The sequence below is a fragment of the Dyella sp. SG609 genome, assembly GCF_012275375.1.
Classification (GTDB): Bacteria; Pseudomonadota; Gammaproteobacteria; order Xanthomonadales; family Rhodanobacteraceae; genus Dyella_D; species Dyella_D marensis.
Genome location: NZ_JAAZQJ010000003.1, coordinates 112132 through 342817, shown reverse-complemented (window position 1 = coordinate 342817; position 230686 = coordinate 112132). Strand labels below are relative to the sequence as shown.

178 protein-coding genes and 1 riboswitch (2 of these 179 running past the window's edge) are annotated in these 230686 nt (G+C 68.2%); of the genes, 99 read left to right on the top strand and 79 right to left on the bottom strand.

Going from position 1 to position 230686, the window contains the following annotated elements; translation table 11 throughout:
- On the top strand, positions 1 to 798 hold the 3' portion of the coding sequence (locus FHW85_RS07700) for a translocation/assembly module TamB domain-containing protein (protein ID WP_168647879.1). It extends 2952 nt beyond the left edge of the window; 798 of the gene's 3750 nt are visible here — the last part of the coding sequence; its start codon lies off the left edge, out of view; it ends in the stop codon at positions 796 to 798.
- Positions 799 to 860: 62 nt separating this feature from the next.
- Here FHW85_RS07700 and FHW85_RS22555 read toward each other — a convergent pair whose 3' ends face one another.
- The 3 genes from FHW85_RS22555 to FHW85_RS07685 form a co-directional block, all read right to left on the bottom strand.
- Positions 861 to 2030 (bottom strand): hypothetical protein, encoded by a 1170-nt coding sequence (locus FHW85_RS22555; RefSeq protein ID WP_168647878.1) that lies wholly within the window; start codon positions 2028 to 2030, stop codon positions 861 to 863.
- A 214-nt stretch (positions 2031 to 2244) separates the two neighbouring features.
- Entirely contained in the window at positions 2245 to 2985 is a 741-nt protein-coding gene (locus FHW85_RS07690) for a thioredoxin family protein (protein WP_167256573.1), read from the bottom strand.
- A 22-nt stretch (positions 2986 to 3007) separates the two neighbouring features.
- Positions 3008 to 4471 carry an MFS transporter gene (locus FHW85_RS07685; protein ID WP_168647877.1) on the bottom strand — a complete coding sequence of 488 codons (1464 nt, stop codon included), beginning with the start codon at positions 4469 to 4471 and terminating at the stop codon, positions 3008 to 3010.
- Positions 4472 to 4784: 313 nt separating this feature from the next.
- Between FHW85_RS07685 and FHW85_RS07680 the strand changes: the two genes are divergently transcribed.
- The 3 genes from FHW85_RS07680 (at position 4785) to FHW85_RS07670 (ending at position 10467) form a co-directional block, all read left to right on the top strand.
- Positions 4785 to 8120, top strand: coding sequence for a GH92 family glycosyl hydrolase (locus FHW85_RS07680; RefSeq protein ID WP_168647876.1), 3336 nt, complete (start codon positions 4785 to 4787; stop codon positions 8118 to 8120).
- Between the two features lie 20 nt (positions 8121 to 8140).
- Positions 8141 to 9631 carry a serine hydrolase domain-containing protein gene (locus FHW85_RS07675; protein ID WP_168647875.1) on the top strand — a complete coding sequence of 497 codons (1491 nt, stop codon included), beginning with the start codon at positions 8141 to 8143 and terminating at the stop codon, positions 9629 to 9631.
- Between the two features lie 542 nt (positions 9632 to 10173).
- On the top strand, positions 10174 to 10467 hold the full coding sequence (locus FHW85_RS07670) for a hypothetical protein (RefSeq protein WP_167256565.1): 294 nt from the start codon (positions 10174 to 10176) through the stop codon (positions 10465 to 10467).
- 154 nt (positions 10468 to 10621) lie between these two features.
- Here FHW85_RS07670 and FHW85_RS07665 read toward each other — a convergent pair whose 3' ends face one another.
- Positions 10622 to 11653, bottom strand: coding sequence for an NADP-dependent oxidoreductase (locus tag FHW85_RS07665; RefSeq protein WP_168647874.1), 1032 nt, complete (start codon positions 11651 to 11653; stop codon positions 10622 to 10624).
- Between the two features lie 83 nt (positions 11654 to 11736).
- Positions 11737 to 12339, bottom strand: a complete 603-nt coding sequence (locus tag FHW85_RS07660) for a TetR/AcrR family transcriptional regulator (protein WP_168647873.1) — start codon at positions 12337 to 12339, stop codon at positions 11737 to 11739.
- A 126-nt stretch (positions 12340 to 12465) separates the two neighbouring features.
- Between FHW85_RS07660 and FHW85_RS07655 the strand changes: the two genes are divergently transcribed.
- Both FHW85_RS07655 and FHW85_RS07650 read left to right on the top strand, forming a co-directional pair.
- Positions 12466 to 14529 (top strand): M13 family metallopeptidase, encoded by a 2064-nt coding sequence (locus tag FHW85_RS07655; protein WP_168647872.1) that lies wholly within the window; start codon positions 12466 to 12468, stop codon positions 14527 to 14529.
- Positions 14530 to 14891: 362 nt separating this feature from the next.
- Positions 14892 to 15323 carry a universal stress protein gene (locus FHW85_RS07650; RefSeq protein ID WP_167256443.1) on the top strand — a complete coding sequence of 144 codons (432 nt, stop codon included), beginning with the start codon at positions 14892 to 14894 and terminating at the stop codon, positions 15321 to 15323.
- Positions 15324 to 15329: 6 nt separating this feature from the next.
- Here FHW85_RS07650 and FHW85_RS07645 read toward each other — a convergent pair whose 3' ends face one another.
- Entirely contained in the window at positions 15330 to 16163 is an 834-nt protein-coding gene (locus tag FHW85_RS07645; protein WP_167256441.1) for a helix-turn-helix transcriptional regulator, read from the bottom strand.
- 151 nt (positions 16164 to 16314) lie between these two features.
- On the opposite strand from FHW85_RS07645, the gene FHW85_RS07640 reads away from it, so the two are divergent.
- Both FHW85_RS07640 and FHW85_RS07635 read left to right on the top strand, forming a co-directional pair.
- A complete protein-coding gene (locus tag FHW85_RS07640; RefSeq protein ID WP_168647871.1) occupies positions 16315 to 17307 on the top strand; it encodes an alpha/beta hydrolase in 993 nt (330 codons plus the stop codon).
- 89 nt (positions 17308 to 17396) lie between these two features.
- Complete coding sequence (locus FHW85_RS07635; protein ID WP_168647870.1) at positions 17397 to 17588, top strand: hypothetical protein; 192 nt, start codon at positions 17397 to 17399, stop codon at positions 17586 to 17588.
- Between the two features lie 168 nt (positions 17589 to 17756).
- Here the strand turns inward: FHW85_RS07635 and FHW85_RS07630 are convergent, their stop codons facing one another.
- The 5 genes from FHW85_RS07630 to FHW85_RS07610 all read right to left on the bottom strand — a co-directional run bounded on the left by FHW85_RS07630 (position 17757) and on the right by FHW85_RS07610 (position 19814).
- Entirely contained in the window at positions 17757 to 18209 is a 453-nt protein-coding gene (locus FHW85_RS07630; RefSeq protein WP_168647869.1) for a hypothetical protein, read from the bottom strand.
- On the bottom strand, positions 18196 to 18759 hold the full coding sequence (locus FHW85_RS07625) for an HAD family hydrolase (RefSeq protein ID WP_210427731.1): 564 nt from the start codon (positions 18757 to 18759) through the stop codon (positions 18196 to 18198). Before FHW85_RS07625 ends, FHW85_RS07630 begins: the two co-directional genes overlap by 14 nt.
- Positions 18760 to 18766: 7 nt before the next feature.
- Positions 18767 to 19069, bottom strand: coding sequence for a hypothetical protein (locus tag FHW85_RS07620; RefSeq protein WP_168647868.1), 303 nt, complete (start codon positions 19067 to 19069; stop codon positions 18767 to 18769).
- A gap of 102 nt (positions 19070 to 19171) precedes the next feature.
- Complete coding sequence (locus tag FHW85_RS07615; protein ID WP_168647867.1) at positions 19172 to 19471, bottom strand: hypothetical protein; 300 nt, start codon at positions 19469 to 19471, stop codon at positions 19172 to 19174.
- A 19-nt stretch (positions 19472 to 19490) separates the two neighbouring features.
- Positions 19491 to 19814, bottom strand: a complete 324-nt coding sequence (locus FHW85_RS07610) for a hypothetical protein (RefSeq protein ID WP_168647866.1) — start codon at positions 19812 to 19814, stop codon at positions 19491 to 19493.
- A gap of 320 nt (positions 19815 to 20134) precedes the next feature.
- Between FHW85_RS07610 and FHW85_RS07605 the strand changes: the two genes are divergently transcribed.
- Positions 20135 to 20278, top strand: a complete 144-nt coding sequence (locus FHW85_RS07605; protein ID WP_167256428.1) for a hypothetical protein — start codon at positions 20135 to 20137, stop codon at positions 20276 to 20278.
- Positions 20279 to 20293: 15 nt separating this feature from the next.
- Complete coding sequence (locus FHW85_RS07600; RefSeq protein ID WP_168647865.1) at positions 20294 to 20431, top strand: hypothetical protein; 138 nt, start codon at positions 20294 to 20296, stop codon at positions 20429 to 20431.
- A gap of 64 nt (positions 20432 to 20495) precedes the next feature.
- Here FHW85_RS07600 and FHW85_RS07595 read toward each other — a convergent pair whose 3' ends face one another.
- Positions 20496 to 21467 (bottom strand): MBL fold metallo-hydrolase, encoded by a 972-nt coding sequence (locus tag FHW85_RS07595; protein WP_168647864.1) that lies wholly within the window; start codon positions 21465 to 21467, stop codon positions 20496 to 20498.
- A gap of 374 nt (positions 21468 to 21841) precedes the next feature.
- Between FHW85_RS07595 and FHW85_RS07590 the strand changes: the two genes are divergently transcribed.
- The 4 genes from FHW85_RS07590 to FHW85_RS07575 all read left to right on the top strand — a co-directional run bounded on the left by FHW85_RS07590 (position 21842) and on the right by FHW85_RS07575 (position 26054).
- Positions 21842 to 21985, top strand: coding sequence for a hypothetical protein (locus FHW85_RS07590; RefSeq protein ID WP_168647863.1), 144 nt, complete (start codon positions 21842 to 21844; stop codon positions 21983 to 21985).
- A gap of 36 nt (positions 21986 to 22021) precedes the next feature.
- Positions 22022 to 22162, top strand: coding sequence for a hypothetical protein (locus tag FHW85_RS07585; RefSeq protein WP_167256424.1), 141 nt, complete (start codon positions 22022 to 22024; stop codon positions 22160 to 22162).
- Between the two features lie 91 nt (positions 22163 to 22253).
- Positions 22254 to 23393, top strand: coding sequence for a serine hydrolase domain-containing protein (locus tag FHW85_RS07580; protein ID WP_210427730.1), 1140 nt, complete (start codon positions 22254 to 22256; stop codon positions 23391 to 23393).
- 108 nt (positions 23394 to 23501) lie between these two features.
- A complete protein-coding gene (locus FHW85_RS07575; RefSeq protein ID WP_168647986.1) occupies positions 23502 to 26054 on the top strand; it encodes a glycoside hydrolase family 3 C-terminal domain-containing protein in 2553 nt (850 codons plus the stop codon).
- A 588-nt stretch (positions 26055 to 26642) separates the two neighbouring features.
- Here FHW85_RS07575 and FHW85_RS07570 read toward each other — a convergent pair.
- Both FHW85_RS07570 and FHW85_RS07565 read right to left on the bottom strand, forming a co-directional pair.
- Positions 26643 to 27818: a GGDEF domain-containing protein gene (locus tag FHW85_RS07570; protein WP_168647862.1), complete on the bottom strand. Its 1176-nt coding sequence runs from the start codon at positions 27816 to 27818 to the stop codon at positions 26643 to 26645.
- 83 nt (positions 27819 to 27901) lie between these two features.
- The gene (locus FHW85_RS07565; protein ID WP_168647861.1) at positions 27902 to 28360 is read right to left on the bottom strand and encodes a GNAT family N-acetyltransferase; all 459 of its coding nucleotides are present in this window, start codon (positions 28358 to 28360) and stop codon (positions 27902 to 27904) included.
- Positions 28361 to 28495: 135 nt separating this feature from the next.
- Between FHW85_RS07565 and FHW85_RS07560 the strand changes: the two genes are divergently transcribed.
- Complete coding sequence (locus FHW85_RS07560; protein WP_246866704.1) at positions 28496 to 29248, top strand: N-acetylmuramoyl-L-alanine amidase; 753 nt, start codon at positions 28496 to 28498, stop codon at positions 29246 to 29248.
- Between the two features lie 260 nt (positions 29249 to 29508).
- Here FHW85_RS07560 and FHW85_RS07555 read toward each other — a convergent pair whose 3' ends face one another.
- The 6 genes from FHW85_RS07555 to FHW85_RS07530 all read right to left on the bottom strand — a co-directional run bounded on the left by FHW85_RS07555 (position 29509) and on the right by FHW85_RS07530 (position 37786).
- Positions 29509 to 29910: an OsmC family protein gene (locus FHW85_RS07555; RefSeq protein ID WP_168647860.1), complete on the bottom strand. Its 402-nt coding sequence runs from the start codon at positions 29908 to 29910 to the stop codon at positions 29509 to 29511.
- 192 nt (positions 29911 to 30102) lie between these two features.
- Entirely contained in the window at positions 30103 to 31461 is a 1359-nt protein-coding gene (murD, locus tag FHW85_RS07550; protein WP_168647859.1) for a UDP-N-acetylmuramoyl-L-alanine--D-glutamate ligase, read from the bottom strand.
- Positions 31462 to 31470: 9 nt separating this feature from the next.
- Positions 31471 to 32814: a UDP-N-acetyl-alpha-D-muramoyl-L-alanyl-L-glutamate epimerase gene (gene murL / locus FHW85_RS07545; protein WP_168647858.1), complete on the bottom strand. Its 1344-nt coding sequence runs from the start codon at positions 32812 to 32814 to the stop codon at positions 31471 to 31473.
- A 77-nt stretch (positions 32815 to 32891) separates the two neighbouring features.
- Positions 32892 to 33290 (bottom strand): endonuclease domain-containing protein, encoded by a 399-nt coding sequence (locus FHW85_RS07540; protein WP_168647857.1) that lies wholly within the window; start codon positions 33288 to 33290, stop codon positions 32892 to 32894.
- 95 nt (positions 33291 to 33385) lie between these two features.
- Positions 33386 to 35998 (bottom strand): bifunctional aspartate kinase/diaminopimelate decarboxylase, encoded by a 2613-nt coding sequence (locus tag FHW85_RS07535; RefSeq protein ID WP_343203682.1) that lies wholly within the window; start codon positions 35996 to 35998, stop codon positions 33386 to 33388.
- A gap of 273 nt (positions 35999 to 36271) precedes the next feature.
- Positions 36272 to 37786 carry a fumarate hydratase gene (locus FHW85_RS07530; RefSeq protein WP_168647856.1) on the bottom strand — a complete coding sequence of 505 codons (1515 nt, stop codon included), beginning with the start codon at positions 37784 to 37786 and terminating at the stop codon, positions 36272 to 36274.
- A 193-nt stretch (positions 37787 to 37979) separates the two neighbouring features.
- On the opposite strand from FHW85_RS07530, the gene FHW85_RS07525 reads away from it, so the two are divergent.
- The 6 genes from FHW85_RS07525 (at position 37980) to FHW85_RS07500 (ending at position 48070) form a co-directional block, all read left to right on the top strand.
- Positions 37980 to 38675, top strand: coding sequence for an outer membrane beta-barrel protein (locus FHW85_RS07525; protein WP_168647855.1), 696 nt, complete (start codon positions 37980 to 37982; stop codon positions 38673 to 38675).
- Positions 38676 to 39081: 406 nt separating this feature from the next.
- Entirely contained in the window at positions 39082 to 41010 is a 1929-nt protein-coding gene (locus FHW85_RS07520) for a S53 family peptidase (RefSeq protein ID WP_167256406.1), read from the top strand.
- Positions 41011 to 41155: 145 nt separating this feature from the next.
- Positions 41156 to 42481, top strand: a complete 1326-nt coding sequence (locus FHW85_RS07515) for an amino acid permease (RefSeq protein WP_208399790.1) — start codon at positions 41156 to 41158, stop codon at positions 42479 to 42481.
- 115 nt (positions 42482 to 42596) lie between these two features.
- Positions 42597 to 43130 (top strand): (2Fe-2S)-binding protein, encoded by a 534-nt coding sequence (locus FHW85_RS07510; protein ID WP_167256402.1) that lies wholly within the window; start codon positions 42597 to 42599, stop codon positions 43128 to 43130.
- Positions 43127 to 45436, top strand: a complete 2310-nt coding sequence (locus tag FHW85_RS07505; protein ID WP_168647854.1) for a molybdopterin cofactor-binding domain-containing protein — start codon at positions 43127 to 43129, stop codon at positions 45434 to 45436. Before FHW85_RS07510 ends, FHW85_RS07505 begins: the two co-directional genes overlap by 4 nt.
- Before the next feature lie 213 nt (positions 45437 to 45649).
- On the top strand, positions 45650 to 48070 hold the full coding sequence (locus tag FHW85_RS07500; protein ID WP_168647853.1) for a TonB-dependent receptor: 2421 nt from the start codon (positions 45650 to 45652) through the stop codon (positions 48068 to 48070).
- A gap of 183 nt (positions 48071 to 48253) precedes the next feature.
- Here the strand turns inward: FHW85_RS07500 and FHW85_RS07495 are convergent, their stop codons facing one another.
- Both FHW85_RS07495 and FHW85_RS07490 read right to left on the bottom strand, forming a co-directional pair.
- Positions 48254 to 50191: a hypothetical protein gene (locus tag FHW85_RS07495; protein WP_168647852.1), complete on the bottom strand. Its 1938-nt coding sequence runs from the start codon at positions 50189 to 50191 to the stop codon at positions 48254 to 48256.
- A 131-nt stretch (positions 50192 to 50322) separates the two neighbouring features.
- Positions 50323 to 51342 (bottom strand): hypothetical protein, encoded by a 1020-nt coding sequence (locus FHW85_RS07490; protein ID WP_246866691.1) that lies wholly within the window; start codon positions 51340 to 51342, stop codon positions 50323 to 50325.
- 240 nt (positions 51343 to 51582) lie between these two features.
- Between FHW85_RS07490 and fusA the strand changes: the two genes are divergently transcribed.
- Together fusA and FHW85_RS07480 are read left to right on the top strand one after the other, a co-directional pair.
- Positions 51583 to 53622, top strand: a complete 2040-nt coding sequence (gene fusA, locus FHW85_RS07485) for an elongation factor G (RefSeq protein WP_168647851.1) — start codon at positions 51583 to 51585, stop codon at positions 53620 to 53622.
- A gap of 111 nt (positions 53623 to 53733) precedes the next feature.
- Positions 53734 to 54237, top strand: a complete 504-nt coding sequence (locus FHW85_RS07480; RefSeq protein WP_168647850.1) for a GreA/GreB family elongation factor — start codon at positions 53734 to 53736, stop codon at positions 54235 to 54237.
- 206 nt (positions 54238 to 54443) lie between these two features.
- Here FHW85_RS07480 and FHW85_RS07475 read toward each other — a convergent pair whose 3' ends face one another.
- From FHW85_RS07475 to FHW85_RS07440, 8 genes are all read right to left on the bottom strand, one after another.
- Complete coding sequence (locus FHW85_RS07475; RefSeq protein WP_167256773.1) at positions 54444 to 55751, bottom strand: DUF58 domain-containing protein; 1308 nt, start codon at positions 55749 to 55751, stop codon at positions 54444 to 54446.
- Entirely contained in the window at positions 55751 to 56692 is a 942-nt protein-coding gene (locus tag FHW85_RS07470; RefSeq protein ID WP_243868125.1) for a MoxR family ATPase, read from the bottom strand. Before FHW85_RS07470 ends, FHW85_RS07475 begins: the two co-directional genes overlap by 1 nt.
- 77 nt (positions 56693 to 56769) lie before the next feature.
- Positions 56770 to 57885: a DUF4350 domain-containing protein gene (locus FHW85_RS07465; protein WP_168647849.1), complete on the bottom strand. Its 1116-nt coding sequence runs from the start codon at positions 57883 to 57885 to the stop codon at positions 56770 to 56772.
- Complete coding sequence (locus FHW85_RS07460; protein ID WP_168647848.1) at positions 57882 to 59417, bottom strand: DUF4129 domain-containing protein; 1536 nt, start codon at positions 59415 to 59417, stop codon at positions 57882 to 57884. Before FHW85_RS07460 ends, FHW85_RS07465 begins: the two co-directional genes overlap by 4 nt.
- Entirely contained in the window at positions 59407 to 60384 is a 978-nt protein-coding gene (locus tag FHW85_RS07455; RefSeq protein ID WP_167256384.1) for a stage II sporulation protein M, read from the bottom strand. The genes FHW85_RS07460 and FHW85_RS07455 overlap by 11 nt, the downstream gene beginning before the upstream one ends.
- A complete protein-coding gene (locus tag FHW85_RS07450) occupies positions 60381 to 61061 on the bottom strand; it encodes an RDD family protein (protein WP_167256382.1) in 681 nt (226 codons plus the stop codon). The genes FHW85_RS07455 and FHW85_RS07450 overlap by 4 nt, the downstream gene beginning before the upstream one ends.
- Complete coding sequence (locus FHW85_RS07445) at positions 61061 to 61564, bottom strand: RDD family protein (RefSeq protein WP_167256380.1); 504 nt, start codon at positions 61562 to 61564, stop codon at positions 61061 to 61063. Before FHW85_RS07445 ends, FHW85_RS07450 begins: the two co-directional genes overlap by 1 nt.
- Positions 61565 to 62202: 638 nt before the next feature.
- Positions 62203 to 62676, bottom strand: coding sequence for an SET domain-containing protein-lysine N-methyltransferase (locus FHW85_RS07440; RefSeq protein WP_168647847.1), 474 nt, complete (start codon positions 62674 to 62676; stop codon positions 62203 to 62205).
- A 207-nt stretch (positions 62677 to 62883) separates the two neighbouring features.
- Here FHW85_RS07440 and FHW85_RS07435 point away from each other — a divergent pair, with 207 nt between their 5' ends.
- The 3 genes from FHW85_RS07435 to FHW85_RS07425 all read left to right on the top strand — a co-directional run bounded on the left by FHW85_RS07435 (position 62884) and on the right by FHW85_RS07425 (position 66265).
- Complete coding sequence (locus tag FHW85_RS07435) at positions 62884 to 63381, top strand: hypothetical protein (protein WP_168647846.1); 498 nt, start codon at positions 62884 to 62886, stop codon at positions 63379 to 63381.
- Positions 63382 to 63436: 55 nt separating this feature from the next.
- Positions 63437 to 65227 (top strand): acyl-CoA dehydrogenase C-terminal domain-containing protein, encoded by a 1791-nt coding sequence (locus tag FHW85_RS07430; RefSeq protein ID WP_168647845.1) that lies wholly within the window; start codon positions 63437 to 63439, stop codon positions 65225 to 65227.
- 564 nt (positions 65228 to 65791) lie between these two features.
- A complete protein-coding gene (locus FHW85_RS07425) occupies positions 65792 to 66265 on the top strand; it encodes a GNAT family N-acetyltransferase (RefSeq protein ID WP_167258380.1) in 474 nt (157 codons plus the stop codon).
- Positions 66266 to 66268: 3 nt separating this feature from the next.
- Here FHW85_RS07425 and FHW85_RS07420 read toward each other — a convergent pair whose 3' ends face one another.
- The 4 genes from FHW85_RS07420 to FHW85_RS07405 all read right to left on the bottom strand — a co-directional run bounded on the left by FHW85_RS07420 (position 66269) and on the right by FHW85_RS07405 (position 72510).
- Positions 66269 to 69343: an efflux RND transporter permease subunit gene (locus FHW85_RS07420; RefSeq protein WP_168647844.1), complete on the bottom strand. Its 3075-nt coding sequence runs from the start codon at positions 69341 to 69343 to the stop codon at positions 66269 to 66271.
- Between the two features lie 3 nt (positions 69344 to 69346).
- On the bottom strand, positions 69347 to 70255 hold the full coding sequence (locus tag FHW85_RS07415; protein ID WP_168647843.1) for a hypothetical protein: 909 nt from the start codon (positions 70253 to 70255) through the stop codon (positions 69347 to 69349).
- Positions 70252 to 71652, bottom strand: coding sequence for a TolC family protein (locus FHW85_RS07410; RefSeq protein ID WP_168647842.1), 1401 nt, complete (start codon positions 71650 to 71652; stop codon positions 70252 to 70254). The genes FHW85_RS07415 and FHW85_RS07410 overlap by 4 nt, the downstream gene beginning before the upstream one ends.
- A 99-nt stretch (positions 71653 to 71751) precedes the next feature.
- Positions 71752 to 72510 (bottom strand): SapC family protein, encoded by a 759-nt coding sequence (locus FHW85_RS07405; protein WP_167258372.1) that lies wholly within the window; start codon positions 72508 to 72510, stop codon positions 71752 to 71754.
- 254 nt (positions 72511 to 72764) lie between these two features.
- Between FHW85_RS07405 and FHW85_RS07400 the strand changes: the two genes are divergently transcribed.
- Positions 72765 to 73388: an HNH endonuclease gene (locus tag FHW85_RS07400; protein ID WP_167258370.1), complete on the top strand. Its 624-nt coding sequence runs from the start codon at positions 72765 to 72767 to the stop codon at positions 73386 to 73388.
- Here FHW85_RS07400 and FHW85_RS07395 read toward each other — a convergent pair.
- A complete protein-coding gene (locus FHW85_RS07395) occupies positions 73348 to 73818 on the bottom strand; it encodes a low affinity iron permease family protein (RefSeq protein ID WP_168647841.1) in 471 nt (156 codons plus the stop codon). The two genes, FHW85_RS07400 and FHW85_RS07395, sit on opposite strands and share 41 nt — an antisense overlap.
- Before the next feature lie 148 nt (positions 73819 to 73966).
- Here FHW85_RS07395 and dxs point away from each other — a divergent pair, with 148 nt between their 5' ends.
- Positions 73967 to 75850, top strand: a complete 1884-nt coding sequence (gene dxs / locus FHW85_RS07390) for a 1-deoxy-D-xylulose-5-phosphate synthase (RefSeq protein ID WP_167258366.1) — start codon at positions 73967 to 73969, stop codon at positions 75848 to 75850.
- A gap of 290 nt (positions 75851 to 76140) precedes the next feature.
- On the opposite strand, the gene FHW85_RS07385 is transcribed toward dxs, so the two are convergent.
- The 4 genes from FHW85_RS07385 to FHW85_RS07370 form a co-directional block, all read right to left on the bottom strand.
- Complete coding sequence (locus FHW85_RS07385) at positions 76141 to 78162, bottom strand: glycosyl hydrolase family 18 protein (RefSeq protein ID WP_168647982.1); 2022 nt, start codon at positions 78160 to 78162, stop codon at positions 76141 to 76143.
- A 368-nt stretch (positions 78163 to 78530) separates the two neighbouring features.
- Positions 78531 to 79352, bottom strand: coding sequence for a peptide chain release factor N(5)-glutamine methyltransferase (prmC, locus tag FHW85_RS07380; RefSeq protein WP_168647981.1), 822 nt, complete (start codon positions 79350 to 79352; stop codon positions 78531 to 78533).
- Complete coding sequence (locus FHW85_RS07375; RefSeq protein ID WP_168647840.1) at positions 79345 to 83514, bottom strand: hypothetical protein; 4170 nt, start codon at positions 83512 to 83514, stop codon at positions 79345 to 79347. The genes prmC and FHW85_RS07375 overlap by 8 nt, the downstream gene beginning before the upstream one ends.
- A 183-nt stretch (positions 83515 to 83697) precedes the next feature.
- A complete protein-coding gene (locus FHW85_RS07370; protein ID WP_168647839.1) occupies positions 83698 to 86385 on the bottom strand; it encodes a M1 family metallopeptidase in 2688 nt (895 codons plus the stop codon).
- 331 nt (positions 86386 to 86716) lie between these two features.
- Here FHW85_RS07370 and oxyR point away from each other — a divergent pair, with 331 nt between their 5' ends.
- From oxyR to FHW85_RS07355, 3 genes are all read left to right on the top strand, one after another.
- Positions 86717 to 87667: a DNA-binding transcriptional regulator OxyR gene (gene oxyR / locus FHW85_RS07365; RefSeq protein WP_167258360.1), complete on the top strand. Its 951-nt coding sequence runs from the start codon at positions 86717 to 86719 to the stop codon at positions 87665 to 87667.
- 269 nt (positions 87668 to 87936) lie between these two features.
- Positions 87937 to 88926, top strand: a complete 990-nt coding sequence (locus FHW85_RS07360) for a polysaccharide deacetylase family protein (protein ID WP_167258393.1) — start codon at positions 87937 to 87939, stop codon at positions 88924 to 88926.
- On the top strand, positions 88910 to 89680 hold the full coding sequence (locus FHW85_RS07355) for a formyl transferase (RefSeq protein ID WP_167258358.1): 771 nt from the start codon (positions 88910 to 88912) through the stop codon (positions 89678 to 89680). The genes FHW85_RS07360 and FHW85_RS07355 overlap by 17 nt, the downstream gene beginning before the upstream one ends.
- A gap of 174 nt (positions 89681 to 89854) precedes the next feature.
- Here FHW85_RS07355 and msrA read toward each other — a convergent pair whose 3' ends face one another.
- The 3 genes from msrA to FHW85_RS07340 all read right to left on the bottom strand — a co-directional run bounded on the left by msrA (position 89855) and on the right by FHW85_RS07340 (position 91460).
- Positions 89855 to 90508, bottom strand: coding sequence for a peptide-methionine (S)-S-oxide reductase MsrA (gene msrA, locus FHW85_RS07350; RefSeq protein WP_167258356.1), 654 nt, complete (start codon positions 90506 to 90508; stop codon positions 89855 to 89857).
- 75 nt (positions 90509 to 90583) lie between these two features.
- Complete coding sequence (locus FHW85_RS07345) at positions 90584 to 91114, bottom strand: adenine phosphoribosyltransferase (RefSeq protein ID WP_208399919.1); 531 nt, start codon at positions 91112 to 91114, stop codon at positions 90584 to 90586.
- 55 nt (positions 91115 to 91169) lie between these two features.
- Positions 91170 to 91460: a DUF2007 domain-containing protein gene (locus tag FHW85_RS07340; protein ID WP_167258354.1), complete on the bottom strand. Its 291-nt coding sequence runs from the start codon at positions 91458 to 91460 to the stop codon at positions 91170 to 91172.
- A 130-nt stretch (positions 91461 to 91590) separates the two neighbouring features.
- Between FHW85_RS07340 and FHW85_RS07335 the strand changes: the two genes are divergently transcribed.
- The 7 genes from FHW85_RS07335 to phnD all read left to right on the top strand — a co-directional run bounded on the left by FHW85_RS07335 (position 91591) and on the right by phnD (position 99917).
- Positions 91591 to 92673: a diguanylate cyclase gene (locus tag FHW85_RS07335; RefSeq protein WP_168647838.1), complete on the top strand. Its 1083-nt coding sequence runs from the start codon at positions 91591 to 91593 to the stop codon at positions 92671 to 92673.
- A gap of 201 nt (positions 92674 to 92874) precedes the next feature.
- Complete coding sequence (locus tag FHW85_RS07330) at positions 92875 to 94638, top strand: glutamine--tRNA ligase/YqeY domain fusion protein (RefSeq protein WP_167258350.1); 1764 nt, start codon at positions 92875 to 92877, stop codon at positions 94636 to 94638.
- Between the two features lie 2 nt (positions 94639 to 94640).
- On the top strand, positions 94641 to 95198 hold the full coding sequence (locus tag FHW85_RS07325; protein WP_167258389.1) for a nucleoside deaminase: 558 nt from the start codon (positions 94641 to 94643) through the stop codon (positions 95196 to 95198).
- 8 nt (positions 95199 to 95206) lie between these two features.
- Positions 95207 to 95959, top strand: coding sequence for a VTT domain-containing protein (locus FHW85_RS07320; protein WP_167258348.1), 753 nt, complete (start codon positions 95207 to 95209; stop codon positions 95957 to 95959).
- Positions 95960 to 96026: 67 nt separating this feature from the next.
- A complete protein-coding gene (locus FHW85_RS07315) occupies positions 96027 to 97967 on the top strand; it encodes a hybrid sensor histidine kinase/response regulator (RefSeq protein WP_168647837.1) in 1941 nt (646 codons plus the stop codon).
- Between the two features lie 104 nt (positions 97968 to 98071).
- Complete coding sequence (locus FHW85_RS07310; protein WP_167258344.1) at positions 98072 to 98734, top strand: response regulator transcription factor; 663 nt, start codon at positions 98072 to 98074, stop codon at positions 98732 to 98734.
- Between the two features lie 187 nt (positions 98735 to 98921).
- Positions 98922 to 99917, top strand: a complete 996-nt coding sequence (gene phnD / locus FHW85_RS07305) for a phosphate/phosphite/phosphonate ABC transporter substrate-binding protein (RefSeq protein WP_343203636.1) — start codon at positions 98922 to 98924, stop codon at positions 99915 to 99917.
- Between the two features lie 107 nt (positions 99918 to 100024).
- On the opposite strand, the gene FHW85_RS07300 is transcribed toward phnD, so the two are convergent.
- Positions 100025 to 100549 carry a DUF3617 family protein gene (locus tag FHW85_RS07300; RefSeq protein WP_168647836.1) on the bottom strand — a complete coding sequence of 175 codons (525 nt, stop codon included), beginning with the start codon at positions 100547 to 100549 and terminating at the stop codon, positions 100025 to 100027.
- Between the two features lie 329 nt (positions 100550 to 100878).
- On the opposite strand from FHW85_RS07300, the gene FHW85_RS07295 reads away from it, so the two are divergent.
- Positions 100879 to 102270 carry a HAMP domain-containing sensor histidine kinase gene (locus FHW85_RS07295; protein ID WP_168647835.1) on the top strand — a complete coding sequence of 464 codons (1392 nt, stop codon included), beginning with the start codon at positions 100879 to 100881 and terminating at the stop codon, positions 102268 to 102270.
- Positions 102271 to 102277: 7 nt separating this feature from the next.
- Here the strand turns inward: FHW85_RS07295 and def are convergent, their stop codons facing one another.
- Positions 102278 to 102817: a peptide deformylase gene (gene def / locus FHW85_RS07290; RefSeq protein WP_168647834.1), complete on the bottom strand. Its 540-nt coding sequence runs from the start codon at positions 102815 to 102817 to the stop codon at positions 102278 to 102280.
- Between the two features lie 255 nt (positions 102818 to 103072).
- On the opposite strand from def, the gene FHW85_RS07285 reads away from it, so the two are divergent.
- The 3 genes from FHW85_RS07285 (at position 103073) to FHW85_RS07275 (ending at position 109001) form a co-directional block, all read left to right on the top strand.
- A complete protein-coding gene (locus FHW85_RS07285; protein ID WP_168647833.1) occupies positions 103073 to 106585 on the top strand; it encodes a hybrid sensor histidine kinase/response regulator in 3513 nt (1170 codons plus the stop codon).
- 135 nt (positions 106586 to 106720) lie between these two features.
- Positions 106721 to 108796 (top strand): carbon starvation CstA family protein, encoded by a 2076-nt coding sequence (locus FHW85_RS07280; RefSeq protein ID WP_168647832.1) that lies wholly within the window; start codon positions 106721 to 106723, stop codon positions 108794 to 108796.
- A 10-nt stretch (positions 108797 to 108806) separates the two neighbouring features.
- Positions 108807 to 109001, top strand: coding sequence for a YbdD/YjiX family protein (locus tag FHW85_RS07275; RefSeq protein WP_167258330.1), 195 nt, complete (start codon positions 108807 to 108809; stop codon positions 108999 to 109001).
- Positions 109002 to 109079: 78 nt separating this feature from the next.
- On the opposite strand, the gene FHW85_RS07270 is transcribed toward FHW85_RS07275, so the two are convergent.
- The gene (locus FHW85_RS07270) at positions 109080 to 110573 is read right to left on the bottom strand and encodes a filamentous hemagglutinin N-terminal domain-containing protein (protein WP_168647831.1); all 1494 of its coding nucleotides are present in this window, start codon (positions 110571 to 110573) and stop codon (positions 109080 to 109082) included.
- Between the two features lie 509 nt (positions 110574 to 111082).
- Between FHW85_RS07270 and FHW85_RS07265 the strand changes: the two genes are divergently transcribed.
- Positions 111083 to 111592, top strand: coding sequence for a DUF2127 domain-containing protein (locus FHW85_RS07265; protein ID WP_168647830.1), 510 nt, complete (start codon positions 111083 to 111085; stop codon positions 111590 to 111592).
- A gap of 159 nt (positions 111593 to 111751) precedes the next feature.
- Here FHW85_RS07265 and FHW85_RS07260 read toward each other — a convergent pair whose 3' ends face one another.
- The 6 genes from FHW85_RS07260 to xerD all read right to left on the bottom strand — a co-directional run bounded on the left by FHW85_RS07260 (position 111752) and on the right by xerD (position 120262).
- Positions 111752 to 112654, bottom strand: coding sequence for a DMT family transporter (locus tag FHW85_RS07260; RefSeq protein WP_168647829.1), 903 nt, complete (start codon positions 112652 to 112654; stop codon positions 111752 to 111754).
- The gene (locus FHW85_RS07255; protein WP_168647828.1) at positions 112651 to 113547 is read right to left on the bottom strand and encodes a glycosyltransferase family 2 protein; all 897 of its coding nucleotides are present in this window, start codon (positions 113545 to 113547) and stop codon (positions 112651 to 112653) included. The genes FHW85_RS07260 and FHW85_RS07255 overlap by 4 nt, the downstream gene beginning before the upstream one ends.
- Positions 113548 to 113616: 69 nt before the next feature.
- Positions 113617 to 114348 carry a hypothetical protein gene (locus tag FHW85_RS07250; RefSeq protein ID WP_168647827.1) on the bottom strand — a complete coding sequence of 244 codons (732 nt, stop codon included), beginning with the start codon at positions 114346 to 114348 and terminating at the stop codon, positions 113617 to 113619.
- A gap of 34 nt (positions 114349 to 114382) precedes the next feature.
- Positions 114383 to 118243 (bottom strand): phosphoribosylformylglycinamidine synthase, encoded by a 3861-nt coding sequence (purL, locus tag FHW85_RS07245; RefSeq protein ID WP_168647826.1) that lies wholly within the window; start codon positions 118241 to 118243, stop codon positions 114383 to 114385.
- A 248-nt stretch (positions 118244 to 118491) separates the two neighbouring features.
- Positions 118492 to 119259: a DsbC family protein gene (locus tag FHW85_RS07240; protein ID WP_168647825.1), complete on the bottom strand. Its 768-nt coding sequence runs from the start codon at positions 119257 to 119259 to the stop codon at positions 118492 to 118494.
- A gap of 91 nt (positions 119260 to 119350) precedes the next feature.
- Positions 119351 to 120262 carry a site-specific tyrosine recombinase XerD gene (gene xerD / locus FHW85_RS07235; protein ID WP_243868244.1) on the bottom strand — a complete coding sequence of 304 codons (912 nt, stop codon included), beginning with the start codon at positions 120260 to 120262 and terminating at the stop codon, positions 119351 to 119353.
- 44 nt (positions 120263 to 120306) lie between these two features.
- On the opposite strand from xerD, the gene FHW85_RS07230 reads away from it, so the two are divergent.
- The 3 genes from FHW85_RS07230 (at position 120307) to phaZ (ending at position 123064) form a co-directional block, all read left to right on the top strand.
- Positions 120307 to 120813, top strand: a complete 507-nt coding sequence (locus FHW85_RS07230) for an RDD family protein (RefSeq protein ID WP_246866689.1) — start codon at positions 120307 to 120309, stop codon at positions 120811 to 120813.
- A 60-nt stretch (positions 120814 to 120873) separates the two neighbouring features.
- A complete protein-coding gene (locus FHW85_RS07225; RefSeq protein ID WP_168647824.1) occupies positions 120874 to 121620 on the top strand; it encodes a class I SAM-dependent methyltransferase in 747 nt (248 codons plus the stop codon).
- Between the two features lie 190 nt (positions 121621 to 121810).
- Positions 121811 to 123064 (top strand): polyhydroxyalkanoate depolymerase, encoded by a 1254-nt coding sequence (gene phaZ, locus FHW85_RS07220; RefSeq protein ID WP_168647823.1) that lies wholly within the window; start codon positions 121811 to 121813, stop codon positions 123062 to 123064.
- Between the two features lie 4 nt (positions 123065 to 123068).
- Here the strand turns inward: phaZ and ltaE are convergent, their stop codons facing one another.
- From ltaE to FHW85_RS07190, 6 genes are all read right to left on the bottom strand, one after another.
- Positions 123069 to 124085: a low-specificity L-threonine aldolase gene (gene ltaE, locus FHW85_RS07215; protein WP_168647822.1), complete on the bottom strand. Its 1017-nt coding sequence runs from the start codon at positions 124083 to 124085 to the stop codon at positions 123069 to 123071.
- A gap of 240 nt (positions 124086 to 124325) precedes the next feature.
- On the bottom strand, positions 124326 to 124949 hold the full coding sequence (locus tag FHW85_RS07210; protein ID WP_168647821.1) for a TetR/AcrR family transcriptional regulator: 624 nt from the start codon (positions 124947 to 124949) through the stop codon (positions 124326 to 124328).
- A complete protein-coding gene (locus tag FHW85_RS07205; protein WP_168647820.1) occupies positions 124946 to 126388 on the bottom strand; it encodes an efflux transporter outer membrane subunit in 1443 nt (480 codons plus the stop codon). Before FHW85_RS07205 ends, FHW85_RS07210 begins: the two co-directional genes overlap by 4 nt.
- Positions 126381 to 129524 carry an efflux RND transporter permease subunit gene (locus FHW85_RS07200; RefSeq protein WP_168647819.1) on the bottom strand — a complete coding sequence of 1048 codons (3144 nt, stop codon included), beginning with the start codon at positions 129522 to 129524 and terminating at the stop codon, positions 126381 to 126383. The genes FHW85_RS07205 and FHW85_RS07200 overlap by 8 nt, the downstream gene beginning before the upstream one ends.
- A gap of 12 nt (positions 129525 to 129536) precedes the next feature.
- A complete protein-coding gene (locus FHW85_RS07195) occupies positions 129537 to 130724 on the bottom strand; it encodes an efflux RND transporter periplasmic adaptor subunit (RefSeq protein ID WP_168647818.1) in 1188 nt (395 codons plus the stop codon).
- A 399-nt stretch (positions 130725 to 131123) separates the two neighbouring features.
- Entirely contained in the window at positions 131124 to 134417 is a 3294-nt protein-coding gene (locus FHW85_RS07190; RefSeq protein ID WP_168647817.1) for a TonB-dependent receptor, read from the bottom strand.
- Positions 134418 to 134967: 550 nt separating this feature from the next.
- Here FHW85_RS07190 and FHW85_RS07185 point away from each other — a divergent pair.
- Positions 134968 to 136716: a glucan ABC transporter ATP-binding protein/ permease gene (locus tag FHW85_RS07185; protein ID WP_168647816.1), complete on the top strand. Its 1749-nt coding sequence runs from the start codon at positions 134968 to 134970 to the stop codon at positions 136714 to 136716.
- A 491-nt stretch (positions 136717 to 137207) separates the two neighbouring features.
- On the opposite strand, the gene lptG is transcribed toward FHW85_RS07185, so the two are convergent.
- Together lptG and lptF are read right to left on the bottom strand one after the other, a co-directional pair.
- The gene (lptG, locus tag FHW85_RS07180) at positions 137208 to 138311 is read right to left on the bottom strand and encodes an LPS export ABC transporter permease LptG (protein WP_167257006.1); all 1104 of its coding nucleotides are present in this window, start codon (positions 138309 to 138311) and stop codon (positions 137208 to 137210) included.
- Positions 138311 to 139420 carry an LPS export ABC transporter permease LptF gene (lptF, locus tag FHW85_RS07175; protein WP_167257007.1) on the bottom strand — a complete coding sequence of 370 codons (1110 nt, stop codon included), beginning with the start codon at positions 139418 to 139420 and terminating at the stop codon, positions 138311 to 138313. Before lptF ends, lptG begins: the two co-directional genes overlap by 1 nt.
- A 100-nt stretch (positions 139421 to 139520) precedes the next feature.
- Between lptF and FHW85_RS07170 the strand changes: the two genes are divergently transcribed.
- Entirely contained in the window at positions 139521 to 141020 is a 1500-nt protein-coding gene (locus FHW85_RS07170) for a leucyl aminopeptidase (RefSeq protein ID WP_168647815.1), read from the top strand.
- 120 nt (positions 141021 to 141140) lie between these two features.
- Positions 141141 to 141563 (top strand): DNA polymerase III subunit chi, encoded by a 423-nt coding sequence (locus FHW85_RS07165; protein ID WP_167257009.1) that lies wholly within the window; start codon positions 141141 to 141143, stop codon positions 141561 to 141563.
- 86 nt (positions 141564 to 141649) lie between these two features.
- On the opposite strand, the gene FHW85_RS07160 is transcribed toward FHW85_RS07165, so the two are convergent.
- Positions 141650 to 145231 (bottom strand): hybrid sensor histidine kinase/response regulator, encoded by a 3582-nt coding sequence (locus FHW85_RS07160; protein WP_168647814.1) that lies wholly within the window; start codon positions 145229 to 145231, stop codon positions 141650 to 141652.
- A gap of 129 nt (positions 145232 to 145360) precedes the next feature.
- On the opposite strand from FHW85_RS07160, the gene FHW85_RS07155 reads away from it, so the two are divergent.
- From FHW85_RS07155 to FHW85_RS07135, 5 genes are all read left to right on the top strand, one after another.
- Complete coding sequence (locus tag FHW85_RS07155; protein WP_168647813.1) at positions 145361 to 146824, top strand: GTPase; 1464 nt, start codon at positions 145361 to 145363, stop codon at positions 146822 to 146824.
- 284 nt (positions 146825 to 147108) lie between these two features.
- Positions 147109 to 147720, top strand: coding sequence for a YceI family protein (locus FHW85_RS07150; protein ID WP_167257012.1), 612 nt, complete (start codon positions 147109 to 147111; stop codon positions 147718 to 147720).
- Entirely contained in the window at positions 147717 to 148292 is a 576-nt protein-coding gene (locus tag FHW85_RS07145) for a cytochrome b (RefSeq protein ID WP_168647812.1), read from the top strand. Before FHW85_RS07150 ends, FHW85_RS07145 begins: the two co-directional genes overlap by 4 nt.
- Complete coding sequence (locus FHW85_RS07140; protein WP_168647811.1) at positions 148292 to 148846, top strand: YceI family protein; 555 nt, start codon at positions 148292 to 148294, stop codon at positions 148844 to 148846. Before FHW85_RS07145 ends, FHW85_RS07140 begins: the two co-directional genes overlap by 1 nt.
- Positions 148846 to 150213, top strand: coding sequence for a GTP-binding protein (locus FHW85_RS07135; protein ID WP_168647810.1), 1368 nt, complete (start codon positions 148846 to 148848; stop codon positions 150211 to 150213). Before FHW85_RS07140 ends, FHW85_RS07135 begins: the two co-directional genes overlap by 1 nt.
- Here the strand turns inward: FHW85_RS07135 and FHW85_RS07130 are convergent.
- Positions 150200 to 150445: a glutaredoxin family protein gene (locus FHW85_RS07130; RefSeq protein WP_167257016.1), complete on the bottom strand. Its 246-nt coding sequence runs from the start codon at positions 150443 to 150445 to the stop codon at positions 150200 to 150202. The two genes, FHW85_RS07135 and FHW85_RS07130, sit on opposite strands and share 14 nt — an antisense overlap.
- Positions 150446 to 150533: 88 nt before the next feature.
- On the opposite strand from FHW85_RS07130, the gene FHW85_RS07125 reads away from it, so the two are divergent.
- From FHW85_RS07125 to FHW85_RS07110, 4 genes are all read left to right on the top strand, one after another.
- Positions 150534 to 151916 carry an L-serine ammonia-lyase gene (locus FHW85_RS07125; RefSeq protein WP_167257017.1) on the top strand — a complete coding sequence of 461 codons (1383 nt, stop codon included), beginning with the start codon at positions 150534 to 150536 and terminating at the stop codon, positions 151914 to 151916.
- 109 nt (positions 151917 to 152025) lie between these two features.
- A complete protein-coding gene (locus FHW85_RS07120; RefSeq protein ID WP_168647809.1) occupies positions 152026 to 154593 on the top strand; it encodes a LysM domain-containing protein in 2568 nt (855 codons plus the stop codon).
- A 157-nt stretch (positions 154594 to 154750) separates the two neighbouring features.
- On the top strand, positions 154751 to 157483 hold the full coding sequence (locus tag FHW85_RS07115; RefSeq protein WP_168647808.1) for a LysM domain-containing protein: 2733 nt from the start codon (positions 154751 to 154753) through the stop codon (positions 157481 to 157483).
- A gap of 262 nt (positions 157484 to 157745) precedes the next feature.
- A complete protein-coding gene (locus FHW85_RS07110) occupies positions 157746 to 159410 on the top strand; it encodes an APC family permease (RefSeq protein ID WP_167257020.1) in 1665 nt (554 codons plus the stop codon).
- A gap of 179 nt (positions 159411 to 159589) precedes the next feature.
- Here the strand turns inward: FHW85_RS07110 and FHW85_RS07105 are convergent, their stop codons facing one another.
- The 3 genes from FHW85_RS07105 to FHW85_RS07095 are packed head-to-tail and all read right to left on the bottom strand — an operon-like array spanning position 159590 to position 162946.
- Complete coding sequence (locus FHW85_RS07105; protein ID WP_168647807.1) at positions 159590 to 160678, bottom strand: homoserine dehydrogenase; 1089 nt, start codon at positions 160676 to 160678, stop codon at positions 159590 to 159592.
- Positions 160675 to 161880: a cystathionine gamma-synthase gene (gene metB / locus FHW85_RS07100; protein ID WP_168647979.1), complete on the bottom strand. Its 1206-nt coding sequence runs from the start codon at positions 161878 to 161880 to the stop codon at positions 160675 to 160677. The genes FHW85_RS07105 and metB overlap by 4 nt, the downstream gene beginning before the upstream one ends.
- Before the next feature lie 46 nt (positions 161881 to 161926).
- Positions 161927 to 162946 carry a homoserine O-succinyltransferase gene (locus FHW85_RS07095; protein WP_167257022.1) on the bottom strand — a complete coding sequence of 340 codons (1020 nt, stop codon included), beginning with the start codon at positions 162944 to 162946 and terminating at the stop codon, positions 161927 to 161929.
- 79 nt (positions 162947 to 163025) lie between these two features.
- A riboswitch (SAM riboswitch) is annotated at positions 163026 to 163141 on the bottom strand.
- Between the two features lie 208 nt (positions 163142 to 163349).
- Here FHW85_RS07095 and FHW85_RS07090 point away from each other — a divergent pair.
- The 10 genes from FHW85_RS07090 (at position 163350) to FHW85_RS07045 (ending at position 174497) form a co-directional block, all read left to right on the top strand.
- Positions 163350 to 164093: a 2OG-Fe dioxygenase family protein gene (locus FHW85_RS07090; protein WP_168647806.1), complete on the top strand. Its 744-nt coding sequence runs from the start codon at positions 163350 to 163352 to the stop codon at positions 164091 to 164093.
- Between the two features lie 59 nt (positions 164094 to 164152).
- Positions 164153 to 164506, top strand: a complete 354-nt coding sequence (locus tag FHW85_RS07085) for a DUF1304 domain-containing protein (RefSeq protein ID WP_168647805.1) — start codon at positions 164153 to 164155, stop codon at positions 164504 to 164506.
- 5 nt (positions 164507 to 164511) lie between these two features.
- The gene (locus FHW85_RS07080) at positions 164512 to 165174 is read left to right on the top strand and encodes a M24 family metallopeptidase (RefSeq protein ID WP_168647804.1); all 663 of its coding nucleotides are present in this window, start codon (positions 164512 to 164514) and stop codon (positions 165172 to 165174) included.
- Between the two features lie 32 nt (positions 165175 to 165206).
- Positions 165207 to 165710: a GFA family protein gene (locus FHW85_RS07075; RefSeq protein WP_168647803.1), complete on the top strand. Its 504-nt coding sequence runs from the start codon at positions 165207 to 165209 to the stop codon at positions 165708 to 165710.
- 35 nt (positions 165711 to 165745) lie between these two features.
- Positions 165746 to 167347 carry a peptide chain release factor 3 gene (locus FHW85_RS07070; protein WP_167257029.1) on the top strand — a complete coding sequence of 534 codons (1602 nt, stop codon included), beginning with the start codon at positions 165746 to 165748 and terminating at the stop codon, positions 167345 to 167347.
- 43 nt (positions 167348 to 167390) lie between these two features.
- Positions 167391 to 168335, top strand: coding sequence for a type II CAAX endopeptidase family protein (locus FHW85_RS07065; protein WP_168647802.1), 945 nt, complete (start codon positions 167391 to 167393; stop codon positions 168333 to 168335).
- A gap of 73 nt (positions 168336 to 168408) precedes the next feature.
- Positions 168409 to 172074, top strand: coding sequence for a response regulator (locus FHW85_RS07060; RefSeq protein ID WP_168647801.1), 3666 nt, complete (start codon positions 168409 to 168411; stop codon positions 172072 to 172074).
- Complete coding sequence (locus FHW85_RS07055; protein ID WP_167257032.1) at positions 172071 to 172934, top strand: protein-glutamate O-methyltransferase CheR; 864 nt, start codon at positions 172071 to 172073, stop codon at positions 172932 to 172934. Before FHW85_RS07060 ends, FHW85_RS07055 begins: the two co-directional genes overlap by 4 nt.
- Position 172935: 1 nt before the next feature.
- Positions 172936 to 173505, top strand: a complete 570-nt coding sequence (locus tag FHW85_RS07050; protein WP_167257033.1) for a chemotaxis protein CheB — start codon at positions 172936 to 172938, stop codon at positions 173503 to 173505.
- A complete protein-coding gene (locus FHW85_RS07045) occupies positions 173502 to 174497 on the top strand; it encodes a diguanylate cyclase (RefSeq protein WP_167257034.1) in 996 nt (331 codons plus the stop codon). The genes FHW85_RS07050 and FHW85_RS07045 overlap by 4 nt, the downstream gene beginning before the upstream one ends.
- Before the next feature lie 147 nt (positions 174498 to 174644).
- On the opposite strand, the gene FHW85_RS07040 is transcribed toward FHW85_RS07045, so the two are convergent.
- Both FHW85_RS07040 and FHW85_RS07035 read right to left on the bottom strand, forming a co-directional pair.
- Positions 174645 to 177113, bottom strand: a complete 2469-nt coding sequence (locus FHW85_RS07040; protein WP_167257035.1) for an acyl-CoA dehydrogenase — start codon at positions 177111 to 177113, stop codon at positions 174645 to 174647.
- 84 nt (positions 177114 to 177197) lie between these two features.
- Positions 177198 to 178076, bottom strand: a complete 879-nt coding sequence (locus tag FHW85_RS07035) for an alpha/beta hydrolase (protein ID WP_167257036.1) — start codon at positions 178074 to 178076, stop codon at positions 177198 to 177200.
- A gap of 86 nt (positions 178077 to 178162) precedes the next feature.
- On the opposite strand from FHW85_RS07035, the gene FHW85_RS07030 reads away from it, so the two are divergent.
- The 5 genes from FHW85_RS07030 (at position 178163) to FHW85_RS07010 (ending at position 182693) form a co-directional block, all read left to right on the top strand.
- Positions 178163 to 178741 carry a TetR/AcrR family transcriptional regulator gene (locus tag FHW85_RS07030; RefSeq protein ID WP_167257037.1) on the top strand — a complete coding sequence of 193 codons (579 nt, stop codon included), beginning with the start codon at positions 178163 to 178165 and terminating at the stop codon, positions 178739 to 178741.
- 126 nt (positions 178742 to 178867) lie between these two features.
- Positions 178868 to 180643 carry a phosphoenolpyruvate carboxykinase (GTP) gene (locus FHW85_RS07025; protein ID WP_168647800.1) on the top strand — a complete coding sequence of 592 codons (1776 nt, stop codon included), beginning with the start codon at positions 178868 to 178870 and terminating at the stop codon, positions 180641 to 180643.
- A gap of 150 nt (positions 180644 to 180793) precedes the next feature.
- Entirely contained in the window at positions 180794 to 181345 is a 552-nt protein-coding gene (locus tag FHW85_RS07020; RefSeq protein WP_167257039.1) for an RNA polymerase sigma factor, read from the top strand.
- On the top strand, positions 181342 to 181773 hold the full coding sequence (locus FHW85_RS07015) for a hypothetical protein (protein ID WP_168647799.1): 432 nt from the start codon (positions 181342 to 181344) through the stop codon (positions 181771 to 181773). The genes FHW85_RS07020 and FHW85_RS07015 overlap by 4 nt, the downstream gene beginning before the upstream one ends.
- A 17-nt stretch (positions 181774 to 181790) precedes the next feature.
- Complete coding sequence (locus tag FHW85_RS07010) at positions 181791 to 182693, top strand: DUF4097 family beta strand repeat-containing protein (RefSeq protein ID WP_167257041.1); 903 nt, start codon at positions 181791 to 181793, stop codon at positions 182691 to 182693.
- A gap of 97 nt (positions 182694 to 182790) precedes the next feature.
- Here FHW85_RS07010 and FHW85_RS07005 read toward each other — a convergent pair whose 3' ends face one another.
- A complete protein-coding gene (locus tag FHW85_RS07005; protein ID WP_167257042.1) occupies positions 182791 to 183702 on the bottom strand; it encodes a hypothetical protein in 912 nt (303 codons plus the stop codon).
- 254 nt (positions 183703 to 183956) lie between these two features.
- On the opposite strand from FHW85_RS07005, the gene FHW85_RS07000 reads away from it, so the two are divergent.
- The gene (locus FHW85_RS07000) at positions 183957 to 186851 is read left to right on the top strand and encodes an EAL domain-containing protein (protein ID WP_168647798.1); all 2895 of its coding nucleotides are present in this window, start codon (positions 183957 to 183959) and stop codon (positions 186849 to 186851) included.
- A 13-nt stretch (positions 186852 to 186864) separates the two neighbouring features.
- Here the strand turns inward: FHW85_RS07000 and FHW85_RS06995 are convergent, their stop codons facing one another.
- On the bottom strand, positions 186865 to 187761 hold the full coding sequence (locus tag FHW85_RS06995; RefSeq protein ID WP_167257044.1) for an Hsp33 family molecular chaperone HslO: 897 nt from the start codon (positions 187759 to 187761) through the stop codon (positions 186865 to 186867).
- A 172-nt stretch (positions 187762 to 187933) separates the two neighbouring features.
- Here FHW85_RS06995 and mtgA point away from each other — a divergent pair, with 172 nt between their 5' ends.
- The 3 genes from mtgA to FHW85_RS06980 all read left to right on the top strand — a co-directional run bounded on the left by mtgA (position 187934) and on the right by FHW85_RS06980 (position 190196).
- Complete coding sequence (mtgA, locus tag FHW85_RS06990) at positions 187934 to 188674, top strand: monofunctional biosynthetic peptidoglycan transglycosylase (protein ID WP_168647797.1); 741 nt, start codon at positions 187934 to 187936, stop codon at positions 188672 to 188674.
- A 61-nt stretch (positions 188675 to 188735) separates the two neighbouring features.
- Positions 188736 to 189671 (top strand): glycosyltransferase family 2 protein, encoded by a 936-nt coding sequence (locus FHW85_RS06985; RefSeq protein ID WP_168647796.1) that lies wholly within the window; start codon positions 188736 to 188738, stop codon positions 189669 to 189671.
- Between the two features lie 93 nt (positions 189672 to 189764).
- The gene (locus FHW85_RS06980; protein WP_026635581.1) at positions 189765 to 190196 is read left to right on the top strand and encodes a CBS domain-containing protein; all 432 of its coding nucleotides are present in this window, start codon (positions 189765 to 189767) and stop codon (positions 190194 to 190196) included.
- A gap of 143 nt (positions 190197 to 190339) precedes the next feature.
- Here FHW85_RS06980 and FHW85_RS06975 read toward each other — a convergent pair whose 3' ends face one another.
- Entirely contained in the window at positions 190340 to 191617 is a 1278-nt protein-coding gene (locus tag FHW85_RS06975; protein ID WP_343203681.1) for an MFS transporter, read from the bottom strand.
- Positions 191618 to 191705: 88 nt separating this feature from the next.
- Between FHW85_RS06975 and FHW85_RS06970 the strand changes: the two genes are divergently transcribed.
- Both FHW85_RS06970 and FHW85_RS06965 read left to right on the top strand, forming a co-directional pair.
- Positions 191706 to 193343, top strand: a complete 1638-nt coding sequence (locus FHW85_RS06970) for a GMC family oxidoreductase N-terminal domain-containing protein (RefSeq protein WP_168647977.1) — start codon at positions 191706 to 191708, stop codon at positions 193341 to 193343.
- A 377-nt stretch (positions 193344 to 193720) separates the two neighbouring features.
- Positions 193721 to 194959 carry a serine hydrolase domain-containing protein gene (locus FHW85_RS06965; RefSeq protein WP_168647976.1) on the top strand — a complete coding sequence of 413 codons (1239 nt, stop codon included), beginning with the start codon at positions 193721 to 193723 and terminating at the stop codon, positions 194957 to 194959.
- 126 nt (positions 194960 to 195085) lie between these two features.
- Here FHW85_RS06965 and FHW85_RS06960 read toward each other — a convergent pair whose 3' ends face one another.
- The 4 genes from FHW85_RS06960 to gcvT all read right to left on the bottom strand — a co-directional run bounded on the left by FHW85_RS06960 (position 195086) and on the right by gcvT (position 199129).
- A complete protein-coding gene (locus FHW85_RS06960; RefSeq protein ID WP_167257049.1) occupies positions 195086 to 196114 on the bottom strand; it encodes an energy transducer TonB in 1029 nt (342 codons plus the stop codon).
- A 354-nt stretch (positions 196115 to 196468) separates the two neighbouring features.
- Complete coding sequence (gene metJ, locus FHW85_RS22550) at positions 196469 to 197023, bottom strand: met regulon transcriptional regulator MetJ (protein WP_167257050.1); 555 nt, start codon at positions 197021 to 197023, stop codon at positions 196469 to 196471.
- A 505-nt stretch (positions 197024 to 197528) separates the two neighbouring features.
- The gene (gene gcvH / locus FHW85_RS06950) at positions 197529 to 197924 is read right to left on the bottom strand and encodes a glycine cleavage system protein GcvH (protein ID WP_167257051.1); all 396 of its coding nucleotides are present in this window, start codon (positions 197922 to 197924) and stop codon (positions 197529 to 197531) included.
- A gap of 104 nt (positions 197925 to 198028) precedes the next feature.
- Positions 198029 to 199129, bottom strand: coding sequence for a glycine cleavage system aminomethyltransferase GcvT (gene gcvT / locus FHW85_RS06945; protein WP_168647795.1), 1101 nt, complete (start codon positions 199127 to 199129; stop codon positions 198029 to 198031).
- 192 nt (positions 199130 to 199321) lie between these two features.
- Between gcvT and FHW85_RS06940 the strand changes: the two genes are divergently transcribed.
- Genes FHW85_RS06940 through FHW85_RS06925 form a run of 4 tightly spaced genes read left to right on the top strand, consistent with a single transcriptional unit; the run spans position 199322 to position 202839 of the window.
- Positions 199322 to 200467 carry an ABC transporter permease gene (locus FHW85_RS06940; RefSeq protein ID WP_168647794.1) on the top strand — a complete coding sequence of 382 codons (1146 nt, stop codon included), beginning with the start codon at positions 199322 to 199324 and terminating at the stop codon, positions 200465 to 200467.
- The gene (locus FHW85_RS06935; RefSeq protein ID WP_343203680.1) at positions 200464 to 201276 is read left to right on the top strand and encodes an ATP-binding cassette domain-containing protein; all 813 of its coding nucleotides are present in this window, start codon (positions 200464 to 200466) and stop codon (positions 201274 to 201276) included. Before FHW85_RS06940 ends, FHW85_RS06935 begins: the two co-directional genes overlap by 4 nt.
- 1 nt (position 201277) lies before the next feature.
- Positions 201278 to 202216 (top strand): MlaD family protein, encoded by a 939-nt coding sequence (locus FHW85_RS06930; RefSeq protein WP_168647793.1) that lies wholly within the window; start codon positions 201278 to 201280, stop codon positions 202214 to 202216.
- Positions 202213 to 202839 (top strand): ABC-type transport auxiliary lipoprotein family protein, encoded by a 627-nt coding sequence (locus FHW85_RS06925; protein WP_168647792.1) that lies wholly within the window; start codon positions 202213 to 202215, stop codon positions 202837 to 202839. The genes FHW85_RS06930 and FHW85_RS06925 overlap by 4 nt, the downstream gene beginning before the upstream one ends.
- 4 nt (positions 202840 to 202843) lie before the next feature.
- Here FHW85_RS06925 and FHW85_RS06920 read toward each other — a convergent pair whose 3' ends face one another.
- Positions 202844 to 203461 (bottom strand): alpha-ketoglutarate-dependent dioxygenase AlkB, encoded by a 618-nt coding sequence (locus FHW85_RS06920; protein WP_168647791.1) that lies wholly within the window; start codon positions 203459 to 203461, stop codon positions 202844 to 202846.
- On the bottom strand, positions 203458 to 204867 hold the full coding sequence (locus FHW85_RS06915) for an amidase (protein ID WP_168647790.1): 1410 nt from the start codon (positions 204865 to 204867) through the stop codon (positions 203458 to 203460). The genes FHW85_RS06920 and FHW85_RS06915 overlap by 4 nt, the downstream gene beginning before the upstream one ends.
- Before the next feature lie 178 nt (positions 204868 to 205045).
- On the opposite strand from FHW85_RS06915, the gene FHW85_RS06910 reads away from it, so the two are divergent.
- The 7 genes from FHW85_RS06910 to FHW85_RS06880 all read left to right on the top strand — a co-directional run bounded on the left by FHW85_RS06910 (position 205046) and on the right by FHW85_RS06880 (position 213007).
- A complete protein-coding gene (locus tag FHW85_RS06910) occupies positions 205046 to 206647 on the top strand; it encodes an electron transfer flavoprotein-ubiquinone oxidoreductase (RefSeq protein WP_168647789.1) in 1602 nt (533 codons plus the stop codon).
- A 64-nt stretch (positions 206648 to 206711) separates the two neighbouring features.
- Complete coding sequence (locus tag FHW85_RS06905) at positions 206712 to 208748, top strand: glycosyltransferase (RefSeq protein ID WP_246866688.1); 2037 nt, start codon at positions 206712 to 206714, stop codon at positions 208746 to 208748.
- 106 nt (positions 208749 to 208854) lie between these two features.
- Positions 208855 to 209601, top strand: coding sequence for an electron transfer flavoprotein subunit beta/FixA family protein (locus FHW85_RS06900; RefSeq protein WP_167257059.1), 747 nt, complete (start codon positions 208855 to 208857; stop codon positions 209599 to 209601).
- A 21-nt stretch (positions 209602 to 209622) separates the two neighbouring features.
- Positions 209623 to 210564, top strand: coding sequence for an FAD-binding protein (locus FHW85_RS06895; protein WP_167257060.1), 942 nt, complete (start codon positions 209623 to 209625; stop codon positions 210562 to 210564).
- Positions 210565 to 210797: 233 nt separating this feature from the next.
- A complete protein-coding gene (locus tag FHW85_RS06890; RefSeq protein ID WP_167257061.1) occupies positions 210798 to 211526 on the top strand; it encodes a class I SAM-dependent methyltransferase in 729 nt (242 codons plus the stop codon).
- 87 nt (positions 211527 to 211613) lie between these two features.
- On the top strand, positions 211614 to 211997 hold the full coding sequence (locus tag FHW85_RS06885) for a GtrA family protein (protein ID WP_167257062.1): 384 nt from the start codon (positions 211614 to 211616) through the stop codon (positions 211995 to 211997).
- Positions 211994 to 213007, top strand: a complete 1014-nt coding sequence (locus FHW85_RS06880; protein WP_167257063.1) for a glycosyltransferase family 2 protein — start codon at positions 211994 to 211996, stop codon at positions 213005 to 213007. The genes FHW85_RS06885 and FHW85_RS06880 overlap by 4 nt, the downstream gene beginning before the upstream one ends.
- A 22-nt stretch (positions 213008 to 213029) precedes the next feature.
- Here FHW85_RS06880 and FHW85_RS06875 read toward each other — a convergent pair whose 3' ends face one another.
- Positions 213030 to 215138, bottom strand: coding sequence for a glycosyltransferase family 39 protein (locus tag FHW85_RS06875; RefSeq protein ID WP_168647788.1), 2109 nt, complete (start codon positions 215136 to 215138; stop codon positions 213030 to 213032).
- A gap of 318 nt (positions 215139 to 215456) precedes the next feature.
- On the opposite strand from FHW85_RS06875, the gene FHW85_RS06870 reads away from it, so the two are divergent.
- The 4 genes from FHW85_RS06870 to FHW85_RS06855 are packed head-to-tail and all read left to right on the top strand — an operon-like array spanning position 215457 to position 223177.
- Positions 215457 to 216302, top strand: a complete 846-nt coding sequence (locus FHW85_RS06870) for an ABC transporter permease (protein ID WP_168647787.1) — start codon at positions 215457 to 215459, stop codon at positions 216300 to 216302.
- Positions 216292 to 217653: an ABC transporter ATP-binding protein gene (locus FHW85_RS06865; RefSeq protein ID WP_167257066.1), complete on the top strand. Its 1362-nt coding sequence runs from the start codon at positions 216292 to 216294 to the stop codon at positions 217651 to 217653. Before FHW85_RS06870 ends, FHW85_RS06865 begins: the two co-directional genes overlap by 11 nt.
- On the top strand, positions 217653 to 222059 hold the full coding sequence (locus FHW85_RS06860; protein WP_168647786.1) for a glycoside hydrolase family 99-like domain-containing protein: 4407 nt from the start codon (positions 217653 to 217655) through the stop codon (positions 222057 to 222059). The genes FHW85_RS06865 and FHW85_RS06860 overlap by 1 nt, the downstream gene beginning before the upstream one ends.
- 5 nt (positions 222060 to 222064) lie before the next feature.
- The gene (locus FHW85_RS06855) at positions 222065 to 223177 is read left to right on the top strand and encodes a glycosyltransferase family 4 protein (RefSeq protein ID WP_210427726.1); all 1113 of its coding nucleotides are present in this window, start codon (positions 222065 to 222067) and stop codon (positions 223175 to 223177) included.
- A gap of 67 nt (positions 223178 to 223244) precedes the next feature.
- Here FHW85_RS06855 and FHW85_RS06850 read toward each other — a convergent pair whose 3' ends face one another.
- Genes FHW85_RS06850 through FHW85_RS06840 form a run of 3 tightly spaced genes read right to left on the bottom strand, consistent with a single transcriptional unit; the run spans position 223245 to position 226316 of the window.
- Positions 223245 to 224222, bottom strand: coding sequence for a GDP-mannose 4,6-dehydratase (locus FHW85_RS06850; protein WP_168647784.1), 978 nt, complete (start codon positions 224220 to 224222; stop codon positions 223245 to 223247).
- Complete coding sequence (locus FHW85_RS06845; RefSeq protein WP_210427725.1) at positions 224219 to 225148, bottom strand: GDP-mannose 4,6-dehydratase; 930 nt, start codon at positions 225146 to 225148, stop codon at positions 224219 to 224221. The genes FHW85_RS06850 and FHW85_RS06845 overlap by 4 nt, the downstream gene beginning before the upstream one ends.
- Positions 225141 to 226316 carry a cystathionine gamma-synthase gene (locus tag FHW85_RS06840; protein ID WP_168647783.1) on the bottom strand — a complete coding sequence of 392 codons (1176 nt, stop codon included), beginning with the start codon at positions 226314 to 226316 and terminating at the stop codon, positions 225141 to 225143. Before FHW85_RS06840 ends, FHW85_RS06845 begins: the two co-directional genes overlap by 8 nt.
- A gap of 196 nt (positions 226317 to 226512) precedes the next feature.
- Here FHW85_RS06840 and rfbB point away from each other — a divergent pair, with 196 nt between their 5' ends.
- The 5 genes in view from rfbB to FHW85_RS06815 are tightly spaced (at most 4 nt apart) and all read left to right on the top strand, a layout consistent with a single transcriptional unit that may run on beyond the window.
- Complete coding sequence (gene rfbB, locus FHW85_RS06835; RefSeq protein WP_246866687.1) at positions 226513 to 227583, top strand: dTDP-glucose 4,6-dehydratase; 1071 nt, start codon at positions 226513 to 226515, stop codon at positions 227581 to 227583.
- Positions 227580 to 228467, top strand: coding sequence for a glucose-1-phosphate thymidylyltransferase RfbA (gene rfbA / locus FHW85_RS06830; RefSeq protein WP_167257071.1), 888 nt, complete (start codon positions 227580 to 227582; stop codon positions 228465 to 228467). The genes rfbB and rfbA overlap by 4 nt, the downstream gene beginning before the upstream one ends.
- Entirely contained in the window at positions 228464 to 229021 is a 558-nt protein-coding gene (rfbC, locus tag FHW85_RS06825; RefSeq protein ID WP_167257072.1) for a dTDP-4-dehydrorhamnose 3,5-epimerase, read from the top strand. Before rfbA ends, rfbC begins: the two co-directional genes overlap by 4 nt.
- Positions 229018 to 229953, top strand: a complete 936-nt coding sequence (rfbD, locus tag FHW85_RS06820; protein ID WP_168647782.1) for a dTDP-4-dehydrorhamnose reductase — start codon at positions 229018 to 229020, stop codon at positions 229951 to 229953. Before rfbC ends, rfbD begins: the two co-directional genes overlap by 4 nt.
- Positions 229954 to 229957: 4 nt before the next feature.
- Positions 229958 to 230686, top strand: the 5' portion of a protein-coding gene (locus FHW85_RS06815; RefSeq protein ID WP_167257074.1) for a mannose-1-phosphate guanylyltransferase/mannose-6-phosphate isomerase. 684 nt of this gene lie beyond the right edge of the window; the window shows 729 of its 1413 coding nt (coding positions 1–729); it begins with the start codon at positions 229958 to 229960; its stop codon lies beyond the right edge, outside the window.

Here is a 230686-nt window from a genome sequence, read left to right as displayed (position 1 = left end):
GCCACGCAGGCCTCGCCCGACGTGGTGGTGGTGGACCAGGAGCAGCAGGCGGAGAAAGCCAAGGCCTTGCCGATCACCGCTTTGGTGAAGGTCGATCTGGGGCGCAAGACGCATCTGGTCGGCTTCGGCCTGGACGGCCGCCTCAGCGGAACGCTTACCGTCAGCGAGCGTCCCGGCCGCGCCACCACGGGCCAGGGGCAGATCACCGTCGACGGCATCTACAAGGCATACGGGCAGAGCCTGCAGATCGAGCAGGGACGCTTGCTGTTCGCGAGCACGCCGGTCGACAACCCCGGCCTGGATATCCGCGCGGCGCGCAAGCTCAATCCGAATGCCACCATCGACGAAGGCCAGAAGGTGGGCCTGATGGTGTCCGGAACGGCACAGCGCCCGATGCTTACCGTATTCTCCAATCCGGTGATGGAGCAATCGGATGCGCTGTCGTACCTGATCACCGGCAAGCCACTGTCGCAGGTGAAAGGCGGCGAAGGCGATATGGTCGGCGCGGCGGCGCAGGCGCTGGGTTCGGCGGCGGGCGATCTGCTGGCCAAGAGTGTGGGCAGCAAGCTCGGTATCGACGACGTGGGTGTTTCCAGCAACGAGGCGCTGGGCGGAACGTCGGCGTTTACCGTCGGCAAATTCCTGTCGCCGCGTTTGTATCTGAGCTATGGCGTAGGGTTGTTCGAACCTGGGCAGGTGGTGACGCTGCGTTATCGCTTGAGCCATCGGTGGAATTTCGAGGCGCAGAGTGCGACGGATTTCAATCGGGCGAGTTTGAATTACCGCCTGGAGAAATAGCATCAGATACCACGTCCGTGCACGGGCGCCCCAGCCAGGCGCCCGTGCACCGGCGATGCGCTTCAATTCAGCGGCACTACCGCTTCGGCTTCGGCGGACATCGCCTCAGCCCGCTCCCTCCAAAGACGCGCCATATTCGCGACGCCAGGCTTTCCCAGGGCCACTCCGTGCATGTCCTTCACCGCGGGGTTCGAGTAGTAATTCACCCGCTTGCTCTGCGTCTGGTATCCCTGCGTATGACTGCAGAGGATCGTGAGGGATTTGCCATTGTCATAACCATGCCGATAACTGGCATCGCCCTCCGCGCAGTGATGGCCGCCGACGATATGACCTATTTCGTGCTTGAAAACATGCTTGAACTTCACGGTCTGCATGCTCGCCCGGCCTCCCGTCCACGCCATGCCTTCGGTCCCGTCTTCGGCCGTGGTATCGAAAAAGCCGGCGAACAGATCGGCTCCCTTATCGAACATGTCCTGCTCGAACAGATCGTAGCTCTTGTCCAGGTTCTCCGCGCTGATGATGAAGTCCTGCTTGATGGTCCGCACTCCCACCAGCCGCAGGCGAACCTTCTGCACCTTCGAGTTCTGCAAGGCCCGGTTGACCGAAGCGACCTGGGCGAGCGCATAGGCTTTCGCGTCTCCGACTTTCTTGACGGCAGCCTCCGAAAATCCCGCGAAGACATCGATCATGATAAAGCCCTTGGAATCGACGTCCGCTTTTCCAGCACGGTCCGTCGGCTTGGGCGGCCGGGGATTTTCGATACCGTCCGGATCCTTGAAGCCGTTGCCGCCATCGTCGTCGGCCGCATCGCGCATGCGTTGCAACCCGTGGCGGTCTCCGGCAATCAAGCCGCTTCGATGCGGCGCTTCGAGCATGGCGAGAAACTCGCCGTTATCGCGGTTTACCACCACCAGAGAACCTTGCACTTCGCCGCGCCCGTCGGTCAGAACGCTGCTCGCGACCCGGTAGTCCTCGTATCGATCAACCCAGCCATCGGGCGAAACCATCAGGTCGTGCAGGACCGGCGACCCCTTGCCGAAACTCGAACCGACCATCCCCCTGGGCGAGGCGGCCGGAAAAGCAAGAATACCCGGATCAAGAAAATGCCCGACCGATGGCGCCTGTTCTTCGGCGGCGATCGCGGTGGCCATGCTTCCACCGATCAACAACAGCATGGCGCCGATAAAGTAATACCTGCGCATAAATCCCCCGACATCCTGGCTTCGCTGCACGCCGCGCCACCTCGCCGTGGCGACGGCGCTCCCAAGGTCGGCCCCGCGCCGGCTCGAAGCCGGCTCAACAGGGCCGCAGCCTTGTGGACCAAGCTTTGACTCACCCCTGGTTTGCGGGCAAGAGCAGCCGATGGCGAGGGGATGCAAAGCGCATCAAAGACGTACTCAGAAATCGCGAGAGCCCGATATCCGCTTATCCGGAGCCGCGATGGCTTCAGGACGAAGAGTCTTTGCACCCGCATCCTGTCGAAGATCCATACCTGTCGCGCAATCGCACCCAATCCCCCAGCGACCGATACGGCCCGTTCTCGGCACGCCCCTTCGGCATCACATCCAGAAACCCATAGATCCCGAGAAACTGCTCGCCACCGCGCCCGAAAGTCGAGTACGTATGGAAGATCCTGCCATCCGCATCCTTGTAGAACACGCTGTCGCCCGAGTAATCCGTGCCCTCCGGTTTCTCTTCGCGATAGTTGTAGGTCGCCTTGCCCTGGGCCATCTGCTCCGGCGTGAACGACACCTGGAAGTCGTAGTTGAAGTCGCTGCGATGCGACGACACGAACGGAAACTGCCAGCCCATGCGTTGCCGCAGCGCTTCGATCTCCGCGATCGGCGCACGCGCTATCGCCACATACGCCACGTCGTGGTTTTCCAGATGCACCAGGATGCCGGCCAGATGATCCACTTCGAAGGAGCAGCCGATGCAGGGATTCTCCTGCCCCGGCCGCAGCATGAAGTGCTTCACGAACAGCTGGCTGCGCCCGCCGAACAGCTCGGCCAGCGTCACCGGACCCTGCGGCCCGTCGAACACATAGGGCTCGGTTACCTCGACCCACGGCAGCTCGCGCCGCGCGGCGCTGAGCTCGTCCTTCAGCCGCGTGAATTCCTTTTCCTTCTCCAGCAAGGCCACGCGCGCTTTTGTCCAGGCGTCGCGCGATACGGTCTGATGTTCCATCACGGCATCTCCTCGCAAGGTTTCAATGCGCCGACGCGGGCGCTTCGGCAGCCGCCGCTTCGCGCGGCCGCAGCAGCGTCGCGCCCAGCACCGCGCCCACCGCGGCAAAGCACGCGCCGGCCAGGAAGGCCGTGCGATAACCGGTCAGCAAGGCCGCGCCGCGCTCGACGCCACCGGCCAGCGCGGTGCCGGTCTGCGAGGCGGCAAGACTGGCCAGCACCGCCAGGCCCAGCGCGCCGCCCATCATGAAGGCGGTATTGACCAGGCCGGAAGCGAGTCCCGATTCCGACGGCTCCACATCGCCCATCGCCGCCAGCAGCAACGGATTGAACGCGATGCCCGCGCCCAGCCCCAGCAGCACCATGCCCGGCATGATGTCGATCAGGTAATGCCCGTCCTGCGGCGCACGCGCGAACAACAGCAGGCCCAGCGCGGCAAATGCCAACCCCGCGGCCAACGGCTTGCGGATGCCGAAGCGCATCACCAGCCTGGCCGAGATGCCCAGCGAGAACACCGCCATGATCAGGTTGGCCGGCAGAAACGCCAGGCCCACTTCCAGCGGCCCATAGCCCAGCACCAGCTGCATGTAGAGCGCGGACAGGAAGAACCACGCGAACATCGCCGCCGCCCACAGCACGCCCACCGTGTTGGACACCGCGATATTGCGCCGTACGAACAGGCGCAGCGGCATCAGCGGCTTGCGCACGCGCGCCTCGATCACGAAGAAAACCGCCAACAGCAGCAGCGCAACCGCCAGCTCGCCCAGCGTGCGCGCGGAAGTCCAACCCAGCTCATTGCCGTTGACGATGGCGTACACCGCCAGCATCAGCGCACTGGTCACGGTGATCGCACCGCTGACGTCGAGATGGCGCGTATCCGACACGCCCTTGGTCGAGGGCAGCAGCTTCGGCGCGAACGCGATCACCGCGATACCGATCGGCAGGTTCACCAGGAACACCCAGTGCCAGGTCAGCGTGCTGGTCAGTACGCCGCCGAGCATCGCGCCCAGGCTGCCGCCGCCGGCGCAGACGAAGCCATAAATGCCCATCGCCTTGGCGCGATCGGCCGGCTCGGTAAACAGATCCATGATCAGCGACAGCGCCACCGCCGTAACCACCGCACCGCCCAGGCCCTGAATCGCCCGCGAGGCGATCAGGAAGCCCTGCGTCTGCGACAGCCCGCAGGCCAGCGAGGCCAGCGTGAACAGCGCGATGCCGAGCAGGAAGAATCGCCCGTGGCCATACAGATCGCCCAATCGCCCGCCGAGCAGCAGGAAGCCGCCGTAGGTAAGCATGTAGGCGTTGACCACCCAGGCCAGCTCGATGTCGCTGAACTTCAGGTCGGTTTTGATCGAGGGCAGCGCCACGTTCACGATGGTCGTGTCGAGCACGATCATCAGCACACCCATGCAGAGCACCAGGAGTGCGATCCAGCGTCGGCGCTCGGGGTGGTCGGCGTGCGTTCCGGGGGAAACGTCGTTCGTCATGTTCGGCTCGCTTGCGGGGGAGTTGGCCGGGGCATCTTGCACCGGGTTTGTGAGGATGACGAATGTGGATGGCCGGAATCGACATCGGCTCGCGCAGTTCGATCGGCGTAGGTTGGGGTGAGCGGAGCGAACCCCAACGCGGGGATCGCGGTGGCGCGCGATGTTGGGGTTCGCTCCGCTCACCCCAACCTACGCCCGCATCCCGCACGCATTGCTGCGGCGCGGTTTGACAGACCTCATTTAGAACGATTCAAATCGGGCCTCCCGCGCCCGGTCCCCTCGCACCGCGCGCCCACGAGGGGAAGACCTACGCATGCGCCACCGCCTCCGCATCTCCGCTGTGAACCTCCTGACCTGCGCCCTGTTGCTCGCCCTGCCCCTGGCGCATGCCAGCCAGGACGGCGCCTTCTTCAGCTCGTTCGAACCGGGCGACCCGGCGCTGCGGACGTCCAAGTCCCCGCTCGCCGTCGACATCGCCGGCGGCCCGGATAAAAACGTGGTGCTCACCGCCAAACCCGGCGTCGGCTTCACCGGCCTGCACTCGCTGCATTACCGCGGCCAGGGTGGCAAGGCGCAGGAAGCCGCGCTGTTCGACGTCAACCTGCCGGTCGGCGCGCATACGCAACTCTCCTACCTGCTGTTCCCGGTCACTGGGGGCGACAACCTCGCCAACCCGTCCACCTACACCGCGGTGGACCTGGTCTTCGACGACGGCTCGCATCTCTCGACCCACGCCGCCAACGACCAGCGCCACGTCGCCGCCACCGCGCGCGCGCAGGGCGAAGGCCGCACGCTCTATCCCAACCAGTGGAACCGCCTGGTCATCGACGTGGGTGCGGTGGCGCAGGGCCGCACCATCAAGCGCATCGTGCTCGCGCAGGACGGCCCCGCCGGCACGGTGGAAGGTTTCCTCGACGACGTGCGCATCGGCGATGCGCCGGCGGATACCGCCACGCGCCCCAGCGACTACGTCAGCACCCTGCGCGGCACCAACTCCAACGCCGACTTCTCGCGCGGCAACAACGTCGTCGCCACCGCCCTGCCGCATGGCTTCAACTTCTGGGCGCCGGTGACGGATGCCGGCTCCGACTGGATGTACCAGTACCAGCAGCGCAACGGCGACGACAACCGCCCGCGCCTGGAAGCCCTGGTGCTGTCGCACGAACCCAGCCCGTGGATGGGCGACCGCCAGACCTTCCAGCTGATGCCGGCCAGCGTCGCCAGCGGCGCGCCCACCGCCAACCGCAAGGCACGTGCGCTGAGCTTCGGCCACGACCACGAGGTGGCGCGCGCCGATTACTACAAGGTGGCGTTCGACAACGGCATCGTCAGCGAGATCGCGCCCACCGATCACGCCGCGATCTTCCGCTTCACCTTCCCCGCCGCGCGCGGCCAGCTGGTGTTCGACAACCGCACCGACCAGGGCGGCATTACGCTCGATCCTTCCGGCCGCAGCTTCAGCGGCTACTCCGACGTGAAGAGCCGCCTTTCCACCGGCGCCACGCGTCTGTTCTTCTATGCCGAAGCCGACCAGCCCGTCAGCGAAAGCGGCAAGCTCGCCGGTGAAGGCCGCGACCACGTCGCGGCCTGGTTCGGCTTCGACACCTCGAAGAACAAGACCGTCAACCTGCGCATCGCCACCTCGCTGATCGGCGTCGACCAGGCCAAGCACAATCTCGAACTGGAGATCGCCAAGGGCGATACCTTCGACGCCGTGCGCGAACGCGCGCGCAAGCGCTGGGACGAACAGCTCGGCATCGTTGCGGTCAAGGGTGCCAACCACGACGAGCTGGTCACGCTGTATTCCAATCTGTACCGCCTGTTCCTCTACCCCAACTCCGCCTACGAGAACACCGGCGACCAGGCCAGGCCCGTCTACCGCTACGCCAGCCCGTTCTCCGCCCCCACCGGCGACAACACGCCCACCCATACCGGCGCGCGCGTGCTCGACGGCAAGGTCTACGTCAACAACGGTTTCTGGGACACCTACCGCACGGCCTGGCCCGCCTACACCTTGCTGGCGCCGCGGCAGGCCGGCGAGCTGATCGACGGCTTCGTGCAGGAGTACCGCGACGGCGGCTGGATCGCGCGCTGGTCCTCGCCCGGCTATGCCGACCTGATGGTCGGCACCAGCGCCGACGTGGCCTTCGCCGACGCCTGGCTCAAGGGCATCCGCAACTTCGACGTGCGCGGCTTCTACCAGGCCGCGCTGAAGGACGCGACCGTGCTCAGCCCGATCGCCGGCACCGGCCGCAAGGGGCTGGACCGCTCCAACTTCAACGGCTACGTGGACACCGGCACCAAGGAAGGCCTGTCCTGGTCGATGGACGGCTATATCAACGATTTCGCCATCGGCAACCTCGCCGCCGCACTGGCCGTCGACCAGAACACCAAGGATCCCTACCGCGCCAACTACGCCGCCGACGCCGCGTATTTCCACTCGCGCGCGCAGGACTACGTCAATCTGTTCAACCCCGAGATCGGCTTCTTCGTCGGCCGCGACGCCAAGGGCCAGTGGCGCTACACCAAGGCGCAGTTCGACCCGCTGCGCTGGGGCGACGACTACACCGAGACCAATGCCTGGAACATGGCCTTCCACGCCCCGCACGACGGCGCCGGCCTGGCCGCGCTGTACGGCGGCCGCGACAAACTCGCGGCGAAGCTGGACCAGTTCTTCGCCACGCCCGGCGAGTTCCACGTCGGCGGCTACGGCGAGCCGATCCACGAGATGCTGGAAGCGCGCGACATCCGCATGGGCCAGTACGGCCACAGCAACCAGCCATCGCACCACATCCTCTACATGTACGCCTACGCCGGGCAGCCTTGGAAGACGCAGGACAAGGTGCGCGACCTGCTGTCGCGCGTGTACCTGGGCAGCGATATCGGCCAGGGTTATCCGGGCGACGAGGACAACGGCGAGATGTCGGCCTGGTACGTGTTCAGCGCCGCCGGCTTCTATCCGCTGCGCATGGGCGCGCCGGAGTATGTGATCGGCGCACCGTTCTTCGCGCATATGGACATCAAGCTGGACAGCGGCAAGCACATCGTGATCGATGCGCCGCAGGTCAGCGACCGCAACCGCTACGTGCAGAGCCTGAAGGTGAACGGCCAGCCGTGGCATCGCCTCACCTTGCCGCATGAGCTGCTGGCGAAGGGCGCCACCCTGAGTTTCGAGATGGGGCCGCAGCCTTCGCACTGGGCAAGCGACGAAGCGGACTTGCCCGCTTCGCTGAGCGGCGCGGCCGGTCCGAAGCCGCTGCGCGACGTTACCGATGGCGGCAAGGGCGAGCGCGATGCAACCGGTGTCGCCAAACCGGACGCCCTGTTCGACAACGACGGGCGCACCGACACCACGCTTGCCGCGCACGCCGTGGTGCGTTGGCATGCCCCGGCAGCGGCGAAGGTGGCGATGTATACGCTCACCTCGGCAGCAGTGGGCAATGCACCCGGCGATTGGACGCTGGAAGGCTCGAACGACGGCAAGCAGTGGACCGCGCTGGACAGCCGCCATGGCGAGCGTTTCCCGTGGGCGGGGCAGACGCGTGCTTTCAGCATTGCCAAGCCGGGGGCCTACGCGTGGTATCGGCTGAGCTTCGGCAATGGCACCTCCATGTCGCTGGCCGAACTGGAGCTGCTCGGCAACGACTAAAAACGCCGGCGTAGGTTGGGGTGAGCCGCCAGGCGAACCCCAACAACCCGCAAGCCACACGCCTCGCCATGTTGGGGTTCGCCTGGCGGCTCACCCCAACCTACGCTGCGACGCTGCTACATTCCCTCGCCATCATCCACAGATGCAGGGACGCCATGAACCACTTCCGCACCGGCTGTCTGTTCGGCCTGCTGTGTTCCCTCGCCCTGCCGGCGCTGGCCAGCGAAGATCTCGCCGCGCGTGCGCAAGCGATGCTTGCCGCCGATATCGCCAATGGCAACCCCGGCGCCGCCGTGCTGGTGGCGCGTGGCAACCAGGTGCTCTACCGCGGCGCGGCCGGCATGGCCAATGTCGAACTCAGCGTGCCGCTTTCCGCGGACCAGCGCTTCCATATCGGCTCGATCACCAAGACGCTGACCGCCACCACCGTGTTGAAGCTGGCGGCGATGCACAAGCTGTCGGTGAGCGATCCGCTGTCGCGCTATCTGCCCGACTTCCCCAACGCCGCGCACATCACCCTGGCGCAGCTGCTGGACCATACCTCCGGCGTCAGCGACGACTGGGACGCCGGTCCGGCCGAGACCTTCGATACCAAGTCGCTGGTCGAGCGCATCGCAACCAAGGCGCCGGATTTCGCGCCCGGCGCGCAATGGCGCTACAGCAACTCCGGCTACATGCTGCTGGGCGCGGTGATCGAGCGCGTGACTGGCCAATCATGGGATCGCGCCATGCACGACCTGGTGCTGGCACCGGTCGGCATGCAGCGCACGCTGTATGCCGGCGACGAGTCCATCGTGTCCGGCCAGGTCGAGGGTTACAGCACCGATGCCAAGGGCAACGCGACGCGCGCGCCCTACTCCAGCATGACCGGTCCCGGCGCCGCCGGTGCGCTGAGTTCCACGGTGGACGATCTGTTCAAATTTCTGCGCGCGCTGCATCGCGAGCTGTTGCCGTCCGCATTGCGCGAAGCGATGACCACACCGAAGACCACGTCCGACGGCCAACCCGTGCCTTACGGCTACGGCATCGCGGTTGGCACTGTGCGTGGCAAACCCGTGTACGAACACAATGGTGGCATTGCGGGCTTCGCCACGCAGTTCACCTACTTTCCCGAGCAGGACGTGACCGTGGTGGTGCTTGCCAACACCGATGGTGGACGTCCGAATCCACGCGCCCTTGCGCACCGCCTGGGTGCGCTTGCGGTTGGCGATCCGTATACGAGCTGGATGCCGCAAGCGCTGTCCGCAGGTGACATGCAGGCACTGGCGGGCAGCTATCGCATCGCCGGCGACAGCAAGCATGTGCTCGTGATTCGCGATGCAAAGCTGACGATCCGGCGCGACGGCGGCCCCGAGCGCGAGCTGGCCGCGGCGAAGGGCGACGTGCTGTATTACGCGGGCGATGGCACCGACTACATCCACGTTGCGCGCGATGCGAAGGGGCATCCGATAGCGCTTGAGTTCCATTCTGATGGAATGCTCACCGCTCGCCGTGAACCACGACTGCCCTGACGGTTGCGATCTGCATCAACGATGCATTTATCGGATTACGACTACAGACAACCCTAAGTTGCTCTGCTAGCGTGATTGCGTTGCCCGCGCTGTGATGTCAAGACGCCTCGCGGGCAACCATGGCAGCAATGTCGTGAGTAGCGCGGGCCGAGGGTGTTAGAGCACCCCCGACCCGCTAACCACAACCAACTGAAACGGAGTTGATCATGGCTAACCCAGATCATACGGTACTTGCACGCTCGCCGATCCCCAGGGCGACACAACCACCGGCTAACCGGGCTGTCTGCACTCTTCGCGGATGCGGTTGAAGAACCGCGGCCTAAGAGTTTTCGCAGGTAATGAATCCTAGCCGTGCAATCCGGCGCGTTGCTTCGTGCAACGGCGAAGGCTGCTGAAGCCGCAACCCACTTCATCAATCAAGCCGCCCGGCACTCGTCCTTCGGGTTGCCGGTAAACCCCGAGTCCGTATGGTCGCGGCACGCCGTGCTGTCCGGCGGCGTGCCGTTCTCGGAACGAGGGCGGCGCATGGCAAGGAGTTGCTTATGGATATCTATGGCGAAGCGTGGCTCACACGCCACGTGGAATATTTTTCCGATCCGGAGGCGGGGCCGGATGCGTTGTTGAACGATGCCACCGAGTGGCTGCATTACGCACACAACGCGATTCGGTTGTTGGCAGAGATGGTCGAAGAACGCGGCAGTGTAAATGCGCAGCGGTTGCCGACCATGCTGGAAAGCATCGCGGTGCTTATCGAAATGGGGACGCGTTGCGCAACGCAGGCGCACCTGCGGATGCAGTGGCTGCAAGTTAGGAGTGAGGCAGAAGCAGCGGACTGACCTCAGCTCGTCATTCCGGCGCAGGCCGGAATCCAGTAGCGGGGCGCGCCATGGAGTGTTGATCCCCAAGCGCCGCTCTTGGGCGCTCTCACGACGACCGTGCGTTGTCGTTACTGGATTCCGGCCTGCGCCGGAATGACGGAAAAACTATGCGTCAGTCAGCGACCTTGACCACCAACTTTCCAAAATTCTTCCCCTCCAGCAGCCCGATAAACGCCTGCGGCGCATGCTCCAACCCCTCCACCACATCCTCGCGCAGCTTCACCTTCCCCTGCGCGATCCACTCCCCCATCTCACGCCGGAACTGCGCAAACCGCTCGCCATAGTGGTCGAGAATGATGAAGCCCTCCATCCGCACCCGCTTCTGCAGCACGGTGGACATCGCCAGCGGCAAGCGATTCGGCCCCGCCGGCAGCGACTTGTCGTTGTAGTGCGCGATGATCCCGCACACCGGCACGCGCGCATGGTTGTTGAGCAGCGGCAACACCGCGTCGAACACTTCGCCGCCGACGTTCTCGAAGTAGACGTCGATCCCCTTCGGGCAAGCCTCCGCCAGCTTCTTCGCCAACTCCGGATCGCGCCGGTCCAGGCACACATCGAAACCCAATTCGTCCACCGCGTACTGGCACTTGTCCGCGCCACCGGCAATGCCAACCACACGCGCCCCCTTCAACTTGGCAATCTGCCCCACCACCGAGCCCACCGCGCCAGTGGCGGCAGCCACCACCACCGTCTCGCCCGGCTTCGGCTGGCCGATATCGAGCAAGCCGTAGTGCGCCGTAAACGCCGGCATGCCCAGCCCGCCCAAGGCCAGCGACGGATGCGCCATATCGCCCAGCGGTAACAGGTCCTTGCCATCCGACAGCGCGTAGTCCTGCCAACCGGCATTGCTCAACACCAGATCGCCCACCTTGAATTGCGGATGCTTCGACGCCGCCACCCGGCTCACCGTGCCGCCCGCCATCGGCGCGCCGATCTTCACCGCTTCCGCGTAGCTCGGGCCGACCACGTCCATCAGGTTGCGCATATACGGATCGAGCGACAGATACAGCGTGCGCAGCAGCACCTGGCCTTCGGCGGGCTGCGGCACCGGCACTTCTTCCAGGCGCAGGTCCTGCGGCGTCGGCGCGCCCTTCGGATGCGCGGCAAGTACCAGGCGGCGGTTGACGGTGTCGTTCTGGGGCATGGGGATCACTCCTGTGGGGGATTAGACCGATCGTCTAGTCATCGGCCGCAAAAAAAGGCGGGAGCGCTTGCGCATCTCCCGCCTCAAACTTTGTCGTGCAGTCCGAGCAGTTGGCGTGTGCCGATCATCGCCGTGTCGAGCGGCGCGCGGTCGCGCGCGATCTTCGCCAGCAGGCTCGCGCCCAGCCAACTTTGATAAAGCATGGCCGCAACGGCGCGCGGCTCCAGCACCGGCTTCACCGAGCCATCCGCGCGCCCTTGCTCGATGCAGCGCGCCAACCGCTCGATCACACCGCCGGTGCCGCGCTCCAGCGCCGTGCGCATGCTCTCCGACAGATCGCACACTTCCGCGCCCAGCTTTACCGCCAGGCAGCGGCTCTGCGCTTCGTCGCCGGTCTGCGTATCCAGCCAGTCGTTGAAGTAGGCCAGCAGGCGCTGCGCCGCCGTGCCCTGCTGGGCCAGCAGCGCGTCGGTATGCGCGAGGTAGTTGCCGAAGTAGTCCTCCAGCACGGCTTCGCCGAAGGCCTCCTTCGAACCGAAGTAGTGATAGAACGACCCCTTCGGCACCCGCGCCGCGGCCAGCACCTCGGCCAGCCCCACGGCGGTGAATCCCTTGCTCAGCAACAGCGGCCTGGCTACATCCAGGATGTGCTGGCGGACGTCGGTGACTGGAGCGCTGGCGGTCATGGCGGCGCACTTTAATCGCCATTGGACCGGTCGTCTAGCAATCCGCCGGTGGCTAGCCCATTGGTCATGCCTGCGCATCCGCAAGCCCGGGTCTATCGTGAGCCACCTCTTCCCAGGAGCTCCACCATGAAGTCGAACCGATGGATTCTCGCCGCCACCATTGCGGCCGCCTGCGGCGTTGCACACGCGGCGCCCGCGCCCGCCCCTGCCGCCTCCGCCTCGGGCGTGGACCTGGCCGGCATCGATCACGCCGTGAAACCCGGCGACGACTTCAACGGCTACGCCAGCGGCAACTGGGCGAAGACCGCGCAGATTCCCGCCGACCGTTCCAGCACCGGCATCTTCCTCAAGGTGTTCGAGAAGGCCGAGAACCGCAACGCGGAACTGATCCGCGACATCGGCAAGAGCAACCCCAAGGCCGGCAGCAACGAGCGCAAGATCGCCGACTACTACGCCGCCTATATGAATGAAGCGGCGATCGAGAAGGCCGGCCTCGCGCCGATCAAGGCGCAGCTGGCCGAAGTCGACGCGATCAAGACCAAGGCCGACCTCGCCCGCGTGCTTGGCGGCACGCTGCGCGCCGACGTCGATCCGGTCAATGCCACCAACTGGTGGACGGAGAACCTGTTCGGCCTGTTCGTCACGCAAGGCCTGGAAGACCCTTCGCACAACGTGCCCTATCTGCTGCAGGGCGGCCTCGGCATGCCCAACCGCGACTACTACCTCAACGACGACGCCCAGATGAAGGGCTATCGCGAGAAGTACCAGGCGTATATCGCGGCGCAGCTCAAGCAGGCCGGCGTGCCGGATGCCGACGCCAAGGCGAAGGCCGTGCTGGATCTTGAAATCAAGATCGCCAAGGCGCAGGCCAGCATCGTCGACAGCGAGGACGTGCATAAGGCCAACAATCCGTGGGCGATGGCCGACTTCGCCAAGAAGGCGCCGGGCCTGGACTGGAACGCCTACTTCAGCGCGGCCGGCCTCTCGGGCCAGAAGACGGTGATCGCATGGCAGTCGGAGGCGATCAGCAAGCTCTCCGCCCTCACCGCCAGCGAACCGCTGCAGACCTGGAAGGACTGGCTGAGCTTCCACACCATCAACCACAGCGCCGGCCTGCTGCCCAAGGCCTATGCCGACGCCCGCTTCGAGTTCTACGGCCGCACCCTGAACGGCACGCCCAAGCAGCGCGACCGCTGGAAGCGCGCGGTGGGTTCCACCGGCGATGCGCTGGGCGATGCGGTGGGCCAGATCTACGTGCAGCGTTACTTTCCCGCCTCGTCCAAGGCGCGCGTGACGCAGATGGTGGACAACCTCAAGGCCGCCTTCAACGAGCACGTCGACACGCTGGACTGGATGAGCCCCGCCACCAAGCAGAAGGCCAAGGCCAAGATCGCCACCTTGAAGGTGGGCGTGGGCTATCCGGAAACCTGGCGCGACTATTCGTCGCTGGAGATCCGCGCCGACGACGCGCTCGGCAATTCGCTGCGCGCGGAGCAGTTCGAGTACAAGCACCAGCTGGCCAAGCTAGGCCAGCCCGTGGACAAGGGCGAGTGGTGGATGACGCCGCAGACGGTGAATGCGGTGAACCTGCCGCTGCAGAACGCGCTGAATTTCCCAGCCGCCATTCTGGAAGCGCCGTTCTTCGACCCCAAGGCCGACGATGCCGCCAACTACGGTTCGATCGGCGCGGTGATCGGCCACGAGATCAGCCACAGCTTCGACAATACCGGCGCGGAATTCGACGCCGAAGGCCGCCTCGCCAACTGGTGGACACCGGACGACCAGGCCCACTTCAAGGCCGCCGGCCAGAAGCTGGTGGAGCAGTACAACGCCTACGAGCCGCTGCCGGGCCTGCATATCAACGGCCAGCAGACCTTGGGCGAGAACATCGCCGACGTGTCCGGCCTGGCGATTGCGCATGCGGCGTATGTGAAGTCGCTGGGCGGCAAGCCCGCGCCGGTGATCGACGGACTGAGCGGCGACCAGCGCTTCTTCCTGGCGTTTGCGCAGTCGTGGCGCACCAAGACGCGCGATGCGGCGCTGCGGGCGCAGGTGATCGGCGACGGGCATTCGCCGGGGTCGTTCCGGGCGCAGACGGTGCGCAACCTGGACGCGTGGTATGAGGCGTTCAAGGTGCAGGCGGGGCAGAAGCTTTATCTGGATCCGAAGCAGCGGGTGAAGATCTGGTAAGGGTTTTTTCGTTCGATCTGGAGAGCCGCATCCGAAGGGGTGCGGCTTTCTTTTTTGGGTAAAGCGGAAGGGGGTATGGCTAGCCTTTGGCGTTGCGCTCCGGGCGGCCCCTCACCCCAGCCCTCTCCCCGGAGGGGAGAAGGGGTAGGTTGCGGCGGGTTGAAGGCAGTCTCCAAAAATCGAACTCTTCTCCCCTCCGGGGAGAAAATGCCGGCAGGCAGATGAGGGGCCATCCGAAGCGAACCCTTCCATCCAACGAAAGCCCAGTTGCAACCCCACCCCAATCAGCGGATATCAGAAACCGTCACCCGCCCTCGCCGCGCCCCAACCGCACGGCTGGCGAGCCACCTAGGGAGACGGCCATGTACACCCACATCCTCATTCCCACCGACGGCACCGACGCCTCCGTCCACGCCATCGACACCGGCATACGCCTCGCCGCTCAACTACATGCGCGAGTGCACGCCCTCCACGTACTGCCGCCGCTGCCGGCCGTGAGCTTTATCGCCGACATCGTCCAGGGCGACGCCTGCAAGCGTCGCTCCATCGGGCATGCCCAGGAATACCTCGACGAAGTGCGCGAGAAAGCCCAGGCCGCCGGCGTCCCCTGCGATGGCGAATACGTGTTCGACAACCGCCCCTACGCCGCCATCGCCGGCGCCGCCACCAAGCACCACTGCGATCTGATCGTGATGGATGCGCACACGCACAACGGTATCGAGCGCCTGATGCTGAGCAATGTCACGCACAAGGTGATTCTGTGCTGCGACGTGCCGGTGCTGGTCTGCCACTGACGGCGCTTATGGATTCCGTTCCGCCAGCTGCCGGCAGCGCGCCGCGGTAGCTTCGTCCATCGGGAAGCAGCACTCGATGTGCAGCTCTTCCAGCGTCACGTCGCGCGGCGTGCCGAAGGTGGTGATGGTGGAGAAGAAATGCAGCTGCTCGCCATCGCCCTGCAGCACGGTGGTCATCAGCGGCGACGGCGCGGAGGACAGGTCGCGCGTGCGCCAGCTCGCCGGCACGCCCGGGTAGGCGAGCACTTCGTCCAATAGCGCACGTGCTTTCGTGTCGGACGGCGCCGCCGCCACTTCGTTGTGCAGGTGGCGCACGATGCTTTCGGCGATCTCTTCCCAGTTGACCACCGCCTGGCGGAAGTCTTCCGGATCGAACATCTGCCGCAGCATATTGGTGTGCTTGCTGGGCCGGCCGTGCATCACGTAGTCGCCCACCCGCTCGGCCGCGCGGTTGGCGCCGAGCACGTCCCAATGGCGGTTGAGCAGGAAGGCCGGGTACGGCTCCTGCTGCTGCAGGATCGCGTCGATCGCCTTGCGGATCTGCGCCATCGCCGGCGTGGCCAGTTCGGTTTCCGGGTATTTCGCCGCGAAGCCCGCCGCCACCAGCAACGCGTTGCGCTCGCGCAGCGGCATGCCGAGGGTGTCCGCCAGGCGCGCCAGCATCTCGCGGCTGGCCTGGGACTTGCCGGTTTCCACGCAGCTCAGGTGGCGGGCGGAGATGCCCGCCTCCAGGGCCAGGTCGAGCTGGCTGAGACGGCGCGCGGCGCGCCATTCGCGTAGCAGTCCGCCTACGGCGGAAGCGGGTGCGGCCATCGGCAAGGGGGCGTGGGCTCGGTTCATGGGGCGCGAGCATACGGCGCGGTCCGTACCCAGACCAATGACCTGGCAGGTCATGCCGCCATGACCTGTCAGGTCATTGCCGCCATGCCGTCGCGAGCGAATCATCCGCTCCCATCAGCCGTCCCCTACGCACCATCCGGAGAGCACCGACATGCATCGCAGACAGTTCCTGACCCTGGCCGCGGGTTCCCTGGCCGCAGGCGCGCTCGCCGCCTGCGCTCCCCGCGCCGCGCAGAAGGCCATCGCCGCCGGCGGTTCCGGCAGCGGCAGCCTCGACAGCGTCGCCGCCTTCAACGCCGCCCGCCGCTTTGCCAAGACGCCGTTCGGCGAGATCGCCTACGTCGACCGCGGCAGCGGCCCCGCCGCGCTGTTCCTGCACGGCTTCCCGCTCAACAGCTACCAGTGGCGCGGCGCCATCGACCGCCTCTCGCCCTACCGCCGCTGCGTGGCGCCGGACTCCATGGGCCTGGGCTACACCCGCCCCGCGCCCGGCCAGAGCGTGACGCCGGCCGACCAGGTGCAGATGCTCGCCTACCTGCTCGACCAGCTGCATATCGACACCGTCGACCTGATCGCCAACGACAGCGGCGGCGCCGTCGCCCAGCTGTTCATGACCATGCACCCGGAGCGCGTGCGCACCGTGCTGCTGACCAACTGCGACGTGGAACCGGACAGCCCGCCGCCCGCCGTGCTGCCCGTGCTGGAAGCCGCGCGCCGCGGCAAGTTCGCTGACGAATGGCTGGTGCCCAACGTGCTCGACAAGAACTTCGCCCGCTCGCCGAAGGGCCTGGGCGGCGCCACCTTCACCTACCCGGCGCGCATGGCCGACGAAACCTTCGACATGTACCTAGGCCCGATCGTGGCCACGCCGCAGCGCAAGGCCTTGGCCGATGCTTACGCGCTGGGCCTGGATCCGAACCCGCTGGCCGGCGTCGAACCGCTGCTCAAGAAGAGCACCATCCCCACCCGCATCATCTGGGGCACCGGCGACACCATCTTCAAAGGCTCCGACCCGGACTACCTCGACAAGACATTGGGCAACTCCAAGGGTGTGCGCAGGATCGAAGGCGCAAACCTGTTCTTTCCCGAGGAATTCCCCGACGTGATCGCGGAAGAAGCGAAGAAGCTGTGGGGCATTGCCTGACACCGGCCTGCGCGAACACCTACACGCCGCCATAGCAACCGGCGGCGTACGCTGACCGAATGACTACGCCCCGCGAACAGCTTCAGGCCATGCTCGATGGCATCGCGCAGCAGGTCCCGCACCTGCTGCGCAACACCGGTGACCGCGACGAGTTCTGGAGCGCCTTTGCCACGCTCACCGATCCACCCTTGGCCGAGGCCGGGCCGGAGGATTTCGATTGGGTGAGTGCGCGGATTACGGAGATGCTGGAGGCGTGCGGGGTGACGCCGCCGGAGGCTTAGGCAACGCTGTAAGCGTGAATCCCTTCTCCCCTCCGGGGAGAAGGTGCCGGCAGGCGGATGAGGGGCCACTCTAGCGATGCCATTTCTACGCAGCGAAGAGAAGCTCTTAGGTCTTCGCGACTTTCAGTTCCCCCACCCGCCCCTCACCCCAGCCCTCTCTCACGAGGACTACCTTCCGATCGACCGGAGAGGAGAAGGAGCAAGGCGAACCGCTTCGCATGCGGCGCCAAACGACACTTCCAGCGCTTCGCCATAAGCGGCTTCCCACGTTGTACTGTCGAACAGCTCGAGCACGAAATCGCAGCCTGCATAGTCACCCTGGCGCACCGCCTCCGCGTCGATGGAAGCATGCTCGCTGGAAGCTACGATCAAGCAGTCATGAACTTGATCGATATCGTCGACGAAAGCCTTCAGCTCATTCCAAGCGAAGACAACACCCCGCGGCGATCCGAGACATGCGGCTTCGAACGCCGCCATGTCCATCCCATTGGGCGCCACCCCGACGCCATGAAAAAACAGGATGCGCCAGGTGTAGCCATGTCCAGGAAGCCGGCTGAGGAAATCCCGCAACGACACATGGCTCCCATCAGAACGGACCACAGGATATTCAAAGCGCTTCATCACCCGACCTGCGCCAACCGCGCTTCTCGATTCGCCTGACATCAGGCTCATTAGCCAGCCGCTGCAGATAAGGCGCCAGCAGAATCAACTCATCATCTCCGAGGTCGCCCTCGAACGGCTTCACCAGCACGAGATTGCCGTAACTACGCGCGTACTTCTGCGGCGTGTCGTCCACCGCCAGCACTTTCCTCAAGTCATAGCCGCGCCGCTTCACCTTGTGCAGCGACTTCGTATCCACCCACACGTCGCGCTCGAAGTCCCGCCGCGGCGTGCAGCGCTCGCGCGACCACACGAACTCCAGCGTCGACGCGTCCTCGAAAAGCATCGGCACGATCTGCGCCGCATACGCCGAAGAAGACGACGTCCACACGGCGAGCCGGAAATGCCTCGCCACGTGCTCAAGGAAATCCTGCACGCCGGGACGGAGATAGACGGCATACGGCCCGACTTGCCTTACCGGCGCATAGTCCAAGGCCTGCGGCGTGGCGTACACCAGAGTTTCGTCCAGATCCAGGATCAGCAGATGCCGCTCTTCCATCGCTCGATTCACTTACGCCTTATCCGTGCCAGGGCGAAGCAGGTTGCGTCAGAAACCCCGCATTCCACGCCCGCTCAAACTCAACCCTGGTCATCTTCTGCGCCACGAACTCCGGATCGGCATCGATTTCATCCAGCGACGGCACCGGCTTGTCATCCACCCGCGTATCGCCCTCCGCAAACCGCGCACTGGCCAGCGCCACCCGCCCATCCGCAAACCGTTCCAGCTTGCGGCGCGCGCAACCATCCGGCCCGACCTCGATCAGTATCTCGACGGGATAGCCGAGCCCCACGCCCTTCGATAAGACTCTGATGTATTCCACAAGGCATCACCTCCGCTATCACGAGAGCTGCTCGCGCTAGCGTGCCTGACTTCAATCAGACGATCCAGTTGCTACAGATGGCAACCAGGGCGGCATGGAAATTCAGCAGCCTTCCCGGATATCCAGGTTACCGATCGCCTGATCGATGTAACGACGGGCATCCGCTGCCATCAGCTGATCGCCGTCCAAGTGGGAAAGGAGCAACAGCTTTTCCAGGACATCCATATCCGGCTTCCGCTTCAGCCACCAATGAAACGCGCCATTCCGATCATGCTCGCTGCCAGCCTCGTCGCCCGGCCGGTAAAGCGCCCATTGCTCCAGAAAGAGCTCATCGGGATAGAGACCCCACTCTTCCCATTCGGGCGGAAACTTCATGAGCGATAGAAAATCGGCTTTCCGCATCCAGGCAGCCCCACTCGCCTCAAACCGGCGCATTGCTTCCTTGATACTGCTCCAGATGCCTCCGATGCAACGACCTCACCGAAGCAATGCAGACCACCGCATGCGGAATCGAGCGTAGATAGAGCAGCCAGTTCTCGTCGTCGCACTTGTAGAACCAGTTGCCCGCGTCGCCGCCCCAGCGTGCGGCGTCGGTGCGTTCCTGCAATGACAGCATCACGGCGCGGGCCTTGCCGGGCACGTCGAAGGTGACCCCGTAGCCGAGGTCGTCGCCGAACTTCAGGGATGGGTCGTCGAACAGGATCCTGAGGTGATCCTTCAGCTCATCGACGGTTTCGATGCGCATACCGTGAAACTCCTTTTCAGCGGTGGCCGCGTCTTGCGGTCGGGGAATTTTACCGGGGCGTGCCGGCGGGCCGCGTGACCGGGACCCCACTATCCGGCGGCAAGGTCCGCCGGGCGAAAAAGCGTGCGCCCGCTGTCCGCCGGGCTGTCCGGACAAGCCTGTCCACCTGTCCGCGGACAACCGCCCCGCGCCATGGCACTTTGAAGAAATGGCTCAACGGCGCGGCCTGCGAGCCATCGGAGCGGTTGGCACGCGCCTTGCCATATCTACCTTGCAAGACCAACCAAGCACGCAAGACCAACCACGCAAGGAGAGATGTCATGAAAGTCGAAAGCCTGATGCTGAAGGGTTTCTTCGCCGCCGGTCTGCTGGTTTGCGTCCTGGTGCTGGGCGGCATGCTGACCACGCGCGCCTCGGCCCCGGAATCGGTCGCCAGCACCGCCGCTGTTGCCGCTCACCGCTGATCCGGAACCACGAGCATGTACAGCCTTGTCCACGCAGCGCAGGGTTTTCGCGATGGCTCGGGCAGGACGCGCTGGAGCAAGTCCAACGAAGCCTCCGTCACGCCGCTGTTGCCCTTGCTGGTGGACGAAAGCTTTTCTGTAGGGATGCGATGACCAGCCTGGTGAGCATCCGCCCATAAAAAAAGGGCCCGCATCGCGCAGGCCCTTCGAACGTCACTCAGTGGATCTCGGTGTAACTCACCGGCAACCACTTGTAACCCTTGCCGTCCGCCGCGATATGCCCGATGCCCGGGAACGAGATATGGGCGCCGGCCACCAGATAGCCATTCTTCGCCGCATCGGCCAGGATGCGCTCGCGCACCTTCTCCGCATTCGCGCCATCGCTGTCGAACTTGATCGACACCTCCGGATGCGCGAACTGCACCGTCTGCACGTGCAGCGTGTCGCCCCACACCAGCAGCTTCTGGCCCTTGCTCTCGACCGCATAGCCGGTATGGCCCGGCGTGTGGCCGTTGAGGCTGATCGAGCGGATGCCCGGCACCAGCTCCCCGTCGGCGGCGATCGGCTTGAAGTGGCCGGCCTTGACGTAGGGATCCAGCGCCTTCTGCGCGCCGTCGAAGAATTCGTGCGCTTCGGCCGGCGCTTTCTCTTCCTGCGCCTTGCTCAGCCAGAAATCCGCATCGGCCTTGCCGGCGCGCACGGTGGCATTGGGGAACACCGCCTTGCCGTCGGCCACCAGGCCGCCGATATGGTCGGGGTGCATATGGGTGATGTAGATCTCGTCGATCTGCTCGGGCGTGTAGCCGGCGGCCTTGATGCGCGCGGCCAGCTTGCCCAGGTCGCTGCCCATGGAGGTGCCGGCGCCGGTGTCGATCAGTACCAGCTTGCTGCCGGTGTTGACCAGAAAACCGTTGAAGCTCCATTCGTACGACGGCGTCTGGTCGGCCGCCTTCAGCGACTGCTGCACGGTCGAAGCCTTGGCCTGGTCCAGCAGCTGGTTGACGTCCATCGCGTGGGTGCCGTCGGACAGCGCGGTCACTTCGAAGTCGCCCAGCATCATGCGGTAGTAGCCCGGTGCGCTGGTCCTGGCCATCGGCGCCGCGGCATGCGCGGGCGCCAGGGCGAGCGCGCTGCCGAGCACGATGGCGGCGGACAGGGCGGTGCGGGCGAAAGTGGAACTGATGCTCATCGTTCGTTCCTGATCGTGAGGGGATGAAGCCGGCCGGCGGCAGCACGCCGCCAATCGGTGGTTGCCACATGGGCATGGTTGGGCGCGCTTCAACTCCCCTGGCGCCATCCATCCGTCCAAGCCGTGTTCGAACGCACGGCGGCCATCTGTTCTTGCGATCGGCGCGGCGCCCGATTCGTGCATGCACGACGGCGTCCGCTGTCCGGCTCGTTGTCCGGACACGGCCGTCCGCCTGTCCGCGGACAACCTCCGCCCGCCACGACGTTTTCAAGAAATGGCTCAACGGCGCGGCCTGCGAGCCATCTTCGTGGTTGGCACGACCCTTGCCATCTATACCTCGAAAGCCTCGAACACCCACCTCAAGGAGAGATGTCATGAAAGCCGAAACCCTGCTGCTCAAGAGCTTCTTCGCTGCCGGCCTGCTGGTTTGCGCCCTGGTCCTGGGCAACATGCTGACCACCCACACCGCCGCTCCGCAGGCGATCGCCGCCACCGCCGTGGCCGCCGCCCACCGCTAAGCAGTTGCCGCTTCATTCGCATCAAGGAGAGTCGTCATGAAATTCGAAAACATCATGCTGCATGGTTTCTTCGCCGCCGGTCTGCTGGTCTGCGCCCTGGTCCTGGGCGGCATGCTGACCACGCATGCGTCGGCACCGGAGTCGGTTGCCACCACCGCCGTCGCCGCCAGCCGCTGAGCGGTACGCGTTCGAAAGCAGTACGGCGCGCTTAAACCCATTCGCGCCGCTGGGCATCCGACCGGGAGTCTCCCGCTCGCCAGGTGCCCCGATGAATGGCTCGCCGAAGTTGCACAAGCAGAAGGATGGCCGCGCGGGATGGCGGCTGATGTGGGCGATGCTCGCCCTGCTCGCCGCCTTTCCCGCCCTCGCCGATTGCGATGCCTGCGCCGCCACGGCCCGGCGCTTCGCGGTGGACCAGCACTTCAATGGCGTGATCCTGGTGGGCCACGGTTCGCACGTGGATTACGCCGAGAGCTTCGGCGTCGCCGACGCCGCCACGCGGCAGCCGCTCACCGTCGACACGCCGTTCGAGACCGGCTCGATCTCCAAATGGATCGCCTCGATCGTGGTCATGCGGCTGGTGCAGCAAGGCGAGCTGGCCCTGGACGAGCCGATCTCCAGCTATCTGCCGGACTATCGCCGCGACAACGGCGACCGGCTCACCCTGCGCGAGCTGATCAGCCACGCCAGTGGCGTACCGAACGAGATCGACGAAGCGATCAAGCGCGATCCGGCCACGCGCGATCTGTCGCTAAGCAATGCCGAAGCCGTGCGCCGTTTCGCCAGCGGCGACCTGCGCTTCGCCCCCGGCACCGACTGGGACTACTCACACTCCAACTGGCTGCTGGTCAAAGCCGTGATCGAGCAGGCCACCGGCCGCGACTACGCTTCGCTGGTGGACGGCTATCTGGTCCAGCCGCTCGCGCTGCGCCACAGCGGCATCTATCGCGGCAGCTCGTCCGCCGTGCGCGGCATGGCGCTGGGCTACCGGCAACTGGCGCCGCAGGTGTTGCCGCTGGACAAACCCCTGCCCGATTTCATGGTGCTGGCTGGCGGCTTCTACGCCAGCGCCAACGACCTGTTCGTGCTGATGGATGCCCTGTTCGGCGGCCGGCTGCTGTCGCCGGAAAGCACGCGCACGCTGATGAGCGTGGAACGTCCGCTGCAGAACTACGCCCTGGGCGGACGCACCCAGACCCTGCCCTTTGATGGCGCCGACCATCCCGTGGCCTGGGAGTACGGCTCCAACGGCGCCTTCCGCGTGCTGGCCTGGCGCACGCTGGACGACGGCCACAGCGTGATCGTGATGAACAACACCAGCTTCGATCACCTGAAGCTCGGCGAGCTGGCCACGGCCCTGATGGAGGCCAGCTACCGCGAGCAGCGATTGTCCCGTCCAAAAAAATAGCCGTGGCAGACTCGGACCTCCGCTGCCCAGCGAGGAGAGTCCGTGAAGCCGTCGTACCGTTCCCGCCTTCGTTCCCCTTGGCGCCACGCCGCCCTCGCGCTCAGCCTGATGCTGGCCGGCCACGCCGCCGCCATGGATGCCGCCCAGGCCGACCAGCGTGCCGCGGCCCTGGTCGCGCGCATGACGCTGGAGGAGAAGATCGCGCAGCTGCAGAGCTCGGCGCCGGCCATTCCGCGCCTGGGCGTGCCGGCTTACGACTGGTGGAGCGAAGGCCTGCACGGCACGGCGCGCGCGGGCTATGCCACGGTGTTTCCGCAGGCGATCGGGCTGGCGGCAAGCTGGAACGCACCGCTGCTGCACGCGGTGGGCGACGTGGTGTCCACCGAAGCGCGCGCGAAGTACAACCTGGCCGGGCGCGGCGATCATCCGCGCTATCACGGGCTGAGCATCTGGTCGCCGAACATCAATATCTTCCGCGACCCGCGCTGGGGCCGCGGCCAGGAAACCTATGGCGAGGATCCCTTCCTCACCGGCACCCTGGCCACGCAGTTCGTGCGCGGCATCCAGGGCGACGACCCGGCGCAATTGAAGGCCGCCGCCACGCCCAAGCATTTCGCGGTGCACAGCGGGCCGGAGAAAGGCCGGCACGGTTTCGATTCGCGCACCTCGCCGCACGATCTGGAAGACACCTATCTGCCGGCGTTCCGCATGGCGGTGACGCAAGGACAGGCCGCCTCGGTGATGTGCGCCTACAACGCGCTGGAAGGCACGCCCGCTTGCGCCTCGCCGCTGCTGCTGCAGGAACGCCTGCGCCGCGACTGGCGCTTTGCCGGTTATGTCGTGTCCGACTGCGATGCGGTGGACGACATGACCCAGTTCCATCGCTACAAGCCGGATAACGCCGGCTCCTCCGCGGCAGCCGTTGCCGCCGGCACCGATCTCGATTGCGGCATCGCTTACGCCGCGCTGGGCGAGGCGGTGCGCAAGGGCCAGGTGAGCGAAGCCACGCTCGACCGGGCCGCGCGCCGCCTGTTCGCGGCGCGCTACCGCATGGGCATGCTCGACGATGCCGGCGGCCCTTATGCGGCGCTGGGCGCGCAGGACATCAACTCTCCGGCGCACCGTGCGCTGGCCCTGCAGGCCGCGCGCGAATCGATCGTGCTGCTGAAGAATGAGCGCGCCACCTTGCCGCTGAAGAGCACGGCGCGCATCGCGGTGATCGGCCCGAACGCCGATGCCTTGAACATCCTTGAAGCGAACTACCACGGCACCGCGGTCGATCCGGTGACGCCGCTGGCCGGCCTGCGCAAGCGCTTCGGCGAAGCGCAGGTGAGCTACGCCCAGGGCGCGACGCTGGCGCAGGGCGTGTCCGTGCCGGTGCCGTCCACCGCGCTGCGCACGGGCGGCAAGGAGGCCGCGCCCGGCTTGCGCGGCGAGTATTTCGCCAACACCGATTTCAGTGGCAAGCCCGCGCTGGTCCGCACCGACCGCCGCATCGATTTCGACTGGGACGAAGTGGCCCCGGCGAAGCAGCTCGATCCCGCCCGCTATGCCGTGCGCTGGACCGGCGAGCTGCTGCCGCCCGGCCCCGGCGACTACAACCTCAACCTGCACATCGACCGCTGCTTCGACTGCAAAGGCCACGATCCGGTGCGCCTGTACGTGGACGGCAAGCTGGTGCTGGACGACCACGGCAAGGACTACGACCTCAACCTGCCCCTGCATTTCGCCGACACGCGCCCGCGTCCGCTGAAACTGGAACTGCGCCACACCGGCGAGGACCAGGGCATCCGCCTGCAATGGAGCGCGCCGGCCGAGGCGCAGTTGCGCGAGGCGAAGGAAGCGATCGCCAAGGCAGATGCGGTGGTGGCCGTGGTCGGCCTGTCGCCGGATGTCGAAGGCGAGGAATTGCAGGTCAGCGTGCCGGGCTTCGCCGGCGGCGACCGCACCGACCTGTCCCTGCCGGCCACGCAGCAGCGCCTGCTGGAAACCGCCGCCGCCAGCGGCAAGCCCTTGGTGGTGGTGCTGACCAGCGGCAGCGCGGTGGCCCTGAACTGGGCGAAGCAGCATGCGGATGCCATCGTGGCCGCCTGGTATCCCGGCGAGGAAGGCGGCACCGCCATCGCCGACGTGCTGGCCGGCGGCTACAACCCGGCGGGACGTCTGCCGGTGACGTTCTATGCCTCGGCCGACGATCTGCCGAAGTTCGACGATTACCGCATGGAAGGAAGGACGTACCGCTATTTCCGCGGCACGCCGTTGTTCGCGTTCGGCGATGGCTTGAGCTACACGCGGTTTGCGTATGAGGCGCCGAAGTTGTCGGCCAGGAGCTTGAAGGCGGGCGACAAGCTTGGGGTGGACGTGCAGGTGCGCAATGCGGGCGAGCGGGATGGCGATGAGGTGGTGCAGGTGTATTTGAGTTCGAAGGCCGCAGGGGCGGCGCGGTATAGCCTGGTGGGTTTCCAGCGTGTGGCGTTGAAGGCCGGCGAGTCGAAGCTCGTGCATTTCGACATCGATGCGCGGCAGTTGAGCACGGTGGATGCGCAGGGGGAGCGGAAGGTGGTGGCTGGCACGTACCAGCTGTTTGCGGGTGGGCGGCAGCCGGCTGGTGAAGCTGGTAGTGAATTTGTGATTGAAGGGACGGAAGCGTTGCCGCACTAGTAGAGCCGCATCGTGAAACTCTTCTCCCCTCCGGGGAGAAGATGCCGGCAGGCAGATGAGGGGCGGGTGCTCGCGGTGGCGTTGCGACGAAGAGAAGAAAAGCTTTTGGGCTTTCTCGACCGTCAGCCCGTCGCTCCGCCCGGCCCCTCACCCCGGCCCTCTCCCCGGAGGGGAGAGGGGGATGTAGGGCGGGGCGATAATCGAACGAAGAGCCTGCGGCGCAGCCGCGGCGTTCCGCTTGTGCGCTTTGGCTCTTGATCTTGCTCTTGATCCACCGGGTCCCCTTGGCGCCGGCGGTGAGGGCTGGACGAAAAGGCCCCCGCGGGGGGGCGGGGACACGATGTCCCCGCCTTTTTGATCAGGGCATGGATGCCCTGTCAAAAAGCCCGGCCAGCCCTCACGGACCCTCAGCAGCTTTGCTGCTGAGGGCGCCAAGCAGGGTGCCCTCTCTTTTTGGTTACTTTTTCTCTGGGCACGCAGAGAAAAAGTAACTCGGGCCGCGGCAGCGGCACGAAACACTCGCCAAAGGCGAGACAACCAACCGCAATGCGACAACCAGGCGATACCGCCGGACGACGAAGCGCGCACTCAGCCCAGCGCCGTCTCCGCCGGCCGAAAGCCAGCCCACTCCACGCGGTTGCGTCCACGGTGCTTGGCCCGGTACAGCGCCGCATCGGCAGCGGTGATCAACCCGTTGAAATCCAGTCCGCTGCCGCCGGCCACGCCGACACTCGTAGTAACGGGAATACGCAGCTCACCGTGCAGGGCCGGCAAGGCAGCCACACGCGAACGCACCTCCTCCGCCGCGACAATGGCCTGCGCGGCATCGATGCCCGGCAGCACCAGCAGGAATTCCTCGCCGCCGTAGCGGCCCAGCAGCGCCCCATCCGGCAACTGCACGGCGTGCACGATCTTGACGAAATGGCGCAGCACTTCATCGCCGGCGTCATGCCCCCAGCTGTCGTTGACCGACTTGAAGCGATCCAGGTCCAGCAGCAGCACGGATGACGTACACCCCTGCGCGCGGCAAGTCTCCACCGCCTGGCGGGCGTCCTCGATCACCGCATTGCGGTTGCGCAGGCCGGTCAGGCCGTCGGTGCGCGCCATGCTGCGCAGGTCCAGGGTGAGGCGTTCGGCCAGCATCAGGGTGAAACCGGTGCTGACCAGGAAGGTGCAGAAGATGGCGAACAGGTAATTGGCGGTGATCAGCTGCGTGGCCAGCAGCACCTGCGAGGTGGTGGCCGGCGCCACCATCACGATCGAGCGCATGGCGTAGAACACCGCATCCGAACCGAACACCAGCGCGGTGAACACGCAGCTCACGCGCAGGTCGCGCGGCGAGCGGCGCAGCAGCACCCAGATCATCCACGCATCCCACACCACGCTCCGGGCGCCGAATGCCAGCGCCTCCACGCGCTGCCCCGGCGACGCCAGCAGGAACCCGATCTGCATGGCCAGGAACAGGCCCGACAGCAGCAGGGGCCAGCGCCAGCGCAGCGGATAGCGCACGTGCACGGCGATGCCCATCAGCATCGCCGCGTTGGCGATGGCGATCAGCACGTTGCCGACGATGGCGGACAGGAAGGTCTCGCGCTCGTCCAGGCCCTGCGCCAGGCCGGCCAGGGTGATGATCCAGAACGCCGCCGCCCAGATGCGCAGCGCCGGCAGCCCGCGCAGCACCAGGCCCAGCAGGGTGAAACTCAGGGAAATGGTCGCCCCGACGGCGAGTCCGATGACGCCGAGCGTGAAAAGATCCAGATGCATCGCACACCCCCGCGCCGTACCGGCGCCCCCAAAAGTGCAGACGCCCGCATTATTGCCCAGGGCGCGGCGGCGCGGGTGCAGGCTTACAGCAGGCGCGTCATGAACACGCTGTTGGGATCGTCGACGTAACTGTCGAACGGCCCGCAGAAATCGAAGCCGAAGCTGGCGTACAGCCGGCGCGCCGGCTCGAACGCCGCCATCGAGCCGGTTTCCAGGCTCAGCCGCCGGTACGAGCGCGCGGCGGCCTGGTCCAGCAGATGGCGCAGCATGGCCGCCGCCACGCCGCGGCGGCGGTGCGCGTTGGCGGTGCGCATGGATTTGATCTCGCCGTGGGCGGCGTCCAGTTGCTTGAGCGCGCCGCAGCCGAGCAGGTCATCGCCGTCCCACACGGTCCAGAAGCTCAGCTCCGGCCGGCGCAGGCCGTCCAGGTCCAGGGCGTGGATGCTTTCCGGCGGCGAGTGGCGCGCCATGTCGCGCAGGTGTTCCTGCAGCAGGCTGATGATGCGGTGGTCGGTGAGGTCGCGGTCGAGGCGGATGTCCATGGCACGGCAACAGTGAGGGTCGTTGCGATCTTAGCGCCGGCATGGCTCCGGCTTGACGCTGCCGCGGCGCTGCGGCAGTTTTCCGCGGGTTTTCCGCTGCGAGAGACCGCCGTGCCACGTTCCGCCAGCGCTTCCCTGCTCCGCACCGCGCGCCGCGGCCTGCTCCTGCTGCCGCTGGCCTGGCTGGCCGCCTGCGCGCCGCTGCCGGCGCGCAATCCGATGGCCACCTGGGTGCCCTCGCCGAATCACGATATCCGCCGGCCGGTGGTGATCGTGCTGCACTTCACCGACCAGCACTCGGTGCAGCAGAGCCTGGACACCCTGCGCACCGCCAACAGCGGCGGCCCGGTGAGCGCGCATTACCTGATCGGCGCGGACGGCCATATCTACCAGCTGGTGGCGGACGAGCAGCGCGCCTGGCATGCGGGACCGGGGCGCTGGGGCACCATCACCGACCTCAATTCCGCCTCGATCGGCATCGAGCTGGACAACGACGGCCACACGCCGTTCGCGCAGCCGCAGATCGACAGCCTGCTGCGCTTGCTGGCGGATCTCACCTCGCGCCTGCGCATTCCGCGCACGCAGGTGATCGGGCACGAAGACCTGGCGCCGGGGCGCAAGGACGATCCCGGCCCGCTGTTTCCGTGGAACCGGCTGGCCGATGCCGGGTATGGCTTATGGCCGCAGGGGCCGCTGGTGGATCCACCGGCGGGCTTCGATCCGTGGATGGCGCTGGGGCTGGTCGGCTATGCGCTGGATAACCGGGCGGCGGCGGTGCGGTCGTTTCATCATCACTTTCGGGGGATGGATGGCGACACGCTCGACAGTGACGACTTGCGTGTGCTGTATGCACTGGCGAAGCAATTGGGCGCGGTGGCTGCGCCATAGATCGTTGCGCCGTCAAATCCACGCCGGACTCCAACGAAGCCGTCATTCCGGCGCAGGCCGGACGAGCGCGCAGCGCGAAGAACGCCCGCAGGGCGGCCCCGAAGGGGTGAGCGAAGCGAATCATCCAGTAGCGACCACGTCTGGTTTTGGCGGAAGAGCATTCAGCTCTTTAATCCGCACGCAAACATCGGGCGATATCGCCACTGGATTCCGGCCTGCGCCGGAATGACGGCTTTGGTATGTCGTGGCTTACCGGAAGCTCAGCTTCCACGCTCGCTGCTGATTTCCGCCCCCTCGCGCATCGCCTTCGTCACCGGCGTATTCGCCACGATTTCCAGCAAACGCTTCCACTGCTCGTCGCTCAGCGGCTGATCCGAATGCAGCACGCGCAGGATATGCAGCTTGCCTTCGTCGTCGCGCGTCAGGCTCAGCTCCGCGCGGAACTCACCCAGGTTCCAGCCCTTGCGCTGCGCGTACATGCGCAGCGTGATCGCGGTGCAGGCGGCCAGCGACGAGAGATACAGATCGAACGGCGCGGGCGCCGCGCCCTGCCCGCCCAGGGCCTTCGGTTCGTCGGTATCCAGCGCGTAATGGCCGGCCTGGATGTGGTGCAGGTAGTCGGTGCCGGTGGAGACGATGGAGGCGGAGGCAACGCGGCTCATGCAAATTCCTCGTAGGTTGGGGTGAGCCGCAGGCGACTGCGAAGGCAGGATGCCGTAGCGAACATCCGCGTAGCGGATGGCCCGAGGGGCTGGCTGCTGATGCAGCCAGTAACCCCAACGATGCGCTGCGCCCGGACTTTGCGATGTTGGGGTTCGCCTGCGGCTCACCCCAACCTACGACATTCGCACCGATCAGGCGATGCCCAATCCCGCGATGCCGGTGATGGCGCGGCCATCGAAGCCGGCCAGGTCCGCGAAGCGGCGGCCGCGCTCGGCGTAGTCGTGGAACTGGTCGAAGCTCGGCGCGCCGGGCGACAGCAGGATGCAACCGCCGGTGGGCGTGAGCTTGCGCGCCTCGGCCACCGCGGCGTCGAGGTTGGCGGCTTCCACCAGGGTGGTTGCCACCTTCGCCTCGCGCAGCGCCGCGGCGATGCGCGGGCCGTTCGCGCCGCTGCATACGATGGCGTGCGGCGGGTGCGCCAGTTCCTCGGCGACGAAGTCCGACCAGTCCAGGCCACGGTCGTGGCCGCCGGCCAGCACGGTGACCGCGCGGCCGTGCAGGCTTTCCAGCGCGGCCAGCGTGGCCAGCGGCGTGGTGCTGATCGAATCGTTGACCCACAGCACGCCGTCGCGCTCGCCCAGCGGCTGCAGGCGGTGCGGCAGCGGCACGAAGCTGGCGAGGGCGGGCGCGGCGGCGACGGCGTCGTAGCCCATCGCTTCCAGCGCGGCGAGCGCGGCGCAGGCGTTGAGCGCGTTGTGCGCGCCAGGAGCGGCGAGGCGCTTCGCTTCGAAAATGTCGGCGCTGCCGCGGCGGATAAAGCCGTTCGCCACATGCCAGCCCTGCGCCTCGCCGAACAGCAGGCGTGCGCGATGGCCGGCGGTCTTTTCCAGCAGCGAGGCTTGCAGCGCATTCACCAGCAGGCGCTGCGAGACGTCGGCGAGCTTGAGCTTGTCGGCGACGTAGCGTTCGCGCGAGCCGTGCCAGTCGAGATGTTCCTCGTACAGGCTGGTGATCACGCCCAGCGCCAGCGGACCGGCTTCGCCGGTCTGGAAGCTGGACAGCTCGATCGCCCACAGCTCGGCGGACTGGCCGAGCAGTTCCAGCAGCGGCATGCCGATATTGCCGGCCAGCGCGGTACGCACGCCCAGCGCACGCGCCAGGTGCGCGAGCAGCGCGGTGGTGGTGCTCTTGCCCTTGGTGCCGGTGACGGCGACGACCTTGGCCTGCGGATTCTCGCCGAACCACAGCGCGGTACCCGAGGTGAGGCGCAGGCCGGCCTCCTGCGCGGCGAGCAGCGCGGGCTTGTAGGCCGAGACGCCGGGCGACTTCACCACGACGTCGAACGCGGCGAGATCGATCGCATCGGGCTCGCGGCCATGCACCGTGAGCGCCGCATCGAACGCCTGCGCACCGGCCACTTCCGCCTCGCCGCAGAACAGCGTCAGCGTCAATGCCGGCAGGCGCTGGCGCAGCGCCGCGATGGCGGCGCGCCCCTCGCGGCCGAAGCCCCAGATGGCGACGCGCCGGCCGGCCAGTTCAGCGATACGCATGCGCGGCGCTCAGGCGAAGAAGTCGAGCGCACCGCGCAGGCGGGCGGGAATGCGCTGTTCCGGCGAAGCCTGCAGCCACGGCTCCAGCGCCAGCGCGGAGACGTCGAGCTGCGGCAGGATCTCGCCGCGGAAACGCGCGACCAGCGCGTCTTCCTGCCACTCCGGCCGCTGGCTCAGCGCATACATGGCGGCGCGCGCCTCGGCGCCTTCGCCCACGCATTCGAACGGCTTGTGGTCCTGGTATTCCAGCAGCGCGTCGAAGCCGGCGGCCTGGCTGTCGTCGTCCAGCAGGTTGCGGCCGAAGATCTGCAGCAGGCGCGGCTTGGGCAGGAACGGCGCCAGCGCCAGGAACACGAAATGGCATTTCGGGCACTGCCCGCACCAGCGGTCCGCCGGCTTGGGACCGAGGATGCGGAAGTTGCGGTTGCAGCTGGAGAACACGTCGAAATACGGCGTGAGCTTGGCGAACGCGCGCGTCACCGCAAGCTCCGAGTACGGGCGCAGCAGCGAGAAGTAATCGAGATCCGCCGCCACCTGCGCGTGCAGCCAGTCGCCCAGCAGCTGCTCGAACGCATAGCCCTTGCTCCACTGGTGATTCACTTGCTGGCCTTCGTATTCCAGCGTGGCGGCCGATGCCGAGCGCTCGTTGGCGAAGGCGATGCTGTCGTAGCCGTAGAGAATGGCCGCCAGCGCCAGGATCGCCGAGTTCACCGCGGTCACCGGGATATGCCCGTTCCACGCGCCCAGGCGATTGAGGTCGAACAACTGCGGCGCCAGCTCGCGCTGGATATTGAGCGTGGGCAGCCCGGTGCGCGCCGCGCAGGCGGCGATCAGTTCCGAATTGCCCACCCACACCGCGGTCGCTTCGCCGCCGGCGGACTTGATCGCCTCCACCGCCACCAGCGAATCCTTGCCGCCGCCGATCGGCACCAGGGTGCGCGCGGGCAGCTTCAAGGCGGGAGCGGCCGCTTGCGTGGCACCACCGCGCGGGAAAGCGATGCGGCCGCGCAGGTCCAGCCCGTTGCGGTAGGCGAATTCGGCCAGCCCGTGCAGGTACAGCGCGTCGAGCAGATCGGCGGTGGCGTCGTCCAGCGGACCGCCGGCCACTTCGATGCGCGGCGGCACGCCGGCCTTGTAGTAGCTGACGCCCGCGACCAGGTGCAGCAGCTTGAGCGCGCGCTCAAAGGCGGCGGCATGCGCGGGCGGTACGGCGGGCGCATGGGGGAAGCGCACGCGCTCGACCAGTTCCTCGCCGTTGTCGAAGGCATAGGCCAGCTCGGCCACGCCGTCGGCGTAGCCGCAGCGGACGAAGCGGAAGACCTGGGTGAGGCGGGGTTGGATGGGGGTGGTCACTATCAGTGGCTCCGATTTGTCACCTTGCCTGATTGCCCTGACGGCAAGGTGGCTGAATTCTCGTTGTGCTGCGACGCCTATGGCTTGCCGCGACCTGCCCCCTCTCCCCTCCGGGGAGAGGGTTGGGGTGAGGGGCCGGGGCTGGCCAAAGCCTCCCATAGAACCTCAAGGACGCTTTCCGGATTCGCCAAGACGTCATTGTTCCAGAAACGCAGCACCCGGTAGCCCATGGCTTGCAGTTCCAAGGTGCGGCGCTCGTCGTAGATCACCTGGTCCGCATGCTGGCCGCCGTCGAGCTCGACGATCTGCCACGCATCCATGCAAACGAAATCGACGATATAGCTGCCGACCTGATGCTGGCGGCGGAACTTCCATCCTTGCAGGTGCCTGGCGCGCAATTGGCGCCAGAGTGCCCGCCCGGCGTCGGTTTGTTTCTGGCGAAGGTTGCGCGCCCTGTCGACATTCAAGCGCTTCATCCCTGGGCGCTCCGTTGTTGCGTTTTCGCGACCCCGGCCCCTCACCCCGCCCTCTCCCCGGAGGGGAGAGGGAGAAGTGTGGGAGCGAGGGGCTTTTAGTCGAGGATCACTTCCTCGGCCTCATCCCGCATGTTGTACGGCGACGACATCACCTTCCCGTACGCGCCGGCCTGGGCCACCAGCACCACGTCGCCTTCCTGCGCTTCCGGCAGGCGGCGGTCGGTGCCCAGGACGTCGCCGCTTTCGCAGATCGGGCCGACCACCTGGAACAGGCCGGTGGCCGGTTCGTCCAGGCGGCTGAGGTTGACGATCTCGTGCCAGGCTTCGTACAGCGCGGGGCGGATCAGGCTGTTCATGCCGGTGTCCACGCCGAGATAGCGCCAGGCGCCCTTGCCCTTCTGCTGGGTGACGCGGGCCAGCAGCACGCCGGCGTCCGCAACCAGATAGCGGCCGGGCTCCATCCACAGCTGGTAGTGCGGATAGGCGGCCTTTACGCCGCGCAGCACGCGGTCCAGCGCGGCGATGTCCAGCCGCGCCTCGCCGGGATGCGAAGGCACGCCGAGGCCGCCGCCGATATCCAGGAAGGCCACGCTGCCGATGCGCTCGGCCAGGCTGGCCAGCTGGCCGTAGACCTCGCCCCAGTGGCCTTCGTCGAGGATGCCCGAGCCCAGGTGCGCATGCAGGCCACGCACGATCACGCCGTGGGTGTCGGCCAGGCGCAGGAACTGGTCGACCAGTTCCACCGGCAGGCCGAACTTGCTGCCGCTGCCGCCGGTGCGCACCTTCTCGTGGTGGCCCAGGCCGCGGCCCAGGTCCACGCGCAGCACGATTTCGCGGCCGCGGAAAAGCTCGCCCCAGTGCTCCAGCTGGTACAGCGCATCCAGCGAGATGGTGGCGCGCGTGCCCAAGGCCCACTCGTAGTCGGCGCGCGGGGCGAAGTTGGGCGTGAACAGCAGCGGCGCCGATTCGGGCACCGCGGCCATCACCGCCTTCATCTCGCCGGGCGACACGCATTCGAAGCCGAAGCCTTGCTCCGCCAGCGCCCTGAGGATGGCCGGATGGGTGTTGGCTTTCACCGCGTAGTGCAGGCGGTCGACCGCCCCCAGCGATTTCAGCTCGCGCGCCTGCTGGCGCACGGTGGGCAGGTGGTAGACGTAGCGCGGCGTGCGTTCGGCGCCGAGCTTGAGCAGGCGCTCGCGCTCCGCCGTGCGCCACCACGAGGCCGCCGGGGCCGGCGCTTCGCCACTGCCGTACAGCGCCTGCCAGCTGGGGCCGAACAGCGCGCTGTCGTCGGTGCGCAGCGCGCCGGCGGCGATCAGCAGCTCGTGCAGGTGCGGCAGCAGGTCGTCCACCACGTTCTCGTCCACCACGAAGGTGAGGTTGAGATTGTTGGACGACTGCGAGATCAGGTGCACGCGGATCTGGCCGAACTCCGCCAGCACGCCGGACAGCGTATGCAGCATGGAGCGCATGCCGCGGCCGACCAGGGTGATCGCCGCGCAAGGCGCGATCACCTTCACCCGGCACACCTTGGCCAGGTCGCTGGCCAGGGCCGCGATGGCGTCGGAGTCGAGCAGGTTCTCGGTGGGGTCCAGCGACACGGTGACGTTGGTCTCGGCCGAACCGATCAGGTCCACCGACAGGCCGTGCTGCTTGAACTGCGCGAACACGTCGGCGAGGAAGCCGACCTGCTGCCACATGCCCACCGATTCCATCGACACCAGGGTGATGCCCTTGCGCGCGCTGATCGCCTTGACGCTGGGCGCGTGCTCGCGCACCTCGGGGCCGATCACGGTGCCTTCCAGCTCGGGCCGGTTGGTGTCCTTGATCAGCATCGGCACGCGCGGCTCGCGCAGCGGCGAGAGACAACGCGGATGCAGCACCTTGGCGCCGGTGGAGGCGATTTCCTGGGCCTCTTCGTAATCCAGCCGCTGCAGCAGGCGCGCACCCGGCACCTGGCGCGGGTTGGCGGTGAACATGCCGGCCACGTCGGTCCAGATCTCCACGCGCTGCGCCTTCAGCAGCGCGCCGAAGTACGAGGCCGAGGTATCCGAGCCGCCGCGGCCGAGCAGCACAGTGCGGCCCTGCGCCTCGCGGGCGATGAAGCCCTGCGTGATGAAGACCTCGCCCAGTTCCGCCAGGCGCGCGTTGAGCGCGGGGTCCGGACGCGCCTCGACCATCGCCGAGAGCAGCTTGGTGCGTTCGTTCTGGTTCGGCAGCGCGACGGCGGCGAGGCAGTCGCGCGCATCTAGCCACTGCGTCGGCAGCCCCGAATGGGTGAGGAACGCGGCGCCCAGCGCGCTGGACATCAGCTCGCCATGCGCCTGCACCAGCGCGGCCCAGGCCAGCTCGCCCATGGCGCCCGGACCTTCCTCGGCGAGTTTCGCCAGGTCGGACAGGCGCTGTGCGAGCGTTGCCGGAACCGCCAGCTGCATGTGATCGAGCAGGTCGTAGTGACGCTGTGCGATCGCCCGTGCAGCCTCGACCCGTTTGCCTTGGTGTTCCTGGGCGCACATCTGTTTGAGTGCGTCGGTGATGCCGGTGAGCGCGGACACGACCACCAGCACGCGGGCGCCTTCGGCGCGGCGGCTGGCAACCAGCTCACGGATGTTCTGCCAGCGCGGCAGGGTGGCGACACTGGTGCCGCCGAACTTCATCACGATCCAGGATGCGTCGGCAGGAAGCGACGCGGGGCTTTGCGGGTTCACGGGTACCTTCGGTGGTGTGGTGGGGAAAGTATTCGGCCAGTGTTGCGCTGCACCAGGTGGAAATGCAATGCGCTAAATACTGAAAATCGAGGGCGTCCCAAGGTGCGGTCCTTCTCCCCTCCGGGGAGAAGGTGGCGGCAGCCGGATGAGGGGCGGGTGCTCGCGCAAGAAGATCGACAGCGCGAGGCTTGCTTTCTGTTCCTGCTTCTACGCTCCGACCGGCCCCTCACCCCAACCCTCTCCCCGGAGGGGAGAGGGGGTTAAGAGCAGCGCTCAGGCCACGACGACGGGAATCTTGCCGATCCGCGCCTGCCATTCCTTCGGGCCGGTCTGGTGCACCGAGGTGCCGGCCGAGTCGACGGCCACGGTCACCGGCATGTCCTTTACGTCGAACTCGTAGATCGCTTCCATGCCGAGGTCGGCGAAGCCCACCACGCGCGAGGACTTGATCGCTTTCGACACCAGATACGCCGCGCCGCCCACCGCCATCAGGTATACCGACTGGTGCTTCTTGATCGCCTCGATCGCCGCCGGGCCGCGCTCGGCCTTGCCGACCATGCCCAGCAGGCCGGTCTGCGCCAGCACCTGCTCGGTGAACTTGTCCATGCGGGTGGCGGTGGTGGGGCCGGCGGGGCCGACCACTTCGTCGCGCACCGGATCGACCGGGCCGACGTAGTAGATGAAGCGGCCGTGGAAATCCACCGGCAGCGGCTCGCCCTTGTTGAGCATGTCGACCATGCGCTTGTGCGCGGCATCGCGGCCGGTGAGCAGCTTGCCGTTGAGCAGCAGCACTTCGCCGGGCTTCCAGCTGGCCACTTCCTCGCGGGTGACCGTGTCGAGATTGACGCGGCGGCCTTTCGACGAGTCATAGGTGAGCTTGGGCCAGTGCTCCAGCGACGGCGCCTCGAGCATCACCGGGCCGGAACCGTCCAGGGTGAAGTGCGCGTGGCGCGTGGCGGCGCAGTTGGGGATCATCGCCACCGGCAGGTTGGCGGCGTGGGTCGGGTAGTCCTTGATCTTGATGTCGAGCACGGTGGTGAGGCCGCCCAGGCCCTGCGCGCCGATGCCCAGCGCGTTGACCTTCTCGTACAGCTCCAGGCGCAGTTCCTCGATGCGGTTCCGCGGGCCCCGCGCGATCAGCTCCTGGATGTCGATGTGCTCCATCAGCGATTCCTTCGCCAGCAGCATGGCCTTCTCGGCGGTGCCGCCGATGCCGATGCCCAGCATGCCCGGCGGGCACCAGCCGGCGCCCATGGTCGGCACGGTCTTGAGCACCCAGTCGACGATGGAGTCGGACGGATTGAGCATGGCGAACTTCGACTTCGCCTCCGAACCGCCGCCCTTGGCCGCCACGATCACCTCGACGGTGTCGCCCGGCACGATCGAGACATTGATCACCGCCGGCGTGTTGTCCCTGGTGTTGAGGCGCTTGCCGGCCGGGTCGGCCAGCACGCTGGCGCGCAGCTTGTTGTCCGGATGGTTGTAGGCGCGGCGCACGCCTTCGTTGACCATGTCCTCCAGCGACATGCTGGCGTCCCAGCGCACGTTCATGCCCACCTTCAGGAAGACCGTGACGATGCCGGTGTCCTGGCACAGCGGGCGATGGCCTTCGGCGGCCATGCGCGAATTGATCAGGATCTGCGCCATCGCATCGCGCGCCGCCGGCGATTCCTCGCGCTCGTAGGCCTGGGCCAGGTTGGTGATGTAGTCGACCGGGTGGTAGTAGCTGATGTACTGCAGGGCGTCGGCGACGGACTGGATCAGATCGTCTTGCTTGATGGTGGTCATGGCGGCTGCTTGGGATGCGGGAGGGGAAACTGCCGCGATGCGGTTTTCGCGGCACACAACCCGGCTATTGTGCCGCAAGCGGGCGGGAGCGCCCAAACCGCTGACCGGAAAGCGCTTTCGGCGGTGGCGCGGCGGTGGACAAAACGCTGCAGGCAATGCTGAACTTGCCGCTCCCCACCCCAAGGAAGCTCCCATGCGCAAGGAAGCCTTGCTCTGCACGATCGCTGTCGCCCTGCTCGCCTGCGGCACCGCCCAGGCCGCGTCGGATGGCCAATTCTATCTCGGTGCGAGCGCGGGGCAGTCGAGCTATCGCGCCCTCGACTCGAAGCTGTTCTTTGCCAATACACACACGGACCGGCAGGACCTGGGCTACGGCCTGCGCTTCGGATATCGCTGGTCCGGCCCTGTGGACGTGGCAGTCGAAAGCGGATTCGTCGACCTGGGACGGATGGCGCTGCAGTCGTCGTATCGCGGCGGCCTGATGGTCACCCGCGCCGTCACCAACAAAATGCGGCTGGACACCAAGGCTGTGACGCTTGGCCTGGCCGGGCGCTATGTCTTCGGTAACGAACAGGCATGGCTGGTTTCGGCCCGTGGCGGACTGCTGCGTGGCTACGCCGATGTCGACGAGCGCAGCCATATCGATTGGTACCACATACTGGACAACACCCAGGGCTCTTACGCCAGCTCGACGTCGCACACCGACACCTATACGAGCTGGTACGCCGGCATTGGCATCGGCTACCGCTTTACACCGCAGCTGAGCCTCTCCCTGACCTATGACAGCTACCGGGTGAAGGCACGCTTCGCCGCTGAAGACCTGTGGCCCGCGCTGGAATACCGCCATTGGGTCGGGTTGTCGTCCCTGTATCTCGAATACAGCTATTGAGGGCCTGCGGGCGACCGCCGGCATGGCGGTCGCTCCGACAGATGTCCGATAGCCGCAAGGCATATGCATCGAAAGAATCCTCATATCGCGCGATATCGCAATTTCCTTCGCGAGAAAATTCTTATAAATCAATTTGATGTGATTTATCGAAACCAAGGCCAGGCTTTGCAGTCGCCTGATTCGCAAAATATTTCGCCTTACGCCTACTTTGCGCGCGCCTGCCATCGCGCTAGTTTTGCCGGTACCGATACCTCGGCGTTCAGGGGAGCCACGTATCGGCGGGGAAGTTCTTCGCATTGACCAAAGCAGCGCTTAGCCGGCCCGGCCGCGGAGCGCGGCGTCGGCATGTGCCGCCTCGCCGTCCGTTCGCATCCGCGCTTCCGGGTCCATCCACGGAGGAACGCACATGCTCGCCCAGCTTCACCGCAAGACCCTCGCCGCGTCCCTGACGCTCCTGCTCGCCACCGTCTCCACCGCTACCTTCGCCGCCGGCACCAAGCCGGCCGCCGATCTGGGCGCCGCCAATGCCGACCAGAAGGTCAACGTCACCCTGGTGCTGAAGCTGCACAACCAGGAACAGCTGGAGCAGTACGTCCAGCAGACCGTGACGCCCGGCCATCCGAACTTCCGCCGCTTCCTGACCACGGCCCAGTTCGCCGACAAGTACGGCGCGACGGACCAGGAGATCAAGCGGGTGCAGGACTTCCTGCGCCAGAACGGGCTCAGCGGCACCTTGCTGCCGAACCGCATGGCGATCCGCACCAGCGGCACGCTCAGCCAGTTCGCCACGGCCTTCCAGGCGCCGATCCACAACTATCGGTCGGCGGAAAACGGCAATGTGTTCCATCGCCCGTCCAAGGCGCCGACCCTGCCGGCTTCGATCGCCGACAACGTGCTGCTCGGCTCCAGCCTGAGCAGCGAACACAAGGTGCTGTCGCACCGCATCAGCACGCCGGATGCGGCCAAGGTCACCCTGCAGGCGACCGCCAAGGCCCAGGCCAGCATCGCCGCCGCGGCTAAGCCCGCCGCCGGCAATCCCACCGCCACGGGCACCCCGGGCGAGTACACCGTGGGCGACGTCGCCAACTTCTACAACATCAATCCGCTGTACGCGCGCGGCATCACCGGCAAGGGCACCACGGTGGCCATCGTCACGCTGTCGGACTTCTATCCGTCCGACGCGCAGGCTTACTGGGACGGCATCGGCCTGACCACCAAGGCCAACCGCATCGTCAAGGTGGCCGTGGACGGCGGTGCCGCCTTCGACGGCGGCAGCGGCGAGACCTCGCTGGACGTGGAACAAGCCGGCGGCCTGGCGCCCGAGGCGGACATCCTGGTCTACCACGCACCCAACTCCGGCAGCAGCTTCACCAATGCCGCGCTGCAGGCGGTGTCGGACAACGTGGCCGACACCATCTCCACCAGCTGGGGCCTGCCGGAAATCTTCAACTTCGCCGCGCTGAACGTGGACGGCGCCAAGAACACCGACACCACCGACGTGGGCGACCTGCAGATCTGGCACCAGATCCTGCTGGAAGCCGCGGTGCAGGGCCAGTCGTTCTTTGCCGCCACCGGCGACTCCGGTGCGTACGACACCGTGCGCGGCCTGGGCGTCGGCACCACCCCGGGCACCTTCAACGCGCCGCTGACCGTTGACTCGCCGGCTTCCGATCCGCTGATGACCGCGGCGGGCGGCACCACCACGCCCTTCAGCTACAAGTTCCGCACCGGCCCGGTGCAGTCGATCACCAAGGAACAGGTGTGGGGCTGGGATTACATCCAGAACTACTTCGACCAGTACGTCGGCAAGGGCGTGATCGACCTGTTCTCGGTCGGCGCCGGCGGCGGCGTGAGCGTGTACTGGAAGCGGCCGTTCTACCAGCTGTTCACCCAGGGCATCCGCACCAGCGCCAAGAACCAGACGCTGACCTACAACGACACTACCGGTCCGCAGGTGCTGCTGAAACTGCCGGGCAACTTCCATGGCCGCAACCTGCCGGACATCTCGCTCAATGCGGATCCGGAGACCGGCTATATCGTGGTGTCCACCGTCGACGGCGGCGCCACCGCCGGCAACGGCGGCACCAGCTTCGTGGCGCCGCAGCTCAACGGCATCAGCGCGCTGCTGACGCAGAGCGGGCACCGCCGCGTAGGCTTCTGGAATCCGCAGGTGTATGCGCTGCAGAACATCTTCGGCTACGGCAGCTTCAGCAGCTTCAACGACATCCGCCAGGGCGACAACTGGTACTACCAGGGCAGCGGCGGCTACGAGCCGGGCTCGGGCATCGGCACGTTGAACGTGGCGAACTTCGATCTGTTCCTGCGCGCGTTCTGAGATGTCTTCAGCGATACAGGACCTGGACCGGCCCCGCGAGGGGCCGGTCTTTTTTTGCAGCGCCGCCAGGCTGCTGCCACCCTTGCCCGCTCCCGCATAACCCGCCATGCTCGCCGCCAGTTTTTATCCACAGGGCGGCCCCTTCATGAGCGATACCCCGGCATCCGGCTACGTGCGGCGACTGACTTCGTGGGACGCCGCCATGATCGTGGTGGGCGGGATCATCGGCGGAGGGATCTTCCTGAATCCCGGCATCGCCGCGCAGCGCACGGAATCGGGCCTGGCCCTGCTGCTGGTGTGGGTGGGCGCGGGCGTGCTCACCCTGATCGGCGCGCTGTGCTACGCGGAACTCGGCGCACGCCGCCCGCATGCCGGCGGCAGCTATGTCTACCTGCGCGAAGCGTTCGGTTCGCTGGCGGGTTTCCTGTTCGGCTGGACCATGCTGCTGGTGATCTATTCCGGCTCGGCCGCGGCGGTGGCGACGATCTTCGCCAGCTATGCCTCCGGCGTGTTCGGCCTGCCCCCGGGCACGATCAAGCCGCTGGCCGCCGGCGCGCTGGTGTTCGTGGCCGGCATCAATCTGTTCGGCCTGAAGCTGGGCGCGCAGGTGCAGAACCTGTTTACGCTGCTGAAGCTGCTCGCCGTGGCGGTGCTGGTGGTGTGCGGCTTGTTCCTGGCCGGCGCCAATGGCGCGGGCGTGCTCGCCACCGATCCGGCGCGCGGCAACGTCGGCTTTATCGGCGCGGCGCTGCCGGTGCTGTTCGCGTATTCGGGTTTTACCTATCTCAATAATCTGGCGGGCGAAGTGCGCGAGCCGCAGCGGACGCTGCCGCGGTCGTTGTTCATGGGCATGCTGCTGGTGATCGCGGCGTATGCGCTGGTCAATGTCGCTTACCTCGCCGTGCTCGGCCATGCCGGCCTCGCCGCCAGCACCACGCCGGCGGCGGACGTGATGAACCGCGTGTTCGGCCCGATCGGCGCCAAGCTCATTGCCATCGGCATCGCCGTCTCCACGCTGGGCTTCTGCAACATCACCCTGGTGGCCGGCGCGCGCGTGCTGCAGGTGATGGGCGCGGACGGGCTGTTCTTCCGCAGCGTGGCGAAGCTGCATCCGCAGCACCGCACGCCGAACGTGGCGCTGCTGCTGCTCTCCGGCTGGGCCGTGCTGCTGGCGCTGTCGGGCAGCTACGGCCAGCTGCTGGACTACGCCACCTTCGGCGACTGGCTGGCCTGCGCGCTGGGCGTGGCCACGCTGTTCTGGTATCGCCGCACGCAGGGCGCGGAGGCGAGCTTCCGCGTGCCGGGTTATCCGCTGCTGCCGCTGATCTTCGTCGGCGTAGTCGGCTGGGTGGTGATCGAGACCATGCGCAGCAACCCCGTCAATGCGGGCATCGGCGTGCTGATCATGGTGGCCGGCGTGCCGGTCTACTACGTCTGGCGCCGGCTGTTCCCGCTCGCGCAGGCCAGCTGACTTCTCACTTTCAAGACGGCGCAGCCGCGCCTGTATGAACGCGGGCGCCCCGCGTAGTCCCCAAGCCGCCCCCCGCGATGCCACAATGCACCGGATCGGCAAGGAGAGTTTCACGATGGCGCAGGCGCAGGCCCTGGCAAGCAAACCGACCAGCAGCATCACCCCCGAGAAGGTGCGCGAAGGCATCGCGGTGGAGATCAACGGCCGCCCGTTCCGCCATACCGGCGATCCGGACATGCCGCTGCTGTGGTACCTGCGCGACGTGCTGCGCCTCACCGGCACCAAGTACGCCAGCGACCACGGCCTGGGCGGCGCCGACCTGGTGCTGGTCAACAACAAGCCGGTGTCGGCGGTGAGCGTGCCCATGCACGAGCTGGCCGACAAGAAGATCACCACCGTGGAAGGCCTTGCCGCCGCCGACGGCAAGCTGCATCCGCTGCAGCAGGCCTTCGTCGACGAGGACGCCATCGGCTGCGGCTACTGCACACCGGGCTGGCTGATCGCCTCGCTGGACCTGCTCAACCGCCATCCCCAGCCCACCGACGACCAGATCGACCAGCTGCCCAACCTGTGCCGCTGCGGCTGCCAGACCCGCGTGCGCCGCGCCATCAAGCGCGCTGCCGCGGCGATGGCCGGAGGCCGCGCATGAGCCGCCGCACCGACACGCCTGCCCTGCCCCAGCGCCGCCGCTTCCTGCAGGTGCTGGCCGGCACCGCCGGCGCGCTGATCGTCGGCGTGCGCTACGCCGAGGCCGGCGATGCGCCGGTGCCGCCGGCCATGCTCGGCGACGCGCTGTACGGCCTGGGCGCCTATGTGCGCATCGACGCGGACGGCAACGTGCTGATCGGCGCGCGCGATCCGGATACCGGCACCGGCGTGGCCACCTCGCTGCCGCGCATCGTCGCCGACGAACTCGACGCGGACTGGTCGCGCGTGAGCGTGGTGCCGCTGGGCCTGGGCGTGGAGAACGGCAACGGCGAACCGCGCTGGAGCTACGGCCACCAGCTCGGCGGCACCGGCAGTTCGATTTCCGCCGCCTGGACCGACCTGCGCCAGGCCGGCGCGCTGGCCCGCTGGCTGCTGATGCAGGCCGCCGCGCGCCGCCTCGGCGTGCCGGCCGACCGCCTGCGCACCCAGGGCGGCGCGGTGATCTCGCCGGACGGCCGCCGCTTCGACTACGGCTCGCTGGCCGAGGCCGCCTCCAAGGTGGCCCCGCCCACGGCACCGGTGGCGGTGAAGACGCCGGACCGCTACACCCTCATCGGCCAGCCCGCCGGCGACGTCGACGCGCGCGCCATCGTCACCGGCCAGACCCAGTTCGCCATCGACAGCTATTTCGGCGACGCACTGGTCGCCGTGCTGGTGCACTGCCCGTGGATCGACGGCAGCCTGGTCAACAAGGACTTCCGCGAAGCGGAAGCGGTCAAGGGCGTGTTCAAGGTGGTCGAGCTCAAGCCCGAACCCGGCCTGCTGCCCGGCGAAACGCCGCTGGCGCCGTCCGTGGCCGTGCTGGCCGAGGACACCTGGTCCGCGCTGCAGGCGCGGGCCAGGCTCAAGCTCGAATGGAAGCCCGGCCCCAGCGGCAGCGAATCCAGCGCCGCGCTGGAGCAGCAGGCCACCGAGCTGGTCAGCGCGAAAACGCCTTCCGCCAAGGAGCTGGCCGCCAACCCTGCCAGCCAGCCCATTGCGCCCACCACCCGCGTGCGCAACGACGGCGACGTCGACGGCATGGCGAAGAAAGCCGCGCGCCGCGTCGACGCCACCTACGTGCAGCCCTGGCTTGCCCACGCCACCGCCGAGCCGATGAACTGCCTGGTGCGCGTGGACAAGGACCGCGCCGTGCTGGTCGCGCCGACCCAGGCGCCGCAGCGCGCATGGTCGGTGGTGCAGCGGCTGACCGGCTTCAAGCCGGACCAGATCGAGATCCGCGTGCCGCGCGTCGGCGGCGGCTACGGCCGCCGGCTGGACCACGACTTCGTCGCCGAGGCGGTGATGCTGGCCAAGCTGGCCGACCGCCCCGTGCGCCTGCTGTGGACGCGCGAGGAAGACCTCGCGCACGACTACTACCGCTCCGCCAGCGTGCATAGGCTCAGCGCCACGTTGGACGCCAAGCGCCAGATCGTCACCTGGGACCAGCGCATGGCCAGCGCCTCCGCGCTCGCGCGCCGCGGCGCGCCGGAACAGCGGCTGTGGACGTCCGAAGTGGACGTCAACCAGCTGCCCGCCGGCCTGGTGCCCAATTACCGCAGCGACTGGTACGCGCTGCAATCGGCGCTGCCGCGCGGCCCGCATCGCGGCATGCCGCACGTGGCCAATGCGTTCGCGGTGGAAAGCTTCGTCGACGAGATCGCCAATGCGCTGAAGGAAGACCCGCTGGCCACGCGCCTGCGCCTGCTCGGCGACGCGCGCCAGGTGCCGCTGCAGGGCGGCGGCACTTTCGACACGGGCCGCCTGCTCAATGTGCTCAAGCTGGTGGCCGACCGCATCGAGTGGAAGAACTGGCTGCGCACCGTCAATGGCCTGGGCATCGCCTGCTGGCATATGGACGGCGCCTACGTGGCGCATGCGGTGGAGACGTCGCTACAGGGCCAGAAGCTCAATATCGAGCGCGTGGTGTGCGCGGTCGACGTGGGCCGCGTGATCAATCCGCTGGGCCTGGAAGGACAGATCGCCGGCGCCACGCTGGATGCGCTCTCCGCCGCGCTCAATCTCGCCGTCACCTTCAAGGACGGCCAGCCGCAGCAGCGCAGCTACAAGGACTATCCGCTGGCCAGCATGGCGCAGCTGCCCGATGCGATGGACGTGATCATCGTGCCGGGCGACCGCGACCCCGCCGGCGCCAGCTTCCTGGCCATGCCCACCGCCGCGCCCGCGCTGGCCAATGCGGTGTTCCGCGTGAGCGCGGTGCGCGTGCGCAGGCTGCCGCTGATGAGGGAATTGCTGCGTCTGCTGTGAGGTGGCGCGTAGCGCGTAGGTTGGGGTGAGCGCAGCGAACCCCAACACCGCGCAACGTTGGGGTTCGCTGCGCTCACCCCAACCTACGCCGGCCTTCATCAAAGCTTGCGCATGGCTGACATCGCACAAATGTGCGCTGCGCAGGTTTTCACGCGCGGCGTGCGTCGCTTAGTCTCGCTCTCCGGGGGGATTCACTACACCGGGGAGGGTGGGATGCATTATTCGCGCAAGACCTTGCTGTGCACCGCTATCGCGCTGGCCATGGCCGGCTTCGCCGCTACGGCGGCGGCACAGGACGCCAGCAATGGCAGCACCGCACAGAATCCGGCCGCACCGTCGGCGGACCAGAAGAAAGCCACCAATCTCGAAGGCGTGACGGTGCTCGGTTCGCGCCGCATCGGCGGTTCGGAGACCGAAACGCCCGTGCCGGTCGACGTCATCCCGATGCAGAAGCTGGCCGAACAGAGCCCGCAATTCGATCTCGCGCAGAACCTGCAGTACACCGTGCCCTCGTTCACCTCGGTTCGCCAGACCGGCTCGGACAACGCCGACCTGGTCGACTCGGCGGCGCTGCGCGGCCTGGGCTCGGACCAGACCCTGGTGCTGGAGAACGGCAAGCGCCGCCACAGCGTGGCGCTGGTGAACCTGTTCGGCGCGCGCAACCGCGGCAATACCGGCACCGACCTCAATGCGATTCCCGCGCTGGCGATCGAGCGCGTGGAGGTGCTGCGCGACGGCGCCGCCGCGCAGTACGGCTCGGACGCCATCGCCGGCGTGATGAATATCGTGCTGAAGAAAAGCCCCGGCTGCGAAAGCGTGGCGGGCTTCGGCGAATACACCCGCGGCGACGGCAAGAACTACCTCACCTCGGCGTACTGCGGCTTCCGCTTCGACAACGGCGGCAGCGTGGGCATCACCGGCGAGTGGCAGAAGCGCGGGCGTTCCAACCGTTCCGACCCGGGCGATCCGCGCACCATCGGCGACACCAAGGTCGACAACGAAACCCTGTACGTCAACGGCGAAGTGCCGGTGGCGGAATCGGCGCATCTGTATTTCACCGGCGGCGTGCAAAACCGTTCGGCTTCGTCGGCGGCGTTCGCGCGCGGCGGCATCGGCTCGGACGACATTCCTTCGCGCAACTCGGCGGCGATGTATCCGGACGGCTTCGTGCCGTACATCAACGGCGCCATCAAGGACCGCTACGCCATCCTCGGCGTGTGGGACAACTTCGGCGACTGGCGCGCGGATCTCTCGCAGACCTACGGCTACAACGCGCTGCAGGACATCATCAGCAACACGCTCAACGCCTCCATCGCCAATGCCGACCTGCTCACCGGCGGCCCGGGCCTGAGCCCCAACCGCTTCCATGCCGGCGGCTTCTCGTTCGAGCAGGAAACCACCAACCTGGATCTGTCGCGCTACTACGGCGACATCCTGGCCGGCCTCAACATCGCCTTCGGCGCGGAATACCGCCGCGAGAACTACCGCATCACGCCCGGCGAACGCGGCTCGTACATCGACGCCGACGGCCCCGGCGGCGGCAATGCTGGCAGCCAGGGCTTTCCCGGCTTCCAGCCCGGCGACGCCACCAACCAGAGCCGCCACAGCTATGCGGCCTATGCCGACGTGGAAACCGACTGGACGGAACGCTTCCTCACCGACGCGGCCGTGCGCTACGAGCACTACAGCGATTTCGGCTCCACCACCACCGGCAAGCTGGCCGGCGCCTTCCACGCCACCGACAAGCTGCTGCTGCGCGGCTCCGTGTCCACCGGTTTCCGCGCGCCGTCGCTGCAGCAGCGCTGGTTCTCGTCCACCTTCACCGACTTCGTGAGCGGCCAGCCGGTGGACGTGGTGCTGGCGCCGAACGGCGGCACCATCGCCAATGCCGCGGGCATTCCGCCGCTGAAGGAAGAGAAGTCCAAGAGCTATACGCTGGGCGCCACCTGGTCACCCGGCAACGATCTGCAGTTCACCCTGGACGGCTACCGCATCGATATCGACGACCGCATCGTGCTCAGCGGCCGCTTCGACACCACCGACCCGAACATCGGCGGCATCCTGCAGCAGCTGGGCGTGGGCCAGGCGCAGTTCTTCGTCAACTCGGTGGACACCAGCACCAAGGGCCTGGACTTCACCGCCAGCCACCGCATGGACCTGGGCGGCGGCACGCTGCGCACCAACTTCGGTTTCAACCGCTCGTTCACCCGCGTCAAGAAGATCCACGCCCCGCCCGCGCTGGCCGGCCGCGAGGACGTGCTGCTGTCGGACCGCGAGCGGCTGTTCCTGGAGGACGGCGCGCCGAGTTCGAAGGCGATCCTGGGCTTCGACTATGCGCTGGGCCAATGGGAAGCGAGCTGGAAGTTCATTTACTTCGGGCCGATGACGCTGGGCACCTTCAGCGGACCGCCGGTGCCGAACCAGCATTACGCGGACAAGACCTCGGCCGACGTCGCGCTGACCTATCACTTCAACGATCAAGTCAAGTTGACGGTGGGCGGCTCGAATATCTTCGACAAGTTTCCGAGCAAGCAGGATCCGAACGAGACGGACAATGGCTTCAAGTACGAAGCCGTGCAGTTCGGCTTGAATGGCGCTTCGTGGTTTGCGCGCGTGGCGATCAACTTCAAGTAACCCTCGACGTACCCCCTCTCCCCTTCGGGGAGAGGGTTGGGGTGAGGGGCCGGGCGGAGCGAAACGCTGACGCCTTGCCTCGAACTTCTTTTCGCTCTTAGAAACGCTCCCGCGAGCCCCGCCCCCTCACCCCGCCCTCTCCCCGCAGGGGAGAGGGAGAAGTGTGGTGCTTCGCGAAAATCGTCAGTGAAACTGATCGCTCGCCGGCACCCACGACGAGCTCGTCGCCTTCGCCGGCGCCGCACGCCCCGCCGGCAACCGATCGTCCACGCACCCCGGCGGCAGCGGCCCGCCGCTCACCTTCGCCGTCGCGCACTGCGCGCTGTTATCGAGCTTGATCGGCGCGGCCACGGTTGCCGCGGACGCCGCCGGCGCCGGCGGCACCAGCGGGTTGGCCGGCGCCAGCACCATGCGCTCGTACACCTTGTCGTCCACCGGCTTCGGCGGCGGATCGCCATTGCCGCAACCGAACAGGCCGACCGGGAACAGCGGCATCACCACGCATTCGACGCGCACGCCGCGCGGCAGGTGGAAGGTGTGGCGCACCGTGGTCTTCTCCACCGCGTGGCGCAGCGCGGTGTCGATCGAGCTTTCGCCTTCGGGCGTCCAGTCCTTTTCGAAGCGCGTGGACTTGTAGCCGATGTTCGGCGCGCGGTGCTCCATGATTTCCGTATTGCCGCGCGGCTGCAGCTGGATGTAGTTGCCGGCCAGGCCGTCCTGGCCCTCGCCCTTGCCCTGCTGCCCGTTGCCCTGGCCATTGCCCTGCCCCGGCGGCAGCGACAGATTCAGGCCGCTCTTGCCGGGGCCACCGGGCGAAGACGCCACGCCGTTGGGCGATGCGCCCGGCGCGCCGCTCTCGCTGCCTTGCGGCGTGGCGTTCGGCGCGCTGCTCTTGCCGCTCTCGGCGCTGGCGGTTTTACCGGCGGGCGCGCTGGCCTTGGGGCCGGCGGTGGAGCTGGCGGCCTGGCTCTGCGCGGGCGCGGCCTGCTCGCTGGAAGACGTCGAGGCTTCGGCGGACGACGGCGACGGCTGGATCTGCGGACGCTCCAGCGCGGGCTTGTTGTCGATCGCCACGGATTGCGGCGACACCGTCTGCACCGGCGGCGCCTGCGGCTTGTCGAGGCTGGGGCGCGCGTTCTCCGGCAGCGGCACCGCTTCGAGTTCGGCTTCGGCGACGCGGATCGACGGCGCCTGGATACGCTGCTGTTCGCGCGGCACCACCGCGGTGGTGGCGGACTGCGCCTGCAGGTTCACCGTAGGCGCCGCCTGCGCGGGCAACGGCACGGCCTGCAGTTCCGGTTCGGTGGGCGCGGCGACGGTCTCGGCGCGGATCGCCTGCGGCGGGCTCGGCGGCGTGGGCTTGGGCACCGCATGCTCCATCGCGACGGTCGGCGCGCTCACCTGCGGCGCGGACTGCGCGGGCACGTCCGGCAGGGCCAGCGAAGCCGGCGGCGGCATCGGCGCGCTGCCTTCGGCCTGCGCCTTGCGCACCGGCTCGGGCTGGAATTTCGGGGGCACCGGCTGCGGCGCGGGCGGCGTGTCGAGCGTGACCTGCGGCGGCTCCGCGCTGGTCGGCACGGGCTGCAGTTCCGGCGCCGGGGCGGGCTTGGGCAAGGTCACGGCTGGTCGCGGCGCCGCGACCGGTTCGGGCTTGGGTGCGCTGGGGCGGGCCTTCACCACGATGACGGGTGTTTCCACCGCGGGCACCGGCACGGGGGCGAGATCGGCTTCGACGCGGGTGGAGCTGCTGCTCTCGCGCCGCGTGCGCGCCACCGCCGGCGCACCGCCGGCCTTGCGCACGGGGCCGACTTCCTTCGGCGGCGTGCCGCGCACCGGAGGCGGCGGCGGCGGTTCGTCCTTCTTCTTCTCGATCAGCCGCACCTGCAGCGGCGCGCTGTGCTCTTCCGCCGGCTCGACCAGGTCGTACGCCGGCCCCAGGATGGCGCCGAACAGCACGATCAGATGCACCAGCAGCGTGCCGACCAGGCCCAGCACGCGCAGCAGGCGGTCGCGCGGTCGATCCTTGCGCCGATTGCGGTAGACCGCCGCGCGCGTGGCCGCCTCGCGCGGCGAAGGCAGCGCGACCGTGACGCGGGAGGGATCCTGGGGAGGCGACGACATGGCGCGCAGTGTAGCGGGCGTGCCTGCGGCAGGCGTAGGTTGGGGTGAGCCAAGGGCGAACCCCAACGAGACGGCGCGCGTGGCGCTTGCGGTGTTGGGGTTCGCCTTTGGCTCACCCCAACCTACGGCTGCTACGGTTGCGGCGGTTTCGGCGCGTGCATCTTCAGTTCGGCATCCACCGAGCGATTGGGCGTATCCACCGGACAGCCGTGCGGCAGCGGCTTGCCGTCGCGGTAGATCCGGATGCATTCCTCGTCGCTCGGCGGCTCGGGCGGATTCGGCGGCGGCGCCAGCGAGCGCGCCGGCGCCATGCTGAGGCGCTCGTCACCGTCCTTCGCCGAGGGCGGCGCGGGCGGATCGCCGCCACAGCCGCCGGCGAGCGCGGCCAGCGCCACCGCGCAGTGGATGCGCAGGCCGGGAGCGAGGGTGACGGTTTTCTTCACCGTGGTCGCGTCGACCACGCGCTTCAAGGCGCTGTCCAGGGCGTTGCCCTTGTTCCAGTCCTGGTCGAAACGCGTGGCCTGGTATTTCACCGGGTTGTCGTGGCGCATCACCTTGCTGTCGCCGACCACGCCGCGCTCGACATAGCTGGCGCTGGATGCCGCCGCCGGCTGCGCGGTGGGGAGCAGGGGCCGGCCATCCGCACCGAACAGGCGCGGCGCCGGGGCAGCGACACTTGCCGCCGGGGCCGGCGCCGGGGTGGGCAGGCTGGCCGTCATCGCGTTCCTGGCCGGCGGCTCGCGCACGGGCGCCACGCGCGGCGCGGGCGGCGGCGGGGGCGCGGCCTCCACCGGCGGCGGCGCGGAGCGCGGCATGCCGCGCGGGATAAAGCGCACCTGCAGCGCATCCCCGGCGCGCGGCGGCGGCAGCGGCTCGCCGGGCCGGGGCTGCATTTCCCACCAGGTCACGCCGATGAACAGCAGGTGCAGCACCAGGGCCAGGCCCATGCCGGCCCAGAAGCGCCGCCGGTCGCGCGGCTGGCGGCGCCAGCGCAGCTCGTGCAGCAGGGCACGGGTCGGACCGTCCAGCGGGGCCAGGCCACGCTCGCGCCCGTCAGGCGCGTTCCAGCGGTGATGTTCGACCTGCGGTGCGTGTTCGATGGCGGTGACCTTGAAGCGGGCGAAAGCGCGGATGGTCCGCGTGCAACCCATCCAAGACAAATCCCATCGGTCGTGGTTCCCCGCGCTGCAGCTTGACCCGGCCGCCCCCTCGCTCAAGGCTATGCGGACGGCGCCCCGCGCCGTGTCCCGCCATGACCGCCCCCGCGTCCCCGACGCCCGGACTCGCCATGACGCCCCGCCATCGTCAGCCGCAGTCGCGGCCTCGTGCGGCGCCGACTGTCGACGACCGCAGGACCCGCGCCTCCGGCTTCAGCAGAGGAGGGTCGCATCGTGTCGTACAACACGGAAACCATCCGCAACATCGCACTCGCCGGCCATGCCGGCTCCGGCAAGACCACCTTGTTCGAAGCCCTGCTGCACGCAGGCGGCGCCATCCAGACGCAAGGTTCGGTGGAACGCGGCAGTACCCAGTCCGACACCGACAGCCAGGAAAAGGCGCGCGGCCACTCCATCGACAGCTGCCTCGCCGCGATCGACCTGCCCCGCTGCCATATCAACCTGATCGACACCGCCGGCTACGCGGATTTCCGCGGTGCCGCGCTGTTCGCCTTCGCCGCGGTGGAGACCGTCGCCATCGTGGTCAATGCCGCCAACGGCATCGAGTACGGCACCCGCCGCATGATGGAGCGCGCGAAGGAGCGCGGCCTGGCCCGCGTGCTGGTGATCAACAAGATCGACACCGACGTCGCGCGCCTGGAAGCGCTGACCGAAGCGCTGCGCGAAGAGTTCGGCTCCGAATGCCTGCCGGTGAACCTGCCCGCCGATGGCGGCGCGAAGGTGCTGGACTGTTTCTTCCACAGCGATGGCGCCACCGACTTCTCCTCGCTGGCCGAAGCGCACCAGCGCATCCTGGACCAGGTGGTGGAAATCAACGAGTCGGTGATGGGTTCCTATCTCGATGCCGGCGAAGAAGCGCTCACGCCGCAGCAATTGCACGATGCGTTCGAGCAATGCCTGCGCGAAGGGCATCTGGTGCCGGTCTGCTTCGTCAGCGCGCGCACCGGCGCGGGCGTGGCCGAGTTCCTGGAGCTGGCCGAGCGATTGCTGCCGAATCCGTCCGAAGGCAATCCGCCTCCTTTCCTCAATTTGAAAGACGAAACCATTGAAGTCGGCGCCGATCCGGCCAGGCACGTGGTCGCGGACGTGTTCAAGATCGTCAACGATCCCTTCGTCGGCAAGCTCGGCGTATTCCGCGTGTGGCAGGGCACGATCCGCCGCGATACGCAGTTGTTCATCGACGACGGGCGCAAGCCGTTCAAGGTCGGCCATCTGTTCCGCCTCAACGGCAAGCAGCATGTGGAGATCGAGCAGGCCATTCCCGGCGATATCGCCGCGGTGGCGAAAGTGGAGGAAATCCACTTCGATGCCGTGCTGCACGATTCGCACGACGAGGACCTGATCCACCTCGCGCCGCTGCGTTTTCCGCAGCCGATGTTCGGCCTGGCGCTGGAGCCCAAGCACAAGGGCCAGGAACAGAAGCTTTCACAAGCACTGACGCGGCTGTCGGAGGAAGACCCCTGCTTCCGCGTGGAGCACCACAAGGAACTGAACGAAACCGTGGTGCGCGGCCTGTCCGACCTGCACCTGAAGGTGATGCTCGAACGCATGAAGGAACGCTACGGCGTGGAAGTGGTGACCCACCCGCCGCGCGTGGCCTATCGCGAAACCATCGCCAGCCGGGCCGAAGGCCACCATCGCCACAAGAAGCAGACCGGCGGCGCGGGCCAGTTCGGCGAAGTGTTCCTGCGCGTGGAACCGCTGGATCGCGGCGCGGGCTTCCAGTTCGTCGACGAAGTGAAAGGCGGCGTGATTCCCAACCAGTTCCTGCCGGCGATCGAGAAAGGCGTGCGCCAGGCCATGGAGAACGGCGCGGTGGCCGGCTATCCGATGCAGGACCTGCGCGTGACCGTGTACGACGGCAAGTACCATCCGGTGGATTCCAAGGAAGTGGCCTTCGTCTCCGCTGGCAAAAAGGCCTTTCTCGACGCGGTGGGCAAGGCGCGGCCGATCGTGCTGGAACCCATCGTGGACGTGGAAGTGGCCATTCCCGAAGCGAATGTCGGCGACGTCACCGGCGGCCTGGCCGGCAAGCGCGCGCGCATCCTGGGCACCGATACGCAGCGCGGCGGCGAGCTGGTGATCAAGGCGCAGGCGCCGCTGGCCGAGCTGATCGACTACCCCTCCGAGCTGAAGGCTGTGACCGGCGGACGCGGCCGCTACAGCCTGGACCTGAGCCACTACGAACCGGTGCCGCCACCGGTGCAGAAGCAGCTCAGCGAGGCGTGGAAGCCGCACGTGGAGGAGGACTGACGGCTCCTTCACATCAATCGGCCACCAGGCGCTTGAGCGGGCACCGCGACGGCGCCATCTACATGGAAGAACCACGCGAGCGCTCCGCCATACCGGAGCGCGGGAGGAATCATGAGCCGTGCCTTCGTAAAGGACAGCGACGACGCGGGCGACGCCTTGCCGGAAATCCCGCTGAGCGAACATCCCAACTACGTCACCCCGCGCGGACTTGCACAGCTGCGCGCACGCCTCGACGCCGCGCAGTCGCGGCGCGATGCCTTGAAGACCGGCGAGCCGACCTTGGCGCAGCAAAGCGAGCTGGCCGCGGTGGAGCGCGAGCTGCGCTGGCTGAAGGCGCGCGTGGCCGGTGCGATCGAGATCGACCTGGCGCAGCAGCCGCGCGACCGCGTGGCGTTCGGCGCCGGGGTGACGGTGGATTCGGCGCAGGAAGGCGAGCATGCCTACCGCATCGTCGGCGAGGACGAGGCGGATGTGGAGCATGGCCTGGTGAGTTATGTGTCGCCGCTGGCGCGGGCGTTGATCGGAGCGCGCGTCGGTGAGGAGGTGACGTGGCAGCGGCCGGCGGGGGATCTGAAGGTGGAGATTGTTTCGATTGATTACGGCGACGATACGTAATTCGAACCTTCCAATTCGAAACTCTTCTCCCCGCCGGGGAGAAGATGCCGGCAGGCAGATGAGGGGTCGCTCTAGCGACAGTCGTTCTACGGCGCGAAGAAAAGCTCTTAAGTCTTTCTCGACCCTCCACTCATCGCTCCGCCCGGCCCCTCACCCCGGCCCTCTCCCCGGAGGGGAGAGGGAGCAAAGCAGCGGCGGCGTGGAGACTAAAGGCGCCCCGCCCGCTTCACGGCGAGATACCGCTCCACCAGCACACCCGACAACTCATTGCAGCTGACGTCCAGCATCGCCACGCCTTCGCGGCGCAGCGCGTCGTGCATCGCATCGCGCTGCGCGAGGTAATCCATGGCCGCGGCCGCGCGGATCGCCGTATCCAGCTCGTGATCGACCGTCGCCGCCGCCTGATCCAGCGCCAGCTCGCGCAGGCTCACCACCAGCACCAGGTGCCGCCGCGACAGCAACCGCACCGCCATGCGCAGCTCTTCGTCGTCCTCGTCGCGCACATTGGTCACCAGCACCACGAAGGCGCGCCGCCGCTGCCTGGCCTGCAGCGCGCTCGCCGCGGCGAGGTAGTCGGTCGCCACGGCTTTGGGCTGCAGGTCGTAGCCCGCGCCCAGCAGCATGTCCATGCCGCCGCTGCCCTGCTGCGGCGGCATCCAGCGCAGGTCTTCGCCGGCGCAGGCCAGCATGCCGACCGAATCGCCCTGGCGCAGCGCGATATAAGCCAGCGCCAGCGAGGCATTGAGCACGTGGTCGAAATGCGCCAGGCGGTCGTCCTGCGCCAGCATGCGGCGGCCGCAGTCGAGCAGCAGCACCACCTGCTGGTTGCGTTCGTCGCGGTATTCGCGCGACACCAGCCGTGCCACGCGCGCGGTGGCCTTCCAGTCGATCTTGCGCAGGCTGTCGCCGATCCGGTAATCGCGCAGCTCGTGGAATTCGGTGCCTTCGCCGCGCCGGCGCTGCAGCCGCGCACCGACGCTGCGCGAGGCGACTTCCACGCTCAGGCCCGCCATGCGCGCCAGCGGCGCGAAGTTCGGATACACGCGCAGGCTGGCCGGTTCGCCGATGGTGCGACGCTGCGTCCACAGCCGCCACGGCGAGCGCAGGCGCAGATGGCTGCCGGCGAAATCGAAGCGGCCGCGGCCGGTGGGCGTCAGCGCGTAATCCAGCGCCAGCTCGCGCCCCGGCGGCAAGCTCAACTGGCGCGGCATGCCGCGCACCGGCCAGCCGCCCGGATGCAGGTCGTGCAGTTCGAACGCGAGCGTGCGCTTGCCTTGCGGGCGCAGGCGCAGGCCCACCACCAGCTCGGGTCCCAACGGCACCACGGGCGGCAATTCGCGGCCCAGCACGGGGCTGGGTTCGGCGCGCAGCTGGCGCGCGTCGAGCGCGGCGGCGGCGGCCAGCAGCGCGGCAAACGCCAGCCACGCCGCCAGCGGCAGCCAGCCGATCGCGGCCAGCACGCCCAGCGCGGTCCAGCCGAGCAGCAGCCACAGCAGGGTGGAAGCCGGACGCATCATTGGCGGGGCGCGGCCACCTTGTGCAGCAGCGCCTTCAGCACGTCGTCCGGGCGCTGGCGCTCGATCAGCGCTTCCGGCGCCAGCAGCAGGCGATGGCGCAGCGCGGGCAGGGCCACCGCGCGCACGTCGTCCGGGGTGACGAAGTCGCGGCCGTCCAGCACCGCCTGCGCGCGCGCCAGGCGCACCAGCGCCAGGCCGCCGCGCGGACCGGCGCCGCCGAGCACGCCGGGCCATTCGCGGGTGGCGCGCGCGATGCGCACGGCGTAGTCGATCACCGCCGCGTCCACGCGCAGCTCGGCCACGCCCTGCTGCAGCGCCAGCAGCTCGGGCTGGCTCAGCACCGGGTTGACGCGCGAGACGTCCAGGTCGGCGGCGACGCGGCCGCTCAGCACCTCGTCGACCATGCGCTTCTCGTCGTCCAATGTCGGGTAGTCGATCAGCACCTTGATCAGGAAGCGGTCCAGCTGCGCTTCCGGCAGCGGATAGGTGCCTTCCTGCTCGATCGGATTCTGCGTCGCCACCACCATGAACGGCGCCGGCAGCGGGAAGCGGCGGCCTTCGATGGTCACCTGGCCTTCCTGCATGCATTCCAGCAGCGCGGCCTGGGTCTTGGCCGGCGCGCGGTTGATCTCGTCGGCCAGCAGCAGGTTGGCGAACACCGGGCCGCGGCGGATCTGGAAGCGCTCGGCCTTCGGGTCGTAGATGGCATGGCCGGTGACGTCGGTCGGCATCAGGTCCGGCGTGAACTGCACGCGGCCGAAGCTGCAGCTCACCGCGGCGGCGAGCGCGCGCACCAGCAGGGTCTTGCCCAGGCCTGGCACGCCTTCGATCAGCACGTGGCCGCCGGCCAGCAGGGCCAGCAGCACTTCGTCGAACACCTGCTCCTGGCCGATGAAGGCGCGCGCCACCTGCTCGCGCAGCGAAGCGATGCGCGCCATCAGCTGGTCGAACGGCAGCGCGGACACGGCGGCGGCCGGCGGCTCCGGCGCCAGGGCGGGGGAAGGCGATTCGGTAGTCATGGGCGGCTCCTGAGTCGCGCCAGGGTGGTGATGCTTTCGCGGAATGCGTTGGCGTTCGCGGGGATCTGGAAGGCCCGCGCCAGCTGCGCGGGATCGACGCCGTGGCGGTCGGCCAGGCGTTCGTACAGCGCCTCGCCTTCGAGCTCGGCGCAGGACGGATCCTGCCGCCGCGCGCGCGCCAGCGCGGCGCGGCAGGCCAGCGCGTGCAGGCCGAGGCCCGCGTCGCGCCGATAGAGGAATTCACCGGCCGCCTGCACATGTTCCAGCAGCGCACGGCGCTGCAGCGGCGGCGCCGGCATCAGAGGGCCCAGCCGCGCGCTGCGCATCGCCATCCAGGCCAGCAGCAGCACGGTGAGCGCGAGCAGGCCGGGCCAGCCGCGGGTGAACAGCGCGAGCCAGAAGGAGGGACCGTCCAGCGCGTAGAGCAGCCACACGTGCCGCTCCTCCGACGGCGCCAGCACGCGCAGGGCGAAGCGCTGCTGCGCCGCGTGGCTCAGCTCGCGGTTGGAGAGCGGCGCCAGGTCGGACAGCAGGCTCACTTCGCCGTCGCCGGCGTAGTAGCGCGCGAAGGAGTAGCCGCGCTGGTGGTCGCCGATCAGCAGGTCCGCGTTCTCGCCGGCTTCGTCGTCGAGCAGGAAGCGCGGGCCGCACAGCACGAAACTGGCCTCGCTCTTGTCCGGCACATCCGTGCTCAGCCGGTCGCAGCCTTCTTCCATGCGCTTGGACGAAAGCCCGCCCAGCGCCTCCAGCAGCGGCGTATGCGCGGCATCGTCCGCCGGGCCCGGCGCCAGCACCAGGTGGCCACCGGCGTTGACCCAGTCGGCGATGTGCTGCGCGTCATCCACGCCGATGCGTTCCAGGCCGTCGCCCAGCACCAGCGTGTCGTTCTCGCCCAGCGGCACGCGGCTCGGCGACAGCGTGGCCACCGAACTCACCGGAATGCCGAGCTTCGCCAGCGTACGTTCCAGCGCGAAGAAGCGGTTGTACTTCGCCTCGCCCTTCGCCTCCGCCGGCACGGTGATTTCCTGCCGCTCGAACAGGGTGAAGAAACCGATCAGGCCGACCGCGAGCACGGAAGCCAGCACGATCACCAGCACCGGCGCGCGATTCATGCCGCGCTCCCGTGCCGCGCGGGCCAGCCGTCGAGCAGGCGGGCGAAATCCTCGTCGCGCGGATAGCGGTCCGCGTAAGCCGCGTACTGCCACGCGCGCACGATCGCCTCGGCGCGCTGGCGCCGCTGCGTGTCGCCCAGCCGGCGCGCGCTGCGCAGGCAGTCCGCCTCGGTGGCGTCCTGTTCCACCGGCAGCTGCAGCGCCGCCGCCACCTGTTCGACGCAGCCGCGATAGAGCAGCGCCAGCGCCTCGCGGCGGTGTCCGCCGCTCCACAGGCGGTGCGTGGCGCCGGCCAGGTCGTCCGGCAGCACCTCCTGCACCTCGATGGTTTCCAGGTGCGTGTCCAGCTTCGCGTCGCCGCGCGTGTGCGCCGCGATCACCGGCATGCGCGCGCGCCGGATCACATACACCCCGATGGCGACGATCAGGCCGATCAGCAGCAGCGTCAGCAAACCCTTTACGCCGATCGCCAGCACATTGCCGAAGCCTTCGAACGGCGAGCGCCCGAGCTGGACCGGCTTGGGATTCCACGACCAGTTGCGCGGCACCCAGGTGTGGTCCTTGTGCGCGCCGCCGAAGCGCGGATCGCGGAAGGCTTCCGCTGCCGCGGTGGCGAAGCGCTTGTCGCTGTTGCTGGCGGGCACGGCGAAGGCATCTTCGATCCGGGTGACCGGCGCTTCTTCCTTCTTGGGCGCCGCGACCTTCTGCGCCCAGGCCCCGTGCGGACAGGCGCAAACCAGCGCCAGCAGCAGCACGGCGGCGGCGCGGCCGGCGGCGAGCCAGCGGTCGCGCAGGCGGCGGAAGGCCAGGTCTACGTCCCAGGCTTCCAGCTGCGTGCGGCGGTTGAGATAGAGCGCGAAACCGGCGGCCACGTGCAGCGGCTCGATCGCGCTCCAGGCCAGGTAGGCCACGCCGGCGATCAGCGCGCCGGTGACTTCGGGCGTGCGCCGCGCGACGCCGCCCACCGAGCCGCGCACCCAGTCGGGCATCAGCTCGGCCGGAATGAACAGCACCACCGACAGGAACAGGCCGAGGAAGATCACCAGCACCAGTTCCAGGCAGCCGAAGGCCAGCGACGAGGCCTCGGTGCCGATCGGCCGCCGCAGCACGCGCCAGCGTTCGCCGCGCTGCTTGCCCGCAAGGCCTTCCAGCAATTCCATCGGCAGGCGCAGCGCGCGATGGCTGTCGATGCGCCGCCAGGTGATCGAGGCGATGGTGCCGCCCCAGCGCCACTGGCGCTGGCCGCGCAGCGTCTCGCGCCAGCGCGGCGCGCGCTCGAACACGGCGCGCGACAGCACGTACAGCGGCACGCGGTCGAACAGCGGCAGCAGCCACCAGATCAGCAGCGTGGCCAGCCAGGGCCAGTGCAGCAGCCAGCCCAGGGCGATGCACAGCGCCGCCACCGGCAGGCTGAAGGCGAACCACGCGGACCACACGGTTCTGGCATGCGCGCGCAGCATGGCCGCGCCGAGGTCGACCGCCTCGCGCGCCGTGCGCGGACGCAGGGCCACGGTGATGCGTTCAAGCTCCATCGCCGCCCTCCGCGCCGCCGCGCCACAGCCAGCCGATCACCAGCACCCACAACAGCGCGGCGCTGCCGAACTTCAATACATTCGGAAACCAGGCGATCGACGACCAGAACGCCTCGATCGCCGCGGCCACCAGCAGCATGGCGAACGCGCCCAGCGCGAGCTGCGCGCCGATCCAGCCCGCCGCCACCATCGCCGGCCCGCGCCGCTGCCGCCCCGGCGCCAGCAAGGTGAGGCCCAGCCGCAGGCCCGCGCCGCCGGCGATCACCAGCGCGGTGAGCTCGAACGCGGCATGCGCGGCCACGAAGCGCCAGAACGGCCCGCCGTAGCCCATCTGGGTGAGATGGCCGGCGACGCCGCCGATGATCACGCCGTTGGCGGCGAGTACGTAGACCGCGCCCACGCCCAGCACCAGGCCGGAAGCGAAGGTGCGGAACGCGATGCTGACGTTGTTCATCACGTAGGTGCCGAACATCGCCATGTCGGTGCCGCTGCTGCGGCCGATCTTGTCGTTGCTCGGGTCGTACATCTTCTCGAATTCGGCCAGCTGCCCGCTGCCGAAGATCGAATGCGCCCACTCCGGATGGAACTGCAGCGCGATCAGGCAGAACAGCGCCGGCCCGAAGAACAGCACCGCCGCGGCTGCCATGCAGCGCCATTCGCTGCGCACCAGCCGCGGAAAACCCGCGATAAGGAAAGTGAGCGCGCGATGCCAGCGCGGCGCCGGCGGGCGGTACAGCAGGCGATGGCCTTGCTGCACCATGCGCTGCAGGCGGTCGGTGACTTCGCGGCTGTAGCCGCGCGCACGCGCCAGCGCCAGGTGATGGCACAGGCGGCGGTATTCGGCCGGAAAACCACCGGCGCGCGGACTGCGCAAAGCCTGGCGCTGCTTGCGCTCGACCAGATCGAGCCAGTGCTGCAGCTCGTTCCATGCCTCGCGATGCAGGGCGACGAACCGTTCCTGCTTCATGCGCGCCCCAGCAGCCAGTTGGCATAGCCGAGCAGGCGCTGCACGCCGGCTTCGCCGGTGCAGCCGGTCAGCGGCTGCAGCAGGTCGGCCAGTTCCTGCTGGCGCTGCGGCGTGAGCTGCGCGCAGCGCTCGGCGAATTCCACGATCACCGCCTGCTCGTCCGCGGCCAGGCCCGGCGGCGGCGCCACCGGCGCCACGCTGGGCACCTGGCTGCCGGCCGGCAGTTCGCCGCCGTGGATCACCAGGGTGCCGGCGATGACGTCGCCCAGACGCCGCCCATAAGGATCGATCAGCGTGCTGGCCAGCCCCACCGCGTATACGCCCGGCAGGATGTCCACCACGCGCAGCAGGTTGCGCAGCACCGAAGGCACCAGGGTCACCGGCGCGCCGTCGGCGCTGACCACGCGCAGGCCCATGGCGCGCTTGCCCAGCGTCTGTCCGCCGAACCACACCTCGCACACCACCGCATAGGCCCACATCAGCACGAACATCAGCAATGCACCCACGCCCGCGCCGGCCCGGCCGAGCAGCGACAAGGGAATCATGCCGGCCCAGAACACCAGCATGCGCAGCACGAAATCGATCGTCCACGCCTGCGCGCGCGGCAGTGCGCCGGCCGCGCGCAGGCGTAGAAACACCCCTTCGGGCGTTTCGATCTGCCGAAGGGTGTCCAGCATCAGTCGGTGATGACGATCGTGTCCGCGATCATGTCGTGCAGGCAGCGGCGTTCGGCGCCGAAGATCACCAGCGAGTCGGCCAGCGAGATGAAGCCGCCGAGGTAGGGAATCGCACCGAGCAGGCTGATCGGGATGATGCGCATGCCGATGATGCGGCCCAGGCCGATGCGGTCGCCGTTGCTGCGCACGATCTTGATGCCGAGCACTTTCTTGCCGATGGTCTGCGCGTTCTGGTGCAGCAGCACGCAGTTGACGACGAAGATGCCCAGGATGATGAGCAAGCCGACCGCCACCGCGACGATGCCGCCCTCGCCCTTGCTGGCTGCCGCGCCGCCGATGCCGACCAGCACGGCGCCTACGCCGACGATCAGGCCGTCGAGCAGGGCTGCGCCGAGGCGCTGGCCTCGCGTGGCCTTGCGCGATTCGAGATCCTGTTGCGAGTAGCCCCCGACGTCGGCCACGGCGGATTGCGGCGCGGCGTAGTAGTTCTGTTCCTTTTCCATGGTTCCGTCCTTGTGGGTGAGTGCCAGCCCCCATAGCAGGCACTCGGGGGAGTATAGGGAGGATTTCTCGCGTGTGCATGGCGTGTGGGGGGCCTGCCTCGGCACCCCCTACTCGTCATCCCGGCGTAGGCCGGGATCCAGCAACGGTATCGCTTGGTTTTCGCGTTATCGCGAATGGGCCGCTTATGCAGCGGGCATTTCGGACGCCTGCCGGCGCCCGAGTCACTTTCTCTTTGCTGGCCCAAAGAGAAAGTAACCAAAGAGAGAATGGCCTGAGAGCCAAGGCTCGCGACGCGACTAGAAGGAGCAGTGGGCGGCTGCGGTAGCCTGATTAACCTGGGTCTACACGAAACCACAGTGCGTTTACGTAGCGGGTGCTTCAACGTGCCGTTGCGAAGAGGATGTTCAAGGACTGCGGCCAGCTTTGGTTCTTCGTTCCTGCACACCTCACGCCATCACCCCTCTCCCCTCCGGGGAGAGGGCAGGGTGAGGGGCCGGGCGGAGCGAGGGGCGGAAGGTCGATCGAGGACTGAGCTTGGCCTTTGCTTTCTGCGCTGCAAGAGGGGCTCATCGCTTGCGTACGGGCATGAAAAAAGCCGCGTGTTCCGCACGCGGCTTTTTTTCTTGGCCTGCGGGGCTCAGCGGCCGTGCTTGGGTTTCAGCATGGTGCCGATGCACTTGGGGGAGCCGCACAGGCACTTCCAGACCTTTTTCAGGCGGGCGGTGTGGGGCACGTCCAGGATGATGCCGTAGTCGTAAGTGAGTTCTTCGCCGGGCTTGATGTTGCGGATGGCTTCGATGAAGACCCGGTCCTTGCGGCGGTCGTCGCCTTCGGCTTCCAGGACCAGGGCCTGGCAGTTGGGGTCGCAGCTGTGGTTGATCCAGCGCGCCGTATTGCCTTTGCGGTTGGCGTCGATCAGGTATTCGTCGTTGAGGGTGAACAGGAAGGTGTGGCCGGTTTCGCCGCCGTCGCCGTACATCACGTCGGCGTCCTGGTGCGTCATCAGCGTGCCCTTGTACTCGACGATCTCCTCGCCCTTCTTGATCGGCGCGGTGGCGAATACGCCATTGCCGTGGATGGGGGAGCGGCGGGCGACGAAACGACGGGACATGGGGAGGGACCTGGCTCGGGGAAATGGGGATGATGCCTTGTTCGGGGGGGAGCAGGGAACGGGGAACAGGGAACGGGGAACATGAAGGAAATCGCGAGCCCCACCTCACATCGGTCTACAAGCTCCCCGTTCCCCGCTCCCCGTTCCCTGTTCCCCGTTCCCCTTCTCATGGCAGAATCGCCATTCAAACGATCGTTTGGAGTGGCCATGTCGCGTCGGCTGTACCGCCTGATCCCGCTGCTGCTGTTGCTTGGCCTGCTCTCGCTGGGGATGGTCGCCTGCGGCCCGCCGCGCAAGAGCGTGTTCCCGCCCACCATCAGCATCCAGGAGATGACGGTGCGGCCGGACGGGCAGTGGCAGCTCACCGTGCGCATCCAGAACAACAGCTACGGCGGCATGAATTTCCGCTCGGTCGACGGCGAACTGAAGCTGGCCGAGCTGGTGCCGGTGCGCCTGCATGCCAGGTTCGACCTGGACATCCCGGCCTTCGCCGGCGACATCACCCGCGTCACTGTGCTGCCCACGCCGGAAATGAGCCAGGCGCTCGCCGCGGCGGCGGCCAAGGGCAGCGGCGGCTCGGTGCCGTACAGCGTGGTGGGCCGCGCCAGCGCCAAGCCGGAACAGGAAGACCAGGCCCGCGATTTCGAATTCCACGGCAACGACTGGCTCTCGCCGGTGCCGGGCATCGCCAACACCTGGCGCTGAGCAAGCGCCGCGCTTTTCACCCATTTCATCACCGCATTCCAAGCAGGAACCCGCAATGACCATCTACAAGGCTCCCCTCGACGATCTGCGCTTCGCCCTTTACGACGTGCTGGGCGCGGAAGCGACCCTGACCAGGCTGCAGGGCGGCGAAGGCCACACGCGCGACCTGCTCGACGCGGTGCTGGAAGAAGCCGGCCGCCTGAGCGAGGCGCTGCTCGCGCCGTTCAACGCCAGCGGCGACGAGGAAGGCTGCAAGTACGACAAGGCCACGCAGACGGTGACCACGCCCAAGGGCTTCAAGGAAGCCTTCAAGGCCTTCGCCGAAGGCGGCTGGACCGGCCTGACCCAGGCCGAGCATTTCGGCGGCCAGGCGCTGCCCAATACGGTGGGCACCGCCACCACCGAGATCTTCCAGGCCGGCAACCTGTCGTGGAGCCTGTACCCGCTGCTGTCCGAAGGCGCCTGCCACGCGATGGAGCTGCACGGCACCGAAGAACAGCAGAACACCTACCTCAAGCCCATCGTCGAAGGCCGCTGGACCGGCACCATGTGCCTGACCGAGCCGCAGGCCGGCTCGGACCTCGGCCTGCTGAAGACGCGCGCCGAACCCGCCGACAACGGCAGCTACAAGGACGGCGCCTATAAGATCACAGGCACCAAGATCTTCATCAGCGCCGGCGAGCACGACCTGGCCGAGAACATCATCCACCTGGTGCTGGCCCGCCTGCCCGACGCGCCGGCCGGCAGCCGCGGCATCTCGATGTTCATCGTGCCGAAGTTCAAGGTGAATGCGGATGGCTCGCTGGGCGCGCGCAACACCGTGGTGGCCAGCAATATCGAGCACAAGATGGGACTGCGCGGCTCGGCCACCTGCGTGATGAATTTCGACGCCGCCGAGGGTTACCTGATCGGCCAGCCGCACAAGGGCCTGGCCGCGATGTTCACCATGATGAATGCCGCGCGCCTGGGCGTCGGCGTGCAGGGCCTGGCGCTGGCCGAGCGCGCGCTGCAGAACAGCTCGAACTATGCGCGCGAGCGCCTGCAGGGCCGCGCGCTGTCGGGTCCGAAGTTCCCCGACAAGCCCGCCGACAACCTGCTGGTGCAGCCGGACGTGCGCCGCATGCTGCTGACCCAGCGCGCCATCGTGGAAGGCTCGCGCGCCCTGCTGCTGTACACCGCGCTGCAGACCGACGTGGAAGCGCGCGCCACCGACGAAGCCACGCGCAAGAACGCCAGCGACCTGGTCGCCTTCCTGATTCCGATCGCCAAGGGCCTGGTCACCGAGCTGGCGCAGGAGTCGACCAAGGAAGCGCTGCAGGTCTACGGCGGCCACGGCTATATCGTGGAAAGCGGCGTGGAGCAGTTCGTGCGCGACGCCCGCATCATCACCCTGTACGAAGGCACCACCGGCATCCAGGCCGCCGACCTGCTGGGCCGCAAGATCCTCCAGCTGCAAGGCGCCGGCTTCAAGCTGTTCCTGCAGGAAATCCAGGCCTTCTGCCAGCAGCACGCCCAGGACCCCGCCCTGCTCCCGCTGATCGCCCCCCTGGCCAAGACCGCCAAGGAATGGGCCGACCTGACCCTGGCCCTGGCCGCGCGCGTGCAGGGCAATCCGGAGGAACTCGGCGCCGCCGCCATCGATTACCTGTACTACTCCGGCTACGCCACGCTGGCCTATCTGTGGGCACGCAGCGTTGCCGCGGCGAATGCGAGCGGCCAGCCGGAAGCGTTCAAGCAGGCCAAGCGCGACACGGCGTCGTTCTACTTCGCACGGATGCTGCCGCGTTGCCTGACGCACAAGGCGGCGATTGAAGCGGGCGTGGGCACGCTGCCGGGGATTGGCTGAGGCTGTCGTGCTGCTCAGGTTGCGGTGGGCTTTAGCTCACCGCTCCGGCCGGCCCCTCACCCCGGCCCTCTCCCCGGAGGGGAGAGGGGGATGACAGGCGGGGCGAAAATCCGGCGAAGAGCTCGCGGCGCAGCCGCGGCGTTCCGCTGTTGCTCTTGATCTACCGGGCCCCTTGGCGCCGGCGGTGAGGGCTGGACGAAAAGGCCCCCGCAGGGGGGCGGGGACACGATGTCCCCGCCTTTTTGATCAGGGCATGGATGCCCTGTCAAAAAGCCCGGCCAGCCCTCACGGACCCTCAGCAGCGCAGCTGCTGAGGGCGCCAAGCAGGGTGCCCTTTCTTCTTGGTTACTTCTTCTTTGGGCACGCAAAGAAGAAGTAACTCGGGCCGCGGCAGCGGCACGAAACCCTCGCCAAAGGCGAGACACCCACGCCTCAGCGCAACAACCGAGCGATACAGTCACTGGATCCCGGCCTGCGCCGGGATGACGAGCCCCCGGGCGGTACTTCCGCCCACCCACACTCCGGGTGTAGAACCGACCCCCGGCCCCCAACACGCCCAAGCGCATGAGCGACCCCTCGTTCCTGATCCGTCTAGCCGAAGACGACGACGACTTCATCCTCGGCCTGGTCCCCCGCTTCGTCGATTTCCACCTGCCGAACTGGCGCAAACGCCACGAATGCATCGACGGCATCCGCAAGGACCTCTCGCGCCACCTGGAAGAACAACCCGCCAACAGCTTCCTGTTCGTCGCCGAAGACGAAGACGGCCACCCGGTCGGCTTCGTCCACCTGCAGAAGACCCAGGACTACTTCACCGGGCGCGTGAACTGCCACATCTCCGACCTCGCCGTCGCGCAGACCCACGAAGGCCAGGGCGTCGGCCGCGCCCTGCTCGACCACGCCGAAACCTGGGCGCGCGAACACCGCTGCCACCTGATCACCCTGGCCGTGTTCCCCGGCAACGAGCGCGCGCGCAAGATCTACGAGGAAGCCGGCTACGGCGCCGACCTGCTGCGCCTGGCCAAGCCGGTGCGCTGAACGCTACGGCCTGGCCAGGCGCAGATAGCGCCCGGCCAGCGCCGGCAGCACCAGCAGGTTGAGCACGGTGGAGCTGGCCAGGCCGCCGAGGATCACGATCGCCATCGGCCCCTCCACCTCGCGTCCCGGTTCGCCGTTGCCCAGCGCCAGCGGCAGCAGGCCCAGCGCGGTCACCAGGGCGGTCATCAGGATCGGCGTCAGCCGCTCGCGCGCGCCGCGCAGCACGGTGTGGCGATTCCAGTGCGCGCCCTCCACGCTCACCAGGTGCTCGTAGTGCGAGACCAGCATGATGCTGTTGCGCGCGGAGATGCCGAACAGCGTGACGAAACCCACCAGCGCACCGATCGACAGCACGCCGCCGGCCAGGCCCGCGGCGATCACGCCGCCCACCAGCGCGAACGGCACGTTGGCCAGCACCAGGGCCACGCTGCGCCGGTCCGGAAACGCGGCGAGCAGCAGCGCGACGATGCCCACGCCGGCCAGCCCGCCATGCAGCAGCAGGTCGTGGCGCGCCTGCGCAGCGCCTTCGGCGGTGCCGCCGAATTCGAGGTAATAGCCGGCCGGCAGCGGCACACTCTTCGCAAGCGCGGCGCGCGCCTGGTCGACGAAGCCGACCACGTCGGCGGTGGCCGGATACACCGCCAGCACCAGCCGGCGGCGGCCGCCTTCGTGCAGCACGTTGGCGCGGCCTTCGAGCAGGTCGGTATCGGCCACGGCGGACAGCGGCACGTTGCGTCCGGCGGGACTGCGCAGCAGCAGCTGGCCCACCGTCTCCGGATCGCGCTGCGCCGAAGGATCGAGCCGCAGGCGCACGGCGATCGGCTGCACCCCGTCGAACACTTCGCCCGCCACCACGCCCTGGTGTGCGGCGGCCACCGCATCGAGCACGTCGGCCATACGCAGGCCGTAGGCGGCGAGGCGTTCCGCTTGCGGTGCGATACGCAGGGTCGGCACGGTGGGCGTATCGGATAAGCGCACGCTGCCGTTGCCGGGCACAGACTGCATCGACTGCTTCACCTTGTCGGCGAGCCGGTCGAGCGTATCCAGGTCGTTGCCGTAGATGCTGATCGTCACCGGCGCGGTTTCGCCGGACAGCGATTCGCCGATGCGGTCGCCGAGGAAGGTCACCACCTCGCCGCTGAAACCCGGATAGCCATCCACCACGTTCTTCAACGCGGTTTCGATGCGCACCTGATCGGCCGCGCCCAGGCCCGGCTTCAGCTCGACGTGGAATTCGCTCTGATTCGGCGGCCAGGTGTCCTGCACCGCTTCGGCGCGGCCGACCTGCTGCGATACGGTGGCCACGCCGGGAATCGCCAGCACGTCCTTGCCCATGTGCTCGCCGATGCGCGCCATCTCCTCCAGCGAGGTGCCGCCAGGCCCCTGCAGCTGGATCACAAAATGCCCTTCGCGGAATTCCGGCAGCAGCGCCGCGCCGAACAGCGGCAGCACCGCCACCGCCGCCGCGCCCAGCAGCAAGGCGCCGATCAACCACGCGCGGCCATGCGGCAGCGCGCGCTCCAGCAGCCGGTGCTGCGCCAGCTTGGCGCGCTTGAGCCAGCGCGGCTCGCGATGGCGGCGGTCGGCGCGCAGCAGCAACAGGCACAGCGCGGGCGTCACCGTGAGCGCCACCAGCAGCGAGGCGAACGTCGCCAGCAGGAAGGCGCCGGCCAGCGGCGCGAAGAAACTGCCCTGCAGGCCGGGCAGCAGCAGGATGGGCAGGAACACCAGCCCGACCACCACGGTGGCCAGCACCACCGGACGGCGCACTTCCAGCGAAGCGTCGAGGATCACTTCCGCACGCACCGCGGTGGAGCCGGCGCGGCGCAGGCGGCGCATCACGTTCTCCACGTCGATGATGGCGTCGTCCACCACCACGCCCAGCGCCACCGCCAGGCCGCCCAGGGTCATGGTGTTGATGGTCCAGCCGAACCACGGAAACACCATGACGGCGAAGGCGAGCGACAGCGGAATGCTGAAGAAGGAGATCAGCGCGGTGCGCCAGTCGCGCAGGAACAGCACCAGCACGGCCAGCACCAGCACCGCGCCGAGCAGCAGCGCGCCGCGCATACGGGCCAGCGCCACTTCCACGAAGGTGGCCGGGCGATGCAGCGCGGGCACCAGGGTCACGCCCTGCGCGGCGAGCATCGGCTTGAGTTCGTCCAGCGCGGCTTCCACCGCGTGGGTGACTTCCAGCGTATTGGCGCCGTACTGGCTGTTCAGTGCGACCAGCACGCCGGGCCTGGCCATGATGCGCGAATCGCCGAAGGCAGGCGCGGCCTGCTCGGCGACATCCGCCACATCGGCGAGCGTGACGTTGCGCCCCGCGTGCTGCGTGATCACCGCCTGGCCGAGCTGGGTTGGCGTGGCGAGCGTGCCATCGGCTTCCAGCACGACGCGCTGCGCCGGCGTGTCCACATAGCCTGCGCCACGCACGCCGCTTGCCGCCGCGGCAGCCGCTCGCACGTCTTCCAGCGTCAATCCGAAGGCGGCCAGCCGATCCGGATGCACGCGCACCTGCCACTCGCGCACGCCGCCACCGAACACGGTGGCGTCGGCCACGCCAGCCACCGCCAGCAGGCGCGGCTTCACCGTCCAGTCGGCGAGCGAGCGCAAGGCGAGCGGATCGAGCTTGTCGCTGAGCAGGCCGAACTTCAGCAGGTCCATGGTGGAGGACACCATCGGGCTGATGGTCGGCGCCTGCACGCCCTGCGGCAGGCGCGCGGATGCTTCGGCGATGCGCTCGGCCAGCAGCTGGCGGTCGCGGAACGGATCGCTGCCTTCCTTGAAGACCACCGTGATGACGGCCAGGCCCTGGATCGACTGCGAGCGCACCACGTCGACGTCGGTGCCGCCGTTGACGGCGTTCTCGATCGGCTGCGTGACGCGCTGCTCCACCTGCAGCGCGGTGAAGCCGGGCGACTCGACCTGGATGGTGAGTTCGGCCGGCACGAAGTCGGGAAACACGTCGTAGCGCGCGGTGCGCAGATGGGCGACGCCGACCACGAGCAGCAGCGTGGCGAGCAGCGCGATCCACCATGGATGGCGCAGGGCGCCGCGGACGATAAAAGTCAGCATGGTTCAGTCGTCGCCCGGCTTGCCTGCGTCGGCGGCCGCGGGAACGGGCGCGGCATCGAGCGCGATCAGCGTTTCCGCGCCGCGCGCCACCGCTTTCTCGCCGGCCTTGAACGGTGCGCCGACGATCCAGCCGTCCGCCGTAATCGCCAGCGCGCTCACCGCACGGCGTTCGAAGTGCGTGGCATCGGTGGCGATATAAGCCCAGGACACGCCGTTCCAGCGCACCACCGCGCTGCGCGGCAGCAGCACGCCCGCGGCGCCGGCCGCCGCGCCACGCAGCCGCGCGGTGAGCGCCATGCCAGGCATCAGGCCCGCACCCGGCGCTTCGAGCAGCCAGCCACCGGCAAGACCCGAGGTGCTGCGCGGCAGCGGTCCGAGCACGTGCGCGGCGACATCGCCCAGCTGTGCGCCGGCGGCCTGGAATCCGGGCGCGGGCGCGGCGAGCGGCTCGGCCTTGAGCCAGGCCGTGCGGCCATCGAGCAGGCTTTCCGCGCGCGCATGCAGCGCGTGCGCATCGAGCGCGGCAATGGCGCTGCCCCAATCCATGCGCAACTGGGTGCGAGCCTGCTGCAGCTTCGCCTGGTCGACCGCGGCCTGCGCGCGCGCCGCTTCCACCGCCTTGCGCGACATATTGCCGTCGGCCGCGAACAGCGCCTGCACGCGGCGCGCTTCCGCGTTCGAGGCGTCGGCCGTGGCCTGCAGCGCGGCGATATCGTCGGCGGCCTTTGCCAGCGTGGATGGATCCAGCACTTCCGCGGCAGCCGCCAGCTCGACCGGCGCCTGCGCGACGCGCAGTTCGACCAGCGCGAGACCGAGGCGGTTCTGCGTGGCGGCATCCACTTCGGTCGCTGCGGCATCGGCGGCGGCCAGTGCAAGCGATGCTGCCAGCAGCAAGGAGCGAACGGCGTTCATGGGGTATCTCCAGCATGGCCGGCTGCGCGCAGCAGCTCGGCCTCGTTGCCTTCCAGCGGTGTGCGCACGGCGTCTTCCAGCGCGCCCAGCGCTTGCTGGGCCTGGTCGGCGGCGGCGAGCTGCGCCTGTGCAGCGGTGGCGGTGGCCAGTTGCGCGTTGAGCACGGCGAGGCGGTCGTCCTCGCCGTGCGCATAGCCGGCGGCGGTCTGCTGCTGCAGGCGTTCGGCGGCGCCGCGGCCGTGCGTGGCGGCATCCAGCGCCTGGCGTGCGGCGGCCAGTTTCGCGGTGGTGCCTTCGATCTCGCTGTCGATGCCGGCCTGTACGGCTTCGACGTGGCGGCCGGCGGCTTCGCGCCGCGCTTCGGCTTCGGCGATCGGCCCCTGGTTCTGATCGAACAGCGGCAGCGTGGCGCCGAGGTTGAACTGCAGTTTGCGCACGCCGTGGTCGTAGGTGTAGCCGGGGCCGATGCTGATCTGCGGGTATTGCATGCGCACCTGCTGGCGCAGTTCCGTTTCGCGCGCGGCGTAGTCGACAAGGGCGCGTTCCAGGTCGGGGCGCGAGAGGCGCGCCTGGGTCGCCAGTTGATCGAGTTGCGTGGCGGAAAGAGCTGGCGGTGATTCGAGGCCGTCCCACGCCAGTACGACGCCATCCAAGGCATGCACCGGCACGCCGACGGCGCGGGCCAGGCGCGCACGCGCATCGGCTACGCGCTGCGCCGCCGTAGCCGAGGCATCGCGCGCCTGCGCGAGCACCAGCGCCACCTGCAATACGTCCGCCGGCACCGCTTCGCCCAGGGCGCGGCGGCGTTCCTGCGCGGCTTGCAGCGCGGCTGCCTTGGCCACCGCATCTTCGGCCAGTGCGTGCTGGCGCTCGCCCAGCAGCAGGTCGGCCAGCGCGGTGCGCAGCGTGCGGCGCACTTCCCACACCTTCTCGGCGTAGTCGATCCGCGCGCCGCGCACGCCGGCGTCGGCCAGATCGGCGCGCAAGCGGCGGCGCACGGCGGTGTCGATCAGCCAGTTGGTGCTGACGCCCCACAGCCAGGGACTGCTGCCGGCCTGGTCCTGCGCATAGCGCTCCAGCGCCAGGTTCACCGAAGGATTGGGCCAGGCCTTGGTGGTGCGCACCGCGGCATCCGCTTCGGCCAGATGCGCGCGCGCTTCGGCAAGGTCGGGATTGAGCACCAGCGCGGCGAGCAGCAGTTCGCCGCGCCCGTAGCGCGCGGGCGGCCAGGCCACGGCGGGAGCGAGGCGCGCGGCCAGCGCCGGATCGTCCAGGCGGCGGGCCTGCCACTGCGCGGCGGTGGCGGCGGGATCGATGGGCCGCGCCTGGTAATGCGCGCAACCGGCGAGCGCGGCCAGGACGATGGCGCCGAGGGCGCGTAACAGAGCATGTCGCATGCCGCGCATCTTCCCGGCAGGGCCTTAGTGGCCGCTTAGATGCGCCGCCAAAAAAAACGGCGCCGCGAGGGCGCCGTTTTCTCGATCGCGCAAGCGCGCTCAGTTCCTGGTGGACTTGCTCTCGACCTGCTCGAGCTGGTCCAGGCGCTGCGCCACGCGGTCGATGTTGGACAGCGACAGCAGGTGCGCGTAAATCCAGCCGAACACGCCTTCCTGCAGGAATTCCTGCGCGGTCTTGGCGTCGAGCTTGCGCAACTTCTCCTCGCTGACCACGTACAGGCCGTTGAGGTTGATCGCCTTGCCGTCCTTCTCCAGGCGGATGTTGCGCGGCTCGAGCAGGTCGTGCTTGCGGATCTGCTCCATGAACCACTGCGTGCGGCCCACGTGCTGCTGGAATTCGCCGAGGAAGTTCACGGCGTTCTTCAGCATCTCGCTGTCGGTGCCGTCTTCCTGGAACAGGCGCTCGCCCTCGTCGCTGCCGAAGCCTTCGTAGGCCTCGTCCAGGAACACGGTGAAGTCGTCGCCTTCCTCGCCTGCCGGCTTTTCGGCCAGCACGAACGGATAGCGGCGCACGAAGGCCGGCACGTAGGTGTTGGCTGCCCACTGGCCGTCGGCGTCGACGAACAGGTTCTCGTTCTGGCGCAGGCCCAGCAGGGCCATCGGGCCGGCTTCTTCCATGCTGCTGCCGGCGAACAGGATCGGCAGGTCACGCGCCGCGGCGGGGAATTCCACGCCGGTCAGCGGCACCGAGTGCACGCCGGCCGCGAAACGCAGGCTCGGGATGCCCTTCAGGCGCAGATCCTTGTGTTGGGTACGGTTGAGCGGCACCGGGCGCTCGTAGAAAAGAACTTCAGCCACGTCGTTTACCTCTGCCCCGCCGTGCCGGGGTCGCCACCCAGGCTTCCCCTCCCAAACCCGGCGTCGGGTCTACAGATGAATGGGCACTATATCGCAGGCCCGCGGCGAAGCGTAAATAGGCCGCTCCGGAGGCCGACTTTTCAGCGGCGACAGGCATTTGCACGCATTTTGCAACGAAACATGGTTTATGCTCGGGCGAACCAGCGCCTATGCAACGCCGGACGCTCCTCGAGTCGCCTTGAAGGACGGAACACATGCCGATGGAAGTTCCCATGCGGCTGATCGACGGACCAGGAAAGGTCGCCGATCTGCATTCGACCCGCATCCTCTCCCTGGACGCGGCGGGCCGCATTCTCGACTGGATCAGCTGGCAGGACGCCGTCTGCCTGTACGTCCGCGACGCCGTCGCCTGGACCCTGGGCGACCCCTGCCTGACCGTCTACGGCGGCCACAACCGTGACCTGGGCCGGCGCAGCTCGCTGCAGCTGCACCCGATCGTGGCCAGTTCCGGCCACTGCCGCGAGCACGCGGTGGACCCGGCGCCGACCCTGACCAATACCGCCCTGTTCGCCCGCGATCGCTATATCTGCCTGTACTGCGGCGACCACTTCAGCCGCGGCGAGCTGACCCGCGACCACGTGCTGCCGATCTCCAAGAAGGGCAAGGACGAGTGGGAGAACGTGGTCAGCGCCTGCCTGGCCTGCAATCTCAAGAAGAGCAACCGCACCCCGCAGCAGGCCAACATGCCGCTGCTGGCCGTGCCGTACCGCCCGAGCTGGGTGGAACACCTGATCCTGTCCAACCGCAACATCCTGGCCGACCAGATGGAATTCCTGGTCAGCCACCTGCCGCGCGACCGCCGCCACCTGATGGGCTGAGGCCCTGGCGGCGGCCCTTCGCTTGCTCCCGCGCCTCCTCCACCACTTCCTCGAACTGGCTGAGGTCGTCGCGGGCGCTCTCAGCCAGGCGGGCGTAATGGCGGCGGATGCGCTCCAGCTGCTGGTCGTCCAGGTTTTCCAGGTTCAGCAAGGCGTTGTGCGCCTTGCTGCTGCAGATCAGCTCGTCCAGCTTGATCTGCAGGGCCGCGGTGTCGCGGTTCTGGGTGCTCTGGATCAGGAACACCATCAGGAAGGTGATGATGGTGGTGCCGGTATTGATCACCAGCTGCCAGGTGTCGTTGAAGTGAAAGATCGGGCCGGTAGCCGCCCAGCCGGCGATCAGCAGCACCGCCAGCAGGAAGGCCGCCGGCTTGCCGGCGTAGTGGGCGGTGGCCTCGGCGAAGCGGCGGAATGCCGTCTGTCGGCTCATCACAGGCTCCTTCAGCTTGAACGGAACCACACTGGCCGCCGCGGCGTCGGCACGGCGTGAGATCGGCCCCGGGCCAAACCCCTCGGACAGCTTTCTTTCACGGTCCTGCCCTTGCCCCGCCCCCCGGCTGGTTCAACAATACGCAGCTATGAATATTCCTACCCGGTTTTCCCACCTGGCGGCCATCGAGACGCCGGCCGACCTGCGCCGCGTCTCCGACGAGGACCTGCCGGCCGTCGCCGATGAGCTGCGCCAGTACCTGATCGAGTCCGTGGCCAGCTCGGGCGGGCATTTCGGGGCGGGGCTGGGCGTGGTCGAGCTGACCGTGGCGCTGCATCGCGTGTTCGACACGCCGCGCGACCGGCTGGTCTGGGACGTCGGCCATCAGTGCTATCCGCACAAGATTCTCACCGGCCGCCGCGACCGCATTACCACGATCAAGAAGAAGGACGGCCTGGCCCCGTTCCCGCGCCGCGAGGAAAGCGAGTACGACACCTTCGGCGTCGGCCACTCGTCCACCTCGATCTCGGCCGCGCTGGGCATGGCCATCGCCGCGCAGCGCAAGGGCGACAACCGCAAGGTGGTGGCGGTGATCGGCGACGGCGCGATGACCGCCGGCATGGCCTTCGAGGCGCTCAACCACGGCGGCGACGTCGAGCCGAACATGCTGGTCGTGTTCAACGACAACGGCATGTCGATCAGCGAGAACGTCGGCGCGCTGACCAAGATGATGGCCCGCGCCATGGCCAGCCACACGCTCAACGCCTGGCGCGAGCGGGCCAAGCGGGCGATTCCGAAGCAGTCGTTCTTCGGCCGCTTCTTCAAGCGCTGGGAAGAGCACGCCAAGGGCATGTTCGTGCCCAGCACGCTGTTCGAAGAACTGGGCTTCCACTACACCGGCCCGATCGACGGCCACAACATCCCGCAGCTGCTGCACGCGCTGCGCATGGTGAAGGACCTGCCCGGCCCGCAGCTGCTGCACGTGGTCACCACCAAGGGCAAGGGCTATGCCCCGGCCGAGCAGGCGCAGATCGAATACCACGCGGTCGGCCCGTTCGATCCGCAGGCCGGCCTGGTGAAGAAGTCCGGCCCGGCCAAGCCGACCTACACCGACGTCTTCAGCGACTGGCTGTGCGACCAGGCCGCCGCCGACGAACGCCTGCTGGGCATCACCCCGGCCATGCGCGAAGGCTCGGGCCTGGTGCGTTTCTCCAAGGAATACCCGCAGCGCTATTTCGACGTGGCGATCGCCGAGCAACACGCGGTGACCCTGGCCGCGGGCATGGCCTGCGAAGGTGCCAAGCCGGTGGTGGCGATCTACTCCACCTTCCTGCAGCGCGCCTACGACCAGGCCATCCACGACGTGGCGCTGCAGAACCTGGACGTGACCTTCGCCATCGACCGCGCCGGCGTGGTCGGCCCGGACGGCGCCACCCATGCGGGCAGCTTCGATCTTTCGTTCCTGCGCTGCCTGCCGAACATGGTGATCATGGCGCCGGCCGACGAGAACGAGTGCCGCATGATGCTCAGCACCGGCTTCGCCTACGACGGCCCGGCCGCGGTGCGCTATCCGCGCGGCACCGGCCCCGGCGTGGCGCTGCGCAAGGAACTGGACACGCTGCCGCTGGGCAAGGCGGAACTGCGCCGCCGCGGCCGCCGCCTGGCCCTGCTCAGCTTCGGCGCGATGCTGGCGCCGGCGGTGGAGATCGCCGCGGAGCTGGACGCCACCCTGGTGAACATGCGCTTCGTCAAACCGCTGGACGAGGCGATGATCCTGGAGCTGGCCAAAACGCACGAAGCCTTCGTCACCCTGGAAGACAACGCCATCGCCGGCGGCGCCGGTTCGGGCGTGGCCGAGTGCCTGGCCGCGCACGGCGTGACCTTGCCGATCCTGCATCTGGGCCTGCCCGACGTGTATCTGGAACACGGCAGCCGCGAGGAAGTGCTGACCATGGCGGGGCTGGACCTGCCGGGGATACGCAACGCGATCCGCGCGCGATTTCCCCAGTTTGCTGCTGCCGCTTCGGCCTGATCCGTAGAAACCTGCCTCACCGCCGTCATTCCGGCGCAGGCCGGACGAGCGCGTAGCGCGAAGAACGCCCGCAGGGCGGCCCCGAAGGGGTGAGCGAAGCGAATCATCCAGTAGCGACATCGCTGGATTGTCGCGTGGAGGCCGGTGTGCTGCTTTTCAAAGCGAACGCTGTGGCTATTTCGCCAAACCAAACCGCATCGCTACTGGATTCCGGCCTGCGCCGGAATGACGAGCGAAGAAAAGGCCACCCCGCTGACGCGGGGCGGCCTTTTCGTTTTCGCACAACCCGCTTACTTCAATCCATTTGAAATAGCTTTGATCAACGTGCCGTTCGCATCGTCCCCGCTGAATTCCCACGAGAACGCGCCGCCCAGCGACTGCGCCTTCACGTAGTTCATCTTGCGCTGGATATTGGCCGGATCGTCGAAGCTCCAGAACGTGCTGCCGTTGAAGATCCAGTGCGCGCCGGCCGCGGTGTCGTCGTAGCTGGGATAGCCCAGGTTCTTGAGCACCTTGTAGTCCTCGATGCCCGCCTCGTAAGTGCCAGGCGCCGCCGTGGTGCTGGGCTGGAACAGGCCGTTGTTGCTGTTGGGCACGTTGCTCCAGCCGCGGCCGTAGAAGCCGATGCCCAGGTTGATCTTGGCGGCCGGCATGCCCGCGGCGATCAAAGCCTGGATGGCGTCGTTGGTGTTGTACTTGGCCGCGTCGCCGGTGGAGGGATCGCCCGCCGGCTTGTACAGCGCGGAGTGGAAGTTGGTCGGGCTTTCCCAGGCGCCGTGGAAGTCGTACGTCATCAGGTTGACGAAATCGATCGACGAAGCGTACTGGCTGGGCTGGGTCACGCGGATCTTGTCCACGCCCGCGCCGCCGGCGATGGTCAGCAGCAGGCCCGGGCGCACCGCATCGAGCTGGCGGCGGAACTCGGCCAGCAGGGCGGTGAAGTTCGCGGTGTCCTCGCTGCCGCCGCAGCTCAGGCCGCAGGCGGCCGGATACTCCCAGTCGATATCGATGCCGTCGAACACGCCGGCTGCCGCACCCGTACCGCCGGCACTGTCGGTCACCGGCAGGTTGCCCTTGATGTAGGCGTCGATGCACGAGGCCACGAAGGCCTGGCGATTGGCCGGCTGCGCCGCGCTGGCGAAACCGCGCGACCAGGTCCAGCCGCCCAGCGAGATCAGCACCTTCAGGTTGGGATACTTCGCCTTAAGTTCCTTCAGCTGGTTCCAGTTGCCGCGCAGCGGCTGGTTCCAGGTGTCGCCCACGCCGCTGACGCTGCTGCCGGCGTCGTACGACTTGGTGTAGTCGGCATAGGCATCGCCGCCGACGCCGGTGTTCGGATCGGAAGCCTGGGTCACGCCCACTTCGCACTTGTTGTTGCGCACGTTGCCGAAGGCGTAGTTGATGTGGGTGAGCACCGCGGCCGAGCCGCTGGTGTCGATGTTCTTCACCTGGTAGTTGCGGCCGTAGATGCCCCACTGGGTGAAGTAGCCGATCACCCGCTTGCCGCCACCGCCGCCGCCCGCACTGGTCTTGGCGTTGATCGCGGAGCTCTGCGCGGAGGCATTGCCGGCGTTGTCGCGCGCACGCACCGTGTAGCTGTAGGTGGTGCTCGCGGCCAGGCCGGTGTCGGTATAGCTGGTGGCGGATGTGGAGCCGACCAGCGTGCCGTTGCGGTACACGTCGTAGCCGGCCACGCCGCTGCCGCCGCTGTTGTCGGTGGAAGCGCTCCAGCTCAGCGATACGGTGCTGGCCGTCTGCGACGGCGAAGCCAGGCCCTGCGGCACGCTCGGCGGCGTGGTGTCGCCGCCGCTGTTGGGATTGACCGTGATGCTGACGGTGGAAGAGGTGGTGGACAGTCCGCCGTTATCGGTAGCCACGGCTTTGAGCGTGTAACTGCCGGCCGGCACGTTGCTCCAGGTCACCGAATACGGTGTCGTGGTTTTCGCGCCCAGCGACGTGGAGCCGTTGAAGAACTCGACCTTGCTGACCGTGCCGTCGCTGTCGCTGGCATTGGCGCTCAGCGTGATGTTTGCGCCAGCGGTGAACGTGGCGCCATTGGCCGGCGATGTGAGAGCCACCGACGGCGGCTGGTTGCTGCTGGACCCGCACTGACCGAGGTCCTGATACCAGCCGCAGCTCGGACAGTAGTCCGGCGGCGTATTCCAGATCTGCGTGGACGCCTGATACAGATGGTTGTTGTAGACCATCTTGTCGCCCGCGTTGTAGATGGTGGTGGCGTTCCATGCCGCCACGCCCGCGCAGCTTGCGCTCTGCGCGCCGACCGCTCCACTCCACAGTGCTGCCGGCAGCATGGCCAGCAGCAGGAGAACCCTCAACAGGTTGCGCATGACACGACTCCGTGATCGAAAGGATTCGAACGCCGGATGCGATGACGCTGGAACGCCGGATGCGCTGGCGCAGCGCCGTCATGCGCGCCGCCCGAAGAACGGATGCCCGGCCCCCACCGGATGCCCGCCTCCCTCCCGACGATGTGGCGCCCTCCCCGGCTCCCCATCAGCACTGGCGCCCAGGCGCCAGCCGCTGCACTGGACTCCTGTCTGACAACGTTGTCAATCCTGTCCTGCGAAAGACTGCGCGGAAGAGCACGTTTTTGCGATACGCCCGCACGGTCACCACGCCCCTGGCGTGGTGGCCCGGTGAAAACCAGGTAAGCGGAGCGCTAGCGGCGGCCGCCGGAGACGCGGTCGCGGCCTTCCAGGTCGGTGGCGGTGAAGACGTCGGCGTAGCCGGCCTGCTCCAGCAGGGCACGCACCGGCGCACCTTGATCCCAGCCGTGTTCCAGCAGCAACCAGCCACCCCGGACGAGATGGTCCGGCGCACCGGTGACGATCTCGCGGATCGCGTCCAGTCCATCGGCGCCCGAAGCGAGGGCCGTGGCGGGTTCGTAGCGCAGATCGCCCTCGCCGAGATGCGGATCGGCGGATTCGATGTAGGGCGGGTTGGAAACGACCAGATCAAAGCGCTCGCCGGACAACGGTGTCATCCATGTCCCATGCAGAAAGCGCACGCGCCCCAGGCCCAGCCGCTGCGCATTGCCGCGCGCCACCGCGAGCGCGTCCACGCTCAGGTCCACCGCCGCCACTTCCGCGCGCGGACGTTCCTTCGCAATGGCCAGCGCAATCGCACCGCTGCCCGTGCCCAGATCCACCACGCGGCAAACGCCATCGGACGGCAGCCGCTCCAGCGCCAGCTCCACCAGCAGTTCGGTTTCCGGCCGCGGAATCAGCGTGGCCGGCGTGACATCCAGCTCCAGCGACCAGAAGCCACGGCGGCCGGTGATGTAAGCCACCGGCTCGCCTGCCTCGCGCCGCGCGACCATCGCTTCGAAGGCCGCGCGGGTGGCGTCATCCAGGACGTCGGTGTCGTGCGCGATCAGCCAGGCGCGCGGCTTGTCCAGCGCGTGCAGCAGCAGCGCCTCGGCATCGATCCGTTCGCCGAGGCGCTGCGTCGCCGCAGCCAGCGCGCCGCGCACATCAACCATCATGGCGTTCCGGCTGCTGCGGCGGCAGTTCGGGCGGCATCGCGGCGGGACGCGCGGGCTTCGGCTCGCCCTTGCGCCAGTAGCCTTCGCGCGTCCACGCCTCGAAGCCCCAGCGCAGCCAGCCGATCAGCGCATTGGCCAGCCACAGCGCCCACAGCAGCATGGCGATCTTGTAGGCCCACAGCGACACGCTGAACACGCCGCCGCGCGGCAGCACGTCGGTGGTCTGGTCGGCAAACCAGCGCAACTGCCAGGCCGTGGAACCGTTGCCGGCGACATGCATGTCCGGCAGGCCGAGCAGCCCCTTCGGCACCGCCGAGATCAGCACCACCAGCGCGATCACCGTAAAGAACGCCAGCGCGATCTGCAGCAGGTTGAAGCCCACCGCGCCAAGCCGCTCCGGCGGCGCCTTGCGCGCACGCAGGCCCAACGCGATCAGCCACACCACCACGAGCGCATACGCGCTCCAGGCAAAGGCGGAGAAGCCAAGGCCCAGCAGCAGCCAATGATGGAAGCGCAGCGGCGTCGGTGCGTAGCGCGCCAGCAGCCAGGCCACCAGCAACAGCACCACCAGCTGCGACCAGTACAGCACGGCGGGGCCGGCGGTCGGACCCCAGGTCCACAGCACCCAGCGGTCTTCCGGCAGCTTCACGCCCAGGTACAGGTTGGCCGCGGATGCGCCCAGTCCCAGCTGCGCGCTGCGCGTCGCCGCGGCAATGCCGTGCGGTTCGCGCAGGCGCAGTTCGAACCAGTGCGCGCCCGGCAGCAGCGGCAGGCTCAGCTTGCCGTCGCGCACGGCCAGGCTCAGCGGCTGGTCGTCGCGCCTGGCTTCCAGCAGCTCCGCGCCGGCCGGCAGCACGATGACGTGCTCGCCGCCGCGCGTGCTGCGTGCCTGCAGCTTCATGGTGGTCTCGGTGGCGCGATCGCCCACCGTGCTGTTCAAGCTCACCGAGTCGAAGGCGAGACTGTCGCCCGCTACCGCCTTGGGCTGGGTCACCGCCAGATGCAGCGCCTCGCCCGGCAGAGGACGGAACGCCAGCGCGCCGTCGTTCTGGCTGGCCGGCACACCGTCGCCGTCCACATGCCACATCGGCGCGGCCTGCACTTCCCAGTACTCCGCACGCTCGCCGAGCGCGGGCGCCTTCAGTTCCAGCTTATCGGCATGATCGAGGCGGCTGGTCCAGCTCACCTCCTGCTGGTTGCCGTTGAAGGTCACGCCGATCAGTCCGTCGTGCACGCGGATGTCGTCGCCCAGCGGGTGCTCGCCCGGCAGCAGCGGCAGGTCGAGGCTGAAGCCGCCGTCGCTCGGCGCAACACGCGTCACCGTAGTCTCAACCGTCCAGTCCACGCCCAGCACCAGCACGCGCTGCACGGTGACGTAAGGCGGGAAAGCCTGGCTGTTGGCGGTGACTTCCTTGCCATCGGCGCCGGCGCGCACGCGGTGCAGCGAAAGGCTGTCGCCCAGGGCGCGCCCTTCATCCACGCCATCGACCGCCCAGCCCTGCCCTGCGAAGGCCACGCGCTGCGGATGCAGCGCGAAGCGCAGGCTCACCGTATCGGCCGCCACCGCGCGATAGCGCAGCGACAGGCGATGCACGCCGCGCTCGATACGCACCAGGGTCTGCGCTCCGCGCTGCGCCAGCGCCGCGTCGGCGTGGCCATCGACGCCGACGCTCTGCAACTGCAGGGAGGCATCGGCCTGCGGCAGCGGCACCGCCACCGGCGCACCCACGTGCAATTCCAGATCGACATCGATCTGATCGCCGTTCGCCTGGATCTGCGCGGCAGCCACCGCCGCGCAGTTCGGCACGCACTTCGGCGCTTCGGTCAGGCGCTGGCGCAACTGCTGCAACAACGCTTCGTTCGGCAGTGCATCCTGCGCATGGGTGATCTGCGGCACCAGCGCGATCAGCAGCAGCGCAGCGCCCGCACGCGCGAACGGCCAGCGCGGCATGCCGCCATCGCCCGGACGGAACACACGCAACACGATGCGCGCGAGCAGAGCGGCCAGCAGCACCAGCATGGCGAAGCGCAGCAGCCGTACCAGCCAGGACGGTGCGATCACCAGGCGCGTGGTCTGCTCCGCGGTCACGGGCCCGGACCAGCCCAGGCGATAGTTGTTGCCAACGTTCCAGCCCGGTTCGCCGTGACCGGCCTGGATGATGTTGCGGGTGTCGGCCTGCTGCGAGAAGCGGTTGCCGGGCGGGAGCGCCGACGCGGACACGACGATGCCGCTCAAGGCTTTCGCCTTGCCGGCATAGCCCTCGGAAACGTTCGCGTCGTAAGGCGGCGCGGGCGGCGCAGGAGGTGCCGGCAGCGCTTCCGGAACCGCTTCGCTGGATGCCTCTTCGACGGCAGGAGCAGGCTCAGGCGCAGGCTGACGGCGCGCCTGAGCCTTGTCCATCGACTCCATCGCGTCCAGCGACGGTGCGGGCTTCGGCGCGGTCCAGCCGACGGCAACCGGCATCGCCTCGCCCTGTTCCAGTTGCGGATGCAATACGTAATCCATCTGCGTCGCCGCGAACGGCAAGGACCACAGCACCGCCAGCGCCAGCACGGCACCCGCGCCGATACGCGAACCCAGGCGCAGCTTGCCTTCCGGCAATGCACGCGCAAGCAAAGCCAATGCGAGCGCGACGCCGAGCGTCCAGCGCGGCGCGCCGGATTCATGCTGCGACAAGGCAAGGAAAGCGATCGCCAGCAACGCCCACGGCCAGCCCATCAGGCGCCCTGCCAGCAACGCGATCAACGCGACCACGAACAGATCGAGCAGGCTCCACTGCGCAATCCACGAATCCGGCGAACGATCCGCACCGGATGCACCGAGCAGGCGATAGCCATACGGCAGATGCAAGGTCGCCTCGATGTTCTCCAGCGGCAACTGCCAGCCGCCGCTCGGCAGCGAGCCGCCGTGCGGCAGGCGCAGGCCCGCGCTCAGATTCAATTGCGATTCGCGCAGCTCCACGCCGCTGCGTCCGTTCTCGCCGCCGGTGACCAGCAGCGGGGTTTCGCCCTGCGCCGCGCGCTGCAACTGCCATGGCGCGCTCACGTCCAGGCGCTGGCTCTTGCGCAGCGTGCCGGTGAGGCGGTCGCTGACATTGAGTCCGCGGCCGTCGAAGTCCAGCCAGATCTGCCGCTGCACCTGCACCTGGTCGCCCTGCCCGCCTTCGCTGCCGCGCGTGCCCTGCTCGATGGCGAGGCCCTGGTTGTCGTCCAGCGCAAACGCCGGCAATTCGCGCCAGTCGTCCGGCACGCCGGCCTGCGCGGCGTCGGTGGGCTGGCCTTCCACGCGCGTGCTGCGCAGTTCGGTGTTGTCCTGGTAGCTCCAGATTTCCTGACGCGGCCAGGGCTCGGCCGGCAGCTTCAGCGCCACCTGCTTGAGCACATCGGTACCGCGCGAGGTGAGGTCCAGCGTCCACTGGCCCGGGCGCAACTGGATGCGCAGCCGGCCGTCGCTCTCCAGGCGCGCCGGCAGGTTGCTGCTTAATGCGGTGGCGACGAAGCCCTGCGGCAGCGCCGGGCCGAGCAGCTGCTCGCGCGCGCTGCCGGTGACATTGATCTGCAGATGCGTTTCCAGCGTCGACGGCAGGCCGTCTTCCAGCCGGCGATAGACGCGCAAGGACAAGGCATCGGCCGCGCGCTGCGCCGCGGCGGCTTCGCCGAGCGTGAGCTGGTCGCCGTTGCGTTCGACGCGGGTGACCGCGGCGCCATCCACGTTCAAGGCCACCAGGCCGATCGAAGCCGGCACGCGCAGACGCGCGGGCCGCGAGGTCCACGGCAGCACGCCATGAATGCTGTAGTCGCCCGGCTCCAGCCACACCGACGGTTCACCGCCGCGCTCGAGTACCGCCAGCGCCTTCGTGCCGGCCGCCACCTGCTGCGGCCAGCTGCGCGCATCGCCGGGGAGGGTCACCCAGCTGGGCGCATCCACATGCACGTCGAGGGAGAAGCGGCCGCCGTCCTTGCCGGCATCCACGCCCAGCCGGCCGGGCCAGGCGCATTGCACATTGCCCGGCCCCTGGTTGGCGAGAAACGGACAGGCATGCTGCGGCACGTCGTGCAACACCCAGTCCTGCCAATTGCGCAGCGGCGGCGGCACGTCCTGCGCCAGCACAGGCGCCGCGAGCGCCCACAGACCCAACAGCCATCCCCATCGACGCATACCTGTCTCCCTTGGGCCGTCAGTGGCCGCGACGCAGTGTGGTGGAACGGCGCCATCGGTGACAACGCCGTGAAGGGTGCAACGCGGGGTTTGGCGATGCGGGGTTGGCGCCAGGCATAAAAAAACCGGGCGGCTTGCGCCGCCCGGTTCGTCACTGCTGTCGTGACAATCAGTGCCGCTGGATCAACGCAAGATCGCCGCCGGATCCTGCTTGGCCTTCAGCGCGGAGCACAGCAGCGTGGACTCGGTGGTCTGAGCCAGGCCGCGTTCGGCGCCGGTGACTTCCTTGGCGCGGGTCTTGAAGAACTCCTGCAGGCGGTCCGCCTCGGCCTTGGAGCAGCCGCCGCCGCCCATCAGGCCCGGCAGCCGGCCGCCGGCGAAGCTGCCGGTGCGCGCCACGATCTTGTCGTAGTTCGCCACCGACCACTTCCACACCGCGTCGCGGCCGGCCTGGGTGTCGCGGTTGCCGCGCAGCAGCGCGGCCATCTCGCCCACCTTCACCGACTTGTCCAGCGACAGGTCGCGCACGCGCTCGGCCTGCGCCGCATCGCTGGCCTCGGCCAGGCCCGCCAGGATGGCGTTGCGCTGCGCCGGGTCGCTGGTCTTCGGCAACTGGGCGATCAGCGTGTCGACCGCGCTCTTGCCGTGTTCCTGCACCGACACGCCGAGCGCGCTGCCGAGCAGGTTGGAGTCGGCGGCGGCGAAGTCCAGGCTGCCGTCGGCCTTGCCCTTGAGCACGGCGTCGCCCTGCTTGAGCAGTTCGGCGCGCACTTCCGGCAGCTTCACGTCCAGGCCGAGGAAGTTGGCCAGGGTGGCGCGCTGCAGGGAGTCGCCGTCCGGCTCGCCGTCCTTGTGCTTGTAGCCCAGGCTCTGCAGTTCCGGCAGATAGGAGGACTTGGCCCAGGCCACCAGCTTGGCGCGCTGCGCGTCGGTGGTGGCGAGCTGGTCGTAGATCCAGCCGAAGGTGTTCATCGGCGCGGTGGACACCTCGCGCACCTTCGAACCGGTGAGCGGCTTGAGCGCAGCCAGCGCGGAGCCGGCGTCGATGTCGCCGCGGCGGAACGCCGCATTCACCGCATCGCCGTAGGCCAGCTGCTCGGCATCGGCCAGCTTGCCGATCTGCTTGCCGAGGTTGGCCAGGTCGGCCTTGTCCATGCTGAAGCGGTAATAGCCCGAGCCATTGGCATTGGGCATCACCCAGCTCTGCGCGGTGGCGCCCGGCAGCGCCATGGTGCCCTGCGCCTTGTCGAGCAGTTCGCAGGCCACCTTGCTGCCGTCGGCGGTGGCGTAGCGCACGCACACCGGCACGCCCCACACGTGGTTGGCATCGCCGGTGCTGCCCAGCGGCAGGTAGCGGCTCTGGGTCAAGTGCAGCACGGTCTTGCCGCCTTCCTGCGCCAGCTTGGTCTGCACGTAGGGCACGCCGGGCTGGTTGAGGAAGCTCTTGAAGGCGTTCTTGAAGTCTTCGCCCTTGTCGGCGGCCTTGGCGATCGAATCGATCAGGTCCTCGGCGGTGGCGTTGCCGAACTTGTGCTCCTGGATATAGCCGCGCATGCCCTTCTGGAACACCGGCTCGCTGACGTAACCCTCGAACATGCCCAGCACCGCGGCACCCTTCTGGTAGGTAATGCCGTCGAACGCGGTTTCGATGTCGCCGTTGCCGGTGATCGGCTGGCGGATCTTGCGCGTGGTGACCAGGCTGTCGCCGTTCATCGCGCCCTGCGCGCCGCGCACGCGGTCGAGATCGGCGCGGTATTCCGGATGCACCTTCTGCGTCACCTTCTGCTGCATCCAGGTGGCGAACGCCTCGTTGAGCCACAGGTCGTCCCACCAGCCCATGGTCACGGTGTCGCCGGTCCACTGGTGCGCCAGCTCATGCGCGGTGACATTGAAGGAGCCGCGCACGTACTGGGCGGCGGAATCCTTGTCGAGCAGCAGCAGCCAGTCGCGGAAGGTGACCAGGCCCGGGTTCTCCATCGCGCCGGCGGAGAAGTCCGGGGCGGCGAGCAGGTCGAGCTTGTCGAACGGATAGCCGAAGCCGTAGTAGTCCTCCAGCGCCTTGATGATGCTCGGCGTCTCGCCCAGCACGTGCTGCATGCGATGGCCTTCGCCCTTGGCGGCGATGCCGCGCAGGTCGGTGGCCTGCTTGCGGTATTCGGAAGCGGGGATGGTCGGGCCGTTGACCACGTCCCACGGACCGACGCCGAACGCCACCAGGTAGGTGGGCAGCGGCTGGGTGGTGGCGAAGGTCAGGGTCTTCCAGCCGGCGGCGGCTTTCTCTTCCTTCACCTGCTTGGTGTTGGCGATGCCGACTTCACCGGTGGGGATGGTCAGCTTCAGATCGAACGGCGTCTTGAACGAGGGCTCGTCGAAACCGGGGAAGGCGAAACGCGCGCTGATCGGCTCCATCTGCGTCATCGCGTACGGCTGGCCTTCGTGGCTGACCTTGTACAGGCCCTGCAGCTGCTGGTTGAGCGGCGCGGTGTACTCGATCGCCACGGTCAGTTCCTGCGGCTGCATGGTGGCGCCGAGATCGATGCGCACCACGCCTTCCTTCGGCGCGGCCTCCACGTACTTGCCGGCGTGCGTCTTGCCCTTGGCGTCGGTGATGGTGACCTTGCTCACCTTCAGTTCGCGGCCGTGCATCCAGATGTGGTCCGAGGCCTGTTCCAACTTCAATTTGATGGAAGTAGTGCCGGTGAAATCCTGCTGCTTCGGGTCCACCTTGAAGGCCAGCTGATAGGACTCCGGCATCGCCCAGCGCGGCAGCTTGCCTTGCGGCTGGTCGGAAGCGGCGGGAGCGGCGGCAAGAGCAGCGCCGCAGGACGCGGCAAGGACGCTCAGCACGAGCGGGCGGACGAAACGACGCATGAGAATTTCCCCAGGGGACACAAAGAGCCTTGCAAGCTAGGAGCTGGCATGACTTCGGACACAGTGCCAGAAGACATGCCCGTCCCGTTGCTGCGCAGCATGGACAAGCACGACGCAGCGAAAGCCGCCCATGAAAAAACCGGCGGCGAAGGGGGGGCTTCGCCGCCGGTGGGGAACCGCGCGCCTGCGGGGGGAGGGCAAGGATGGCGCGCGGGTGGAGCAACCGGTGGGTGAGGTGAACTTTAGGCGTCCCGTGCGGATTGCTCCAATTGATTGTTCTCATGATCGTGATAGATTTTGGCTATTGTCTTCGCCGACTACGGCCATTCCCATGAATCTGCGCGATCTCCAGTACCTCGTCGCCCTGGCCGAGCACCGCCACTTCGGCCGCGCGGCCGAGGCCAGCTTCGTCAGCCAGCCCACGCTGTCGACCCAGATCAAGAAGCTGGAAGACGAACTGGGCGTGCCGCTGGTCGAACGCACGCCGCGCAAGGTGCTGCTCACCGAAACCGGCCGCGAGATCGCCCGCCGCGCGCGCGGCGTGCTGTCGGAGATCGACGAGATCAAGGCCATCGCGCAGCGCACGCGCGACCCGGAATCGGGCACCTTGCGCTTAGGCATCTTCCCTACCCTCGGCCCCTACCTGCTGCCTCACCTGGTGCCGCTGGTGCGCCAGCGTTTCCCGCGGCTGGAACTGCTGCTGGTGGAGGAAAAGACCGAGCAGGTGATCCGCATGCTGCGCGAAGGCTCGCTGGACGTCGGCGTGCTCGCCCTGCCGCTGCACGAAGACAGCCTGCATGCCGAGTTCCTGTTCGAGGAACCCTTCGTACTGGCGGTGCCGGAAAGCCACCCGCTGGCGCATAAGAAGCATCGTCTCAAGCTCGGCGATCTGGAGGACGAAAGCCTGCTGCTGCTGGAAGACGGCCATTGCATGCGCGACCAGGCGCTGGAGGTCTGCCAGCTGGCCGGCGCTGGCGAACGCTCGGGCTTCCGCGCCACCAGCCTGGAAACGCTGCGCCAGATGGTCGCCGCCAATGTCGGCATCACCCTGTTGCCGACCCTGGCGATCAAGCCGCCGGTGGCGCGCACCGACAACGTGCACCTGGTGGAATTCGCCGGCCATCCGCCCAGCCGGCGGATCGCGCTGGTATGGCGCAAGAGTTCGTCGGTAGGAAATTTTCTTAAGCGCTTTGCGGAAGTCATCCGCAGCATGCCGGCCGAACTCCTGCGCCCGGAACTTAACGAATCGAAACCGGCCAGCCGCCCGCGCGCATCGGCATAAACACGCGTAAGAGCCTGTTGCCGCAGGATGTGCGGCCGCACACAAACGGCCACCTAAACGGCGGATTCGCTCGCGCCCGCCCCCTCATGGAAGCTTCATATTTCGGCCAGAACAATCCGCGAGATTGTTCGCTCGACGCACGCCTCGAGGCTGAACAAAGGGGGGCAGATGGACTGCCGGGATCGACCCACGCCGCGCCAAGCGGCGCGGTAGCCGATAGCGCGGCAGGACTGGGCGGCGAACCAGATCACGAGGTTTGAGTGCAGACAATGCCGGGCATCTTCACCGTCTCGCTGGATCTCGAGCTCTACTGGGGCGTGCGCGACGCGCGCAGCATCGAGAGCTACGAGTCCAACCTGCGCGGCGAGCGCGAAGCCATCCGCGGCATGCTGGAGCTGTTCGAAGAACACGACATCCATGCCACCTGGGCCACCCTGGGCTTCCTGTTCTACAAGGACGCCGAGGAACTGCGGCACCACCTGCCGGACGTGCTTCCCGATTACCGCCGCCAACAGCTTTCCTCCTACCGCTACCTGCAGGAACACGCCTGGGGCAGCGACGACGATCATTTCCACTTCGCGCCGGAGATGGTCCAGCTGATCCGCGATTACGACGGCCAGGAAATCGGCACGCATACGTTTTCGCACTACTACTGCCTGGAAGACGGGCAGACGCTGGAGGCCTTCCGCGCCGACCTGAAAGCCGCGCTGGCCGCGGCGCAGGCGCACGGCATTCCTACCGCCAGCCTGGTGTTCCCGCGCAACCAGAGCAATCCGGAATACCTGGCCGTGCTCGACGAACTCGGCATCGCCTGCTATCGCGGCAACGAGAACGCGGCGTTCTACGCACCGCGCAACCAGCGCGAGCAGAACCTGATCGTGCGCGCCTCGCGCCTGCTCGATGCCTACGTGAACCTCAGCGGCTACCACACCTATGCGCTGCAGGATTGCGCGCGCAGCCGTCCGTTCAATATTCCGTCCAGCCGTTTCCTGCGCCCGTATTCGCGCCCGCTGGCGCTGCTGGAAAGCCTGCGCCTGCGCCGCATCAAGCGGGCCATGCTCGACGCGGCCACCGGCGAGCGGCTGTTCCACCTGTGGTGGCATCCGCACAACTTCGGCGCGGATATCCAGCACAACCTGGCCTGCCTCACCGAGGTGCTCGGCTACTACGGTTACCTGCGCGAGCGCTACGGCATGCAGTCGCTCAACATGGGCGAAGTAGCCACCTTGCTGGAGGACATGCATGCCGGCCAGGCCTAGGATCGCCCTGCTCGCGGGCGAAGGCTGGTCGACCAGCGCCATCTACAACGGCTTGCGCGAGGAGTTCGAGATCGTCGCGGTGATCGTCGAGCGCAAGCCCTCGGCGCTGAAGATGCTGCGCTACCGCGCACGCACGCTGGGCTGGACGGAAACCTTCGGGCAGTTCTGCTTCATCCTGTACAGCCGGCTGCTGGCGCGCGCCGCGGACATGCGCATCGCCATGCTGATGCACCGCCATGGCTTGTCGGATACGCCGATACCCGGCATCGCCGTCACTCAAGTCGAAAGCGCCAACCACAGGCGCGTGGCTGCGCTGCTGAAAAAGCTGGAGCCGCAGGCGGTGGTGGTGAACGGCACGCGCATCCTGTCGAAGAAGCTGCTCGCCGCGGTGGATGCGCCGTTCATCAATACGCATATGGGAATCACGCCGGCGTATCGCGGAGTGCATGGCGGTTACTGGGCGCTGGCGAACGATGACCGCGAGCGTTGCGGGGTTACCGTGCATCTGGTGGATGAAGGGGTGGATACGGGGGGCGTGCTTTACCAGGCACGCATCGAGCCGGAGGAAGAGGACAGCTTCGCTACGTATCCGGTGTTGCAGTTGGCGGCGGCCTTGCCGCTGATGAAGGCGGCGTTGAACGATGCGGCGGAAGGGAAGCTGGCGCCGCGTATGGGCGAAGGGGTGTCGAAGCAGTGGTATCACCCCACGTTGTGGGGGTATTGGAAGACTTGGCGTTCGCGCGGCGTCAAATAAGCGAACTCTTCTCCCCGCCGGGGAGAAGATGCCGGCAGGCAGATGAGGGGTCGGGGCTCGCCAAGACGCACCTACGAAGCAAAAACGCTCTTGAGCTTGCGGCGATCATCAACGCCACGCTCCGCCCGGCCCCTCACCCCAACCCTCTCCCCGGAGGGGAGAGGGGGCAATCATTCAGGCGCCGGTGAGGCCGATCGGGCAACTCACGCCCGTCCCACCCAACCCGCAATACCCCGCCGGATTCTTCGACAAATACTGCTGATGCTCCGCCTCCGCGTAATAGAACGGGCCGGCGTCGGCAATCTCGGTAGTGATCCGCCCATGCCCGGCGCGGTCCAGTTCCGCCTGATAACGCTGCAACGACGCTTCCGCCGCTTCGCGCTGTGCCGGCGTGGACGTATAGATGGCCGAACGGTACTGCGTCCCCACGTCATTGCCCTGCTGCATGCCCTGGGTGGGGTCGTGGTTCTCCCAGAACGTGCGCAGCAGCGTATCCAGGCTGACCTGGGCCGGGTCGTACACCACCTGCACCACTTCCGTATGCCCGGTTTCGCCCGAGCACACTTCGCGGTAGCTGGCATTGGGGGTATAGCCGCCGGCATAGCCGACCGCCGTGGTCAGCACGCCGGGCAGTTGCCAGAACTTGCGTTCCGCGCCCCAGAAGCAGCCCATGCCGACCTGCAGTACTTCGCTGCCGGGGAAGGCCTCCGGCGTCAGGGGGCGGCCGTGCACGTGATGGGCCGAAGGGGGTGCGATCGGCTGCGTGCGTCCAGGCAGCGCGTCCTCGCGGCGGGGCATGCGTTGTTTCCAGGCACCGATACCGAGCATCGTGATACTCCTGCGTTCGAGAGTGGACAAAATGGCGTCGGCCGGCGTGCTTCTCAACACTCCGCGCCGCGCTGCTCAGTAGCGCAGCAGCGCGTGCAGGGGCGTGTCTGCGGGCAGGCGGTGGCGGCCTTGCAGGGCCTCCAGTTCGATCACCACGCTGGCCCCCACGCGCACCGCGCCCAGCGTTTCCACCAGCCGGCAGGCCGCGTCCAGGGTGCCGCCGGTGGCGAGCACGTCGTCGACGATCAACACTCTTTCGCCCGGACGCAGCGCATCGTTACGTGCCTCCAGCCGGTCCTTGCCGTATTCCAGCGCGTAGTCCACCGACACCACCGGCGGCGGCAGCTTGTTCGGCTTGCGCAGCGGCACGAAGCCGGCGTGCAGCTTCTGCGCCAGCGCGGCGCCGAAGATGAAGCCGCGCGATTCGATCCCGCATACCGCCTGCACCCCGCTGCCCTGCCACGGCTCGGCCAGCGCATCGATGCAGCGGGCGAAGCCGCCGGCATCGGCCAGCAGCGGCGTGATGTCGCGGAATACCACGCCGGCCTGCGGAAAATCGGGAACGGCGCGGATCAGCGCCTCGATCTGTCGGATGTTCGATGCCATGGGAACGCGCGCTGCCTGTGCGAAGGGAGCGCGCAAGCATAGCGCGCGGCGCGCTTCAGGCCGGCATGAACGAGGGCGCGTCGTCGCCGGCCTGCTCTTCGCCGTACTGCTCGTCCAGCGCAAGGCGCGCATCGATCAGCTCGCGCTCCACTTCGCGCACCACCGCCATCGCCGCGGGCAGGCTCGCTTCGGGCACCAGCACGGCCACGTAGTCGAGCGCCGGCAGGTTGCCGACCGCGCCGGTGAGGTATTCGCCGGCGACGAAGGCGGGAATCTCCGCGCTTTCCAGCGCGTCCTTCACCAGGTGGGCGTCGATCAGGGTCTCGGCTCGGTAGGCGATGCGCATGGCCGGCAAGCTACCCCCCGCCCGCCGGTGCCGCAAGAGCTTGCCGGCCGGCCGTGCGGCCTAGTGGCAACCCCGCGGACGCTGCTTTAAGGTCGCCCTCGTATCACGACTCTTTTGGGGAAGAGGCGGCATGTCGAAGGCGGCAGTGGAAGGACACCTCAGGTTCGTGACGCGGGTCTACCGCCTCCGCCTGCTCGGGCTCGCCCTGGGCGCGCTGCCCGTCGCCAGCGTGCTGTATCAGCTGCACGCCGCGTGGTGGCTGTGGGGCCTGCTCGGCGTGAACGCGCTGGTCTGGCCGCATCTGGCGCATTTGCGCGCCTCGCGCTCGGCGCGGCCGATCGAGACCGAGCACGGCAACCTGGTGATCGATGCCGCGATGGGCGGCGCCTGGGTCGCGCTGATGCAGTTCAACCTGCTGCCGAGCGCCCTGCTGGTGGCGATGATGGCGATGGACCGGATCAGCGCCGGCGGCTTGCGCCTGGTGCTGAAGTCGCTGGCCCTGCAGGCGGCGGTGTGCCTGGCGGTGTGGTGGCTGAACGGGTTCCGCCTGCAGCCGGCATCGACCATGCTCAATGTCGCCGCCAGCATTCCCATGCTGATGATCTACCCGGTGTGGATGAGCATGGTGAATTTCACCCTGGCGCAAAGAGTGCGCCAGCAGAACCGCCAGCTCGACCAGCTCAGCCGCACCGATGCCCTCACCGGCCTCAACAACCGCAACCACTGGCTGGAGGCCGCCGGCGTGGAATGGCTGCGCTACCAGCGCAACCAGCGGCCGGCCGCGCTGATCCTGCTGGACGTGGACGGCTTCAAGCAGATCAACGACCGCTACGGCCATGCCGCCGGCGACCAGCTGCTGGGCGACCTGGCCCGACTGCTGCAGCGCGGCCTGCGCGACGTGGACACCCCCGGCCGCCTGGGCGGCGACGAGTTCGGCATCGTGCTGCCGGAGACCGACCTGGAGCGCGCCAGCGCGGTGGCAGAGCGGATCCGCCTGCTGGCCGAGAACAGCCGCCCCGAGCGCGGCGACCAGCACATCCCGTGGACGATCAGCCTGGGCGTGGCCTCGGTGGGCGAGGACGCCCGCGACGTCGGCGCCTGGATGCGCCAGGCCGACCTGGCCCTGTACCGGGCCAAGGCCCAGGGCCGCAACCGCGTCTGCGTGGCACCGGCCCGCGGCAGCGGCGGCCACGTGGCGCACGCCACGGTCTGAGGGCTCGCGCCTGGCAGCGCGAGGGAATAGGAAATAGAGAATCGAGAATAGGAAATCGGGCGCGAGGGGATGCAAACCTCGCGCTTCGCTCACAGCGCTTCACATCGCCGTGGCCTGTTCTTCCTGTTCCCTATTCTCCATTCCCCATTCCCTCCAGGGTAAACTTGGCCGTTTCAGCCAATCACCCGCGAGTCCCGCCCGATGTCGACCGAAACCGCCGCCGCCGAAACCACGTCCGCCAGCGCCGCCCCGGCCGAGGGCCAGCGTGACTTCGTGCGCCAGATCATTCGCGACGACCTGGCCACGGGCAAGCACCACGCCATCCGCACGCGCTTCCCGCCCGAGCCCAACGGCTACCTGCACATCGGCCACGCCAAGGCGATCTGCCTGAATTTCGGCATCGCCCGCGAATTCGCCGGCTGGTGCAACCTGCGCCTGGACGACACCAACCCCGGCAAGGAAGACCCCGAGTTCGTCGAAGGCATCAAGGACGACGTGCGCTGGCTCGGCTACGAGTGGCACGACCTGCGCCACGCCTCCGACTACTTCGAGGTGTTCTACCTCGCCGCGGTCAAGCTGATCGAGGACGGCCACGCCTACGTCGACGACCTCAACGCCGAGGAGATGCGCGAGTACCGCGGCACGCTCACCGCGCCGGGCCGCAACTCGCCGCACCGCGAGCGCAGCGTGGCCGAGAACCTCGACCTGTTCCGCCGCATGCGCGAGGGCGAGTTCGCCGACGGCGCCAAGACGCTGCGCGCGAAAATCGACATGGCCTCGGGCAACATCAACATGCGCGACCCGGCGATCTACCGCATCCGCCGCATCCCGCACCAGAACACCGGCGAGGCCTGGCCGATCTACCCGATGTACGACTACGCGCATTGCCTTTCCGATGCGCTGGAAGGCATCACCCACTCGCTGTGCACGCTGGAATTCGAAGACCACCGCCCGCTGTACGACTGGTTCGTCGACAAGGTCGACCTGGTCAACCATCCGGAGCTGTGGACCCGCCTGCGCGAAGGCGGCTTCCAGACCGAGCCGGCCAAGCCGCGCCAGATCGAGTTCTCGCGCCTCAACCTCAGCTACTGCATCACCAGCAAGCGCAAGCTCGCCCAGCTGGTGAACGAAGGCCTGGTCGACGGCTGGGACGACCCGCGCATGAACACCTTGCGCGGCCTGCGCCGCCGCGGCTTCACGCCAGGCGGCATCCGCCTGCTGATCGAGCGCCTGGGCGTGAGCAAGCAGAACAGCGTGATCGACTACGCCATCTTCGAGAACTGCGTGCGCGAAGACCTCGACGGCAGCGCGCCGCGCCGCATGGCCGTGCTCGACCCGCTCAAGCTGACCATCACCAACCTGCCGGAAGGCCACGAGGAAAAACTCTCCTTCTCCAACCACCCCAAGGACGAGAGCTTCGGCACGCGCGAAGTGCCGTTCGCGCGCGAGCTGTGGATCGAGCGCGAGGACTTCGCCGAAGTGCCGCCGAAGGGCTTCCACCGACTCAAGCCCGAGGGCGAAGTGCGCCTGCGCGGCGTCGGCATCGTCAAGTGCGAGGAACTGCTCAAGGACGCCGCCGGCAACGTCATCGAACTGCGCTGCACGCTCGACCTCGAGTCGCGCCAGGGCATGCCCGGCGCGGACCGCAAGGTGAAGGGCACCATCCACTGGGTAAGCGCGCGCCATGCCGTGGCTGCCGAAGTGCGCGTGTACGACCGCCTGTTCAACGTGGCCGCGCCGGACGACGACAGCGACGGCAAGAGCTGGATCGAGCACATCAATCCGGAAGCCAAGCGCATCGTGCAGGCCTGGCTGGAACCGTCCGCCGCCGCCGCCGCGCCGGAACAGCGTTTCCAGTTCGAGCGCCTGGGCTACTTCGTGGCCGACCGTGTCGACCACCGCGCGCAGCAGCCGGTGTTCAACCGCACCGTCACCCTGCGCGACACCTGGGCCAAGCAGGCATGAGCATGCTGCCGCTGCAGATCCACCTGACCCTGCCGCCGTGGCTGGGCGACCTGGTCGACACCGGCAAGCGCTACCTCACCGACGAAGAACGCGTGGACCTGGCCATCCAGCTGTCCAGCCACAACATCGAGCACGGCCTCGGCGGCCCGTTCGGCGCCGCGGTGTTCGACGGCCAGGGCCGCGTCATCTCGGTCGGCGTCAACCGCGTGGTGCCGCAGTCCTGCTCGGTGGCGCACGCCGAGATGATGGCCTACATGGCCGCGCAGCAGCGCATGGCCAGCTTCCGCCTCAACGGCGACGGCGGCCGCTACATCCTGGCCACCAGCGCGCAGCCGTGCTGCCAGTGCTACGGCGCCACCGTGTGGGCCGGCGTGGACGAGCTGCTGATCGGCGCGCGCGCCGAAGACGTCATGGAGCTGACCGCGTTCGACGAAGGCCCGCTGCCGGCTGACTGGGTGGGCGAGCTGGAACGCCGCGGCATCGCCGTGCGCCGCGACATCCTGCGCGACGAGGCGCGCGCCGTATTGGCCGCCTACGGCGCGCGCGGCCAGAGCTACTGAGCCACCGGATGAGCCGCCTGCGCGCCGCGCTGCCGCTGCTCCTGCTGGTGCTGGCCGGCGTCGTGCTGTTCTTTTCCGGCGCCTTCGACCAGCTGCATCCGGAACGCCTGGTGGCGCACCAGGAGCAGCTGCGCGCCCAGGTCGCCGACAGCCCCTGGCTGAGCCGCATCGTCTTCATCGGCGTGCTGACGCTGGCGATGTCCACCGGCGTACCGGGCACAGTGCTGATCATCATGGCCGGCGGCTTCGTGTTCGGCACGCTGGAAGGCACCGCGTATGCGTCGGTCGGGCTCACCCTGGGCACCTTGATCCTGTTCCTGGCCAGCCGCTACGCCTTCGGCAACGGCAGCCGCCATCCGCCGGCGCTGATCGAGCGCATCCACCATGGCTTCGAGCGCCATCCGGTGGCCTACACCATGTTCTTGCGCTTCGTGCCGGTGGCACCGTTCGGGCTGATCACCGTGTGCCTGGCCTGGCTGCGCTGTCCGCTGTGGCTGTTCCTCGGCGCGAGCTGGCTGGGCGGCACGGTGTCGCTGATCTTCGAAACCTCCATCGGCGCGGGCCTGGGCGAAGCGCTTGCGCGCACGCATGGCCGCTTCGATACCTCGGTGCTGCTGCAGCCGAAGATCCTGCTTTCGCTGGGCTGCATCGCCTTGCTCGCGCTGCTGCCGCTGCTGCTCGAACGGATGCTCCGCGGGCGGCTGCACCGCGGCGGCACAGCTTCGCGACAGGCATCCGGGCTACCTCCTCAAGCCGACTAGCTCCCTCACCCCCGTTTCGCGCTAGGCTCAGCGCGCCGGCGCCGCGCGCCGCATGGGGAATGGCCAAATGGTCGTCGCGGGGGCGAACTGGACGGTACGCTTGTGGCGGCGCACGTCGCTGATGCAGCGCCTCGCCTTCATCGCCCTGGTCCCCACCCTGGTCACCGCCGCCTTGCTGGTGGTGATGCTCACGCGCTACCAGCTCAACACGCTGCGCGGCATGGCGCAGAGCACCGCCGACGCCATCGCCACGCAGGCCGCCTCGGTATCCGCCGATGCGATCCGCAACATGCAGCGGCGCGATCTCAAGCGCATCGCCGAATCGGTCGGCAACCTGCCGCACGTGGTGCACGTGCAGATCCGCGCCGCCGACGGCGAGATCCTGGCCGACAGCCATGGCGACGCCGCGCCGCACTCGCGCGACGTGCTGACCGTGGTGCGCGACGTCAAGGACGGCGACCAGCCGCTGCAGCCCGCGCTCGGCTCGGTGCTGATCGACCTGAGCCTGGGCGAGGCGATCGCCGCGCAACGCGCCAGCCTGCGCAATGCGCTGATCGCGCTGGCGCTGGCGCTGTTCATCGCCGGCGTGATCGGCTGGCAGGCCGCGCGCTGGATCAGCGCCCCGCTGCGCCGCCTGGCCGGCGCGGTGCACAAGCTGGGGCGCGGCGACCGCCGCGTGGAAGTGGAAGTCACCGACGAAAACGAAATCGGCGAACTGCAGCGCGGCTTCAACAGCGCCGCCGCCGCGCTGTTCGACGTGCAGCGCGGCATGGAGCAGGAAATCGAACACGCCACGGTGGAACTGGCGCGCAAGAACGCCGCGCTGGAAGCCGCCAGCGTGGCCAAGGCGCGCTTCCTCGCCGCCGCCTCGCACGACCTGCGCCAGCCGCTGTACGCGCTGACCTTGTTCTCGTCTTCGCTGTCGGTGGACGAACGCGACCCGGTGCGCCTGGACCGCATCGCGCACATCCAGGAATGCGTGGAAGCGCTGGACCATCTCTTCAGCGAGCTGCTGGACCTGTCGCGCCTGGAAACCGGCGCGATGCAGATCGAGATCAGCGAGTTCCCGCTCGACCACGTGTTCGAGGAAGTCAGCCGCAACTTCCGCATGATCGCCGAGCAGCACGGCCTGCGCCTGGTGATGCGCACCACGCACCTGTGGGTGCGCAGCGACCGCACCATGCTGGCGCGCATCCTCAACAACCTGGTGAGCAATGCGCTGCGCTATACGCACGAAGGCGGCGTGCTGGTGGTGGCGCGCCGCCGCCAGGACGGCACCGTGCGCGTCGACGTGTGGGACACCGGCAGCGGCATCGAGCCGGAACACCAGGCGCGCGTGTTCGACGAGTTCTACCGCGTCGACCACCACGGCAGCGGCGAACACGATTCGGGCCCGCGCCGCGGGCTGGGGCTGGGCCTGGCCACCGTGCAGCGCCTGGCCGAACTGCTCGACACGCGCGTGCTGCTGAAATCCACGCCGGCGCGCGGCAGCGTCTTCAGCTTCCACCTGCCGGAAGTGCCGCCGCAGCACCCCACCCGCATGGAGGTGGACGAGGCGGCGCTGGACGTTTCCGGCATGCGCGTGCTGGTGATCGACGACGAGCCGGCGATCCTTTCCGGCATCCGCTATCTGCTGCGCAGCTGGGGTTGCGACGTGGCGGTGGCCGAGGACCGCGTGCAGGCGCTGGAGGCAATGGAAACCTGGGTGACGCCGCCGGACCTGGTGATGTCCGACCTGCGCCTGCGCGACAACGAGAGCGGCCTGGACGTGCTGGCCGAACTGGATCGCCGCTATGCCGAGCTGGGCTTCGAACCGTTCCCGCGCCTGCTGATCACCGGCGAGACGCGCAGCGACCGCCTGCGCGCCATCATGGCCGCGCGGATTCCGGTGCTGTACAAGCCGGTCTCGCCGGAGCAGCTGCGCGAGGCGATGGTGACCTTGCGCGTGACCGGCCGGGGCATGCCGATCTCCACCGGGGGGTTCACGCCCCTATCACCTAGCGTCTAGGCCATATGGCGAATCAGAACGCGGTTGCGACGGGTAAGCACTGGCACTATGTTGCTGGCGCGCGCCGCGAGGGACGGGAGGATGCCGGCGCCATGGGGAGCGACATGCGGATATTGATCGCGGACGACCATCGGCTGATCGTCGAAGGAGTCAAGCTCAAGCTCGCCGAGCTAGGGCCGGAGACGGATTTCGCGGTAGCGCAGGATGTGGACGAATTGCGCGACCTGATCCGCAGCGAAGACGCGCGTACCTTGCGCCTGGCCCTGATCGACCTGGCCATGCCCGGCGCGCACGGCACGGCGCATCTGCTGGAGACCATTCGCGCCTTGCCGGGGCTGCCGGTGATCGTGCTGTCCGGCTCGGAAGACCCTGCGCTGATGAAGGAACTGCTTTCCGCCGGCGCGCGCGGCTTCATCCCGAAGGCGTATTCGCCCGAGGTGATGCTGTCGGCCGTGCGCCTGGTGCTGTCCGGCGGCACCTACGTGCCGCCGATGATGCTGGACGAACGGCACGTCGCCGTACCGCCGCCGCCCGGCGCGTCCAACGGCATCGACTCGCTGGAGGAGCGGCTGCGCAAGCTGCTCACCGAGCGCCAGATCGACGTGCTGCGCCTGCTCTCGCAGGGCAAGCCCAACAAGCTGATCGCGCGCGACCTGGGCATCAGCGAGGGCACGGTGAAGATCCACCTGGCGGCGATCTTCCGCGCGCTCAACGTGCGCAACCGCGTTGAGGCGGTGGTGGCCTCGCGGCGCATCAGCGGGCTTTGAATCTTCCGTGCGGCCAGCGTGCGGCGCTCCGCTTCCGGCGCGCCGCCCATGGCGTATGCTTCGGCCCCATCCGGGGTGGAGGAGCCGCCCCGACACGGCGACCCGTTTCGCCGACCGCCGGGGGAGAAAAGCGTTGCGCGAGGGACGGTCCGCAGGCTTACGGCATGGCCGGTCGCTACCGGCCAAGGTGCGCTTTTTTGCGCGCGCACTGGCGCTGCTCGCCGGCCTGCTGAGCGGCTTCGCCGCCGCCGCGCCGGCGCCGGAGGAACGCCCGCTCATCTTCGGCATCCTGCCCATCGGCGGGCCGTCCGAGTCGCTGGAAGCCTGGCGGCCGATGCTGGACGACATGGAGCACAGCCTGCACCGCCATGTGCGGCCGCTGTCGGTCAGCACCTACGAAGGCCTGGCGCAAGCCTTGGCCGAGGACCGCATCGACCTGGCCTTCGTCTCGGGCAAGCTGGCCCTGGACGCGGTGGCGCGCGACCGCATGCGCGTGTTCGCCCAGCTCACCCGCGGCGACGGTTCGCGCGGCTATTACTCGGTGCTGCTGGTGGAGAAGAACTCGCCGATCCGCGGCGTGGACGACATCTTCCGCCAGCCCGGGCACTGGCGTTACGCGCGCGGCGAGGCGCTGTCGGTGTCCGGCTATGTGGTGCCGGAGACCCAGCTGTTCGCCGGCCGCGGGCTGGATTCGGACACCTTCTTCGCCAGCGTCGCGGTGGACAACCACCAGAACAACGCGCTGGCCGTGGCCAACCGCGAGGCGGACCTCGCCACCAACAACACCGCCGACCTGGAGCGCTTCGCCCAGCGCTTCCCCGAGCAGTACGCGCGGCTGCGCATCCTGTGGAAGTCCAGCCTGATCCCGCACGCGGTGGTGATCATGCGCACCGACCTGCCGCCGGAGCTGCGCCAGCGCATCGCCGCGTTCTTCACCGGCTATGCCAAGGGCAAGAACGGCGCGGCGGAGCTGGCCAGGCTGAAGCTGATCCACGACATCAGCGGCTTCGCCCCCGCCGGCAACGACACCCTGGTGCCGTTCGCGGACATCGCCTACACGCTGGAGCGCCGGCGCGCGCTGGGTGCGCAGTGGGTGAACAGCGCGGCGCTGGATGCGCGGCTGAAGAAGCTGGATGACGACCACCGGGCGCTGGTGAAGCGATTGGCGATTTCGTCGCCGTAGGTTGGGGTGAGCCGCAGGCGAACCCCAACCTACGCAGGTGATGGCGATGATGTCCGGTGAGGCGAACCCCAAGCTCCTGTTGGGGTTCGCCTGCGGCTCACCCCAACCTACCTGGCCGCCGCCATGTCGTTGATATTCACCTTCTGCCCGTTCGGCAGAATCATGTCGCCCGGCTTCTGGCCCGCGGCGCAGGCGCCGACCCACTTGCCGCTGCTGCTGACGTCGGCCTCGCTGTGGCCCATCACGGCCGGGTCGTACTTCACGTGGCCGGTGGTGCTGTAGGAGCTGTCGCCCTGGAAGCGGGTTTCGCTGTGGCTGGTCATGGTGACGTTGCCCTGCGGGCCGGGCAGGCTGCACACGCCGTCGGCGACCACGGCGCCGTCCTTCACGGCAAGCGAGAACTTGCTGCACATCGAGCCGCTCATCTGCGCGCCCATCTGGTACATCGCCTTGTCGGTGGCTTCGTCCAGGCACACCTTCATGGTCTGCGACTGGCCGCCGGCCATGCCCATCTGCATCTCCCACAGGCCGGCCTTGCGCTTGGGCAGGTTGGCCGGGAGTTCGACGGCGGCCGCGGAAGCGGCCAGACACAGCAGGGACAGCGCGAACAGCGGACGGAAACGGGTCGACATGGCGATCTCCAGAGCCTCGAGGACGGGCCCGGCGGGCCCCTGGCCGGGCACGGTAGCCGCAAAACATGGCCGCGTCATGCACGGCTTCGTCACATCTTCGGTCCATACGCCGAGAAGCTAGTTCGAACAGCGTATCGAATGGCCGTACGGGCTCGCCTAGAGTGGCCGCATGCCATGGACCGGCACCAAGGCGCCCGCCGCGCCCCGCCATCAACCGCTGCCGCGACCGTTCATGTCCACGACTCCAGCCGTGCCCCTGCCGCAGTGCCCTGCTCCAGCCCTGCTTGGCGGCCAGCCCGGCCGGCGCCCCGCCGGCGGAGGCTGAGCCGATGGCCAGCGAATCCCTTCTGCGCCGGCTGCTCCTGGATGCGGTACTGCCCGCCACCCTCGCCTCCCTGGTGCTGGTCGCCGTGCTCACCTCGCAGATAGCCGGCATGCAAGGCGAACGGGCGGATGCCCGCGCCGCCCTGCGCGTGGAACAGCTGGCCGGCGCGCTGGCGGTGGATCAGGCGCTGGCCGCGCCGCAGGGCATCCTGGACGAGGCCCGCCGCGACGGCCTGCTGCGCCAGGTGACCCTGAGCTATCCGGACGGCCCGGCATGGAACAGCGGCAGCGCCCTGCCCGAACAGGACGCCGGCAACTACCGCCGCGAGCTGGCCGGCACCGCCGGCAACCGCCCCTTGCTGACCGCGCAGGCCGAGCTCGGCCCCGTGCGCCGCGCCCAGGCCGTCACCTGGCTGCTCGGCGCGCTGTGCGCCTGCGGCATCCTGCTGCTGGCCTGGCTGGCGCGCTGGTCGCTGCGCCGCCACGTGCTGCGGCCGCTGGCCGAACTGCGCCGCGCGCTGGAGGAAGACCGCCTGCCGCCGCTGGCGGTGACGGCCTCCACCCGCGAATTCGGCGAACTGGAACGCGCGCTGGAACTGTCCCTGGCGGACGGCTGGCCGCGCGCCTGGCGCTCGGCGCGCCAGGACGTGATGCGCCAGCGCCATGCCGCCGCGCGCGGCAAGTCGCGCTTCATTGCCTTGGTCAACCATCACCTGCGCCAGCCGCTGCAGGCGCTGCAGCTGTTCGCCGCCAACTTCAACCCCGGCCCCGACCAGGACCAGCAGGCCCTGCTCACGCACATGCGCACCAGCGTGGCCTCGATGACGCGACTGCTGGAAGGCCTGCTGGAAATCTCGCGCCTGGATGCCGGCGTGGTGGTGGTGCGCCCGGCCGAATTCAGCGCGGCGGAACTGTTCCTGCACGACCGCACCTGGCTGGCCGAGGAAGCCGCCCGCCGCGGCGTCACCCTGACCTGGCACGGCAGCCACCACCGTCTCCACGGCGACGCGGAACTGGCCGCCGGCCTGCTGCTGCAGCTGGCCAGCAACGCCATCGCCAATGCGCCGATGGGCCGCGTGCTGATCGCCGCGCGCCGGCGCAACCACGCCGTGCGCATCGAGGTGCGCGACAACGGCCCCGGCATTGCCGAGAACCACCAGCAGCAGATCTTCGAGGAATTCGTGCAGCTGCCCGATACGGAGAACCCGCGCCGCGACGGCTACGGGCTGGGCCTGACCATCGGCGACCGCCTGGCGCGCCTGCTCGGCACGCACATCGGCCTGCGCTCCGCGCCGGGGCGCGGCAGCACGTTCTGGTTCGACTTGCCGGAAGCGCCGCTGGCGGAACGGCGCGCCCCACGCGGGCGGCCGTGGAGCGCGTGGCAGCGCGCGGGCTGAACGCGCTTCAGTCGTCCGCGCCCGGGTCCATGCCCGGGAACAGCACTTCGGTAAAGCCGAACTTGCCGAAATCGGTGATGCGCGAGGGATACAGCCGGCCGATCAGGTGATCGCATTCGTGCTGCACCACGCGCGCATGGAAGCCCTGCGCGTCGCGGTCTATCTTCTCGCCCTTCGGGTCGATGCCCTGGTAGCGGATCATGGTGTAGCGGTTGACCGCGCCGCGCAGGCCGGGCACCGACAGGCAGCCTTCCCAGCCTTCTTCCATGTCCTGCGACAGCGGCAGGATCACCGGATTGAGCAGGATGGTGCGCGGCACCGCGGGTGCGTCCGGATAACGCTCGGAACGGTCGAAGCCGAAGATCACCAGCTGCAGGTCCACGCCGATCTGCGGCGCGGCCAGGCCGACGCCGCCGGCATCGTGCATGGTGTCGAACATGTCCTGGATGAGTGCATCCAGCTCGGCGCTGCCGATCATCGCATCCGGCACCGGTGGCGCCACACGCAGCAGGCGCGGGTCGCCCATCTTCAGAATCTCGCGGATCATGCTGGCCTCGATGCGTCGACGATGCTTTTTGACTGAGGGCCGCGCGCTCGCTTTGCAAGGCGCGGCGGAGCCGCCAGCTTAGTGCGGCGTGCAAGCGGTGTGAACGCGAAAACGGCACGCCCGCAGCCGATGCGGCATCATCGACCGGGCAAGCTGGCGCAGGATGCGCCGGGGCGCATCCGGGGCCATGCCATCGAATGCCCATTCACCACCCGCTCCGGCGCAGCGCCGCCAGGCCGGCGAGGAGACCGACCGTTGTTTTCCGCTTTGATCCTGCAGACGCTGCTGGCCGCCGCCGCAACCGGCGCACCGCCACCGGCCTGGGTCGCGCCGAGCTTCCGCAACTACGGCATGGCCGAAGGCCTGCCCAGCAGCAATATCGACGCGCTGGCCCAGGACGGCCGCGGCTATGTGTGGGTAGCCACCGAATCGGGGCTGGCGCGCTACGACGGCAACCGCTTCCGCGTCTGGCGGCACGATCCGCGCGATCCGCGCTCGCTGTCCGCCGCGCCGCTGGCCACCTTGATGGTGGACGCGCAGGGACAGCTGTGGGGCGGCAGCCGCGATGGCCTGGTGCGCTACGACGCGGCGCACGAGAACTTCGAGCACTGGCGGCACGATCCGGCCGACCCCGCCTCGGCCGGCAGCGACGACGTCACCGCGCTGGCGCAGCCGCCGCAGGGGCCGCTGTGGGTCGGCCATTTCGACGTCGGCCTGGACCGCATGCGCGCCGACGGGCGCGGCTTCGATCATTTCCGCCACGACCCCGCCGATCCCGCCACGCTCGCTTCGGACACCGTGTACTCGCTGCTGGCCGACGCGGACGGCACGCTGTGGATCGGCACCGGCAAGGGCCTGGACCGGCGCGCGCCGGACGGCCGCCTCAGCCACGTCGCGTTCGAACGCCCCGACGATGCGTCGCGCGACAAGCCGCTGAAGATCTACCAGCTCGCCCGCATCGACGGCACGCTGTACATCGCCGGCAACCGCGGCCTGTACGCGCTGGCGCCGGCTGCGTCCAGCGCGGTGCCGGTGGCGCCGGACGTGCTGCCGCAGACGCTGGTCTACGCGCTGGCCGCCGACGCGCAGCACCGGCTGTGGATCGGCACCCACGACGGCATCTATCTGCGCGAAGCCGACGGCAGCTACCGCCATCTCGAACCGCGCCCGCTGCAGCGCCACGGCCTGCCGAATGGCTTCATCACCCAGCTGCTGCGCGACCACGAAGGCGGCCTGTGGATCGGCAGCTACGACGGGCTGGCCTATCTGTCGCCGCGCTGGGCCGACTTCCAGTACGTCACGCACGTGCCGGAAAACCCGGACAGCATCGTGCCCGGCGCTTACTACGCCATCGCCGGCAACGGCGGCGACCATCTGTGGCTGGCCGGCGCCAAGGGCGCGATCGACCGCCTGGACCTGGCCACCGGCAAGGTGCGCCATCTGGCCTTCCATATCCCGCAGGGACGCAGCGCCAACTGCATCGCCGAAGACGCGCGCGGCCGGCTGTGGATCGCCTCGGCCAGCGGCAGCTTCGTGGTCGACGGCGACAAAGCCACCGAGCTGGACGCACCGATGGCCGAGCGCATTGTGTTCGGCGCCGACGGCACGGCGTATCTGCAGATGGACGACGGCGTCCAGGCCTACGACCCGGACACGTTCAAGGCGCGGCCGCTCAGCTTCGGCCCGCACGCCAAGGACCTCACGCTCAGCGACATGCGCCTGTACGACGGCGCGCTGTGGTTCGCCACCAGCGCCGGCGTGCTGCGCTGGGCGCCGGGCGATGCGCAGGCCAGGGCGATCGAAGGCGTGCCGGCGACGCCGTTCAATTTCCTCGCGCTGCGCGACGGCAAGCTGTGGCTGGTGGACGAGCAGAACCTCAGCGCCTACCGGCTGGATGGCCTGCGCGCCGCGCCGGCCGGCAGTTACCCGATCTATCGCCAGCATCCGCTCAACGACCTGCTCGGCATCCACGCCGACGGCCTGGGCCGGCTGTGGTTCTTCTCGCGCAGCGGCCTGTGGCGCTACGACCCCGCCAGCGGCAACGTGCGCGAGCCGGGGTTGGAGCAAGGCCTGCCGGATGCCCAGTTCACCAACGTCAACCAGGTGCTGCTGACCGACGGACGCGTGGCCGCGGCGACCAGCGACGGCATCGCGATCTTCGTGCCGGAGTCCATCGGCGAGCACTCGCGCGAACCGCGCGTGCGGCTGGAGGACGGCACCGTGCGCCGCGGCGGCAAGACGATGCGCCTGGCCGCGGATGCGCAGCCGTGGCAGCTGGACTGGAGCGACCGCGATCTCACCGTCAACGCGCGCGCGCTCACCTACCTTGCACCGGAACGCACGCGCTACCGCTTCCGCCTGGACGGCCTGGACAGCGACTGGGTGGAGACCGGCGCGCGCGGCGACCGCAGCTTCACCCAGCTGCCCGGCGGCGACTACGTGCTGCACGTGCAGGCGGCCGGCCCCGACGGCGCCTGGGGCGAAACGCCGGCGCTGGCGATCCATGCCGACAGTCCACCGTGGTTGCGCTGGTGGGCCTGGCTGGCCTATGCGCTGCTGCTGGCCCTGCTGTTCGCCGCCCTGCTCGCCGCCATGCGCCGGCGCCAGGCGCAGCGCCACCGGCTGGAGCTGATCACCCAGGAACACCAGCTGGCCCAGGCCGCCAGCCGCGCCAAGACGCAGTTCCTGGCCGAGCTGGGCCACGAGATCCGCACGCCGATGACCGGCGTGCTGGGCATGGCGGAACTGCTGCTGAGCCGCCCGCTCGGCACGACGGAGCGGCACTATGCGCAGACCATCCGCAACTCCGGCGAGGTGCTGCTCACCCTGGTCAACGACGCGCTGGATCTGGCGCGCATCGAAGCCGGGCGGCTGCAGCTCCATCCCGCACCGTTCGATCCCTACGCCTTGCTGCTCGACGTGGCGGACCTGCAGCGCGGCAAGGCAGTGAGCAAGGGGCTCGCCTTGCGCGTGCACGTGGGCGCGGACGTGCCGCCGCATGTATCCGGCGATGCGGTGCGCGTGCGGCAGATCCTGCTCAACCTCAGCGGCAATGCCTTGAAGTTCACCGAGCGCGGCGAAGTGCGGCTGAGCTTGAACACCGACGGCGACGGCCTCGTCTTCGTGGTCAGCGACACCGGCCCCGGCATCGCCGCCGCCGACCAGGCCAAGCTGTTCCAGCACTACCAGCAGCTGGACAGCCCGCAGCGCGGTTCCGGCAGCGGCCTCGGCCTGGCGATCTGCCGCGAGCTGGCCGGCCTGATGGGCGGGCGCATCGAACTGGATTCCGCGCCCGGCAAGGGCAGCAGCTTCCGCGTGCACCTGCCGCTGCCGGCCGCGGCCTCGCCGGTGGAAAGCGCGGTACGCGGCGGCGAAGGCCCGCGCTGGCAGCTGCTGTTGCTGGAGGACGACCCGACCGTGGCCGCGGTGATCGCCGGCCTGCTGGAAGCGCAGGGCCACGCGGTGGAACACGTGCCAAACGCCTTGCACGCGATGGAAGCGCTGGAGCGCCAGCGCTTCGACGCCGCCCTGGTCGACCTGGACCTGCCCGGCCTCGACGGCTTCCAGTGGGCCGGCCTGGTGCGCTCGCGCGAACAGGACGGCCGCCTGCCGATGATCGCCATCACCGCGCGCTCCGGCGGCGACGAGGAAAGCCGCGCCTATGCCGCCGGCATGGACGGTTTCCTGCGCAAGCCGCTGCACGGCGAGCAGCTGGCCCAGGCACTGGCGGCGGTGCTGGCCGGGACGCCGGCCGAATCGGCAGGCTGAACTTTGCGGCAGCGCCGCATGGAGCGGCGCGCGCAACCATTCGACCAATGGCTAATGCCGGCGGCCGCGCGCCGGCATTGACCCCTGTCGGCGCGGAGCGGACCCTTGCGGATGAGCATCCGTGGGAGTCCGTTCATGCATACCGCCGTCAGCAAACCCAGCCCAGCGGGCAAGATCCTCTGGGCCGCCATCGCCATCGTCGGCGCGTGGTGTCTAGGCGTCGTGGCCCTGCGCCGCGGCGAACCGATCAATGCGATCTGGCTGGTCGCCGCGTCGATCGCCGTGTTCGTGATCGGCTACCGCTTCTACAGCAAGTTCATCAACGCCTACGTGCTGCGCATGGACCCCAGCCGCGCCACCCCGGCCGTGCTGCGCAACGACGGGCTCGACTACGTGCCCACCGACAAGTGGGTGGTGTTCGGCCACCATTTCGCCGCGATCGCCGGCGCCGGCCCGCTGGTCGGCCCCGTGCTGGCGGCGCAGATGGGTTATCTGCCCGGCACCTTGTGGATCCTGTTCGGCGTGGTGTTCGCCGGCGCGGTACAGGACTTCATGATTCTCGGTTTATCGGTACGCCGCGACGGCCGCTCGCTCGGCAACATGCTGCGCGACGAACTGGGGCCGGTGGCCGGCATCGTCGCCATGTTCGGCGTGCTGGTGCTGATGATGATCGTGCTGGCGGTGCTGGCGCTGGTGGTGGTCAAGGCGCTGACGCACAGCCCCTGGGGCACCTGGACGGTGGCCTGCACCATTCCGATCGCGCTGCTGATGGGCGTGTATCTGCGCTATATCCGGCCGGGCCGGATTCTCGAAGTGTCGATCATCGGCCTGATCCTGCTGTTGCTGGCGATCTGGTCCGGCGCTTTCATCGCCGCTTCGCCGGCCTGGGCCGCCGCGTTCGACTTCGACGCCAAGGCGCTGGCCTGGCTGCTGATTGCCTACGGCTTCTGCGCCTCGGTGCTGCCGGTGTGGCTGCTGCTGGCGCCGCGCGATTACCTCAGCACCTTCCTCAAGATCGGCACCATCGCGCTGCTTGCGCTGGCGATCTTCCTGGCCGCGCCGACCTTGCAGATGCCTGCGCTGACCAAGTTCGTCGACGGCAGCGGCCCGGTGTTCCAGGGCAACCTGTTCCCGTTCCTGTTCATCACCATCGCCTGCGGCGCCGTCTCGGGCTGGCACTCGATCATTGCCTCCGGCACTACGCCCAAGCTGCTCAGCAATGAAGGCGAGGCGCGCATGGTCGGCTACGGCGGCATGCTGATGGAGGCCTTCGTCGCCATCATGGCCTTGATCGCCGCCGCCTCGCTGCATCCGGGCGTGTACTTCGCGATGAACTCGCCCGGCGCGCTGATCGGCACCACCGCGCAGCAGGCCGCCACCACCATCAGCCAGTGGGGCTTCGTGGTCTCGCCGGATGAACTCTTGAACACGGCCAAGAACATCGGCGAGAGCAGCATCCTCAGCCGCGCCGGCGGTGCGCCGACGCTGGCGGTAGGCATGGCCCAGCTGCTGCACGGGATCATCCCGGGCGAAGGCATGATGGCGTTCTGGTACCACTACGCGATTCTGTTCGAAGCGCTGTTCATCCTCACCACGGTGGACGCCGGCACGCGCGTGGGCCGCTTCATGATCCAGGAGATCGCCGGCCTCGTGCACGAGCCGCTGAAGCACACCGAATCGTGGCTGGGCAACCTCATCGCCACCGCGATCTGCGTCGGCCTGTGGGGTTATTTCCTGTACCAGGGCGCGGTCGATCCGCTGGGCGGCATCAACACCTTGTGGCCGCTGTTCGGCATCGCCAACCAGATGCTCGCGGCGGTGGCGCTGATGCTGGCCACGGTGGTGACGGTGAAGCTCAAGCGCGAACGCTATGTGTGGGTGCCGGGCATTCCGGCGATCTGGCTGGTGGTGTGCACGCTGACGGCCGGCTACTACAAGCTGTCCGGCTCGATCAGCTTCACCGCCGCCGCGCAGAAATACGCCCAGGCCGCCGCCGACGGCAAGCTTCTGGCACCGGCCAAGACCACTGAAGAAATGCAGCGCATCGTCACCAACAACTACGTGGACGCCGCGCTTACCGGCATCTTCATGCTGCTGGTGGTAAGCATGGCCGGCTTCGCCATCAACGCCATCATGAAAGCCTGGCGCATCAACCATCCCACCGCGCACGAGGAACCGTACGTGGCGCTGGACGGCGTTCCCACCCGCTGAGGGCCATGCCATGAAAGCCAGCTTCCAGGCATTCCGGAAATGGGCGGTGCAGACCGCCCGCCTGTGCTGCGGTGTTCCGGATTACGACGTGTATGTGCGGCATCTGCGCGAACATCATCCCGAGCGTGCGGTGCCTACGTATGCGGAGTTTTTCCGCGAGCGGCAAGTCGCGCGATACAAAGGAACGGGCGGGCGCTGCTGCTGAATGGCCTTCCGTGAAAAACAGAACGGCCGGGGTTGCGCCCCGGCCGTCTTTTTTTCAAACCGCTGACGGGATGTCAGCTCACCACATCCAGCTGCCCCACTTCGCCTTGAAGTCCGAGCCCGTGTGATCCTCGCTGCCCGACTTCAGCTGATGGCCGTATTCGTCCAGAAGGAAGTCGCCCTTGGCGGTATGGATGGTTCCGTTCACTGTTTTGTCGTCGAAGCCCGTGACGTAGGCCCGGCCGCCGGCGGAGATCGAGCCGGTGTTGGCGAACTTGCTCGACTGGCTGGACCAGAAGCCCGGGCCGCGCGCGTAGATATTGCCCTTGACCGTGGTCATCGCGCCGGCGTTGTCCATATTCGATGCCGACAGATACAGATCCCGCTGCGCCTGCACGCTGCCGCCATCGGCGATCTTCATCGCACCGGACGCGCTGGCCGACACCGAGCCGGAGGTGGCCTGCACCTTGCCCGCCATGTCGATGCCGCTGTCGGCCGCATAGCCGTAGCGATCGCCGGCACGCAGATAGACGTCGTTCTTCGCGGTCAGCGTGGCGGACTTGGCCACCTTCAGCGCGCCGGAGCTGTTCACCGTGAGCGAACCGGCGTCGACCTTGCCCGCCACGTTCACGCCGGCATCGTCGGCGATCGGATAACCCCAGCCGTTCAAACCGGCGCTGAGGTCCGCATAGCGCTGCGTCTTCAGCGTCGCCGATTCGGCAATATCCACCGAACCGGCATTGGCCAGGCTCAGCGAACCAGTCGCCGCTTCGATCTTGCCGGCGATGTTCACGCCCACGCCCTGCTCGGTGCCGACCATCTGGATCGCATCGGCATACATGCTGCCCAGCTCGGCCACGTCCAGCGCCACCGTCGGCGCCGTACCGGCGGCGTCAGCCGCGGAAATGCGCCCGCTGGCATAGCCGATCTTGTTCGCGCCGGTGACCACGCTCAGCTGCCTGGCCTGCAGCTTGGCATTGAGTTCCACGCTGCGTGCAAGCAAGTCGGCGCGCTGGGCGCCGGTCGCATCGACCCCCTTGCCCGTCACGCTGATCACGCCCTGATTCACCTCCAGCGCATTCAGCCGGCCATAGCGATCCAGCTGCGGCGTGCCGGTGGTCAGCGTGACGCGCGAGGCGTTGATGAAGCTGGCGCCGTCGGCGCTGATGCCGTTCGGATTGGCCACCACCAGGGTGGCGCGCTGCCCGGCGATTTCCATGGCGCCGTTCAGCGCGGTGGCGGTCTTCCCGGTAACCTCGGTGATGATCACCTGGGCCGCGCGGCCGGTGAAGTTCGCATTGCCGTCGATCTGGCCGGCGAGCTGCGACTTCACCGCCTTGACGCTGTTATTGAGCACCACGCCCGACGCATCGACACCGAACGCTTCGAAGCGGTTGTGCGATACACCCGCCGCGTTGGGCGCAACGATATTCACCACCGGCGTATTGCCCGGCAGCACGCTCGCCCCGCCCGCCACCGGCGTGATCGCCGCAAACGCGCTGGCCGGAAGGATCAGCGCGGCCGCCACATACAGCTCGCGGCGGCGCAGGACATGGTTATTGGATTTCGACATGCGAATTGCCTCATTTTGAATACCCCCTGGGGCCGCGAGCTATCCATGGACCGCGGAAACCTGGCGGCCGCCTTGAAGGCAGCCATAGCAAGGACATATGGAGCGCGGAATTACCCGGACCGCGCAGGCTGCGCGGGGGTGTTGCCTGCTTGGGACAGAGGCGAAAAAGGAACGCAATGGCGAGCAGCATCCATCTGCATGGACGCAATGCTATGACTGCTGGGCGTAGCCACGTTGTGCGATCCCTGAAGCGCTTTTGGGGAAGCACGGGATATTGCTGGCGTGCGGTCCAATGAGCGCCTGGATTTTTCCAATAGCCCAGTGCCGGTTCTGAAGACCTTCCTGGCTCGTATCACCCATCGGCAGGGCCATGCATTCAGCGAGTGGACTAACGTGCAAAATTTGCACATTGCCGGGTCGGATCACCAAGCCGCCCCATAATCTCCTGGGCTATTCCCGCCCCAGGGCGGCTCCGGCGACAATGGGACATCGCCAAGTCCCCGGCCACCATGACCCACTCAGACCGCCATCTCACCCGGCCCAGCTCGGAAATCGAGGCGCAGCACAGTCTCGGCCTGCGCATCATCGCCATCTACAAGGCATTCAAGACCGTCGGCTTGATCCTGGTCGCGATCGCCGCCTTCAGGCTCAACCGGCAGGAGAGCTTCGATCATCTGGTGCACTGGCTGGAGCACCTGTCGCTCACGGACAGCAACCATCTGCGCTGGCAGCTGGTGAATCTGCTGATGGAGCAGGGGCCGAGCAAGTTCGTGGCGGTGGGGATCGTGGCGCTGGCGTATGCGGCGATCTTCGCCACCGAGGGCACGGGGCTGTGGCTGCGCAAGCACTGGGCGGAGTGGTTCACGGTGATCGCCACCGGGTCGCTGGTGCCGGTGGAGTTCTACGAGACGATTGCGCACTTCAGCTGGCTGAAGCTGGTGGTGCTGCTGGGGAATATCGCGATCGTGGTTTATCTGGTGCGGATTGCGATGCAGCCGCGGACGAAGAAAGCGCCGTAGGTTGGGGTGAGCGGTAGGCGACTGCGAAGGCAGGATGCCGTAGCGAACATCCGCGTAGCGGATGGCCCGAAGGGCTGGCTGCTGATGCAGCCAGTAACCCCAACATCGTCACGCTCATGTGCACCGCGACGCTGGGGTTCGCCTGCGGCTCACCCCAACCTACACTTCGTGGTGCGCGGCCTCGGCAGGCAAAGCATTCGAGCGCCTCGGCGCCAGCTCCACCAGATACATCGCTCCGAGGATCAAGGCCCCGCCGGCCAGCATCCGCCACGTCAGCCCTTCCCCGCCGAACGCCACGGCAAACCCGGCGGCAAATACCGGTTCCGTCGTCATCACGATCGCCGCCCGCGTCGCGCTGATATGCGCCTGCGCCCAGGTCTGCACCAGCATCGCGCCGGCACCGGCGGCCAAGGCCATATACACCACTGCCACCCATGCCTTCGCATCCGGCGGCAAGGAAGGGCCATGCGGCAGCGTAGCCAGCAGGCACACGGCGGCGATCACCAGCATCTGCAAAGTCGACAGCGCGAACGCATGCCCCGGCCGCGACCACACGCCCAGCCCCACGATATGCAGGCCGTACAGCAAAGCCGACGCCAGCGTGATCCACACGCCATAGCCAAGGCTGAAACCGCGCAGCGCCAGCAAGGCCAGGCCGCCGACGGCGAGCAGCACGGCAATCCAAGTGATGGACGGCAGACGCTGCCGCAGCAGCACGGTGCCGAGCAGCGGCGTGAACACCACATACATGCCGGTGGCGAAACCGCTGATGCTGGCCGAGGTGTGTTCCAGCCCGGTCGTCTGCAGCAGCTGCGCCACGCCGTACACCAAGCCGAGCGCCACACCTTGCAGCCATTCGCGCCGGCCCAGCCTCAGCAGCGAGCGATGGAACAGCAGCAGCATCGCTGCCGCCGCGATCAGGAAACGCACCGCCAGGAAATCCGCCGGCGCCATGCGCCCGACCAGATCCTTGATCAGGAAGAACGTGGAACCCCAGATGGTGGTGACCGCGACCAGCCCCAGCGTCGCCAGCGTGGCGACGCGCGCCTGCGCAGCGCTCATGCGTCGCTCGCCGCGGGCGCCGGACGGCGGCGCAGCAGGCGCAGCCACTGGCCGGGGATCTTCAGCAGGAAATGCGCCCACAGGCCCAGCCACACCACGGCGGACACGAGCGGGTTGCGTGCCGCCGGATCGAACTTGCGGAACCAGCGCCACATGCCGCGATGCTTGTGCCAGCTGACGAATACCGGCCGGTGCCGGCTGGAGCCGCCCTTGCCGTGCAGCACGCGCACGTCGCCGGCCAGCCACACCTGATAGCCGGCATCGCGCGCGCGGCGGCACAGGTCCAGGTCTTCGCAGTGCAGGAAGTATTCCTCGTCGAAACCGCGGAGGTTCTCGAACGCCACGCGCGGCATCAGCATCAGCGCACCCGACACCGCTTCCACCTGCACAGGTTCCGCGGGCATCTCGCCGCCGATGTTCACGCCCTCGCCCTGCCCCATGAAGGTGCGCAGCGCGCGGCCGAGATAAGGATCGCGGCGATACGAAGCGCGATCCGGCCGGCCTTGCTCGTCGCACACCACCGCGCCGATCACGCCCGCCTTCGGATGCGCCTGCTGCAGTTCCAGCAGGCGCCGCAGGCTGGCGTCGTCGAGCATGCAGTCCGGGTTGAGGATCAGCAGCAACTTGGCCCGCGCCTGCGCGGCGCCGCGATTCACCGCGGGACCGAAACCGAGATTGGCGTGGTTGTAGAGCGGACGCAGCCGCCACTCGTGCTGCATCGCGCGCTCGATCGCCTGCGGAATGCCATCGGACGACCCGTTGTCCACCAGGATCAATTCCAGCGGCACCTCGCATGCCATCACGCGTCCTACACATTCGCGCAGCGTGGGGCCGCTATCGGCGGCAACCACGATCACGCTGACGAGGGGTGTGGTTTCGAAGGCTGAATTCATGATCGCCAAGTATGGGGGAGCGGCCGGCGAACGGCATAGCCGCGGCGCGACATCCCGGTGGAGGGAGCATCAATCGCGCGGCGCGTCCTGGCCCAGTGCTTCGTGCAGCGGCACCGGCACGCCGTCGGCATGGCGCGCCAGCCACGGAGCATCGTCCTGGTCCCAGCCGCACAGTTCCCAGCCGCGCAGGCGGTGCTGCCTGCCGCGTGCGAACTCGAACAGCAGCTCGCCGCTGCCGCCGGCCGGGTTCGCCGCGAACCAGCGGCCCTGCGGACTGAAGCTGCAGCGCGGACCCAGGCGCCGCAGTGTGTGCCCATCGGCGAGGCGATAGTTGCCTTCGTCCTGGCCGGTGGCTTCGTAGTGCAGCTCGGGCACGTCGGCCGCATCGCGCCATTGCACCGGCGCCAGCTCGATGATGCGCGCCGGCGGCCCCACCGGCGCCATCGCCAGCTCGCTCCATTCCGGCGTCGGTGCCGACGCGCGCCGCACGCGATGCAGCAGCAGCGATTCCAGCAATGCCACCAGCGAATAGCCGACCAGGGCGCCGAGCAAGGCCGCGCCCCAGGCAATGAGATCGCCGCCGAGCGCACGCTGCACGGCGAACAGCATGCCCGGCAGGCCCCACTTCAGGCCGCTGCGGCAGAGTTCACCTCGAGGATGGGAGCGGCGCGCATAGATCACCGCACCCGCGGCAAGCACGACCAGCAACGCCCATCCCAGCCACCACGGCAGCAGCGCCAGCAGTACCGCCCATCCGGCCAGCAGCAGCCAGCGCGCGAAACGCTGGCCGGGCGCATTCATGCGGCGCGCCCGGTCGCAAGCTTATGGCGGGCTGTCAGCCGCACCACACCCTGGCGTTGCGGAACATGCGCATCCACGGCGAGTCCTCGCCCCAGTGATCCGGATGCCAGCTCATCTGCGCGCTGCGGAACACGCGCTCGGGGTGCGGCATCATGATCGTCACGCGGCCGTCGGCCGCGGTGAAGCCGGCCAGGCCGCCCGGCGAGCCGTTCGGATTGAGCGGGTAGTGCTCGGTCGGACGGCCGCGGTTGTCGACGAAGCGCACCGCGCCGCCGGACTTCGACGGGCTGCACACCTGCGGGAAGCTCACGCGGCCTTCGCCGTGCGCCACCGCCACCGGGATGCGCGAACCGGCCATGCCCTTGAAGAAGATGCTGGGCGAATCGAGCACTTCCAGCGTGGCGACGCGGCCTTCGTACTGCTCGGACGCATTGCGCAAAAACTTCGGCCAATGCTGCGCGCCCGGGATGATCTCCTTCAGCTGCGACAGCATCTGGCAGCCGTTGCACACGCCCAGCGCGAACTTGCTGGTGTCGGCGAAGAACGCGGTGAACTCCGCGCGCAGCATTTCGTTGTACATGATCGAGGTGGCCCAGCCGCGGCCGGCGCCCAGCACGTCGCCGTACGAGAAACCGCCGCAGGCCGCGAAACCGCGGAAATCCGCCAGCCTGATGCGGCCGCTGGCCAGGTCGGACATGTGCACGTCCACCGCCTCGAAGCCGGCGCGGTCGAACGCGGCGGCCATTTCCACCTGGCCGTTGACGCCCTGCTCGCGCAGGATCGCCACGCGCGGACGCGCGCCCTTGGCGATCAGCGGCGCGGCCACGTCCTCGGACGGGTCGAAGCTGAGCTTGGGGCTGATACCCGGGTCGGCATCGTCCAGGCGCCATTCCAGTTCCGCGTCGGCGCTGAGCGGGTTGTCGCGCAGGCGCTGCATGTGGTGGCTGGTTTCGTTCCACGCGGCGAACAGCTCGGTCCACTTCCAGGCGAACTGCTTCTCGCCGCCGTGGAAAAGCTTGATGCCGAGCTTTTCCTTCGGATGGCCGATGCGATAGCTCATGCCGGCCAGGCCGTGCTTGACCAGCAGCGCCTCGAACGCCTCGCGGTTGGCCTGCGCCACCTGCACCACGGCGCCCAGTTCCTCATTGAACAGCGCGCGCAGCGCGGCCTCGGCCCAGCCTTCGAGCTGGATTTCCAGGCCGCAATGGCCGGCGAAGGCCATTTCCAGCAGGGTGACGATGGCGCCGCCGTCGGAACGGTCGTGATAAGCCAGCAGCAGGCCGGCCGCATTGGCTTCCTGCACCAGGTCGAACAGGCCCTTCAGATGCCCGGCGTCGTCCAGGTCCGGCGGCACGCCGCCGCCGCGGTTGAACACCTGGGTCAGCGCGGAACCGCCGAGGCGGTCGCGGCCGCCGCCGAGGTCCAGCAGCCACAGGTCGGAATCGCCGCGGTCCAGGCGCAACTGCGGGGTGAGCGTGCGGCGCACGTCGTGCACGCGCGCAAAACCCGTGACCACCAGCGACACCGGCGCGATCGTGCGCTGCGGCTGGTCGCCGTCGGTCCATACGGTCTGCATGGACAGCGAGTCCTTGCCCACCGGGATGGAGATGTCCAGCTCCGGGCACAGTTCCATGCCCACGGCTTTGACCGCATCGAACAGGGCCGCGTCTTCGCCGGGGTGGTTCACCGCGGCCATCCAGTTCGCCGACAGGCGCACTTCGCCCAGCGAACGGATCGGCGCGGCGGCCAGGTTGGTGATGGCCTCGCCCACCGCCAGGCGCGCGGCGTCCGCGCTGCTCAGCAGGGCTACCGGCGCGCGCTCGGCCATGGCCATGGCTTCACCGGCGTAGCCGTCGAAATCGGCGATGGTCACGGCGCAATCGGCCACCGGCACCTGCCAGGGGCCGACCATCGGATCGCGATGATTCAAGCCGCCCACGGTGCGGTCGCCGATGGTGACCAGGAAGCTCTTGCTGCCCACGGTGGGCAGGCGCAGCACGCGGCGCAGGGCCTCGTCCATGCTGATGCCGGACAGATCCGGCACCACGTCGATGCGCGGCTTCACGCGCCTGGCGTCGCGGTGCATGCGCGGCGCCTTGCCGAACAGCACGTCCATCGGCAGGTCGATGACGGTGAGCTCGCGGCGCGGGTCGGTGACCAGCAGGCGGCGCTCTTCGGTGGCGTCGCCGACCACCGCGTAGGGGCAGCGCTCGCGCACGCAGAACGCTTCGAACTCGGCCAGGCGCTCGGCGGCGATGCCGAGCACGTAGCGCTCCTGCGATTCGTTGCTCCACACCTGCATCGGCGACAGCGACGGGTCGTCGCACGGCACCTTCGAGAGATCGATCACGCCGCCCACGCCCGCATCGTTGAGCAGTTCGGGAATGGCGTTGGAAAGACCGCCCGCGCCGACGTCGTGGATGCTCACGATGGGGTTGTTCTCGCCCAGCGACCAGCAGCTGTCGATCACCTGCTGGCAGCGGCGCTCCATCTCGGCGTTGTCGCGCTGCACGGAGGCGAAATCCAGCTCCGCGCTGGAGGTGCCGGAAGCGACCGACGAGGCGGCGCCGCCGCCCAGGCCGATCAGCATGGCCGGGCCGCCCAGCACGATCACCTTGTGGCCGGGCTGGATCTCCAGCTTCTGCACGTGGCCGGAGCGGATATTGGCCAGGCCGCCGGCGATCATGATCGGCTTGTCGTAGCCGCGGCGCACGCCGGCTTCGCCGGTCTCGTGCTCGTAGGTGCGGAAATAGCCGCCCAGGCAGGGGCGGCCGAATTCGTTGTTGAACGCGGCGGCGCCGAGCGGGCCGTCGCGCATGATCTCGAACGCGCTGGCCATGCGCGGCGGCAGCGGACGCTCCACTTCCCACGGCTGCGGATGGCCGGGAATGCGCAGGTCGGACACCGAGAAGCCGCTGAGCCCCGCCTTCGGCTTGGCGCCGCGGCCGGTGGCGCCTTCGTCGCGGATCTCGCCGCCGGCGCCGGTGGCCGCGCCCGGCCAGGGTGCGATCGCGGTGGGATGGTTATGCGTTTCCACCTTGATCGCGTAGTCGATGCGCTCGCCGCTGCGGCGCCACACGCCGTCGGCGCCGCTGAAGAAGCGCTTGCCGTCGCTGCCCTCGATCACCGCAGCGTTGTCCTTGTAGGCGGACAGCGTGTAGGCGGGCGAATGCTGGTGGGTGTTCTTGATCATGCCGAACAGGCTCTTGTCCTGCGGCTGGCCGTCCAGCGTCCAGCTGGCGTTGAACACCTTGTGGCGGCAGTGCTCGGAATTGGCCTGGGCGAACATGAAGAGTTCGGCGTCGGTGGGATCGCGGCCCAGCTCGGCGTAGCGCTCGGCCAGGTAGTCGATCTCGTCCTCGGCCAGCGCCAGGCCCAGCTCGGCATTGGCCTTGGCCAGGGCCGCGCGCGGGTCGCCGCCCAGCGGGATGTGCACCAGGTCGCCGGGCTTGCCGGCCAGGAACAGGCCCTTGGCCTCGTCGATGCGATGGAGCACCGACTGCGTCATGGCGTCGCACAGCACCGCCATCATCGCGTCGTATTCGGGCGCGCCCGGCTCGGGCAGGCCGGCGATCTGATAGGCCACGCCGCGCTCCACCCGGCGCACCGCGAAACCGGCGCCGTGGAGGATGTCAGTGGCCTTGCTCGACCAGGGCGAGATCGTGCCCAGGCGGGGCACCACCCACAGCGAGGCGTTCTCGGTGGCGCTTTCCTTCGCCTCCAGCACTTCCAGCAGCCGCTGGCGCGCCTCGCCTTCCGGGGCGGCGTCGGCGTCGATGAAGTAGACGAACCAGGAAGCCTGCACGCGGGCGCCGCGATGCAGGGCATCCAGGCGGGCATTGAGGCGTTCGAGGCGGAACGGGGAAAGGGCGGCCTGCCCGTCGAGAGCGATCATGGCGGGGAACGGGAGCTATGCGGAGAAGCCGTCCATTCTACTCCATGCTGCAGGACAACATCGGGGAGGGGTGGACAGGCATCCCCTCAGCCTCCTGGAGTGCCTCCCTTCTCCCTCCGGGAGAAGGTGGCGGCAGCCGGATGAGGGTACGGGCGGAGCGCAGCGTTACGGTCCGCCCGTACCCCACCCCAACCCCTCTCCCGGTGGGAGAGGGGCTCTACACCGCGGAGACCTCAGCCCCCGACCGGCTAGATCCCACGCTTCTGCAGGGCTTCGATCAGCTGATCGGGGGTCATGTAGCCGCCGAGCACGGTGCCGTCCTCGGCCACGATGGTCGGGGTGCCGGTGACGCCTAAGCGCACGCCCAGGTCGAACTCGTCCTTCACGGGGTTGGCGCAGGTGGCCGACTTGGGCTGCTTGCCCTCCTTGGCGGCGCTGAAGGCGGCCTTGCGGTCCGCCGCGCACCATACCGAGACCATTTCGGTATAGGTCGGGGTGGGGTTGCCCGCGGTGCTGGTCACGCCTTCGCGCGGCCAGGCCACGTATTCCAGGGCGATACCGGCCTTGGTGAAGTCGTCCACGTGCTGGTGCAGCGCGCGGCAGTAGCCGCAGTTGACGTCGGTGAACACGGTGACCTTGTAGCGCGGCTTGGCCGGGCCGAACACGATGCGGTCGCTGACGGGCAGCTTGTCGAGCTGCGCCTTGCGGAAGTCGGCCCAGACCAGGTCGCTCATGTCCTTCTTGCTGGACAGGTCGATCAGGTTGCCGGTGAGCATGTACTTGCCATCGGCGCTCACATAGACCAGTTGGCCGGAGGCGATCACCTGGTAGAAGCCCGGCAGCGGCGCCGGCCTGATCGATTCGATCTTCACCTTGCTGGCGAGGCCCAGCACCGCCTGGCGCACGGTGTCCTCGGGACCGGCCTTGGCCGCATCGTCGGCGGCGCGCGCCGGCTGGGCGAACGCCACCGCGCAAACCACGCTGGCGCACAGGGCCAGCCATCCATTCTTGAACATCGCAAACCTCACTGGCTTCCGTTCGGCACGGAATGATCGGGGGATGGCCGGATTCTCGCACAGGCCGCCTAAATGCTCCGTCGGACCCGTCTCAACCGCGCGGATGGTGCTGCGCATGCAGCCGCTTGAGTCCTTCCTTGGCCACCAGCGTGTAGATCTGCGTGGTACTGAGCGCGCTGTGGCCCAGCAGCATCTGCAGCGCGCGCAGGTCGGCGCCGTGGTTCAGCAGATGGGTGGCGAAGGAATGCCGCAGCACGTGCGGCGAGATGCGCTTGGCCACGATGCCCACGCGCAGCGCATAGCGCTTGACCAGGGTCCAGAACATCTGCCGCGTCATGCCTTCGCCGCGCTTGCTCAGGAACAGCGCCGCCGGCTGGCGCCCCTTGGCCAGCACCGGGCGCGCCGCCGCGAGGTAAGCCTCGATCCGCTCCAGCGCCAGCTCGCCCACCGGCACCAGGCGGTCCTTGCCGCCCTTGCCGGTGACGCGCAGCACGCCCTGACGCAGATTGAGCGAGGCCAGCGGCAGCTCGACCAGCTCGGACACGCGCAGGCCCGAGGCGTACATCAGCTCCAGCATCGCGCGGTCGCGCAGGCCCAGGGTGGTGTCCAGGTCCGGCGCCTGCAGCAGGCCTTCGATCTCGCGCTCCGCCAGGGCCTTGGGCAGGCTGCGCGGCGTGCGCGGGCGTTCGATCAGCAGGGTGGGATCTTCGAAGCCCGGCTCGTTGCGCGCCACGAAGCCGTAGTAGCGGCGGAACGAGGACTGCCGCCGCGCCATCGAGCGCACCGCCACCGGCTGCGCGCCGTGGTATTCGGACAGATGCTGGCGCCGCGCCTGGTTCAGGCTCAAGTTCCGCCCGGCCAGCCAGCGGGCCAGGCCTTCGAGGTCGCGGCGGTAGGCATCGAGGGTGCGGTCGGACAGGCCGTCCTCCGACCACACCCGCTCCAGGAAGGCGGCGATGCTGCGCTGGTCGGCTTCGGCGATACTTGCGGCTTTCTCTGACATGCGCGAGATGCTGGGCATAGCGCGCGCCGGACGCAAGCCGACGAATGAACCCGAGCATCCCGAATCCTTCGCTTATGCCCGCCACCTTGCCGCGCCGGCTGCTGGCGCTGTTCTACGACCTGTGGGCGGTAATCGCCATCCTTGCCATGGTGGGCTACGCCTGCCAGCGCGCCACCGGCGGCCAGCTGATCGCCACCGCCGGCCACGTGGAAACGGCATGGTGGTACCAGCCGCTGCAGGGGCTGGTGCTGTCGGCGTATTTCATCGCCTCGTGGCTGCGCGGCGGACAGACGCTGGGCATGCGGCCGTGGCGCCTGCGGCTGGTGCGCGTGGATGGCGGACGGGTGCGTTTCGCGCAGGCGCTGATCCGTCTGCTGGCGGGTGCCGCGCCGCTGCTGCTGCTGGAACTGGCCCGCGTATCCAGCACGTCGGTGGCGCTGTGGGCGGTGCTTATTGCCTGGGTCATTTACTTCGCCTGGGCGCTGACCAATGCGCGCCGGCGCGCGCTGCACGACGTGATCGCCGGCACCGAAGTGGTGCGCATCGCCTGACGCAAGAACTCACGCCCGCATTCACTCGCTTGTCAGCCGGGCCCGAGCCACACTAGCCCGATGCCCACCCACTTCGCGCCTGCGCCGCGCAGCGACGCCGACCTGGCCGCCGCCAACCGCGGCTTCTACGAACCCCTGTGGGCGCAAGCCCGGCTGGTGCCCCCGGAGCGCTTCAATACCTGGCCGCTGGTGCGCGAACTGGCCGCCGCATCCACGCGCCGGCTGGAGATTGCACCGGGGCTGCGCCCGCGCCTGCCGCTGCAGGACACCTGCTTCGTCGACCTCAGCGCCGAGGCGCTGCGCAAGCTGCGCCGCCACGGCGCCAGCGCGGTGCACGGCACCATCGGCGCCCTGCCCTATGCCGATGCACAGTTCGACCTGGTCTGCGCGTTCGACATCCTGGAGCACGTGGCGGACGACATCGGCGCACTGAAGGAACTCGCCCGCGTCGCCGCGCCCGGCGCCACCTTGCTGCTGTCGGTGCCGCTGCATACCGCGGCGTGGACGCCGTTCGACGAATTCGTCGGCCATTGCCGCCGCTACGAGCCGGACGACATCCATGCGCGCCTGGCGCAGCACGGCTTCCGCATCGAGCAGAGCGCGGTCTACGGCATGCAGCCGAAATCCTCGCGCCTGCTCGAGATCGGCCAGTGGTACCTCACGCATAAAAGAGAGCGCGCGATGTGGTGGTACAACCGCGTGTTCATGCCGATCGCGGTGCGCATGCAGAGGCCGCTGCAGTGGCGCGCGGGGCTGGGCGACACCACGGGCGTGGACGAAATCCTGCTCGTCTGCCGCAAACCGTAGGTTGGGGTGAGCCGGCAGGCGAACCCCAACATCGCGATCTCCGGGAGCTCCGCATCGTTGGGTTCGCCTGCCGGCTCACCCCAACCTGCGCAAGGCGCTGATTACATTGGCATAACAATCTTGCGGCATCGCAGCACGGAAGCGCGGGAGCAGGTAGAATCGGATTTTTCCGCCCGCCCGGCTTTCCCGCATGCTCTATCAGATTCACGAATGGCAGCGCGCCTTCCTCGGCCCGCTCAGCCACTACGCCGATGCCAGCGCGAAGATGCTGACCGATCCTTCGGGCCCGTTCGCCCAGGTGCCCGGCGCGCAGCGCATGGCCGCCGGTTACGAACTGCTGCACCGGCTGGGCAAGGAATACGAGAAGCCCGCGTTCGATATCCACCAGGTGCAATCGCACGGGCAGGACATCGCCATCGTCGAACGCACCGTGCTGGCCAAGCCGTTCTGCGAGCTCAAGCGCTTCAAGCGCTACAGCGACGACCAGGACACCATCGAGCGCCTGAAGAACGAGCCGTCGGTGCTGGTCGTCGCACCGCTGTCCGGCCACCACGCCACCCTGCTGCGCGACACCGTGCGCACCCTGCTGCGCGACCACAAGGTGTACATCACCGACTGGGTCGACGCGCGCATGGTGCCGGCCGAGCAAGGCGCGTTCCATCTGGATGACTACGTCGAATACGTGCAGGAGTTCATCCGCCATATCGGCGCGCATCGCCTGCACGTGATCTCGGTGTGCCAGCCGACGGTGCCGGTGCTGGCCGCGGTGTCGCTGATGGCCGCGCGCGGCGAAACCACGCCGCTGAGCCTGACCATGATGGGCGGCCCGATCGAGCCGCGCAGCAATCCCACCGGTGTCAACAGCCTGGCCACCACGCAGCCGCTGAGCTGGTTCAAGGGCAACCTGATCCACACCGTGCCGCCGAACTACCCCGGCCATGGCCGCGAGGTGTATCCGGGCTTCCTGCAGCATGCGGGCTTCGTGGCGATGAACCCCAGCCGCCATCTGAATTCGCACTGGGATTTCTATCTCGACCTGCTGCGCGGCGACCTGGACGACGCCCAGGCGCACCGCAAGTTCTACGACGAATACAACGCCGTGCTGGACATGCCGGCCGAGTATTACCTCGACACCATCCACACCGTGTTCCAGCAGTTCCTGCTGCCGCGCGGGCTATGGGACGTGCGCGGCGAACGCGTGACGCCCTCCGCCATCACCAAGAGCGCCCTGCTCACCGTGGAAGGCGAGCTGGACGATATCTCCGGCCTTGGCCAGACCCAGGCGGCGCACACGCTGTGCAGCGGGATCCCAACCGACCGGCGCGCGCACAAGGTGATCGAAGGCGCCGGCCATTACGGCATCTTCAGCGGCCGCCGCTGGCGCGAAGTGGTCTATCCGCAGGTGCGCGATTTCATCAAGCGCTTCGACCAGCCGCCGGCCTGAGGCCTCAATGCCGGAAAAACGCGCGGAACGCATCGACGGTGCGTTCCACGCCGTCGTCGTCGATATCCAGATGCGTGACCAGCCGCAAGGTCGGCAGATAGCCGATGCTGATGCGCACCCTGGCTTCGCGCAGATGCGCGTCGAGTTCGCGCAGATGCGCCGCCGGCACGTCCACGAACACCATATTGGTGTGATGGCCCAATAGCTTCACCCCGGCAATCTCGCCCATGCGTGCCGCCAGCGTGGCGGCGCGCGCGTGATCCTCGGCCAGGCGCGCCACGTGATGATCCAGCGCATGGATGGCCGCCGCAGCGAGCATGCCGGCCTGGCGCCAGCCGCCGCCGGCCACCTTGCGCCAGCGCCGCGCCTTCTCCACGAGTGCGCCGGGACCGAGCAGTACCGAACCCACCGGCGCGCCAAGCCCCTTCGACAGGCAGACCGAGACGGTATCGAACAGGCTCGCGATCTCGCGCGCATGCACGCCGCTGGCCACGGCGGCGTTGAACAGCCGCGCACCGTCGAGATGAAAGCCCAGCCCGCGTTCGCGCGCGAATTTCTGCGCGGCGTGCAGGTAATCCAGCGGGAGCGCGCGGCCGTGCCAGGTGTTTTCCAGGGCCAGCAGCTTCGTGCGCGCGAAGTGCGGATCGACCGGTTTGATCGCCGCGGCCAGCTTGTCCAGCGCCAAGCTGCCGTCTGCCTCGTGCGGAATCGGCTGCGGCTGGATCGAACCCAGCACCGCGGCGCCGCCGCCCTCGAACTTGTAAGTGTGCGCGTCGGCGCCGACCAGGTATTCGTCGCCGCGCTCGCAGTGCGACATCAGCGCCAGCAGGTTCGACTGCGTGCCGGTCGGCACGAACAGCGCCGCCTCGAAGCCGAGTTCATCGGCCAGCTTCGCCTGCAAGGCGTTGACCGTGGGATCTTCGCCGTAGACGTCGTCGCCCACCTCGGCCAGCAGCATGGCCTCGCGCATGGCGCGGGTGGGCTTGGTCACGGTATCGCTGCGCAGGTCGACCCAGTCCACGGCCAGTCCTCGATGGGGAAAGGCCAAGCTTGGCGCGTCCGTCGACCGCGAACAAGCACGCCGCCTTTCCCCCTCTCCCCTCCGGGGAGAGGGCCGGGGTGAGGGGCCGGGCGGAGCGGTGAGCGGAGGGTCGAGAAAGGCTAAAAGCTTTTCTTCGCTTCGTAGCAATGGCCCCGCAAGGGCCGCCCCTCATCCGGCCGCCGCCACCTTCTCCCCGGAGGGGCGAAGGGCTCCATGTACTTACTCTTCCATCAACTTGTGCACAACCTCAGCCAACGCCTCCCGCAACAACTCCGTATCCAGCTTCGGATCCCTCGCCGCACGCACCGCCAGCCCCTCGACCAGCAGCATCAATGCCAGCGAACGCCGCTCGCTGATCGCCGGCGACATGCCGATGCCGCCTTCCTCCGCGGGCTTCTCCAGCCATTGGCGAAACTCGGTGCAGGCCAGCTCGTCCGCGTGATGGATCGCGGTGGCCACCTGCTTGTCGCGGGTGGCTTCCGCGCTGGTTTCCAGGAACAGCGCGGCATTCATGATGCGCATGTCCGGACGCGGCCGGCTCCATTCCACGAAGCATTCCATCAGCGCGTCGACCGGATCGGTCGAGGCGCCGAGCGCGCGGATGTCCTCCAGCTCCATCTCGCTCTGGCGCTCGATGATGGCCAGCACGATCGAGCTCTTGTTCGGGAAGTAGCGGTAGATCAGGCCGGCACTCATCGCCGCCGCTTCGGCGATGTTCGCCATGCTGGCGGCATGGAAGCCGTATTTCACGAAGCAGTGCTGCGCCGCGGCCAGGATGCGCTCGCGCTGTTCGCGCGCGCGCGGGCTCAAGGTGGTTTCGTCGTTCTTGTCGTCGCGGCTCATGGGGTACCGGGGATAGGGCTGCGCTCGTTCCAGCCGCCGCCCAGCACTTTATACAAAGTGACCCGGTTGGTCTGCTCGGCCAGCCGCGTCGCGATCAGCTGCTGCTGCGCGGCGTACAGCGCGCGCTGCGCATCCAGCGCCACCAGGTAGCTGTCCTTGCCGGCCTTGTAGCGCGCCCGCGACAGCTCGTCCGCCCGCGCCGCCGCGCCCACCAGCGCCTCCTGCGCCTGGCGCTGCCCGGCCAGGGTGGAAGTAAGCGCCAGCGCGTCGGCCACTTCGCGGAAGCCGGCCTGGATGGCCTTCTCGTATTGCGCCAGCGCGATCTGCTGATCGGCCTTGGCGCCGGCCAGCTGCGCGCGCAGGCGGCCGCCCTGGAAGATCGGCAGGCTGATCTGCGGCGCGAAGCTCCACACGCGGGTGCCGCTGTCGAACAGATTGTTGAGCTGTCCGCTGGCCGTGCCCACGCTGCCGGTCAGCAGGATGGACGGGAAGAACGCCGCGCGCGCCGCGCCGATATCGGCATTGGCCGCGCGCAGCAGATGTTCCGACTGCAGGATGTCCGGGCGGCGCAGCAGTACATCCGAGGGCAACTCCGCCGGCAGCGCGCCGAGCATGGTGGCGTCGTCGCCCAGGCCGGTGGGCAGCAGCGCTTCGTCCAGCGCGCCGCCCGCCAGCAGGCGCAGCGCGTTGATGTCCTGCGCCACCTGGCCGGTGTAGCGCGCCATGTCGGCGCGCGCGGTTTCGACCGTGGTCTGCGCCTGGCTGACATCCAGGCTCGAGGCCGCGCCGAGCGCATGGCGTTGTTCAGTCAATTGGAATGAAGCCTCCTGCGTGTCGCGCGTGGCCTGCGCCACCTTCAGCGACTCGCGGTCCGCCGCCAGCGTCAGCCAGGCATTGGCCACTTCGGCGATCAGGCTCAGCTGCGCGCTGCGGCTGGCCTCGCCCTCGGCCAGGTAGCGCTCCAGCGCGCCGGTGCTCAGCGAGGCGACGCGGCCGAACAGGTCCAGCTCGAACTGGGTAGTGCCCAGTTCGGCGCGGTATTGCTGGGTGATCGGCTGCGGCTGGTTGATGTCGCGGCTGCGCTGCAGCGACGCGGTGGCGGCGATCGACGGCAGGCGGTCCGCGCGCTGGATGCGGTACTGCGCGCGCGCCTTCTCCACGTTGAGCACGGCCACGCGCAGATCGCGGTTGTTGTGCAGCGCCTGTTCGATCAGCGCGGACAGGCGCGGATCGACATAGAACTGGCGCCAGCCGATATCCGCGGTGCGGCCCTGGCTGCCGGCCGGAGCCGAAGCGTCGGGCGCCGCGCTGTTCTCGGGCAACGGCCAGCTTGCCGGAACATCCGGCTGCGCGGCCGGCACCTTCGGCGCCAGGCTTACGCAGCCGCTCAGGCCCAAGGCGAGCGTGACCGCACAACTCAAAATGAAAGACTTATTCATGCGAGGTATCTCCGGCGACGGCCACGCCGCCCACGGCGCGCTTGCGCCGCCCGAACAGCCGCTGCACCAGCACGAAGAACAGCGGCACGAAGAACAGGCCCAGCGCCGTACCCGCGACCATGCCGCCCAGCACGCCGGTGCCGATCGCGCGCTGCGCGCCGGAACCCGCCCCATTGGCCAGCGCCAGCGGCAGCACACCCAGGCCGAAGGCCAGCGAGGTCATCAGGATCGGCCGCAGGCGCGTGCGCACCGCCAGCAAGGTGGCGTCGAGCAGGGCCATGCCCTTCTCCACGTTCTCCTTGGCGAACTCCACGATCAGGATCGCGTTCTTGCTCGACAGGCCCACCGTGGTGAGCATCGCCACCTGGAAGTACACGTCGCGATCCAGCCCGCGGAAGTACGCCGCCAGCACCGTGCCCAGAATGCCCAGCGGCGCCACCAGCAGCACCGAGGTGGGAATCGACCAGCTCTCGTACAGCGCGGCCAGGCACAGGAACACCACCAGCACCGACAGCGTGTACAGCATCGGCGCCTGCGCACCGGCCTCGCGCTCCTGGTACGACTGCCCGGTCCATTCCAGGCCGACGCCGGCCGGCAGCCTGGCCACCAGTTTTTCCACTTCGGCCATGGCGTCGCCCGAGCTCACGCCCGGCGCGGCTTCGCCATTGATCTGCATCGCGGACACGCCGTTGTAGCGTTCCAGGCGCGGCGAACCGAAATCCCAGCGCGTGCTGGCGAAGGCGCGGAACGGCACCATCGCACCGGCGGCATTGCGCACCGACCACTTCTCGAAATCCTCCGGCGCCATGCGGAACGGCGCATCGGCCTGCACGAACACGCGCTTGACGCGGCCGCGGTCCATGAAGTCGTCGATGTACTGGCCGCCCCAGGCCATGGTCAGCGTGTCGTTGAGATCGCCGATCGACAGGCCCTGCGCCGCGGCCTTCTTGTAGTCCACGTCGATGCGGAACTGCGGCGTGTCGTCCTGGCCGTTGGCGCGCACATTGGCCAGCAGCTTGCTCTGCGCGGCTTCCTGCAGGAACTGGTTGCGCGCCGCCACCAGGGCTTCGTGGCCCAGGCCGGCGTTGTCCTTCAGGTAGAAATCGAAGCCCGCCGAGTTGCCCAGCTCCGGCACCGCCGGCGGCGCGAAGGCGAAGGCCAGCGCGTCCTTGTATTGGCTGAAGGCGCCCATGGCATTGCCGGCCACCGCATTGAGGCTGGCGGCTTCGCCATGGCGCTCGCTCCAGTCCTTCAGCTGCACGAAGGCCATGCCGGCGTTCTGGCCGTTGCCGGCGAAGCTGAAGCCGAGCACGGAGAACACCGAGTCCACCGCCGGGTCGGCCATGAAGTGCTGCTCGATGCGGCCCATCACGCGCGCCGTGCGTTCGGTGGCGGCGCCTACCGGCGCCTGCACCATGGTGAACAGAAAGCCCTGGTCTTCCATCGGCAGGAACGAGGTGGGCAGGCGCAGGAACACCACCACCATCGCCGCGCTCATCGCCACGAACACCAGCAGGAAGCGCCGGCCGCGCGCGATGATCGCGCCCACCACGCCCTGGTACTTGCGCGTGCCCTGGTCGAAGCGGCGATTGAACCAGCCGAAGAAGCCGCGATCGGAGGCGTGATGGCCCTTGGCGATCGGCTTGAGCAAGGTGGCGCACAGCGCCGGCGTCAGCACGATCGCCACCAGCACCGACAAGGCCATCGACGACACGATGGTCACCGAGAACTGCCGGTAGATCACGCCGGTGGAACCGCTCAGGAAAGCCATCGGCACGAACACCGCCGACAGCACCAGGGCGATGCCCACCAGCGCGCCGGTGATCTGCGACATCGACTTGCGCGTGGCTTCCAGCGGCGACAGCCCCTCCTCGCTCATCACGCGCTCGACGTTCTCCACCACCACGATGGCGTCGTCCACCAGCAGGCCGATCGCCAGCACCATGGCGAACATGGTGAGCATGTTGATCGAATAACCCATCGCCGCGAGCACGCCGAAGGTGCCCAGCAGCACCACCGGCACCGCGATGGTCGGGATCAGCGTGGCGCGGAAGTTCTGCAGGAACAGGTACATCACCAGGAACACCAGCACGATCGCTTCGAGCAGGGTCTTGATCACGCCTTCGATCGACACGCGCACGAACGGCGTGGTGTCGAACGCGATCACCGACTTCACGCCGCGCGGGAACGAGGGCTCCATCTGCTTGAGCGCGGCCTTCACGCGCTCGGCCGTGGCCAGCGCGTTGGCGCCGGAGGTGAGCGAGACGGCGATGCCGGTGGCGGACTTGCCGTTGTACTTGCTGGCCGAGCCGTAGTCCTGCAGGCCCAGCTCCACGCGCGCGACGTCGCCCAGGGTCAGCACCGAACCGTCGGTATTGCTGCGGATCACGATCTGGCGGAACTGCTCCGGCGTCTGCAGGCGCTGCTGCGCGATCACCGAGGCGTTGATCTGCTGCCCCTTCACCGCGGGGTTGCCGCCGATCTGGCCCACCGCCACCTGCTGGTTCTGCGCGCGCAGCGCGGCCACCACTTCGGGCGGCGTCAGCTTGTAGGTGTCGAGCTTGTTCGGGTCCAGCCAGATGCGCATGGCGTACTTGGAACCGAACACTTCGATATTGCCCACGCCGGCCACGCGGCTGAGCGGGTCGACCAGATGGGCATTGACGAAGTCGGAGATGTCTTCGCCGTCCAGGCGGCCATCCTCGGATACGAAGCCCACCACCATCAGGAAGCCGGAGCTGGACTTCACCACGTTGATGCCCTGCTGCTGCACGATCTGCGGCAGCAGCGGCGTGGCCAGCTGCAGCTTGTTCTGCACCTGCACCTGGGCGATGTCCGGGTTGGTGCCGTTCTCGAAGGTGAGCGTGACCTGCACCGCGCCGTCGGAATCGCTGGTGGCGGACATGTACAGCAGGCCGTCCAGGCCCTTCATGTTCTGCTCGATGATCTGCGTCACCGAGTCTTCCGCCGCCTGCGCCGACGCACCGGGATAGTTGGCGTTGATGGTGACCTGCGGCGGCGCGATCACCGGGTATTGCGATACCGGCAGGCGCAGCAGCGACAGCGTGCCGGCCAGCATCACGATGATGGCGATCACCCAGGCGAAGATGGGGCGATCGATAAAAAAGCGTGCCATGGGTATGAGTCCTCAGTGCGCCGCGGCGGCCGCGTGTCCGCCGGCGGCGGCAGCAGCGGCTGCGCCGGCTTCGCTGGCGTGCACGGGCGTGCCGGGCTGGATCGTCTGCAGGCCTTCGACGATCACCTTGTCGCCGGCGGCCAGGCCGCCTTCGACCAGCCACTGGTCGCCGACGGTGCGGCCGACCTGCACTTCGCGCAGTTCCGCCTTGCCGTCCTTGCCGACGACCATGGCGGTGGCGCCGCCCTTCGGATCGCGCGAAATACCCGCCTGCGGCACCAGCAGCCCGCGCGGATTGCTGCCCTTGTCGAGCACCGCGCGCACGTACATGCCCGGCAGCAGCACGCCTTCCGGATTGGGCACGATCACGCGCAGCGCGAAGCTGCCGGTGGTGGGGTCGACGCTGACGTCGGCGAACTGCAGCTTGCCGTCGTGCGCGTAGGTGCTGCCGTCTTCGAGCAGGATCTTCACCGGCGTGCCGCCGGCTTCCTTCAGCGAGCCGGCGGCGATGCGCTTGCGCAGATCGAGCAGCTCGCCGCTGGACTGGGTGACGTCGATAAAGATCGGGTCCATCTGCTGCACGCGCGCCATCGGCTCGGCCTGGTTGGCGGTGACCAGCGCACCCGGCGTCACCGCGGACTTGCCGATGCGCCCGGTGATCGGCGACACGATGCGCGCGAAGGCCAGGTTCACGCCGGTGCTTTCCACCTGCGCCTGGCCGGCGGCGACGTCGGCCTCGGCCTGGCGCCAGGTCGCGGTGGCGGTTTCGTCGTCCTGCTTGCTCACCGCGTCGATGCGCGCCAGCTCGCTGGTGCGCCTGGCGTTGAGTTGCGCCGAATACAGCGCGGCCTTCGCTTTCGCCAGCGTGGCCTTGGCGTTGTTGTTTTCCGCGCGATACACCGCGTCATCCAGCTGGTACAGCGGCTGGCCCGCCTTCACCAGCGCGCCTTCCTCGAACAGGCGCTGCTTGACGATGCCGTTCACCTGCGGCCGCACTTCGGCGATCTGGAACGCACTGGTGCGCCCCGGCAGTTCGCGCGTGACGGTGACCGCCTGCGGCTTGAGCGTCACCACCGTGACTTCGGCGGGACCGCCCTGCTGCGGCGCCGCCTGCTGGCCCTTGCAGGCGGCCAGGGTAAGGACGGAAGCGGCCAGGGCCGTCAGGGCCAGGCCGCGCAAGAAACTGCGATTTGAAGACATGAGAGACCTCGGTCCCTGCCGATGGGGAGGGGCGGCAGAACAAGAGTGAACGATCATTCTCATTATTGAACCGAAATGACGGCTCGGTCAATTGGACTAACGGCACGGGGGTAAAATGGCCGTAGACGGGCGCAGGTCTTTTCCGAACATGGCCCGAGCATGGAGGGAAGCGGCACAGGCTGCGTGCCGCTTTCTGCTCAAAACGGGTTTACCGCTCTCGCGCGCCGCGGGCAATTTCTTGCGAATAGATGGCGACACCCGGCCCCCAGGCCTCGCTGAAATAGCGCGTCGGCGCAGGTTGGGGTGAGCCGCAGGCGAACCCCAAGGTCGGGTGCATCGGATGGCTGGAGTTTGCCTTCGGCTCACCCCAACCTGCGTGGGGCGAGCCTGCAGCTTGGCTCAGAACGTGTACCGCAGCGTCGCCTGCACCGACCACCGCGACTGCGCGCGGTCGTCTTCCAGCACATAGCCGCCGCTGTTGAAGTTGCCGTTCTTGTCGGTGGGCAGCGCATACACGTACTTGCCCGTCGCCGGGTCGACACCCGCGAAGTTGGCAAGGCTGCGCATGTACGGATAACCCACGTCGCGCACCTGGCCCCAGCGCTTGTTCACCATGTTCAGCACGTTGAACAGGTCCAGCCGCAGCTCGCCCTTGTTGCCCTTGAACAGGCCGGGGATCTCCTGGCGGAAGGCCAGATCCAGCTCGTTCACCCATGGCGAGTGCGCGCCGTTGCGGCCCGCCACCTTGCCCTGGTGGTCGCGCAGGTAGTCGTCGCGCTGAATGAACGCATAGAACTGGTCGATCGCCTGCTGCGGCGTGCCCTTCTGGAACTGCACCTCGCCCGGACGCGGGATATACATCAGCCCCGGCGGCGCCGAGAGGCCGGCCGGCTTGATGCCGCTGACGTCGTTGCCGAACACCCAGCTGTACGGCTGACCGGTATGGCCGTCGTAGAACGCGCTGATGCTGGTGGTGTAGTCGCCGAAGAAACGGTGCTGCCAGGTCAGCGAGGCGATCACGCGGCGCGCGATCTCGAAGTTGCTGTGGCTGGCCTTGTCCGCGTTCGGCTGATACACCGCGTCGTTCGCCCAGGTGCTGGCGGCCACTTTCTCGTTGCCGGAGCTGACGTCGGTGGAGCGGCCGAACACCACGCCCAGCGAGCCGGACCAGTCGGAGTCGGCAGTGAACGGGCGGGTGAGCTTCAGCGTCAGGTAATCGGCCGAGCCGTTGCGCGTATTGCTCAGATAGATGACGTTGCCGAAGCGCTGGTCGCGGTTGGCGCGCGCCACCGCGCAGCTGCGGTCGGCGGTGGCGCACAGCGACTGGCCGGAGGGGCTCTTGCCGGTGACCAGGAAGGCGTTCGGGTCGGTGGTGTTCCAGTAGCTCAGGCGGCCGTCCGGCAGGGCGCCGTTGGCGCGGCCGAGGTTGAGGTCCTGGAAGTACACGCCGTCGCGCGTGGACAGATGCTCCATCTCGGCGGTGAACACCGTGTTCCACCACGGCAGCTGGCGATCGAAGCCCAGGCTGGCCTTCCACACCGAGGGCATGCGGAAGCGGGCATCGGTCACGTCCACTTCCGGCGAACCGCCCTTGCGTGCGCCGGCCGGAATCAGCGGGTTGTTCGGATCGGCCGAGAAGCCCACGCCATTGGAGGCCGAGTAGCTGGTGAGCGACACGCCGTTATTGGTGTACGGGTTTGACAGCCACACGCCCGGAGGCGCGCCTTCGGACAAGCCCACGCCGCCGCGCAGCTGCATCGCGCGCTCGCCGTCGAAGCTGTAGTTGAAGGAGATGCGCGGCTCGAACAGGCCGTTGCCGTCGAAGCTGGCATTGTTCGGCGTGCCCGGATAAGCGGCATTGAACACCGGATTGGCCAGCGGCGTGCTGCTCACCTTGGGCAGGTCGTAGCGGAAGCCGTACTGCAGCGACAGGTTGCCGATCTGCCAGGTGTCCTGCGCGAAGAAGCCCCACTGGTTGAGTGTCCAGCGCGCGGCGATGCTCTGCAGGTTGCCGTCGGTGGGCCGGAACACGGAGTACTGGAACCAGTTGCCGGCCGCGAAGGCGTCGATGCTGGGGAAGGTGTACGCGCCGAACTCGGTGCGGCCGAACAGGTTGTAGAACTTGTCGCGCTGGAAGTCGAAGCCCACCTTCACGCTGTGGTCGCCCAGCGCCCAGGTGCCGGCGAAGAAGGTGTTGAGGCTCTTGATGTTGAGGATGTTGTAGTGGCGGAACTCTTCCTCGCCCAGGTACACGCTCGGGCCGGTGATGGTGCTGCCGCTGATGTTGCCGTTGGTGAACACGCGCACCTGCGGCTGCTGCGCGAACGGCACCGGCGTGGCGTCATAGGTGGTGTAGGACACCGCCGCCTCGGTGGAGAAGCTGTCGGTCCAGGCGTCGTAAGCATTGAGCACGTACTGCTTGCTCTGGCGGTGCTTGGTGAACCAGTAGCTGGAAAGGCTCAGGCTCGGCGTGGTGGACGAGGTGCTGTAGCCGTTGAGGTTGGGCTGGGTGCTCTTGACGCGGTCGAAGCGGAAGCTCACGCGGTGGCCGTCGGCGATGTTCCAGTCCAGCTTGAACAGCGCGCGCTTCTCGTCCTGGTCGGCGCCGGCGGCATTGACCACGCCGGGCTTCATGCCGAGCTGGCTGGCGATCTGGCTGATGCGGTCGATGTCGGTCTGGGCGATCGGCACGATATTGCCCTTGCCCGAGCCCTGCGGCCCGAAGTTCGGCGCGGCGGCGATGGTCTTGGATTCCTCGACGTTGGCGAAGAAGAACAGCTTGTCCTTGATGATCGGGCCGCCGAAGGTGGCGCCGCCGGTCCACTGGCGCTTGTAGCCCGTGAACGGGTTGCCGGCGCGGTCCTTGCCCACCCAGCCGTCCGCGTTGCGGTAGGCGTAGTAGGCCGAGCCGTGGAAATCGTTGGTGCCGCTCTTGGTGACGATATTGATCGCCGCGCCCACCGCGCGCTTGTTGGCCACGTCGTAGTTGGCGGTGGAGATGTTGTATTCCTCGATCGCATCCAGCGCCACCGGCTGGTTGAGCGCCGGCAGGCCGTTGTCTTCCAGGCCGAACGAATCGTTGGTCGGCACCGCGTCGATGCTGATGTTGTTGTAGCGGCTGTTCTGGCCGAGCGCGGAGATCTCGCCCTTGCTCTTGTTGGTCACCGTGATCATCGGGTCCATCCGCGCGATGTCCTGGATCGAGCGGTTGGGAATCGGCAGCACCTTCAGCTCGCGCTGCGAGACATGGGTGCTGATGCCCCTGGCGTCCGGCTGGAAGATCTGCGCCATCGCCACCGCCGAGCTGTCGGCGCTGACCTGCACGCCCTGCAGGTTGGTGGCATGGGCGGCGGCAGCGCCCAGGCTCAGGTCCAGCGTGGTCTCCTGCGCCAGCTGCAGGTAGACGCCGTCCTTCTCGGCGGAAGCCTGGCCGTCCTTGCTCACGGTGATGTCGAACGGACCGCCCACGCGCAGGCCCTGCGCCTTGTAGCGGCCGTCGGCATCGGTGCTCACCACCTGGGTGGTGCCGGAGGGCACGTGCACGATCTGCACGCGCGCACCGGCCACGGGCTGGCCCGCCGCGTCGAGCGCGCGGCCGCTGAGCGAGGAGGAGGTGTTCTGCGCGAAGGCCGGAGCGGCCAGCAGCGAGGCAATGAGCAGCGGCAACAGCCGCGCGCGCGGACTGACGTTCATGTCGTTCCTTTTCCCTTTGTTCGGCGGACGGGCCGCCCCCAGAAAGCCGCCCAAAACGGGTGGCGAAAGCGCCGAAGGTTAGAGGGGGTTTGTGACGCGGAGGTGATGTGTGCGTCACAGAGTGCGGGGTGCAAAGCCCCTCTCCCTCTGGGAGAGGGGTTGGGGTGAGGGTACGGGCGGAGCGCAAGAGTGATGTGCACCGCTCCGGCCGAACCCTCATCCGGCTGCCGCCCCCTTCTCCCGGAGGGAGAAGGGTTTCACCTTGAGTGTCGAGGAATACCGCGGCGTCGGTGGTGCCACGACGCTGAGCCCCTCTCCCTCCGGGAGAGGGGTTGGGGTGAGGGTACGGGCGGAGCGGAAGAGTGATGTGCACCGCTCCGGCCGAACCCTCATCCGGCTGCCGCCACCTTCTCCCAAAGGGAGAAGGACACTTCAGATTGAAAGTTATGGTAACCACCAGCCCTAGCCGATGTGGCCGAATTCCGGCCGCGCGCCGCCCCATGCGATGCTACGCGCCACGCGATACCGCGCCTTACGGGAAGCCGTCGCCTTGTCCTTCCTGCGCCTCTACCTGCGCGTGCTCGGCCTGCTGGCGCCGGAGCGCAAGCTGGCCATATCGCTGGCGCTGGCCAATCTCGCGCTGGCCGGCGTGTTCTTCCTGGAGCCGGTGCTGTTCGGCCGGGTGGTCGATGCGCTGGCCGCGCCTTCAGCCAAAAGCGCGCCGCGCCTGATCGCCTGGTGGGCCGTGGTCGGCTTCGGCGGCGTGCTGGCCGGCGTGTGGGTGTCGCTGCATGCGGACCGCCTCGCGCACCGCCGCCGCCTCGCGGCGATCGCGCTGTTCTTCGAGCATGCGGCGGCGCTCTCGCTGGGTTTCCACAGCGAGCACCACACCGGCCGGCTCGCGCGCATCATGAACAATGGCGTGGGCAATCTGTTCGGCCTGTGGCTGGGCTTCTTCCGCGAGCAGCTGGCCACCTTGCTGGCGATCGTGGTGATGATCCCGCTGGCGCTGTGGATGAACTGGAAACTGGCACTGCTGATGGTGGCGCTGATGCTGAGCTTCGCCACCTTCAACGCGGTGGCGGTGCGCCGCACGCACCGCGCGCAAGGTGAAGTGGAGGAACTGCACCACGAGATCGCCACCCGCGCCGGCGACGTGTTCGGCAACGTGACGGTGGTACAGAGCTTCACCCGCCTGGCCGCCGAATCGGCTGCTTTGAAAGACATGATGCGCCGCGTGCTGGATGCGCAGTATCCGGTGCTGCGCGGCTGGGCCATCCTGTCGGTGCTCAACCGCGCGGCGAGCACGCTCACCATCGTGGCGATCTTCGCGCTGGGCAGCGCGCTGCATGCGCGCGGCGAGGTGACGGTGGGCGGCATCGTCAGCTTCGTGGGTTTCTCGATGATGCTGATCGGCCGCCTGGAGCAGCTGGCGAATTTCATTTCCGGCCTGTTCTTCCAGAGCCAGTCGCTGCGCGATTACTTCGCCGTGCTGGACGAACGCCCCGGCGTGGTCGACGCCATCGGCGCGAAGGACCTGCCCGCGGTGCGCGGCGAAGTAGCATTCGAACACGTGAGCTTCGGCTACGACCCCGTACAGCCCGCGCTGCACGACCTGAGCTTCCGCGCCGAACCCGGCACCACCATTGCCCTGGTCGGCCCCACCGGCGCCGGCAAGACCACCGCACTCAGCCTGCTGTACCGCGCCTACGACCCCAGCGGCGGCCGCATCACCATCGACGGCCACGACATCCGCGACATCACCCTGGAATCCCTGCGCTGGAACGTAGGCGTGGTATTCCAGGACCCCGGCATGTTCTACCGCTCCATCCTGGACAACCTGCGCGTAGGCAAACCCGACGCCGACCACGCCGAAATCGAGGCCGCCGTAGTTGCCGCGGAAGCAGCCGCATTCATCGCACGCAAACCCGAAGGCTACGAAACAATGGTGGCCGAACGCGGCCGCTCACTGTCCGGCGGCGAACGCCAGCGCCTTGCCATCGCACGGGCCATGCTGAAGAACGCCCCGATCCTCGTACTGGACGAAGCAACCAGCGCCCTGGACAACACCACCGAAGCCCGCATCCAGAAAGCGCTGGATGCCCTGACGCGCGGCCGCACGACTTTCGTCATCGCACACCGCCTTTCCACAGTGCGCAATGCGGATCTGATTCTGGTATTGGATCAGGGAAGATTGATCGAACAGGGCCGCTTCGACGAATTAATTCGGCGCGGCGGCCTGTTCGCGCGGCTGGCTGAGGAGGGAAAGTTTGCGCCGGATGCGGAAGAGGTGAAGTAGCGCCCGATGCGGCGTTAACGCGAGCCCCGGCCCCTCACCCTGCCCTCTCCCCGGAGGGGAGAGGGGTGATGGCGTGAGGTAAGCAGGAACGAAGAGCAAAGGCCGGCGCCAGTCCTTGAACATCCTCTTCGCCACGGCACGTTGAAGCACCCGCTACGTAAACGCACTGTGGTTTCGTGTAGACCCAGGTTAATCAGGTTACCGCAGCCGCCCACCGCTCCTTCTAGTCGCGTCGCGAGCCTTGGCTCTCAGGCCATTTCTTTTGGGTTACTTTTTCTTTGGGCCAGCAAAGAAAAAGTGACTCGGGCGCCGGCAGGCGTCCGAAATGCCCGCTGCATAAGCGGCCAGTTCGCGTCACCGCGAAAACCAAACGATACCGTTACTGGATGATTCGCTTCGCTCACCCCTTCGGGGCCGCCCTACGGGCGTTCTTCGCGCTACGCGCTCGTCCGGCCTACGCCGGGATGACGAGCAGGTCGCAATGAAGAGCACTACCCGTGCTTACGGAAGTACAACCACGCCGCGACAGCCAAAATCACCGCCGGCAACAAATTCGCCAACATCGGCGGCACGCCATACACAGTGCCAAAATTCACCATAGCCTTCTGCAGGAAATACCACCCGATCGCCAGCAGAATGCCAATAAACATCCGCTTACCCAAGCCACCCGAGCGCAGCGTCCCAAACGCAAACGGCATCGCACACAACACCAGCACCAGCACATTCAGCGGATACAACGCCCGCGTCCAGAACGCCACCGCATACACACCAGGATTCTGGTTATTCGCCTCCAGATAGCGAATATTCCGCCGCAAATCGCGCATAGGCAGATACTGCGGCTGAATCACCGATTGCTCCAGCACCTGCGGATTCAAACTCGAATCCCACTGCTCCCTAGGGCTCACCTTGCTGTGCGTACCCGCATCATCCAGCGTAGTACTGCGCACGTCGCTCATGATCCAGTGGCGGCCGTCGTGCTCGGCGGTCTTGGCCCAATCGAAGCGGGTGAGCTGGCCGTCCTTGCTCAGCGTGAACACGCGCACGTCGGCCAGCTGCACCGTGCTGCGCTCCTCGTGCTGCTTGGCCATGGCGGCCTTGGCATTGATCACGCGGTCACCGTCGCGCGCCCACAGGCCCATATTGCCGGCCATGCCGATATTGCTGGACTTCATGCGCAGCTGCATCGCCTGCGCCTGGCGGTCGCCCCACGGCGCGGCCGTTTCGCCCAGGATCACCACGCCCAGGATCATCGCCGCCACCACGCCCACGGCCGATACGCCGATGCGCAGCTTGGACATGCCCGCCGCGCGCAGCGCGGTCAGCTCGCCGCTGGCGGCCAGGCCGCCCAGGCCGAGCAGGCCGCCGATCAGCGCGGAGTGGCCGAACATCTCGTACATGCGGCGCGGGAAGGTGACCAGGATGTACACCACCGCATTGGTCAGCGTGTAGCCGTTCTTGCCCACCGAGGCGAGCTGGCGCAGGAACTGCAGCACCGCGTCCAGGCCGGTGAGCAGCAGCCACACGGTAAGCAGCGAGCCGAGCACCGTGGTGCCGATCAGCCAGTCCACGCGCTTGAGCCGGAGCGACACGGCCATCACGCTTTAGCCTTGCGCGGTGCGCGCGCCACGTACTGGCTGCGGAACATCCACGCGGCGCCGGCCAGGATCAGCAGGCTCACCAGCCACAGCGGCCCGGCGTTGTGCCAATGGCCCTTGATGATCTGGCCGCGGCACAGGGCCAGCAGGTTGAAGTAGAGGAAGAACGCGGCCACCGCCAGCATCATGCGGCCGTAGCGCGGTTCGCGCGGGCTCTGCTTGGACATCGGCAGCGACATCATCATCAGCACTACCGCCATCAGCGGCACCGTGATGCGCCAGGCGAACTCGGCGCGGCCGTCGGCGCTGGTGACGCGCGACAGCGCGATGGTGTCCAGCGTGTGCGCGGGATCTTCGTCGCTGTCGTCGTTCTGCACGCTGGACAGCGCGGCGTCGTTGCGCGCGTAGCTCATCTTGCGCCAGTTGTCGGCGCCCAGCGGGATCTCGTACTGCCAGCCGTCGTGCAGCGACAGATAGCGGCCGTCGCCGCTGGTGTCCTGATAGAGCTGGCCGCTGCGGCCGGTGACCACTTTCAGCACCGCAGGGCCGTTGTCCTTGCCGGGGCGCTCGGTGACCATCAGGGTGTTGCCCAGCACGCTGCCGTCACGGCTCAGGCTGTCGACGAAGATGATGCCGCCCTTGCCCGGCAACTGGGTGAAGCGGCCGGCGTCGAGGCCGGCGGCGATCACCGAGCGGTTGGCGTTGGCCACCAGCGCATCCGAGGTGCGCGCGGCCCACGGCCCCAGCCACATCGACACGATGCCCGAGAGCAGCGCCAGCCCCAGCGCCAGGATGCCCACCGGACGCAGCAGGCCCATCGGCCCCATGCCGGAAGACGCCAGCACGTGCATCTCGCTTTCGCGGTACATGCGGCCCAGCGCCCAGAACACGCCGAGGAAGCCGGCCAGCGGCAACAGATTGGACAGGCCGTCGAGCATGTTCAGGCCCAGCACCTGGAACATCACGCTGGCCGGAAAGCTGCCGTTCGCCACCTGCTGCAGCACGCGCGCGAATGCCGAGCCGGCCATGATGACCAGCAGCACGATAGCCACGGCGGCGACCGTCTGGGCCAGTTCCCGCAGGAAGTATCGGTCGAGGATGCTCAGCATGAGGTAAAGTTAAAGGCTCCGTGCCGCGCCCGCTCGGGTCCGGCAAACCCCAAGTCTAGCCTGTCCGCCGCTCCGGCAGGACCTCCGCAGGATCTTATCGATGACGCTCCAGTTCAGCCTCGGCCCCGTCGCTCCCGAAACCGTCGACACCCCCTGCCTGGTAGTGGGCGTGTACGAGAACGGCGTGTTCAGCAGCGCGGCCGCCCGCGTGGACACCGCCGCCCAGGGCGCGCTCAAGCGCCAGGTGGAGAGCGGGGACATCAGCGGCAAGGCCGGCAGCACCAACCTGCTGTTCGCGCCGGAAGGCGTGATGGCCAGGCGCGTGCTGGTGGTGGGCCTGGGCGGCCAGAAGTCGTTCGACGGCGCGCGTTTCCAGAAGGTGTGCATCGAAGCGGCCCGCGCGCTGGGCCGGCTGCCGATCGAGGCGGCGGTGTCCTGCCTGACCGAAGTGGACGTTCCCGGCCGCGACGCCGCCTGGCGCGTGCGCATCGCCGCGCTGGCCGCCGACCACGCCGCCTACCGCTATACCGCCACCTTCAAGCTGCGCGAGAAGAGCGCGCAGCCGGAACTGGGCGCGCTGGCCTTTGCCGGCGGCGACGAGGGCAAGGCCGGCCTGGAGCAGGCCGCGGCCATCGCCGAGGGCGTGCGCTTCGCCCGCGAGCTGGCCAACCTGCCGCCGAACATCTGCAATCCCGCCTATATCGCCGCCCAGGCGCAGGCTTTCGCCGAAGGCCAGGACAAGGTGGCATGCCGCGTGCTCGACCACGTGGAGATGGAAAACCTCGGCTTCGGCTCGCTGCTCGCGGTGGGCCGCGGCTCGGCCAACAAGCCCAAACTGGTGGTGCTGGAGTACAAGGGCGGCGCCGAGGGCGACAAGCCCTACGCCTTCGTCGGCAAGGGCATCACCTTCGACACCGGCGGCATCAGCCTCAAGCCCGGCGCCGGCATGGAAGAAATGAAATACGACATGGGCGGCGCGGCCGGCGTGCTCGGCGCCTTCGTCGCCACGGTGAAGCTGGGCCTGCCGGTGAACCTGGCCTGCGTGGTGCCGGCGGTGGAGAACATGCCCGACGGCGACGCCTACCGCCCCAGCGACGTGCTCACCAGCCTGTCGGGCCTGACCATCGAAGTGCTCAACACCGACGCCGAGGGCCGCCTGATCCTGTGCGACGCGCTCACCTACACGGCGCAGACCTTCCAGCCCAAGGTGCTGATCGACGCGGCCACGCTCACCGGCGCCTGCGTGGTGGCGCTGGGCAAGCACGCCAGCGGCCTGATGAGCAAGCACGACGACCTGGCCGCCGAACTGCTCGCCGCCGGCGAAGCCTCGCTGGACCGCGCCTGGCGCCTGCCGCTGTGGGACGACTACCAGGTGCAGCTGGATTCCGGCTTCGCCGACGTGGCCAATATCGGCGGCAAGAACGCCGGCGCGATCACCGCCGGCTGCTTCCTGGCGCGCTTCACCGAAGGCCAGCGCTGGGCCCACCTGGACATCGCCGGCACCGCCTGGGACGAAGGCCGCAAGGGCATGGCCACCGGCCGTCCGGTGCCGCTGCTGGCGCAGTGGCTGCTCGACCGCGTCTCTGACGCGGGCGCGTAAACGCGCAGGAATAGGGAATAGAGAATAGGGAATCGCAAAAGCCCCCCAAGGCTTGCGCGCCCCGCTCTTCCTATTCCCTATTCCCTATTCTCCATCCCCTATTCCCAGGCCAAGCCCACCATGCCCCGCGCCGACTTCTACCTCATCGACAAGCCGCGCTTCCGCGAACAGCCGCTGCTGCTGGTGTGCGAGCTGTCCAAGCGCGCCTATGCGGCGCAGCAGCCGACGCTGATCCTCGCGCGCGATTTCGAGCAGGCCGAGGCGATCGACCAGCTGCTGTGGGATTTCGACGAGGACACCTGGATCCCGCACCAGATCGCCGGCGACGAAGAGGACGACAGCACCGCCGTGCTGATCGTGCCGCCGGGCGTGGAAACGCCCGACCGCCCGATGCTGATCAACCTGCGCGAAACCTGCCCCGCGGGGCGCTTCGAGCGCGTGCTGGAAGTGGTGGCGGCGGAGCCTGCGGAGCGCGAGGGTTCGCGCACGCGCTGGGGGGAATACAAGCGGCTGGGCATCGAGGTCGCCAAGCACGACATGTAGGTTGGGGTGAGCCGCAGGCGAACCCCAACGCTGCGTTGCACATCCTGAAGTAGCGATGTTGGGGTTCGCCTTCGGCTCACCCCAACCTACGTCGCGGGCTCGGCCACCACAGTCGCCGCCAGCGCTTCCGCCAGCTGCTCGCCGGTCAGCGGCTTGCGCAGGAAACCGTCCATCCCCGCGGCTCGCGCGCGCTCTTCCTCATCGCCGCCGGAACGCGCGGTGATGGCGATGATCGGCAGATGCGTGCCGCTGTTTTCGCGCTGGCGGATCAGGCGCGCGATCTGGAAACCATCCACGCCCGGCAGGTCCAGATCCAGCAGCATCACGTCGGTGTCGTTCTGCGCCAGCTCGGTCATCGCCGCCAGGCCATTGCCCACGTAGCGCACCAGATGGCCCTGTCGTTCGAGCAGGCCGCGCACCACCGCCGCGATGATGGTGTCGTCTTCCACCAGCAGCACGCGCAAGCCGGCGGCACCGGAGGCGCGCGCCGGAGAGGTGCTGGGTGCGGCTTCTTCCTGCACCACCTCCAGCGGCAGGTGCACGTGGAAGCTGCTGCCGTGCGCCACCTTCGATTCCAGTTCGATATGGCCGCCCATCAGCGCCACCAGCTCGCGGCAAATGGCCAACCCCAGGCCGCTGCCGGCGCGCCGCTGCGGCCCGTTGGCCTGCTCGAAACGCTGGAATAGCCGCGCCTGGCTGGCTTCCGGAATGCCGGGGCCGGTGTCGATCACGCTGAAGCGCAACTCGCTGCCTTCGCGCCGCGCGCGCAGGATCACGCTGCCGCGCTCGGTGAACTTCAGCGCGTTGTTGGCCAGGTTGAGCAGGATCTGCTGCACGCGCAGCGCATCGCCCATCACCCGCGCCGGCAGGTCGTCGGCGATCTCCAGCTTGAAGGCCAGGCCCTTGGCGCGCGCCTGGCCCTGTTCCAGCGAGGCGATGTCGCGCAGCAGCGCGCGCGGATCGAATGGCGCCAGGTCCAGCGACAGCTTGCCGGCTTCGATGCGCGCCAGGTCCAGCGCGTCGTTGAGCAGCTTCAGCAGCATCTTGCCGGAGCGCTGGATCGCTTCCGCGTACTCCTGCTGCTGCGCGCCCAGGCCACTGTTCAACAGCAATTCCGCCATGCCCATCACGCCGGTCATCGGCGTGCGGATCTCGTGGCTGAGCGTGGCCAGGAACTGCGTCTTCGCCGCGCTGGCCTGCTCGGCCAGGCGGCTACGCTGTTCGGCCAGCTGCATCTGGTGGCGCTGCGCCAGGCGGCGGCGCCATACCAGCAGCGCCATCCAGGCGAACATGGCGACCGCCAGCACATACATGCACCACGCCCACCAGCGTTCCCACGGCGGCGCCTGCACATGGACCTGCAGCGGCGCGGACACCAGGCCCCATACGCCGTCGGCGCCCGCGCCCATCACGGTGAGCGTGTAGTCGCCCGGCGGCAGGCTGGCGAATTCGCGTTCGCCGCGCGTGCCGGTGTCCACCCACTCGGTGTCCAGGCCTTCCAGATGGAAGCGGTAGCGGTTCACCGCGGGGTCGATATACGAGAACACGCGCGCTTCGATATTCAGGCCGCGCGCATGCCAGTCCAGTTCCAGCGGACCGCCGCCCAGCACCGTAGGCTGCAGGCCGTTGCGGCCGCGCACGCTCACGCCGGTGATCGCCACCTGCGGCTTCGGCGCGTCGGCTTCGTCCTGGTCGGGATTGAACGCCACCACGCCGCCCATGGTCGGCGCGTAGATATAGCCGTCCGCCATGGCGGCGTAGCCGCGCACGAATTCGCCGTTGCTCAGGCCGTCCTGCAGGCCGAAGGTGCGGAAGCTGCCGGTGTCCGGATCGAAGCGGCGCATGCCGTCGCGGCCGAGCATCCAGACGCGGCCGCGCTTGTCCAGCGCCAGGTCCGCCACGTTTACCGAGGGCCAGCCCTGGCGCGCATCGACGCGGCGCTCCAGCACGAAGTGCTCGCCTTCCAGGCGATAGCGCTCCAGGCCATCCGGGCGCGCCATCCACATGCGCTTGCCGTCGGGCGTGAAGATGAAAGCGTCGACCTTGCGGTCGTTGCGCACGCCCGGCACCGGTTCGAAATGATCGTAGCTGTGGTCCAGCCGCCACAGGCCGCCATCGCTGGCATACCAGAACACGCCGCCGACCAGGGTGAGCTGCGCGCCCCAGCGCGTTTTTTCCTCGGCCGGAAGGAAACTCACCGGCGTCACCTCCAGCGTGTCCTGGTCCACGCGGAACAGGCCTTCGGCGAAGGTGCGCGCATAGAGCTTGCCGTCGGGGCCGACTTCCACTTCCAGCGGATGCACCATGCCACGCCCGGCGGTGGGCACCTTGTCGAGCTTGCCGCGCGCGTAGCGATACAGGCTGCCCTGGGTGGCGACCCACAGGCGGTCGTGGTCGTCCTCGGTCATGCCGATCACGTCGCCGCGCATCTCGGTGATGACGTGCTCGGCCTTGCCGGTGACCGGATCGAGCTTGTCGACGCGGCCGCCGCGCTCGCCCACCCACACGCGCCCGTCGTGGCCGCGCGCCATCGCGGTGGCCACGCCGTCGCGCAGGCTGTCGGCGTCTTCCGGAATGTGGGTGAAGCGGCTGATGCCGCTCCAGCCCGGCGCGAGATAACCCACGCCGCCGTCGAACAGCGCCACCCACAGGCCGCCTTCGCGGTCCTGCTTGATCGCCCACACCCAGGTCCCGGGCAGGTTGCCGTACAGCAGCGGCTGGTCCAGCACTTTCTTCACCGGACCGCCGCGGCGCATCTGCAGATACAGGCCGCGCTGCGTGCCGATCCACAGGCGCCCGGCGCGGTCGCGCACGCTGCTGAGCACGTTGAAGTCGGCAATGTCCTTGCAGAACTTGCGCGCGATGCCGTCGGTGCCCACCACCAGCAGGCCGTGCGCGGCGGCGATGCGCACTTCGTCGCCGTCGCCTTCGATGCGCCACACCGAGATGGTTTCCTTCGGGTCTTCCTGCGGCACCTGGCTGATGCGGCCGTCCGGCTCGCGCACGTAGACGCCTTCGTCGGTGCCGATCCAGATGCGGCCCTTGGGGTCCAGATACAGCGCGCCCACCGCGCCGAAACCGCTGGGGTCGTTGCTCGGCGGCGGCGCGGCGATGTGGTCGAAGCCGCTGCCGTCCGGACGCATGCGGTCCAGGCCGTGCTGCGTGCCGATCCACAGCGCGCCGTCGGGGCCGACGATGGCGTCCCACACTTTGTCGCTGGCGATGCTCTCGGGCACGGCCGGGTCGTGCGCCCAGTGCTGGAAGGTCTGCGTGGCCGGATCGAAACGGTTGAGGCCCGCTTCCAGTCCCGCCGCCCACAGCTGGCCCTTGCCGTCGAACAGCAAGGTGGCGATGCCGTTGTCGTGCAGCGAGCGCGGATCGTCCGCCACGTGGCGATACACCTTGAACGCCACGCCGTCGTAGCGCGCCACGCCGCCCTTGGTGCCGAACCACATGGCGCCGTCCGGCGCCTGCGCCACCGCATACACGCTGCTGCTGGGCAGGCCGTTGAAGGTGCCGTAGCGGCGGAACTGCGGCGTGGGCAGCACGCCGGCCATGCCGGCGGACGCCGCGGGCGCGGGCATGGGGGCATGCCCCTCCGCGGCCTTGTCGGCGACGGACGCCGACGGTGCGAGCAGCGCTAGGCCCAGCAGCAGTGAAGACAACATGAATTTCCCCCTAAGCAGGGGGATCATGCCAAATCGGACAGGCGGGTACGAGACCAGAAGTGTGAAGATGCCTTCACCCCACAACCCGAGCGCCATGGCGCTTGCGAGGCCCCGCATAGAATGCCCGTCATGCCCCGCCGCTCACGCCTGCTGATCGCCGCGCTCGCCCTGGCCGCCCTGGCCTGGCTGCTGTTCGCCGCGGCCGAACGCGCGCTGGCCCTGGCCCAGCGTTTCCTGCAATTGCCGGCCTGGCTGCAATGGACCCTGGGCAGCGCGCTGGCCCTGTTCGCGCTGGCCGGCCTGGCGGTGCTGTGGTGGATTCTGCGCCCACGCCGCGCGCGGCGCGCGGTGGCTGCGCCGGACCGCGGCACGCTGGAGCGCCGCATCGATCAATTGCAGACGCGCGGCGCCGACACCGGCATGCTCGCCGCGGAGCTGGGCGAACTGGACCGCCGCCGCGGCGAGGCGCGCGTCTACGTGGCCTTGTTCGGCGAGATCTCCACCGGCAAGTCCACCCTGATCCGCGCGCTCGCGCCGCAGGCCGCCACCGCCAGCGACGTGCGCGGCGGCACCACGCGCCAGGTGCTGCACGTCGACAGCGGCTTGCCGGATGGACGTCCGCTCACCCTGGCCGACGTGCCCGGCAGCCGCGAAGCCGGCGGCGAGGCGCGCGAAACGCTGGCGCGCGAGGAAGCCTTGCGCGCGCACGTGGTGGTGTATGTCTGCGCCGGCGACCTCACCCGCACGCAGGCGCAGGAAGTGCACTGGCTCGCCGAATTCGGCAAGCCGCTGCTGGTGGTGCTCAACAAGGCCGACCAGTGGAGCGAGGCAGAACTCGCACAGCTGCTGGAACGCCTGCGCCGCCAGACCGCCGGCGATACGGCCGGCGTGGTCGCGGTGAGCGCCGGCGGCAGCGAGCGTTTCCAGCGCGCCTTGCCCGATGGCGGCGTCGAACAGGTGGAACGCCAGCGCAAGCCCGCCATCGATGCGTTGTGGAAGGCATTGGCGCGGCTGTCATCGCCCGGCGCCGAAGGACTGGAGGCGCAGCGCGAACGCGCGGTGCTCGCCGGATTGCACGAACGCGTCGGCACGCTGGAAACGCAGACCCGCGCGGCGGAAGCGGAACGCATCGTGCGCCGCTACGCGCAGCGGGCGGTGATCGGCGCCATGGCCGCGATCGCGCCCGGCAGCGACCTGGTGATCCAGGGCGCGCTCGCCACCGCGCTGACCCGCGAGCTGGCGAAGCTCTACGGCGTGCCGGTGAGCGACGTGCAGATCGACGACTTCCTGCGCCAGGCCCGCCTGACCCTGCGCACCGGCAGCTCGCTGGTGCTGGCCATCGCCGGCAATGCGCTGAAGGCTTTTCCGGGACTCGGCACCTTGGGCGGCGGCGTGCTGCATGCGTTCGCCTATGCGCTGATCTTCGACAGCCTGGGCCGCGCACTCGCCGCCTCGCTGGCCGAACGCGAATCGCTGGACCAGGAAGACGCGGCGGACAAGCTCAAGGCTTTGCTGGCGGATGGCAGCGGTGCACGCATGAAGGAACTGGCGACGTTGACGCTCGATGCCTGGAAGGAAAAAGCCTCCCAATAACCCTCAACGCGCCACCTCTCCCCTGCGGGGAGAGGGCTGGGGTGAGGGGGACCTACGGAGCGATGAGGCGAAGGCGTCCTCAAGAGCGAGCTTCGTCGACTTTCCACCGCGAGCACCCGCCCCTCATCTGGCTGCCGCCATCTTCTCCCCGACGGGGAGAAGATCCACTAGATGGGTTAAACCAAGACCCGAGCTCCACGCACCTACCACAGCGCCCAAAGAAACAATCCGTTCTACCCACACCCGCTGGCGCCCCCTTCCACCTTCGGCCAGACTTCCCCGCCATGCCCTTCGCCCGCGCCACCGCCCTCGCCCTGATCCTGGCCGCCTGCGCCAGCGGCGCATACGCCGCATCCGCGAACTACCGCTACGACACCGTCCACAGCCAGATCGTTTTCAGCATCGACCACAACGGCTACTCCCGCCCGTTCGGACGGCTGCACATCGCCAAGGGCTGGCTGCGCTTCGATCCCGACGACTGGAGCCGCTCGGCCACCGAGCTGGATATCGACCTGGCCTCGCTGGACCTGGGCGATGCGGACTGGAACAAAGCCGTGCTCGGCGGGTCGTATCTCGACAGCGCGGGCGCCCGCTATGCCCACTTCGTCTCCACCTCGGTGGAGCGCAAGGATGGCGACAACGGCGTGCTGCGCGGCAAGCTCACCCTGCGCGGCGTAACGCGCGACGTGGAACTGCCGTTCAGCGCCAACCGCGTGGGCAAGACCATCTACGGACTGCATACCGTGGCCGGCTTCTCCGCGCGCACCACGCTGGACCGCAACGACTTCGGCATCACCGCCAGCCCCCATTCGATCGGCCGCAACGTCACCGTGTGGCTGGAACTTGAAGCCATTCTCGACGACTCGGTCGACAACACTCAGAAGGAAACCCCATGAGCCTGCGCAGCAACGACCGCCAGTGGGGCTCGGTCGCCAAGTTCTTCCACTGGACCGTGGCCCTGCTGATCATCGGCAACGGCATCTTCGGCCTGTGCATGGACCTGGCGCACGGGCCGATGCAGAAGATCAACTGGCTGGCCCTGCACAAGTCGATCGGGCTGACGGTGCTGGCGCTGTTCGTGCTGCGCGTGCTGTGGCGCATCAGCGAACGGCGGCCGCGCGAAGACCCCGCCCCGCGCTGGCAGCAGCTGGCGGCGCATACGGTGCATGCGCTGCTCTATGTGCTGATCGTGGCGCTGCCGCTCAGCGGCTGGTGGTTCAACTCCATCGCCGGCAAGCCGCTGCAGTATTTCAAGATGTTCAACCTGCCCGCGCTGGCGCAGGCCAACCAGGACATGAGCGGCTTTGCCGGCGACGTGCACGAGTACCTGTTCTGGTTCCTGGTGCTGGTGCTGGCGGCGCATGTCGCCGGTGCGCTGAAGCATCATCTGGTGAACCGCGACAACACCCTGCTGCGCATGCTTCCCTTCCGCCGCCTGCGCGGCGATACATCTCAAGGAGACCGCTGATGAAACGCCATGCCTTTGCCTCGCTGCTGCTTGCCCTGGCCCTGCCCGGCCTGGCCGGCGCCGCCGACTACGCCGTGCAGCCCGCCGGCAGCAAGCTGGGTTTCACCAGCAGCTTCCAGGGCGCCTCGTTCGACGGCAGCTTCGGCAAGTTCACCGCGGCGATCAGCTATGACGCCGCCAAGCTCGCCACCTCGAAGTTCGACGTGGAAGTGGACCTCGCCAGCGTCAAGACCGGCGACAAGGACCGCGACGGCGCCCTGCCCGGCGCCGACTTCTTCAACGTCGCCAAGTTTCCCAAGGCGCACTTCGTCACCACCGGCTTCCGCCAGAACGGCGCGCAGGTGATCGCCGACGGCAACCTCACCCTGCGCGGCGTAACCAGGCCGGTCAGCCTCAACATCACGTTCAAGCCGGCCGGCGCCGGCGCCACGCTGGACGTGAGCGGCACGGTCAAGCGCCTGGACTTCGGCGTGGGCAGCGGCGAATACGCCGACACCTCGGTGATCGGCGCCGACGTCAAGGTCAACGCGCACCTCGTGCTCACCGCCAAGTAATGAGCGGCGACACGCTGTGGCAGCGCCTGCGCGGCTGGCTGGTAAAGCCGGACGCGCAGGACGCCGCCACGGCACCCGCCGCGGCGCCCGTGGCGGAGCGCGCGCAGGCGCGCATGGCCGACAGCCTGCGCCGCCTGCTGGACGACCCGGGCATTCCGCCGGCCATCCGCGCGGAACTGGCCAGCGATTTCGGCCGCATCGAAAACATGCTCGAACGGCTGCAGCGCGGCGAACTGCATGTAGCCGTGTTCGGCCGCGTCTCCGCCGGCAAGTCGGCGCTGGGCAATGCGCTGCTGGGCCGCGAGGCGTTCGCCGTCGGCGTGCTGCACGGCACGACCACCCAGGCCGAGCAGGCCGCGCTCGACGAAGCGCGCGAAGCGGGCCTGGTGCTGATCGATACGCCCGGCATCAACGAACTCGATGGCGAGGCGCGCGAGCGCCTGGCTTTCGAAGTGGCCGAAGTCAGCGACCTGGTGATCTTCGTCGCCGACGGCGACCTCACCCGCGACGAACTCGACGCGCTGAAGACCCTGGCCGCCACCCAGCGCCCCCTGCTGCTGGCGCTCAACAAGGCCGACCGCTACGCACCCGCCGAACGCGATGCCCTGCTCGCGCAACTGCGCGAACGCGCGCATGGCCTGGTGCGCGACGACGACGTGGTCTCCGCCGCCGCGCGCCCCACGCCGCAGCGGCGCATGGAAACCGACGAGCACGGCCGCGAACATCTGCGCGAACTGCCGGCGCCGCCCGACGTGGCCGCCCTGCGCGAACGCCTGCTCGCCATCGCCCGGCGCGAAGGCAAGACGCTGTCCGCGCTCAACGCCGGCCTGTATGCGAGCCGGCTTACCGACCAGGTAAGCGAACGCATCGCCGAAAGCCGGCGCCGGCTGGCCGATAAATTGATCCGCAACTATTGCCTGGCCAAGGGCGTGGCGGTGGCGCTCAATCCCATCCCCGTCGCCGACCTGCTCGCCGCGGCCGGCATGGATGCGGCGATGGTGCTGCAGCTGTCGCGCGTGTATGGCCTGCCGCTGACGCGGGCCGAATCCGGCAAGCTGGTGGCGGTGATCTCCGCCCAGCTCGCCGCGCTGATGGGCGCGGTATGGGGCATGCAGCTGGTGGCTTCGGCGCTGAAGGGCGTGAGCGCGGGGCTGTCGGTGCTGGTGACCGCGGCCGCGCAGGGCGCGCTGGCCTGGTATGCCACGGTGCTGATCGGGCGCGCCGCGGAGCGCTACCTGGTGGCGGGCAAGTCCTGGGGCGAGCTGGGGGCAAAGCGGGCGGTGGCCGACATCGTGGCCGGGCTGGATCGCGATTCGATCCTGCGCGAGGCGCGCGAAGAGATCCTGCGCCGGCTCAAGTCGCGCTGAGTTTCACCGCCAGGAAGGCGCGCACCGCCGCCGCATCGAACGGCCAGTCCAGCTCCCGCCCGTCGCGCACGTCGCGCAGCACCGGCACGCGGGTGCCGTAGCGGTCTTCCAGCGCCTGCGCGTCGTCGACCCACACGCTGTCGAAATCCGGCGCGCGCGCCTCGGCCATCACGGCCAGGGCCTGGTCGCACAGATGGCAGTAGTCGCGCTGGTAGAGGATCAGGTCGGCCATGGCGGCAACAGACGCTTGCGTACGGACTGCGGGGCAGCGGGGGGATGCGTAGAATAGCCGGTTCCCCGTCCAGCCCCAGCACAAAGCCATGGCCGTCAGCGTATTCGACCTCTTCAAGATCGGCATCGGGCCGTCCTCCTCGCATACGGTCGGCCCCATGCGCGCCGCCGCGCGCTTCGCCGAGCGCTGGCTGGACGAAAAAGGCGTGCTGGGCCGGGTGGCGCGCCTGCGCGCGGAGCTGTTCGGCTCGCTGGCCATGACCGGCCGCGGCCACGGCACCGACAAGGCGGTGCTGCTGGGCTTCGAAGGCGCGCATCCGGACACCGTCGACCCGGACCGCATTCCCGAAACGCTGGAACGCATCCGCCACAGCAAGCGCCTGCGCGTGCTGGGCCGGCACGAGATCGAATTCGACGAGAAGCGCGACCTGGTCTTCAACAAGCGCCAGAAGCTGCCGTTCCACACCAACGGCATGCGCTTCACCGCCTACGACGCCGAAGGCCACGAGCTGGGCACGCGCGACTACTACTCGGTGGGCGGCGGCTTCGTCGTCAACCAGGACGAGGCGGCCGAAGACCGCATCGTCGCCGACACCACCGCCCTACCCTATCCGTTCTCCACCGGCGACCAGCTGCTGGCGCTGTGCGAGCAGCACGGCATGAGCATCGCCCAGCTCATGATGGAGAACGAAAAGGTGTGGCGCAGCGAGGAAGCAACCCGCGCCGGCCTGCTCACCATCTGGAAGGCCATGCAGGACTGCGTCGCCCGCGGCCTGCGCTCGCCCGGCACCCTGCCCGGCGGCCTGAAGGTGACGCGCCGCGCGCCGGCCATGGCGCAGGAACTGCGCAACCAGCCGGAAGCCGCACTGAAGGACCCGCTCACCATTCTCGACTGGGTCAACCTGTACGCGCTGGCGGTGAACGAAGAGAACGCCGCGGGCGGCCGCGTGGTCACCGCGCCGACCAACGGCGCGGCCGGCATCGTGCCGGCGGTGCTGCACTACTACCACCGCTTCTGCCCCAAATCGAACGACGACGGCGTGATCGAATTCCTGCTCACCGCCGCCGCGGTCGGCATTCTGTACAAGGAGAACGCTTCGATCTCCGGCGCCGAAGTCGGCTGCCAGGGCGAAGTGGGCGTGGCCTGCTCGATGGCCGCCGGCGGCCTCACCGCGGCGCTGGGCGGCAATGTGCTGCAGGTGGAGAACGCCGCCGAGATCGGCATGGAACACAACCTGGGCCTGACCTGCGACCCGATCGGCGGACTGGTGCAGATTCCCTGCATCGAGCGCAATGCGATGGGTTCGGTGAAGGCGATCAACGCCAGCCGCATGGCGCTGAAGAGCGACGGCAAGCATCGCGTGTCGCTGGACAAGGTGATCGCCACCATGCGCGACACCGGCCGCGACATGAAGGACAAGTACAAGGAAACCTCGCGCGGCGGCCTCGCGGTGAACGTGATCGAGTGCTGATGCGGCACAGCGGTAGCGCGGCTGTCACCTAGGGAAACTCCTTATTGCGGCTCCATGACGGGCCGGCGCTGAATGCGCCGGTCTTTTCATTTCCTCTGGAGCGCGCGCCATGTTCCCCGTCGACGCAGGATCTTCCGTCCGCTACACGCCCCCGGCCACGCCGCCTCCGCCCCCGCCGCACATCGTCAAGCCGCAGGAGACGGTTGCGACCGTCGCAAAAACTTACCAGGTGACGCCGGAAGAACTTGCGCGCACCAACCACATCACGGTCGACACCCAGCTCACGCCCGGCCAGCAGCTGCAGTTGCCGCCCAATGCGGTGCAGCCCGCGCAGACCGATGCCGCGCCCACCGCCCCCGCCACGCCGGCCGCCAAGACCGACGCCGCCATCGCCGCCTACCAGCAGGCGGTGAAGGACCGCACCGAGGCCACCAGCAACATGCCGCAGAACGGCGCGCTGCGGCAGGAGATCCGCCAGGGCGCGGACGATGCGGTGAACAAGGCCAAGACCGCGATGGACCAGGCCATCCACGACGAGATCGCCGGCGAAGTCGCCCAGCGCAACCAGGGCGTGCCGGGCCAGTTCCGCACGCCCAACGACCAGCTGGTGGCGAATGCGGGCGACGCCATCCTCGCGCGCCACCAGGGCGATGCCGGCGCCACGCCGCTGATCAAGGACGCGGTGCACACCTACCAGGTGCAGGCCAAGGCCGACGCGCTGATCCCCGGCTACTACGGCAACTGGAGCGCCGCGGACAAGCTCAAGGGCATCAACCTGCAAGGCCAGCCCAAGGAAGTGGTGGATGCGGTGCTGGCCGATCCGCGCGTCAAGCAATGGGTGGCCGATGCCGCGCACGATGCCAGCGGCAAGTCCGCCGCCGATTGCGCCAAGTATCTGGCCGACCTCACCCGCGCATCGCCGGAGCTGGGCCGCGAAGTCACCACGCATTGGTGGAACGCCCAGGACACGCAGTCGTGGATGTCGAGCAACAGCGAAGTGCTGAGCGCGATGTCCGACCCGGAAATCTACCGCGACCTCAGCGTGGTGTACCGCAACCTCGGCGGCAGCGACGCCGGCCAGGCGGCGCAGAGCGACTTTGCCGGCGACGTGGCGAAGTATCTGGAACGCAACTCCATGCTCGCCAACAACAACGACGTGACCAAGGCCATCTCCGACGGCGGCGATCCCGCGCTGGCGCTGGCCGTGGCCAGCAACCTGCAGGCCGACGGCAAGAACACGCTGGCCATGCAGATGGTGAGCTCGGTGAAGCTGGGTATGGGCAACCTGCAGCAGGTGACGCTGAAGCAGGACATGCAGGCGTATGCCAAGCAGACCGAGGAACTCAACAACCTGATCAAGGACCTCGGCCCCGGCCTCACCGACGACCAGAAGCAGCAAGCCATCCAGAAATACATCGATGGCAAGGGCAAGGACTGGCAGGACCAGCTGAAGGCGAACAAGGACAAGCTCGTCGCCGACGTCCGCGCGCTGGATCTGGACATCACCTCGCTCACCAGCGTGCCCGACAACCTGAAGAGCTACGGCCTCACCAAGGAAGGCGCCGCCAAGCTGCTGGACGACGACACCACCAGGCAGTCGATCGAATTCGCCGCCACGCAGGACCCCAGCGTGTTCGACGGCGAGGAAGGCGGCGAAGCCGCGAAGCTGCTGATCGAGCTGGGCCACAAGGACAAGGACTTCACCGCCGCGGTCGGCAAGGCCTATGTGGTCAGCCACCTGATGCCTTCGCTGGGCGAGATGAACCCGTCCGACGACGCCAGCATCGCCAAGGTGAAGCAGGCGCTGGAATCGTTCCGCGGCCTTGGCGCGCAGATGCTGGGCATTCCGCAGGGCGAAGTGGACAAGGGCATCGACAAGCTGGAGGAAGTGGTCAACTCGCTGCGCACCGAAACGCTGGAAGACGCCAAGCAGGGCAAAGCGGTCAACGAGTTCGCCTCGGTGCAGAAGGAATTGCAGGAACTGAAGGAACTGCCCTTCAGCGACGCCAAGGCCGGCATGCTGTTCCGCACGATGGCGCTGGGCATCACCGGCGCGGCCTTTATCAGCCAGACCGGCAAGACCATCGAAGACCCCAGCGTGCAGAACGTGATCGGCTCGCTGGCCTTCGGCCTGGATCTGGCGCCGGCCAAGAACGCCTTGACCGGCACCATCCAGGCACTGGACAAGAACAACGTGCTCGAACAATGGGGCCACGCAGCGCCGGAGCTCACCGAGAAATTCATCGGCGTGCTCAACGTGGCCTATTTCGCCGCCGGCGCGGTGAAGGGCGTGGCGGACCACGACTATCCGACCGCGATCTTCTCCGGCGTGGGCGCGGGCGGCGCGGCGCTGGCGGCGTTCGGCGGCGAGGAAATGCTCGGTGGCTTTGCCGGGCCGATCGGCATCGCGGTGGCGACCATCGCCGTGGTGGCGCTGCATTTCATCGAGCAGCACCACAAGGACCAGGAATACAAGGAAGCGCAGGACAAGTTCCTGGAAGGCGCCGGCATCGAGAACAAGGACGAGCGCGAGGCGCTGATCGGCGCAGGTCCCGACCAGCTCAATGCGATGCGTGCCCGTGGCATTACGCCGGAAAATATCCAGGAAATCGCCGAGACGGATCCGCGACTGCTGCATATCGCCTATGGCACGGATGGCCAGGGACGTCCTTACTGAGCGGAATCTTTTTTCCGCGCATTTGCTGCAAGCCGCGACGCGCAAGGCGCGTCGCGGCGCAAGAACCTGAGTCTAGGGAAACTACGTATTGCCGCTCGATGACAGCGGGTCTAAATGCCAGTGCCAGTCCCCACGGCAACACGGCAAGGAGTCCGCCATGACAGTCATCGCTGCGAACGATTCCGGCAACTACGCACAGCCCCAGCTGCCCCCGCCACCGATCCATACGGTCACCGGCAACGAGACGGTCGCGCAGGTTGCGCAGCAGTACGGTGTTGCGCCGGAAGAGCTGGCGCGCGGCAACAACATCAGCGTCGACACTGCGCTGTCGCCCGGGCAGATGCTGACGCTTCCGCCGCATGCAGCGACGAATGCCACGCAAGCGGCGCCGGCAACGCAGACACCGGCGCAGAAGACGGATGCGGCGATTGCCGCTTACCAGGCCGCGCTCAAGCAGCGCGACGACGATATGCGCAGCGCGCCACGCAACGCCGGCCTGCGCGCCGACCTGGACAGCAGCGGGCAGGATCGGATCGATGCGGCGAAGAAGACCATGAATCAGGCCATCGCCGATGAAGTGGCCGGCGAGGTGGCGTTCCGCAACCAGGGCACACCGATCGTATTCCGCACGCCGACCGATCAGCTGATCGACAACGCCGGCAACGCGATCGCGGCGCGGCATCCTGGCGATGCGTCACTCGCCGCGACGATCCAGGGCGCCGTGGGCACGTACAAGTTCCAGAACCAGGTGAACGGACTGATCCCGGAGTACTCCGACGGCACCAGCGCGGCCGACAAGCTCAAGGGCATCATGCTCAATGGACAGCCGCCGGAAGTGGTCGCTGCCGTCGCGGCGGATCCGCGCGTGCAGGCCTGGGCCAAGGAAGCGGCCGTCCAGGTCGATCAGGCCTATGCCAATGGCAGGAACGGCTCGGGTTCGCTCGATGCCGCCCACGCCCTGCTCGCGAGCATCCAGGGCCTGCCGCCGCCGCTTGCCGCGGCGGTAGTGCGCCAGAGCCTGCCGGCGATCCAGAAGATGGGGCAGGTTTCGATGAACGGACCCGGCCAGCAGACCTTCGGCAGCATGCAGCGTGTGATCAGTGCGCTGGGCGAAGGACCGGATGCGCAGGATCTGGCCAACCACGTCGCCGGCGCCTATCTGCACCAGGCCGAAGACTGGAGCCAGCAGACGCTCAATTCCGTCACGGTGGCAATGAACGGCGGCGTTCGCCCCACGCTCGCCATGGCCCTGGCCAATGCGCTGCAGAACGACGGCAGGGCCGAGCAAGCGCAGGACATCATCGCCGCCGCCACGATCGGCCAGCAAAGCTATCTCGCGAACGCCCAGGACAGTCCGCTCAAGGCCTACAACGATGCGCATGGCGCCAAGCTGGAAAAGGACGAGCACCTGGCGGAACTGCTCAATCACGCCGGGCCGTTGAACGACCAGCAGAAGCTGGCGTTTATCAAGGCTTATCGCGCCGACCCCGACAACGCGAAGGTGTACCAGGCCGAGACTGATGCCGGGCGCGACCTCGCCTCGTACATGAATGCGCATCAGGATGACCTGATCGCCGCCGCCGGGCGCAGTCCGGACAATGCCAAGCAGCTTTACCAGTGCATGCAGGATCTGAATCAGTCCGGCCAGGGCAAGACCTCATTGGCCTTCGTGGTGGCCATCGACAAGGATCCCGCGGCAACGAAAGCCTTCAACGGCTTCTCTGATTACCAGACCGACTTCATCGGCAAAGCCATCGCCGCGGCACAAGGCCAGTTGCTGGTGGAAGGCCATGGCGACGCCAAGGGTGCGGCCACGCAGTTGCTCGCCCTGGCCGCGCCGCTGTTCCAGGCCAACGACGGCTGGTCGCAGATCACTACCAACTACACGCGCATGGCCGAAGGCAAGGAAGATGCCTTTACCGCGAAGGCGCTTGGCGAGGAGTTCAAGGAGCTTGGTCCGGGCGGCAAAGGGTTGGCGATGGCTTCGATCATGGTCAACGCCATCAATGGCTCCCTCGGCGACAATGCCAGCGGAGTGATCAACTCCTATGCCACCGCCGGCGGCACCACCGCGGGACTTGCCAGTGGCGCCCTGCAATCGCTGGTGGAAGCCGAGAAGGCCGGCGCCAAGACCGCGAGCCTGGCCGAGTTCAGCGCACGCCTGGTTCCCGGCCTGTCGCTGATCGCCGCAAGCAGCGCATGCAAGTCGGATTTCGACAGCATGCAAAGCAACCCCGTCTACGCCGGCGCCGTCGTCGGCGATCTGTTTTCGGTGATCGGCAGCACGCTGGAAGTGGGCGGGGTCGAAGTGCCCGGCGCCTTTATCAATGGCATCGGCTCCCTGGTCGCGGCACCGTTCCAGTTCGCCGGCGGCCTGATCGACGACATCACGGACGCCAATCAGGTGCACGCGGACGTCAAGAAATACCTGAGCGCGGACGGCGTGAACCTGAAACCGGGCGACATCGACATGATGGCCAGCAGCGACCCCGGCCAGGTCAAGCAATGGCTGGGCACCGGCATCTCGCCCGACGAACTGCAGGACCTGGCGCGGATCGTTCCGAACATCCTGCAGAGCAACCATTCCGGTGGTCCCGCCATCGGCTGGCTGCAGGACGCCGGTCTCAGCGGCCAGGATGTCTACGACATGCTCAAGGCCGCCGATGCGCAGGCACCGTGCGTGGGCGCGGCCGAGGTGATGCGGGTACTTTCCAATCCGAATGCGTTCAACATCGGCGGTGCGCGCAACAAGGCGACCCTGGCCGATGACCTGCGCGCCACCGCGCAGCAGGAACGGAGCGACACCATGGGCGATCCGGCGGAGAATCTGCGGACCGCGACCGCGCTGCAGGCTGCCTCCGACTGGCTGGAGCTCCACATCACCGCGTAAGGCACAAGGCAGCACCGCCTGGAGAAGCGCGCCCATGGATGGGCGCGCCTGCTTCCCAAGCGCCCTCCATACGCCCCTGAAGGTGCCGCAAACCCCTTGCCCTCCCGGCAAATGTTGCGCCGCGCCATGCACTTGCCGCACCCGCAGAATCTTCCGAAGTTCCGTCCCGCCGGGCTGACAGCCGCGCTAGGGGCTGTCATCATCCGGCCCTTGTGCCGTCCGCGGGGGCGGCCTTCGAGATCCAGATCCTGCGGGAGTTTGCATGTCCTCTTCCAGCTCCATCCGGCGCGACGTCGGTCCTTTTGCGCTCATGCTTACCGGCCTGGGCTCCATCATCGGCTCCGGCTGGCTGTTCGGCGCGTGGCGCGCGGCGGGCCTGGCGGGCCCCGGCGCCATCTGGGCATGGGTGCTCGGCGCGGCCATCATCATGACGATCGCGCTGACCTACGCGGAGCTGGGCGCGATGTTCCCCGAGTCCGGCGGCATGGTGCGCTACAGCCACTACTCGCACGGTTCGCTGGTCGGCTTTATCGGCGCATGGGCCAACTGGATCGCCATCGTGTCGGTGATCCCGGTCGAAGCCGAAGCCTCGGTGCAGTACATGGCCTCGTGGCCGTGGAAATGGGCGCAAGACCTGTACATGCACATGCCCGACGGCACCGGCGAGCTCAGCAACGCGGGCATCGCCATCTCCGCCGTGCTGGTGATCGTGTACTTCCTGCTCAACTTCTGGAGCGTGAAGCTGTTCGCCCGCTCCAACACGGCCATCACCGTGTTCAAGCTGGTCGTGCCGGCCGCCACCGGCCTGGCGCTGATCGCCAGCGGCTTCCACAGCGAGAACTTCTCGGTGGGCGTGCACGGCGACGCGCATGCGATCGACTTCGCCGCAGTGCTCACCGCCGTGGCCACCGCGGGCATCGTATTCAGCTTCAACGGCTTCCAGAGCCCGGTAAACCTCGCCGGCGAAGCGCACAACCCGGGCAAGAGCATTCCGTTCGCGGTGATCGGCTCGATCGTGCTGGCCACTATCGTGTATGTGATCCTGCAGCTGGCCTATCTCGGCGCGGTGCCGCCGGAGATGCTGGCGAAGTCCGGCTGGCACGGCATCGATTTCCGCTCGCCGTTCGCGGAGCTGGCGATCATCGTCAACCTGCACTGGCTGGCGATGCTGCTCTACGTCGACGCCTTCATCAGCCCCAGCGGCACCGGCATCACCTACACCGCCACCACGGCGCGCATGATCTACGGCATGGAGCGCAACGGCACGCTGCCGAAGCTGCTGGGCCGCATCCATCCGAAGTGGGGCATCCCGCGTCCGGCGATGTGGTTCAACCTGGCGGTGTCCTATCTGTTCCTGTTCAAGTTCCGCGGCTGGGGCACGCTGGCAGCCGTGATCTCGGTGGCGACGATCATTTCCTACCTCACCGGCCCGGTCAGCGCGATGACCCTGCGCCGCACCGCCCCCAACCTGCACCGCCCGCTGCGCATCGCCGGCCTGCCGGTGCTCGCCGGCATCGCCTTCATCATGGCGACGGAACTGCTGTACTGGGCCAAGTGGCCGCTGACCGGCGAAATCATCCTGCTGATGGTCGTGGCCCTGCCGGTGTACTTCTACTACCAGCTCAAGGCCGGCTGGCACGACTTCGGCCGCCAGCTCAAGGGCGCATGGTGGCTGATCTTCTACCTGCCCACCCTGGCCCTGGTGTCCTGGGCCGGCAGCACCACGTTCGGCGGCAAGGGCTACCTCAGCTACGGCATGGACCTGGCGGTGGTCGCCGTGGTCGGCCTGGTGTTCTACCTGTGGGGCGTGAAGTCCGGCTGGCGCACGCCGTCGGTGGAAGCGGCCGAGATCGAGGCGCAGGCGCACCCGGGGGCGCCGGTGGTGCCGCCGGATGAGTTCGAGTCGGAGCGCATCGCGAAGCATTGAGCTTTGCGGACGTCCAGATAAAAACGCGCGGTGAAAGCCGCGCGTTTTTTTATGCTCAGGTCCCGGCGACGCAAGCCGGCGTAGGTTGGGGTGAGCCAACGGCGAACCCCAACATCACCACCTTCAAGCGCATCGCCCCGTTGGGGTTCGCCGTTGGCTCACCCCAACCTACGTCGAGGTCAGGCGAGGGCCAGCACATCACCCAACAACGCCTGCGCCGTCACCTCCGGCCCCGCGCCCGGCCCCTGGATCACCAGCGGCTGCGAGTGGTAGCGCGTGGTGGTGAGGGCGAACTGGTTGTCCGTGCCGTACAGCCGCGCCGCTGGGTGCGTCGCCGGTACTTCGACCAGGCCGACGCGCGCCTTGCCGCGCTGGTTGAGCCGCGCCAGGAAACGCAGCACGCCGCCGCGCGCCTTCGCCTCGGCATGGCGGCGCGCCAGCGGTTCGTCGAGTTCTTCCAGGCGGGCGAGGAAGGTGTCGGTGTCGACGTTGCGCAACGCCTCGGGCACCAGGCTTTCGACGTCCACTTCGTCGGTGCCCAGCGCAAAGCCCGCATTGCGCGCGATGATCAGCAGCTTGCGCGCCACGTCTTCGCCGGAAAGATCGGAACGCGGATCGGGTTCGGTATAGCCCAGCTTGCGCGCCTCGCGCAGCAGCGCGGAGAACGGCTGGCTGCCGTCGTACTGGTTGAACAGGTAGGACAGCGAACCGGAGAACACGCCTTCCAGCGTGAGCAGCGCATCGCCGCAGCCGCGCAGGCGGCGCAGGGTGGACAGCACCGGCAGGCCGGCGCCCACCGTGGCGGAGTCGCCATAGCGGCCGCCTTCGGCTATCGCTGCCTGCAGCGCGCGCCAGCCGGGCAGCTCGCCGCCGGCCAGCGCCTTGTTGGCGGTGACCACGTGATAGCCGCGCGCCAGCCAGTCGGCGTGGCGTGCGGCAAGGCTGGCGTTGGCGGTGGCGTCGATGATGACTTTCACCGCCGCGCCGCTGCCGTCCAGCGCGCGCAGCAGGGCTGCGTCGTCGCGCGGCTCGCCATGGCTCTTGAGCTTCTCGCGCAGGGCGCGGTCGGCCAGTTGCTGGGAATCGGTCTGCTGGCGGCGCGAGTTCGCCGCGGCCACCAGGCGTAGCGAAGCGGCGGCCGGGGTATTGAGCAGCTTGAGCAGCGCGCCGCCGACCACGCCGGTGCCGAGCAGCACGATGGCCGTGCCGCTGGCGGCCGCGGCGGGCTTGGACGTCCGGACGTCCGCTTCCGCCAGCACCGCGCTCATGCGGTCACCCGGCGTTTGTTGGCCAGCGAGGCGAACGCACGGCCCAGGGCGGCGTCGATGTCGCGCACCAGGTCGTCGCCGTCCTCGATGCCCACCGAGATGCGCAGCAGGCTGTCGGCGATGCCGGCGGTGCGGCGTGCTTCCGGCGCCATCGAGGCATGGGTCATGGAGGCCGGGTGCGCGATCAGGCTTTCCACGCCCCCCAGCGATTCGGCCAGCGAGAAATACTGCAGCTCGTTGACGAAGGCTTCGATCTGCGCCACCTCGCCTTCCAGCTCGAAGCTCAGCATGGCGCCGAAGCCGGCTTGCTGGCGCGCGGCCAGGGCGTGGCCGGAGTGGCTGTCCAGGCCCGGGTAGTAGACCTTGCGCACGGCGGCATGGCCGTCGAGCAGGTCGGCGATGCGCTGCGCGTTTTCCTGATGCTGGCGCAGGCGCACGCTCAGCGTGCGCAGGCCGCGCAGGGTGAGGAAGCTGTCGAACGGCGCGCCGGTCAGGCCATTGCAGTTGCCCCACCACTTCAGCTGGTCGGCCACCGCCTGGTCGCGCGCGATCACCGCGCCGCCCACCACGTCGCTGTGGCCATTGATGTACTTGGTGGTGGAATGCACCACCACGTCCGCGCCCAGCACCAGCGGCTGCTGCAGCGCGGGCGAGAGGAAGGTGTTGTCCACCACCACCAGCGCACCGGCGGCATGCGCGGCCTGTGCCACGTGGCGGATGTCGGTGATGCGCAGCAGCGGGTTGGACGGCGTCTCCACCCACACCAGCGAAGGCTTGCCGGCCAGGCCGGCGGCCAGCGCCACGCTGTCGGTGAGGTCGACGAAGTCGAGCGTGAAGCGGCCCTTCTTGGCCCAGGCGTCGAGCAGGCGCCAGGTGCCGCCGTAGCAGTCGTGCGCGGCCAGCACGCGGCCGCCCGCCGGCACCAGTTCCAGCGCCAGCGCCACCGCCGCCATGCCGCTGGCCGTCACCACCGCGCCCGCGCCCTGTTCCAGTTCGGCCAGCGCATTGCCGAGCAGGTCGCGCGTGGGGTTGCCGCTGCGCGAGTAGTCGTAGGCGCGCTTGCCGCCCAGGCCTTCGAAGGCGTAGTTGGTCGACAGGTGCAGCGGCGGCACCACCGCGCCGTGCTGGGTGTCCGACTCGATGCCGGCGCGCACCGCGCAGGTGCTGGTGCTACAGGGGGCGGTGGTGTCGCTCATGGTGATCTCCGTTTCTTGTTGCTGGTGCGCAAGGGCGTGGGGACGAATGGGTTCAGGCCAGCGCTTCGCGCAGCAGCGGCGCGAGGCGATGGGTTTCCTTGAGGAAGGCGTCGTGGCCGTACGGCGACTCGAGCACCTCGAGCGTGGCCGGGCCATGCAGGCGGCGCTGCAGTTCGCACAGGTCCGACAGCGGCACCAGGCGATCGGACGGAAAACCGATCAGCGTGGCGGGCGCGGCGATGCGCTCCGGCGTCACGTCGTGCAGGTCGATCGATTCGGACAGGGCGAGGAAGCGCTCCACGTCGAAACGCTCGACGAAGCGGCGGCCCTGGTGCACCAGGTAGTCCTCGACCGGGAAATGGAAGCGCCCTTCGCGGAATTCCGGCGCGGCGGTGAAACGGCGCGAGAACTCCTCGCTGCCGCGGTAGGTGGTCATGGCCAGCTGGCGCGCCAGCGACAGCGCCTGCTCCGGCTGCCCGGTCTCCAGGCCCAGCCGCACGATGCCGCGCTGCACGGCGCGCTGCGCGGTGGCCAGCGGATGCGGGCGGTGCGCGCCGGCCAGCAGCACCAGGCGGTCCAGCGCATAGGGGTGGCGCGCGGCGAAGGCCAGGCCGGCCATGGCGCCGTAGGAAGAACCGATGAAGGCATGCACGCGCACGATGCCCAGCGCCTCGACCAAGGCGGCCAGGGCGTCGGCCTGGTCTTCGCTGGAGACGGCGGTGGCGCCATCGAGTTCGGCCGGGGTCAGCCAGTCGATGCACAGCACGCGGTAGCGGTCGAGGTCGATCGGGCGGCCGGCGCCGACGGCTTCCTGCCACCAGCCGGGGGCGGCTTCGTCGTCCAGCGCCACCACGTCGCGGTTGGCGGAGATGCCGCCCTGCACGATCACGGTGGGCGCGTCCGGCGCGCCGCACCACAGGTAGCGCACGTCGACTTCGCAGGGACGGCTGCCGTACTTGGGCGAGAGACGGATGCGGCGGGAGCTGCGCTGCGTCGTGAGGTCCGCGCGGACAACGCCCGCCTGGGTACAGGGGGCAGTGGCGCTGGTGACGGGCTGGGGCTGGCTGGACATCTCGCTCTCCGGTTCGGGCATCGCCCTGCGGATCGGAGAGAGGTCGCCACGCCGCCGGCATGAGTGCCGGCACGAAGCTCGCCCATCTCTCGGCGGCGCCTGATTGCGCCTCCGCAGGAGTTGGCACCGTGGCGGGAAATCCCGCAGGTTGCCCCGGCTTCAAAGGGCCTGTCCCTCAGCCGGTCTCGATGAGTGATGCGGACTGTATCGGCGCCCGCTCGGCCGTGTCAATAGTTTGGCCGTCTAAACGTCTACACGCCCAATCGGTTCAAGATTATTCGCACAAACCCGCCAGGCCGCGCCAGACAAGGCGCCAGCAGCCCTGCGGCACGCCAGCTGCCGGCCATGTGCCGCGCCTGCGTCGGCGCTATGCTTGGCCGCTTTCCCACTCCCCGGGATGTCCATGACCGCCCCCGAACACCAGGCCACGTCCGCCCCGGCCCTGCGCGAGCTGCTCCAGCGCGACGGCTTTGCCTTCGCCACCCACCTGGCGATGGAGCGCCTGCTGGAAGACGGCTCCCGGCAGGCGATGGCGGACTGGGCCGCATTCGCCGACAGCTGGAACGCGCTGGGCCCGGACGATTACCTGGCCGCCAAGGGCCGCCACCGGCGCCGCCGCCATGCGGTGTTCGCGGCCGGCGCGGCGGGCCCGTTCGAGCTGCGCCCGCGTCAGCCGCACTACCAGAGCCTGGACTACAACAATCTGCAGGGCGGCATCGAACGCTGGTTCGAGCCGGTACTCCCGGCCATTGCCGAAGGCCCCAGCCTGCAGCGCATCCTGGCCTTCGCCCGCGATTTCTTCGGCGCGCTGGCGCCGCAGGTGGCGCGGTGGCAGGTGGAGGTGCACCAGTTCCGCATCGAGGCCCGCGCCGGGCTGGCCGGCGAGCCCACGCCCGAGGGCGTGCACCGCGACGGGGTGGATTACGTGCTGGTGCTGCTGGTGGAGCGCGAGAACATCGAAAGCGGCACCACCACCATCCACACCGCCGACGGCAGCCTGCTGGGCAGCTTCACCCTCACCCACCCGCTGGATGCGGCGCTGGTGGACGATGCGCGGGTGTTCCACGGGGTGACGCCGGTGACGCCGCGCGACCCCGGCCGGGCCGCGCACCGCGACGTGCTGGTGGTGACCTTCCGCAAGGCGTAGGTTGGGGTTCGCCGATGGCTCACCCCAACCTACAATGGATGTTCAACCAAGGAGCCGCCGTGTCCATTGCCGCCCAAATCGTCATCGCCCTGGTCGCCCTGCTGCACGTATGGTTCCTGGTGCTGGAAATGTTCCTGTGGGACAAGCCGGCCGGCCGCAGGGCCTTCGGCACCACCGCGGAATTCGCCGCGCAATCGAAGGTGCTCGCCGCCAACCAGGGCCTGTACAACGGCTTTCTCAGCGCCGGCCTGCTGTGGTCGCTGTGGCTGGGCACGGACGGCCTCGCCGTGGCGCGCTTCTTCCTGGGCTGCGTACTGGTGGCCGGGCTTTACGGCGGCTTTACCGCCTCGCGCCGCATCCTGCTGTTCCAGGCCGTGCCGGCGGCGCTGGGCCTGATCCTGCTGTGGATCTGAGCGCCATGACCGCGACCCCGCGCGAAGCCGTCGGCGCCCCCTACGACCCCGCCCTGATGCTGCGCGCCCGCGAGCGCAGCTGGGCCGTGCTGCAGGGCATCCGCGAGCGCATGCGCCCGGGCATCAGCGAGGAAGAAGCCCGGACCGAGGCCGCCGAGGTGTTCCGCGCCCATGGGCTGGAGCGGCTGTGGCACCCGGTGGTGATCCGCATCGGCGCCAACACCCTCAAGACCTTCCGCGAAGCCTCCGACCCGGCGCTGCGGCTGGGCGCGGACGACATCTATTTCATCGACCTGGGCCTGGTCTTCGACGGCCACGAGGGCGATGTCGGCGACACCTTCACCACCGGCGCCGACGCGGCCAGGCAGGCCTGCGCCGAGGCCGCCCGCACCCTGTTCGACGAAGTGGCCGCGGCCTGGCGCACCCGGGGCCTGAGCGGCGAGGCGCTGTACGCCTTCGCCGCCGAGCGGGCCGAAGCGATGGGCTGGCGCCTCAACCACGCCATCAAGGGCCACCGCGTGGGCGATTTCCCCCACGCCATCCACAAGGCCGGCGACCTGGGCACGCTGGAGCAGGCCCCGTCCGGCGGCCTGTGGATCCTGGAGATCCAGATCGCCCACCCCAGCGAGCCCTACGGCGCCTTCTACGAGGACCTGCTGGTCGAGTAGGCTGGGCCGTCCGAATCTCGGGAGCCAGCGCGATGGCGGTCGAGTTCCTGCCCCTGGACGGGGGCTGCACCTGCGGCGAAGTCCGCTACCGCCTCGGCAGCGGCCCGCTGATCGTGCACTGCTGCCACTGCCGCTGGTGCCAGCGCGAAAGCGGCGCCGCCTTCGCCCTCAACGCCATGATCGAAACCGACCGCCTGCGCCTGCTGCGCAGCCGCCCGCTCGTCGAAACCATCCCCAGCTTCAGCGGCAAGGGCCAGCAGGTCGCCCGCTGCCCGGACTGCATGGTCGCCCTGTGGAGCCACTACGCCGGCGGCGGCGCCACCTTCGCCTACGTGCGGGTCGGCACCCTGGACGACCCGGACCGCCTGCCGCCGGACATCCACGTCTTCACCGCCAGCAAGCAGCCGTGGGTGGTGATTCCGGAGGGCGCGCGGGCGGTGCCGGAGTTCTACCGGCGCAGCGAGGTGTGGACGGCGGAGAGCCTGGAGCGGCGGCGGGCGGCCCTCGAAGGGCCAGGGGACGCCCAGCCACGCTAGAATGTCGGGTTCGCATCGACCGCCCCGATCCCCGCATGTACACCCACCTCGACGAAACCCTCCGCCGCCGCACCTTCGCCATCGTCAGCCACCCTGACGCCGGCAAGACCACGCTCACGGAAAAGCTGCTGCTGTTCGGCGGCGCCATCCAGATGGCCGGCTCGGTGAAGGGGCGCAAGGCTGCGCGCCATGCCACCTCGGACTGGATGGCGCTGGAAAAGGAGCGCGGCATCTCGGTCACCTCGTCGGTGATGCAGTTCCCGTACGAAGGCAAGATCGTCAACCTGCTCGACACCCCCGGCCACGCGGACTTCTCGGAAGACACCTACCGCGTGCTCACCGCGGTGGACTCCGCGCTGATGGTGATCGACTGCGCCAAGGGCGTGGAGGAGCGCACCATTAAGCTGATGGAGGTGTGCCGCCTGCGCGACACGCCGATCATGACCTTCATCAACAAGCTGGACCGCGAAGGCCGCTCGCCGATCGAGCTGCTGGACGAAGTGGAATCGGTGCTCGGCATCGCCTGCGCGCCTCTGACCTGGCCGATCGGCATGGGCAAGCGCCTGAAGGGCGTCTATCACATGCTGCTGGACGAAGTGCATGTGTTCGAGCCGGGCAAGAACTTCACGCGGCAGGATTCGACCATCTTCAAGGGCCTCGACGCGCCCGGCCTCGAAGCCGCCATCGGCGCCGAGGCGATGAAGGAACTGCGCGACGAACTGGAACTGGTGCAGGGCGCCTCGCATCCGTTCGACCTGCAGCAGTACCTGGCCGGCAAGCTCACGCCGGTGTTCTTCGGCTCGGCGGTGAACAACTTCGGCGTGCAGCTGCTGCTGGACTTCTTCGTCGAGCACGCGCCCTCGCCCAAGCCGCGCGCCACGCTCAGCCGCGAGATCGAGCCGACCGAGGAAAAACTCACCGGCTTCGTGTTCAAGATCCAGGCCAACATGGACCCGGCGCACCGCGACCGCGTCGCCTTCATGCGCGTGTGCTCGGGCACCTATACCGCCGGCATGAAGATGATCCAGACCCGCACCGGCAAGGAAGTGCGCATCGCCAACGCGCTCACCTTCATGGCCAGCGACCGCGAGATCGTCGAAAGCGCTTTCCCCGGCGACGTGATCGGCCTGCACAACCACGGCACCATCAGCATCGGCGACACCTTCAGCGAAGGCGAGCCGGTGTCGTTCACCGGCATCCCCAACTTCGCGCCGGAATTGTTCCGCCGCGCGCGCCTGCGCGATCCGCTCAAGATGAAGGCGTTGCAGAAGGGCCTGGCGCAGCTCTCGGAAGAAGGCGCCACGCAGTTCTTCCGTCCGCTGATGAGCAACGACCTGGTGCTGGGCGCGGTGGGCGTGCTGCAGTTCGACGTGGTGGCGTACCGGCTGAAGGACGAATACGGCGTCGACGCCGCGTTCGAGCCGGTGGGCGTAGCCACGGCGCGCTGGGTGCACTGCGGCGATGAAAAGAAGCTGGAAGAATTCCGCGAGAAGAACGCCATGAACCTGGCGGTGGACGCGGCCGGCGAGCTGGTCTACCTGGCGCCGTCGCGGGTCAACCTGCAGCTGGCGCAGGAGCGCTGGCCGCAGGTACGCTTCTCGGCCACGCGCGAGCACGCCGCCTCCGTCGACGTCTGATATTTCAAAGAACGTTTTTCAAGGAACGTTCTTCAAGGAACGCATGGACGCTAACTCCCAACTGGCCTTCGTCCCCCCCGCCCACGCCACCGTCTGGCAACGCCGGCTGGTGTTCTCGCCGCTGGGGCGCATCGTCAACTTCGTAGTGACGATGATCGCCGCGGGCTTCGTGGTCGGCTCGGTGTTCCATGTGCTGGGCTGGAATGCCAAGGACGCCGATCCGCTGCTGCGCGCCGTGGCCGAGATGATCGGGCGCCTGCTGCCGGCCCTGGTCGCCTACCTGATCCTGGTGCGCGGCGTGGAAAGCCGTCCCGTCGCCGAGCTGTCGCTGCGCCGCCTGCCCGCACAGGGCGGCCTCGGCCTGGCCATCGGCATCGGCCTGATGAGCCTCACCGTGGCCGTGCTGTGGCTGCTGGGCAGCTACCACGTGCTGCACACCAACCCCGCCGCCGACTGGGCGCCGGCCGTGCTGGTGGTGGGCGTCGGGGCCGGGCTGGGCGAGGAGATCCTGTTCCGCGGCGTGCTGTTCCGCATCGTCGAGGAAGGGCTGGGCACCTGGTGGTCGCTGGCCATTTCGGCGCTGTTCTTCGGCGCCGTGCATCTGAACAATCCCGGCGCCACGCTATGGAGCTCGCTCTCGATCGCGATCGAGGCCGGCATCCTGCTGGGCCTGCTCTATCACGTCACCCGCTCGCTGTGGATCTGCGCGGGCATGCACCTGGCCTGGAACGTGCTGCAGGGCACCGTGTTCGGCATCGCCGTATCCGGCCTGCCGCCGGATGGCTTCCTGGTGGCGAAGATGACCGGCCCGGGCTGGCTCAGCGGCGGCGACTTCGGCGCCGAGGCCTCGGTGGTGGCCCTGCTGGTGTGCACCTCGCTCAGCGGCGTGCTGCTGGCGATGGCGCTGCGCCGCGGCTCGATCGTGCCGCCGGCATGGCAGCGGCGCATTCCCCCGACCGCATCGGCCACACCGACCACACCGGGCTGACGCCCGCTGCGCTACCCTGCGCCGAACGCCTGGCAGAAGGCTGTGCGCCGGGCCATCGATACAGGGAACCCGCATGGCCACCACCGTCCCCCGCCAGTATTCCTGGCTCGCGCACCAGCCGATCCAGCGCAAGATCCTCCTGGCCATCGGCAGCCTGATCGCGCTGTTCGTGATCTGCGGCTCGGTCACCCTGCTCTCGCTGAACCGGCAGGACGACAGCTGGCAATGGTCGCGCCACACCTTCGAAGTGCGCGCCGCGCTGAACGACATCATCGAAGGCCTGCAGAACAGCCAGGCCGCGGTGCGCGGCTACCTGCTCACGCAGAACCGCAAGGAACTGGATAGCTTCAAGGCGGGCAATCGCCACTCGCAGGACGGCATCGACGCGGTGCGCCGGCTCACCGCCGACAACCCCTTGCAGCAGACCAGGCTGGACCGCGTGCAGACGCTGACCCGGCAATGGCAGCAGGAAGCGCAGCAGCATGGCATCGAGGCGATCGACGCGGTCAAGGGCGCCGATGCCACCCAGCTCGCGCTGGAGCGCGCGCGTGTCCAGTCCAGCTACATGGACCACCGCACGGTGACAAGCGCCGACCTGATCGACCTGGTCGACCAGATGGACACCACCGAAGCCACCCTGCTCGGCGAGCGCGAAGTCACGCAGGGCCGCGACGAGGTGTTCGTGCGCGCGGTGACCTGGGGCGCCATGCTGCTGGCCCTGCTGTTCGGCCTGGTGGTGGTGCGCTTCACCTTCCGCCTGATCACGCGGCCGCTGCGCCGCATGACCGACCTGATGAGCCGGCTGGCCCAGCACGACCACACGGTGGAGATCCGCCAGACCGAACGCCGCGACGAGATCGGCGAGATCGCCCGCGCGCTGCAGGTGTTCAAGCAGATGGCGATCGAGACGGCGGCGCAGACCTGGGTCAAGGGCAACGTGTCGGAGATCGCCGGCGAGCTGCAGAAGGTGGACGACCAGCGCGAGTTCGGCAACCGCCTCACCGGTACCCTGGTGCCGCTGCTGCAGGCCGGCGTGGGCGTGTTCTACGCCTTCGACGAGGAACGCAACCAGCTCGAGCTGCAGGGCAGCTACGGCTACCGCGAGCGGCGCCACCTCAGCACCAGCTACGCGCCGGGCGAGGGCCTGGTCGGCCAGTGCGCGCTGGAGCGCCAAGCCATCGTGCTGCAGGACGTGCCGGACGACTACGTGCGCATCCATTCCGGTACCGGCGAAGCGGCGCCGCGCAGCATCGCCGTGCTGCCGCTGCTGTCGCGCGACAAGCTGCTGGGCGTGCTGGAACTGGCCAGCTTCCAGCACCTCAGCGGCCCGCAGCAGAGCCTGCTCGACGAACTGCTGCCGATCGCCGCGCTGTCGCTGGAAAACCTCGGCCGCGCCCTGCGCACCAAGGACCTGCTCAACCGCACGCGCGAACAGGCCGACGAGCTGCGCGCCTCCGAGGAAACGCTGCGCAACCAGCAGCACGAACTGCAGGCCAGCAACGAAGAGCTCAACCTCAAGACGCGCGAACTGCAGGAGCAGTCGCAGCGGTTGCTGGCCTCCGAGGAAGAGCTGCGCGTACAGACCGAGGAGCTGCAGGCCAGCAACGAGGAACTGCGCCAGAAGACCGAGACGCTCAACCAGCAGAAGCACCTGCTCGAGGTGCTGCAGCACGAAACCCAGGAAAAAGCCGACGAGCTGGCCCGCGCCAGCCAGTACAAGTCGGAGTTCCTCGCCAACATGTCGCACGAGCTGCGCACGCCGCTGAACAGCCTGCTGATCCTGTCGCGCAGCCTGGCCGAGAACCGCGAGGGCAATCTCGACGGCGAGCAGGTGGAGTCGGCGCGCATCATCCACGACTCCGGCAGCAACCTGCTGCGCCTGATCAACGACATCCTGGATCTGTCCAAGGTCGAAGCCGGCAAGATGGAACTGGTGCTGGCCGACCTGCCGCTGGCCGACCTGGAGCGCACGCTCAAGCGCACCTTCGCCCACGTGGCGCAGGAAAAAGGCCTGGAATTCCGCGTGGAGATCGAGCCCGGCGTACCGGCCAGCATCCACACCGATGCCGCCAAGCTCGAACAGGTGGCCAACAACCTGGTGGGCAACGCCTTCAAGTTCACCCACCAGGGCGGCGTGACCGTGCGCATCGCGCGCCCGCCGTCCGGACTGGCCCTGCCGGAGGCGCTGCAAGGCAAGCCCGCGATCGCCATCGCCGTGCACGACACCGGCATCGGCATTCCGCGCGCCAAGGCCGAGCGCGTGTTCAACGCCTTCGAGCAGGTCGACGCCAGCACCAGCCGCCAGTACGGCGGCACCGGCCTGGGCCTGGCCATCTCGCGCCGGCTGGTGGAGCTGCTGGGCGGCAGCGTGGTGCTGGACAGCGAGGAAGGCCGCGGCAGCACCTTCACCATGCTGCTGCCCGAAAGCGTCGACGGCAGCGCCGCGCCCGCGCCGGCACCGGGCGCGCCGATGGAAGCCAGGCCGGCGCCGGTCAGCAGCGCGCTGCTGCCGGAAACCATCGAGGACGACCGCGACTCGCTGGCCGCTGGCGATACCGCCATCCTCATCGTGGAGGACGACCCGGTGTTCGCGCGCATCCTCGCCGACATGGTCCGCCGCAAGGGCTACCGCGCGCTGGCCGCCGCCGACGGCGAGTCCGGCCTGCAGCTGGCGCAGCGCTTCCGCCCCACCGGCATCCTGCTCGACGTGATGCTGCCGGGCATGGACGGCTGGACGGTGATCGCGCGGCTGAAGGAGAACGCGGTTACCCGGCACATCCCCGTGCATTTCATTTCCGCGGTGGACGACGCCAGCCGCGGACGCGAGCTGGGCGCGGTGGGCTTCCTCACCAAGCCGGTCAGCCGCGAATCGATCGACGGCGCGTTCGAGCGCCTGCTGCACTTCGCCGAGGGCCAGGCGCGGCGCCTGCTGATCGTGGACGACGATGCCGACTCGCGCTCGGCCATGCGCACCCTGCTGCGCGGCGACGACGTCACCATCGACGAGGCCGGCAGCGCGGAGGAAGCGCTGCAGCGCCTGGGCGAAGGCAGCTACGACTGCATCGTGCTCGACCTGGGCCTGCCCGGCATGGACGGCATGGAGCTGCTCGAGCGCCTGGGCACCGGCGGCAGCACGCCACCGGTGGTGATCTACTCCGGCCGCGACCTGAGCCGCGAGGAAAGCCTGAAGCTGCGCCAGTACACCGACAGCATCGTGATCAAGGGCGCGCGCTCGCCGGAGCGCCTGATGGACGAGGTCAGCCTGTTCCTGCACAGCATCCGCGGCGGCCACGCGCGCGCGGCCGCGCCGGCCGCCGCCCCCGCGCCGGCGCACGCGCCGGCCATCAATGGCATGCCCAGCGAGCTGGGCGGGCGCAAGGTGCTGCTGGTGGACGACGACATGCGCAACCTGTTCGCGCTGTCCAAGGTGCTGCGCGGCTGGGGCATGCAGGTGAACATGGCGCAGGACGGCCAGAAGGCGCTGAAGGCGCTGGACGAGCAGAGCGGCGTCGAAGTGGTGCTGATGGACATCATGATGCCGGTGATGGATGGCTACGACACCATCCGCGAGATCCGCGCGCAGCCGCGCTTCGCCAAGCTGCCGATCATCGCGCTCACCGCCAAGGCCATGCGCGGCGACCGCGAGAAATGCCTGGAAGCCGGCGCCAACGATTACCTATCCAAGCCGATCGACATCGACAAGCTGTCGTCGATGCTGCGCGTGTGGCTGCACCGATGAAGGAGCGCGGCGCCGGCAGGACGGACGGCGAACTCGAGGACATCGAGGTCGAACTGTTCGTGCGCGCGCTGCAGGCGCGCCACGGCTACGACTTCAGCCAGTACGCGCCGGCCTCGCTCAAGCGCCGCGTGCAGCAGCTGGTGATCGCCCACCACACCGGTACCATCAGCGCGCTCACCGGCCGCCTGCTGCACGAGCCGGCGTTCCTGGCGCAGGTGCTGGAAGGCCTGTCGGTGCCGGTGTCGGAAATGTTCCGCGACCCGGAAGTGTTCAGCGCGCTGCGCCAGCAGGTGTTGCCGGTGCTGGCGTCGTATCCGCAGATCAATATCTGGCAGGCCGGCTGCGCGCACGGGCAGGAGGTCTATTCGCTGGCCATCCTGCTGGAAGAAGCCGGGCTGTACGAGCGCACCCAGATCTACGCCACCGACTTCAACGAAGCCGCGCTGCGCCATGCGCAGGAAGGCATCTATCCGGCGCGCGAGGCGCAGCTGTGGTCGCGCAACTACCTGGCGGCCGGCGGCAGCCATACGCTCGCCGACTACTACAGCGCGCGCTACGAACTGCTGAAGCTGGACAGCCGCCTGCGCCGCAACGTGATCTTCGCCAACCACAACCTGGTCACCGACGAAGTGTTCTGCGAAGCGCACCTGGTGTTGTGCCGCAACGTGCTGATCTATTTCTCCGACCCGCTGCAGGACCGTACCCTGGGCCTGTTCCGCGACAGCCTGGTGCGCGGCGGCTTCCTTTGCCTGGGCACCCGCGAAAGCCTGGATTTCGCCCCTTCCGCCGCGGATTTCACCGCCGTCGACGCGGGCCTGCGCATCTACCGGCTCGGCGCCAAGGCGCCGCAGGCGGCCTGACGTGGCGGCGCCGGAAGCCATCGCGATCGGATGCTCGGCCGGCGGCCTCACCGCGCTGGAGCGGCTGCTGGCGCAACTGGATCCACGCCTGCCGCAGACCCTGCTGGTGTGCTGCCATACCGGCTCGGCCACGGTCGAGCTGATGTGCGAGCTGCTGGCGCGGCACACCCGCCTGGCGGTGACCGAGGCGCGCGAGCGCGAACTGCCGGCGCCCGGCACGGTGCACGTGGCGCCCAGCGGCTATCACCTGCTGTTGGAGCACGACCGCCGCTTTGCGCTCAGCGTGGACCCGCGGGTGAGCTACGCGCGCCCCTCGATCGACGTACTATTCGATTCCGCCGCCGAGGCGTACCGCGAACGCCTGGTCGGCGTGGTGCTCACCGGCGCCAACAGCGACGGCGCCGAAGGACTGGCGGCGATCCGCGCGCAGGGAGGCATCGCCATCGTGCAGGAGCCCGGCGACGCGGAAGTACCGACCATGCCGCAGGCCGCGCTGGAGCGCGCCGGCGCCGATCATTGCCTGCCCCTGGCGCAGATCCCGCCGCTGCTCAACCGGCTCTGTCTCGCATGAATATCGCCCGCCCCAAGATCCTCGTCGTCGACGACACCCATGCCAACCTGGTGGCGATGCGCGTGCTGCTGGCCGATTGCGGCGCCGAGCTGCTGGAAGCCAGCAGCGGCAACCAGGCGCTGGCGATGTGCCTGGACCATGAGTTCGCGCTGATCCTGCTGGACGTGAACATGCCGGACATGGACGGCTTCGAGGTGGCCTCGCTGCTGGGCGAATCCGGCCAGCTGCAGGAGACGCCGATCATTTTCGTCACCGCGGCCTATGCGGACGACCTCCATCGGCTCAAGGGCTACCGCTTCGGCGCGGTGGACTACATCGCCAAGCCGGTGAACGACGCCATCCTGCAGTCGAAGGTGCGCGTGTTCCTGGAGCTGTACGAAGCGCGCGCGCAGCTGCGCGCCACGCTGGACGAGCTTTCGGAGCGCAACCGCCAGCTCGGCATCGAGATGGCCGAGCGCGAGCGGGTGGAAGCGCAGATCCGCCACCAGGCCACCCACGACATGCTCACCGGCCTGCCCAACCGCGTGCTGTTCCACGACCGCCTGCGCACCGCCATGCAACGCGCGCCGCGCCACGGCATGGCGTTCGCGCTGGTGCTGCTGGACATCGACGGCTTCAAGGGCATCAACGACGACCACGGGCATCCGGCCGGCGATGCGCTGTTGCGCGCGATCGCCGCGCGCCTGCACGCGGCGCTGCGCGCGAACGACACCGTCGCGCGCCTGGGCGGCGACGAATTCGCGCTGATCCTGGAAGACGTCTCCGATGCCGCGGCACTGCTGCACCGCTGCCAGGAACTGGGCGGCGAACTGGCCGCGCCCTACCCGCTGGACGGCAGCCGCGGTCCGTTCGTGGCGCAGGTGAGCGCCAGCCAGGGCATCGCGCTGTGGAGCGGCGACGCGCGCAGCGACGAGGACCTGATCCAGGCCGCCGACCGCGCGCTGTACAAGGCCAAGGAAGACGGCAAGAACCGCTGCGTCATGGCCCCCTGAAGAACGGCGCCGCAGGTTGGGGTGAGCGCAGCGAACCCCAACAAGCCTCTCACGCCATCGATACGTCCGATCTTCCGGTTACCACGCTCGACGGCGCGGTAACCGGGGTGGTCTGTTGGGGTTCGCTGCGCTCACCCCAACCTACGCTCAGGCCGCGTCGGCGAGCTTCTTGATCTCTTCCTTGGTCTTCGCCGCGCCCAGTTCCGACGGGTCGAAATCGTCGACCGAGATGAACTCGAACACGCCCTCGCGCACGCGCTTGAGCAGGGCCGCCTCGGCGCTGTCGATGATGCCGGCCTTCTCGGCCTCGGCCAGCTGGCCGAAGTAGTCGTGCGACTTGAACTGGCCGGCCTTCTGCGCCTTGAGGAACTTGCGCTCCACCGGCTCGGCGGCGATCACGTCCGGCAGCAGCTCGTTCATGCGGCCGACCGTGTTGTTCGCCGTCGGGGTGAGATACACCCACTCCAGCAGGCGGTCGCGCGCTTCGCCCGGCGCCGTGATGATGGCGGCGACGCGGCGGCCCAGGCGGTCCGACGGCGGCACTTCGCGGCGGCCGAACGGGAACACCAGCACGCGCAGCAGCCAGGAGACCGGGCGCACCGGGAAGTTGCGGATCGCGCCGTCCAGCGCCATCTGCGTACGCCACATGCACTCGTGGAAGGCCCAGGCCAGCAGCGGACGGTCCGCTTCCGGACGGCCGGTGTCCTCGTAGCGCTTGAGCATGGCGCTGGCGATGTACAGATAGCTCAGCACGTCGCCCAGGCGCGCCGACAGTTTCTCTTTGAACTTCAGCTTGCCGCCGAGCACGCCCATGAAGGTGTCCGCGCACAGCGCCAGCGCGGCCGAATAGCGGTCGAGCTTGCGGTAGTAGCGGCGCGTATAGGCGTCGCCCGCGGCCTCGCCGATGCGCGAACCGGTGAAGCCCAGGGTGAAGGCGCGCACCGCATTGGAAATGCCGAAGCCGATATGGCTGAACAGCAGGCGGTCGAAGGTCTTCAGGCGGTCGCCGTAGTCGGCGATCGACAGCGCCTGCATTTCCTTCAGCACGTACGGATGGCAGCGGATCGCGCCCTGGCCGAAGATCATCAGGCTGCGCGTCATGATGTTCGCGCCTTCCACCGTGATGGCGATCGGCACGCCCTGCCAGGCGCGGCCGGCGTAGTTCTTCGGGCCCAGCTGCACGGCCTTGCCGCCATGCACGTCCATGGCGTCGCCGGCGATGATGCGGCCCCACTCGGTGGCGTGGTACTTGGCGATGGCCGACGGCACGGCCGGCTTCTCGCCGCGGTCCACCGCGGCAGCCGTGGCGCGCGACAGCGCCGCGGTGGCATAGGTCAGGCCGCCGATGCGCGCGAGCGCTTCTTCCACGCCTTCGAAACGCGCGATGGAGAGACCGAACTGCTTGCGCATGCGCGCATAGGCGCCGGTGGCGGCCACGGCGGAACGCACGCCGCCGGTGGCATTGGACGGCAGCGAAATGGCGCGGCCTACCGACAGGCATTCCACCAGCATGCGCCAGCCGTGGCCGGCCATGCTCGGCCCGCCGATCAGCACCGACATCGGCACGAAGATGTCCTTGCCGTGCACCGGGCCGTTCTGGAACGGGATGTTGAGCGGGAAGTGGCGGCGGCCGATTTCCAGGCCCGCGGTGGAGCGCGGAATCAGCGCCAGGGTGATGCCCAGGTCTTCCTTGTCGCCCAGCAGCTTCTCCGGGTCGTACATGCGGAAGGCCAGGCCGACCACGGTGGCGATCGGCGCCAGCGTGATGTAGCGCTTGTCGAAGGTGAGGCGGATGCCGAGCGTCTCGACGCCGTCCACCGTCTGCTTGCAGACGATGCCGAAGTCGGTGATCGAGGTGGCGTCGGAGCCGGCATACGGGCCGGTAAGCGCGAAGCAGGGAATCTCCTCGCCCACCGCCAGGCGCGGCAGGTAGTAGTTCTTCTGCTCGTCGCTGCCGTAGTGCAGCAGCAGCTCGGCCGGGCCGAGCGAATTGGGCACGGCGACGGTGGAGGCCACGGTGGCCGACATGGTCGCCAGCTTCTGCAGCACCGCCGAATGCGCCAGCGCGGAGAAGCCCAGGCCGCCGTACTGCTTCGGGATGATCATGCCGAAGAACTTGTGCTTCTTGATGAAGGCCCAGACGTCCGGCGGCAGGTCGGCCAGCTCGTGGGTGATCTGCCAGTCGTTGAGCATGCCGCACAGCTGTTCCACCGGGCCGTCCATATAGGCCTGTTCCTCGGTGCTCAGCTCCGGCTTGGGCTGCTTCATCAGCTCGTGCCAGTCCGGCTTGCCGGAGAACAGCTGGCCTTCGAAACCGACGGTGCCGGCTTCCAGCGCGGTCTGCTCGGTTTCCGACAGCTTCGGCGTGACCTTGGCGAACAGCTTCAGCAGCGGCGCGCTGATCTTCTTGCGGCGGAAGTCGATCATCAGCAGCGGCACGGCGACCACCAGCTCGAGGATCAGCAGCACGACCGTGGTGGCCGGCGCGCCGGCGATCAGGCCCACGACCAGGGTGGCGCCGACGGTGACGATCGCCCAGGTCCGCAGGCTGCTGCGATGGTAGGCACAGGCGCCGGTGGCGATGAGGGCCGCCAGCAGGGTGAGGATCACGGACATGAAAGCACCTCGTCGCGAATGGCGTTGTGGCGATGGACAGGCATGGGCATTACTCAGTCAGGAAAACCGCGTCCGTGCGGGCATTCAATGCGTTGCTCCACCGTCCAGAGTGCGCAGGAATCGTGCGATCTCACGGGTGAAAGCGTCGTTGGCGTCGCCCGCCACCATATGCGTGGCACGCGGCAGCTCCACGTGTTCGGCATGCGGGGCGAGGCGGAGGAATTCGTCGACGGTGTCGCGCGAGACCACGTCGCTGCGTCCGCCCGACAGCAGCAGCAATGGCACGCGCACGTTGGCCGCGGCGCTCATCAGGCGCGGCTGGTAGCGCTCGGCCTCGCGCACCAGGTCGCCGCCGAGCAGGGCCGGGTCCCAATGCCAGCGCAGGCGGCCGTCGGCGCCTTCGCGCAGCAGGGGGCGCAACTGGTCTTCGCTCTTGCGGCCGGCGCGGTGCGGCAGGTAGGCGGCGATCTGTTCGGCCGCTTCGGCGTAATCGGCGAAGCCGTCCGGATGCGCCTGCATGAAAGCGAGGATGCGTTCGACGCCGGCGGTTTCCCAGCGCGGGGTGATGTCCACCAGCACCAGGGCGCGGAACAGGCCGGGGTCGATCTCGCCGGCCACCACCAGGCCGAGCAGGCCGCCCATCGAGGCGCCGACCAGCACCGGCGGTTCCGGCTGAGAACGAGCGAGCCCGACCAGGTCGGCCACGAACTGTTCCATGTGGTAGTCGCCGCCGGGCACGCGGCCGCTTTCGCCATGGCCGCGGCTGTCGAAAGTGACGCAGCGCAAGCCCTCGCCTGCCAGCGCGGCGGCGGTGGCCGTCCAGGCGTGGCGGGTCTGGCCGAAGCCGTGGGCGAACAGCAGGGCGGGCCGGCCGTCGGGCTGGCGTACGTCCACCGCCAGGCGCACGCCATCGGCGGCGGCATAGGAGTGGGACGAAACGGCGGCTGGCGCGATGGTAACCATACGGACGAGTATGGATTGCCGTCCGAGCCGCCGTCAACCACGGCCGTTCGGATTGCAAAGCCTAGGACTGGGGCTACCATGCTCGAATGAATGCCAGCGCCAAACCCGAACGTACCCGTCTTTCCGCCGAAGATTGGGAAGATGCCGCCCTCAAGCTGATTGCCGACCAGGGTGTCGGCGCCCTCGCCGTCGAGGCCCTGGCCCGCCAGCTCGGGGTAACCAAGGGCAGCTTCTACTGGCACTTCCGCACCCGCGAAGCCCTGCTGCAGGCCGCGCTGGAACGCTGGGAGCAGTACGGCGAGCGCGAGGTGATCAGCCAGATCGAGGCCATGCCCGACCCGCGCGCCCGCCTGCCGGAACTGTTCCGCCGGGTCGCGCACGAAATCGCCCCGCACCGCGTCTACGCCGCCCTGCTCAAGGCGCTGGATCACCCCCAGGTGGTGCCGGTGATGGCCCGCGTGTCGCAGCGGCGCATGGAATTCCTCACCACCATCTACCGCGAAGCCGGCCTGGCCCCGGCCGAGGCGCTGAACCGCGCGCGCCTCACCTACGCGGCCTACGTAGGCTTCCTGCAGCTCAACTTCACGCTGGGTCTACCGCGCATCAGCCATGAAGACTTCGATGCCTACGTCGAGCACATGATCAAGACGCTCACGCCGGGCTGAAAGACCAGCCGCATCAGCGGCTTGGCGGCATTCCAGGGCCGCTTTGCTGCACCCCGCCTTGCAATGCCAGTACACGCAAACTACCGTTTCTGCTCTTTTTTGTTCTAAGACCAGAGTGAGGAACGCATGGCGAGCAAGCTGGCGGCGCTGCAGCGCTGGGTGGACGAGGTGGCGGCGCTGACCCGCCCCGCCCGCATCCATTGGTGCGATGGCTCTGACGCCGAATACCAGGCCCTGGTGCAGCAGATGCTGCAGACCGGCGACCTGGTCGAACTGAACCAGCAGACCCATCCAGGCTGCTACCTGCACCGGTCGAGTCCTTCCGACGTGGCCCGCGTCGAGCACCTCACCTTCGTCTGCACGAAGGAGCAGGAAGATGCCGGCCCGAACAACCACTGGATGGACCCGGCCGAGGCGAACGCCAAGATGGACGGCCTGTTCGCCGGCTGCATGGAAGGCCGCACCATGTACGTCATTCCGTACTGCATGGGCCCGATCGATTCGCCGCTGGCCCGCTGCGGCGTGGAAATCACCGACAGCCCCTACGTGGTGGCCAACATGCGCACCATGACGCGCATGGGCGCCGCGGCGCAGGCGCGCATCGAGCGCGAAGGCACGTTCGTGAAGGGGCTGCACTCCACCGGCGAGCTCGATCCGGAGCGCCGCTTCATCATGCATTTCCCCGAGGACCTGACCATCAAGTCCTACGGTTCCGGCTACGGCGGCAATGCGCTGCTGGGCAAGAAGTGCCATGCGCTGCGCATCGCCAGCTGGCAGGCCAGGTCCGAGGGCTGGCTGGCCGAGCACATGCTGATCGTGGGCATCGAGAACCCGCAGGGGCAGACGCACTACGTCGCCGCCGCGTTCCCGTCGGCCTGCGGCAAGACCAACCTGGCCATGCTGATCCCGCCGGAAGGCTATCGCCGCGACGGCTGGAAGGTGTGGACCGTGGGCGACGACATCTGCTGGATGCGCCCCGGCGCCGACGGCCGCCTGTACGCGATCAACCCGGAAGCCGGCTTCTTCGGCGTGGCGCCGGGCACCAACGCGGGCAGCAATCCGAACGCGCTGGCCAGCATCGCGTGCGACACCATCTTCACCAACGTCGCCGTCACCGCCGACAACCAGCCCTGGTGGGAAGGCCTGCCGGGCGAGCCGGCATTGGACTGGCAAGGCCGCGCCTACGACCCGGCCAATGGCCCGGCCGCGCATCCGAATGCGCGCTTCACCGTCAGTGCGAAGCAGTGCCCGACCTGGTCGCCCAAGTCCGAGGACGCGCAGGGCGTGCCGATCAGCGCCATCGTGTTCGGCGGCCGCCGTCCTTCGCTGGTGCCGCTGGTGTTCGAGGCGCGCGACTGGGCGCACGGCGTGCTGGTCGGCGGCGCGATGGGTTCGGAAACCACCGCCGCGGCCACCGGCGCGGTGGGCGTGCTGCGCCGCGATTCGATGGCGATGAAGCCGTTCTGCGGCTACCACTACGGCGATTATTTCCGGCACTGGCTGTCGTTCGACCGGCCGGGCGCGCAGCTGCCGAAGATCTTCCACGTCAACTGGTTCCGCAAAGGCAGGGACGGCAAGTTCCTGTGGCCGGGCTTCGGCGACAACCTGCGCGTGCTGGAGTGGATGATCGCCCGCGTCGAAGGCAAGGCCGCCGGCGTCGACACGCCGATCGGCACCCTGCCGGCGCGCGGCGAACTGCGCACCGAAGGCCTGGCGCTGGATGGCGCCGCGCTGGACGAGCTGCTGCACGTCGACGAGGCCGGCTGGCAGGCCGAAGCCGCCGCCATCGGCGACTACCTGCGCGAATTCGGCCAGCGCATGCCGCAGCGCCTGCACGACGAACTCGAACGCGTGGCCGCCGCGCTCGCCGGCGCGCCGCGGGTTTCGGCGGTCGCCTCGTGACCGTCCGCGGCGGCCGTGGCGCAAGGCCCGGCCGCCGCTTCCCGCCATCCATGACTGATGGCGGATGAGCGCCTTTCTCTAAACCCTGCAGCGCCACGGTGCATCCAAGCTGGCAAGATGATCAGCGCCTGCGCCGCCACCGGAACCTCCATGCCGCCTGCCCCCGTCGCAGCGCCCGACGACGACGTCGCCGACGTGCGCGCGGCCGCGGACGGCGACCGCGCGGCCTTCCAGCGGCTCTATCGCCGGCATGCCGACCGCGTCTATGGCGCCGTCTACCGCCTGGCCGGCTATGACCACGCACGCGCCGAGGATCTGACCCAGGACGCCTTCGTGCGCGCCTGGCAGAAACTGGCCGGCTTCCGCCACGAAAGCGCGTTCGGCACCTGGCTGTACCGCCTGGCGGTGAACGTGGCGCTGATGGACATCCGCTCGCGCGGCGCCGACCCGGTCAGCATGATGGACGAGGACAGCCTGCCCGACCGCGGCGAAACCCCGTTCTGTGCCGCCGAACGCGACGAACTGGAACGTGCGATCGGCAAACTGCCGCCACGCGCACGCGCCGTGCTGGTCCTGCACGATGTGGAAGGCTGGCGGCACGAGGAAATCAGCGCCGAGCTCGGCATGGCCGTCGGCTCGTCGAAAGCGCAGCTGCACCGCGCACGCGGACTGCTGCGAAAGGTACTTGGAGAAGCGTCATGAACGAATTCGAATGGCATCGCCAGATGCGCGCCCTGCGCGAACCGGTGTCCCCGCGGCGCGACCTGTGGGCCGACATCGAAGCGAAGCTCGATGCCGGCACGCCGGCCGCCGTCACCACGGCGCCGCGCGCCCGGCGCGGCCAGCGCTGGCTGCTCGCGGCAAGCTTCGCGGGGCTGTCGCTGCTGGCCGTCGCCCTCAATCACCAGTGGCGGGTGGAAACGCCCGCGACGCTCGAAGCGCAGGTGCCAGCGAACTGGAAACCCACCGACCCGCGCCTGGCCGGTGCGGCGGTGGAACTGGACGCCGCACGCGTCGAACTGCAGCAGGCCATCGAGCAGGCCCCGCATTCCCCGGCCCTGCAGCGTCTGCTGGACCGCACGGCCAAACGTCAATCGCAACTGCGTCAGATGGAACAACAGGCAGGCTGAGCCACCGGAGCACAATCATGAAAACCGCACGCTATCTCCCTGTCCTGCTGGCGCTGGCAATCGGCCAGGCCTATGCCGACACGCCGATCAACCTCAGCCACGACGCCAAGCCCAACGTGCAGCTGCAGATCAGCAACGTCAAAGGCTCGGTCACCGTCACCGCCTGGGACCGCAACCAGGTGCAGGTCACCGGCCGCCTCGGCGACGGCGCCAGGCCGCTGGAGCTCGAAGGCGACAACGGCAACCTGGAACTGAAGGTGGAATCCACCGGCAAGTCGCGCTGGTTCAACTTCAACAACGACACCTCGATGGGCAGCACCACGCTGGACGTGCGCGTGCCCAAGGCCGCCTCGCTGGAAGTGGAGGTGGTGAGCGCACCGGCCAGCATCGACGGCATCGACGGCGGCACCATCAAGATCAATTCGGTGAGCGGCAAGGTGCGCATCAATGCGCGCTCGCCCTCGGTGGAAGCCGAGAGCGTCAGCGGCAGCCTGGAACTGGCCGGCCATGCGGACAAGGTGGACCTGCAGACGGTGAGCGGCGACATCCTCGCCCCGTCGGTGGGACGCGAGGCCGAACTGCAGACGGTGTCCGGACGCATCCGCGTGAATGGCGGGCCGTGGAAGCGGCTCAATCTCAGCACCGTCTCCGGCGACGTGCAGGTGGGCGGCGGCATGCAGGCCGGCGGCGATATGAATGTCGACAGCATGAGCGGCGACGTGCAGGTGCAGGTGCCGGGCAATGTTTCCGCACGCATCCACGCCAACACGTTCAGCGGCGACCTGCGCAGCGACTTCGGTTCGCCGCGCAAGGTGGAACACGGCCCCGGCATGGAGCTGGATGCCAACGCCGGCAGCGGCGGCGCCAATATCAAGCTGGAAACCTTCAGCGGCGACCTGAAGATCCGCAGGCAGGATTGAAGGCGGGCGGTTGCCGCCGCCGTAAACGAAGAAGCCGTCGCTGCGAGGCGACGGCTTCTTGCTTTGTGGCGTTCAAGCTTCCGCGGAAGACGGCAGCTTAGAGATCCTGGTGGTACTGCACGTACGGGGTGCGCGACTGGTCCGGCTCCGGACCCACCGGCGTATTCACCGCATTGCCGGACGACCACACGTTCTGCGCGCCGATGCTCAGCTCGCCCTGCCAGGGCAGGCGCAGGGTGACGCCGAGGTCGATGCTGCTCCAGCGGCGGTCGCTGTTGTAGCCCGTGCCCGGCAGCGCCGGCTGCATCACGCGGCCGACCACACCGCCGCTGAGCGGGCCGCGGTCGACGCCGAAGCTCAGCGCCTTCTGGTCCAGGGTGTTCACGCCCAGCAGGTTGCCCGGCAGCAGGCGGACGCGGCCCACGCTGGCGCCGAGGTCGATGCCGCTCTTGCTGTCCAGCGCGACGCGGCCGCGGGCATTGAGCTGCGCGCTGCTGTCGAACGCGCTCAGGCCGTTGACCCCGGCCGGGGCGCCCGGCAGCAGGCGCGGCAGCACCGAGTTGTTCGGCGTGCTGTTGGCGCCCAGGCTGAGCCCCACGCTGTAGCGGCCGCTGCTGTAGGTGGCGCCGATCTCGCTGCCGATGACACGCGGCACGCGGTTGTTGATCCAGGTGTGCTCGCTGACGCCCACATGGGCCTGCAGGTTGGAACCCAGGCCATAAGTAAGGTCGGTGGAAACGGCGCGCGAGGCGTCGACCACGGTGAACTGCAGGGGGCCGTCGTTGCGCTGAGCAGCGCCGAAGCTGCTGCTGTCGGCCTTGAGCGCCAGCCAGCGGCCGTCGCTGCCACGCCACAGGGGCACGGCCGCATCCGGACCGAGCTGAACCACCTGGTCGGGCTTCTGGGTGAGCAGCCGGTTGGCCAGTTCATGCGTATCGCCGGCCAGCGACTGCCCTGCCGCGGCGAGCGGCATCAGCAGGAATGGCACGGACAACAACAGGCGGCGCATGGAATTGGACCGAATCAAGGCTCTACGTGGATGGAACCCACACCCTCCCCAGGGCTCGGGTGGGCGCAGCTTACCACAATTTAACTTTTGCAAGCGAGCTTTTTGCCCTGGTAATTGGGTGACCGGGACCGCAAAAAAACGTGGAGTCCGATCAGGGCGAAAAGCGTCCGCCCCCGCCCGTCCCGTCAGCGACAACGCTGAACAGAGACGATATAAAGGCGCATGTGAGCAACGCATGGACCGGTCCGCGCCGGATGAGTTCAGTACCCACCAGTTCCACCCCGATGTTTCCGTCTGCGGAGTCCCACTCCGCGGCGTTGCATGCGGCCGTGGAAGGCCTGTTCCGGGCCGGCGACGCGGCCGGGGTCACCGAGGTGTGCGGGGCCGTGCTGCGAGCGCTCGGGGTACGCGGCGCCCTGCTCTGGCGTGCGCTGGAATCGCCGGCCGACCCGCTCCTGCCGGGCCAGCTGGCCCTGGCCGAGGATCCCCAGTGCCAGCGCCTGCTGGTCCTGGCCGCGGAAGGGCCGGTGCCGGCCGCGGACACCGAGGAAATCGCCTGGCTGGGCCGCATGGCCGCCGCCCGCCTGCGCCAGCTGGCCGAGACCTCGCGCCTGTACGAGGCCATCTCCCGCCTGGCCATGGCCGAGCGCCTGCAGCGCGCGCTCTACGCCATCGCCGACCAGGCCAGCACCGAACACAACATGGCCGAGATGATGCACGCGCTGCACGGCATCCTCGGCAGCCTGATGTACGCGGAAAATTTCTACGTCGCCCTGTACGACCCGGCCACCGACAGCGTGCGCTTCCCGTACTACGTCGACACCATGGACAAGGACCCGCCCCTGCCCGACCAGAGCGTGCCGCTGCAGGACATGCGCCACAGCCTCACCTGGAACCTGCTGCAGGGCGGCCAGCCGATCATGGGTTCGGTGGAGGAACTCTCGCGCCAGTTCGCCGGCCAGTTCGTGCTGCTCGGCCCGGTGTGCGAGGACTGGCTCGGCGTGCCGCTGCAGCGCGACGGCCGCGTGGTCGGCGGCATCGTGGTGCAGAGCTACCGCGAGGACACCCACTACACCGAGCACGACCGCGAACTGCTCAGCTACGTGGCCAAGCACGTGCAGACGGCACTGGAACGCCGCGAAGCCCACGCCGAACTGGAACGCCGCGTGGCCAGCCGCACCGCCGCGCTGCGCGAAGCCAACCGCGTGCTGCGCCAGCAGGTGCTGCAGCGCCAGCGCGGCGAACGCCTGCAGGCGGCGCTGTTCCGCATCGCGGAACTGGCCAACGCCTCGGAAAGCCTGGACAACTTCTACGCCGCCGTGCACCGCGTCATCGGCGGCCTGCTGTACGCGCGCAACTTCTATATCGCGCTGCTGGACGAAGAACCGAACCAGCTCACCTTCCCGTATTCGGTCGACGAATTCGACACCGTGCGCCTGCCGCGCTCGCACGGCCGCGGCCTCACCGAATACGTGCTGCGCCATGGCAAGCCGCTGCTGGCCTCGCCGGACGACATCGACCGCCTGGCCCGCCAGGGCGAGATCGGCCAGCACGGCTCGCGCTCGGTGTGCTGGCTGGGCGTGCCGCTGATCTGGGGCGAGCGCGCCATGGGCGTGCTGGCGGTGCAGAGCTATTCGCCCGAGCACACCTACGACGTGCGCGACCAGGAGCTGCTCACCTTCGTCAGCTACCACGTGGCCAATGCGCTGCAGCGCAAGCACACCACCGAATCGCTGAAGCAGGCCTACGCCAGCCTGGAACGCCGCGTCACCGAGCGCACCCGCGCGCTGGCGCTGGCCAACCGCGACCTGCGCGAACAGATCGCCGAGCGCGAGCGCGTGGAGCGCCGCCTCAAGTACGAAACCCTGCACGACTCGCTCACCGGCCTGCCCAACCGCACCCTGCTGCTGCAGCGGCTGGAACAGGCGCTGCAGCGCTATCACGGCAGTCCGCAGGACATGTTCGCGGTGCTGTTCATCGACCTGGATCGCTTCAAGGTCATCAACGATTCGGTCGGGCATCTGGTCGGCGACGACCTGCTGTTCCAGGTGGGCGGACGCATCCGCGCCTGCCTGAAGACCCGCGACGTGGTGGCGCGCCTGGGCGGCGACGAATTCGCCGTGCTGGCCGAAGGCATCACCGACTACCGCATGGCGCTGGTCATCGCCGAGCGCATCATCGCCGAGCTGCAGACGCCGTTCCGCCTGGGAGCCAAGGAGATCTTCACCTCCGCCTCGATCGGCATCGCCCTGCCCGGCCCGCATTACCAGCGCCCGGAAGAACTGCTGCGCGATGCCGACGCCGCCATGTACCGAGCCAAGGACGAAGGCCGCCACCGCGCCGCGGTGTTCGACGACCGCCTGCGCCGCGAGGCGCTGTCCCTGCTGGAAATGGAAGGCGACCTGCGCCGCGCGCTGAGCCGCAACGAATTCGTGCCGTTCTACCAGCCCATCGTCTCGCTGGAAGACGGCCGCACCGTGGGCTACGAGGCGCTGCTGCGCTGGCGCCATCCGGACCGCGGCCTGCTCACGCCCAGCGACTTCCTCGCCGTGGCGGAGGAAAGCGGCTGCTCGGAAAGCATCGACTGGCAGATCTTCGAACAGGTCTGCGCCCAGGCCGAGGCGCTTACCGGCAGCGACGGCTTCGTCAGCATCAATGTGTCCGGCCGCCACTTCCGCTCGCCGGACCTGGACCGCCGCCTGCTCGACCTGCTGGCCGCGCATGGCGTGCCCACGCGCTGCCTGCGCATCGAAGTCACCGAGCGCGCCCTGCTGGAAAACGCCTCACAGGTGAAGCGCATCCTGGACAACCTGCGCGCCCACGACGTCGGCATCGCGCTGGACGATTTCGGCACCGGCTACTCGTCGCTGAGCTACCTGCATCAGTACCCGATCAGCACGCTGAAGGTGGACCGCTCCTTCATCACCGAACTGCCGCGCGAAGGCGGCCACAGCCTGGCCGTGGTGCGCGCCATCCAGGTGCTGGCGGACTCATTGCAGATGCAGGTGATCGCCGAAGGCATCGAGCAGGAAGACCAGCGCGAGGCGCTGCTGCGCGTCGGCTGCCGCTACGGCCAGGGTTTCCTGTTCGCCACGCCGCATGCCGCGGACGTGTGGCTGCAGCGCGAATATCACTTCGCGCTGCCCTGAAGCACCACCGGCTTTACTGCGCCGTGCCCGGCGCGCTCACCGCGGAATGGCTGAGCAGGTGTTCGGCGTCAATGCGGTCGAAGGTATAGCGCTGCGCGCAGAACTCGCAGGTCACCTCGATCTCGCCCTCGCGCGCTTCCAGCGCGGCTTCCACTTCCTCGCGGCCCAGCGAGCGCAGCATCGATTCCACGCGCTCGCGCGTGCAGCTGCAGCCGAAGGCCAGCGGGCGCGGGTCGAACAGGCGCACGGATTCCTCGTGGAACAGCCGGTACAGCAGCTCCTCCGGCGCGGTGGCGAGCATTTCTTCCTTGCCCAGCGTGTCGACCAGGTGGCCGATGCGCGGCCAGGCGTCGTCGTCCTGCACGCCATCGCGGCCGCCTTCGCCGGGCAGGCGCTGCAGCATCAGGCCGACGGCGTGCTCGCCGTCGGCAGCCAGCAGGATGCGCGCCGGCAGCTGCTCGGACTGGGTGAAATAGCCTTCCAGCGCGCCGCCGAGCTGCGGATGGCGCAGGTCGACCAGGCCCTGGTAGCGCTGGCCGCGCTCGGCGTGGCCGATGGTGATGGCCATGACCGCCTCCGGCAGCTCCTCCAGCGCGAGCGGCGCCGGCAGCACGCCGTCCCAGCGCGCCAGGCCGCGCAGGCGGCCCTGGTCGGTGCATTCGGTGAACAGCAGGCGCAGCGCGCCGCTGCTCTTGAGCTCGATCGACAGATTGCCTTCCAGCTTGATGTTGCCGGTCAGCAGCGCGCTGGCCGCCAGCGATTCGCCCAGCAGGGAACGCAGCGCCGGCGGATAGTCCGCGCGCCCGGCCACTTCGCGCCAGGCGGCGCCCAGCCGCACCAGCACGCCGCGCACGCCGGCGCGCTCGAGCAGGAAGCGGTGCAGCACGTCTTCGACAAGAACGGTTTCCACGGATTCGGACCTCTAAGGACAAGCGCGCAGAGATGGGGGCGTCGCGCGGGCATGCAAGCCGGCAGGCCGGGAGGCGGCAGCGCAGCCCAGTGTATGCCAGCCGGGCCGGCGGGCCGGCTTGGCGCGGCCGGGCGGCCTCTTATACTGCCGCGTCCCTTATGACCGCGTTCCCATGCCGCCCAGCCGCTCCCTCATCGTCCGCCTGCTGCGCCCGGTCGCCATCCTGGCGCTTGCCTGGCTTGCCCTGAGCTGGTTCGCGGTACTGGTGCTGCGCTTCGTGCCGCCGTGGACGTCGGCGGTGATGATGGAACGGCGCCTGAGCGCTCTGATCCACGGCGAGCCGGATTTCCACCTGCGCTACCGCTGGGTGCCATGGTCGGAAGTGTCGCCCTACGTGCCGATGGCGATGGTGGCCGGCGAGGACCAGAAATTCCCGTTCCACCACGGCTTCGACTTCGACTCCATCCAGAACGCCATGGACGCCGCCGAAGACGGCAAGCGCCTGCGCGGCGCCAGCACGATCAGCCAGCAGACCGCCAAGAACCTGTTCCTGTGGAATGGCCGCAGCTTCGTGCGCAAGGGGCTGGAGGCGTATTTCACCGTGCTGATCGAGGCGACCTGGCCCAAGCAGCGCATCCTCGAGGTGTACATGAACATCGCGGAGCTGGGCGACGGCGTCTACGGCGTGGGCGCGGCCAGCGATGCGTATTTCCATACGGCGCCCGCCCGGCTGGCGCCGACCCAGGCGGCGCGCCTGGCCGCGGTGCTGCCCAGCCCGCGCCGCTTCAAGGTGGCCCAGCCCAGCCCCTACGTGCTGAGCCGTGCCGCCTGGATCCAGCAGCAGATGGGCCAATTGGGCGGCCCGGGCTATCTGCGCGGCGACACGCCGGCGCAGGTGCGCCGCACGCGCTGAAAACGTCGCCGCCGCACGGGCGGTCCGCTAGCATGCGCGGGTTTCCCGCATGGACCCGCGCATGCCGCAGCTGACCGTCATCGTGCCCGCCTATAACGAAGCGGCGGTGCTCGACACCTTCCACCAGCGCCTGGCGGGCGTGCTCGACCAGCTGCCGCTCGACTGCAGCGTGCTGTACGTGGACGACGGCAGCGCGGACCGCACCTGGGACATCATCGAAGCGCTCACCCAGCGCGACCCGCGCGCCGCGGGCCTCAAGCTCTCGCGCAACTTCGGCAAGGAGGCGGCAATGACCGCCGGCCTGGACGAAGCCGACGCCGACGCGGTGGTGGTGATCGACGCCGACCTGCAGGACCCGCCCGAACTGATCCCCGCCCTGGTCGAACAGTGGCGCGCCGGCTACGACGTGGTCTACGCCACCCGCAGCGCCCGCGCCGGCGAAACCGGCTTGAAGCGGTTCACCTCGGCGGCGTTCTACCGCACGATGGAAAAGCTCTCCGACACCGCCGTGCCGCGCGACACCGGCGACTTCCGCCTGCTCTCGCGCCGCGCCCTGGACGCGCTGCGCCAGCTGCGCGAAAGGCAGCGCTTCATGAAAGGCCTGTTCGCCTGGATCGGCTACCGCCAGACGTCGGTGCGCTACGAACGCGACCCGCGCCACGCCGGCCAGACCAAATGGAACTACTGGCGCCTGACCCAGCTGGCGGTGGAAGGCATCACTTCGTTTTCCACCGCGCCGCTGCGCCTGGCCACCTGGATCGGCATCAGCGCCTCGCTGCTGGCTTTCGCCTACGGCGTATGGGTGCTGGCCAAGGCCTTGATCTGGGGCGACGCGGTGCGCGGCTATCCCACCTTGATGCTGGTGATCCTGTTCCTCGGCGGCATCCAGCTGCTGGCGCTGGGCGTGATCGGCGAATACCTGGGCCGCAGCTACGCGGAGAGCAAGCAGCGGCCGCTGTACTTCATCGAGGAACGGCGCCGCGGCGGACGCGGCTGAGCGCCGGGCGGATTCACGTCCGCGCTACACCTCCAGCAGGCAGCGGCGCTAGACTGATGCGGCGATCGTCCACCTTCACTCCGGAGGCCAGGCATGCGTCAGGTCAAGCATCTGCTGGACAGCAAGGGGCATCAGGTCTTCAGCATCGCGGAAGACGCGACGGTGCTGGACGCCATCAAGCACATGGCCGAACGCCAGGTCGGCGCGTTGCTGGTGATGCGCGGCGAGCAGCTTGTCGGCATGGTTTCCGAGCGCGACTACGCGCGCAAGGTGATCCTGCAGGGCCGCTCTTCGGCGCAGACTTCGGTGGCCGAGATCATGAGCAGCCCCGCACTCACCGTCGGCCCCGACACGGAAGTCGAATACTGCATGCGCCTGTGCACCGACAGCCGCATCCGCCACCTGCCGGTGGTGCACGACAGCCGCGTGATCGGGGTGATCTCGATCGGCGATCTGGTCAAGGCGGTGATCGAGGAACAGGCCGAACAGATCGACCACCTCGAGCAGTATATCGCCGGGCGCTGATTCCTTGATTGAAGCCCCTCTCCCTCCGGGAGAGGGGTTGGGGTGAGGGTACGGGCGAAGTGAAACGTCCCACTCCGCCCGTACCCTCATCCGGCTGCCGCCACCTTCTCCCGAGGGGAGAAGGATTCACCCTCGAAAGGTTGTCAGGGCTTCGCGGGCGCGTCCGGCGCAAGGTCCGGCGCCCGGCCCGCGCGGCGCGCGATCCACGCCGCCAGCGCCGAAATGCCGACGCCGACCGAGGCCATGCCCGACAGCGTCACGCCCAGCATGCCGAACAGGTTGACGCCGCTGGTGACCAGCACGTCGCCGAAGCGCCACACCGCGGTCTCCACGAAGTTCTTGCCCTTGTAGCGCGTCTCGCGCGGCACGCGGGTGTACAGCGCGTCCTGCGCCGGCTTGGTCATGCCGTAGGCGAAGGCGCGCGAGCCGACCATGGTCACCGCCAGCATCGGCACCGCATAGCCGAACAGCGCGATCTGGCCGGTGCCGACCAGGGCCAGCCCCAGCAGCAGCACCAGGTTCACCAGTGCCGGCACCACCAGGCCCCAGCCCGCGCCGTGGCGCATCATCAGCCAGCGCGTGACGGTCAGCTGCAGCACCGCGCCGATCACATTGGTGTAGAGGTCGATGTCGTTGTAGAAGGCGGTGCGCGCCACTTTGTCGGCGATGTGCGCCTTGGTGTAGTCGGCCATCAGCGCATAGGCGAGCGTGCCGATGCCGTCGCCCAGCAGCATCAAAATCGCCATGTAGCGCAGGAAAGGCCGCGACCACAGCTCCTTGATGCCGGCCCAGATCGAGCCGCCCAAGGGCTGGTCCGCGCCGGCTCCGCGCTGCTGGCTGCCGGAGAGCGACAGCAGCAAGGCCAGCGCCACCAGCAGGCTCGCCGCCGACACCACCAGCAGCGGCGCCACGCCGATCGCCGTCACCAGCAGCTTGGTGATGACAGGGCCGGCCACCGCGCCCGCCATGCCGCCCAGGGCGATCAGCGAGAACACCTTGCGCGCCCCGGCGCTGTCGAAGATGTCCGCCATGAAGCTCCAGAACAGCGACACCACGAACAGATTGAACACGCTGCCGAACACATAGAACGCCATGCCCAGCGAGCGTGCGCCGATGCGGTCCTGCGCCACGAAGGCGGGCACGAAGGCCAGCAGGCACAGCGCGAAGAAGCAGTAGCTCCAGCTCAGCAGCTGCTTGCGCGGAAAGCGCGCCACCAGGATGCCGAACAGCGGCGTGAGCAGCAGCATCACCAGCAGCACCGCGGCGTAGAACAGCGGCAGCGCCTGCGCGCCCACCGCGCCGCCGAGCTGGTCGCGCACCGGCCGGATGATGTAGTAGCCCGCCATCACGAAGAAGAACGCCACGGCGGACAGCACGGGGGCATGGGCCTGGCCGGTCGCGGTAGGACGAGGTGAGTTCACCGGGGACATCCTGCGTAGGTCGCGCGCAGACTAGCATGCGAGCATGACGCGCCAGCGGCGGCCACGGGGGAGACGGATGGGCAAGCGCATGGACTACGACTATGTGATCGTCGGCGGCGGCTCCGCCGGCTGCGTGCTGGCCAACCGGCTGAGCGCACACCCGGGCAAACGCGTGTTGCTGCTGGAAGCCGGGCCGCGCGACCTGAATCCGCTGATCCACATGCCCGCCGGCATCGCCAAGCTGGTCGGCGACCATCGCGGCCTGGCGCGGATCTACGGCAGCCAGCGCATCAACTGGGGCTACCGCACCGAACCCGAAGCGCAGCTCGGCCACCGCCGCCTGTGGTGGCCGCGCGGCAAGACGCTGGGCGGTTCCAGTTCGATCAATGCCATGTGCTACATCCGCGGCGCCGCGGCCGACTACGACGCCTGGGCGCAGGCCACCGGCGATGCACGCTGGAGCTGGAACGCCGTGCTGCCGTGGTTCCTGCGCGGCGAGGACAACGCGCGCGGCGCCGGCCTCTGGCATGGCACGGGCGGGCCGCTGGGCGTGGCGGACCTGCGCTTCCACAGCGAGCTGTCGGGTGCCTTCATCGATGCCGGTGTCGCCGCGGGTTATTACCGCAACCCCGACTTCAACGGCGAACGGCAGGACGGCTTCGGCCTGTACCAGGTGACCCAGCGCGACGGCGCGCGCTGCTCGGCCGCGGTGGCGTATCTGCGGCCCGCCCTGCAGCGCGCCAATCTGGAAGTGCGCACCGGCGTGCTGGCGCAGCGGGTGCTGATCGAGCGAGGCCGTGCGGTGGGGGTGCAGATCGATGGACGGCGCGTCGAGGCCGGCGAGGTGATCCTCGCCGCCGGCGCGATCAACACGCCGCAGTTGCTGATGCTGTCCGGCATCGGCCCGGCCGATCATCTGCGCGAACACGGCGTGGCGGTGGCACTGGACCAGCCGCACGTCGGCGCCCACCTGCAGGATCACCTCGACATCTGCAGCGTCACCGGCACCCACAGCCGCGCCACCTTCGACCATCTCAACGACCTGGCCGTGGCCTGGCGCTATGCGCGGCACCGCGACGGCATCGGTACCTCCAACGCCGCCGAAGCCGGCGGCTTCGTGCGCAGCCGGCACGCGCCGGACGAGCGTTGCGATATCCAGTTCCATTTCATCCCCGCGCAGCTGGACGACCACGGCGCACGCGCCCTGCCCGGCCGGGGCTACACCGTGCACGCGTGCTATCTGCATCCGCGCAGCCGCGGGCAGCTGCGCCTGCGTTCGGCGAATCCGGCGGCGCCCATCGCCATCCACGCCAACTACCTCGGCGATGCGGAAGGCCACGATCTGAAGATGATGATCGAGGCCGCACGCCTGTCCCGCGAGATCTTCGCGCAGGCACCGTTCGACGCCTTCCGCGGCGCACCGGTGCAACCGGCCACGGAACTGCGCACCGACGCGGAATACGAGGACTTCATCCGCCGCCGCGCCGAGACCATCTACCACCCCGTGGGCACCTGCCGCATGGGGCGCGAACACGAGGCCGTGGTGGACAGCGAGCTGCGCGTGTGGGGCGTGCCGGGCCTGCGCGTGGTGGATGCTTCGGTAATGCCCACGCTGATCACCGGCAACACCAATGCACCCACCTTGATGCTGGCCGAGCGTGCCGCGGCGCTGATGCTGGAAGCCGACCTGTCGTCGAGGCCGGCTGCGCAGCCGTCCGCCGCGTGACTGGGGCCACGGCAGGCCGACGGCGGTCCGTTGTAGAGCGGCACGAAGTGCCCCACAATTGGAATGTCTAAAACCGGGAAGGATCCCGCCGATAGCCTCAGGGAATCCAGGTACTCCCGTTTACGGCGCCAGCGGCGCCCATACGACGCCAGAGCAGCATGCAGTTTCGCCATCTCTTTCTGTTGATCGCCGGTGTGCTCGGCCTCGCCGGCGGTCCACTCCCCGCCGAAGCCGCGTCCGCGCCGGCTCAGGCCGGCTTATCTCAGGCCAGTCCACCTCAAGCCAGCTCGCCCCAGGCCACCTTGCCCCACGGTGCCTTGCCCCAGGTCGCGATTCCTTCGCAGGTGACGCCGCCGCCGACCCAGCCGCAGGTGTCCATGCAGAGCGCGAATCCCGCGCCGCAGCACCTGCCGGACGATCGGATCAAGGCCACCGTCGCCGCCTACCAGGACTGGCTGCAGAAGCTCGACGAACGCCACGCCGTCGCCGGCCTGGCCACCGCGATCGTGGTGGACAACAAAGTGGTGTACGAGCACACGCTGGGTTACGCCAACGCCAGCACGCAGGAGCCGATCACGCCGGAGACGGTGTTCCGCCTCGCCTCGCTGTCCAAGGCCTTCGCCACCGCGGTGGCCGGCGTGCTGGTGAACGACGGTCGCTTCAGCTGGGACACCAGGCTGGCCGACGTGCTGCCGTTCTTCAAGCTCAAGGACGCCGCGGCCGCCGAGAAGGCCACCGTGCGCGACATCCTCGGCCAGCGCCTGGGCCTGCCGCGCAACACCTACGACAACATGCTCGAAGGCGACGTGCCCTACGAGGAGCTGGTGCGCCGGCTCGACGAAGTGAAGATGACCTGCGGCGTCGGCCAGTGCTATGGCTACCAGAACGTGGCCTTCAGCATGATCGGCGACGTGATCTACGGCATGACCGGCGACTTCTTCTACCGCCAGGTCGACAAGCGCATCTTCTTCCCGCTCGGCATGAAGACCGCCAGCTACGGCCGCGAGGCGCTGGAGAACAGCGCAAGCTGGGCGCGCCCGCACCGCCCCGCGGGCGCCGGCACCTGGCGTCCGTTCGAGCCGAAGGAGGCCTACTACCGCGTGGCCCCCGCCGCCGGCGTCAACGCCAGCCTGCGCGACATGGAGCAGTGGCTGGTGGCGCAGATGGGCGGCCGTCCGGACGTCCTTCCGCCCAGGCTGCTGGAAACCCTGCACGCGCCGGAAGTGAGCACGCCGGTGGAGCTGCGCTCCACCCCGTGGCGCCGCGAGCGGCTGACCGAGGCCTCGTACGCGCTCGGCTGGCGCGTGTTCCAGTACGGCGGCGAGACGCTGATCTTCCATGCGGGCGCGGTCGAGGGTTACCGCACCATGATCGGTTTCTTTCCGAAGTACCGCACGGGCGTGGTGACGATGTGGAATTCCGCCAGCCCGATGCCGTCCGGCCTGATGCCGATGGTGTTCGACAGCATGCTGGGCCTGGAGCACGTGGACTGGGCCGGCGTCGAGAGCGATGCACCGGTGGTCGCGGCGGCCAAGTCGACCGGCAAGGGCAAGCTCAAGGCGCGCAAGAGCGGCGGCACCAAGGCCGCATCGAGCAAGCGCGGGCATCGGCGCTGAGCTGGTAGCCGCGGATCCGCAGAAGGCGCCCTGGTGGCGCCTTTTTTATCGGCCGCGCACGCAACCCGCGCGCAAAAAAAGAGGCGCCGCAATGCGGCGCCTCCTTCGTCTGCCGGTCGCCCGGCCTTACAGCTTGAACTCGATGCGCTGGCGCTTGGTCGATGCCACCGGCGTGCCGTCCTGGGTCGCCGGCTGGTACTTCCAGCGGCTCACCGCGTCGATCGCCGCGCGGTCGAACACGTGGCGCGGCTGCGCGTCGACCACCTTCACGTCGCTGACGTCGCCGCCGGTCGTGATGGTGAACGACAGCTCCACCCAGCCTTCCTGGTTGGAACGCATCGCCGCGGTCGGATAGCGCGGCGCGGTGTTCTTCACCAGCACCGCGCCATGCGTCGCCGCATCGCTGGGTGCGGCGGCCGCCGGTGCCGCGACCTGCGGCTGGCGGGCGGCTTCGGCCTGCTGCTGCTGCGCCTGGCGCGCCTGCGCCACGCGCGCCTGCTCGGCGGCGGCGGCCTGCTGGGTCTTCAGCTCGGCCTGGCGGTCGGCTTCGGCCTTGTCCGCGGCGGCCTTCTGGGCGGCCAATTGCGCCTGCTTCTCCTTGTCGGCGGCCAGCTGCTGTTCGCGGTCGAGCAGCTTGCGCTGGGCGTCCAGCTTGGAGCGCAGGATGGTCAGCGTGTAGTTGGCCGGATCCGCCTTGGCCAGCAGGTCGATCTGGCGCTGCGCATCGTTGAAGTCGCGCTGGTTGATGGCCTGCTCGGCCGCGTTGGCGGCGAACGGGAAGGTTTCGCGCAGCGCGTCGGTGGCCACCTGGTTGCCGGGCTGCTTCTGCAGCACCTTCTGGTAGAACTCGAACGCATTGTTGCCGGCCGGCGCGAGCAGGCGCTGCTCGTTCATGGCGCGGCGCGCTTCGGCGAGCAGCTGGTTGACGCTCATCGCCTCCACGTTCGCCGGCGGCGGCGCCGCTTCCGTACCGGCCGAGACCGGCGTGGACGGATGTCCGCCGTTGTCCGCCTGCATCAGGTCCTGATGCGGTTTGATGATGAGGAACCAGGCCGCTGCCGCCAACACGACGACGACCACCAGGACGGCTATGACAATGGGCTGGATAGCCCCGCGCGCGTGCGTGCGCGCATGACGTATGTATCGGGTATCCATGGTCTCTCGCTGAGTGTCATCAGATACCCGCGCTTTTTCCCCCTGTGTACCCAGGAGCGGCGGACCCCCCGGCCTGCCGCGGCGCGGATACGCGAAAGGTAACCGCAATGCAGCACTACGGCAAATCGCGCTTAATTTCACGGTGCTGGAAGGGGGAATGCGCTAGCGGCGGCCGGCCGGATGGCGACGGAAAACGGACGTCCGGACCCTGTGGGCGCGTGCGCCGGCCATTTCCATACCCCTGAAACGAAGCGTCCCGGCACGAAGGCCGGGACGAAAACTTTTTCGAAGTGCCCCTCCCTGCGCTGGGCACCGCAGGGAGAGAAAATCGAGGTAAAGCTTTTTTAGTCGTGCTTACTTCTTGGCAGCCTTGGGCTTGGCCGTCTTGGTGGCCTTGACCACCTTGGCAGCGGCAGCCTTCTTCACGGTGCGCTTCTTGGCAACCTTCTTGGCGGCCTTCTTGGCAACCTTCTTCACGGCGACCTTCTTGACGGACGCCTTCTTGGCAGCAGCCGGACGCTTGCGCGCGGCAGCCTTCTTCGCAGTCTTCTTGACGGCCTTCTTGGCGGCCGGCTTCTTCGCGACCGGACGCTTGGTAGCGGCCTTCTTCGCGGTGGTCTTCTTGGCAGCCTTCTTGGCGGCCGGTTTCTTCGCAGCTTTCTTGGCAGTGGCCATAGTTCGTCTCAGCTCCTCATCAGTTGGCAGTGGTTGCCCAGTAAAAGCATGTAGGAACGCCTCAACCAGCAGATCGCTGTTGGTGGCGTGCCTTAAATTGTTCACTTGACGACGGGTACGTTCGTCCGACAGCAGCCGCAAAACGTGGACCGGAATGGAGACGGTGATCTTGCGTACCGCTCCGGCTTTCTCGCCGTGTTCCACATACGGCTTGATGAACTTCGATGGTGCCATAACGCCTGTTCCCCGTTATCTGGTGCGAAAACTATTCCCGATTATTTCGGCTGTCAATTGATTTCAACCGGGAATTCAATCCGGCCGACCTGCCGCATCCACCCCGGAAGCCCCGTCCCACAAGGCTCCGCGGGTCCGGAATGGATTATCCGTTTGGACGTCCATACGGCCATACGAGAAAATCGGAAAAAATCAAAAACCGGCCTAAATCCCGCATAAAACGCGCTATTCCGCGCCACTCGCTCATAATCGCGTGAGCCAATCAAGCTGAACGCCTAACCCCTTGGCGAGCAAGGGCTTAGACCCCTCGCGGGGGTGTTTTCGGGTGGATGAACGAATTTCGACCGGAGGCCCCTCGGCGACCCTTCCGACCCGCCCGAGGGCCGCCATCCCCCCGCGACCGGCTCCGTCGAGCTCCTCGATCGAGCTTCTCGCGCGAGCCGCCTCACACAAACCGACGGCCGCTTGCGCGGCCGTCGTTCGATCCACTTTCGCGCATTCGCGATCAGTGGTCTTCGTTCTCCAGCTGCTCGGCATACGCGTCGGCGTCGAGCAGTTCGTTGAGCTCGGCGCGATCGCTCGGCTTCACCACGAACAGCCAGCCTTCGCCATAGGCGTCTTCGTTGATGGTCTCGGGCGAGTCGGCCAGCGCCTCGTTGACCTCGACGATCTCGCCGGACACCGGCGTGTAGATGTCGGAAGCGGCCTTGACCGATTCCACCGTCGCCACGCCGTGGCCGACCTGCACGCTGGCGCCGACTTCGGGCAGCTCCACGTACACCACGTCGCCGAGCTGGCCCTGGGCATGGTCGGAGATGCCCACGCGGACGTTGCCGTTGTCTTCGGCGCGAGCCCACTCGTGGGACTTGAGGAATTTCAGATCGCCGGGAATCTCGCTCATGATCGGGTCCAGTCCTGGGTTGAAGGAGGTTGGGTGGTATGGGGGTCAGACGATGCGCGGCATTCTAAGCCGCTTCACCGGAAGGGCAACACTCGGCCGCCGCTTCAGATGCCTTCGCAGGGCTTGCCGTCGCGCACGAACGGGTACTTCACCACGCGCACCGGCACCTCGCGGCCGCGGATGTCCACCCGCACCTCGCCAGGATCGCCGGCCGGAATGCGCGCGAACGCCACCGCCTTGTTGAGCGTCGGCGCGAAGCTGCCGGACAGGATCTCGCCCTCGCCGTTGGCGGTGAGCACCTTCTGGCCGTGGCGCAGCACGCCCTTCTCGTCCAGCACCAGGCCGACCATCACGCGCTTCACGCCGGCGGCCTTCTGCGCTTCCAGCGCCTTGCGGCCGATGAAGTCGCGGCCTTCGTCCAGTGCGATGGTCCAGCCGAGGTTGGCTTCCCAGGGGCTGACGGTCTCGTCCATGTCCTGGCCGTAGAGGTTCATGCCGGCTTCCAGCCGCAGCGTGTCGCGCGCGCCGAGGCCCGCCGGCTTCACGCCGGCCGCCGCCAGTGCCTCCCACAGCGCGACGGCGTGGTCTTCCGGCACCAGGATCTCGAAGCCGTCCTCGCCGGTGTAGCCGGTGCGGGCGATGAACAGCGGCATGCCGTGCGGACCCTGCGCCGCGGCGGCGACGAACTTGCCGAGCTTGCGGATGCGCTCGCGGTCCACCTCGTGCAGCAGGCCGATCGTCTTGTCGCGGGCGTTCGGACCCTGCACGGCGATCATGGAGAAGTCCGGCCGCTCCTTCACCTCGACGGCGAAGGCCTTGGCCTGCTGCTCGATCCAGGCCAGGTCCTTGGCGCGGGTGGCGGCGTTCACCACCAGGCGGAAGTGCGCGTCGTCGAAGAAATACACGATCAGGTCGTCGATCACCCCGCCCTGCTCGTCCAGCATGCAGGAGTACAGCGCCTTGCCCTGCACCTTCAGCTTGTCGACGTTGTTGGCCAGCAGGTGGCGCAGGAACTCCCGGGTGCGCGCGCCGTGCAGGTCGACCACGGTCATGTGCGAGACGTCGAACATGCCGGCGTCCTGGCGCACCGCGTGGTGCTCCTCGATCTGCGAGCCGTAGTTGATGGGCATGTCCCAGCCGCCGAAATCGACCATGCGCGCGCCGAGCGCGCGGTGGGTGGCATTGAGTACGGTCTTCTCGGTCATCGGAATGCGCCTGGGGAAAAGCCGCATTATCGCCGGGCGCCGCACCGCATTCCAAGCCGCGGCGATGCTGCGATGCGGCGGCAGGTACGCGGCCGCATGGACGTCCGGGACGATGTCGCCGTTTTCCCGTAGGCTGCTGCTTCACGGCGCCGCGCATACAAAACACGGCGCTGCCCTATAAGATCGTTCTTCATGAGTCCATCGACCGCGACAGGAAGCGCCGAACTCGATGCCAGCGCGCAACCGCCGCGGCTGCGCGTCGCCGGCGACTGGACCCTGGCCCACTACGCCGCACTCGAACGCCGCGTCGATGCCTTCGCCGCCCCGCTGCCGCAAGGCACGCAGATCGACCTCGCCGGCCTTTCGGCGCTGGATACCGCCGGCGCCTCGCTGCTGGTGCGCCTGCTCGGCACCGACCGCGTCGCCGAACTGGCGCAGGCCGACGGACTGCCGCCCGCGCGGCGCGCCCTGCTCGACACCGTAGGCAAGGCGCTCGACGCCTACCGCACGCCGCAGAAACCGCGCCGCCACCACTCCGCCATCACCGAAGTGCTGGCGCGCATCGGCCGCGCCATGGACAGCGTGTGGCGCCAGCAGCTGCAGCTGCTAGGTTTCATCGGCATGACCCTGGAGTCGCTGGCGCGCGGCCTGCCGCACCCGCGCCGCTGGCGCGTCACCTCGCTGGTGGCGCACGTGGAGCAGACCGGGCTGGACGCGGTGCCGATCGTGGCCCTGCTCACCTTCATGGTCGGCGCGGTAGTGGCCTTCCTCGGTTCCACCGTGCTGGCCGACTTCGGCGCCACCATCTATACGGTGGACCTGATCGCGTTTTCCTTCCTGCGCGAATTCGGCGTGCTGCTCACCGCCATCCTGATGGCCGGCCGCACCGCCAGCGCCTTTACCGCGCAGATCGGCTCGATGAAGGCCAACGAGGAGATCGACGCGATCCGCGCGCTCGGCCTGGATCCGGTGGAACTGCTGGTGCTGCCGCGCGTGCTGGCCCTGCTGGTATCGCTGCCGATGCTCACCTTCCTGGCCATGCTGTCGGGCCTGGCCGGCGGCGCGGTGGTATGCGCGCTCACTCTGGATATCTCGCCGACCATGTTCCTGACCTTGTTCAAGGCCGACATCGGCGTGCGCCATTTCCTGGTCGGCCTGTCCAAGGCGCCGGTCTTCGCCTTCCTGATCGCGGTGATCGGCTGCCTGGAAGGCTTCAAGGTCAGCGGCAGCGCGCAGTCGGTGGGCGAGCACACCACCTCCAGCGTGGTGCAGTCGATCTTCGTGGTGATCCTGCTGGACGCCGTGGCCGCGCTGTTCTTCATGGAGATGAACTGGTGAACGCCGTCGCGCAGCAGACCGCAGCGCAGGAAGACGTGATCCAGGTGCGCGACCTGGTCAACCGCTTCGGCGCGCAGGCCGTGCACGAGCACCTGGACCTGGACGTGCGCCGCGGCGAGATCCTCGGCGTGGTCGGCGGCTCGGGCACCGGCAAGTCGGTCTTGCTGCGCACCATCGTCGGCCTGCGCCGGCCCACCTCCGGACAGGTGCAGGTGTTCGGCCAGGACCTGCTGCGCCTGCCGCCGGAACAGCGCTCGCGCATCGAGCGGCGCTTCGGCGTGCTGTTCCAGAACGGCGCGCTGTTCTCGTCGCAGAATGTGGTCGAGAACATTGCCATGCCGCTGATCGAGCACGCGGGCCTGAAGCGGCCGGATGCCGAGGCGCTGGGCGCGGTGAAGCTGGCCCTGGCCGGGCTGCCGCAGGGCACCGAACATAAATATCCGTCCGAGCTTTCCGGCGGCATGGTCAAGCGCGCGGCGCTGGCGCGTGCGCTGGCGCTGGATCCGGAGATCCTGTTCCTGGACGAACCCACGGCGGGCCTGGACCCGATCAGCGCGGCCGCGTTCGACCAGCTGATCCTGACCCTGCGCGATGCGCTCGGCCTCACCGTGTTCCTGGTCACCCACGACCTGGACACGCTCTACACCATCTGCGACCGCGTGGCCGTGCTGTCGCAGAAGAAGGTGCTGGTGTGCGACCGGCTGGAAGCAGTCGCGCAGAACCCCGACCCCTGGGTCCAGTCGTATTTCCATGGCCCGCGCGGCCGTGCCGCGCTCGATGCCGCGGAAAAGACGCAAGAGGTGAAGTGAGATGGAAACCCGCGCTCATCACGTATTGATCGGCCTGTTCACCGTGATCGTGGTGGCGGCCGCCCTGCTGTTCGGCCTGTGGCTGGCCAAGTCCAGCACCGACCGCCAGTTCGCCGAATACCAGATCGTATTCAACGAGGCGGTCAGCGGCCTCTCGCAGGGCAGCGCCGTGCAGTACAACGGCATCAAGGTCGGCGACGTCAACCAGCTCAAGCTCGACCCGAAGGACCCGCGCCGCGTGCTGGCGCGCATCCGCCTGGGCGCCGACACGCCGATCAAGCAGGACACCCACGCCAAGCTCGCGCTCACCAGCGTCACCGGCATGGCGGTGATCCAGCTCAGCGGCGGTTCGCCCGGCAGCCCCGCGCTCACCGCGCCGGACGGCGGCCTGCCGGTGATCGTGGCCGACCCTTCGCCGCTCAGCAAACTGCTGTCCAACGGCGAGGACGTGATGACCAATATCAACGACGTGGTCTCGCGCGCCAGCCAGCTGATGTCCGACGAGAACGTGGCGCGCATCAGCCGCACGCTCGACCACCTGGACAAGGCCACCGGCGCGGTAGCCGACCAGCGCGACGATATCCGCGCCCTGCTCAGCCAGCTGGCCCTGGCCAGCAAGCAGGCCACCGCCACCCTGGAACAGACCGAGCAGCTGGCGCGCAGCGCCAACGGCCTGGTCGACCAGCAGGGCCGCGCCACGCTGGAAAGCGCGCGCAATGCGATGGCCTCGCTGGAGCGTTCCACCGCGGCGATCGATCGCCTGCTCAACGACAACCGCGCCTCGCTCGACGGCGGCATGCAAGGCCTGGGCGAACTGGGCCCGGCGGTGCGCGAACTGCGCGACGCCGCCAATTCGCTGCGCGGCATCACCCGCAAGCTCGACGACAACCCGGCCGGCTTCCTGCTCGGCCGCGACCGCAGCAAGGAGTTCGTGCCATGACCCGTGCCCTGACGACCGCCGCCCGCCGCGCGCCGCTGCTGGCGGCCCTGCTCGCCGTCGCCGCCTGCTCGGTGCTGCCGAAAGCCGAATCGCCGGATGTTTACCGGCTGCCCGCCGCGCCGCTGCCGCAGGCCCAGGCCGGCGCGGTGAACTGGTCGCTGCGGGTGGATACGCCGCAGGCCGAACGCATGCTCGACAGCGCGCGCATCGCGGTACTGCCCGAAGGCGACGTGGTCAGCGTGTACAAGGGCGCGCGCTGGAGCGACCGCGTGCCCGTGCTGCTGCGCAATCGCCTGCTCGAAGGTTTCCGCAACGACGGCCGCATCGCCGCGCTGAGCAGCGACGACACCAACCTGCAGGCCGACTACGTGCTCAGCGCCGACCTCACCGCGTTCCAGTCGGAGTACCGCGGCAAGCAGCCGGTGGTGGTGCTGCGCTACGACGCGCGGCTGGTGCGCAACAGCGGGCTGAAGATCGTCGCGGCGCGCCGCTTCGAAGTCACCCAGCCGGTGAACGGCACCGGCGTACCGCAGGTGGTGGCGGCGTTCGGCCAGGCCGGCGACGCGCTGGCGGCGCAGGTGGTGGGCTGGACGCTGGAACAGCGCGCGGCGGCACGCGACTGACCGCTCAGCGGCGCGCGTCGATCCAGCGGAAGGTAAGGTTGATGCGCGGGCCGACCGCCGCCGAAGTGCGCGGCAATGAGTGCTGGTAGTTCCGCTGCGTTTCGCCCGACATGCACAGCAGGCTGCCATGTGGCAGTTCCAGGCCGCGCACGTCGCGCGGGCTGGCATCTTTCGCGCGCGGACGCAGGCAGAAGCGCCGCTCCGCGCCCAGGCTCACCGAGGCGATCACCGGCCGCGGCCCCAGCTCCGGTTCGTCGTCGCTATGCCAACCCATCGCATCGCGCCCGTCGCGGTAGAGATTGGCCAGCACGCTGTTGAAGCGCGCGCCGCAGGCCTGCTGCGCGCGCCAGCGCAGCGAGGCCAGTGCTTCGGTCCACGGGTGAGGCTCGAAGCGGGTGCGCGAATAAACATAGGTGGCGTCGGAGTCGCCGACCCAGCAGCTCAGGCGCGGCGAATCCACCTCGCGCCCGAACATGCGGATGCGGTGCACCTCCCAGGCGATCGAACCGCGCAGTTCCTCCAGCAAGCTGTCCGCTTCGTCCTGCGCCAGCCAGTGCGGCAGCAGGCGCAGTTCCGCGCCCGGCAACGGGATCGGCTGCCATGGCTGCGCAAACAAGGTCATGCGAGCGGACGCGGCTCCACGGGGTAGACCGGTTCCGCATCGAGCGTCGCCGCGCACACCTCGGCCAGCTCCAGCAGGCGCAGATCCGAACCGCGCGCGCCGACCAGCTGCATGCCCACCGGCATGCCGTCCGGCAGCGTGCCCATCGGAATGCTCACCGCCGGACAGCCGGCGAGGCTGGCGAAGCTGGTCAGGTCGGCCTGCGAATCCGGCACCGCGCCGCCCAGCGGGAACGCGCCCTGCGGCGTGGTCGGCAGCACCAGCACGTCGACCTGGGCGAACAGGCGGCGCATCTTCAGCGTGGCCGCGTCCAGCACGCGGTCGGCCACGGCGTAATCGGCCGCGCTCTTGGTGGCGGCGTAGGAAAGCATGTGGCGGAAGCGTTCCGACGGCGGATGCGCGCGGTCTTCCAGGTCGGCGGCGAAGGTGCTGAGCATCTCCGCTTCCATCAGGAACAGGCCGGCGCGGCGGGTGCGGGCGAAGTCCCAGTCGGTGAAGTCCACCGCGCGGCGTTCGCCCAGTTCGCGCGGCAGGCGCGACAGCGCGTCTTCGAACACGTCGATCACCGCCGGCTCCACGCCCACCGCGGCGAGGTCCGGCAGCAGGCCGCAGCGCAGGTTGCCCGGCTCCCAGTCCGGCGGCGCGAAGGCCACGCGGCGGCGGCGCGAGCGCGCATCGTCGGCGTCGTAGCCGGCCAGCACCTGCAGCAGCACGGTCAGATCGTTGGCGCTGCGCGCCAGCAGGCCCACCGCATCCAGGCGACGCGCCGCGGGCACCAGGCCGCGCGCGGAGATTTCGCCGTGGGTGGGCTTCAGCGCGTATACGCCGCAATAGCTGGCGGGGATGCGGATCGAGCCGAGGCTGTCCGAACCGATCGCCGCCACCGCCAGGCCCGAAGCCACCGCCGCGGCCGCGCCGCCGGAGGAGCCGCCGGCGGTATAGCCATGGCGATGCGGGTTGTGGGTGGGGCCGTAGTGCGGATTGTCGGTGGCCGCGCCCAGCGCGCCCTCGTCCATATTGGTCTTGCCCAGCAGCACCGCGCCGGAAGCGCGCAGCCGCGCCACCGCATGGGCGTCGCCTTCCGCCGCCTGCGCGCGGCCCGGCAGGCCGGCGCGGGTGGGCCAGCCGGCCACGTCGAAGTTGTCCTTGATCGCCACCGGCAGGCCGTCGAGCCGGCCCAGCACACCGTCGCGGCGGCGATGCTGCGCCGCGCGGGCCTGTTCGCGCAGCAGGCCGGGGCTCAAGCCCACGAAAGCATTGAGCTGCGGATTCAGACGCTCGATGGCTTCCTGGTAGACCTCGGCCAGTCCCTCCGGCTGGACCCTCCCGGCGGCAAGCCAGTGCAGCAGTTGGCAAAGCGTGGCGCGACGCTGGTCATGGTCGGAGATCGGCGGCAATGGATTCATGAAGTCTCCCTGGTGGCGGGATCGATTATCGATGGCGCGGGTTAAGCGTTTGCAAGCGGTGCTGCACCATGCGTTGCCGCACAGTGCACGAAACCGGACAATGGCGCGCTGAGATGGCCCCGGCCACCTCGCCACAGCCTGCACACCACCAGCCAGCCAGAACCTTCCGGAGCGACCGATGAGCGAACGCGAAATCATGGAATACGACGTCGTCGTCGTGGGCGCGGGCCCCGCCGGCCTGTCGTTCGCGATCCGGCTCAAGCAGCTCAAGCCCGAGGTGAGCGTGTGCGTGATCGAGAAGGCCTCGACCATCGGCGCGCAGATCCTGTCCGGCGCCGTGATCGAACCGCAGCCGCTGGATGCGCTGCTGCCCGGCTGGCGCGACAACCCTCCGCCGATCTGCGTGCCGGCCGTGGAAGACGAGTTCTGGCTGCTCAGCAAGACCGGCCACCGCAGCCTGCCGATCCCGCCAGGCATGCACAACAAGGGCAACTTCATCGTCTCGCTGGGCGCCATGTGCGCCTGGCTGGCGCCGCAGGCCGAAGCGCTGGGCGTGGACGTGTTCCCAGGCTTTGCCGCCGCCGACAACATCTACGACGAACATGGCGCCGTCGCCGGCGTGCGCATCGGCGACATGGGCGTGGCGAAGGACGGCTCGCACAAGCCCGGCTATACCCAGGGCATCGACATCAAGGCCAAGGTCACCGTGCTGGCCGAAGGCGCGCGCGGCAGCCTCACCAAGCAGCTGATCAAGCGCTTCGAGCTGGACAAGGACAGCGACCCGCAGGGCTACTCCATCGGCATCAAGGAGCTGTGGCAACTGCCGCCCGGCCGCGTCACCCCCGGCAAGATCGTGCACAGCTTCGGCTGGCCGGCCGACAGCCACACCTACGGCGGCAGCTTCCTGTATCACCTGGACAAGGACCGCGTGGCGCTGGGCTACGTCAGCGGCCTGGACTACAGCGACCCGGACTACCAGCCGTGGGAAGCCTTCCAGCAGTGGAAGAACCACCCGTCGATGAAGCCGCTGCTGGAAGGCGGCAGCATCCTGTCGGCCGGCGCGCGCGCCATCGTCACCGGCGGCTGGCAGTCGCTGCCGAAGCTGGAGATGCCCGGCGCCCTGCTGATCGGCGACACCGCCGGCCTGCTCAACGTGCCGAAGATCAAGGGCACGCACCAGGCGATCCGCAGCGGCATGCTCGCCGCCGAACATCTCGCCGCCAGCGCATTGAACCCGACCGGCTTCGACGCGAAGCTGCGCGGCTCGGACGTGATGGCGGAACTCAAGAAGGTCCGCAACATCAAGCCCGCCTTCAAGAAGGGCCTGTGGTTCGGCATGCTCAACGCCGCCTGGGAAACCGTCACCGGCGGCGCGTCGCCGTGGACGCTCAAGAACAAGGCCGACTGGTCGTCGCTGCACAAGCTCGGCCAGCAGGAAGAACCCAAGCGCGACTACGTGCAGCGCGAACTGCCGCCGCGCGACCGCCTGGCCGGCGTGTACTTCGCCGCCACCGAGCACGACGAAGACCAGCCCGTGCACCTGCACGTGGCCGACACCTCGATCTGCGTGACCAGGTGCGCTGAGGAGTACGGCAACCCCTGCCAGCGCTTCTGCCCCGCCAACGTCTACGAGATCGTGCAGGACGAAGCCGGCAAGCGGCTGCAGATCAACGCCGCCAACTGCGTGCACTGCAAGACCTGCGACATCAAGGACCCGTACCAGATCATCAACTGGGTCACTCCCGAGGGCGGTTCGGGCCCGAACTACCAGAACCTCTGAGCGGAACGAGGGTATCCAGCTGGCAGCCAAGCTCTACTGGCGGTTCAAGCGCCTCGGTTACCTGTTGCAGCGCGCGCGCGCCAGCCTGGCGCTGCGCGGCTGGCATGGGACAGCGCAACGCGTGCTGCAGGAATTCCGCCGGATTCCCGAAGAAGACGAAGCACTGTCGCTGCTGCCGCTGGACGAGCCGTTCGCGCCGTTCGCGGTACCGCGCGCCGAGGCGCCGCGCGTGTCCATCGTCATTCCCACCTACGGCAAGCTGCCCTACACGCTGGCCTGCCTGCGCTCGATCGTGCTGCATGCCAGCGCCACGCCGATCGAGATCATCGTGGTCGACGACGCCGCGCCCGACGACAGCGCCGCGGTGCTGGCCGGCGTAACGGGCCTGCGCGTGCTGCGCAACGAACGCAACCTGGGCTTCATCGGCAGCTGCAACGCCGGTGCGCAGGCGGCGCGCGGCGAGTTCCTGCTGTTCCTCAATAACGACACGCAGGTCACCTCCGGCTGGATGGAGGCGCTGCTGCAATGCTTCGCCGAGCGCTCCGACTGCGGCATCGCCGGCAGCAAGCTGGTCTATCCCGACGGCCGGCTGCAGGAAGCGGGCGGGCTGGTGTTCGACGACGGCAGCTGCTGGAACCTGGGGCGCTTCGAGAGCCGCGATGCGCCGGCCTGGCAGTTCCGGCGCGAGGTGGACTACGTCTCCGGCGCGGCGCTGATGATCCGCCGCACGCTGTTCGAATACGTCGGCTGCTTCGATACCTTGCTTTCGCCGGCCTATTACGACGACACCGACCTGGCCTTCGCCGTGCGCGCCGCCGGCTGGCGCGTGTACTACGAGCCCGCCAGCATGGTGATCCATTGCGAGGGCATCAGTGCCGGCACGGATCTGAGCAGCGGCATGAAGCGCTTCCAGACCATCAACCAGGACAAGTTCGTGGCCAAGTGGCGCGGCGTGCTGGCCGGCCATCCGTCGCGGCAGACCGCGCTGGACCAGGCCGTGCACTGGCGCGCGCGCGGCCGCCTGCTGGTGGTGGACGGCACCACGCCCGATGCCTCGCGCGATTCGGGTTCGCTGCGCCTGATGGAGATGTTCGAGATCTTCCGCAGCCTCGGCTGGAGCGTCACCTTCTGTCCGGACGACACGCGCACCTCGCGCGCGGACATGCACCGGCTGGGGCGTTTCGGCGTGGAGATCCTGGCGTTGTCCTCCGCCGAAGGCCTGCCGCGCTGGCTGGCCGAGCACGGCAAGGAACTGCGCGCGGTGATGCTGTGCCGCCACACCGTGGCCGGGCAGTACCTGCATATCGTGCGGCAGCATGCGCCGCAGGCGAAGCTGATCTTCGATACGGTCGACCTGCATTTCGTGCGCGAACAGCGCGCGGCGGAACTGAGCGGGCAGGCCTCGATGCTGCGCCAGGCCAAATTGTCGCGGCAGAGCGAACTGACCCTGATCGCCGACAGCGACGTCACCTTCGTGGTCAGCCCCGACGAGCAGGCCCTGCTGCGCAGCCTGGCGCCGGCCGCGCGGGTGGAGCTGGTGTCCAATATCCACGTGATCCACGGCTGCACCAAACCGCATGCGGAGCGCCGCGGCCTGCTGTTCGTCGGCGGCCACGGGCATCCGCCGAATGTGGATGCGATGCGCTGGATCGCCGGCGCCATCCTGCCGGAGCTGCGCAAGGTCGATCCGGACGTCGTCGTGCACATCCTGGGCGACATTTCGGATGCGCTGCGCGCCGAGCTGGCGCAGGACGGCCTGCAGTTGCACGGCCGCGTGGCCGACCTCGATCCGTGGATGGAAACCTGCCTCGCCTCGCTGGCGCCGCTGCGTTTCGGCGCCGGAGTGAAGGGCAAGATCAACATGTCGATGAGCTACGGGCTGCCGGTGATCGCCACGCCGCTCGCGGTCGAGGGCATGCACCTGCACGACCGCGACAACGTGCTGCTGGCCGGCGAGGCCGAAGCCTTCGCCGCGGCCTATCGCCAGCTGCGCGACGACCCGGCGCTGTGGTCGCGGCTTTCCGCCGCGGGCCTGGACAATATCCGCCATTACTTCTCGGTCGAAGCGGCCACGCGCACCTTGCAGCGCGTATTGAACTGAACGCGCCCAGCCGGGCCGCGCCGCGGCCTCCTTCATACAAGTGTTTGAAAATGGTTAGAATGGAGGCTTCCGCCCTGGCGGGCGGCTCACCATGAAGGACCCGCAGATGAAGATTCTTGTCGGCTACAAGCGTGTGGTGGACTTCAACGTCCGCATCCAGGTCAAGCCCGATGGCACGGGTGTGATGACCGACGGCGTCAAGCTGTCGGCCAACCCGTTCGACGACATCGCCCTCGAAGAGGCCCTGCGCCTGCGCGAGAAAGGCATCGCCACCGAAGTGGTGGTAGTGGGCATCGGCCCGGCCGACCTGACCGCGCACCTGCGCAATGGCCTGGCGATGGGCGCCAACCGCGCCATCCACGTGGTCACCGCCGACGAAGTGCAGCCGCTCACCGCCGCGCGCACCCTGCTCAAGCTGGTCGAGAAGGAGCAGCCCGAGCTGGTCATCCTGGGCAAGCAGGCGATCGACGACGACGCCAACCAGACCGGCCAGATGCTGGCCGCGCTGTGGGACCGCCCGCAGGCCACTTTCGCCAGCAAGGTGGAGATCGCCGACGGCAAGGCCACGGTTACCCGCGAAGTGGACGCGGGCCTTGAGACGATCGAAGCGCAGCTGCCGGCGGTGATCACCACCGACCTGCGCCTCAACGAGCCGCGCTTCATCAAGCTGCCGGACATCATGAAAGCCAAGTCCAAGCCGATCGACACCATCGAGTTCGGCTCGCTAGGCGTGGAAGCCCACGACCAGCTCAAGACCACGCAGTACGCCGCGCCGCCGAAGCGCAGCAAGGGTGTGATGGTCAAGGACGCCGCCGAACTGGTGGCCGCGCTCAAGCAGAAGGGCCTGCTCTAAGCAGGTTGCCGGGAGATCGATATGAGCAAGATTCTGGTTATCGCCGAACACCTCAACGGCAAGCTGAACCCCTCCACCGCCCGCGCCGTCAGCGCCGCCGCCGCCGTCAAGGGCGAAGCGATCGACGTGCTGGTGCTGGCCGACAACGTCGACGCCATCGCCGCCGAGGCCGCGCGCATCGAGGGCGTGAGCAAGGTGCTCACCATCGCGCGAGCCGAGAACGCGCATCCGCTGGCCGCCGTGCTGGCGCCGCAGGTGGCCAAGGCCGCCGCCGGCTACAGCCACGTATTCTTTCCCTCCACCACCTTCGGCAAGGACGTGGCGCCGCGCGCCGCTGCCCTGCTCGGCGTGGCGCAGGTGAGCGACGTGATGTCGGTGGAAAGCGCGCACACCTTCAAGCGCCCGATCTACGCGGGCAACGCCATCGTCACGGTGGAAGCGAACCCGGCGCACGCCGTGGTCGCCACCATCCGCACGGCCTCCTGGCCGGCTGCCGCCACGGGTGCGAACAGCGCGCCGGTGGAAGCCGTCAGCGTCGATGCCGCGCTGCCGACGCATACGCGCTTCGTCAATCTCCAGCAGGGCAAGAGCGACCGCCCCGACCTGCAGAGCGCCAGCAAGGTGGTCTCCGGCGGCCGCGGTGTCGGCTCGAAGGAAAACTTCGAGATCATCTTCAAGCTCGCCGACAAGATCGGCGCCGCCGTGGGCGCTTCGCGCGCCGCGGTGGATGCGGGCTACGTGCCGAACGAACTGCAGGTCGGCCAGACCGGCAAGATCATCGCGCCGGAGCTGTACCTCGCCTTCGGCATTTCCGGCGCTATCCAGCACCTGACCGGCATCAAGGACGCCGGCACCATCGTGGCGATCAACAAGGACGGCGAAGCGCCGATCTTCGAGATCGCCGACATCGGTCTGGTGGGCGATCTGTTCAAGCTGATTCCGGACATCGAACAGGCGCTCTGAGCGATCTTTTCAAGCTCGCGTTCGACCTCGAGGGGTGGCGAAGGCCACCCCTTTTTATTTTCCTTATCAGAAAGCCGCGTATTCCCGCGGCGCCGGTTGAACTCCACCAGGCCTTGTGGTGTTATCCCGAAATACCTTGCGAATCGCGCGATATTGGTGTCCTGCTGACCTTGACAAGTCATCAACACCATGTGGATGCGTCGCCGTCGCGTCATTTCATAGAAAGGCCCGGAATGGATTTCTTCAAAGCCAAGGCAAAACGCGAGCTTCCCTCGAACCCCGGCTATTGCCCGTGCTGCGGCAAGAACACGCGGTTCGTCGAGCATGGCCCGTGGCTGCGCGACGAATATCTTTGCGACAACTGCCGCTCCATTCCGCGCCAGCGGCATCTGATGCTGATCATGGGCGAGCTGTATCCGGAGTGGCGCTCGCTGAGCATTCATGAGTCCTCGCCGTCCAACAACCTGATCGCCAAGGCCTGCAAGGGCTACAGCTATTCGCAATATTTCCCCGACCAGCCGCACGGCAAGACCTTCCGCGGCGTGCGTTGCGAAGACATCGAACATCTCACTTTCCCGGACGGGACCTTCGATATCTTCATCACCCAGGACGTGCTGGAACACGTATTCGACCCGGCCCAGGCGCTGCGCGACATCCATCGCGTGCTGAAGCCCGGCGGCGCGCACATCTTCACCGCGCCCAAGCATGCCGGCCTGGCTACGTCGGTGCGCCGCGCCGAGCTGGACGCGCAGGGCCAGGTGAACCACCTGCTCGAAGCGCAGTACCACGGCAATCCGGTGGGCGACGGCAAGGCGCTGGTCACCTGGGACTACGGCAGCGATTTCGAAGTGCTGGCCTCGGACTGGGTGGGCGGCATCAGCGTGAACACCTTCCATACCCGCAACCGCGACATGGGCATCGACGCGGCCTTCAACGAGGTTTTCGTCATCCGCAAGCGCTGAACGGCGGCGCTTGCGCCCCTGCGGGATGCCGGGCTTCACGCTAGACTGGATCGTTGTGCAGGTTCCGGCACCGTCTTCGGCGAGCGTATGAGCATAGTCAAACAGGGGATCAGCTACGGCTTCATCGGGATCATCCAGATCGTCGTCGACTGGCTGACCTTCATCGGCCTCACCCAGCTCGGCGTCGTGACGGGACCGGCCAACGTCACCGGCCGCGTGGTCGGCGCCTCGCTCGGTTTCTGGCTGAATGGGCGCTTCACCTTCGCCGGTGACGAGGCCCGCCCCCTGCGCACCAAGCACGCCATGAAGTACCTCGTCACCTGGACGCTGACCACGCTGCTCAGCACCGGCGCGGTCATGCTGGCAACCCGGCTCCATGGACTGCACATGGCCTGGGCGGTCAAGCCCGTCGCCGACGTCGCGCTGGCCGGCGTCGGCTTCATCGCCTCGAAGTATTGGATCTACAAATGAACGAAGCGGCCTCGCCTTCCATCGCCATGCCGGTCATCGCGGTGGTCATTCCCAGCTACAAGGTCAAGGACTTCGTCCTCGACGTGGTGGCCTCGGTCCCCGCCCGCATCCAGCAGATCTACGTGGTGGACGACGCCTGCCCGGTCGGCTCGGGCAGGCATGTGCAGGAACACTGCACCGATCCGCGCGTCACCGTGGTCTTCCACGAGGTCAACCGCGGCGTCGGCGGCGCCGTCATGACCGGCTATCGGGCGGCCATCGAAGGCGGTGCCGACGTCATCGTCAAGATCGATGGCGATGGCCAGATGGACCCGGCCCTGATCGACGATTTCGTGGACCCCATCCTGCGCGGCGAAGCCGACTACACCAAGGGCAACCGCTTCTACGACCTGGAAAGCCTGGGCAACATGCCCAGGCTTCGCGTGTTCGGCAATGCGGTTCTTTCGCTGATGGCGAAGGTTTCCACCGGTTACTGGGACCTGTTCGATCCCACCAACGGCTATACGGCCATCCATGCCGACGTCGCGCGCCGGTTGCCGTTCAACCGCATCAGCGAGCGGTATTTCTTCGAGACGGACATCCTGTTCCGCCTCGGCACCTTCCGCGCCGCCGTGGTCGACGTGCCGATGGACGCGAAGTATGGCGATGAAGTCAGCAACCTGAAGATTTCGCGCATTTTCAGCGAGTTTCTGACCAAGCACATCCGCAATACGATCAAGCGGATCTTCTACAACTACTTCCTGCGCGACATGTCGGTGGCATCGCTGGAACTGGTGTTCGGCACGCTGATCCTGCTGTTCGGCCTGATTTTCGGGCTGGTGCACTGGATGCGCTCGGCCGCGGCGCACGTGGCCACCCCGGTAGGCACGATCATCATCGCCGCGCTGTCGATCCTGTGCGGGTTCCAGTTGCTGCTGGCGTTCCTGAACTACGACGTGTCCCACCTGCCGTCCCGCGCCATCCACCGGCGTTCGCCGATGCGCACGCGCAGCAGGGAACGCCAGCACTGAAGGCGCCCGGGGGCGCCCTCACTTACTGCGCCGGCAGCGCCGTCACGCGGACGCGCGCCACGGCCACGCCGAGCGGCACGCCGCCGTCGTTCACCGGCGTGCTTTCGAACCACAGGCTGTCGCTGGGCGTGCTCACGTCGAGCACCAGCTGATGATCCTGTCCGCCGGCGCTCATCGGCACCTTGGCTGCCGCGGTGCCCACTCCGACCGTAATCGACGGGATCTTCGCCGCGTCCGCGGCCCAGCCGAAGAACTCCACGCGCACCCGGCCCGATACCAGCACCGGCAATTCGATGTTCGCGCGCTGCGCCGTGGACCAGCGCCCCCAGCCCTCGCCGGGACGGAAGCCACGGAAGCGCGACGGATTGGCCGCGCTGCTGGTGTCGATCGACAGCGGCACGCCGTCCCACACCGGCTTCTGCGGCGCGACGGGGCGTACGCGCGCGTCTTCCAGCAGATACAGGCGCTGCGTGCCGAGATCGATCTTCCATGCCTCCGGCAGCCGCACGTCCATGCTCGCCGGGGCCACGATCCACTGTGCGCCCTTGGGCACGTGCTGCGCCTCCAGCGCCGTACCGGGCGCCAGTTCCAGCACGTGCTGCTGGGTATCCAGCGCCGCCAGCAGATACGAGGCCTGGCCGAAACGCTCATAGGTGGCCACCAGGCCGGTGCCGGGCGCTTCCTCGCCAAGGAAGGCACGGATCGCCGCGCCATCGGCCAGCACCTGGCGGGTCAGCTCGTTCTCGGCCTTCAGCCAGGCGGACATCTGGCCGTGCGCGGCCAGCATCGCGCCGGCAACGAACACCACATAAGCCAGCCACCTGCGCCGGGTGAACGCGAATGCCGCCCAGCACACCAGGGCCAGCGCCAGCGACAGCCGCAGCGGCCAGCGCGCGACGTGGTCGAAACCCCAGTAAGGGATCTTGCGGTCAAACAGGCCGAACAGATCCGGGTAGTCCCAGGGGTAGAGATGGAACCAGAAGCGGCCCCACAGCACGAAGCTCACCATCGCCGCGAAGCCCAGCAGCGCGACCCAGCGCGGAGCGCCACGCCCCGTCCACCACAGGCCATAGGCCAGCAGGAACGGCAGCAGCGCCTCGAGATAGCGCCCGTGCAGGCGGCCGCGCTCGAATTCCGAACCGGCGGCCGCGGCATCGGTGAACAGCGCCACCATGCTGAGCATCGCCGCCGCCAGCAGGAACAGGAACAGCGTGAGCTTGCGGCGCGCTTCGTCGATGCCCTCGTCCGCGGCCGCCACCGGCGCGGACGCGCGGCGCCGCGGCAGCCAATGGCGCAGATCCGCCAGCAGCGCCACCACGCCCGGCGCGAAGAACACCAGCCACACCCACACGTGTCCGCCCACATAGCCGGCGATCGAACCCAGGCTCTTCAGCAGGTAATGCGGATCGCGCAGCTGGTCGAGGTAGGCCTGGTAAAACGAGGCGACGATGGCCGAGGACCCGGCCGGATCCAGCACGTGCCTCAGCAGCTTGATCAGGAGCACCGTGCAGGCCAGATACCCCACCGCCTGCAGCAGGCCCAGCCCCGCGCGCTTCAACGCCGATCCGCCCGCGGCGAGTCCCACGCGGCTCCACGCCAGATACGCCGCGCTGGCCAGGATGGCCGCCGCCGCATGCGGCTTGATCAGGTAACCGGTCGCGCTGACCAGCGCCGCCAGCACCACCTGCCGCCAGGAACTGGCGCCGCGCTCGGCCAGCCAAACCAGCACGAGCAGATAGATCGAAATCTGGAATTCCACTTCCGGCAGCAACGTCGTCGCATAGAACGAAAACGGCATGGCCAGATACAGCAAGGCGGCCAGCACCGCCGAACGCCGGTCCATGCAGCGGCGGAAGATGCCGAACAGCAGCCAGCCGCCGAGGCAGTACAGCAGGCTGTTGAACAGGCGGCCCACGGTGTCGGCATGCTGCACCGAACCGGTGGCCCAGGCGCGGTAAAGCCAGGGATAGACCTTGTTGTCCACGCGCTGCAGGTAAGGATCGAGCGCAAACAGCTGCTCGCCCGAGGCCTCGTATTTCGCGGCATGGAAATACGCGTACTCGTCGCTGCCCATCACCGGCGAATTGATCGACGCCACGCGGATCGCCATCAGGAAAAACGCCACGAGCATGGCCATCCACAACAGGCGCGGTGCGTTTCCGGCGTTTTCGCCGGGACCACCGTCAATTCTTGTATCCATGCATTTCCTCTTGGCCTTCAATGCCCGCGCCGCGGAAACGAGCCGCGGGCCGTGCCGAATTCCGCCGATTGCCGATGAATCCCCTACGGAAGCAGCCATCCCGCCCCTGCGCCGCCGGAATCTTCTAATTTACCGCACGGTCAGCCACGCCGGGCAATTTTCCTACTCTCATCCCAGGGCAGCCGGTATAATTACCGGTTTAGCGATGACGGCCTTGACCGGAAGTCAGTCCAGACTATTCAGGCACTTATGACGCCATCGACCATACTCAGTTCCCGCCAGCAGTACCGCAGCGGCCCCAGGGCGATTGCCGGGAGCTTCTTAAGCCACCGGGCGCTGATCGCCTCCCTGATCCGCCGCGACATCGCCTCGCGCTATCGCGGTTCGGCGCTGGGCATGGCGTGGGCCATTCTCAATCCGCTGATCATGCTGCTGATCTACACCTTCGTGTTCAGCCAGGTGTTCAAGATGCGCTGGGGCGGCACCGCCACCGATCCGTCGGAATTCGCGCTGATGCTGTTCGCCGGCATGCTGGTCTTCAATTTCTTTGCCGAGTGCGTGAATCGCGCGCCGGGCGCGGTCACCGCCACGCCCAACCTGGTCAAGAAGATCGTCTTTCCGCTGGAAACCCAGGCCTGGGTCATCGCCGGCTCCAGCCTGTTCCAGGCGGCCATCAGCCTGGGCATCCTGCTGCTGGCGCACGTGGTGATGAAGGGCGTGCCGCCGTGGACCTTCGTGCTGATCCCGCTGGTGTTCGTGCCGCTGGTGCTGCTAGTGCTGGGCGTGGTGTGGTTTCTGTCGGCGCTGGGCGTGTACCTGCGCGACATCGGCCAGCTGGTCGGCCACCTGGTGATGATGACCATGTTCCTGTCGCCGCTGTTCTATCCGGTCACGGCGATTCCGGAGAGCTTTCGTTCGCTGTTCTATTTGAATCCAATGACCTTCCTGATGGGCGAATCGCGCAAGGTGCTGATCCTGGGCACGCTGCCCGACTGGGGCATGCTCGGCCTCTTCACGCTGGGCGGCCTGCTGATCGCCAGCTTCGGCTTCTGGTGGTTCCAGCGCACGCGCCGGGGTTTTGCCGATGTCCTCTGATCTGGCCATCCGCGTCAGCGGCGTAAGCAAGTGCTACAACATTTATGAAAGCCCGATGCACCGGCTGGTGCAGTCGTTCTATCCGCGCGCGGCGCGGGTGATCGGCAGCGTCGGCGCGCAGCGCCTCGCCGGCCAGCTGCGCGAGCGCCGCCACTACAAGGAATTCTGGGCCCTGCGCGGCATCGACTTCCAGGTGCGCCGCGGCGAGACCATCGGCGTGGTCGGCAAGAACGGTTCCGGCAAGTCCACCCTGCTGCAGATGATCGCCGGCACCCTGGCGCCGACTGCGGGCGACATCGAAGTCCACGGCCGCGTGGCCGCGCTGCTGGAACTGGGTTCGGGCTTCAATCCGGATTTCACCGGCATCGAGAACATCCGCCTCAACGCGGCGGTGCTCGGGCTGTCGGCGGCGGAGCTCGACCAGCGCATGGACGCGATCCTCGCGTTCGCCGACATCGGCGACTTCGTCAACCGCCCGGTCAAGACCTATTCCAGCGGCATGGTGGTGCGCCTGGCCTTCGCGGTGCAGGCACAGGTCGATCCGGACGTGCTCATCGTCGACGAAGCGCTCTCGGTAGGCGACGCCAAGTTCCAGTCCAAGTGCTTCGCGCGCCTGGATACGCTGAAGGAAGCCGGCACCTCGATCCTGTTCGTGTCGCATTCCACCGAGCAGATCGTCAGCCACTGCGACCGCGCCATCCTGCTGCACGAAGGCCTGATGCACCAGGAAGGCCAGCCCAAGGACGTGGTCCACACCTATCTGGACCTGCTGTTCGGCAAGGCCCGGCGCGCCATCGCCCGCGACGAAGCCGCGGCCGGCACGGCACCGGGCGAAGCCGACGCCGATGCCGACGGCGTGCTGGTCAGCGGCGGCTTCGAGACGCGCCCGAACTACAACCCCTACGAATACCGCTGGGGCGACGGCACGGTGCGCATCGAGGATTTCCGCATGCAGTCCTCGCACGCCTGGGATCCGTCGACAGTGGAACCCGGGGACCGCCTCAAGCTGATGCTGCGCGTGCGCTTCGAAGAAGCCATCCCGCGGCCGATCTTCGGCCTGACCGTGAAGACGAAGGACGGCGTCACCGTGTTCGGCACCAACTCGGAGCTGATCGAATACGACGTCGATCGCCTGGGCGGACGCGGCACCACCGCGGACGTCAGTTTCGAATTCGATTGTCGCCTTGGACCGGGCGACTATTTCCTGTCGGTGGGGGTTGCCAGCCATAACGGCGTCGAAGTCGTGCCGCACGACCGCCGCTACGATTCCATCCATCTGAACGTCAACGGCAAGGGCTTTTTCGGCCTGGCCATGCTCGACGTGCGGATGGACGCCAAGGAGAGCCCCTGATGAACGTTGCCGCCGCATCTCTTGCCGAGGCGCTGCGCAGCGCCGGCTACGTGCTCGACGCCGAGCACCGCGTGTGGTCGCATGCCACCCGTCCGGCCAAGCCCTTCGCCTATTCCGACGGCGACGAAGTCGAGCAGCGCATCCGCCATGCGATCGCCTCGAGCAGCGACGTATCGCTGTTTTCCACCGAGCTTGAGCGCCACCAGATCGACTGGCCGTCGGTCTATCACCTGAGCGCCGACCGCGCGAACCTGCTGCGCCCGATCGGCAAGCTGTTCGCCGGCGCGCGCGTGCTGGAGATCGGCGCCGGCTGCGGCGCCATCACGCGCTACCTGGGCGAATGCGGTGCGCAGGTGCTGGCGCTGGAAGGCAGCCCGCGCCGCGCCTCCATCGCCGCCTCGCGCTGCCGCGACCTGCCCGGCGTGACGGTGATGAACGACCGCTTCGACGCGCTGGAGACCGACGCGAAGTTCGACGTGGTCACCCTGATCGGCGTGCTCGAATACGCGCGCATGTACACCGCCGGCGAGGATCCCATCGCCGAGACGCTGCGCCGCGCGCACCAGCTGCTCAGCGACGACGGCGTGCTGATCGTGGCGATCGAGAACCAGCTGGGCCTGAAGTATTTCGCCGGCATTCCCGAGGACCACCTCGGCCGCGCCATGGCCGGCATCGAGGACGGCTACCGCCGCGACGGCGTGGTCACCTTCGGCAAGCAGGAGCTGCAGCGGCGCATCGCCGCCGCCGGCTATGCGCGCAGCGAAGTGGCCATGCCGTTCCCCGACTACAAGCTGCCGGGCAATGTGATCCTGCCGGCGGCGCTGCAGGCCGGCGACGCCTTCGACGCCGCCTCGCTGGCCGGCCAGGCCTCGCGCAAGGACCGCCAGATCCGCTATTCGCCGCTGTTCTCCATGAGCCGCGCCTTCGCCGTGCTCGGGCGCAACGGCCTGCTCGACGACATGGCCAACTCGTTCCTGGTGATCGCCGGCAAGAGCCAGGCCTCGGCCACGTTCGAGCAGCTCGCGCCGGGCGTGCTGGCGGAGCTGTATTCCACCCAGCGCCACCCCGCCTACAAGAAGCTCAGCCGCTTCACGCGCAGCGGCGACGGCGTGCGCGTGTCGCGCGAACGCCTGATTCCTTCGGCCGCGATCGAATCGCGCCTGCTGCTCAACCACGCCACCGAAGAAACCTATCTCGCCGGCCAGCACTGGAGCGAGCGCTTCGAGCAGATCGTGGTGATCCCGGGCTGGAGCCTGCAGGATGTATCGGACTGGTTCGGCCTGTGGCTGCGCGCACTGGCCAAGGCCATGCCCGGTTCGCCCAAGGCGGAGGAACTGGCGATCGATACGCCGGTACCGGCGCAGCTGTTCGACGCCATGCCCGACAACCTCATCGTCGGGCATGACGGCGAGGCGCGCTTCTTCGACCTGGAATGGCATTTCCACGCGCCGCTCACCGTCGGCTATCTCGGCTTCCGCGCGCTCAAGCTCACCTTCGGCACCTTGCTGGGCGTGGCGGTTCCCGCCGACCGCCAGATGCTGCATACCGCCACGCTGATCCGCGAAACCTTCCGCAAGCACGGCTACGTGCTGACGTCCACGCATATCCAGACCTACCTGGACCTGGAAGCCGCGCTGATCGCCGAAGTGCAGGGCCAGTACACCGGAGTGCTGGAGCTGGCCGATTACCAGTCGCACGTGATGTCCGTGGCGCCCGACGTCGGCGGCCTGCTGGCCGGCCATTCGTCGGCGCAGGCGACGCTGGCCGAATCGGCGGAACTGCGCACCGCGATCAGCGAACTGATCGAACGGCTGGATGCTTCCGCCGAAGCCCCGCCGCCGGCCGCGGTACAGCCCGCTCCGCCCCCGGCGATCGACATCGAAGCCGTCAAGCAGGCCGCCAAGCACGAAGCGAAGAACGAAGCACGCGTCGAGCACGAACGCCTGCGCACGGAACTGGACCGCTTCCGCCAGGAGCACGACCGCGTCCGCGCCGAGCAGGAACGCCTGCGCGGCGAACTCGGACAAGCCGAGCAGCAGCGCCAGGCACTCACGGACGAACTGGCGGTCATGCGCCAGTCGCACAGTTGGAAATTGACCGCTCCTCTGCGGAGCGGCAGGACGAAAATGAGCTCTCTGAAAACCCGGCTGCGCCAGCGCACCGTCGCCACCGTCAAGACCGTCTACCGCCGCCTGCCCATCGGCATGGGCACCAAGCTGGCGATCAAGAACGCGCTGTTCCGCGCCTTCGGCCCGCTGCTCAGCCATACCGCGGCTTACCGCCGCTGGCGCGCCTACCAGGGCACGCACGCGCCCAGCCCGAGCTTCACCGTCGCCCCGCCGGCGTACCAGGCGCCCAGCCCGATGCAGAGCTCCGGCACGCTGTGGCAGGCCGACGGCGTGCGCGAGTGGGCCGACTACGGCGCGGTGAAGCAGCGCATCGCCGACAGCACCCAGGCGCTGCGCGCCAGGCGCCAGCCGGCCTCGTTCCCGCTGCTCGATTTCTCGCGCCTCTCCGCCGACGCCGCCGCGGCCAAGGTGAAACTGCCGCTCGCCGCGGCGCAGCCGACCGTGACCATCCTGGTGCCGGCCTACAACCATCTGATCACCACGCTGGAATGCCTGGCGTCGATCGCCGCCGCGCAGCGCCCGGGCGATCCGGATTTCGAAGTGCTGGTGGCCAACGACGCCTCCACCGACGACACCGCCCAGGTGCTGGCCACCATCGCCAACCTGCGCGTGGTCAACCAGCCGGCCAATCTCGGCTTCCTGCGCAACTGCAACACCGCCGCCAGGGAAGCCCGCGGCAAATACCTGCTGTTCCTCAACAACGACGTGCAGGTCACGCCGGGCTGGCTGAAGGCCCTGGTCGACTGCATCGACGGCGACGCCACGGTGGGCGCGGCCGGTCCGCGCATCGTGTATCCCAGCGGCTGGCTGCAGGAAGCCGGCACGCGCTGGCACCGCGACGGCACCGCCGAACTGGTCGGCCTCAATGACCAGCCCGACCTGCCGCGCTACTGCTACAACCGCGACGTGGACTACTGCAGCGGCGCCTGCCTGCTGGTGCGCCAGGCCGAGTTCCAGGTCATGGGCGGCTTCGACGAGCGCTACGCGCCGGCCTACTGCGAGGACTCCGACCTGTGCATGCGCCTGCGCGCCGCCGGCAAGCGCATCGTCTACTGCGGCCAGGCCACCGTGCTGCATCACCTGAGCCTCACTTCGGAAGCGCTGCCCAGCGAGTACAAGCTCAACTGCATCGCGCAAAACCTCGACACCTTCACCTCGCGCTGGCGCGAACAGCTGGACGCGCTCGACACCGTGCGCACCATCGCGTTCTACCTGCCGCAGTTCCATCCGATTCCCGAGAACGACCTGTGGTGGGGCCGCGGCTTCACCGAATGGACCAACGTCAGCAAGGCCCAGCCCAACTACGTCGGCCACTACCAGCCGCGCATGCCGGCGGACCTGGGCTACTACGACCTGCGCCTGCCCGAAGTGCTGGAGAAGCAGGCGGAACTCGCCCGCCGCTACGGCATCGGCGGCTTCTGCTTCTACTACTACTGGTTCGCCGGCCACCGCCTGCTGGAGCGCCCGATCGAGCAGATGCTGGCCACTTCCAAGCCGGACTTCCCGTTCTGCCTGTGCTGGGCCAACGAGAACTGGACGCGCCGCTGGGATGGGCAAGAACACGAGCTGCTGATGGCGCAGAAGCATTCGGACGAGGACGACCTGGCGGTCATCCACGACCTGATGCGCTACTTCCGCCAGTCCAACTACATCCGCATCCACGGCAAGCCGCTGATCCTGGTCTACCGCACCACGCTGTTCCCGGATTTCGCGCGCACCGCCTCGCTGTGGCGCGAGGTGTGCCGCAAGGAAGGCATCGGCGAGATCTACATCGCCCAGGTCGAATCGTTCGAGCTGGCTACCTCCGGCGCCACGCCCGAGCAGTTCGGCTGCGATGCCTCGGTGGAATTCCCGCCGCAGGGCATGGCCGAGCCGATCGCGCTGCCGGGTCAGCAGCTCAATCCGGATTTCCAGGGCGCCGTGGCCGACTACCGCGACATCGCGGTGAAGTACGCCACGCGCGAGCTGCCGCCGTACAAGCGCTTCATGGGCGTGATGCCCGGCTGGGACAACACCGCGCGCCGCCAGCACAACAGCTACTGCTTCGACGCGGCCACCCCGGGCGCGTTCCAGGCCTGGCTGGAAACCACGGTGGAGCGCACCAAGCAGCAGTTCAGCGGCGACGAGCGCATCGTCTTCATCAATGCCTGGAACGAATGGGCCGAAGGCGCCTATCTCGAACCGGACCGCCGCTTCGGCCACAGCTTCCTGCAGGCGCACGCCAACGCGCTGGATGCCGACAAGCTGGCCCGCCACAACAAGTACTCGCTGGGATGAGCGCCATGACCCAACCACTCGTCCTCGTCGGCCATCCCTACGCACCCATCGGCTGCGGCGAAAGCCTGCGCTGCTCGTACCGCGCGCTGCGTTCGGTGGCGGTGCGCCCCGGCCTGCTCGACGTGTACCGCATGAACGTGCCGGACCCGGCCGCCGCGGTCGAATTCGGCCCGGCCCTCACCGACCGGCTCGGCCAGGTGAACGTGTTCCACCTCAACGCCAACGAAGTCGAACAGTCGCTCGCCACGCTGGACATGCGCGCGTTCGAATCGGCGTACAACATCATCTATCCGAATTGGGAGCTGTCGAACTTCCCGGACGAATGGATCGCCGAGCTGGAACGCTTCGACGAAGTGTGGGCGCCGTCGAAGTTCATCGCCGACTCCCTCGAAGGCCGCCTCAGCAAGCCGTTGCGCCACCTGCCGGTGAGCTGCGAAGTGGACCTGAGCAGCTTCCTGGACCGCCGCTACTTCGGCATTCCGGAAAGCGCATACGCCTTCGTGTTCTTCTTCGACTTCCGCTCCTACGCCACGCGCAAGAACCCGGAAGCCGTGGTGCGCGCGTTCCAGCAGCTGGTGGCCAGCCGTCCGCACGCCGACTGCTGCCTGGTGATCAAGCTCAACGGCAGCGAAGTGAACCCGGCAGGGCTGGCAAAGCTGAAGGAAGAGATCAAGCCGCTGCGCGATCGCGTGGTGCTGATCGACCGCACCGTTACCGACAACGAAGTGAAGAACCTGATCCGCTGCTGCGACAGTTTCGTCTCGCTGCACCGCTCGGAAGGTTTCGGCCGCGGCCTAGCCGAAGCGATGTACCTGGGCAAGCCGCTGATCGCCACGGGCTACTCCGGCAACATGGACTTCATGGATGCCACGTCGGCGATGCTGGTGGACTACACGCTGATTCCGGTGAAGGACGGCGAGTATCCGAAGCACGAAGGCCAGGTGTGGGCCGACGCGAACGTCGAGCAGGCGGCGGACTATATGCGCCAGCTGGTGGACGACCATGCGCTGGGCCGCGAACTGGGCCGCAAGGCCAGCCTGATGGTGCGCGAGAAGGTCGGCTATCGCCGGGTGGGCATGAGCTATCGGCGGCGGCTGGCGGAAATCGCCGGCGCCTGACCGGGGCCACGGCGGCCAAAGAAAAAGGGCTCCGATGGAGCCCTTTTTTTGTGCACGTGAATCAGGATCAGCGCGACGACAACCGCCGCAGATCCGCATCCACCATCATCGCGATCAGCTGCTCGAACGTGGTGCGCGGCGCCCAGCCCAGCTTGGCCTTGGCCTTGGCCGGGTTGCCCAGCAGTACGTCCACTTCGGCGGGGCGCATGAACTTCTCGTCCTGCACCACGTAGTCCTGGTACTTCAGGCCGACGTGGGCGAAGGCCAGTTCGCACATGTCGCGCACGCTCACCGTCTTGCCGGTGGCCACCACGTAGTCGTCCGCGCCGGCCTGCTGCAGCATCAGCCACATCGCTTCCACATAGTCGCCGGCGAAGCCCCAGTCGCGCTTGGCGTCGATATTGCCCAGGCGCAGTTCTTTCTGCAGGCCCAGCTTGATCGAGGCCACCGCGTGCGCCACCTTGCGCGTGACGAACTCGATGCCGCGCAGCGGGGACTCGTGATTGAACAGGATGCCGCTGGAGGCGTGCATGCCGTAGCTCTCGCGATAGTTCACGGTCGCCCAGTGGCCCATCAGCTTGGCCACGCCGTAGGGGCTGCGCGGATAGAACGGCGTGCTCTCGTCCTGGCGCTCGGCCTGGATCAGGCCGAACATCTCGCTGGTCGAGGCCTGGTAGAAACGCGCCTCGCGATTGACGATGCGCACCGCTTCCAGCACGCGCAGCGCACCGACGCCGTCGACGTCCGCGGTCAGCAGCGGCTGCTGCCAGGAGGTACCCACGAAGCTCTGCGCGCCGAGGTTGTACACCTCGTCCGCGCGCGAACCTTCGACGGCGCGGATCAGCGAAGAAAGGTCGCTGAGGTCGCCCTCGATCATGTGCACCTCGTCGAGGATGCCCAGCTCGCGCAGGCGCCACGAGGTGTCGGTACTGCGGCGCGGCAGGAAGCCGTGCACCTGGTAGCCCTTGCCCAACAGGAGCTGCGCGAGATAGGCACCGTCCTGACCGGTGATCCCTGTGATCAGCGCGGATTTGTTCTTAGTCATGCAATGCCTCTCGCGTCTTCGATAACGTCATGTAAGGTTTGTTCGATGCTGTAGCGCGGCGACCAGCCGGTATGCGTGCGGATCAAGGCCGCGTCGGCCACCATGCGCCGCTGTTCGCTGGGGCGCAGCCGGGCCGGGTCCTGCCGGATCTCCGGATTCACGCCGCAGGCTTCGCACATGAAGCCGATCATGTCGCGGATGCGGCGTTCCACGCCACTGCCCAGCACGTAGGTGCCGCCGGCCTGGCCACGTGCGAACAGGGCGGCATAGCCGCGCACCACGTCGCGCACGTCGAGGAAATCGCGGGTGGTGTCGATGTCGCCCACGTCCAGCACCGGCGCCTGCCGGCCTTCGGCGATGTCGACGATCTGGTGCGCGAAGGCCGGGATGGCGAAGTCCTTCCGCTGGCCCGGACCGATGTGATTGAACGGCCGCACCACCATCGCATCCAGTCCCTGCGCGCGATGCCACTGCAGCACCAGGGTCTCGGCGGCGATCTTGCTGGACGCATACGGATTGCGCGGCTCCGGCCAGCGGCGCTCGTCCACCGGCAGCAGCGCGTCCGGCACCAGGCCGTAGACGTCGCCCGAGCTGACGTAAAGAAAGCGTCCGCGGAAACCCGACTGCGTGAGCGACTGCAGCAGGTGCAAGGTGCCGAGCACGTTCACCTCGAAGGTGCCGGCCGGGTCCTTGAACGACTGCGGCACGAAACTCTGCGCGGCCAGGTGCAGCACCGCATCGGGCTTCACCTCGGCGATCAGCGCATCCACCGCGTCGCGGCTGCGCACGTCGAAGCCTTCCGGCGCCGGGTGCCAATCGTACGGCCCGAACTCGCCCGCCTCGACGGCCTGGCGTACATGCTCGCCGACGAAGCCGCCGGCGCCGGTGACGAGCAGGCGCAGCCTGGCCTCGCCGGCTTCAGTCATGGGCCAGGGCCTGGGCGAGATCGGCCTGCAGGTCGGCCAGGTCTTCCACCCCCACGCTCAGGCGCACCAGGTTGTCGGTGATGCCCAGGCGCGCGCGCACGTCGGCGGGCACCGAGGCGTGCGTCATGATCGCCGGATGGTTGACCAGGCTCTCGACGCCGCCCAGCGACTCGGCCAGCGCGAAGTAATGCGTGCGCTCGCAGAAGCGGCGCGCCGCATCCAGGCCGCCCTTGATGTAGAAACTGATCATGCCGCCGAAGCCCTGCATCTGCTTCTTGGCCAGCTCGTGCTGCGGATGGCTGGGCAGGCCCGGATAGATCACTTTTTCCACTTCCGGCCGCTGCTGCAGCCACTGCGCCAGCGCCAGCGCGTTGGCATTGTGTTCGCGCATGCGCAGGTGCAGCGTCTTCAGGCCGCGCAGCGCCAGGAAGCTGTCGAACGGACCCTGCACCGCGCCGACGGAGTTCTGCACGAAGGCCATCTTCTGCGCGAGCTCCTCGTTGGCCGCGACGACCACGCCGCCGACCATGTCCGAGTGGCCATTGAGATACTTGGTGGCCGAATGCAGCACCAGGTCCGCGCCCATGGTCAGCGGACGCTGCAGCATCGGCGAGCAGAAGGTGTTGTCCACCACCACCAGCAGCTTGTGCTTGCGCGCGAACGCCACGACCTTGGCGATATCCACCAGCTTGAGCAGCGGATTGGTCGGCGTCTCGATCCAGATCATGCGCGTTTCGGCGTGCACCGCCTGCGCCAGCGCGGCTTCGTCGTTCAGATCGAGAAAGGTGAAATCCAGGCCGGCCGAACGGCGGCGCACGCGTTCGAACAGGCGGTAGCTGCCGCCGTAGAGATCGTCCATGGCGATCACGTGGCTGCCCGCGTCGAGCAGGTCCAGCACGGTGGCCGCGGCGGCCAGGCCGGAGGCGAAGGCGAAACCGGCGACGCCGGCTTCCAGGCCCGCCACGCAGCGCTCGTAGGCCATGCGCGTCGGGTTCTGCGTGCGCGAATACTCGTAGCCCTGGTGATGGCCAGGGCTTTCCTGCACGTAGGTGGACGTCGCATAGATCGGCGGCATGATCGCCCCCGTCGACGGATCGGGAGACTGCCCAGCGTGAATGGCCAGCGTGCCAAGACCTGCTTCGCGCGCCGCGTTATCGCTCTTGCCCATCTGGACTGCTCCGTTTCCGAGATCGAGTAGTTAATGAACCATAATACCGCAAGGCCCCGCCGCAGCCCCAGGGCCGCCCTTGGCGCCATCGCGCCCCGGGTTCATTAGCCGTTGAAATAAGGACTTTAGCGTCGGGTAGAATGCGTGGTTGGCCGGCGCCCCCACGCTGCCCATTCCCCTAATTTGGACGGATTAAATGAGCAGCCATTCGGAAATGCCCGTCACGATCCTGGTCACCGGCGGAGCCGGCTTCATCGGTGCCAACTTCGTACTGCAAGCCTTGGCCGATGGCCACACCGTCATCAATCTCGACAAGCTCACCTACGCCGGCAATCTCGACACATTGGCCTCGGTCAAGTCGAATCCGAAGCACGTGTTCGTCCAGGGCGATATCGGCGACCGCGAACTGATCGCCGGCCTGCTCGCCGGGCATCGTCCCCAGGCGGTGGTGAACTTCGCCGCCGAATCGCATGTGGACCGTTCCATCGACGGCCCCGCCGCCTTCGTCGAAACCAATGTGGTGGGTACGCTGGGCCTGCTCGAAAGCGCGCGCAATTACTGGCTGTCGCTGGAAGGCGAAGCGCGTGACGCGTTCCGCTTCCTGCATGTGTCGACCGACGAGGTGTACGGCTCGCTCGGCGCCGAAGGCGCCTTCACCGAAACCACGCCGTATGCGCCGAACTCGCCGTACTCCGCGTCGAAGGCCGCGTCCGATCACCTGGTGCGCGCGTTCCACCACACCTATGGGCTGCCCACGCTCACCACCAACTGCTCGAACAACTACGGCCCGTTCCAGTTTCCCGAGAAGCTGATCCCGCTGATCGTGCAGAAGGCGCTGGCCGGCGAAGCGCTGCCGGTCTACGGCGACGGCCGCAACATCCGCGACTGGCTGCACGTGGGCGACCACTGCCGCGCCATCCGCGCCGTGCTGGCGCGCGGCCGCGTGGGTGAAACGTACAACGTAGGCGGCAATGCCGAGCGCGAAAACATCACGGTGGTGCGCACCATCTGCGGCCTGCTCGACCAGCACGGCGCGCTGCCCGGCGGCAAGCCGCGTGAATCCCTCATCACGTTCGTGAAGGATCGTCCCGGCCACGATCGCCGCTACGCCATCGACTCCTCCAAGCTGCAGCGCGAACTCGGCTGGCGCCCGCAGGAGACTTTCGAGAGCGGCATCGCGGCAACGGTGCGCTGGTACCTGGACAATCAGCCGTGGGTACAGCGAGTACTCGACGGCAGCTACCGAATGGAGCGTCTGGGCACATGACTACGCAGAAAGGCATCATCCTCGCCGGCGGTTCCGGCACGCGGCTGTATCCGATCACGCAGGCAGTGAGCAAGCAGCTGCTGCCGGTGTACGACAAGCCGATGGTGTACTACCCGCTGGCGACGCTGATGCTCGCCGGCGTGCGGCAGATCCTGATGATCAACACGCCGCACGAACAGCATCTGTTCCGCACCCTGCTCGGCGACGGCTCGCAGTGGGGCATCAGCATCGAGTACGCCGCGCAGCCCTCGCCGGACGGTCTGGCCCAGGCCTACATCATCGGCCGCGATTTCGTCGGCAACGAGCCGAGCTGCCTGGTGCTGGGCGACAACATCTTCTACGGCCACGGCCTTACCGAACGGCTGCGCCGCGCCTCGCAGCGCGCGCACGGCGCCACGGTATTCGGCTACTGGGTGCGCGATCCGGAGCGCTACGGCGTGGCGGAATTCGACGACACCGGCCGCGTCATCGGCCTGGAAGAAAAGCCCGCCAAGCCGAAGTCGCACTACGCGGTCACCGGCCTGTACTTCTACGACCACCGCGCCTGCGACTACGCGGCGGAGCTGAAGCCCTCGCCGCGCGGCGAGCTGGAAATCACCGACCTCAATCGCCGCTATCTGGAAGACGACTCGCTGCACCTGGAACAGCTCGGCCGCGGCTTCGCCTGGCTGGACACCGGCACGCACGATTCGCTGGCCGAAGCCGGCAACTACATCCAGACGATCGAGAACCGGCAAGGCCTGAAGGTCTGCTGCCCGGAGGAGATCGCCTTCATCAATGGCTGGATCGACGCCGAGCAGGTGCTGCGCCTGGCCGCTCCGCTGGCCAAGACCGGCTATGGCCAGTACCTGCAGCGCATGGTTGAACAAGGACCCGTACGATGAAAGTAGTGGAAACCTCGCTGCCTGGCGCGCTCGTGCTGGAACCGCGCGTCTTCGGCGATGCCCGCGGGTTCTTCTACGAGAGCTACAATAAGGCGCGCTTCCAGGAGGCCGGCATCACCGGCGAATTCGTGCAGACCAATGTCTCGCGCTCCGCGCGCGGCGTGCTGCGCGGCCTGCATTACCAGTGGCCCCATCCGCAGGGCAAGCTGGTCAGCGTGCTGGAAGGCGAGGTGTACGACGTCGCCGTCGACATCCGCCGCGGCTCGCCGGACTTCGGCAAGTGGGTGGGCGTGATGCTGAGCGCGGAGAACAAGCGCCACTTCTGGATCCCGGAAGGCTTCGCGCACGGCTTCTGCGTGGTCTCCGAATTCGCCACCTTCAGCTATCAGTGCACCGCGCTGTACGACGGCCCCGCCGACGCCGGCGTGCGCTGGAACGACGCCGACATCGGCATCGACTGGCCGATCGCATCGCCGCTGCTGTCGGAGAAGGACGAGAAAACTCCGTTCCTCAAGGACATCCCGGCCGAGCGCCTGCCGGAGTTCGTGCGTTGAGGATCGTGCTGTTCGGCGGCGCCGGCCAGCTGGGGCAGACCTTCCTGGAAAGCGGCCGCCTGGCCGCGCTCGGCGAGCTCACCGCCATCACGCGCGACGGCACGCCGGTGGTGAACGTGGCCACCGTCGCCGCGGACCTGGCGGAACCCGCCAGCGTCACCGCCCTGCTCGATGCCGTGCAGCCGGACGTCGTCATCAACGCCGCCGCCTACACCGCGGTCGACCGCGCCGAGCAGGAAGAAGCACTCGCCCGTCGCGTCAATGCGGCATCGCCCGGCGCCATGGCGCAGTGGGCCGCCGCGCATGGCGCCCTGCTGATCCACTATTCCACCGACTACGTGTTCGACGGCGAAAGCCCCACGCCCTACCCCGTCGACGCCCCGACCGGCCCCTTGAGCGCCTATGGCCGCAGCAAGCTGGCCGGCGAGCAGGCCGTGCTGGCCGCGGGCGGCCATGCGCTGATCTTCCGCACGGCCTGGGTCTACGCCGCGCACGGCAAGAACTTCCTGCGCACCATGCTGCGCCTGGCCGGCGAGCGCGACGAACTGCGCGTGGTGGCGGACCAGGTCGGCACGCCGACCAGCACCGGCCTCATCGCGGACGCCACGCTGGCCGCGCTGGAGCGCTGGCTGGCCGCCCCGGCCGCGGAACGCCCGGCCCTGGAAGGCGTGCACCATCTGGTGGCTGGCGGCAGCACCAGCTGGCATGGCTTTGCCAGCGCCATCGTCGAGCGCGCCCATGCCCTGGGCCTGATCGCGCGGGCGCCGCGCGTCACCGCCATCGGCACCAGCGAATTTCCGACCCCGGCCCGCCGGCCGTCCTATTCGCTGCTGGACAACCGCGAATTCCAGGCCACGTTCCGCACCACCCTGCCGCCGTGGCAGCATGGCCTGGAAGACGTACTGCAATCCCTTATTTCGCCAGGATCCTGACGCGATGTTGATCCCCCTTATTCTCAGCGGCGGCAGCGGCACGCGCCTGTGGCCGATCTCGCGCAAGAACCTGCCCAAGCAGTTCCTCTCGCTGACCGGCGAAGGCACCCTGTTCCAGCAGACCGTGGCCCGCGCCATCGCCCTGCCCGATGCCACCGCGCCCATCGTGGTGGCCAGCGACGACCACCGCTTCCTGGCCGCCGACCAGCTGCTGGACATGGAAGTAAGCGGCGCCACCATCATGCTGGAGCCCGCGCCGCGCAACACCGCGCCGGCCATCGCCCTGGGCGCCATGCAGGCGCTGAAGTCCGACCCGGAAGCCCTGCTGCTGGTGCTGCCGGCCGACCACCTGGTGGGCGATACCGCCAGCTTCGTCGAGGCCGTGCAGGCCGCCCTGCCGGCCGCCCGCGAGGGCTGGCTGGTCACCTTCGGCATCCGCCCGGACCGCCCCGAGACCGGCTTCGGCTATATCCGCCGCGCCGAGTCGATCGGCGCCGGCACCTACCGGGTGGAGAAGTTCGTCGAGAAGCCGAACCAGGCCACCGCCGAGGGCTACCTGGCCGAAGGCGGCTACGACTGGAACTCCGGCATGTTCCTGTTCAAGGCCGCGCGCTACCTGGAAGAACTGGGCGTGCACGCGCCGGCCATCCTGGAAGCCACGCGCAAGGCCTTCGCATCGGCCAAGGCCGACCTCGATTTCGTGCGCCTGGACAAGGACGACTTCGCCAAGGTG

Bases quoted from the DNA above. Each gene is read 5' to 3' on its own strand.
- FHW85_RS07125 (WP_167257017.1), top strand. From the start codon at position 150,534: ATGGCCGTCAGCGTATTCGACCTCTTCAAGATCGGCATCGGGCCGTCC.
- FHW85_RS07025 (WP_168647800.1), top strand. From the start codon at position 178,868: ATGGCGAGCAAGCTGGCGGCGCTGCAGCGCTGGGTGGACGAGGTGGCG.
- FHW85_RS07635 (WP_168647870.1), top strand. From the start codon at position 17,397: ATGCTCGATGGCATCGCGCAGCAGGTCCCGCACCTGCTGCGCAACACC.
- FHW85_RS07330 (WP_167258350.1), top strand. From the start codon at position 92,875: ATGTCGACCGAAACCGCCGCCGCCGAAACCACGTCCGCCAGCGCCGCC.
- xerD (WP_243868244.1), bottom strand. From the start codon at position 120,262: ATGTCAGAGAAAGCCGCAAGTATCGCCGAAGCCGACCAGCGCAGCATC.
- gcvT (WP_168647795.1), bottom strand. From the start codon at position 199,129: ATGACCGAGAAGACCGTACTCAATGCCACCCACCGCGCGCTCGGCGCG.
- FHW85_RS07420 (WP_168647844.1), bottom strand. From the start codon at position 69,343: ATGCTGACTTTTATCGTCCGCGGCGCCCTGCGCCATCCATGGTGGATC.
- FHW85_RS07045 (WP_167257034.1), top strand. From the start codon at position 173,502: ATGAATATCGCCCGCCCCAAGATCCTCGTCGTCGACGACACCCATGCC.
- FHW85_RS07270 (WP_168647831.1), bottom strand. From the start codon at position 110,573: ATGTCGAAATCCAATAACCATGTCCTGCGCCGCCGCGAGCTGTATGTG.
- FHW85_RS07155 (WP_168647813.1), top strand. From the start codon at position 145,361: ATGCCCCGCCGCTCACGCCTGCTGATCGCCGCGCTCGCCCTGGCCGCC.
- FHW85_RS07395 (WP_168647841.1), bottom strand. From the start codon at position 73,818: ATGAGCCGACAGACGGCATTCCGCCGCTTCGCCGAGGCCACCGCCCAC.
- lptF (WP_167257007.1), bottom strand. From the start codon at position 139,420: ATGCTGAGCATCCTCGACCGATACTTCCTGCGGGAACTGGCCCAGACG.
- FHW85_RS07310 (WP_167258344.1), top strand. From the start codon at position 98,072: ATGCGGATATTGATCGCGGACGACCATCGGCTGATCGTCGAAGGAGTC.
- FHW85_RS07585 (WP_167256424.1), top strand. From the start codon at position 22,022: ATGAAATTCGAAAACATCATGCTGCATGGTTTCTTCGCCGCCGGTCTG.
- FHW85_RS07385 (WP_168647982.1), bottom strand. From the start codon at position 78,162: ATGCTGCCGGCAGCACTGTGGAGTGGAGCGGTCGGCGCGCAGAGCGCA.
- phaZ (WP_168647823.1), top strand. From the start codon at position 121,811: ATGCTCTATCAGATTCACGAATGGCAGCGCGCCTTCCTCGGCCCGCTC.
- FHW85_RS07020 (WP_167257039.1), top strand. From the start codon at position 180,794: ATGCCGCCTGCCCCCGTCGCAGCGCCCGACGACGACGTCGCCGACGTG.
- FHW85_RS07205 (WP_168647820.1), bottom strand. From the start codon at position 126,388: ATGAATAAGTCTTTCATTTTGAGTTGTGCGGTCACGCTCGCCTTGGGC.
- FHW85_RS07455 (WP_167256384.1), bottom strand. From the start codon at position 60,384: ATGAAGCAGGAACGGTTCGTCGCCCTGCATCGCGAGGCATGGAACGAG.
- FHW85_RS07685 (WP_168647877.1), bottom strand. From the start codon at position 4,471: ATGACGAACGACGTTTCCCCCGGAACGCACGCCGACCACCCCGAGCGC.
- FHW85_RS07410 (WP_168647842.1), bottom strand. From the start codon at position 71,652: ATGCGACATGCTCTGTTACGCGCCCTCGGCGCCATCGTCCTGGCCGCG.
- FHW85_RS07195 (WP_168647818.1), bottom strand. From the start codon at position 130,724: ATGTCTTCAAATCGCAGTTTCTTGCGCGGCCTGGCCCTGACGGCCCTG.
- FHW85_RS07120 (WP_168647809.1), top strand. From the start codon at position 152,026: ATGTTCCCCGTCGACGCAGGATCTTCCGTCCGCTACACGCCCCCGGCC.
- FHW85_RS07595 (WP_168647864.1), bottom strand. From the start codon at position 21,467: ATGAGCATCAGTTCCACTTTCGCCCGCACCGCCCTGTCCGCCGCCATC.
- FHW85_RS07135 (WP_168647810.1), top strand. From the start codon at position 148,846: ATGAGCGGCGACACGCTGTGGCAGCGCCTGCGCGGCTGGCTGGTAAAG.
- FHW85_RS06940 (WP_168647794.1), top strand. From the start codon at position 199,322: ATGAGTCCATCGACCGCGACAGGAAGCGCCGAACTCGATGCCAGCGCG.
- FHW85_RS07070 (WP_167257029.1), top strand. From the start codon at position 165,746: ATGTACACCCACCTCGACGAAACCCTCCGCCGCCGCACCTTCGCCATC.
- FHW85_RS07250 (WP_168647827.1), bottom strand. From the start codon at position 114,348: ATGAATGCGCCCGGCCAGCGTTTCGCGCGCTGGCTGCTGCTGGCCGGA.
- FHW85_RS07480 (WP_168647850.1), top strand. From the start codon at position 53,734: ATGAGCCGTGCCTTCGTAAAGGACAGCGACGACGCGGGCGACGCCTTG.
- oxyR (WP_167258360.1), top strand. From the start codon at position 86,717: ATGAATCTGCGCGATCTCCAGTACCTCGTCGCCCTGGCCGAGCACCGC.
- FHW85_RS07665 (WP_168647874.1), bottom strand. From the start codon at position 11,653: ATGCCCCAGAACGACACCGTCAACCGCCGCCTGGTACTTGCCGCGCAT.
- FHW85_RS06925 (WP_168647792.1), top strand. From the start codon at position 202,213: ATGACCCGTGCCCTGACGACCGCCGCCCGCCGCGCGCCGCTGCTGGCG.
- FHW85_RS07645 (WP_167256441.1), bottom strand. From the start codon at position 16,163: ATGAACCGAGCCCACGCCCCCTTGCCGATGGCCGCACCCGCTTCCGCC.
- FHW85_RS07460 (WP_168647848.1), bottom strand. From the start codon at position 59,417: ATGGAGCTTGAACGCATCACCGTGGCCCTGCGTCCGCGCACGGCGCGC.
- FHW85_RS06870 (WP_168647787.1), top strand. From the start codon at position 215,457: ATGACGCCATCGACCATACTCAGTTCCCGCCAGCAGTACCGCAGCGGC.
- FHW85_RS07320 (WP_167258348.1), top strand. From the start codon at position 95,207: ATGAGCCGCCTGCGCGCCGCGCTGCCGCTGCTCCTGCTGGTGCTGGCC.
- FHW85_RS07590 (WP_168647863.1), top strand. From the start codon at position 21,842: ATGAAAGCCGAAACCCTGCTGCTCAAGAGCTTCTTCGCTGCCGGCCTG.
- FHW85_RS06910 (WP_168647789.1), top strand. From the start codon at position 205,046: ATGAGCGAACGCGAAATCATGGAATACGACGTCGTCGTCGTGGGCGCG.
- FHW85_RS07520 (WP_167256406.1), top strand. From the start codon at position 39,082: ATGCTCGCCCAGCTTCACCGCAAGACCCTCGCCGCGTCCCTGACGCTC.
- FHW85_RS07315 (WP_168647837.1), top strand. From the start codon at position 96,027: ATGGTCGTCGCGGGGGCGAACTGGACGGTACGCTTGTGGCGGCGCACG.
- FHW85_RS07600 (WP_168647865.1), top strand. From the start codon at position 20,294: ATGTACAGCCTTGTCCACGCAGCGCAGGGTTTTCGCGATGGCTCGGGC.
- FHW85_RS07010 (WP_167257041.1), top strand. From the start codon at position 181,791: ATGAAAACCGCACGCTATCTCCCTGTCCTGCTGGCGCTGGCAATCGGC.
- FHW85_RS07090 (WP_168647806.1), top strand. From the start codon at position 163,350: ATGACCGCCCCCGAACACCAGGCCACGTCCGCCCCGGCCCTGCGCGAG.
- FHW85_RS07500 (WP_168647853.1), top strand. From the start codon at position 45,650: ATGCATTATTCGCGCAAGACCTTGCTGTGCACCGCTATCGCGCTGGCC.
- FHW85_RS07265 (WP_168647830.1), top strand. From the start codon at position 111,083: ATGACCCACTCAGACCGCCATCTCACCCGGCCCAGCTCGGAAATCGAG.
- FHW85_RS07490 (WP_246866691.1), bottom strand. From the start codon at position 51,342: ATGGGTTGCACGCGGACCATCCGCGCTTTCGCCCGCTTCAAGGTCACC.
- FHW85_RS07445 (WP_167256380.1), bottom strand. From the start codon at position 61,564: ATGGAAAAGGAACAGAACTACTACGCCGCGCCGCAATCCGCCGTGGCC.
- FHW85_RS07300 (WP_168647836.1), bottom strand. From the start codon at position 100,549: ATGTCGACCCGTTTCCGTCCGCTGTTCGCGCTGTCCCTGCTGTGTCTG.
- FHW85_RS07015 (WP_168647799.1), top strand. From the start codon at position 181,342: ATGAACGAATTCGAATGGCATCGCCAGATGCGCGCCCTGCGCGAACCG.
- FHW85_RS06880 (WP_167257063.1), top strand. From the start codon at position 211,994: ATGAACGAAGCGGCCTCGCCTTCCATCGCCATGCCGGTCATCGCGGTG.
- FHW85_RS07240 (WP_168647825.1), bottom strand. From the start codon at position 119,259: ATGTTCAAGAATGGATGGCTGGCCCTGTGCGCCAGCGTGGTTTGCGCG.
- FHW85_RS07140 (WP_168647811.1), top strand. From the start codon at position 148,292: ATGAAACGCCATGCCTTTGCCTCGCTGCTGCTTGCCCTGGCCCTGCCC.
- FHW85_RS07075 (WP_168647803.1), top strand. From the start codon at position 165,207: ATGGCGGTCGAGTTCCTGCCCCTGGACGGGGGCTGCACCTGCGGCGAA.
- FHW85_RS06890 (WP_167257061.1), top strand. From the start codon at position 210,798: ATGGATTTCTTCAAAGCCAAGGCAAAACGCGAGCTTCCCTCGAACCCC.
- FHW85_RS07040 (WP_167257035.1), bottom strand. From the start codon at position 177,113: ATGTCCGTGATCCTCACCCTGCTGGCGGCCCTCATCGCCACCGGCGCC.
- FHW85_RS07425 (WP_167258380.1), top strand. From the start codon at position 65,792: ATGAGCGACCCCTCGTTCCTGATCCGTCTAGCCGAAGACGACGACGAC.
- FHW85_RS07280 (WP_168647832.1), top strand. From the start codon at position 106,721: ATGCATACCGCCGTCAGCAAACCCAGCCCAGCGGGCAAGATCCTCTGG.
- prmC (WP_168647981.1), bottom strand. From the start codon at position 79,352: ATGGTTGATGTGCGCGGCGCGCTGGCTGCGGCGACGCAGCGCCTCGGC.
- murD (WP_168647859.1), bottom strand. From the start codon at position 31,461: ATGCGTATCGCTGAACTGGCCGGCCGGCGCGTCGCCATCTGGGGCTTC.
- FHW85_RS07055 (WP_167257032.1), top strand. From the start codon at position 172,071: ATGAAGGAGCGCGGCGCCGGCAGGACGGACGGCGAACTCGAGGACATC.
- FHW85_RS07400 (WP_167258370.1), top strand. From the start codon at position 72,765: ATGCCGATGGAAGTTCCCATGCGGCTGATCGACGGACCAGGAAAGGTC.
- FHW85_RS07680 (WP_168647876.1), top strand. From the start codon at position 4,785: ATGCGCCACCGCCTCCGCATCTCCGCTGTGAACCTCCTGACCTGCGCC.
- FHW85_RS07580 (WP_210427730.1), top strand. From the start codon at position 22,254: ATGAATGGCTCGCCGAAGTTGCACAAGCAGAAGGATGGCCGCGCGGGA.
- FHW85_RS07190 (WP_168647817.1), bottom strand. From the start codon at position 134,417: ATGAACGTCAGTCCGCGCGCGCGGCTGTTGCCGCTGCTCATTGCCTCG.
- FHW85_RS06980 (WP_026635581.1), top strand. From the start codon at position 189,765: ATGCGTCAGGTCAAGCATCTGCTGGACAGCAAGGGGCATCAGGTCTTC.
- FHW85_RS07275 (WP_167258330.1), top strand. From the start codon at position 108,807: ATGAAAGCCAGCTTCCAGGCATTCCGGAAATGGGCGGTGCAGACCGCC.
- FHW85_RS07475 (WP_167256773.1), bottom strand. From the start codon at position 55,751: ATGCGTCCGGCTTCCACCCTGCTGTGGCTGCTGCTCGGCTGGACCGCG.
- FHW85_RS07575 (WP_168647986.1), top strand. From the start codon at position 23,502: ATGCTGGCCGGCCACGCCGCCGCCATGGATGCCGCCCAGGCCGACCAG.
- FHW85_RS07375 (WP_168647840.1), bottom strand. From the start codon at position 83,514: ATGCGTCGATGGGGATGGCTGTTGGGTCTGTGGGCGCTCGCGGCGCCT.
- FHW85_RS06855 (WP_210427726.1), top strand. From the start codon at position 222,065: ATGACCCAACCACTCGTCCTCGTCGGCCATCCCTACGCACCCATCGGC.
- FHW85_RS07225 (WP_168647824.1), top strand. From the start codon at position 120,874: ATGCCCACCCACTTCGCGCCTGCGCCGCGCAGCGACGCCGACCTGGCC.
- FHW85_RS07095 (WP_167257022.1), bottom strand. From the start codon at position 162,946: ATGTCCAGCCAGCCCCAGCCCGTCACCAGCGCCACTGCCCCCTGTACC.
- FHW85_RS07230 (WP_246866689.1), top strand. From the start codon at position 120,307: ATGAACCCGAGCATCCCGAATCCTTCGCTTATGCCCGCCACCTTGCCG.
- FHW85_RS07525 (WP_168647855.1), top strand. From the start codon at position 37,980: ATGCGCAAGGAAGCCTTGCTCTGCACGATCGCTGTCGCCCTGCTCGCC.
- FHW85_RS07640 (WP_168647871.1), top strand. From the start codon at position 16,315: ATGCATCGCAGACAGTTCCTGACCCTGGCCGCGGGTTCCCTGGCCGCA.
- FHW85_RS07615 (WP_168647867.1), bottom strand. From the start codon at position 19,471: ATGCGGAAAGCCGATTTTCTATCGCTCATGAAGTTTCCGCCCGAATGG.
- FHW85_RS07335 (WP_168647838.1), top strand. From the start codon at position 91,591: ATGTCGAAGGCGGCAGTGGAAGGACACCTCAGGTTCGTGACGCGGGTC.
- FHW85_RS06900 (WP_167257059.1), top strand. From the start codon at position 208,855: ATGAAGATTCTTGTCGGCTACAAGCGTGTGGTGGACTTCAACGTCCGC.
- FHW85_RS07360 (WP_167258393.1), top strand. From the start codon at position 87,937: ATGCCGGGCATCTTCACCGTCTCGCTGGATCTCGAGCTCTACTGGGGC.
- FHW85_RS07605 (WP_167256428.1), top strand. From the start codon at position 20,135: ATGAAAGTCGAAAGCCTGATGCTGAAGGGTTTCTTCGCCGCCGGTCTG.
- FHW85_RS07670 (WP_167256565.1), top strand. From the start codon at position 10,174: ATGGATATCTATGGCGAAGCGTGGCTCACACGCCACGTGGAATATTTT.
- FHW85_RS07510 (WP_167256402.1), top strand. From the start codon at position 42,597: ATGGCGCAGGCGCAGGCCCTGGCAAGCAAACCGACCAGCAGCATCACC.
- FHW85_RS06850 (WP_168647784.1), bottom strand. From the start codon at position 224,222: ATGACTAAGAACAAATCCGCGCTGATCACAGGGATCACCGGTCAGGAC.
- FHW85_RS07570 (WP_168647862.1), bottom strand. From the start codon at position 27,818: ATGCATCTGGATCTTTTCACGCTCGGCGTCATCGGACTCGCCGTCGGG.
- FHW85_RS06840 (WP_168647783.1), bottom strand. From the start codon at position 226,316: ATGGGCAAGAGCGATAACGCGGCGCGCGAAGCAGGTCTTGGCACGCTG.
- FHW85_RS06860 (WP_168647786.1), top strand. From the start codon at position 217,653: ATGAACGTTGCCGCCGCATCTCTTGCCGAGGCGCTGCGCAGCGCCGGC.
- FHW85_RS07035 (WP_167257036.1), bottom strand. From the start codon at position 178,076: ATGGTTACCATCGCGCCAGCCGCCGTTTCGTCCCACTCCTATGCCGCC.
- FHW85_RS07555 (WP_168647860.1), bottom strand. From the start codon at position 29,910: ATGAGCCGCGTTGCCTCCGCCTCCATCGTCTCCACCGGCACCGACTAC.
- FHW85_RS07160 (WP_168647814.1), bottom strand. From the start codon at position 145,231: ATGTTGTCTTCACTGCTGCTGGGCCTAGCGCTGCTCGCACCGTCGGCG.
- FHW85_RS07005 (WP_167257042.1), bottom strand. From the start codon at position 183,702: ATGCGCCGCCTGTTGTTGTCCGTGCCATTCCTGCTGATGCCGCTCGCC.
- FHW85_RS07655 (WP_168647872.1), top strand. From the start codon at position 12,466: ATGAAGTCGAACCGATGGATTCTCGCCGCCACCATTGCGGCCGCCTGC.
- lptG (WP_167257006.1), bottom strand. From the start codon at position 138,311: ATGGCCGTGTCGCTCCGGCTCAAGCGCGTGGACTGGCTGATCGGCACC.
- FHW85_RS06970 (WP_168647977.1), top strand. From the start codon at position 191,706: ATGGACTACGACTATGTGATCGTCGGCGGCGGCTCCGCCGGCTGCGTG.
- FHW85_RS07065 (WP_168647802.1), top strand. From the start codon at position 167,391: ATGGACGCTAACTCCCAACTGGCCTTCGTCCCCCCCGCCCACGCCACC.
- FHW85_RS06930 (WP_168647793.1), top strand. From the start codon at position 201,278: ATGGAAACCCGCGCTCATCACGTATTGATCGGCCTGTTCACCGTGATC.
- FHW85_RS07435 (WP_168647846.1), top strand. From the start codon at position 62,884: ATGTCGCGTCGGCTGTACCGCCTGATCCCGCTGCTGCTGTTGCTTGGC.
- FHW85_RS07505 (WP_168647854.1), top strand. From the start codon at position 43,127: ATGAGCCGCCGCACCGACACGCCTGCCCTGCCCCAGCGCCGCCGCTTC.
- FHW85_RS07690 (WP_167256573.1), bottom strand. From the start codon at position 2,985: ATGGAACATCAGACCGTATCGCGCGACGCCTGGACAAAAGCGCGCGTG.
- FHW85_RS06895 (WP_167257060.1), top strand. From the start codon at position 209,623: ATGAGCAAGATTCTGGTTATCGCCGAACACCTCAACGGCAAGCTGAAC.
- FHW85_RS07530 (WP_168647856.1), bottom strand. From the start codon at position 37,786: ATGACCACCATCAAGCAAGACGATCTGATCCAGTCCGTCGCCGACGCC.
- FHW85_RS06885 (WP_167257062.1), top strand. From the start codon at position 211,614: ATGAGCATAGTCAAACAGGGGATCAGCTACGGCTTCATCGGGATCATC.
- FHW85_RS07430 (WP_168647845.1), top strand. From the start codon at position 63,437: ATGACCATCTACAAGGCTCCCCTCGACGATCTGCGCTTCGCCCTTTAC.
- FHW85_RS07060 (WP_168647801.1), top strand. From the start codon at position 168,409: ATGGCCACCACCGTCCCCCGCCAGTATTCCTGGCTCGCGCACCAGCCG.
- FHW85_RS07540 (WP_168647857.1), bottom strand. From the start codon at position 33,290: ATGAAGCGCTTGAATGTCGACAGGGCGCGCAACCTTCGCCAGAAACAA.
- FHW85_RS07200 (WP_168647819.1), bottom strand. From the start codon at position 129,524: ATGGCACGCTTTTTTATCGATCGCCCCATCTTCGCCTGGGTGATCGCC.
- FHW85_RS07630 (WP_168647869.1), bottom strand. From the start codon at position 18,209: ATGAAGCGCTTTGAATATCCTGTGGTCCGTTCTGATGGGAGCCATGTG.
- FHW85_RS06920 (WP_168647791.1), bottom strand. From the start codon at position 203,461: ATGACCTTGTTTGCGCAGCCATGGCAGCCGATCCCGTTGCCGGGCGCG.
- FHW85_RS07495 (WP_168647852.1), bottom strand. From the start codon at position 50,191: ATGTCGTCGCCTCCCCAGGATCCCTCCCGCGTCACGGTCGCGCTGCCT.
- FHW85_RS06875 (WP_168647788.1), bottom strand. From the start codon at position 215,138: ATGCTCGTGGCGTTTTTCCTGATGGCGATCCGCGTGGCGTCGATCAAT.
- FHW85_RS06865 (WP_167257066.1), top strand. From the start codon at position 216,292: ATGTCCTCTGATCTGGCCATCCGCGTCAGCGGCGTAAGCAAGTGCTAC.
- FHW85_RS07130 (WP_167257016.1), bottom strand. From the start codon at position 150,445: ATGGCCGACCTGATCCTCTACCAGCGCGACTACTGCCATCTGTGCGAC.
- FHW85_RS06915 (WP_168647790.1), bottom strand. From the start codon at position 204,867: ATGAATCCATTGCCGCCGATCTCCGACCATGACCAGCGTCGCGCCACG.
- FHW85_RS07170 (WP_168647815.1), top strand. From the start codon at position 139,521: ATGACGCTCCAGTTCAGCCTCGGCCCCGTCGCTCCCGAAACCGTCGAC.
- FHW85_RS07610 (WP_168647866.1), bottom strand. From the start codon at position 19,814: ATGCGCATCGAAACCGTCGATGAGCTGAAGGATCACCTCAGGATCCTG.
- FHW85_RS07145 (WP_168647812.1), top strand. From the start codon at position 147,717: ATGAGCCTGCGCAGCAACGACCGCCAGTGGGGCTCGGTCGCCAAGTTC.
- FHW85_RS06845 (WP_210427725.1), bottom strand. From the start codon at position 225,148: ATGACTGAAGCCGGCGAGGCCAGGCTGCGCCTGCTCGTCACCGGCGCC.
- FHW85_RS07515 (WP_208399790.1), top strand. From the start codon at position 41,156: ATGAGCGATACCCCGGCATCCGGCTACGTGCGGCGACTGACTTCGTGG.
- FHW85_RS07030 (WP_167257037.1), top strand. From the start codon at position 178,163: ATGAATGCCAGCGCCAAACCCGAACGTACCCGTCTTTCCGCCGAAGAT.
- FHW85_RS06965 (WP_168647976.1), top strand. From the start codon at position 193,721: ATGCAGAGCGCGAATCCCGCGCCGCAGCACCTGCCGGACGATCGGATC.
- FHW85_RS07295 (WP_168647835.1), top strand. From the start codon at position 100,879: ATGGCCAGCGAATCCCTTCTGCGCCGGCTGCTCCTGGATGCGGTACTG.
- msrA (WP_167258356.1), bottom strand. From the start codon at position 90,508: ATGCTCGGTATCGGTGCCTGGAAACAACGCATGCCCCGCCGCGAGGAC.
- FHW85_RS07355 (WP_167258358.1), top strand. From the start codon at position 88,910: ATGCCGGCCAGGCCTAGGATCGCCCTGCTCGCGGGCGAAGGCTGGTCG.
- purL (WP_168647826.1), bottom strand. From the start codon at position 118,243: ATGATCGCTCTCGACGGGCAGGCCGCCCTTTCCCCGTTCCGCCTCGAA.
- FHW85_RS07260 (WP_168647829.1), bottom strand. From the start codon at position 112,654: ATGAGCGCTGCGCAGGCGCGCGTCGCCACGCTGGCGACGCTGGGGCTG.
- FHW85_RS07110 (WP_167257020.1), top strand. From the start codon at position 157,746: ATGTCCTCTTCCAGCTCCATCCGGCGCGACGTCGGTCCTTTTGCGCTC.
- FHW85_RS07345 (WP_208399919.1), bottom strand. From the start codon at position 91,114: ATGGCATCGAACATCCGACAGATCGAGGCGCTGATCCGCGCCGTTCCC.
- FHW85_RS07105 (WP_168647807.1), bottom strand. From the start codon at position 160,678: ATGAGCGCGGTGCTGGCGGAAGCGGACGTCCGGACGTCCAAGCCCGCC.
- FHW85_RS07325 (WP_167258389.1), top strand. From the start codon at position 94,641: ATGCTGCCGCTGCAGATCCACCTGACCCTGCCGCCGTGGCTGGGCGAC.
- FHW85_RS07415 (WP_168647843.1), bottom strand. From the start codon at position 70,255: ATGAACGCCGTTCGCTCCTTGCTGCTGGCAGCATCGCTTGCACTGGCC.
- mtgA (WP_168647797.1), top strand. From the start codon at position 187,934: ATGCCGCCCAGCCGCTCCCTCATCGTCCGCCTGCTGCGCCCGGTCGCC.
- rfbA (WP_167257071.1), top strand. From the start codon at position 227,580: ATGACTACGCAGAAAGGCATCATCCTCGCCGGCGGTTCCGGCACGCGG.
- FHW85_RS07210 (WP_168647821.1), bottom strand. From the start codon at position 124,949: ATGAGCCGCGACGACAAGAACGACGAAACCACCTTGAGCCCGCGCGCG.
- FHW85_RS07080 (WP_168647804.1), top strand. From the start codon at position 164,512: ATGACCGCGACCCCGCGCGAAGCCGTCGGCGCCCCCTACGACCCCGCC.
- FHW85_RS06985 (WP_168647796.1), top strand. From the start codon at position 188,736: ATGCCGCAGCTGACCGTCATCGTGCCCGCCTATAACGAAGCGGCGGTG.
- metJ (WP_167257050.1), bottom strand. From the start codon at position 197,023: ATGGCACCATCGAAGTTCATCAAGCCGTATGTGGAACACGGCGAGAAA.
- FHW85_RS07370 (WP_168647839.1), bottom strand. From the start codon at position 86,385: ATGCGTCGTTTCGTCCGCCCGCTCGTGCTGAGCGTCCTTGCCGCGTCC.
- FHW85_RS07115 (WP_168647808.1), top strand. From the start codon at position 154,751: ATGACAGTCATCGCTGCGAACGATTCCGGCAACTACGCACAGCCCCAG.
- FHW85_RS07000 (WP_168647798.1), top strand. From the start codon at position 183,957: ATGAGTTCAGTACCCACCAGTTCCACCCCGATGTTTCCGTCTGCGGAG.
- FHW85_RS07465 (WP_168647849.1), bottom strand. From the start codon at position 57,885: ATGAATCGCGCGCCGGTGCTGGTGATCGTGCTGGCTTCCGTGCTCGCG.
- rfbB (WP_246866687.1), top strand. From the start codon at position 226,513: ATGAGCAGCCATTCGGAAATGCCCGTCACGATCCTGGTCACCGGCGGA.
- FHW85_RS07450 (WP_167256382.1), bottom strand. From the start codon at position 61,061: ATGCTGGACACCCTTCGGCAGATCGAAACGCCCGAAGGGGTGTTTCTA.
- rfbC (WP_167257072.1), top strand. From the start codon at position 228,464: ATGAAAGTAGTGGAAACCTCGCTGCCTGGCGCGCTCGTGCTGGAACCG.
- FHW85_RS07255 (WP_168647828.1), bottom strand. From the start codon at position 113,547: ATGAATTCAGCCTTCGAAACCACACCCCTCGTCAGCGTGATCGTGGTT.
- dxs (WP_167258366.1), top strand. From the start codon at position 73,967: ATGAATATTCCTACCCGGTTTTCCCACCTGGCGGCCATCGAGACGCCG.
- FHW85_RS06960 (WP_167257049.1), bottom strand. From the start codon at position 196,114: ATGGATACCCGATACATACGTCATGCGCGCACGCACGCGCGCGGGGCT.
- FHW85_RS07150 (WP_167257012.1), top strand. From the start codon at position 147,109: ATGCCCTTCGCCCGCGCCACCGCCCTCGCCCTGATCCTGGCCGCCTGC.
- FHW85_RS07340 (WP_167258354.1), bottom strand. From the start codon at position 91,460: ATGCGCATCGCCTACCGAGCCGAGACCCTGATCGACGCCCACCTGGTG.
- FHW85_RS07565 (WP_168647861.1), bottom strand. From the start codon at position 28,360: ATGGACATCCGCCTCGACCGCGACCTCACCGACCACCGCATCATCAGC.
- FHW85_RS07650 (WP_167256443.1), top strand. From the start codon at position 14,892: ATGTACACCCACATCCTCATTCCCACCGACGGCACCGACGCCTCCGTC.
- FHW85_RS07165 (WP_167257009.1), top strand. From the start codon at position 141,141: ATGCCCCGCGCCGACTTCTACCTCATCGACAAGCCGCGCTTCCGCGAA.
- def (WP_168647834.1), bottom strand. From the start codon at position 102,817: ATGATCCGCGAGATTCTGAAGATGGGCGACCCGCGCCTGCTGCGTGTG.
- FHW85_RS07660 (WP_168647873.1), bottom strand. From the start codon at position 12,339: ATGACCGCCAGCGCTCCAGTCACCGACGTCCGCCAGCACATCCTGGAT.
- FHW85_RS07440 (WP_168647847.1), bottom strand. From the start codon at position 62,676: ATGTCCCGTCGTTTCGTCGCCCGCCGCTCCCCCATCCACGGCAATGGC.
- FHW85_RS07470 (WP_243868125.1), bottom strand. From the start codon at position 56,692: ATGGCGCGCATCGCTTCGCTGCGCGAGCAGGTGGCGCGCGCCTTCATC.
- gcvH (WP_167257051.1), bottom strand. From the start codon at position 197,924: ATGAGCGAGATTCCCGGCGATCTGAAATTCCTCAAGTCCCACGAGTGG.